Below are 230,686 nucleotides of genomic sequence, written 5' to 3' on the forward strand. Positions count from 1 at the left end.
CTGTACCTGCAATGGCAATCGCATTTGCGGTCTTATCAGCGTCTAATTTCAAGGCAGCGGCCGCACCTGCAGCGGCACCGTAACTCCCTTGTACGGTATGGTCAAAACCATGGTCTCGTACAGGGGCAACGTCAGATAAGCGGGTTTGGACTTGGTAGGCGATGCCTAAGCCAAGTAAGAAGTCTTTCCCACTACCACCAGCGTATTCAGTGGCGGCTAATACTGGGGCAATATTGTCAGATGGGTGGCAGGTTTCGTTTTTCGCTAGGTATGAATCGTTGTAGTCTAAATAACGGATAGCCGCCCCGTTATAAAAGGTTGCGTAGTCAGGACTGGATTTACCGCCACCAAGTAAGGTTACTAGTGGGGCGCCACCTAAATCTTCTGTCATCTTGCGGATATCTTTCACGGGTTGGCCTTCTAAGGCGCCGATCCCGACTCCGATACTATCTAAGAGACGTAATTTTAATACTTTAATGGCTTCATCTGATAAGTCATCATAGCTACGGCTTTCTACCCAGCTTGCAAGTTGTTGAACCAATGTTTGTTTATCATTTGACATCTATTCGACCTCCGATATGTTATTCAGTATATTTTCTATATAGATATATAAGAAGGGTATGGTCAAAAACGCACACCCCTTATAGTTGACGTTTATATGACTACTTAGTTTTTACCGTCGTTTAAGGTAATTACACGGCCGAATAATTCGTTGTTACCCCAGATACCGCGACGAATACCTTCTAATTGTACGATTTGACTATGGTCAACGAACAAGTTCACGTCTGGACCGTAGTTTTTAATGTACCAAGAGAATACATCCGGATCAGCTGCTTCAAACATGACTTTTTCAGTACCTAATTCTGAAGCGAAACGGGTAGCGATTTCTGTTCTCCAGCTAGCCACACTTTCAGTGATTCCTTCAGACTCGATCATCAACATGTAAGCCCCAGCTTCTAAACAACGTTTACCTACTTCAATCGCTTGAGCGGGATCAAGTAGACCGGCTGCTTCATTTTGTTCGATTGTGTTGGTACCACCTGAACCAAATTGCACACCGATTTCTGGTTTGGCTAATAGACCGGCATCTTGCACGCGTTCTACTAAACGGACAATGTCATCAGTTGGCATAGTAATGAATCCTGTAGAGATTTCAATGATGTCAAAACCAACACGTTTACATTCGCTAATGTAGTAGTCTACTGCTTCAATTCCTTGTGTCAAAACATATTCCATGAATCCACCTGTAGATACTTTGACACCATATTCATGCGCCAAGTCTAAAATTTTAATCAATTCTTCTTCAGGCATTAAGGTGAAAGAACCACCAGCAAATTTCAAGATATCTACATGTTCACCCATTGTTTCTAACACATCGCGTAAGTAGCGTTCACCCATAACCGTATAGTATGGTCCACGGATTTCTGTAATTCCGCGTGTACGTGGTTTTGCTTGACGGTTGTTATGTTTAATTTTAGCAAAGGCTTCTTTGTTGTTTAAATCAGTGTTGTTTCCCATAGTAATCACTTTCCCTTTCGTAAACCAGAGTGTCTGTTATTATTTGATCGTTACTTGATAGCTAGTTGACTGTGTTTACTTTCCTATCTTCCATGGCAAGGTAGGCCTTGTTTTCGGAAATATTGACATAAGCTGGGCGGATAATTTTCGGGTCTTGAATTTGTTCCAAGCGATGGGCGCACCAACCGGCAGTTCGTGCGACGGCAAAGATTGGGGTATAGAGGTCTGGACTCAGTCCAAGCATTCTATAAACAAGGCCCGCGTATAAATCGACGTTGGCACAAATTTCACTGCCAGGACGCTTTTCGTTGATGAGGTCTTTGGTGATGGCTTCGATGTTACTTAGGAGGTTGAAGTCATCGCAATAGCCTTTTTCAATGGCCATTTCTTTCGCCTTATCTTTCAGCAAAACAGCTCGTGGGTCTGACTTTGTATATACTGCATGCCCCATACCGTAGATGAGACCTGACTGGTCAAAGGCTTGCTTATTTAAGATGTCACGTAAGTATTTTTCAACTTGGTCCTTATCCGTCCAATCAGCCGTTGTGGCTTTTAAATCTTGCACCATGGCTTCTACCATCGAATTGGCGCCACCGTGTTTTGACCCTTTAAGCGAACTTAAGGCTGTTGAAATGGTTGAATAAGTATCCGTTCCTGTTGAAGACACTACGTGAGTAGCGAAGGTTGAATTGTTCCCGCCACCGTGTTCCGCATGGATAATCAAACATAGGTCTAATAACTTGGCTTCCTCATCTGTAAATGTCGCATCTGGACGAATAAGATGAAGGATTGTTTCAGCTGTTGACATATTCGGTTCCAGGTGATGTAAGATAAGTGACGCATCATCGTAGTAATACTTCTTACCTATGTAGGAATAGGCAAGTATGAGTGGCATCTTCGCAATGATGGAAATGACTTGGGAGATTTGATTTTCAAAATCACGATCTTCCGCTTTATCATCAAAGGAATAAAGTGCCAACAATACCCGCTGCATATTATTCATTACGTTTTCGGATGGTGAATTAATAATGAAATTTTCAATGAAGCTATCGGGGAGTTTTCGATTCTCCTCCAGTAATTCATCAAAAGCAGCCATTTCTCCTTTAGTTGGTAAACTGCCAGAGAGCAAGAGGTAGATGGTTTCTTCATAGCCGAACTTATCTTCTTTAAAATAATTCTCTACTAAGTCTGTCAATCGAATTCCCCGATAACGGAGTTCCCCTTCTGTCGGCATTATTTTATTATCTAGCATTTTATAACCTGAAACTGAAGCAATCCCTGACACCCCAACTAATACCCCTGTACCATCGTCATTCCGTAGACCGTGTTTCAAGTCATAGGTAGAATAATAATCAGGAGAGATGGTCGTGTTAGCTTTTACTACATCAACAAATTGACGTCCAAACGCTCTGTTATCAAAATCGATAGACAAGATATACCGCACCCTTTCTTTAATTTTAATAAAACATGCAAAACAAGAATCTTGTAGAAAACGCTACAAGTCAGTTTTGATACCTGTATCCTAGTCACTTTAGATTTGAATGTCAACCACTATTTTAAGAATGCGATGAGAGTAAATCTCATCTTTTTCTTATTTCACAAGGGTTTGCGCCGTGTAAAATAATTTAAAAATATTTTCAAAAAAGTAACATGACAGAAAAATACCTCACATGATTTTCTCATCAATGTGAGATTTTCTCCGCAAACCATGTGAGATTTGTAAGAAAAGACACAGAACTGGAAGAGGTGGAAAAATAATTTAAAAGTTATGCAAATTAAGTGTGCAAATAAATATAAATGAACACCAAAAAAGCCCTTGCTGATTCATTTGAGACAGCAAGGACTGTGTATTGCATTGGTTATTTGAAATGATTAGAAAGACTTTCCTACTATTGCACACGCTTCTGGATATAATTTTCAACGGCATAGTCGCTAGGATCAAGCAAGGTTTCCTCATTGTTGATTAAGCGACTAATCTCTCTAGCGATCAAAGGGCCGGTTGTTAAACCGGATGAACCCAAGCCGGATGCCACATAAACATCTGGTCGGTCAGGTAATGGTCCATAGAAGGGCGCATAGTCAGAGGTGTAAGCCCGGCTGCCGATTTTATAGTCAGTGACTGGATAGGTAGCCAATTCAGGGACCAACTGATAGATTGTGGAAAAGATATCCGATAATTGACTTGGGTCTGTGGATAAATCAAATCCTCGCTCGTCTTCATGACTAGCACCCACAAAGATTTTCCCGTCTAAATGGGGGATAAAATCACCTTCACCTTCAGGCATAATCAGGGGTAATACTTGGGTATCCCAGTCGGTTTCTATCACTGCCAGTTGGCCTTTTTGAGGGCGGACATCTACTTGATAGCCCAGTGGGTCAAGGACCTGACCCAGCCAAGCACCAGTCGCTAAAACCACGGTATCATAGACTTCTTGGTCATTTTTCACCATAACTTTACCATCATCTAAGAAAGCTAAATCAGCCCGACCATCCACAACCTTGAGATTTTCCCCCTTTGCTGCGGCAATTAGATCCTGACATAAAGCTTGACCGTCTACTACCGCACCGCCGTCCGTTTCAATCAGGTCATTATCATAGTGAAACTGGGGAAATCGAGCCTGTTGATAAGTTGGGGATAACCTGTTAATTTCTTGGATTAAAGGGGCCTCTGCCTGACGTTTTTCAGCAATCGTCATCAAATCATCGATCAGTTTGGGCTTTTTCTTCAACAACCAAGTTGTTTTTTGTTGATAAGCCTGGGTCACTATCCCGGCGTCTGCCAAATCTTTCAATAAGTCTCGGTAAAAATGGGCCCCACCATTGGCTAGTCGGTACCAGGGTTTATTGCGGCGTTTAGAGAACCAGGGGCAGATAATGCCGGCCGCCGCTCTAGTAGCTTGCCCAGGTCCATCGTCATATAGGGTTACATCATGGTCTTTGGTTAAATAAAAGGCAGCGGTCGATCCAAGGATCCCGCCACCTATTACTGCTATCTTCACTTAGTTAGCTCCTTACTATATATCAGTACAATGTATCAGTACCAAAATCAGCGTATTTCAGCTTTTGCTAGCCCTTATTTTTTACGGTGCTGACTGGTTTTGCCTGATTCGCTATTTTTATTATCGTCTTTATCTGCCTTATCAGTGTAACCATCGCGTTCTTGACGGTCCTGCATTTCCCGGTAAGTCTTCCGGTTAATAATCGGACGTTTCAACATAACGGTATTCCACAAGTTATTTAGACGCATAGGTTCATCGGAGACTGCCGGTTTTTCCTCATGATTACTATCAGGTGTTTGGTCTAATTCCCGAACGGGGGTTAAATCCTTGTCGTCATCCCCCGGCTGGCCTGTTAAATAGGCGCCTAAAGTTGGGGAATAAGTGTCGTCATCACTTAAAGTTGACTGAGCCGCTCGGTTTGAAATCCACAAGTCTACTTTGTCACCGACATTAAAGTAAGAAACTAAGAAGTAGTATGCGACAGCGATAATGGCAATGGCCCATACCAACCAGACTGGCAGGTTAATCTGCGCTACCCGGTATGAACGGATAATGTAGGGGAGGATGAAAACCAGTGTGGCCGAAAAGATGCCGGCCAATAAATATAAGACATTAAAGCCTTGGTACCACTTGCGGCCAAAGGCGGTATTGCGGCTGAAAGTCACCCAGAAGAAAATGGCGGTGAAAATCACGAAAACCTGTAGAGGCAATCCTAAAATCGATACCGCAACTGGCATCTGGATAGCAGAAGCAAAGTCCCCCCACCATGCGTAACCAGCAATAAACATATAAGTCGCATAAATGGTTAAAGTTAAGATAAAAAATGATAGAACAGCTGGTCTATACTTAGCTAAATCAAAATCATAACGTTCAATATTCAAGCGACGTAGGGTCAACTTACAATAATCTTCCCCTGACATCCCCAGCACTTCCTCCGCTGAAATTTGTCGCAATTCCGCCACTTGCAACCGGTCCACTAATTTTGATAACTCCTGATAAATCGCAGGTTGCGCCGGACCGCTCGTTAGAAAGTACCCCTCACAATCCTGGAAGAAGGACCGCATATCCGCCGATAAGGCGCTGGCTTTCTCATGCGTCTCCGCTCGCAAAGCTTGCATTTGGTTGACACTTGCATCCGTATTATATCTCCGTTGTGCCATCGTATACACTCCTCATTATTACACTTGATATATTTATTTAGAAAAAGGGTTAAAGCATTTTTGCTGGCATTCCTTATAATGCCACTTCCTTTTCATTATATACTACCAAAAGTCAGACCAATAGCGGTAGCCTTTAAAACTTTTGTAATTTTTAAAGGTTAGGAACTGCCCTTTTACAAAAAGGTTTAGAAAAGGCATCACGATTTTAAGGGATAAGTGCTACAATATAGGAAATATGCGGTTGGGGGACTGGCCGGTTAATGAGAGGATTTTTGTGGTATGACGATTAATGAGCGATTAAAGCAGATTACGCCGTCTGAGATTCGGGCTTTTGATGCGCAGGTGTCGACGATTCCAGGCTTATTGAATTTTACGATTGGGGAGCCAAATTTTGATGTGCCTGAATTTATTAAGGATGCGATGAAAGAGGCTTTGGATAAGAATTTCACCCATTATGCGGCTTCGGATGGTTTGCAGGAGTTGCGTCAGGCGATTGCTAATTTCTACCAACGTCGTCATCAACTAGACCTAAACTGGCAACAAATTATGGTGACGGTGGGGGCTAGTCAAGGTTTTATGATTACCATGATGGCCCTATTGAATCCTGGTGATAAGGTATTGATTCCTTCGCCGTATTTCCCACTATATGACTATTCTTCTATTTTATCTGGTGGGGAGTCAATTTTTGTGGATACGTCTGCGGATAACTTTGTCTTAACGCCTGAAGCTTTGGACCGCCAGTTGCAAGCCCATCCTGGAGTGAAGTTGTTGATGCTGAACTATCCAAATAATCCAACTGGAACCACTTATTCAAAGGACCAGGTCAAGAGATTGGCGGAGGTCTTGCGGAAGTATCCGGATGTTTATATCTTATCGGATGAAATATACGGAGACTTGGTTTATGACGGCGACCACTATTCAATGGTGGAAGAATTGCCTGAGCGGACAATTTTATTGGCAGGTGCGTCTAAATCTTATGCCATGACCGGCTTTAGACTAGGTTTCTTGCATATTCCAGCTGACCTCTACGAAGAGTTGTTCAAAATTTTCCAAACTATGGTAACCTGCGTATCAACACCTGACCAGTGGGCTGGGGTAGCTGCTTATAACGACGGCGACCAAGCCATTGACGACATGAAGGGTGAATACAACCAGCGCCGGAAGATGATTGTGGACCGGATGACTGCTATGGGATTTGATATCCCGCATCCGGCTGGCGCATTTTATGTATTCCCCCGCATTCCAGCCAAATACGGTGACGATGACCAAGCCTTTGCCCTAGATCTAGCAGAAAAAGCTAAGGTCGGTGTCATTCCTGGCTCAGCCTTTGGGCCAGGCGGCCAAGGTTACTTCCGTTTCTCTTATGCTGCAGCCTACGAGGATATCGCCGTAGCCATGGACCGGATGGCGGCCTTTATGGAAGCATTATAGAAAAATAAATAGAAGAAAAATAAATAGAATAAATAAAGTCGGGGCCGCGGGTCTCGATTTTTTTGTTTTGTCAAAGTGGGTTTCGATGTCATTAGCTTTTGCCTATAAATTACTTGTGTATGCCTTTTTGAACGGCTTAAATATCGACAGGGGAAGCTTGGTCGAGTAAGATGGAAGACGAAGAAAGTTTGAAATATGGGGGAGATTTCCATGAATGAAATCAATGAACAAACAAATAGAAACTGGGTAAGGGATGTCGCATTATTCCTAACTAGTCAGGGCATTTCCCTATTCGGCTCATCCATCGTCCAGTATGCCATTATGTGGCATATTACGATTGAAACCGGGTCCGGTATCATGATGACCTTGTATATCATCTGCGCCTTTTTACCAACCTTTTTACTGTCACCAGTAACAGGGGTTTGGGCTGACCGGTTTAATCGTAAGCAATTAATCATGTGGGCTGATGGTGGAATTGCGGTGGCTACGCTGATTTTAGCCTTGTTGTATATGCAAGGTTACCAAGAGATTTGGATGTTACTGATTGTGGCGACCATTCGTGCCTTTGGGGCAGCCGTCCAAACACCGGCAGTGGGTGCCATTTTGCCCCAAATCGTCCCTAAATCAGAATTAACTCGGATTAATGGTCTCAACTCCTCTATTCAAGGGATTCTAAACTTCGGGTCGCCCTTGATATCAGCGGGTTTACTAGCAGCTTGGCCACTGGCTTATATCTTCCTAGTTGATGTGGTTACAGCGGGATTAGCGATTGTCACCATGCTCTTCTTAAAAGTTCGGACCCATGATAAGGCAAGTAGAAACCAGTCTGCGTCCTATACTGCTGATTTTATGATGGGTGTCCGTTACGTCAAAAACCATGACTTTCTAAGAAACCTATTCATCTTCTTCGGAATCTTCATGTTACTAATCGCGCCAGCCTCAATGTTACCGACCTTAGTTGTGACAAGGACATACGGGGACGAAGTGTGGCGGTTGTCAGCTATTGAAATTGCTTTCTCAGTCGGGTTCGTCTTAGGTGGCGGCTTAATTTCTTGGTGGCAAGGATTTCCCAACCGAATCAAGACCATGGCCTTGGGTTCCTTCATCTTGGCGGCCTGCACCTTGGGATTAGGTTCGACCAGCAACTTCTGGTTGTATGTCGTCCTGATGGTCATTACGGGGATTGCTGTCCCTTTATTCAATACACCGTCTATGGTATTGATCCAAGACCACGTGGAAGAAGCCTATCTAGGTCGGGTGTTTGGCGTTATGTCTATGATTAACACCGCCATGATGCCTTTAGGAATGGCCTTGTTTGGCCCATTAGCCGACTTTATGCCTATTTCCTATATCCTGTTATTCGCAGGATTTGCCTTGGTCATTCTATCATTTGGCTTTTTACGGAATAAAGCCTTGCTCGAAGCAGGGAAACCAATAGTTAAAATTAAATAGGCCAAAATAAAAAGACAGGAATAAACCTGTCTTTTTATGTTCATGACTTATATGCCTATCACCTTGCTCTGGTCGAATTTTCTTCCCAAGAAAAAGGATTTTAAGGATCTTAATGAAGCGTATAGTGTAGTGTTCAAAACATTGGGTCCTTGATTTCCAACTGAACCACCTAATAACTGTGAATCACTTGCTATATAGATATATGAACTCATTTTAATCTGCCCTTATTAAAGTAAATATGCTTAAGACTACCTACTTAAAATATATTTGACTCTTTCTGGATCCCAATGTGGTGCTTGGTTTGGTTGTCCAGTATCTAAGCCTTTCAGTTTGGCCATATCTTCATCTGATAATTCAAAATCAAAGACATCAAAGTTTTCATCCATGCGTTCTTTATGGGTAGTTTTTGGAATTACTACATAACCTAATTGCAGTAAGAATCTTAGGCCAACTTGGCTATTTGACTTACCGTATTTATCACCAATGGCCTTGATATCAGAGTGGTTAAAGAAATCATGATTACCTTGTGCAAGTGGTCCCCAAGCTTCAAGGACTGTACCGTATGGTTCCATCACTTTTTGTAAGGCTTCTTGTTGGTAGAAGACGTGTGCTTCTACTTGGTTGACCATAGGTTTAACATCCACAAAATGCACGAAATCTTGGTAACGACCTGGGTAGAAGTTAGAAATACCAATCGCTCGAATAACCCCTTGACGGTAAAGTTTCTCTAAGGCACGCCAAGCACCGAAATAATCACCGAATGGCTGATGTAATAAGACTAAGTCTAGGTAATCAGTCCCTAAACGGTTTAGAGATCCTAAGACTGCATCGTGTGTTTTTTCTTCACCATAATCACTTGGCCAGATTTTCGTGGTTAAAAAAATATCCTCACGTGGCACATCTGACTGGGCTAGACCTGAACCGACCGCTTCCTCATTTTGATAGAATTGGGCCGTATCAATCGACCGATAGCCGGATGCCAAAGCATCAATAACTGAACGTTCACATTCCGAATAATCCTTGATTTGAAAGACACCAAAACCTAACTGGGGCATATCAACACCATTATATAAGCGAATATTTTCCATATTCCCACCTCCGTTACCTTCATTATAATTTAAAAAGCTTACAAAGTTAAAATGTAAGCTTTCTCGTATAATTATATTTTAAAGTATAGGATTGAATTTTAGGGATAATAAGATGTTTGTTAGCAAACTAGATAAAGGTATCTGTTGAATTTTCATCCAGTGGGGTAATTGTACCTGTTTTGGTCATGGCGTGGATTTGCGTCAAGATAGGTTCAAACAAGGTAATGTTGTCACGGTTTTTCCCATAGAATAACTCATTCGGTAAGAATAGGCGCTCATCACCGCGCTGTTGACCAGTAAAGGCTGCGATTAAACTCGAAGCTTTTGACAATTCGACCATGTGGCCATTTTTCTCAACTAATTCAATTTGCGTACGTGGTTTCTCCGCATTTGGTCGGTAGAAATCATACGGTAAATCAAAGCGCGAGTTCATGGCAACATAGTATTGAATGTCATAGCCCAATTTGCCCACTAAGTCGATCAATATTTTCACATCTTCTTGGTTTTCAAGCTCGTTATAAGTGACTGACTTAAATGGTTTACGGTTGATAAATCGGTCAGCTAAATCTCGCAAGACTGGGTCTTCTGCGTAGAAAATCCAGTGTTGGAAATAAGTTTGTAAGACCCCGTCATCTAGGCGCAGGTAGTCTTCTAATGTCCAGTCCTGAGTAAAAAATGGTTCTAAGAATGAAGCGTGGGTATCACGACTGGTAAATTCATTTTTTGTCAGGAACAATTCTTGAGCGCGTTTTAACAAATGGTGGAGTAGCATTTCCATCCCTCTTGAAACAGGGTGGAAGTAAACTTGCATGTACATTTGATAACGACTTGTAATATAGTCCTCCACTGCATGCATCCCGTTGTAGTCAAAACGAATCCCGTCTTCATAAGGATGCATGACTCGCAGAATCCGACTCAAATCAAAGTTGCCGTAATTGGTCCCAGAGAAGTAAGAGTCACGGAGTAGATAATCCATCCGGTCAGCGTCAATTTGACTAGAAATCAACTGAACAACTTGTGGATTTGGGTAAGTCTTATCAATGACTGATGCCACTTGTCTTGGGAAATCAGCGGATACCCCTCGTAAAATTTGGTTGACCTCAGTGGCTTCTGACAAAATGATTTCTCGGGTCATCTTTTCGTGATCGGTATTGAAGATGTTCTCAAAAGTATGGGAAAAAGGCCCGTGCCCAATATCATGCAAGAGGGCTGCACATAAAACCACTAACCGCTCAGAATCATCCCAAACCCCGCCGTTTTCAATCGAAAAATTGCGGACGAATTTATCACAAATCTTCCGGGCAATTTCATACACACCTAATGAATGGCTAAACCGTGAATGTTCCGCACCGTGGAAGGTATAAGAAGCCGTCCCCATTTGTTTAATTCGGCGTAGGCGTTGCATTTCTTTAGAATTGATCAGGTCCATAATTACCTGGTGTTGGACGTGGATGTAATCGTGTACGGGGTCCCGAAACACCTTCTCGGGTATGCGTTTACTCGCTTCTGCAATACTCATAACAGTCTCCTTTGTCAAATTCTGCCTCTCTATATTTATACGTGAAGGCGGGTGGTTTCTATCTATTGATTTGCTAATATATCGTAAAGGACTTGGTTTCGTTTCTGCATTCGTTGGCTATAAGTCGCCGTATCCAAAGTCTCTTGACTTCGTTCGTCTAATTCAACCCCAGCATCCGCAATCACCGTTAATAGGTCATCAACAAATTTTTCGACAGTATCGATAGGCGCAAAGTCGGACAAGTTGGCCATGACACTTGGGTCAACTTGAGGATAGCGACCTTTTTCGTCTTGGTTCGCCTGCCCCTCATGATACATATCAGCGACTAATTGGCCGCGACTGGCTTGATCTCCGGTGATTGACATGTAGAGGTAAATCCCTACTGCATGACCGATTCTACGTTGGGCAATACCGGCTACTTTTTGCCCACGAATGGATACGTCAAATTTACCAGGGCAGTAGGAGGTCGCGACTTCCCCGACTTCTAGTGATATACCATATGCGTTCATCATTTCTTGTAAGAGTGCGACGATAAATTCATAAGCCTGATCAATGGTAAAGGCTTGGTTTTTGGTGTCCATCAATAGGGTCACGTTCAAGACATTTGGGTCAGATACAACCGCTAAACCACCAGCTGGTCGTACAACTGGCAAAATGGCTTGGTCCTCATACAGCCAAGTCACAGCTTGATTAAAGTCTGGTAGCCTGGTGTCCAACCCCCCAAGGATAACGGTTGGGCGGGTTGGCCAGAAATGAATGGCTAAGGGCGCTTCAAAAGTTTCTTGGTTAATAGCATTCAAGATGGCATCATCAACTGCAAAGGGTAACAAGGCTTTATCTGCCTCCTCTAAACCATAGGCTTGATTATTTTGAGTAATATCTTTATAGACCGCCATAGCCAGCGGTTTGTCGATTGTTTTAAAGTCGTCAAACATCATGTGAAAGTCCTTCCCGCCAATTTGTCTATATTGTACCATAAAAGTAGCTGTTTCCCCTGTTTGACGGCGGTTTCAAAAGTATCCAATCTTTGAAGTCTAAGCGAATCGTGTTAGAATAGGAGAGGTTAAATATACAAGAAAAATTGTCATTAGAGGAGGTTGCCAAATGGCAAATGCTGGTAAACAAGCAATCCAGTTAAAAGTTAAAAACTATATCCAACAAGATCGTGATGGCCAACAAGTGCAAGAGGAGTTTACCACTAAAACAAAGGGTTACTACTATGAAGTCGGCGAGGCTATTTATGTAGAATATGAAGAAAAAATCACTGAAAACATCGTAGCGGTTCGTTTAAAATTTGAAGCTAACGATAAAGTGACTATCCGTCGTCAAGTGAACCGTACAGAAACGACAATGAATCTAGTCAAAGGTAAAAAAACGGATATCCTCTACCATGTGACAGATGCACAAGCAATTACTTTCCAAGGACAATTAAATTTACTTAATGTAGATCAAAACGATGCGGATACCTTTAATGCCCAGATGGCATACAACTTATACCAATCAGAAGAAATGATTGGTCAATACCAAATCGAATTGCAAACAAGGGCCCATGTGTAGTAATATATAATGGATATACTAGACGATTAATCACAAGTGCGTTGGTTATAAGGCGAAAGGATGAACTAGTAGTGGAATTAAAAGGATTTGCTGGTCAAAACAAAGAACAGTTATCAATGGTTGAAGTCGCATACCAAATTTTAGTGGAAACGAATAATGTATTCGAGTTCAATGATTTATTAGCTGAAATTCAAGATTTCTTGAATATGCCACAAGATGAATTAGAAAGCAAAATGGCGAATTTCTACACAGAAATGAACTATGATGGTAGTTTTATCTCTTTAGGTGAAAACCGTTGGGGCTTACGTGAGTGGTATGCAGTTGATTCAATCGATGAAGAAATTGTTTCTTCTATTGATGACGACGATATTAAAGCGAAACACAAAGGTAGCAAGAGTCTATTGGCGTCTGTTGAAGATGACGATTTAATTGACTACGCGTCTGACGACCCAGAAGATGTGGACTACGTTGAAGACGAAGAAGATTACGATGACGAAGAAGAAGATGAAGAAGACGAAATCGCAGCTTACTCTTCTGATTTAGGGGAATTAGGCGACGACGAGGAAGAAGACGATCTTGAAGATGGTCTTGAAGGCGACCTTAGCTTAGTTGACGAAGATGATGATGAGGAAGACGAAGAAGACTTCTAACAAAGATTTCTAAACCTCTATAAAAAAACATGTTGTTTTTCCTTGACTCGAATAAGTAAATGAATTATTATTCTTTTTGGGCACTTTAGTTTCATAACTATTGTGAGATGAACACGTTACTCCCTGTCTTTCCTAGGAAAGATGGGGATTTTTTTATTTTTTCTAAGGAAAATAGTTATCCGCATCTCCCTTCTTATGTAAGCATAAAAATTTTTAGAAAAGGAAGGATATCATGACAAAGTATATTTTTGTAACCGGTGGGGTAGTTTCTTCAATCGGTAAAGGTTTAGTAGCAGCATCTTTAGGACGTTTATTAAAAAATAGAGGTTTAAAAGTAACCATCCAAAAATTTGATCCATACATTAACGTTGACCCAGGTACTATGAGCCCTTATCAACACGGGGAAGTATTTGTATTAAACGATGGAACTGAAACTGACTTAGACCTAGGTCACTACGAACGTTTTATTGATATCAACTTAAATCAATATTCAAACGTAACAACTGGTAAAATTTACTCAGAAGTTATCAACAAAGAACGTCGCGGGGACTACTTAGGGGCAACTGTCCAAGTCATTCCACACATCACTGACTCAATCAAAGATAAAATCTTACGTGCAGGTGATACAACAGGCGCTGATGTCGTGATTACTGAGGTTGGTGGTACTGTTGGGGATATTGAATCAACACCATTCGTTGAAGCATTACGTCAAATGCGTTCACAAGTTGGCGCAGATAATGTTTGTTATATCCACACAACATTACTGCCATATATTGCAGCAGCTGGTGAATTGAAAACAAAACCTACGCAACACTCGGTGAAAGAATTACGTGGTATGGGGATTCAACCTAATATCTTAGTTGTACGTTCAGAGCATCCACTACCAGACGGTATGACTGCAAAAATCGCACAATTCTGTGACGTTGAAGAAGATGCCGTTATCGAAAACCGTGATGTAGAAACAATCTACACACTACCATTGCGTCTACAACAAGAAGGTTTAGACGATAAAGTATGTGAAGTATTAGGTCTAGACGAAACACCAGAAGCTGATATGCGTGAATGGCGTAACCTTGAAAATCGTGTACTAAACCTATCTAAGAAAGTGAAAATCGCTTTAGTAGGTAAATACGTATCTCTTCAAGACGCTTACCTATCAGTAGCAGAATCATTACGCCACGCCGGCTATGCCCATGACGCAGAAATTGACATCGACTGGATCGACTCTGAAACCATTACAGCGGAAAACGTACAAGAGATCCTTGGCAATGCTGACGGTATCTTAGTACCAGGTGGATTTGGTAACCGTGGTATTGAAGGTAAAATCCAAGCAATTAAATATGCACGTGAAAACAATGTACCATTCCAAGGTATCTGTTTAGGTCTACAAGTAGCTTCTATCGAGTTTGCACGTAACGTTTTAGGTTACACAGATGCCAACTCTACAGAAATCAATCCAAACACTGAACATCCAGTAATTGACTTGATGACAACACAATCAGGACTAGAAAACTTAGGTGGTACACAACGTTTAGGTTTATACCCTTGTGCCCTTAAAGAAGGTTCTAAAGCACGTGAATTATACAATAATGAAGCTTTAGTTGAAGAACGTCACCGTCACCGTTGGGAATTTAACAATGCTTACCGTGAAGAATTCGAAGCGGCAGGTATGGTCTTCTCAGGGACTTCTCCAGATGGTAATTTAGTTGAAATCGTAGAAATTCCAGAACATCCATTCTTTGTGGCATCTCAATTCCACCCAGAATTCATCTCACGTCCAGACCGTCCACAAGCAATCTTTAATGGCTTTATTGGCGCAGCCTTAGAAGCGTAAGAATTATAAAATGCAAATTATCCGTTCTTTTTGTACGTTTCGTATAAAGGAGCGGATTTTTTTATCGGTACGATAGTTGATATGACAGTCTTTAATAATAATTGTAAATATTTTATTAAAATATGTGTTGACTCTAACTTTCTAAGTCGGTACAATAGCCAACAGAGTAAAAACAGGGGAAACTGCACTAGCGTAAGGATGCCCTGAACATAAGAGCTGTTCGCTCACAAGAATAACCACTTTATTTTGTCAGTGAACAAATTTTAAAACCAGCATCCGCTAGTATATAATCAGCAACCTTGTTTCGTTGTTGGTTATTTTTTTTGCCCATTTTTAGATAAATGAGAAAAAAATGAAAAGATAACAGAAAAATATGAGAGGAAGTGCCACGTGGATCCGAAGAAACCAATTATTGCCTTAGATTTTCCTAATCAAGAAGAGGTATTTGCGTTCCTTGATCAGTTCCAAGGTCAACAACTAAATATAAAAGTAGGTATGGAATTGTTTTATGCTGGTGGGACAGCTTTCCTAAAAGAGTTACAAGCAAAAGGCCACGACATTTTCTTAGACTTGAAATTACATGATATTCCAAATACTGTTGAGCGAGCAATGGCCATTTTAGCCAGTACTGGTGTTGCAATGGTCAATGTACATGCGGCAGGTGGGAAAGAGATGATGCAAGCAGCGCTTCGTGGTTTAGAGGCAGGTTCGACAGGTAAACGCCCTATGTTAATTAGTGTCACTCAATTAACGTCCACTTCTACTGAACAAATGAACGAAGAACAAGGCATTCCAGGTGAAGTATTGGATTCAGTATTGCGCTACGCTAAATTAACGAAAGCAGCGGGCCTTGATGGTGTGGTTTGTTCACCACTTGAAGCAGCAGCTATTAAAGAGGCTTGTGGGGAAGACTTCCAAACGATTACACCGGGTATCCGTTTAGCTACTTCTGTTGCGGATGACCAAAAACGAATCATGACGCCAAGCCAAGCGGCGCAAGGTGGTTCTGACTACATCGTGGTGGGACGACCAATTACACAAGCGGATAATTCAAAAGTCACTTATGACCAAATCACAGCTGATTGGTCTGGACAATAAGGAGGGTGCAAGATGACAGTAGAAAAAGCGGATTTAGTAGCACAAAAATTACTAGAGATTAAGGCAGTAAACTTTAGCCCTGAGGCACCATATACTTGGGCAAGCGGACTTAAAGCACCGATTTATACAGATAACCGACTAATCATGTCATACCCGAGTGTGCGTACAACTGTAGAAGATGCACTGGCAGAGTTGATTAAAGAGAACTTTCCTGGTGTAGATGTAATTGCAGGGACAGCAACTGCTGGTATCCCTCATGCAGCCTTTGTAAGTGAACGCTTAGATTTACCAATGATCTATGTACGTTCTTCAGCCAAAGACCACGGTAAACAAAACGCCATTGAAGGTGCTTTAGAAGCGGGCGCAAAAGTAGTGATCATTGAAGACCTAATTTCAACAGGTGGAAGCGTCATTACGGCAGCAGATAAAATTCAAGAAGCAGGCGGAGAAGTCATCGCAGCAGTAGCTATTTTTGACTACTTATTAGCAGCTTCAAAAGATGCTTTCGAACAAGCTGGCTATCCATTAATGACTTTGACAAACTATGTGAAGATTTTGGATTACGCAGTAAAAGATCCTAAATTATCACCACATTATGACAAGTTGATGGAATGGTACAAAGACCCTAAAGCTTGGTCTGAAAAACACGGTTAAGTTGACCTAACCTACTATACAAATAACAGCTTTACCAGATTTATGTCCTTATTTTTTTTTTGCCCATTTTTATTTTTATGGTGATTAAATGAGGGAATTACACCAGTTTTATCAAAAAAGGAGCACAAAAATGGAAAAAATAATCGAAAAAAATACAAGAAGAGATGCATTACAAGCGGAAGATCACAAGTTAAACAAATCGCAACGTAATGCCTTAATTGCTGCTATTGTTGCATCAGGGACAGATGATTTGAACGTGATGTTCTTATCATTTTCAATGTCATCTATCATCAGCCAACTAGGGATTTCGAGTGTAGCTGCCGGCTGGATCGCGACAATTACCAACTTAGGGATGTTAGCTGGAGGTTTACTATTCGGTGTCTTAGCTGACCGTTGGGACAAAATGAAGGTTTTCTACTTAACGATTCTAACTTTCTCTATCGCAACAGCTTTAATCTTCTTCACGCCAAATATTCAATACCTATACCTATTACGCTTTATCGCGGGTATCGGGGTTGGTGGTGAGTACGGGGTAGCCATCTCGATTATGGCCGGACTTGTTCCTGCTAAACAATTAGGCCGGATTTCATCCTTGAACGGGATTGTCGGCCAAATCGGTTCCATCAGTTCGGCGCTTCTAGCAGGTTTTATCGTGCCAACGCTTGGTTGGAGAGGCTTGTTCCTATTCGGCATCTTACCAATCCTAGTTGTTGTGTGGGCTAAATTAACCATTAATGAAGATGAATTAGGTATTAACACAGACGAAGTCACAGAAGACCTTGTAGACGTTGATGACAAGGAGAAGCCTGCTATTAGAGACTTGTTCAAGACACCGGGCCAAACTTACCAGACTTTGATTTTAATGGTGATGACAACTGTTCAAATCGCTGGTTACTTTGGGATGATGAACTGGTTACCAACAATCATGCAAGAACAAGTTGGGGTAACTGTTTCTGGATCATCTACTTGGATGGTAACGACGATCTTGGGTATGTGCCTGGGAATGCTGACATTTGGGCAAATTTTAGATAGATTAGGGCCAAGATTGTCTTATGGTATGTATTTAATTGCATCGGCAGTTTCAGTTTACTTGTTCACTTTTGCCAACTCGGCTATGACCATCTTAATCGGTGGTGCCGTCGTTGGTTTCTTCGTAAACGGGATGTTCGCAGGCTATGGTGCAATGATTTCTCGTTTGTATCCATTTAAAGTGAATGCCATCGCCAATAACACTATTTTGAATGTTGGACGTGCAGTGGGTGGTTTTTCATCAGTTATCATTGGTTTTATCTTAGATGCTTCAGGTGTAGGTATGGTCATGCTTTTCTTAGCAAGCCTTTATCTAGTCAGCTTTATCGCTATGATGAGTTTGCCGCAACTAAAGCAAGCGAACTATGAACAACATCAATTAAATATTCGTCATAAGGCGCTAGATAAGTAATACAATTTTGTTCAAGGTTGATAATAAAATAAGACATATTTTAGAGGGTGTAACACAAATGTTGCACCCTCTTTTTAGTATTTGGATATTTCATTGACGAAATAAATGTAATTTGGTAATTTGAGGTAGAACTATCATGTGAATATTTTTTCAAGGAGTGAGTAATGGAAATGAGGACTATTAAAGAGAAGGGTTTTCTAATTTTGGGCTTGTTAAGTGTGGTCCTAGGGAGTGTAGGTGTCATATTACCTGTTCTACCGACAACCCCTTTCTTGTTGCTTGCTGGCTGGTTTTTCACGCGAAGTTCACCGCGATTTAAAAGCTGGTTAGAATCTACTCGTTTATATGAACGGTATGTTGGCGAATTTAAGCGACAAGGTGGTATCAGCAGGCGCAAAAAAGTTCATATCCTAATGACAACTTATCTTGTGATGGGTTTATCAATGTTACTTATGCCGTTAAGAGGTGTACAAATTTTTGTAGGCGTTTGCGGTTTAGTTTTTGGTTACTTTCTACTATTTAGGGTGGAAGAGGTTTAAGGAGTTGGAGGCTAGTGATTTGGACTTTGAGCAACGGCATTCTATAAATTTGATGGGTACGACGATTGACCTAATGGTTGACCATCCAAATAGCAATTCTTTATTACTTGCTGCAGTCCAGCGTTTGTTTCAATTGGAAGCGCGTTTTTCAGCGAATGACCCATCTTCTGAATTAATGGCGGTTAATCAAATGGCAGGATTAAAGGCTGTACACGTTCATCCAGAGCTATTTCATCTCATTCAAATCGGTAAAAAAGAAAGTATTACATCGGGACGAAAGCTAAATATAGCTATTGGGCCTTTAGTTAACTTGTGGCGGATTGGTTTTGCGGATTATCGTAAACCTAGCCAGCAAGAGATTGAGGACCGGCTGACTTTAGTAGACCCGAATGAAATTCATCTGGATGAAATAGAAAAAACAGTTTACCTTGCTAAGCCAGGGATGTCGATCGATCTAGGTGCGCTTGCGAAAGGGTATGCAGCAGATCAAATTATCGCTTATTTCAAAGATCAAGGCGTAACCAGGGCATCTATTAATCTTGGTGGTAACCTTAGATTCTATGGCCATCGACCCAATCATACAGAAAGTACACAATGGCGTATAGGTATCCAAGATCCTGACCAAACGCGTGGTTATCACAAGGCCATTGTCGATTTAAGTAACCGATCGGTTGTAACGTCAGGGGATTACGTACGTGTATTCGAACAGGATGGACATCTTTACCACCATATTTTAGATTCCACAAATGGTAAGCCCTTTCAAGCGTACGTTCGCAGTGTCACTGTGGTAAGTGAATCTTCGTTAGATGGTGAGATTTGGACTACGCGATTGTTTCCCTTATCTAAGGAAGCAATTATCAATCAAGCAGAACAAATAGACCAGATTGAAGTGTTGGTTGTTGACCGACAGGGACAAGTTACCTATACATCTGGTTTAGAGGGCAAAGTTGAACTTATTTGTTAGCAGGTTATATTTCTACTATAGAAAGGACAGAAAATCATGAAGCATATTATCGGAATCGTAGGTACAAATTCTAAGAAATCTACTAATAGAAAACTTCTTAAATATATTCAGAAACATTTTGCAGATCAAGCTGAAATTGAATTATTGGAAATCCGTGATTATCCAATATTTACTAAACCAGAAGATAAGACACTTCCAAATATTGTTGAAGAGGACGCGAAAAAAATCGAGCAAGCAGATGCGGTTATTATTAGTGCTGCAGAATATAATCATTCCATTACTTCTTCACTAACTAATGCCTTACATTGGTTAAGCTATTATATTTATCCCTTAGCAGATAAACCAATTATGATTACTGGTGCTTCTAACGGTCGTTTAGGATCTTCTAGAGCACAAATGCACTTGCGCCAAATTCTAGACTCACCAGATATTAGAGCACGTGTGATACCAAATTCAGAATTTTTATTAGGAAATTCTTTACAAGCTTTTGATGATGATGGTGATTTAAGTAACCAAAAATCTGTTGAACAATTAGAAGCTATTTTTACCGAATTTATTCAATTTATTGATCATACACAAGAATTTACGCAGCTAAGAACTGATACAAAAGCAGCTGCTGAAAACTACGAGTGGACCAAGTAGAAAGGACTAGGGTGACAAAATGAAAATTGTTGGAATTGTTGGCTCAACTGCTGAAAAATCATATAACCGTTTATTGTTACAATATATTCAAAGAGAATTCACTGATTTATTTGATCTAGAGATTCTTGAAATTGACCAAATACCTTTATTCAACCAAGATAACCCGGAGTTAGCGACGGAGGGGCCTGTTCATACATTGAATCGGAAAATCCGCCAAGCAGATGGTGTGATTATTGCTACAGCGGAGCACAACCATACAACGCCAGGGCCATTGAAGAGTGCATTGGAATGGTTATCCTTCACAATTCATCCATTGAAAAATAAACCTGTAAAAATCATCGGTGCTTCTTATCTAGATCAAGGAACATCACGATCACAATTACACTTACGTCAAATTCTTGAGGCACCAGGAATTGATGCTTTAGTCATGCCAGGGCAAGAGTTCCTATTAGGAAATTGTAAAGAGGCAATCAACGCTAATGGTGATTTGGTTGAACCTAGCACTGTAAGTTTCTTGAAAGGTAGCTTAGAGAAGTTTATGAAGTACGTTGAATCTGTTCAACCACTTAAAGATAACCCCGTATTCCCTGAGGAAGATTTAACTGCAACTAAGCATTGTGACACAACCATTGAGGGTGTAGACATGACCGCACCGGATTGGGTTGAGCAAGCTGCAGCAAAAGTGGGCGCTGTCGAAGGTGATACCTATGTGAAACTGGATAGAGGGTTGTTAACAGTAGACCAATTAAACTGGTTCTTAAAGACAATTCCTCTTGAATTGACTTATGCAGATGAAAATAACCAATACATCTATTATAATCGCGTGAAACCTGGTCAAGACATGTTTGCTTCTCGTTACGAAAAAGATGTTGGTAGCCCACTTGGTGCTGTTCACCCACCACGTGCTGTGAAGAACGTTTCTTGGGTAATCTCTCAATTGCGGTCAGGAAACATGGAAGGTGTTCATGTACACGTACCAATCCATAAAGAAAATTATGTTGTCCATAATTATGTGGCTATGCATGATGAAGATGGTAAGTATCGTGGAATCAACGAGCATGTTTTAGACTTGCAACCTGTAATTGAGTGGTATCTAGAACAAACAGGACAAAAGTTAGTGAAAATTGAGGAAGATACAACTGATGCTTCAACTAGCGCTTCAATGAATGGTGCATGGAGTCACGATGACAAAAACGCTGTGGAAGCTGATGCTAAAAGTGGTGCAAGTGATGCAGAAGTAGCAGATACAACCACTGCAGCTATTGCTACTGATGAAGATTCGAGTGCTAGCCAGTCTTAGTCAGTGGAATAGCCTGGTTTAGGGGAAAATGATTATTTTCAGTCAAAAAAGCCTATACACGATTAGGATTATTATTGCAAAAATTGTATGAACAGAATAATAAAAACGATGTATGCGTTTGCGAATTGTTATTTTATGGCATCAATTAATATTTAATTTTTTATGAGACAAAACTCTTGTAAAATGCAATTGATAAGGGTTACAATAAGCACGAGCACATCAAAATTAAAAATCAGGGGGATCTATTTATGCCATTAGAAAACATGGTCGACATGCTGACAAAAGCGAAAGACGGTCAATATGCAGTAGCACAATTAAACATTAACAACTTGGAATGGACTCAAGCTGTTTTAGAAGCAGCCCAAGCAGAAAACTCACCAGTAATTTTAGGTGTTTCTGAGGGTGCTGGTAAATACATGGGTGGCCCAGAAGTTGTTGCCGCTATGGTTAAAGCTTTAATTGAAACAATGGAAATCACTGTTCCTGTTGCATTACACTTAGACCACGGTTCATCTTTTGAAACTTGTAAACGTGCAATCGACGCTGGATACACTTCAGTAATGATCGATGGTTCTCATCACCCAATTGAGGACAACATCGCTATGACTAAACAAGTTGTAGAATACGCACACGAACGTGGCGCTTCTGTTGAAGGTGAAATCGGTACTGTTGGTGGTACTGAAGACGGCGTTACTGCTGGTATCAACTACGCAGATAAAGAAGAATGTAAACGTATCGTTGACGAAGCGGGTATCGATGCATTAGCTGCAGCCTTAGGTTCAGTTCATGGTCCTTACTCAGGCGAACCTGTTTTAGGTTTCGATGAAATGAAAGAAATTTCTGAATACACAAACACACCATTAGTATTACACGGTGGTTCAGGTATTCCAGAAGAACAAATCAAAAAAGCTATCGAACGCGGTCATGCGAAAATCAACGTAAATACTGAATTACAAATCGTATTTACTGCTGCAGTTCGTGAAAACTTAAACAACGATGACAAAGTATACGACCCACGTAAAGTTTTAGCACCAGGTAAAGCTGCGATCGTTAAAACAGCACGTGAAACATTACGTATGTTTGGTTCATCAAACAAAGCATAATTCATTTTAGCCAGTGAATTTTCGCTTTACATATCCTTTTTCGAGCAATGACCTTTTGGTTGTTGCTCTTTTTTTGTACTTGAAATCCTCAAATTTACGTGAAATTGCCCTTTTTCCAAGTTGTTTAAATATATCGGATGAATATTGGTTAGTTCGTGGGTTATAATAAATTAAATGGCTCCTATAACTGATTATATATATGTCAAATTTTACATAGAAGTTAAAAAAACCATTAAAATTGGTGGGGACGGTAGTTATATCATAGAGAATTATGTATAATCAATCTTGCATTATCTATCATAAAATAGGAAAAGTATGCAAAAATAGCATGTGTGACGAGTATAGGTAATTAATGAACAAATAAGAGCTAGACTATGTAATTAAAAGAATGAAAACATAACGTAAATAAAACGAAAATGAAAACGATGAGTGAGGGGTTTTATAATGGAAAAATTTATCATCAAGGGTGGTAATCCGTTAAAGGGTGAGATTACGGTTTCTGGAGCGAAGAATAGTGCAGTTGCGCTAATTCCTGCAGCGATTATGGCGGATTCACCGGTGGTAATTGAGGGCGTACCGGAAATTGACGACGTGTTCGCTTTAATTGAAATATTGAAAGACTTTAATGTAAAGGTTGATTTCAACGAGCATGTCATGCGTATTGACCCATCGAACATGGAAAATAGCCCAATGCCTGATGGTAAGATCCAAAGCTTGCGCGCGTCTTACTACTTCATGGGTGCCTTATTAGGTAAATACGGTGAGGGTGTTGTTGGTTTACCAGGTGGTTGTAACTTGGGGCCTCGTCCAATGGATTTACACTTAAAAGGTTTTGAAGCTTTAGGTGCTGAAGTAAGCAACGAATTAGGTGCTATGCATTTAACAACTAACGGTAATGGTCTTACAGGTACTGAAATTTACCTAGATGTTGTCAGCGTCGGCGCAACCATCAACATTATGTTGGCAGCTTCTCGCGCTAAAGGGATAACTGTCATTGAAAATGCAGCCCGCGAACCTGAAATCATTGATATCGCTATGTTATTAAACAAGATGGGTGCTAAGATTAAAGGTGTGGGTACTTCTACTATCCGTATCGAAGGTGTGGACGAGATGCACGGTGCTTCTCACCAACAAATTCCTGACCGTATCGAAGCCGGTACTTATATTGCAGCTGCTGCGGCAGTTGGCCAAGGGGTTACTGTCAAGAACGTCATTGCTGAACATATTGAAAGTTTCCTAGCGAAATTACGTGAGATGGGTGTCAAAATGGACATCAGCGATGATGCTATCTATATTCATCCAAATGACGGTCAATTAAAAGCTGTGGATATTAAAACAGCGCCATACCCAGGTTTTGCAACTGACTTACAACAACCTGTTACGCCATTATTATTAACAGCGAATGGTAACGGTAAATTAGTAGATACGATTTATCCAAAACGTGTGAAACATGTGCCTGAGTTGGCGCGTATGGGTGCAAATATTGAAGAACACAATGACCAAATTACTTACACTGGCCCTAACCAATTAACAGGTGCAACTGTGACGGCTTCAGACTTACGTGCTGGTGCTGGTCTAGTGATTGCTGGGTTAATGGCTGAAGGTGAAACTGAATTATATGGTGCCGGTAATATTTTACGTGGTTATGACCATATCGATGAGAAATTGTCAGCTTTAGGTGCTGATATTCAATTGGTACAATACGATTATTCTACAGTAAACTAATGTTGTCGCTGTAGTGATGCATGTTAGGACTGTGGCAAGGGTGTCGCAGTCCTTTACATTTCTACCCAAACAACAAGCAAGTCCTCTCTTAACACTTCTTAGACCCAAGGAGCTGCTGGCTTCATAATAGCTAGCGACATCTTTATGCACTCAGCTTCTAGGCGGTCATCCTTTTCCAGAAAGTAACTAAGTATTGATAGAAATGAAGGTTTTTTTATGTCAGATAATGAGCAAGAACACGTGAAGTTGCATAGTTTGCAGGCTATGACTTTGAAGGAGATTTACCAGTATGCGAAGGCGTATAAGGTCCCTTATTATAGCCAAATGAATAAGAAAGAGCTGATTATGGCTGTCTTGCGGGCGCAAGAGGTGAGTCAGGGCTTTATGAATGTCGAGGGTGTGCTTGATATTACAGGGTCTGATTTTGGTTTCTTGCGGTCTATTAATTATTCGCCTAGTCAGGAGGATATTTATATTTCGAATTCTCAGATTCGCCGGTTTGGTTTGCGGAATGGGGATTTGGTGTCAGGTACAGCTCGTCCGCCTAAGGCTTCTGAGCGGTACTTGGGCTTGATGCATGTGTATGCGGTGAATGGTAAGGACCCAGATGAGGCGAAGGAACGGGCGCATTTCCCAGCCTTGACCCCTGTTTATCCGGATGAGCAATTACGGTTGGAGTCGACGCCTGGACGTTTGTCTGCGCGGATGATAGATTTGATTTCGCCTGTTGGTTACGGTCAACGTGGTTTGATTGTGGCACCTCCTAAGGCTGGTAAGACGGTCTTGATGAAGGAAATCGCCAACGGAATTACAGCTAATAATCCGGATGTTGAGTTGATTATGCTGTTAATTGATGAGCGTCCTGAAGAGGTGACGGATTTAGAGCGATCAATTGATGGGGAAGTGGTTTCGTCTACTTTTGATCAACGACCTGAAAACCATGTGCGGATTGCGGAATTGGTTTTAGAACGGGCGCGTCGTTTGGTGGAAGATAAGCGTGATGTGGTTATTTTGATGGATTCAATTACGCGTTTAGCCCGTGCTTACAACTTGGTTGAGAAGCCGAGTGGCCGGACTTTATCTGGTGGTATTGATCCAGCTGCATTCTATAAGCCGAAGAAATTCTTTGGGTCAGCCCGTAATATTGAAGATGGGGGCTCCTTGACTATTTTAGCGACAGCTTTAGTAGATACTGGTTCTCGTATGGACGATATGATTTACGAGGAGTTCAAGGGTACGGGTAATGCGGAGATTCACTTATCTCGTGACTTGGCAGAATCTCGTGTCTTCCCAGCGATTGATATTCGTCGTTCATCTACTCGTAAGGAAGAGTTGTTGCATGATGAGTCGGCCTTGAAAGTTTTATGGAAATTGCGCCAGACGATGAAGGGCGATATGTTGGTTTATACCAATGAAATGCTGAAGGAAATGAAGAAAACTGAAACCAATGAACAGTTTATTGACCGGCTTGATGTCTTTTTATCCAAAGGAAAAAACAAGGGTAAATCATAAATATCTACTTGAAAGTGATAGTGCATTGTGATAGACTACTCGTGTTATGTTAAAAATAATCTCTGGGCTGCAGAAGTTCAGGGCGAAAAGGAGAGTATGTACAAATGAAACAAGAGATTCATCCAGATTACCATCCAGTAGTATTTATGGATACAAGTACAGGATACAAATTCTTATCTGGTTCAACAGTTCATTCTGCTGAAACAGTTGAGTGGGAAGATGGTAACACTTACCCATTAATCCGTGTTGAGACTTCATCAGACTCACATCCATTCTACACTGGACGTCAAAAATTCACACAAGCAGATGGTCGTGTGGACCGTTTCAACAAAAAATACGGTTTCAAAGACGAAAACGCAGAAGAAGCATAAGCTTCAAAAACATTGTAATAACAAGGTTTTGGAACTCTACTGTTCACGCAGTAGGGTTCTTTTTTTATTTTCTGCCAACTTTTTGCCAACTTTTTATTAAAAGCGAACATGATTTATAGGAAATTATCCGTTTACCTTTTTCACAAAGTCTGCAAATTCATTACCAATCCTTTTGCTAGATTCTTTGTTGATATGGCTGTACACCTCGAGTACCATTTTCGTATTTTCATGTCCCAAGCGTTCTTGAACTTCTTTGATAGACATTCCAGCTTCAAGCAATAAGGTAACATGTGTGTGTCTTAGTCCATGCGCAGTCATTTTCCCAATTTCTGGGAACTTCTTGCAAACCGCTTGAATACGGTCATAAGCATATAAGGGTTGATAAATCTCATTCTTATCATTGGTAAACATGAATTGATTCTTACCGCTGGTATTGTACCCAAGCATGAACATGATTTCTTTTTGTTTAGATTTCCAATTTCTCAATACTTGGGCGGTTTCATCATCTATTGAGATAGTACGTTCACTTGCAGATGATTTTGTAGTCCCAACTTTCTTTTCAAAGTTTTTACCACGAATGATTGCACGTTCAATCGTGATGGTATTGTTCACTTCGTCAAAGTCTTTCCACATTAAGCCACACGCTTCGCCCTCACGAATACCAGTAAAACTCATTAGATGGATAATCGCATACGCTTTTGGATCATTCATCTTTTTGGCACATTCCAAGAAGTATACTAATTCTTCTCTACTAAAATATGGCGCTTCGTACCGTTCAGATTTCAATTTACGTGCTTTTCTAGGGCGTTCAACGTCCTTCATAGGATTATCATCAATAAGCTTCAAAGTCTTTCTAGCATACTCTAAAATGCGTGTAGCAAGTCCAATCATGTTACTGTAATTGGTAAATTCTCTAGTGAACTTGTTTACCAGCGATTGGCACATAATAGGGGTAATTTTATCTACATAGTGCTTACCTAGATTAGGCACGATATGATTCAACACAATATCCCTTTGAATCTGGAAAGTGCTTTCTTTGATGTTACTCATCTCATAAGTTTCAAGCCAAATCTTTGCTACTTCTTCAAACTTCAATCGGTCTGTGTTGGTAGTCCCAGCTTTTAGAAATTCTTGTTTTGCCTTGCGTTCTGCAATTTCTGCATCCCTTTTTTTAGCAAAGCCACTCATATTCTTGTAGATTTTCTTACCAGTAATCGGATCAGTACCTAGATAACCTTTAACTCGATACATGGGTTTGTTGGTTTTCTTATCTATATATTTACTAATTTTCATTTTATTACCTCTCTAATTATTCATTGTTCGCACGCCAATGCCATGAATTTGTGGGAGGTTTTTTTGTTATAAAGAATCTGAATAGGGAACGCCTAATTCATCCATCTTGTTTCCAATTTTTTTCTTGCTATTCATCAAATCTTGAATGATTTCATTAATAAAATCATCTGAAATTATACCATCTTCTACACTTTTGCGAGTTGCTGGGTCATGTTGATACTTTGAAATTTCAATATGTGCATTTTCAAGTACATCACGCATGAAGTACAAATAGCTTTCTTCAGTTCTAGCTTCTGAATTATATAGTGAGTTTAATCTTTCTTCAGTCCATGACCTAACTCTAATATATATTTCTTCATAAGGTAATACCGATTCAGAAAGTTGAGTAAATTCTTCAATTAAATCAGATAGCAAAGTGATGTACTTTTCTTTATTGGCTTGATAATCCTCACGCTTATACCCTTGATTGTCTGATCTATCAAAAAAATCTTGTAATCCATCTTTAACACCTTTAGAAATCAATTCTTCTCTAGTACCATACAATAATTCATCAACAGAAATTCCTGCTAAATCTGCAAGAATAGCCAAATTCTTTTTGTTAGGTGCATTTCTGCCTATTTCCCAGTTATAAATCGTTACTTTTGAAGTATTGAATTTTTTTCCAAATTCTTCTAAAGTAAGACCTTTCTCCATCCTGATACTTTTTATTTTATTTCCTAATCGTATTTTATCCATATAGCAATACTCCTTATTATAATTATCTTTATATGAATCATAGCATATTTGTTAGCAAAAGTTAATTTATTTGTTGACTTTTGAAAATAAAGATGGTTTAATAAGAGTACAAAGTTAGCAAAAGTTATTCAACTTAGAAAAGGAGGAGAAGTTAGATGGAAACTCAAATTAATAAAATTGCTGGATATAGAGCAATGCTGGGTTTAACCCAGCAACAAATGGGGGAAAGGTTAGGTATTAAAAATAAACAAACCTATTCTTTGAAAGAAAATGGGAAACGTGCATTTTCTGATAAAGAGAAAGAACTTTTAAAAAAAATCATGTTGCCTTATTTTCCAGATATTACAATAGACGATATTTTTTTTGAAAAATAAGTTAGCAAAAGTTATTCTTTTAACATTGAAAGGAGTGATTAAATTGAACAAATAATTGTCGCTGATTAACCAAGAGTGTTAGATCAGTAAGTTTCCAAGTTTTATATAGAAGAACCGATTCAAAATGGAGGGCAAAGAAATATGAAGCAGATGGTTAAACAAACGTTCCGAATTATGATGGTGTACGTTCTAATCTTATTACTTTTGGCTTCGTACTTACTTGTTACGAATGAAGTTTACAAAGGACGTTACTATGCTGGGGATGAAAGCTACTATCTCTATAAATGATGGGGGTTGAGAAAATGGAAAAACCACAATTTGAAGTGAAAGTAATTCTAGGAGAAGAACAGAAACAACAAATCTACACAGAATATCTTAGTGATCTGCAAAGCGTTCTGAAGTCGGTAAAAGAAAACAACGGTAAGCGGTACATGTACCAAAAAGAGTTGATGAATTACTTGCGTATTGGTATGACAACACTTAATGAAATGATTGACAATGGATTGCCTTATGTATGGTTAGGTAACAAAAAAATGTTTGATATGCAAGATGTTGAATCGTATCTGAATGAAAGAAAAGTCTATTAAATAGCACGCCAATGCCATGACTTTTAAATCAAAATTTAGGTAATAAAAAAAGCTTAATGAAAATGGGAGTTTTCACTAAGCTAGAACAGTTTTTCTTCGCAAAAAATAGGTCTTTTCTTATACCTATTTTAGCATTTTTTGAAAGAACATTCAATATAAAAACAAATATTGTACTACTAGAATAGGAGAATTAATTATGAAAAAACAAATCGAATTTGAACAGTTAGAAGAATTAGGTAACAAAAGCCATGATATTAAAGTACTCGCAGAAATTCAAGATTATATTTTGAACGATCTGGGCGAGCAAGCGATAAAGGCTGGGCAATCAAATAATAAAGAAGAATTTGCTTTCTTAGGATATGAATTTTCTGTACTTGCTGAACAAATTATCTACCTTAATCATTTAATTCTTGATAAGGCAATCGAAAATGAAAGCAATGTTCAAAAGTATTTCAAATCAGATGCAGAAAGAAATTAATGTGTTACCAGCTATCACTTCTCTCAATTTTTAAGTAGAGGATATAGCAAAAGAAATCAATTATCCAAGTACCTCAAGAAAGGGGGCAAATTTCAGAAAATGAATAATTTAATCGCTAGAGAATTATTAAACCGATTGGAAAAAATCAGAGATGTGTTAGATGAAATTAATACTCCTAACCTATCTAGCATAAAAGAAATTATTAAGAGTATGCACTTCGCAGATATTACCAGCGAACAACAAATTCTTGATAACAAAGGGGATGTTGTGTACAAAAAATTTGTTCATGGCAAACACGAAAAGATTGGCAATATCAATCTTAGTTACACCATAAAGGCAAAGAAAACTGGATTAGCTTATGGGCGGATTAAAGAGGAAATTGACAAAAAAACAGATGAGAAGAAAATCACATTCAAGTATGTTCATCTCTCAAATTATGCGAGGTTTTTATCCGATTTAGTCGCAGAAAAAGTTATCTACTCTAAAGAATTAAAATGCTTTTTGATTGTTGAGGGTATGAAATTTACAAAGCTAGATGAAGTGAAATTCATTCTTACATATCCGATTGATAAAAAATTGAGGATTAATGATTTTTTAGAAGTCCTAGCAGAATTATTTGAGAAGTATAGTCCCTTTGAACATGGGTACACTATACAGCCTTATACATTCGCTGGTATCGATTGGATCTATGATTGCAAGAATTTGTTACTAGATGTAAGACCAACTGATTCAAATAACCTTTATTTTGATTATTTTGAAGTGAAGAATAGCGAATTTAATTTTGAAATGGCAAGCGACTTCATCAATATGATTGCCAATGATGATGGTAGCTTCAATAACTTATCATTAATGCACGCTTATGTGATGTATCGAAAATTAGACCTTGCACCAGCGGAACAAATGTTTTTCATGAAAGACTTTGGGCGAACTGGTAAGGGATTATTCCTAAAAACTTTTTACAATATTTTCAAAGTAAATCCAATCAACTTTGACTTGCTGGTAAACAGTACTGGTTATGGTAAAGAAAGCGAATGGATGAACTTTTACGGTGCTGAAGTGGCACACGCAAATGAAACTGGAGAAATCGATAACAAAGGTATGGTGGCACTTCGTAAGATTGCTACTGGAGAAGTTTTGACTGGTAGGTCAATCGGTGGAGATAACTTCAAATTCAAGAACAGATCAGTATTGATTCTTGATACAAATGAACAGATTCAAACAAACGAAATTACCGCCAATAAATCACGAATTGTCAATATTGCATTGAAAGATAGACCTAAAGGAGAAACGACTGAACAAAGATACAAAGTTTTTGAACCTTATTGGAAATTCATTGCACCTAATGATGAAGCGGTTGAAAGTGCTAGTTTGTCATTTCTGATTTTGAGTTTAGATAATTTAAAAGCTTCAGATGGCAAATTCAATTTTGAAAAAGTTACATTGAAGAATTTCTTTTCTGCTGATGAGTTTACAGAAACACAAAAAATCTTGTTACAGACTATTAGTGAACAAGGCTTCATCTTTGCTGGGGACGAAATTTTGCAAAAAGCAATCGAAAGCGATTATGGCAATTTGCGATTCAAGAAAGCCCAAGATGATATTAAAGCCATCGGTGTTAAGTTGAATCATCAAAAGAAAATTGAGGGGCAAAATATCAAAGTTGATGTTATTGGAGATGAATCGCTATTCAAAGAATCATTGAAACTATTGGAGGAATGGTAACCCATGATTCGTAAAAGGTAGCCATTAAGAAAAATATTTTTAGAAAAGGTAGCCTAACAGTATCGCTTGGTACTACTTAGGTATCTATAAAAAACGTATAAGTTACATAAGGGTAACCTAAGTAACCATGATAATGAAAAATAGTGAAGTAGATAAATGGTAATAAGTTATGAATAGCTTTAAATAGGGATTTATGTATTTTGTGTTTTGAGTTGTCATGTGTAGGGAAATTTAAGCTACTTAGGTTACTAGGTTACCTATATATGGAGGTATAAAGAAATGAATATGTACCAACGTGCTTTATACCTAGCTGAAAAAGGTATACAGACAATTCCATTAGACCATAACAAAAAAAGTATTGTTACTTTTAGGGATGTACCAATCACACCAGAATTTGTTAATACCCACGAAAACTTGTACCGTTCTACTACTGTACTTGGATGTTTAACTAGGGACTTATGGTGTATCGATATAGACAAAGACCATAAAGACGGACAAAACGGTTTTGAAAGTATTGAAGCCAATCCATTCGCTGAAGAAATACTGAAAAATGCGACAAACACGTTTAGACAAGTAACTCCATCTGGTGGCTTGCACCTAATATTCAAAAAGAAGAATGATGTAAATTATGGCCAAAAATTGGGCTACCTTGATGGTGTAGATATTAAAGCACATAACAATAACTACTTCGTTTTTGCTGGAAGTGTTACAAGTAAAGGTACTTACACCAACAACGAAAAACCACCAGCGTTCTATGATGGAGAATTTGAAAATAGAATCTTCTCAACAAAGGGTAATTTTCAAGAGCAGATAATGGCAAAGTATTCAGTTAAGAATGTTTTCAGTAATACAGATTATTCGTATCTACCTAGTAAGAACGGTAAGGGCGGAAAAGGTAAAGAAGCCTACCAGCGAATCATTGACGGTCAAAGTGTCATGAGAAACAATGATCTGTTCCTTGCTTCATCTTATGCAAAACAATACAACTTGGACTTAGAACCCTTAAAGATTCTCATCGGAGATAAAAATTCAAATGGGGATGTGTTCACAGAATCAGAATGGGAAGCAACTGTTAATAGTGCAAATTAAAGGAGAAATTATGATGGACCAATTAGAAAAGCAAATGGTTAAAAATGCGAGTAAAATCGCCAACATTATCGAAAGCGGAACGATTGAGCAAAATGATGTGGAATTTGTCCTAAATCATCTCAAACAAGAATCTGCATACATTAATCACTTAGAGCAAAAATTGAATGAAGCTGAAGAAGATTTAACTCATATCGAACAGTCTTATGCAGATTTACATGCAGACTATTTACTTAAAACACGAAACTCAAAGCCATCATTGTTAAAGACTTTGATTGTTGAAAGCACACCATATCTCGGCTTGTAAATTGTTGCTATTACTACCAATGTTTTAATGAAGGAGATTTATATATGAACTTAGATTTGGAAGATTTATACGATAGAGGTTTTTACAGAAATTTATTCAAAGAAGAAGATTCATTAGGACAAAAAATAGCAGTTGGCGATATTTTAGTAGTAAAAGATGAAGATGAATTTAAGGAATCGGCTCATGTTACTTTTATCTATAAAGGCGAATGGATTGTGCACCCACTATTTGATTTAAACATTCATGCTTATGAGGGATTGAATGGGATTAAATATGCTGAAAGAGATGGCGGGGCTGGTTACTTGACACTAAAGACGTTTATGGAAGATAACGAGGTTAAAGAGTTCGGGAACATCTTTGATATTCATCAATTCGCAGAATATATCGTGAAGAATGATGATTATGAAGTATTTAATGAAGGAGATTTATATAAATGAAAATTACAGATACAAAACTGCAAGAGTTGAAGAATGCAATTGCCAAATCAGAAGAAAAGTTTCAAGCCAAAAAAGATAATTTGCAAGTTGGTTTAGATAAAGCAATTAAAGACATTGAAAAAGCCACTGATGAATTGGATAAAGCCAAGTTAGGCGATGACCCAACCGCTTATAGTGAAGCCCGAAAAGCATTGCAATTGGCACAGGATGGCAAAGACTTTTTCGCACAGAAATTAGATAGCTTAGAAGATGAATCTTTATTGACTGATGATGAATATAACCAGATTCGTGATGAAGCATTGGCGGAGGCGAAAGCCAACAAAGAAAAAGCAGAGGCGGAAGTCAGCAAGTTATTAAGTAAGATAGAAGAAATTGCCAGTGAACAAGCTAGCTATACTAGAGAGTTAAACGATAATCTGAAATCACTTGGGTTACCAGCTAACAAAGACGGCTTCAAGCTGACCTACTTTAATACCTATATCCAAGCCAGCCCAGTATACAAAGAAATTGTTAAATAGAAAGGATAATTATTTATGACAGACAACCAACAACCAATTTATGTAACTGATCCATCAAGAGCGAAAGCACTAGCCGAATATGAGAAGTATGTATCAATGATTCCAGCGGAACAAGTGCTATACAACCAAAAACGTTCGAAGTTGTATATTGATGATGATGGGAATGTAGACGTTGATACTATGAAAGAATTAGCCGAAGTTAAAGAACTTGCTAGACAGGACTACTATTCTAAACAGTTCGCAATTAGAGAGGCAGAACTTGAAGCCGAACGAGTTGAAGCTCAGGAATTTATGAAGTCTTATGATGATTTTTTAGTCAAGAAGAACGAGGAAAAAGCCCAGCAAGAAATTGCCAAGGCTAAGGCCGAGGCTGAGGAACATATCGAGAAAACAGTCCGACATGCCAACAATCTAAAGACGGAAGATGAACAAGAGAAGGACAACGCTTTGAAGGATATGCTGAAAGGTTTATTAGGGTAATTCACTAGGCACAGGCGAATCATATCGCTTGTGTCTTTATATGATGTACAGCAGTATGGCACACGATGTATGAGATATAGGGGGGTACTGGTATATAGCGAGGGAGCTTTAATTTTTACCCCACCCCTTACTTATACACCGACACCCTACCATACACCATACACCAGCCACCCAACTACCCACACCCTAGGTCTACCATGCACCACACAACGCCTCACAGCGGTTCATCTATACAGAGTTGAGAGATAATTATTTATTTATTATTTTATTTATTTAAATAATCTTTTATATTATCCAGTTGACCTATCCAGTTGGCTAACCCCAGCAGTATAAACATAGCTAGACGGAAACCAAAAATATAATGATGATTAAAAAATATTGTGGCAATGTTTCGACCAGCTCATCGAGTTTAGATAGTTACAAATTGAGGATATAATCTATAAAAAAATAATTTAAAAAAACTTTATTACGATTACCAATCACGAAATCAAATATAGGCAAATAAGGCAAATGCTTGCGTTCTAAGGCGTTTAAAAACACGGGGCAAGGGAATCCTACCCCCACCCCAAATTAAGGACTTCATGCCGTACTGCTCATATTTTCGCACGTTAAAACATTCAAAAGTAAAGGAAGTGAACTAAAAATGATAAAGAAATGCACTATTTGCGGTAATGACTTTGAAGCCCCTACAAATAACGCTAAATATTGTAGTGATCCATGCAAGAAAAAGGGGCGGAAATTATCACAGAGAGAATGGCGTGCTAACCACAAAGGCTATTTTAAAGACAAGATGATTACCTACCGTAAGAAGAAAAATAACTCATAATGCTAACCTATCCAGTGCGATGCACTCATTATCAAGAAGGAGGTTGAACGGTGTCATTTTATAGTAGACCTAAATTCGTGCTGAAAAGATGGAAGATATATGCCATGCACAAAGATGAACTAAGTAAGTTTGAAATCAACGATTATAAAAAAATTATGACCGCTTTAAAGAATGCACCTAAGCCATTGCTGCAATTTATACATAGTTTCTTTTATGAACATACTGAAATAGTTGAAGCGTACGGAAATAAAAGACATGTAGGGAGTGCCTACACAAATAAACTCATGAAATACGATGATTATTGCGACATGGTGGGAATCACTAGAAAAGAATTCAATCGACTTATGACACAGGTTTGCATGCTGATGTATGACCATTATTTTGAAGAAACCATAGAAGAATATACGAGCAGATAATAAGGGGGTTAGTCATGGAGAGCGCAACTGACAAAGAAATTAAGTACCATATCAGGCGACATATAGCCTTGCCATATAAGATTAAACGACTTGAAACAGAACGCCGTAACTCTCAATTATATGCGTATAGCATGCAATCATTTACAGGTACTTCACAATATGGTTTTTCAATAGATGATTATACGCAAGCTATGGATATTGAGCGGTTCGTTATTCGTTTGGTATTGGATCAAGAATCATTAGACAGGCAAATTAGCGCCCTTAAATTGCGTTATAAGCTATTTCAAGAGTTGTTGCCTACACTTGACTACCCGACACTTAAAACCCTTTTAAAACAAGATTATTTAAGCGATTATGAAGTTATGGTTTATAGTGAGATACAAGAAATCAACTACTACATCGACCAGCACAAAAAGGCAGAAAAGCAGCAGCAATCAGATAATGAAGTTGCTAGCCTAGATTTAACCGAAACCGATATTAACGATATACTGACCAGCGATGATTGGGAAACCACCAAACAAACAAAAATCAGTGTATTGAATAATGCCGAAGATGAACTAATGGCTATGTTGAAGTAATGCCTGAGGTTTTGGCTAAGTAAATGTAGTAATTATATAGTAGGTAGATTCAGATTAGGGCGTAAAGATTGGGTGGGAACAACGCTGATATAAACAAGAGATATATCCAAACCAAGTTGGTGCTGATCAATCAAGTAGGAGCAATCCCAGACGATAAGCAACGCTAAGCGGTAAGAATGGTATATATCCAAGATATGCAACTAGATGATGTTGCTAGAGTTTTAAGATTACCTATTTCAGAAGTAAGAACACTATTACAATTTTAGATAGGAGTATATAAAAAATGAGTAACCAACGATTGATTAAGAATGAAATTGCCAATAAATTGAAAGAACTGAATCATCTATCTTTTTGCGATATAGAAGATATATTTGAACGGTTTGAATTTGACTTCATCAAAGTAGGTACTGGAATTTCATTTCCAAGTAATCCTAATGTGATTTTATGGACTGGATGGAATAGTGAAGCTACTACTTTGCTGGTAGAAGTAATTGGAGAATATCAACTTTCTTTCAAATCAACTGAAAAAATTGTTTATATGGTGGATGGTAAAGTGTTACCAATGCCACTTGCAAGAGGGTTTGAATATCCTTATAAAACAGAACATTGGTTACCTACAATTATCGTACCAGCGTAAAGGTGGTATGTAATGGATATTGAAAAAGCAGTAACTATCTACAATCAAAATACTGGTATTAAAGTAATGGTGTTCAATCCTATCAGTAACACGATCTGGTGCGAGATTCATCCAAGCGAAGATGAGTGTATCAGTTACATGGATAATGACACGCTTATTCTATTTACTGGCAAGGGACTGGAATTGACCGATATTGAAACGGTATCTAAAGCAATCGATAACTACAAAAGGACAATAGATGATATTTGCCTTGTAGGGTTACAAACATATTCAGATTATAGATTTTACTAAGGATGGTGGAAAAATGAACCAACAACACTTTCAAAAATACAGTAGTTATATGGACCAATACAAAAATGATACGCTAATTTATAGCTTCGGAGATTTTGACATTTACCAAGATGAATTGGATAGTTATCAATTTTGGAAAGTCCACCATGAGAACATTCCATCGTGGCAATACTCACTCAAAGCAAATGGAGCTGGTAGCGTGTATCTATTTGAAGATGAAGCGACTTCATTCATGAGTGGGATTATCGAACTAAAAAATAATTATGATGAATTTGAAGAAATGTATTTGATTGATACATACTTATAGCTTGCTGGAGTAGCCTTTGAAATGGTTGCTCCTTTTTTTGTGCCATCAATAGATGGTGGGGGGCAATAAAATGTTAGGAGTATAGATTATTCAAATACCTATATTTTTGTATATACCTATATTTGCCATTTCCTTGCTTTCTAAGGCGTTTTACATATATCCAAGGTAAATAGCTTTCTTGATTATTTAACAAGCAAGAGGGTGGCAAGAATTGACCCGTTTTTGAACAAACCATCAAAATTTTATAAATATTGGATATAGACGAACTAATGTTCTATAATCTTGGTAGGTGGTAAATTATGGAGATTATAGCAGTTAAAAAAATCAATCATAACTTCAATATAAAATCATTTTTGAATAAAAAAGGGTATCATCCCAATACAAACTATACTTATTTTGATAGAATAATCTTCAATTATAAGCAAGCGGATGTGTGGCACTTATCCGTCCCCAAGCGTGATAGTTTCAAACTTGATATATTTTTGTTGGTAGTTACCTATGATGAACTAATCGTGATAGAATTGAAGCAAACCAAAATCATATATAATGAAGATATTATAAGCACGCTTGAAAATCGACAATAAAAAAAGCCACCATTCATTGGTAGCTGGGAACACATATATATGTGTGATGGGGAAAGCAATTTACAGACAATGAAGTGATGAAGTACCCACTTAGTTATTTTAAAACACCTATAAATCATTCTCACAGAATCTATATTTTGTTTGTGAAATTCATTCATAGTATAGGCGTACGAACAATGAATATAGCCATCTTTTTAGCCATCTTTTTTAAAATTTTAAGCATTCCATAGAAAACGTATTTTCTTATAAACCTTATCACATAAGGGTTTGTAGTAGCATGGAGCATTGGAAAACACCAACATACAAAAAATACGGTTTCAAAGACGAAAACGCAGAAGAAGCATAAGAAAATCAAGTGTGACATTTATGTCACCCATATTTTCCAAGAGTACCCATGTCGGGTGCTCTTTTTTTATTGGCTAAATTTATGGCAGCTGTCAACTTTTATAGGAATTTTACCTAATTAACCTTTCGTAAACATTTTGCACTTATTACGCAAACACTTGGTCTTTATAGTAGTCCTCATAAAGTAACGGCGTGTTTTATGAGGACAAACACAATGGAAAAATGATTACGATTCTGAACAACAACCATAAACAAATTTTTGATTAACATATCTGCTACTATTGAAGGTAAAACAAACTTGCACAAAAGTCAAAAACCTGCCACAACAGGGTGGATTTGCCAACAGTTACTATTTGCTGTTGGTTACGCTTATCAAATATCGATTTATATGTCTTTCCACCATGCCCTATGTGACGGGAAGGGGATTAAGCCCTTTATTGAGATCCTGACTTAATACTACTACTGTCTAATGGGCTACCAAAGTACTGTATCTAGAGTGGGTAATCGCTTAGCGAGTGATGCGCTACTTGAGGGTGGAGCAATCGACCCCTTCCTTTAATAACCATATGATAATGACCAAAGTAAGGATTTGGTCATTATCTCTCGGTATGCGGACCGGGAGATTCATGCCAATATCGCTACAGATATGCGGTCTATCATAGACGTTCCAAATACCTTTAAAAACTGGGTGAAAACATTGCTGTCTTCAACTTTGAATTGAGCGCTGATGATGTGGCTGAAATCGAAGCCTTGCATATGGTGGCATCTGCCCTTTTCGACTACTACGCCCCTGAAACAGTAAACTGGTTTAATCGGCCGTCATTAATTTTTGGAGTAAACCATCGACAATTTCACTGATTTAGTTGATAATAGACCTAGCTTTATTAAAATTAAATTAGAGGAGATGTTATATATGACAAAAAAACGATCGCAACTGAAAAGGCGCCTGCAGCTTTAGGACCATACTCTCAAGCAATTAGTGTAAACGGCACGGTATATGTATCTGGCCAACTACCAATTGATCCAACAACAGGTGAATTTGCGGCGGATGACATTCAAGGACAAACTCGCCAATCCTTAACAAATATTCAAGCGATTCTAGCGGAAGCAGGTCTAGACTTGTCTAACGTTGTGAAAACAACTGTTTTATTAGACAATATCGATGACTTCGCAGCTATGAACGAAGTTTACGCTGAATTCTTCACAGGGGTAACACCAGCTCGCGCAGCCTTTGAAGTAGCAGCAATTCCAAAAGGCGCGCTTGTTGAAATCGAAGCAGTTGCCGTCGAAGGTTAATGAAGGTTAACCATTGAAAATTCATTAAATATAGATATGCATAATTTGCGAGGGTAGCTTTCCAAAAGGAGGCTACTCTTTTTTGATAGTAAAAAAAAATCTTTTTCCAAAAAAAGCGACCTAACATGTCTGTTAAGTCGCTGTGGTGATTTATAAGATATCTTCTAGCGTTGTTTTAAAGGACTGCATGCCCATTTTTTCATAGAAGGATTTGGCTGACTCGTTGAAGGCCCAAACATTTAAGGTGATGCGGCGGCATCCGGTGTCAGAGGCTAATTCTTTAGTGGCTTGGTAAAGGGCTTGGCCGACATGTTTGCCGCGGACGTTTTGATCAACACAGATATCATCAATGTATAAGGATTTCTCGCCAACTAGAAACGCACTTTCAGCGGATTCTTGGTAAATCCCAAACATGTAACCAAGTACATGATTGCCTTCAACGGCGACTAAAAGTGGGCGTTGTGGATCTTCAATAATGTTCGCAATTTCATCCGAAGTATACTTAGGCGCTTCCTTCAGGATGTCTGGCCGAGCTTGGTGGTGAATCAAATTGACTTGTTCTAGTAGTTTTAAAATATCAGGAATATCTTTACCCTGTGCGAATCGAATATCCATATGTACCTCCAAGAGATTTAATAAGTCCATGATACGCCTTTAATTCTTATTGTCAAAGTGGTTATCCCCCCTTTTCTGATAGACAAATACAATCAAAATCCTTCAATTATTCAGTAGTCCTAAAGTGAGCGAAACAATTGCTTATAGCTAATGAAAAGGGTATTATTCGATTAGAAAGAAAAACTTGTTTTTCAAAGGACTAATTAAAGACCTAAAGGCAAGATTTGAGATGATAACAATGATTTTATATATGGAGGAATTTTATGTTATTTGAAAATATTGTAGACGCGATTGGTTATACACCCTTGGTCAAAATTAATGGTTTAGATGCAGATTCTGCCGATATCTATGTCAAATTAGAGAAGAATAATCCATCAGGTTCGGTAAAAGACCGTCCAGTAAAATACATTGTCCAAGACTTGTTGGATTCAGGCAAAGTATCAGTTGGCGGAACGATTGTTGAGTCAACTTCTGGTAATACGGGTGTTGGATTAGCTATGGTTGGTGCGGCTTTAGGCATTAATGTCGTGATCGTGATGCCAGAATCAATGAGTATCGAGCGTCGTCAATTGATCCAAGCTTATGGTGCGGAACTGATTTTGACAGATAAATCTGGGGGTATGGCATTGGCTGGTGAAACCGCTGAAAAAGTTGCGGCTGAACGTAATGGTGTGGTCTTTGGTCAATTTACAAACGGAGCCAATGTGACTGCCCACGAGGAAACAACTGCCAAAGAAATCTTAGCTGACTTACCGAATGTTGACGGCTTTGTGGTTGGTATCGGTACTGGTGGTACGGTTTCAGGTGTTGGTCATGTCTTAAAAGAGAAGAATCCAGCTACTGTTATTTGGGGTGGTGAGCCAAGTGATTCACCGCTATTAACTGAAGGTAAGGCAGGTCCTCATAAGATTCAAGGGTTAGGTGCCAACTTTATTCCTAAAGTTTTAGATCAATCTATTTTAGACAAAGTAGCGACTGTTTCAAATGAAGATGCGATTGCGGCAGCCAAAGAATTGGCGACTACTCAAGGGATTTTCGCTGGTTTCTCTTCAGGTGCTAATTATGTAGCGGCAAAAGCACTCGCTAAAGAGTTAGGTAAAGGTAAGGTTGTTGTCACCGTATTACCAGATTCAGGTGAACGTTACCTATCAACCGGCCAATTCGGTGATGGGCATGCTGAGTGATGAATTAAACGAAGCCCACCGCGACTTCGCCCAATATATCTATGACAACGATCCAGCGCCCCATTCCTTAGAAGAAGTCTTTCTATATCCAGGTTTTCAGGCAGTGGTCCGCCATATCGCCGAGCGGGACTTGTATTTACAAGAAGACTATTATGGTGCCCGGAAAATGGCAGAAGCCACTCGAAAGGATACAGGCATTGAAATCCATCCTGGTGCCCAAATTGGAGAAAACGTCTTTATCGACCACGGCATGGGCGTTGTCATTGGGGAAACGGCTATTGTTGGCGACCGGGTCAAGTTGTACCACGGGGTCACTTTAGGCGGGACTGGTAATGACAAGGGGGCAAAGCGCCATCCAACCATCCAACACGACGCTGAAGTGGGGGCTAACGCTACTGTTTTAGGTAATGTCACAGTTGGCCATCATGCCAAAGTTGGGGCCAATGCTGTTGTGATTCATGATGTGCCACCCTATGCGACGGCCGTTGGGGTACCTGCTCGCATAATTTTACATGACAAGAATTGGAACTGGATTGGGGAATATAGTATTTAACATAAGAGATGTGACAAAAGTCGCTAAGAATTGACGCGCTGGACCAAAACAATTACTGCAAGTAATTGGCGTATTTTGGGAAGTGTCGGATAATTCTGACTTTTGGAACCCGATATTACAAGTATTCTCAAAATGGGGATAAGTTTCATGACTCAGTGGATATGTGTGGTTAAAACCACCTTCATCCACAGTACAATAGGCAAAAGTGTCTTTTTTTGCCTGCAAATTGTGTATGAGTCTGTGGATTTGTGGATAAGTATGTGTGTAAATGGGGGTATTTTTGTGTAAAATTTGTGTAAATATCTGGATACTTATCAACAAGCTGTGGGAAACTTATGCGAAAACGGTTGAAAACTTGATAAATAAGGGTGGTATTTTTCAAATGGTGTGAATAAGTTGGTGGAAAGTTAAAATCCTGTCTGTGGATGGAATTTATGATAAAGACTTGGATAGCGGATGGTTGTAATATGTGGGATAATGAGTCTAGAACTTAATGTGAATGGGAAGTAGGTGTCTATTGATGAGAAGATTGGGCTTTCGTCGGTTTTTAGGACTGATATTATTGGGGATTGGGATAGTCATTATGGTCCACCAGGCTTGGCCAGTGGTACAGGTATATTTAAACCAGCAGGATGTGGCGGTAGCAAATTATACGGCAGAAGAGTTACAAGAAAATGCGTCGGACCAGTCAAATGGCCAGTTTGATTTCAATGAGGTCCGAAATGTGTCGGCGGTAGAAATCAACCAAGTGCGGTCAGATATTGAATCTGGCGAAGCGAACTTGGATATTTTGGGTGCTGTCGCTATCCCTAATGCCAATTTAAATACCGCGGTCATTAAAGGCATGTCTGATGCGGCTATGGTGTCGGGTGCAGGGACCATGTTTCCAGACCAAGTTATGGGCCAGGGGAATTATACTTTAGCTAGCCACCACATCGGCTACGGGACAGATATCTTACTGAATAATATTTCAGATTCTGTGACGGTTGGGGATAAAATTTACCTGACAGATTTGACTAACGTTTACGTATACGAAACTTTCTTCGTTGAAGCAGTGAATCCTGATCAAGTGCAATATATTTCGCAAGAAATGACGGGTGATCCTATTGTCACCTTGATGACGTGTACAGCTGATTTGACTCAACGGTGGATTGTCCAAGGGAATTTAACCGAAACAGTGGCTTTCGGAGAGGCGCCAGCTGAAGTGCAAGCATTATTTCAATAGTACATACCAATAATGATAAAATAATAGAAACAAAAAACGGCTAGCCCACTTGTAAAGGGTTAGCCGTTTTTGAATAGCATCCTATAAGGATAAAATTGATTTGTGGCCTTGGCTATAAGTGTTCAAGGCTGTTTGGAATTGGCCGAAGGGTTTTGTACCGAAATGAGCCAGCAAGTTTTGCCAGTCATTTTGCCATTCTTGCCCTAAAAGGGGGCCGTAGTCTGCCAGTAGATCGGCAATTTCCATGAATGAATTGGCTTGTAAGATGGCCGCATTCACCCGGTGATAGGAGACTAGTGTTGGTGCTGGTAGTCCTAAAAACCGGTGTTCGAATAGGTCTAAAAAGCTAGCAAAGTCGGGCGCTAAAATGCTGACTTGATCTAAGCCGACATCCATATAGGCTACGGCCGGTTCGCCTTTGTCACTGACTCGACTAAAGTCGAAATAGGCGACGCGGTCTTGATCTTCGTAAAAGATAATCCCCGTATCTGGAATGTTAGGTCGGTGGACGAAGTCCTCTTGCCTAGTGATGGATGGGATGTGGTAATCGGCGCCTGGTTTCTGTTCGTACATGCCGGCGATATAAGGGATGTAGACGGCGGTAAGAGCGTCTCGACTTGGGCGTTTACTTGCCACGTAACTGTGTGAGGTGTAGCCCCCATTTTGTTGGTTGACCAGATTATGATAAGAAATTGGTAAATCTGCGATAGAATACTGTTTATATATTGGTGATTTAGGTAAATAAGTGTAAAATTGTTTTTGCAATGGAGATGCAATCAAGTGCATGTTGAAAAGCCTCCTTAAAGATTTGACTATCAATCATTGGTATTTTAAAGCTTTTATCTGACGAAAGATAGTGTTTTGAAACGTAATTTGATAAAATATTTACTGGAATAAGAGGTGCACAGCTGTGACAAATGACTATATATACATTTTTACAAACCCTATCTCGAATCAGGTACAATCATTAGGAGTGGGTCTGAAATATTTTACAAGTGCGGTAAATACAGTACCAAATAACTTGTTACTCATCAAGAATCCAAACCATTTAGGCCGTTTTGATGAATTTACCCGTTTCCATATAGTGAGCGGACACGAGGCTGTGAAAGACTTTATTGATGGTCAAGCCAACGAAGTCCAAGCCAAAACCAAATGGATTGATTTTAAATATGAATCCCTATTCCAGCAGCTATCTGACCAGGAAATTGCGGAGCTTTTATTTTTAGGCCATATGGATGCACCGTTGAACCAGCCGACTTTCTATAAGTTGGGTAACCGATTTACCTTTTTCGGTTCAACCTATCCGAATTCATACCCAACAACTAAAATGTACTACCGTGACATTCACGACTTCTTCAGACAACTAGGCTATGTCTTAGCTGAAAAAGTGACTGAAGACTTACAAGAGCAAAAGCCAATGTTTTTATTCCGCAAGAAGACGGTCATGAAAACAGTCAAGTCAGTCCCCATACCGGCCAAGCCAATTTTGGGTCATTTGGCACGGTTAAGTCACGACGGTATCGTCATTACCTTTGAAGGGGCTGATCATGTCGACGCCAACAAACGTGAATTTCGCGTATACCTCGCTGAAGATAACCCGCGTTTTGTTGAAACAGACAAGGCCTTGCATTTATTATTTGGCAGACTCACCTATGATTTAACAACAGAAACTTGGGACTTCCAAGCATAAAAACTGATAGATTTTAAAACGACAGACAATTAACGGAGGAATTTTCATGGAAATTATCGTTTTATTCGGTGGAAAAAGTGCGGAGCATGATATTTCTATCTTAACCGCAACAGCCATCATGCAAAATATTCAATACGATCGCCATAGCGTAACACCGGTATATATTGACCGCCAAGGCCACTGGTTTAAAGGTAGCAACATGACAGAAAAACCAGATGCGCAAGTAAACTTTCAGCTAGACCAAGTGGGCCAAGCGATCGTGCCTACTGATGTTTTGCTAGAAGGGACTGACCAAATCGTCTTCCCAGCACTACACGGACCGAACGGGGAAGACGGGACCATTCAAGGTTTATTCGAAAGTTTAAACGTGGCTTACGTTGGTGCAGGCGTCTTAGCGTCGTCGGCTGGTATGGATAAGATTGTCTCAAAACACTTGCTCAATCAAGCGGGCTTACCGCAAGTGCCATTTGTGGCCCTAACTTCATATGAATGGGAGAAGGACCAGGAAGTGGCCATTGAAAAAGTAACCAATGAACTGGCATACCCAGTATTTGTGAAACCAGCCAATATGGGGTCAAGCGTTGGGGTATCTGAAGCGATTGATGATGCTTCATTATTAGCAGCCTTAACCTTAGCTTTCCGTTATGACCGCCGTGTTTTAGTTGAAACCAGCGTGCAAAATCCGCGTGAAGTGGAACTAGCAATCTTGGGGAACGACGAAGTTTTCGTTTCAGTACCTGGTGAATTAGCAAAAGGGCAAGGTTTCTACAACTATGAAGAGAAATACTTGAAAAATACCACTGAGATGATCATTCCGGCAGCGATTGACGAGCCAACGGTGGCGAAATTGCAAGACTATGCACGTAAGGCTTTCCTAGCCTTAGACGGGTCAGGTTTATCGCGGGCGGACTTTTTCCTAACTGAAACTGGTGAAATTTATATTAATGAGGTCAACACCTTACCAGGCTTCACCCAATTTTCTATGTACCCATCTTTGTGGGAAGCGAGCGGCAAATCTTACGCTGATTTATTAGAAGAATTGATTCAATTAGGATTAAGTCGCTATAATAAGAAACAAAGTATTCAGCAGTCACTCTAGTCACTGTAGCAAGTCTGATAGGATACATTAAATAAGTAGTCTAAATAGTCACTAAATCACAGAAGCGATTACAGCTAAGGCGCTGGATGCAAGAATGAGCGACCTTTAATAGTTAGAGAGGTAAGTATGAAACCAACACAAATTAAAGATATCGTAAAAGCTGTTGAGGCCATTGATTTCACATCAACAGCTCGGTTTACAGAAATTGATTCAGTTGAATTCGATTCACGATTAATTACCCCAGGCGCCCTGTTTGTACCCTTGAAAGGTGCGACAGATGGCCATTCTTATATTGATAAAGCCATTGAGAACGGGGCGGTTGCGGCCTTATGGTCGAACGATCCCAATGAAGCGCCTGTTGGTTTTCCAATTATTCAAGTAGAAGATACCCTGGTTGCCATGCAGGCGTTTGCCAAGGCTTACCTAGGATGGATCAAGCCGAAAGTGGTTGGGATTACTGGTTCTTCTGGTAAAACAACTACCAAAGATATGACGGCAGCAGCCCTATCGACGGCCCTGAAAGTCCACAAGACAAACGGTAACTACAACAATGATATTGGTTTACCTAAAACCATCCTAGATATGCCAGAAGATACAGAAGTCATTGTACTAGAAATGGGTATGTCAGGTGCTGGTGAGATTTCCTTCTTAAGTAAATTGGCGGAACCGGATGTTGTGGTCATTACCATGATTGGGGAAAACCACATCGAATTCCTAGGGTCACGAGAAAATATTGCCAAAGCTAAGTTGGAAATTTTAGATGGATTGAAAGAAGAAGGAACGTTTATTTATCCAGGGGACGAGCCTTTAATTGTCGACCAAATGCCAACCGATTTAAAGCAATCGACTTTAACAATAGGCTTAAATGATGATCATGATATCTTCGCCTTTGACGTGATGATGGATCAATTCCAATCGACCTTCTATACCAATTTGTCACCTGAATTAAAAATGGAAATTCCTTTATCAGGTGGCTATAACGTACAGAACGCCTTATATGCCTTAGGGGTTGCCTACTCATTTGGTTTATCAATGGAGCAAGTTCGTCCTAATTTAGCTGAGTTTTCAATTACGCCTGATCGTGGTTCGTGGGAACGTGGCATTTTAGATACGCAAATCTTAAATGATACTTACAATGCGAGCCCTTCAGCTATGAAAGCTGTCATTCGCAACTTCTCGGCTATTGCTTCAAAAGGCATGTCGCAAAAGATTTTAGTCTTAGGAGACATGTTAGAGCTGGGTGCTTTCTCTGATGAATTGCATAGAGAGATTGCTACTGTTATTGGTTTGAATACCTTCAAGCATGTATTTTTATATGGGCCGCGTATCCAACCCCTAGTGGATGCTTTGATTGAAAAGGGGATGCATCCAGATTTAATTACATATATTGAGTCAGACAAGGAAGCCTTGATTGAACAAGTTAAAGCCATTTTGCAGCCAGAGGACAAGGTCTTAGTGAAGGCAAGTAATGGGATGGGCTTAATTGAGTTAGTGGAAGCGTTAAGAATCGCTTCACCGGAAGAATAGTAGGCCATGAAGCCTGTTAGTGTTTAAATTAAACTCTAGTGAGATTTGTGCTTTTCGTTTGTATCTCGCCTTTAGATGTGCTATATTATATTAGCTTGAGTATGTTTAGAGGAGTAGCGGAAATTCTGCTACTAAAGTAATCAATATCAGTTGGAAATAGTCGAGCCTGATGCATTTGGCATACTCGGCTATTTTTGTTATGTGAAAAGCTTTTTCACAGAGATAAATAGTTCACTCAAGTAGAAAAAGGAGAGACTAGATGAAATTTAATGAAATGAATCTATCAAAGCCACTGCTTCGCGCGATCGAAGAGATGGGTTTTGAGGAAGCAACACCCATCCAAGCACAAACGATTCCGATGGCACTTGAGGGGAAAGATGTCTTTGGACAAGCCCAAACAGGTACTGGTAAAACAGCCGCTTTTGGTTTGCCATTACTAGAAAAAGTACATGAAACTGGTGGCGTACAAGCCCTAATTATTGAACCAACTCGTGAATTAGCTGTGCAAACAGGTGAAGAATTATACCGCCTTGGTAAATTTAAAGGGATCCACACAACAACTGTATACGGTGGTGCGTCAATCGGACACCAAATCAAATTATTGAAGAAAAACCCACCAGTTGTAATTGGTACACCAGGTCGTATCTTAGACCTTATCAAACGTGGCGTGTTGAAATTAAACAATGTGGAAACATTGGTATTAGATGAAGCAGACGAAATGTTGAAAATGGGCTTTGTTGAAGATATCGAATCAATTATTCGTGAATTACCGACAGAACGCCAAACGCTACTTTTCTCTGCAACAGTACCGCAAGAGATCAAACGTATTGCAGATAACTTCATGAATGACCCAGCAACTGTTCATGTCAAAACAAAACAAATGACTGCGGACTTAATTGATCAATATTATTCACGTTGTAAAGACTACGAAAAATTCGACTTATTAACACGTTTTATCGATGTGCAAAATCCTGAATTGTCAATCGTTTTCGCCCGTACAAAACGTCGCGTTGACGAAGTGGCACGTGGATTAGTTGAACGTGGTTACTCAGCTGAAGGTATCCACGGTGACTTGAGCCAAGATAAACGTTTAGGCGTTTTACGTAACTTCAAAAACGGTAAATTAGATATCCTAGTAGCGACAGACGTTGCTGCACGTGGTTTGGATATTTCAGGTGTAACACACGTTTACAACTTCGATATTCCACAAGACCCAGAATCATACGTTCACCGTATTGGTCGTACAGGTCGTGCCGGTAAAGAAGGTATGTCAGTTACATTTGTTACTAGTAACGAAATGTCTTACTTACGTACAATTGAAGACCTAACCAAGAAACAAATGTCTGCCCTACGTCCACCTACGACACAAGAAGCATTAAGTGGTCAATTGTCTAACGTAGTTGAAGTCGTTAAAGAGTTAATTGAAGTAGAAGATACAGGTATGTATCAAGAGGCAATTACTTACTTATCAGAAAACTACACTGAAGACGAAATTGCCTTAGCATTAGTTCGTTCATTAGTGAAAGATCCTTCTTCTGTAAAAGTAGAAATCACACCGGAACGTCCATTACCTAACCGTAACAAACGTAACTTCCACCGTAATGCGTCAAACCGCAATGCTGGCGGAAACCGTGACCGTAACGGTAAAGGCGGCGGCTACAAAGGCGACCGTAAAGGTGGCTACAAAGGTAACGCTAAAGACAAAAACCGTAACAACTACGACCGTAAAAAGTCAAACGGTGGTAACAAACAATCAAAAGGCAAATCAGCAGAATTTAAAATTCGTTAGTAAGGTGTAACAATAGTCGTTTAGACTTGTACCGCGCTGCAACAAGAGTCGAATAAACACTATAAGCGTTTAGCGTATTTTGTGAAGTGTCGGCCAAGTCTAGCTTTTGAAGCCCTATTACAGTGCAAAGTTTAAAAGGCTAACATCCGAACCCTTATAGACTTTCGACCCAATCAAACAGGTAAGTGAGGTTAAATGACTTCATTTGCCTGTTTTTTTTGCTTATCACAAAGGTGCAGTTTTGAAATAGATACGCTAAAATATAAGTAAATAGTTATTTAATAGATGATAGGAAGAGGCCCCATGATTATTGGTTTAGGAACAGATTTAGTTGAAACAGCACGAATTAAGGAGGCGATTGCCGGGAATTCACGCTTCGTCGGTAAATTACTCACAGATAAAGAACTCAGCACTTATCAAGAGATTTATAATGAAAAACGGCAGATAGAATTTGTTGCTGGTCGTTGGGCTGCCAAAGAAGCCTTCGCCAAAGCTTACGGAACAGGTATTTCAAGTCAGCTACATTTTCACGACATTGAAGTCTCTAACGATGACCAACGTAAACCCATCATTATTTGCAATAAGGTCACAAGTCCGATTCATATCACCATCAGTCACACTGACCATTATGCTACTGCAACGGTTATTATTGAGGACTAAGAGTTTAATTAAGAGTAACTAGTCTAGCTTTGATGTTATAAATCTTGTAGCTATCAGTTTTCAAAGTTTTTACATTTAAAGTGTACAATTATTGTATATTCAAAAATTTAAATTTTAGCCATAAAAAGGCGACCAATTCCTTATAACTTATACAATGTTAATTGCTAAGTTAATTTCTTTAAAAAGCGGATTTGTCGCCTTTTTAGCTAAATCAACTGTTATAAATTTGGTCATCTTTTCAAATTTTGATAGAGTTAAAAGAGACTTTTTTTATAAAAAGGCAAAAATTAGGAGGACTAAGTAATGATAGAGTTCAAGAATGTCGAAAAGGTATATCCAGGGGGCACAACCGCTGTAAAAGAAGCCTCTTTGACAATTGATGATGGTGAGTTTGTATGTTTCATTGGGACTTCAGGTTCTGGTAAGACAACAGCGCTACGGATGATTAATCGTATGCACGATCCATCAAGCGGGGAAATTCTGATTGACGGCGAACCAACAACTTCAAAAGATCCAGTAGAATTACGCCGCGGAATTGGCTATGTAATCCAACAAACAGGATTGATGCCACATATGACTGTATACGACAACATCGTAACAGTACCTCGTTTACTTAAATGGGATGAAAAGAAAAACAGAGATATTGCAGAACGTTTAATGAATCGAGTTGAGTTACCTGTAGAATACTTAGACCGCTACCCAAGCGAGTTATCAGGGGGACAACAACAACGTATTGGGGTTATTCGTGCCTTAGCAGCCAATCCAAAAATCGTTTTGATGGATGAGCCATTTGGTGCCTTAGACCCTATTACACGTGATGCATTACAAGAATTGGTAAAAGAACTACAAGTGGAATTTGGTTCAACCTTTGTGTTCGTAACACATGATATGGATGAAGCCCTAAACTTAGCTGACCGTATCGCAGTATGGCATGAAGGTGACTTAATCCAATATGATACGCCAAACGAAATTTTACGTAATCCAGCTAACGAGCATGTACGTGGTTTCTTAGGTGAAGAACGCTTAATGCAAGCGCAAACTGATTTCATTACAGTAAAAGAAATTATGATTACTACACCGTTAACAGCTACTTTAGGTATGTCTTTAGGTAAAGCCATTACCATCATGCGTGACAACCATGTCGATTCATTATTTGTTATCGATGATGACCACCACTTAAAAGGGTTATTAACATTAAATGACGTGGTTTCACGTGGTGCAAACACAAGCTTATCGGTAGCTGACGTAATGCATACAAATCTACGTCCAGTATATGAAGATGCTCTAGTGCAAGATACAACAACACAAATTCTAAAAGGGCGTATTCCAAACATGCCGGTTGTTGACCGTGCTGGTCGTTTAACTGGTCTGGTTACCCGTTCAGCATTAGTAAACCTTGTTTACAACTCAATTTGGGGTGACGAGGAAGAAATTGACAAATTAACTGATGAACCCCTATTTGAAAATGCAAAAACAACAGCAGTTCACCCAATTGATGCGCCTACTGAAGGAGCTGATAAATAATGCAAGAGTTTATTGCCAGCCAAGGTAGTGAGGTTATTCGCCTACTTTGGGAGCATATTTACATGTCACTGATTTCCTTAGGTTTAGGTGTTATTGTAGCTGTACCTTTAGGTATCCTCCTTTCACAAGTGCCCAAAGTAGCTAATATAGTGATTTCTATTGTGTCAGTTTTACAAACAATTCCAACGTTAGCACTTTTAGCTTTAATGATCCCCTTCCTAGGTGTTGGTAAGGTGCCGGCAATTGTCGCCTTATTTATCTACTCACTATTACCGATTCTCCGTAATACTTACTTAGGGATGTCAAACGTAAACCCAGATTTACTTGACGCTGCTAAGGGGATGGGGTTGAAAAGGATGCAAATTATTCGCCAAGTGCAACTACCACTTGCAGTACCAGTTATTATGGCAGGTATTCGTCTTTCGACGGTATATGTTATCGCCTGGACAACGCTTGCCTCATATATCGGTGGTGGCGGCCTAGGGGATATGATTTTTAACGGATTGAACCTATTTAGACCGGACTTAATTTTAGGTGGTACGATTCCTGTAACCATCCTTGCGGTCATTGTTGACCTAGTGATGGCGCGTATAGAGGAATGGGTTACACCAACAACCTCTTCTAAGAAAGGAGATGAATCACTTGCGTAAAATGAAATATCTTAAGACATCGATTGTTGCTGTCTTATCGACAATTATTTTAACAGCTTGTTCATTACCTGGATTAGGGGGATCATCTGAAAATGGTATTTCCATTGTTTCCGGATCAACAACTGAACGACAAATCTTAGGGCATATTGTTGAGGGGATGGTGCAACATTACATTGATGCACCAACAAACATTATTCCGAACTTGGGTTCATCAACGATGAACCATCAAGCGCTTGAAACAGGTAATGCCAACGTATCAGCAGTAAACTATACCGGGACTTCACTAACAGGTGAGTTGGGTATGGAAGCTGAAACAGATCCAGAAGTGGCCTTAGAAACAGTTATTTCAGAATTTGATTCGCAATATGATATGCATTGGTACACACCAGGTTATGGTTTTGCCAACACTTATGCTTTCATGGTTCGCCGTGAAGATGCAGAAGAATATGGTTTAGAAACAGTATCTGACTTAGAAGAATACGCTGACGAATTTTCAGTTGGTGTAGATAATACTTGGTTAAATCGTGAAGGTGATGGTTACAATGCCTTCAAAGAAATTTACGGTTTTGAATTCTCTGAATTGTACCCAATGACGATCGGTTTGGTTTATTCAGCCGTATCATCTGGTGAAGTGGATGTTGTATTAGGTTATTCAACAGATGGTCGTATCATTTCTGAGGACTTAGTTGTCCTTGAAGATGATAAACGTCTTTTCCCACCATATGATGGGGCTGCAGTTGTTACAAATGAAGCACGCGAACAGTACCCTGAATTGGATGGCATTTTCCAAAAATTAGCTAGTACAATTTCTGACGAAACCATGCAAGAATTAAATTTCCAAAGTGACCAATACTTACTGGAACCTCAAGTCGTTGCAGAACGCTTTTTAGAAGAAAATAACTATTTCGAAGATGCAGAACCCTTTATTGAACCAGTGTCGCAAGATAATTTAGGAGGTGAAGAATAATGGTTGACGTTACACAATTAGACTTATTTGAGCAAATCGTGTATTACTTCCAGCAAAATGGGATGTACCTATTATCACAATTCTTCCGCCAACTATTGATGACCTCTTACGGGGTAGTCTTTGCGATTATTGTGGCCGTACCCTTAGGTTTCTTTATTGCCCACAAGCGTAAAACATCTAGCTTTATCTTAGGTTTAGCCAACATTATTCAAACTGTGCCGAACTTAGCCTTACTTTCAGTAGTTATGTTAGTGATGGGTCTAGGACCTAACTTGGTAGTATTTACCATTTTCCTATACTCAATCTTACCAATTCTACGAAATACTTATACCGGTGTTATCAGTGTAGATGATACAATGGTAGATGTTGGTAAAGGGATGGGGATGACCCCTTGGCAAGTGATTTATAAAGTTGAATTACCACTAGCGCTTTCAGTTATTATGGGTGGTATCCGTAATGCCTTCATTACAGGTATCGGGATTTCCACAATCGGTACATTCGTTGGTGCCGGTGGACTTGGTGACGTGTTGCAACGCGGTGTAAATGCATCAGATGGTACTTCTATCATCATCGCAGCTGTGATTCCAATCTCACTTATGTCAATCTTAGCTGACTGGTTGTTAGGACTAATTGAAAAACGACTAGACCCTTCATCAACCAAATAATCTAGCAACAAATGAAAGGATGAGACTATGGATTGGAGCTTATTACTGCAAATCTTTCTCATCAACCTGATATACATCATGTTGAATACCATTCGGACCCTATTGACCATGCGTGGTTATCAAAAGATTGCGCCGATCATAGCCGTTGTAGAGGTAACGGTTTATACATTAGGTCTATCCATGGTAATGCAATACCTATCTAATCCGATTTACCTAATCGTCTACGCATTAGGATTTGGTGTAGGGATTTATTGCGGGATGCTAATTGAAACCAAACTCGCACTAGGCTACTCAGTAGTCGAAGTCTATGTACAAAATGATGACCATACCCTAGCGAACGCCTTACGTGAACGTGGCTATGGGGTAACCATTCAAGTAGGTTACGGCCGTGACGGTGACCGATTGATCTTAACAATCCTAACCCCGCGGTCAAATGAAATCTATTTGCACCGGACTATTGATGAAATTGACCCGAAAGCATTCTACCTATCTTATGATGCCAAATATATCCATGGCGGTTTCTGGTCTAAACGGGTAAACCCGCGTTTGATCAAACGGTCGAAAGCCAAAGACCAACAAACCGACAATATTGTAGTTGAAGAAGTAGAATCAAGAGAAGAGTACGTGGAAGAAACAGGTTATTTATTCGAAGAAGAGGTCAAACAAGAAACACAAGTCACTTCATTTGAACAAGAGTTAAATCAAGAATCAGATAAAAACTCAGATAAAGAATAAGTAGCGTATCAAAAAAGCAGCGACTGACCAAAAATCAGTCACTGCTTTTTTGATACCTAAACTAATGTCTTCAGTAGGGTGTGATAAAACTATAACGATAGGCATAAATACCTACTATCTTAGCTTGTATTATTGTCAAAGTTACTGTATTTTTATAACTGTTGTTCGCAACCATCCAACAGAAAAAAACTAGGAGGCATTTTTATGAAAACAAGAAAATTGGTGAACTCAGCTATGATCACCGCGATTTACATCGTTTTGATGTATTTCGTCCAACCTTTAGGATTCGGCGCCATTCAATTCCGCGTATCAGAGGGCTTGAACCACTTAGCCGTTTTTCACAAAGACTACAAATGGGGCGTGGTATTGGGGGTCTTCCTATCTAACCTAATGTTCTCGGCATCTCTAGGTATTTACGATATCGTATTTGGGACACTACATACATTGCTATCATTCTTAGTGGCCGAGTACCTATTCAGATTCGCTAAAGACATCAAACAACGCATGATTATCATCAGTCTGGTATTCTCAGTCATGATATTCATCATCGCGCTAGAATTATTCTGGGTGATCCAACTTCCATTCTGGTTGACATACTTTACTACGTTCTTAAGTGAACTCATCATCATGGGAATCACCGCACCACTATTCTACTACTTAGACAAGCGCCTAAACTTCCGCAAATTGATGGAAGGTTAATTGCTTGTCCTTTAGATGGTTGATTGCTAAAATATGTAAAGAAATACACTATGTGACCGTCTAATAAAGGTGGAGGGATAACGGATGCATGTATATCAATTAACTGTAGGACCTGTCCAAGAACATCCTTACTTTATCGTCAAAGGCAACAAGGATACACTGATCATTGATCCTGGTGACCAAACAGAAACAATCGAACAACTGATCGCAGAAAACCAGTTAAATCCAGTAGCGATTCTCTTGACCCACGCCCATTTCGACCACATCGGTGCCGTAGAAGACATTCGCGAGCGGTATAACATTGATGTATGGCAACATATCATCGAAGCCGACTGGTTGAAAGACAAGCAAACCAGAATGCCTAAAACCCATACCCATTATTGGGACAAAATGGGACAACAATCCGTTGCTGGCTTCACTTTTAAAACTGCACACGTACCAGGGCATTCCCCAGGATCCGTTGTATATATTTTTGAGGAAGACGGCTTCGTCGTTGCTGGCGATACCTTATTCAAAGGAACCATTGGTCGAACCGACTTAGATCACGGTGACAAAGATGCATTAATTACTGGTATCAAGCGTCATTTATTGACCTTAAGGGATGAAATGCAAGTTCTTCCAGGACACGGTGAAATTACTACAATTGGTCAGGAAAAAACGACCAATCCATTTTTACAAGGCAATCTCTAAAATAAAAACAATCATTATATCAGCAAAGAAAAACCTAGTCCATTGACGCCATTACGATAGTCAAAGGGCTAGGTTTTCTTGTGTTAAAATGCACACCTTAGCTTAAGGCGATTGATTTAGTATTACCAACAGAAAGAATCTTATAATTCTTCCGTTCAATCCTTGAGATAATTTTCTCAAGCGATTGATGTGAACAGTCACCTTTTAATGAAATGATGATATTCGATAAGTCAGTTTTCGGATCAACAGTCGTAACCACCGTATTGATAGAAGCAAAGCGACCGATAATACGGGAAATGACTGCTAAAGCACCTTGGTCTTCTTGGTTTGCTTGAATCGTTAAGACAAAACCGTCCTCATCCAAAGACCAAGCCTTGAACAAACCGCGCTCATAAGCCCGGTGAGTCAGGATGCCATAGAAGGTATGGTCTTCGTTCAAGACACTGATATAAGGTAGGTCCCGAATGGCAAAGATGGTTTGGAAGAGGGTTGAATTGGTATAGATGTATTTCGTTGCATTCTTTAAATGGTGGGTAACCGATACGTCTAAAGACTCGCCATTTAAAAGTCTCTTGTAAATGTGTTGTCGGTAAATGTTTCCGCGATACATCGTTCCGGACTGACTTAAGATCGGAAGGGACCGGAAATTATATTCTTTCATAATGTCTAAGGCTTCTTGTAAGGTGTTCGCCTCAGTGACATATTTAACGTCCTCCCGTTTGACACTTAGTTCCCGGATGTTCATATGTATGACCTCGCTCTTTCATTATATTCATATTCGACCCAATTATACCATAAAAATGGCAAAATCATGCTAAAGATTATAGTAAGGTTAGAATGTTGCGGAAATTGTTGCAAGTATTGTACAAGATGTTGCATGGGCAGCATATAAAAGTACGCTGAATATTCAATTCTATGTAAACGAAATCCCTACAATTAAGGTACCAGTGAACCTTCCACTCGCCTTAACTGATGTACCTCACGTACAAACTTACGTCAAAGCTTACGATGATAAAGACTTCAACTTAGACATTTTATTAGAAAAAATAGCGCAAGTTCCTGAAGTATTCAATGGTGTTGATCTAGTTGATTCGTTCGCTGGTTTCGAAGAGACGCGTTACGCTTCAGCTGCATGCGTGTGGGGTCTTTTTTTGATTTAACAGAATTAGAATCTGTAAAAATGAGGGATATTTTTTCTCTACAATTTTTTTAATTTTCTTGGTTTTGTATTCTTGCAAAACAGTTAATCAAAAATGCTTGGAAACAGGATGAGATCCGCAATCTTTAACCATACTTATAAGTTGAATCTTGCCTTTTAAACCTAGGGGTTGTATACTAAAATCAGATTATTGTACATTCATATAATAAAGGAGAGAATTCGACATTATGGGAGATCCTGGGTCCTCAAACGTAGGTGGACAGATATTATTAATTATTATTTTAACATTGGTGAATGCCTTCCTGGCAGGGGCTGAAATGGCCTTTGTATCTGTGAACCATTCAAAACTAGAAACTATGGCAGAAGAAGGAGATGTAAAATCCCAAAAAGTAATAAAACTTCTTGAAAGCTCTGATGATTTCTTATCAACGATTCAAGTAGGGATTACTTTTGCTGGTTTCTTCTCATCTGCAGCGGCGTCTACTACCTTCGTTTCTTATTTAGAACCGTATCTATCTGGTATTCCAGCAGGTGAGACAATTGCTACAGCAGCTGTAACCTTAATCTTGTCATACTTTACATTAGTACTAGGTGAGCTATATCCAAAACAATTAGCCTTACAAGTGCCTGAATCGTATGCACGACAATCAGCTGGTATTATTTCTGTGTTAAAAATATTCTTCAAACCTTTCGTATGGTTGCTAACAGCGTCAACAAATGTATTGAAGAAAATCACTCCACTCGAGTTTTCTGAAGACAGCCAACAATTTACTCGTGAAGAAATTCAAGGGATTATTAATTCCTCACGTCGTGAAGGTGTAATTGATAGTGACGAGTTCCAAATGATGCAAGGTGTATTATCCTTGGATACCAAATTGGCTAGAGAGGTAATGACTCCTCGTACAGATACCTTTATGGTAGATATTGAAGATGACAACCAAGAAATCGTAAATAAAATCTTAAGCTCCCAATATTCTCGTGTGCCAGTCTTTAAAGATGATAAAGATAACATTGTTGGGATTATCCATACAAAAGATATTTTACGTCAAGCGCGTAAGGTAGGTTTTGAAAATATCGAAATTGCCAACGTTGTTAAACCAGCTTTCTTTGCACCGGAAACAAGCTTTATTGATGATTTACTATTCGACTTTAAGAAAAATCACCAACATATGGCCATCATCAAAGATGAATATAATGGTGTAGTTGGTTTAGTTACCCTAGAAGACTTAATCGAAGAAATTGTCGGCGATATTGAAGATGAGTATGATGAAATTTCACATCTTTACAAACGCATCAATGATACTACCTACATCATCAATGGAATCATGCCAATCGATAAGTTTAACCAATTATTTAAAACAAGCGTAGAATCCGATGAGTCAGATACCATTGCAGGTTACATGATTGAAATTTTAGGTTACTTCCCTGAAGACCGAGCGGAAGAAGTGATCCGAATCGAAAATTATAAGCTAATGACTACGGCAGTAGAAAATGGCCGTATCCGTGGTATCCAAGTTAAGAAGTTAGATATCGATGAATTAGCTGAAGAAGTAGAAGAAGAAAATAAATAGCAATAAAAAGTTCGGAATCTTTCCGGACTTTTTTCAACTAAAGGAGTAAATATGACTGAAGCAAATCAAGCAAATCAAGTAAATGAAACGAAAGAAAAAGTAGTGCAAAATGAAATGATGGACCGCCCAGTAGTAGAAGCAGGCGTATTAAATTTCATGCGTACTGGACAAAATGACTTTCCAACACCACTAAAAGAATTAGAAGATTACGCCCATGAAAACCGCGTACCAGTAATCCCTCATGAAACAGCAGTTTTCTTAGATTTTCTATTAAGCGTTAAACAACCAAGGAAAATACTAGAAATCGGTATGGCCATCGGATTCTCTGGATCGTTAATGGTTTATGACCATCCTGAAAGAAGCTTAGATACCATCGATCGTTATGACAAAATGATTGCTGCTGCTAAAGTCAACTTTGAAAAATTAGGTGTAGCAGACCAAGTGACTATCCATGAAGGTGACGCCAAAGATGTATTGCCAACTCTAGAAACTAAATATGACTTTGCCTTATTAGATTCAGCGAAAGCAAAATACTTCGACTTCTTCCCGTTAATCATGGACCGACTAGAAGTTGGTGGCATCCTGATGATTGACGATATCTTCCAAGGTGGTACAGTCTTTAATGAATTGGACACTATTCCAAAACGAGTGCGTAAAATCCATAAAAAATTAAACCTACTTTTAGAGGAAGTGGTGGGTCATCCAAATTTAAAAACCTCTGTCTTACCTCTAGGTGATGGTGTCTTACTTGTAGAAAAAATTGATGATACAGATTTCTCTCACTTGTTAGAGAAAAACTTCTAAGAAATAATATAGATAGAAATTAAGTCGTGGAGGAACTTCACGGCTTTTTTCTTAACTTGAAAGTTGAGAAGGGAAAATTTGTCAAATATTTTTAATTCTAAACCATTGACTTTGATAAAATAGGGTGGTAATATAAATAACCAATAGCGGAGACGACATTGTGCGTTAAATACTATTGGAAAATAAATATTGACTTGGCTCTAAACTTGAGTTACTATGTAAAAGTTGCTTGTTGATATGGCCTCAAGTCAAGTGATATGATATTCAAGTCGTCAACATGACATCGTTTGTATAAAACAACAAAAACTTTTTTAAAAATTTTTGTTGACAAACATCGAATGAAGATGATATGATATCTGAGTTGCTAATAAAGCAACGAGATAGACCTTTGAAAACTGAACAAAGAAGACAAACCAAAAATTGTGTATGGAATCATTTGATTCCAACAATTAAAAGTAGTGAGAACTACTATAAATAAGTCAGCAAACTTTAATGAGCAATCAAGCTCATGAAAATCTTTCATGAGAGTTTGATCCTGGCTCAGGACGAACGCTGGCGGCATGCCTAATACATGCAAGTCGAGCGAACAGATGAAGTGCTTGCACTTCTGACGTTAGCGGCGAACGGGTGAGTAACACGTAAGGAATCTACCTATAAGCGGGGGATAACATTCGGAAACGGGTGCTAATACCGCATAATATTTTCTTCCGCATGGAAGAAGATTGAAAGACGGCTCTGCTGTCACTTATAGATGACCTTGCGGTGCATTAGTTAGTTGGTGGGGTAATGGCCTACCAAGACGATGATGCATAGCCGACCTGAGAGGGTGATCGGCCACATTGGGACTGAGACACGGCCCAAACTCCTACGGGAGGCAGCAGTAGGGAATCTTCCGCAATGGGCGAAAGCCTGACGGAGCAATGCCGCGTGAGTGAAGAAGGCCTTCGGGTCGTAAAACTCTGTTATAAGAGAAGAACAAATTGTAGAGTAACTGCTACAGTCTTGACGGTATCTTATCAGAAAGCCACGGCTAACTACGTGCCAGCAGCCGCGGTAATACGTAGGTGGCAAGCGTTGTCCGGATTTATTGGGCGTAAAGGGAGCGCAGGTGGTTTCTTAAGTCTGATGTGAAAGCCCACGGCTTAACCGTGGAGGGTCATTGGAAACTGGGAAACTTGAGTACAGAAGAGGAATGTGGAACTCCATGTGTAGCGGTGGAATGCGTAGATATATGGAAGAACACCAGTGGCGAAGGCGACATTCTGGTCTGTTACTGACACTGAGGCTCGAAAGCGTGGGGAGCAAACAGGATTAGATACCCTGGTAGTCCACGCCGTAAACGATGAGTGCTAGGTGTTGGAGGGTTTCCGCCCTTCAGTGCCGCAGTTAACGCATTAAGCACTCCGCCTGGGGAGTACGACCGCAAGGTTGAAACTCAAAGGAATTGACGGGGACCCGCACAAGCGGTGGAGCATGTGGTTTAATTCGAAGCAACGCGAAGAACCTTACCAAGTCTTGACATCCTTTGACCACCCTAGAGATAGGGCTTTCCCTTCGGGGACAAAGTGACAGGTGGTGCATGGTTGTCGTCAGCTCGTGTCGTGAGATGTTGGGTTAAGTCCCGCAACGAGCGCAACCCCTATTATTAGTTGCCAGCATTTAGTTGGGCACTCTAATGAGACTGCCGGTGACAAACCGGAGGAAGGTGGGGATGACGTCAAATCAGCATGCCCCTTATGACTTGGGCTACACACGTGCTACAATGGATGGTACAACGAGTCGCAAACCCGCGAGGGCAAGCAAATCTCTTAAAGCCATTCTCAGTTCGGATTGCAGGCTGCAACTCGCCTGCATGAAGCCGGAATCGCTAGTAATCGTGGATCAGCACGCCACGGTGAATACGTTCCCGGGTCTTGTACACACCGCCCGTCACACCACGAGAGTTTGTAACACCCGAAGTCGGTGAGGTAACCTTTATGGAGCCAGCCGCCGAAGGTGGGACAGATGATTGGGGTGAAGTCGTAACAAGGTAGCCGTATCGGAAGGTGCGGCTGGATCACCTCCTTTCTAAGGAATATAACGGAAACACAATGTGTTTGACGCTTCTTTGTTTAGTTTTGAGAGATTTATCTCTCTTGTATATATTTTGTTCTTTGAAAACTGAATACTGTAAGTAATAAACCTCTTATTTAATTATTTTCTACCAGGAGATAATTAATATAAGAAATTCCAATTTTACCAAGAGTAAAAAACCAATAAAAGTAAGCAAATTACTTTTCGCGAATCATACAACTTAACCAATGGTTAAGTGAATAAGGGCGCACGGTGGATGCCTTGGCACTAGGAGCCGATGAAGGACGGGACTAACACCGATATGCTTCGGGGAGCTGTAAGTAAGCTTTGATCCGGAGATTTCCGAATGGGGGAACCCAATTGCTTTGATAGGCAATTACTCAACTACGAATACATAGTAGTTTGAGAGGAAGACGCAGGGAACTGAAACATCTCATTACCTGTAGGAAGAGAAAGAAAATTCGATTTCCTGAGTAGCGGCGAGCGAAACGGAAAGAGCCCAAACCAAAGAGCTTGCTCTTTGGGGTTGTAGGACAGACGATATGTAGTTAAAGATTTAGTCGAATGGCATGGGAAGGCCAATCACAGAGGGTGACAATCCCGTAGACGAAAGATCAATAACGCTAGTCTGTATCCTGAGTACGGCGGAACACGTGTAATTCCGTCGGAATCCGGGAGGACCATCTCCCAAGGCTAAATACTCCCTAGTGACCGATAGTGAACCAGTACCGTGAGGGAAAGGTGAAAAGCACCCCGGAAGGGGAGTGAAATAGTACCTGAAACCGTGCGCTTACAAGCAGTCAGAGCCCGTTAATGGGTGATGGCGTACTTTTTGTAGAACGGACCGGCGAGTTACGATTGCATGCAAGGTTAAGTTGAAGAAACGGAGCCATAGCGAAAGCGAGTCTGAATAGGGCGTCGAGTATGTAGTCGTATACCCGAAACCAAGTGACCTACCCATGTGCAGGGTGAAGGTGCGGTAAAACGCACTGGAGGCCCGAACCCACGTCTGTTGAAAAAGGCGGGGATGACGTGTGGGTAGCGGAGAAATTCCAATCGAACTTGGAGATAGCTGGTTCTCTCCGAAATAGCTTTAGGGCTAGCCTCGGATGATGAATATTGGAGGTAGAGCACTGTTTGATCTAGGGGTCCATCTAGGATTACCGAAATCTGATAAACTCCGAATGCCAAATATTTTAATCCGGGAGTCAAACTGCGAGTGATAAGATCCGTAGTTGAAAGGGAAACAGCCCAGACCACCAGCTAAGGTCCCAAAGTTTCAGTTAAGTGGAAAAGGATGTGGGGTTGCTTAGACAACTAGGATGTTGGCTTAGAAGCAGCCATCATTTAAAGAGTGCGTAATAGCTCACTAGTCGAGTGACCCTGCGCCGAAAATGTACCGGGGCTAAACTGAACACCGAAGCTGTGGATATCCGCATGGATATGGTAGGAGAGCGTTCTAAGGGCAGAGAAGCAAGATCGAGAGGACTTGTGGAGCGCTTAGAAGTGAGAATGCCGGTATGAGTAGCGAAAGACGGGTGAGAATCCCGTCCACCGTATGACTAAGGTTTCCTGGGGAAGGCTCGTCCTCCCAGGGTTAGTCGGGACCTAAGCCGAGACCGAAAGGTGTAGGCGATGGACAACAGGTTGAGATTCCTGTACTTGTTTGTATTGTTTGACCAAAGGAAGGACGCAGGAGGCTAAGCAGAGCACGTTATTGGATTCGTGTTCAAGCAGTGAGTCTGACACAGAGTGAAATGCTTCGTGTTAAAGACAAGCTGTGATGAGGAGGGAAATATAGTACCGAAGCTGCTGACGTCACACTGCCAAGAAAAGTTTCTAGTTAGATACAAACAACCCGTACCGCAAACCGACACAGGTAGTCGAGGAGAGCATCCTAAGGTGAGCGAGCGAACTCTCGTTAAGGAACTCGGCAAAATAACCCCGTAACTTCGGGAGAAGGGGTGCTGACCATTGGTCAGCCGCAGTGAATAGGCCCAAGCGACTGTTTATCAAAAACACAGGTCTCTGCAAAATCGAAAGATGACGTATAGGGGCTGACGCCTGCCCGGTGCTGGAAGGTTAAGAGGAGTGCTTAGCATTAGCGAAGGTACGAATTGAAGCCCCAGTAAACGGCGGCCGTAACTATAACGGTCCTAAGGTAGCGAAATTCCTTGTCAGGTAAGTTCTGACCCGCACGAAAGGCGTAACGATTTGGGCACTGTCTCAACGAGAGACTCGGTGAAATTGTAGTACCAGTGAAGATGCTGGTTACCCGCGACAGGACGGAAAGACCCCATGGAGCTTTACTGCAGGTTGATATTGAGTGTCTGTGTGACATGTACAGGATAGGTAGGAGCCATTGAAGCCGGAACGCTAGTTTCGGTGGAGGCGCTGGTGGGATACTACCCTTGTGACATGGCCACTCTAACCCGCGACCGTAATCCGGTCGGGAGACAGTGTCAGTCGGGCAGTTTGACTGGGGCGGTCGCCTCCTAAAATGTAACGGAGGCGCCCAAAGGTTCCCTCAGAATGGTTGGAAATCATTCGTAGAGTGTAAAGGCAGAAGGGAGCTTGACTGCGAGACCTACAAGTCGAGCAGGGACGAAAGTCGGGCTTAGTGATCCGGTGGTTCCGCATGGAAGGGCCATCGCTCAACGGATAAAAGCTACCCTGGGGATAACAGGCTTATCTCCCCCAAGAGTTCACATCGACGGGGAGGTTTGGCACCTCGATGTCGGCTCATCGCATCCTGGGGCTGAAGTCGGTCCCAAGGGTTGGGCTGTTCGCCCATTAAAGCGGTACGCGAGCTGGGTTCAGAACGTCGTGAGACAGTTCGGTCCCTATCCGTCGCGGGCGTTGGAAATTTGAGAGGAGCTGTCCTTAGTACGAGAGGACCGGGATGGACACACCGCTGGTGTACCAGTTGTTCTGCCAAGAGCATCGCTGGGTAGCTATGTGTGGATGGGATAAACGCTGAAAGCATCTAAGCGTGAAGCCCTCCTCAAGATGAGATTTCCCATATCTTTAAGATAGTAAGACCCCTGAGAGACGATCAGGTAGATAGGCTAGAAGTGGAAGTGCAGCGATGTATGGAGCGGACTAGTACTAATCGGTCGAGGACTTATCCAATGGATATAAGATTGTATGATGGAATGGTAGACGACTTACAGATTCAGTTTTGAGCGAACAAAAGCTCATATAAATATTGTGTGGTAATGATGGCAAGAAGGACACACCTGTTCCCATCTCGAACACAGAAGTTAAGCTTCTTAGCGCCGAATGTAGTTGGGGGTTGCCCCCTGTGAGACTAGGACGTTGCCATGCAAGATAAAAAAACCAGTAGCTTCGGCAGCTGGTTTTTTTGTGGTCTTTTTTAAATTTTGATTGCTCTACGAGTGTTGGGATCCGAAGGATGCAAATATTATTCAATATCAATTGTGAATAATAAGATATTTTCCGACGGAAATTCTGCAAGAATAATTGATTGGATTGGAAAAGAATATAAAAATTTACAGTAAATAATAAACTTGTTATATGGGATGGTACTTAAGCGTGGCGAGGAATATAACTAAAAAAGCAAGGTATCGACCAAATTCACACCAGTAGAAATACCGTCAAATCAATCTTTCAAAAAAAGCTTGCAAAAACATTGAAAAATATATTGGAATATCGTTGACAAGGATTCCAATAGGGGGTATTATAAATAGGTTGCTTGTTGAGGGCGACAATGAGATATAAAAGAAATTTTAAATTATTGTTGACAAGACCTCAAGCCAGGTGATATGATATTCAAGCCGTCAACAGGACATCGTTTGCATAAAACAGCAAAAAACTTTTTAAAACTTTTTGTTGACAAACATCGAATGAAGATGATATGATATATGAGTTGCTAATAAAGCAACGAGATAGACCTTTGAAAACTGAACAAAGAAGACAAACCAAAAATTGTGTATGGAATCATTTGATTCCAACAATTAAAAGTAGTGAGAACTACTATAAATAAGTCAGCAAACTTTAATGAGCAATCAAGCTCATGAAAATCTTTCATGAGAGTTTGATCCTGGCTCAGGACGAACGCTGGCGGCATGCCTAATACATGCAAGTCGAGCGAACAGATGAAGTGCTTGCACTTCTGACGTTAGCGGCGAACGGGTGAGTAACACGTAAGGAATCTACCTATAAGCGGGGGATAACATTCGGAAACGGGTGCTAATACCGCATAATATTTTCTTCCGCATGGAAGAAGATTGAAAGACGGCTCTGCTGTCACTTATAGATGACCTTGCGGTGCATTAGTTAGTTGGTGGGGTAATGGCCTACCAAGACGATGATGCATAGCCGACCTGAGAGGGTGATCGGCCACATTGGGACTGAGACACGGCCCAAACTCCTACGGGAGGCAGCAGTAGGGAATCTTCCGCAATGGGCGAAAGCCTGACGGAGCAATGCCGCGTGAGTGAAGAAGGCCTTCGGGTCGTAAAACTCTGTTATAAGAGAAGAACAAATTGTAGAGTAACTGCTACAGTCTTGACGGTATCTTATCAGAAAGCCACGGCTAACTACGTGCCAGCAGCCGCGGTAATACGTAGGTGGCAAGCGTTGTCCGGATTTATTGGGCGTAAAGGGAGCGCAGGTGGTTTCTTAAGTCTGATGTGAAAGCCCACGGCTTAACCGTGGAGGGTCATTGGAAACTGGGAAACTTGAGTACAGAAGAGGAATGTGGAACTCCATGTGTAGCGGTGGAATGCGTAGATATATGGAAGAACACCAGTGGCGAAGGCGACATTCTGGTCTGTTACTGACACTGAGGCTCGAAAGCGTGGGGAGCAAACAGGATTAGATACCCTGGTAGTCCACGCCGTAAACGATGAGTGCTAGGTGTTGGAGGGTTTCCGCCCTTCAGTGCCGCAGTTAACGCATTAAGCACTCCGCCTGGGGAGTACGACCGCAAGGTTGAAACTCAAAGGAATTGACGGGGACCCGCACAAGCGGTGGAGCATGTGGTTTAATTCGAAGCAACGCGAAGAACCTTACCAAGTCTTGACATCCTTTGACCACCCTAGAGATAGGGCTTTCCCTTCGGGGACAAAGTGACAGGTGGTGCATGGTTGTCGTCAGCTCGTGTCGTGAGATGTTGGGTTAAGTCCCGCAACGAGCGCAACCCCTATTATTAGTTGCCAGCATTTAGTTGGGCACTCTAATGAGACTGCCGGTGACAAACCGGAGGAAGGTGGGGATGACGTCAAATCAGCATGCCCCTTATGACTTGGGCTACACACGTGCTACAATGGATGGTACAACGAGTCGCAAACCCGCGAGGGCAAGCAAATCTCTTAAAGCCATTCTCAGTTCGGATTGCAGGCTGCAACTCGCCTGCATGAAGCCGGAATCGCTAGTAATCGTGGATCAGCACGCCACGGTGAATACGTTCCCGGGTCTTGTACACACCGCCCGTCACACCACGAGAGTTTGTAACACCCGAAGTCGGTGAGGTAACCTTTATGGAGCCAGCCGCCGAAGGTGGGACAGATGATTGGGGTGAAGTCGTAACAAGGTAGCCGTATCGGAAGGTGCGGCTGGATCACCTCCTTTCTAAGGAATATAACGGAAACACAATGTGTTTGACGCTTCTTTGTTTAGTTTTGAGAGATTTATCTCTCTTGTATATATTTTGTTCTTTGAAAACTGAATACTGTAAGTAATAAACCTCTTATTTAATTATTTTCTACCAGGAGATAATTAATATAAGAAATTCCAATTTTACCAAGAGTAAAAAACCAATAAAAGTAAGCAAATTACTTTTCGCGAATCATACAACTTAACCAATGGTTAAGTGAATAAGGGCGCACGGTGGATGCCTTGGCACTAGGAGCCGATGAAGGACGGGACTAACACCGATATGCTTCGGGGAGCTGTAAGTAAGCTTTGATCCGGAGATTTCCGAATGGGGGAACCCAATTGCTTTGATAGGCAATTACTCAACTACGAATACATAGTAGTTTGAGAGGAAGACGCAGGGAACTGAAACATCTCATTACCTGTAGGAAGAGAAAGAAAATTCGATTTCCTGAGTAGCGGCGAGCGAAACGGAAAGAGCCCAAACCAAAGAGCTTGCTCTTTGGGGTTGTAGGACAGACGATATGTAGTTAAAGATTTAGTCGAATGGCATGGGAAGGCCAATCACAGAGGGTGACAATCCCGTAGACGAAAGATCAATAACGCTAGTCTGTATCCTGAGTACGGCGGAACACGTGTAATTCCGTCGGAATCCGGGAGGACCATCTCCCAAGGCTAAATACTCCCTAGTGACCGATAGTGAACCAGTACCGTGAGGGAAAGGTGAAAAGCACCCCGGAAGGGGAGTGAAATAGTACCTGAAACCGTGCGCTTACAAGCAGTCAGAGCCCGTTAATGGGTGATGGCGTACTTTTTGTAGAACGGACCGGCGAGTTACGATTGCATGCAAGGTTAAGTTGAAGAAACGGAGCCATAGCGAAAGCGAGTCTGAATAGGGCGTCGAGTATGTAGTCGTATACCCGAAACCAAGTGACCTACCCATGTGCAGGGTGAAGGTGCGGTAAAACGCACTGGAGGCCCGAACCCACGTCTGTTGAAAAAGGCGGGGATGACGTGTGGGTAGCGGAGAAATTCCAATCGAACTTGGAGATAGCTGGTTCTCTCCGAAATAGCTTTAGGGCTAGCCTCGGATGATGAATATTGGAGGTAGAGCACTGTTTGATCTAGGGGTCCATCTAGGATTACCGAAATCTGATAAACTCCGAATGCCAAATATTTTAATCCGGGAGTCAAACTGCGAGTGATAAGATCCGTAGTTGAAAGGGAAACAGCCCAGACCACCAGCTAAGGTCCCAAAGTTTCAGTTAAGTGGAAAAGGATGTGGGGTTGCTTAGACAACTAGGATGTTGGCTTAGAAGCAGCCATCATTTAAAGAGTGCGTAATAGCTCACTAGTCGAGTGACCCTGCGCCGAAAATGTACCGGGGCTAAACTGAACACCGAAGCTGTGGATATCCGCATGGATATGGTAGGAGAGCGTTCTAAGGGCAGAGAAGCAAGATCGAGAGGACTTGTGGAGCGCTTAGAAGTGAGAATGCCGGTATGAGTAGCGAAAGACGGGTGAGAATCCCGTCCACCGTATGACTAAGGTTTCCTGGGGAAGGCTCGTCCTCCCAGGGTTAGTCGGGACCTAAGCCGAGACCGAAAGGTGTAGGCGATGGACAACAGGTTGAGATTCCTGTACTTGTTTGTATTGTTTGACCAAAGGAAGGACGCAGGAGGCTAAGCAGAGCACGTTATTGGATTCGTGTTCAAGCAGTGAGTCTGACACAGAGTGAAATGCTTCGTGTTAAAGACAAGCTGTGATGAGGAGGGAAATATAGTACCGAAGCTGCTGACGTCACACTGCCAAGAAAAGTTTCTAGTTAGATACAAACAACCCGTACCGCAAACCGACACAGGTAGTCGAGGAGAGCATCCTAAGGTGAGCGAGCGAACTCTCGTTAAGGAACTCGGCAAAATAACCCCGTAACTTCGGGAGAAGGGGTGCTGACCATTGGTCAGCCGCAGTGAATAGGCCCAAGCGACTGTTTATCAAAAACACAGGTCTCTGCAAAATCGAAAGATGACGTATAGGGGCTGACGCCTGCCCGGTGCTGGAAGGTTAAGAGGAGTGCTTAGCATTAGCGAAGGTACGAATTGAAGCCCCAGTAAACGGCGGCCGTAACTATAACGGTCCTAAGGTAGCGAAATTCCTTGTCAGGTAAGTTCTGACCCGCACGAAAGGCGTAACGATTTGGGCACTGTCTCAACGAGAGACTCGGTGAAATTGTAGTACCAGTGAAGATGCTGGTTACCCGCGACAGGACGGAAAGACCCCATGGAGCTTTACTGCAGGTTGATATTGAGTGTCTGTGTGACATGTACAGGATAGGTAGGAGCCATTGAAGCCGGAACGCTAGTTTCGGTGGAGGCGCTGGTGGGATACTACCCTTGTGACATGGCCACTCTAACCCGCGACCGTAATCCGGTCGGGAGACAGTGTCAGTCGGGCAGTTTGACTGGGGCGGTCGCCTCCTAAAATGTAACGGAGGCGCCCAAAGGTTCCCTCAGAATGGTTGGAAATCATTCGTAGAGTGTAAAGGCAGAAGGGAGCTTGACTGCGAGACCTACAAGTCGAGCAGGGACGAAAGTCGGGCTTAGTGATCCGGTGGTTCCGCATGGAAGGGCCATCGCTCAACGGATAAAAGCTACCCTGGGGATAACAGGCTTATCTCCCCCAAGAGTTCACATCGACGGGGAGGTTTGGCACCTCGATGTCGGCTCATCGCATCCTGGGGCTGAAGTCGGTCCCAAGGGTTGGGCTGTTCGCCCATTAAAGCGGTACGCGAGCTGGGTTCAGAACGTCGTGAGACAGTTCGGTCCCTATCCGTCGCGGGCGTTGGAAATTTGAGAGGAGCTGTCCTTAGTACGAGAGGACCGGGATGGACACACCGCTGGTGTACCAGTTGTTCTGCCAAGAGCATCGCTGGGTAGCTATGTGTGGATGGGATAAACGCTGAAAGCATCTAAGCGTGAAGCCCTCCTCAAGATGAGATTTCCCATATCTTTAAGATAGTAAGACCCCTGAGAGACGATCAGGTAGATAGGCTAGAAGTGGAAGTGCAGCGATGTATGGAGCGGACTAGTACTAATCGGTCGAGGACTTATCCAATGGATATAAGATTGTATGATGGAATGGTAGACGACTTACAGATTCAGTTTTGAGCGAACAAAAGCTCATATAAATATTGTGTGGTAATGATGGCAAGAAGGACACACCTGTTCCCATCTCGAACACAGAAGTTAAGCTTCTTAGCGCCGAATGTAGTTGGGGGTTGCCCCCTGTGAGACTAGGACGTTGCCATGCAAGATAAAAAAACCAGTAGCTTCGGCAGCTGGTTTTTTTGTGGTCTTTTTTAAATTTTGATTGCTCTACGAGTGTTGGGATCCGAAGGATGCAAATATTATTCAATATCAATTGTGAATAATAAGATATTTTCCGACGGAAATTCTGCAAGAATAATTGATTGGATTGGAAAAGAATATAAAAATTTACAGTAAATAATAAACTTGTTATATGGGATGGTACTTAAGCGTGGCGAGGAATATAACTAAAAAAGCAAGGTATCGACCAAATTCACACCAGTAGAAATACCGTCAAATCAATCTTTCAAAAAAAGCTTGCAAAAACATTGAAAAATATATTGGAATATCGTTGACAAGGATTCCAATAGGGGGTATTATAAATAGGTTGCTTGTTGAGGGCGACAATGAGATATAAAAGAAATTTTAAATTATTGTTGACAAGACCTCAAGCCAGGTGATATGATATTCAAGCCGTCAACAGGACATCGTTTGCATAAAACAGCAAAAAACTTTTTAAAACTTTTTGTTGACAAACATCGAATGAAGATGATATGATATATGAGTTGCTAATAAAGCAACGAGATAGACCTTTGAAAACTGAACAAAGAAGACAAACCAAAAATTGTGTATGGAATCATTTGATTCCAACAATTAAAAGTAGTGAGAACTACTATAAATAAGTCAGCAAACTTTAATGAGCAATCAAGCTCATGAAAATCTTTCATGAGAGTTTGATCCTGGCTCAGGACGAACGCTGGCGGCATGCCTAATACATGCAAGTCGAGCGAACAGATGAAGTGCTTGCACTTCTGACGTTAGCGGCGAACGGGTGAGTAACACGTAAGGAATCTACCTATAAGCGGGGGATAACATTCGGAAACGGGTGCTAATACCGCATAATATTTTCTTCCGCATGGAAGAAGATTGAAAGACGGCTCTGCTGTCACTTATAGATGACCTTGCGGTGCATTAGTTAGTTGGTGGGGTAATGGCCTACCAAGACGATGATGCATAGCCGACCTGAGAGGGTGATCGGCCACATTGGGACTGAGACACGGCCCAAACTCCTACGGGAGGCAGCAGTAGGGAATCTTCCGCAATGGGCGAAAGCCTGACGGAGCAATGCCGCGTGAGTGAAGAAGGCCTTCGGGTCGTAAAACTCTGTTATAAGAGAAGAACAAATTGTAGAGTAACTGCTACAGTCTTGACGGTATCTTATCAGAAAGCCACGGCTAACTACGTGCCAGCAGCCGCGGTAATACGTAGGTGGCAAGCGTTGTCCGGATTTATTGGGCGTAAAGGGAGCGCAGGTGGTTTCTTAAGTCTGATGTGAAAGCCCACGGCTTAACCGTGGAGGGTCATTGGAAACTGGGAAACTTGAGTACAGAAGAGGAATGTGGAACTCCATGTGTAGCGGTGGAATGCGTAGATATATGGAAGAACACCAGTGGCGAAGGCGACATTCTGGTCTGTTACTGACACTGAGGCTCGAAAGCGTGGGGAGCAAACAGGATTAGATACCCTGGTAGTCCACGCCGTAAACGATGAGTGCTAGGTGTTGGAGGGTTTCCGCCCTTCAGTGCCGCAGTTAACGCATTAAGCACTCCGCCTGGGGAGTACGACCGCAAGGTTGAAACTCAAAGGAATTGACGGGGACCCGCACAAGCGGTGGAGCATGTGGTTTAATTCGAAGCAACGCGAAGAACCTTACCAAGTCTTGACATCCTTTGACCACCCTAGAGATAGGGCTTTCCCTTCGGGGACAAAGTGACAGGTGGTGCATGGTTGTCGTCAGCTCGTGTCGTGAGATGTTGGGTTAAGTCCCGCAACGAGCGCAACCCCTATTATTAGTTGCCAGCATTTAGTTGGGCACTCTAATGAGACTGCCGGTGACAAACCGGAGGAAGGTGGGGATGACGTCAAATCAGCATGCCCCTTATGACTTGGGCTACACACGTGCTACAATGGATGGTACAACGAGTCGCAAACCCGCGAGGGCAAGCAAATCTCTTAAAGCCATTCTCAGTTCGGATTGCAGGCTGCAACTCGCCTGCATGAAGCCGGAATCGCTAGTAATCGTGGATCAGCACGCCACGGTGAATACGTTCCCGGGTCTTGTACACACCGCCCGTCACACCACGAGAGTTTGTAACACCCGAAGTCGGTGAGGTAACCTTTATGGAGCCAGCCGCCGAAGGTGGGACAGATGATTGGGGTGAAGTCGTAACAAGGTAGCCGTATCGGAAGGTGCGGCTGGATCACCTCCTTTCTAAGGAATATAACGGAAACACAATGTGTTTGACGCTTCTTTGTTTAGTTTTGAGAGATTTATCTCTCTTGTATATATTTTGTTCTTTGAAAACTGAATACTGTAAGTAATAAACCTCTTATTTAATTATTTTCTACCAGGAGATAATTAATATAAGAAATTCCAATTTTACCAAGAGTAAAAAACCAATAAAAGTAAGCAAATTACTTTTCGCGAATCATACAACTTAACCAATGGTTAAGTGAATAAGGGCGCACGGTGGATGCCTTGGCACTAGGAGCCGATGAAGGACGGGACTAACACCGATATGCTTCGGGGAGCTGTAAGTAAGCTTTGATCCGGAGATTTCCGAATGGGGGAACCCAATTGCTTTGATAGGCAATTACTCAACTACGAATACATAGTAGTTTGAGAGGAAGACGCAGGGAACTGAAACATCTCATTACCTGTAGGAAGAGAAAGAAAATTCGATTTCCTGAGTAGCGGCGAGCGAAACGGAAAGAGCCCAAACCAAAGAGCTTGCTCTTTGGGGTTGTAGGACAGACGATATGTAGTTAAAGATTTAGTCGAATGGCATGGGAAGGCCAATCACAGAGGGTGACAATCCCGTAGACGAAAGATCAATAACGCTAGTCTGTATCCTGAGTACGGCGGAACACGTGTAATTCCGTCGGAATCCGGGAGGACCATCTCCCAAGGCTAAATACTCCCTAGTGACCGATAGTGAACCAGTACCGTGAGGGAAAGGTGAAAAGCACCCCGGAAGGGGAGTGAAATAGTACCTGAAACCGTGCGCTTACAAGCAGTCAGAGCCCGTTAATGGGTGATGGCGTACTTTTTGTAGAACGGACCGGCGAGTTACGATTGCATGCAAGGTTAAGTTGAAGAAACGGAGCCATAGCGAAAGCGAGTCTGAATAGGGCGTCGAGTATGTAGTCGTATACCCGAAACCAAGTGACCTACCCATGTGCAGGGTGAAGGTGCGGTAAAACGCACTGGAGGCCCGAACCCACGTCTGTTGAAAAAGGCGGGGATGACGTGTGGGTAGCGGAGAAATTCCAATCGAACTTGGAGATAGCTGGTTCTCTCCGAAATAGCTTTAGGGCTAGCCTCGGATGATGAATATTGGAGGTAGAGCACTGTTTGATCTAGGGGTCCATCTAGGATTACCGAAATCTGATAAACTCCGAATGCCAAATATTTTAATCCGGGAGTCAAACTGCGAGTGATAAGATCCGTAGTTGAAAGGGAAACAGCCCAGACCACCAGCTAAGGTCCCAAAGTTTCAGTTAAGTGGAAAAGGATGTGGGGTTGCTTAGACAACTAGGATGTTGGCTTAGAAGCAGCCATCATTTAAAGAGTGCGTAATAGCTCACTAGTCGAGTGACCCTGCGCCGAAAATGTACCGGGGCTAAACTGAACACCGAAGCTGTGGATATCCGCATGGATATGGTAGGAGAGCGTTCTAAGGGCAGAGAAGCAAGATCGAGAGGACTTGTGGAGCGCTTAGAAGTGAGAATGCCGGTATGAGTAGCGAAAGACGGGTGAGAATCCCGTCCACCGTATGACTAAGGTTTCCTGGGGAAGGCTCGTCCTCCCAGGGTTAGTCGGGACCTAAGCCGAGACCGAAAGGTGTAGGCGATGGACAACAGGTTGAGATTCCTGTACTTGTTTGTATTGTTTGACCAAAGGAAGGACGCAGGAGGCTAAGCAGAGCACGTTATTGGATTCGTGTTCAAGCAGTGAGTCTGACACAGAGTGAAATGCTTCGTGTTAAAGACAAGCTGTGATGAGGAGGGAAATATAGTACCGAAGCTGCTGACGTCACACTGCCAAGAAAAGTTTCTAGTTAGATACAAACAACCCGTACCGCAAACCGACACAGGTAGTCGAGGAGAGCATCCTAAGGTGAGCGAGCGAACTCTCGTTAAGGAACTCGGCAAAATAACCCCGTAACTTCGGGAGAAGGGGTGCTGACCATTGGTCAGCCGCAGTGAATAGGCCCAAGCGACTGTTTATCAAAAACACAGGTCTCTGCAAAATCGAAAGATGACGTATAGGGGCTGACGCCTGCCCGGTGCTGGAAGGTTAAGAGGAGTGCTTAGCATTAGCGAAGGTACGAATTGAAGCCCCAGTAAACGGCGGCCGTAACTATAACGGTCCTAAGGTAGCGAAATTCCTTGTCAGGTAAGTTCTGACCCGCACGAAAGGCGTAACGATTTGGGCACTGTCTCAACGAGAGACTCGGTGAAATTGTAGTACCAGTGAAGATGCTGGTTACCCGCGACAGGACGGAAAGACCCCATGGAGCTTTACTGCAGGTTGATATTGAGTGTCTGTGTGACATGTACAGGATAGGTAGGAGCCATTGAAGCCGGAACGCTAGTTTCGGTGGAGGCACTGGTGGGATACTACCCTTGTGACATGGCCACTCTAACCCGCGACCGTAATCCGGTCGGGAGACAGTGTCAGTCGGGCAGTTTGACTGGGGCGGTCGCCTCCTAAAATGTAACGGAGGCGCCCAAAGGTTCCCTCAGAATGGTTGGAAATCATTCGTAGAGTGTAAAGGCAGAAGGGAGCTTGACTGCGAGACCTACAAGTCGAGCAGGGACGAAAGTCGGGCTTAGTGATCCGGTGGTTCCGCATGGAAGGGCCATCGCTCAACGGATAAAAGCTACCCTGGGGATAACAGGCTTATCTCCCCCAAGAGTTCACATCGACGGGGAGGTTTGGCACCTCGATGTCGGCTCATCGCATCCTGGGGCTGAAGTCGGTCCCAAGGGTTGGGCTGTTCGCCCATTAAAGCGGTACGCGAGCTGGGTTCAGAACGTCGTGAGACAGTTCGGTCCCTATCCGTCGCGGGCGTTGGAAATTTGAGAGGAGCTGTCCTTAGTACGAGAGGACCGGGATGGACACACCGCTGGTGTACCAGTTGTTCTGCCAAGAGCATCGCTGGGTAGCTATGTGTGGATGGGATAAACGCTGAAAGCATCTAAGCGTGAAGCCCTCCTCAAGATGAGATTTCCCATATCTTTAAGATAGTAAGACCCCTGAGAGACGATCAGGTAGATAGGCTAGAAGTGGAAGTGCAGCGATGTATGGAGCGGACTAGTACTAATCGGTCGAGGACTTATCCAATGGATATAAGATTGTATGATGGAATGGTAGACGACTTACAGATTCAGTTTTGAGCGAACAAAAGCTCATATAAATATTGTGTGGTAATGATGGCAAGAAGGACACACCTGTTCCCATCTCGAACACAGAAGTTAAGCTTCTTAGCGCCGAATGTAGTTGGGGGTTGCCCCCTGTGAGACTAGGACGTTGCCATGCAAGATAAAAAAACCAGTAGCTTCGGCAGCTGGTTTTTTTGTGGTCTTTTTTCAAAAAAGGAAGGTTTAGACTTCCATTATAAACATGGCGTGGTCGATTTCTTTGTAGAGGTCGTTATGGCGCCATTCGCGTTCATAGGCGAGACTATTGCTGATAAAATGTTGATTACCTTGCTTTATTTGGTGTCTGATGTGAACGTGTCCCATGATTGATTGTTTGATTGGATAATCTTGATAGAAAGGTAAGTAGTCATCGGTTGCGATATAGGCATTGAAGAAGTCGAACACCCGGTGTGGCATGGGGATAGTAAACTCAGGAATGGTAACGACATGGGTCAAAAGGATAATATTTTTGGGTTGAGGGGCTGTCATCACTTGGTCTAAGGTTTCTTTGGTTTCCTGAGCGAATTGCTTAGAGACTTCTTTGTCAGTTGCTTGCCAATCTAGCCGAACTTTATCTTGCCAGGTGACGAGTTTGTGGCGGCCGGTCTCTAACTTTTCTTCTGTAAAAGCTGGATCATGATAGGCATGGTTGTACCAACCAGTATGACCAACAACAGCAGTATCCCTGCCCACCATTAATGCCTTGTTTAATATGCTTTGTGGGTGACTTTTAAAGGTGTCGTGGATAGTCAATGTATGTTTTTTGGTCGACTTTGCTTCCCAATAATCATGGTTCCCCGGTATAAAATAAATCTTAGCGCCGGAATGGGCTTGTAATTTTTCCACAAAAGCAATGGTCTTATCGTAATGGTTAGAGATGTCGCCACCGATAAAGACTTCGTCCAGTGCTTGATCGTTGATGTAAGCGGAAAGGGTATGAAGAAAGTCCGTTTCTTGCTGGGTCTTACCGCGGTCGATATGTATATCTGATATAAATCCTAGTTTCATTTGTTTCACCTTTATTCTTGGAATCAACTCTATTCTACCATATGGCTTGATAATGCATATTAATTGAATTTCTGCGGGCAAAAGCATAACATGAGCTTATATACAAAAACTAGGAGGTATTATATATGGTAGACAATATTCAACCATTCACACAAGATGAATTTGAGAAAGAGATTAAGGATTTCCAAGAGATTACAGCAAATGTGGCTCAAGAGTTTTTAGAAGAAGACGAAGCTAAATTGGTATTTATTGGTCGCTCGACTTGTCCTTTCTGTCGTAAATACTTACCAAAATTAATCCAAGCCTTAGGCGACGATGTAAGCAGTACATACTATTTAAATTCTGAACAAACAGCAACTGATGATGCTTTATCTGACTTCCGTTTTGAAGTTGGCGCTAAAACTGTTCCTTCATTAGTATACGTCGGTGGCGACAGTAAATTTAAAAACTTAAATGCGGATTCTTCAAATTCTGTAGCGGAAATTGCGCAAGCTATTCAAGGGTAATGACAGCTTAAATGCAAGATTGGTAAATATATCTTTGTTAAACCCTTAAGAAAGAGTTAAAGCACATGAAATCGTTTGAATCTATCTATATTTTTCTTTAGACTTATAGGTATAGAAAGGTGTGATATTAATGAAAACGCCAAAAGTAGTGATGGGTTTCCTAGCCGCCGGAGTATTAGCAGCTGGATACACTATTACACAAGTTCAAGCAGATGAAAATGCGCAAGATTTATATACAAGTAATGTAGCAACATCTCAAGTTGAATCAGCTACAACAAGTAGTGAATCAACTAGTCAATCGGAACAAGCAAGCACAAGTACTGAGGAAGTAGCCACTAGTGAAATAGCTTCAGATACGTCTGAAACTGTAACTACTAGTGAGTCAACAGATAATACTGCAACTGATACTGAGGCAACAAGTAGTCCTATAGCGGAAACTACTTCAAGTGAAGAAGTAACTGACCAAACTGCTATAGAAACACCAGATGCAGAGCCTGCAGTTGCTGAAGAAACAGCAGTGGAAACAGCTGACCAAGCAGCAACAGAATTTGCACCAGCAGCTAGTGAAGAAGCTACTAGTGTGCCTGACCAAACTGAAAACCGTCAAATCATTATTGATCGTGTAGGTTTAGCAAGTGATGCACTAGATGGTTATAGTGATGAGCAAATTGCACAATCACGGGTAGAAGCAGAAAACTTAGGTTCTGACCCTGGTTACTCTTACTCATGGTTATTGCAACAAAAGCCAGCTAACGCTGCAACACAATCAATGTAAGAAATAAAATTAAACAACCACTTCCTTAAATCCATCGAAGATTTGGGAAGTGGTTGTTTTTGTCATTCATTCAATATTCTTCTAGTCGTCTAAGAAAGCTGTCATCCGTTTGATGAAATCTTTTAATACAGTAATACGGGCGTGACGTTTGTCGACACCAGAAATGACTTTCCATGGGGCTTCTTTAGTAGAAGTTGCAGCAACCATTTCATTCATGGCGGTGTTATAGAGGTCAAATTTATCCCGGTTTCGCCAGTCTTCATCAGTGATTTTGTATTGTTTGTCAGGGTCTTTTTCTCGGCCCATAAACCGATCATATTGGGTGTCTTTATCGATGATAATCAGATATTTCAATAGGAGGTAGTCCTGGTCAGTGATGTTGTGTTCCATCTGATTAATTTCTTCGTAAGCTTCTTGCCAACGGTAAACTGGCGTAAGGTTTTCGATTCGTTCAACTAAGACACGGCCATACCATGTGCGGTCAAAAATCGTCATCCGTCCCAAACTTGGGAAGTCTCGGTAAAATCGCCATAAGTAATGGTGGCGCAACTCTTCATCATTTGGGGCAGCGACGGTAGCCACGTCATAACCACGAGGGTCCATCAACCGGGTTAAGCGTTGGTAATTCCCACCTTTACCGGCAGCATCTGACCCCTCGTAGGCTACAATAACCCCTTTGTTTTCTTGGTAAGCCCTAAACAACAAGTTGGCAGCCTGTTCTTGCAAGTCTTCCCTGATGTCATCATAGTCTTCTTTTGAAATTATTGGGGAATGATCAACTTGCCCCACGATATCTGGACTATTACCAATAAAGTCTAAATCTAATGGCGGGCGAGTCAAATCGCTAGACAGCCAATTTTCTAAGCTATCGATACAAGTTTTGAGAGCCAAACGGGATTGATCCTTTTGGTCATCCACATGTAGGATATGCCATGGCGTTTCCTCAAAGTTTGTTTTCTTCAAAATCTCCCTAAAGTGTTTACGGTAAGCCTTGTAGTTTTTCAACTGGTCCTTATCTTGCTTGGTGACTAAGACTTTTCTGTAAGGGTCTTCTTTCAAAGCCTTAATTCGGTCCGTCATTTCGTCCTTACTATGGTGGATAAAGAACTTAATGACTAGGGTATCATCGTGGGTGAGGGCTTTTTCAACAAAGGAGATATCGTCTAAAACATGATTAAGTGTTTTCTCCTTCATATCCAGTTGGTGGAAGAGGTCATAGTAGAACGACCGGTCGAAGAAGACGATCTGACCGCGCTTAGGCGACCGCATGAAGAAGCGGCGCAAATACGGGCGCTGTTCATCTTCCAAAGTACTTTCATCGAAAACCGCTACTTCATAATGTTTAGGGTCTAGTTCACGCGTCAAATCCTTGAGCAAGAATCCTTTACCAGAAGCCTCCCAACCATCCACAATCACCAGCATACTTTTCTTGGTTTCTTGTAGTTGGCGGTGCAATTCAGCAAATTTATCACCTAATTCTGACCGTTTCATATCCTGTAACTCGACTGGAATACTTGTTCTATGAGTGTTTTTGTTGGGTAACATCCGCGTCACTTCTTTCTTTTTGGCAAAATGGCAATCAATATTTAAGGTCATTTTCTTATACATATATTATAAAGTATAAATGCAATAATGCATAAGGATTGTGCTATTTTCGGTAAAATAGTAGGTATTTTAAAGGAATTCAAGAGTTTTATGATAAAATAATTAGGAAGTACTATATGAAAGAAGAAAAACTGAATGAGAGATTTTAAACTAGCGGTCGATCACTTCCGTGAAACGGCCTATAAAGACAAACAAGACATATACGAAGCATTAGCGCGCACCCATTCGCCACACACCTTAGTGATTACCTGTGGTGATTCACGTATTAATGTTGAGAGCTTGTTACAAGCCGACCCCGGCGAAGTTTTCCAAATCCGAAATATCGCAAATATCGTACCAGAATACAAAGACCCAGACCCGGTATTATCCTTACAAGCAGGTTTAGACTTCACTGTAACCTCATTAAAAGTCAATAATATTATCTTACTTGGCCATATTAACTGCGGGGGGTGTAACACTTGCCTAAACCCACCAGAAAATTTTGACGAAATGCCTTATTTAAAAGAATGGATTGGCAAGTTAAATCCAGTCAAGGAATCTATTGCAGACCAATTAGCAGCCTTAGATGATCCAGTTGCTAAGAGTGATTTGATGGAAAAAACGAATATCATTACCCAATACAACCACTTAATGGAATACCCAATCATCGCTGACCGTGTTGCAGCCGGAAACCTAAAAGTAGAAGGTTGGCATTTCCATACGGATGAAGGTTTTGTTGAAGTTTATCAGCCAGAAACAAAGACATTCAAGCGACTTTAAGTTAAAATAGATATAATTGAAGCGTCCTTAACTAGAAAGGACGTTTTTCTTTTCGATTTGAAGGAGGGACGAGAGATGATGAATCCACAGAAAGATCAGTTAGAAGCAATCCAGCAGCTGATCAAAAATCCGAAGACGGTTATTGGGATAATCTTAGCGGCGTTAGCAGTCTATGTCTCGCAAGAACCGTGGAATATGGACGACCAGAACAACAATCAAAGTGACCAAGCACAAGTAGCTGACAGCGAATCAGATTCTTCAACGACTAGTGAATCTGCAACAGAATCCGCTCAAGCAACAGAGGGGGACACAGTCCAAGTGGCTGAAGACAGAACTTACACAAGTCCTGAAGAAGTAGCTGCCTACATCGACCAATATGACACACTGCCAGAAAACTATATCACCAAATCCGAAGCCGAAGATTTAGGTTGGGAATCTAGCGACGGCAACTTGTGGGAAGTAGCAGAAGGCATGTCAATCGGTGGCGATTATTTTGGAAACTATGAAGGCCTACTGCCAGAAGAAGACGACTACCGAGAAGCAGACGTTAATTATGACGGCGGCTTCCGCGGCGCTGAACGCATTATCTATTCAGACGACGGCGATATTTACTACACCGACGACCACTACGAATCCTTCCAACAACTCTATTAATCTTAAGGAGTGACAGGCATGCAAACACTTATCATTGATGGCCAAGACCTTTATGGGCAAAAGGACTTGCACGATTACATCGCAAAAGCCCTAGATTTCCCTAGCTATTACGGTGCCAATCTAGACGCCCTTCACGACATGCTAACTTCATGGCAAACACCCACAACCATCTACTTAGTCAACCTAGATGCCTTATCAAACCACCTAGGCGCGGCTTACAGCAAAAAATTCCTCAAATTATTGCTGGATGTTGAAGAAAAGAATGCATTCTTGACGATTCTTAGGTAAGATGAAGACAAAGCATTTCTAGACGAAGCAATAAAATGAGCGAAGGAGGGAAGAAATGGGCGTAATGTTAACGTTAGCCTACGAGGTTGCGATTAAAGACCAACAAGTGGCCCTTGAAATTATCAATCAGGCCCACACCATGATTCAAAACAAATTCCAACCAGCCTTAATGTCTGACAATATTCAATTAGACCATGCGATTCATAAGCAATCCATCCTATTTGCTGATGGTATGTCAGCATTCTTATACTACCGCCTTTTACAACAGGCCATTTACCCCATTCAAATCAATGGGGGGCTAGGTTTATCTGAGGATATTGCCCAGTCATTAACCTATTCAGAACAAGTATTAAAAGAAGCACAGAAAATGGGCGAAGGCTACATTTTATACAATGCGAACTTTTTTGAAGACGGCTTATTAAATATGCAATTGATTAACTGGCAAAAAATCATCCAAGAACAAACGCCAGTTGCTAGGGTATTGGCATTCCTCTATGAAATCCAAGCCCCTGTCTATGTTGACGGATCTATGTTGACCCAAGACTTCTTAGGGGGAGACTTGATTGCGCTAGACAAAGCCAAACAAGCCCTATATGCAGACAATGAAAAATTATTATCTATGGCAGATATCAACTTTTCAGCCCGTAAAACCAGCAAGTGGTTGGAGGTCTTTGACCAAGTCGATAAAAACAAGTATTTCATCACCGGTTTATTTAAAAAAGGCTATGCCACAGCCGTTGCCAATATGACTTACATGACCCGGCAAAATATTGATTATCATTTCCGCAGTGGCCGGTTCGCCTTTGAGCGAGATATGCTTGCGACAATTGTCTTACAAATGGACCGCGAGATTTCCGCACTAGGTTAGGCAAAGTGAATAAGTAGATCAATAGACCAGTGTAAAAAGAATACATGAGGAAAAGGTTTGAGAATCACCATTTACTGGGGGAATTTTTAGGCCTTTTTCTTTGGGATGGATTGTAAACAATAAGTAAAGATTATGTTTACAAAAACGAAACGTTCCCAAAGGGTTTTCTACTTGAGCAAGGGCGAAGGTCTTTGGTAATATGAATAAGGAAAGCGTTTGGAAGAACCAAACTAAACTGAACGCTAAAGGAAGCATTATCGGGACGATGTTATTTGTATGGGAATGAAAGAAAAATGGTGAACGTTTCATGGAATCATGGGATAAACAAGCAAGTCGCCGTAAAGACAAGCTACAAGGGCTAAAAGAAAAGATTTACTTGAACTGTGTCCATATTGATGCACCCTTTATTAAGGCATTTTCACTGGCGCACATCTTATACTTAGCTGCCTTCTTTATGATTTTACTTGCCATGTTTATTTTTAGAGACTTTATCAACATCCACCAGGTAGTTATTGGTCGTGTCATGTTTACCATTTCCATTTTACAACAAATACTCTTATACTCTTGGTATTATTTCGAGACCAAATTCGACTTAAAACAAGCCTTGCCACTGCACATTTGTCGCCTATCAACCATAATGGGACTGATTTACCTACTAACAGGTAACCAAATGATCATGCAAGTATTATTCTATTTCGGACTTTACGCTTACTTCTCATTTTTTATGCCAAGCCGTATCAACAAAATTTACCACGTATCAGGCCTAAGCTACTTTTTAAACCACGTTATTACGATTTTGATCCCATTCTTCGCTTACTTCACCACAGGATGGACACCCTCAATCCACGGTTTAATCGTGTCACTAGGGGCTTTTGCGGTTTACTGGTTTGTCGCATTAATGGTCAACCAATCAACTGGCGGTAACTATTTCTACATGAAATACCGCCCAGTACCAGTCTTAGATAAAGTCAACTTCAAAACCTATACAGTAGGAAACTTTATCTTTACAGTAGGGCTATTCTTGATTGGCTACAGCATCTTCAATTTCTTTGTCTAAATATTTTGCTAAAAGAACATACGCACGCTGAGTTGAGCGCTAACTCTACTTGGGGTGCTTTTCTCAATGACAGGCCACTCAGGATACGCTAATAGGGGGATTCTTGTAAGTTGGCGGCAGGTCATCGAACATAAACGATAGACGCGAGACTCAACATTTGAAAGGGGCCAATCATGGGAATCATTTCGACTGTCGGACGGCAGCGACAACCAAAAATACAGCCAGATTTAAGATACTATGAACAAGTCAAATTAATGAAAAATCGCTATACCAGACGGACTTTTCCAAATGGTGAATTTATCTTAAAAAAATTGCCGACCTCAGATGTTGGCGGCCAATTGGACGAGCGCTTGGTTGGGTCGATTAAAATTCACCGGGACCCGACGCCAGTGATTCAATACCTCAACAACATTATCGAGAAACAATATAACCCCTTCCTATTCTTGTATCGACGGGTAGTGGGGACGACTTTAAACCGGGACATTTCAGACGGTCAAGTGACTATTCGCGAGTATGACTTCCCTATTGAAGAACGGTTTATGCATGCCCGGGTCTTCTATCCGGATGAAGTGCAACAAGCAAATGAGCTAGCACCTGTAATCCTTTACCTTCATGGTGGGGGCTTTATTGGGACGACCTTTGATACCATTACCAATACCTGCCGGGGGATTGCCTATAAGGCCGGTGCTGTTGTAGTGGCCTTTCCATATAGCTTGGCACCAGAGAAACCCTTTCCCCACGCCTTAGTGGACGGAATCGCGATGCTTGGTTGGGTCCGTGATAACGCTGAAATGCTAGGTGTAGACCCTGGAAAAATAGCCATCATGGGTGATTCATCGGGTGCTAATATTGCTGCAGCCATGAATATCTATGACATCGAATCGGGTAACCAGTGGATTAAACAGCAAATTCTCCTTTACCCCATCGTTAATATGGCACTTAAGGAAACGCCGGGTTATGAGTGGTCCTTGGATGAGTATGATATCCATGACAACGACGAAATCATTACCTTTATCGTCAAGTCACTTGGAATTGGTGTTCATTATATTAACAAGTTATATGCTAAAAATGTGGACCTCAAAGATCCACTGGTGTCGCCACTATTCGCTTCAGATAAAACCATTCAACAAATGCCACCGACCATTATTGTGACGGCGGAATACGATTTCTTGCGAATTGAGTCAGAAGCCTATGCCAAGCGCCTGGTGACAAATGGTGTCCAAACGTCCTTCTTCCGTTATCGGGGTTTAGACCATGGTTTTGTCGATAAAATAGGGATCTTCCCCCAATCAGAAGATGCCTTAAGTGAGATTGGTATCCGCTTTAGAGAGACCTTTGGCTTGGGGAAAATGACTGAATCTGAAAGTGTGTGACCCTTTCCTTCAATACCTAAATGGGTTTCATGTATAATAAGGTATATAGTATTTTTCACATACAGAAGAAAAAATGTAAGTGATTAATTTTAAAAAGATCAACAAAAAGGGAGTGTGTAAAATGTCTTATAAAATTTCACGAAAAGCTTCGGAGATAAACAAAGAAGCGAGTGCCATACAGCAGGGGAATACCCTAGCGATTTTTGGTGCGACTTTAGTTACCGGGATTATTACAGGCTTGATTACTTGGGCAATTGAAATGATTACCGGCACAACCGATACGACAACCGCAAAAGATTCTATGTTGACGATTGCGGGTATGGTATCGTTGATTATTTCGATCTTTATTTCTTTCCCATTAAGCTTAGGGATTGATTGGTCGGTTTTACGATTGGTGGATGAGGATCGTTTCCATATTGGGAATATTTTCGAACCGTTCCAACGTCGTTATTTTCGTAATATCTGGAACCAAATTATCTATACTATCGTCATCTTTTTATGGATAATCTTGTTTGCCGTAGTTCTTGGTGGTATTGGTGTTGGAATCTTCTACCTAACTGGTCAATCTTTAACACCGCCAACTGACTTAACAGCAGGTGATTATTCAGGATTAGCAGGTCTTGCAGTAGGGTTAGTGCTTCTTTTTATTATCTTGATGACAATCGTTACCTTGCGTTTAGTGATGAACAACTACCTACTATTTGATAATGACCGTATTGGTGGCCGCAAGCCATTGAAGGTGTCTAAAGTCATGATGAAAGGGAACAAGTGGACCTTATTCTGGATTGGTTTTCAAAATGCCCTTTACCCAGTCTTACTAGCTATTGTGATTTTTGGTGGTTTAGGACTATTAGGTGCCTTCCTAAATAACGGTGGTATCTTAATTGCTATCTTAGCGATTATCGCGACTGTAGCCATCATGATCTTCTCCATTAAATATACAATCCGTCAAATGGTTGCGACAGCTTTACTATACCGTTTAATTACTGACGAACACGGTGATGATTTAGACCGCCGTTTTCCAGAATTAGACCTAACACCAGACGCACCAGTAAACGAATACCACACTGAGCAACGTCCAGCCTTTACGGAAAATGCAACAGCCATTCATCCAGCTGATGATGTCGCTACAGGTACAGCTGCTAACCAAGCGATTAGGGAAACTCAAGCAGAAAAAGAAACCATAGCAGCTGACCAAGCTGACAACTATGTGGGTGAAACAGCCGCTACAGCAGCAGGTGCTGCCGCAGTATTCTCCTTAGCTGACGAAGAAAAAGCTGGCCAAGATGACGAAGTGACTGAATCTAGCGAATATGAAGCAGACCAAGTAGCTGAAAACACTGCAGGCTCATCTTCAGCCTTACGAGGTTCATACAAAGTAGGTCAAGATGCAGCTGTGCGTCAACCTTATCAAGCTACTTATACAACAAGTGAAGGTCCTATTTCAGCCATCCGTAACCACTTTACGGTAGAAGCGTCTGATTACAACGCAGAAAGACCAGCACAAGAAAAGCCTAGCTTTGACTTGAATGCAGGTCCAGCATCAGAATCAGCAGCTGTACGTCACTCATACGTAGTGGGCGGCCAAGCAATTTCAGATGATACAACAAAAAATGAGGACCAAACGCCGGGAAAGAAACCTTATAACATTATGGGCTACAACACACCAGACCGTACCGATTTTGGTAAAGTTGAAAATGCCAAGGATGTTATTATAGCAGCAGACAAGGCTGAATCAGGTGAAAACGGTATGTTAAACCCTGGGGATTTCGATAAAGATGTAGACTATGATCCAGAAATCGATCCAGATCATCAAAACTAATTGAATACTTGTCAAAAACCAAACCACTACCGTTCTTTTATATAAGGAGGTGGTGGTTTTGGATATGTTGGATGTTTCCATGCAACTGATTGGTAATGTTGGCTTTCCCATATTTGTGTCGATTTACTTGATGACGCGAACAGAGAAAAAGCTGGATGACCTAATCGCAGCCGTCGAAAAACTAGCACAATAGAAAAAGGCGCCTAGCCCATTCAAATTCGAATGGGGCTAGGCGCCTTTTTAGTGCATATTATGCTATTTACTTAAATCTTGATCAATATCTAACAGAATTTCGTCAACTGCATTCGTTTCGCTATCATCAACAAGGCTCTCATTTGCATAAGGCGAGTTCTTTTGCCCGTCCCAAGCAGCCTTATGAATTTCAACAGCCACTTTTTCTGGAATAGATAATGCTTGAATATCCGCAATCGTGGCTTCGCGAACAGCTTTCATCGTCTTAAAGTGACGCAAGACCTTGGTCCGTGTTTTAGGACCAACGCCGTCAATCCCATCTAATTTAGAAGTAAAGGATTGTTTACTCCTTGTCTTACGATGGAAGGTAATCGCAAACCGGTGGACCTCATCTTGAATCCGTTGTAAGAGATGGAAAGCCTGTGACCGAGGATCAAGTGGGATAATGGTCAGAGGATCACCAAAAATTAGGTTGGCTGTCCTATGTTTATCATCCTTGACCATACCAGCCACTGGAATGTCTAAACCAAGCTCATCTTCCAAAACTTCCCTGGCAGCATTCACTTCAATTGCACCACCATCCATCAAGATTAAATCAGGGAAATCCCCATCTTCTTTCAGGAGTCGACCATACCGGCGACGGATAACCTCTTGTGTTGTCGCAAACTCATTTGATCCATCAACCGTCTTGATCTTGTACTTCCGGTACATAGATTTATTCGGACGCCCGTCCTCATAGGCCACCATCGCCGATACCGGGTTAGTCCCTTGGATATTTGAATGGTCAAAACTTTCAATGACTTTCAAGTAAGGTAGGTTCAAGGCTTCAGACAATTGGTCAATAGCACCAGTCGTTTTTTGTTCCTTCATAGCCAACAATCTAAATTTGTCTAGATGGGCAATCTTAGCATTTCGTTGTGCCATCTGCAGCATCTTGTGCTTGTCACCTCGTTTAGGTGTCGATACCTTCACTTCAACAGTATCCGCAATCAATTCATTGTCCAAGTTACCCGGCACCAAAATTTCTTTAGGCTTCGTATGGTTGGCTTCTTGGTAGAATTGGACGATGTAGGAAGTCAACTCCTCTTCGGGGTCAGAATACACTGGGAAAAGGGCCGAGTCCCGCTTAATAATGGAAAACTGCCGCAACAAGAATACCTGGATGGAAATCCAACCTTTATCAAAGTAAAAGGCGAAGACATCACGGTCATTGTATTGCTTAGACATGATATTTTGTGGTTCCACCGTTTGTTCAATATAGTTGATTTGGTCACGGTACTCAGCAGCTCGTTCAAACTGCAAGTCTTCAGAAGCAGCAGTCATTTTCCCCTTCAAATCATCCTTAATATTCTTCACATCACCATTTAGGAAACGGCGAATCCGTGCTTTCTGCGCTTTATATTCTTCCACTGGCACTTCATGGTCGCAAGGACCAATACATTGCCCGAGGTGGTAATAGAAACAAGCCCGCTTCTCATTCTTCCCGCACTTACGCAAAGGATAGGTCTTCTGCAGTAAATCGAGGGTACCGGATGCCGCATAAATATTCGGATAGGGACCAAAGTACTCGCCACCATCATCCTCCACCACAGACGTAATAATCATCTGTGGATCACGCTCATTGGTAATCTTGATATAAGGATACATGGTCCCATGCTTCAAGCGTATATTGTAGTGAGGCTGGTGTTTCTTAATCAGATTAATTTCAAGCAGCAAACTCTCTTTATCCGTTTGCGTGACAATATAGTCAAAATGGTCAATTTCACTCACAAGCTGAGCCGTCTTACCAGTATGGGTTGACTTGAAATAGGAACGGACACGATTTTTTAAATTCTTCGCCTTACCAATATAAATAATCTGGTCATCAGCATTCTTCATAATGTAACAACCAGGCAAATCTGGTACAAGGGTTAACAAATTCTCAATTAACTCACTAGCCATCCTTGGCCTCCTTCCGTCAATAATAGCGGCCCTAATATTAGACCTCAAAGTTAAGTAATTTAATCAATCTAGGATTCTATATTTGAACATTTGTCATGGAAAAATTGTATTAATTAGCAAAGTTTATTAAGCATGCTTGATATACATTAATTAAATAATGCCATCAATAAGTACGGCACATAGTTAGCACAGTATATGTGCCGTACTTATCTTGTTTTTTTCCTATTCAATCCGAAATTATACCACGCAGCAACGATTTTTGGCAGTAATTTGCATGCTAGGATGGAATAGTAGCATAGAATTGGTATTATCCACCTTTGTGTTATAAGGATTGGGCTCGATATGGTAAAATATACAACAAAGCTAGCAAGTAAAGCGTGGTCCTTTTTCAAGAGGGCTACATGTAGATAAAGTAAATTTCCTAGGCTGAGTGAGATTTGAGTTTGGGAAATAAAAAACCAAGGAGGAATTATTATGACAAAAAAATCAGCTTTCAACACTTTATTAGGCTTGGGTTCCTTAGCGTTAGGTGCTGCTTATGTTAGGTGGCAAAATTATACTGTTGGAACGACAGATTACTTTGTCGAGAATCCTCGTTTCAAAGACAGTTTGAATGGCTTTACTATTGCCCACCTGTCTGACTTACACCTACCTGATCAAAATGTAGACTTGAATGATATTTTAGATCATGTCTATGATATGCAACCAAATATCATCGCGATTACGGGAGATATTGTCCAAACCGATGCATCTAATTTAGACGAAGCGACTTTGTTTACATTCTTTAAAGCTTTAACAGATATCGCGCCAACTTTTGCGACTTTTGGTAACCATGACGCGGTGTCCTTACAACACAATCTGTTAGTTCGGACTATGGGGGCAGCAGGGATAGTCCACTTAAATGACCGGGCTATTACTTATACTTATAAGGGTCAACCGCTGACCTTGATGGGCTTAGATGATAAAAAGAATAAATATTTCTTAGTTGGAGATGCCTTGAGAACAGTAGATTTAACAGCTGATCAAATGGCGCAACCAAAAATCTTATTGGCCCACCATCCAGAAGCCTTCTTGCGGTATCATGAAAATATCAATAAGTCACCTGATTTGGTTTTATCAGGTCATGCCCACGGTGGTCAAATCCGCGTGCCGGGAATCGGTGGATTATTTGCTCCTAACCAAGGGAAATTCCCCAAGTATACAGCAGGTGTTTTCTACTTACCCGGTAACCCTGACAAGCAAATGGTGGTTTCACGCGGGATTGGGCCATCAAGTTTCCCAATTCGTTTAAACAACCGCCCAGAAGTGATTGCTGTCCATTTAACAACGGATATTGACCGGGCTGTTGACGGCTTGACCAAATCCATTGATTACATCACTGAGCAAGAGGGTGGGGTAACCTTTCAGCAAGTAGAAGCCCAATATCTAGCCCGCAAGCAAGCACGCGCGCAAGCGCAAGGGTACTTTTCAGTGACACCGGATGCCACAAGTAGCCAAGAAATTATTGATGCCATTGATGAAGAAGCAAATGTTGATGCCTATACATTGGTGCCGAATGAGGAGGAAACGGACATGACAGATCCAAGAAAAAATCCTTTTGTAGACAATAATGACTATGATGATGATGCAGTAGACCGTTCGACAATTGAAGCCCCTAAATATGAGGCTGATGATGAAGAGAAAGTGCCGCATAACCCAAATATTAAGTCATCTTATATCTTGTTGGACCCAGAAACAAATGAAAGAACTGTCGTAGATGAAAACGTAAATACAGAGAAAATCTTCTCTGATAATTTAAATGAAGATGTATTTATTGTGAAGGACCCTAAGAAAAAATAGGGGTTATTGACTTAAAGAAGAGGGCCTAACCATGGCCCTTATCTTTTGTAGCCAATATTGAACCATAAGCAGTAAAGTAGAAAAAAGAAATAGAGGACTAAAATGACGGAAAATGATACACAAATAACTGGTTTTGTAAGCCAATTACCTAATGGGCTTCAGGACAAATGGCAGTCAGCTGGCTTTGGCCAAGCAACTGATATTCAAACTGAGACCTTCCAACCGATGTATGATGCCCAAAGTGTGATTGCATCAGCACCAACAGGTTCAGGGAAAACCTTGGCTTATTTACTACCGGTTTTAAGCCGAATGGTGGCTGAACGAGAAGCGTCTCAAGGTCAATACAATGGGGGCTTGAGACTAATTGTTTTGGTGCCTTCACAAGAATTGGCTTCCCAAGTGGGGGACGTGGTCCAAGCGTGGGCACGAGCTGTCGACTTCAAAGCCATGAAAATTATTGGTGGCGCGAATGTGAAGCGGCAAATTGAGAAAATTAGAGAAAGACCGGATATTATTGTCGGGACTTCGGGCCGGATGATTGAACTGATTGACCAACGTAAGTTGAAGGTTCATGAAGTGGATACTATCATTATTGATGAGGCGGATGCTTTGTTAGATGAGGAACATATTGGCCAAACCAAGCAATTGGTTAAAAAATTACCGGGTAGAGCGCAAGTGGCTTTATTCTCAGCAACAGTACCAGATACTTTGGCTGGTTTAGCTAGTGACTTATTGGCTGAACCTGTAATTGAATTGGCAGCTGAAAAAATAGGAACGGCCTTTGAAAAACAACGACAAGATGGCTATATTAATGTTCCTGTTCGTAAGCGTGACGATATGTTACGCCGACTTGCTCAAGTTGAGGGGATGCGGGCCTTAGTATTTGTCCGTACGGTAGCTGAAATTGAACAGTTGCAACAAAAATTGCAGTTCAACCATATTCAAACGGCTTATCTGCATTCGAAGATGGCGGCGCAAAACCGCCAGCAAGCCATTGCCAAGTTCACGAAGGGTGAATATACTTACCTATTTACAACGGATGTTGCGGCACGTGGTTTGGATATTGAAGACCTATCTTTGGTTATTCAGTATGATTTACCAGCGACACCTGAACAATATACCCACCGGGCTGGGCGAACTGGCCGTATGGGGAAAGCAGGACTGGTCTTGACTTTCGTTAACGATCGTTCGCTTAGAGATTTGAAGAAGCAGGTTGGTGATGATATTCAGCTGACAGCATTCTATACTTATGGGGGGCAACTGACGGACCAAGTACCGAGTGCGAGCCAGAACGACGAAGATCAACCCCTTTTACAGGAAGAAAAAGAGGGGGCGGCTGTCAAAGCAAAAGCGCGGGTGAAAAAACCGAAACAAGCGAATAAAGCGGCGGCACCGGCGAAGGCACGGAAGAAGAATCGTAAGCGGGATAATAAGAATAAAGGAGCTAGACGGCACAAGGATTAATCTGGACTGGTCGAACGGCTTGGAATTCGATACAATGAATTAGTAATATTGAGATAAATATTGAATAGTGGATAAATGATTTTAGAGGAGTGAATGTACATAATGAGCAACCGTTATGCAGTAATTCTAGCAGCAGGTAAAGGGACTCGTATGAAGTCTAAATTGTATAAGGTGTTACACCCAGTTGCGGGTAAACCTATGGTAGACCACGTTTTGACTAGTGTGAATGACGCTGGGATTGATGAAGTGGTGACAATTGTTGGTCATGGTGCGGAGGCGGTCCAAGAGTTATTGGGCGACCGTACGGCTTATACAATACAAACGGAGCAGTTGGGTACTGGTCATGCGGTGCAACAAGCGGCGAGTGAATTGGCTGATAAAGAAGGTACGACTTTAGTTATTTGTGGTGATACGCCTTTATTTACAGCGGATACGATTGCGCGTTTGTTAGATGTCCATGAAGAGGCCGGCTTTAAAGCGACGATTTTAACTGCACCTGCTGATGATCCGACTGGTTACGGCCGTATTGTCCGTGATAAAGAGGGCCAAGTGGTGAAAATTGTTGAGCAAAAAGATGCCAATGATGCTGAAAAATTAATTACTGAAATTAACACAGGGACTTATGTCTTTGATAATGCCTTATTATTCGACGCTTTAAATAAAGTCGGTAATGACAATGCGCAAGGTGAATACTACTTGCCAGATGTGATTGAAATCTTGAAGGAAGCTGGCGAGGCTGTTGGGGCCTTCCAAATGGATAACTTAGATGAGTCCCTTGGGGTAAATGACCGTGTGGCTTTAGCGCAAGCTAACAAAACCATGTTTAAACGTATTAACGAATACCATATGCGTAATGGGGTAACGATTGTCGACCCGGATGCGGTTTACATTGAAGATGGCGTTGAAATTGGCGCGGATACAGTGATTCAACCAAATGTATACCTTAAAGGGGATACTGTGATTGGTGAAGATTGCCATATTTATTCAGGGACAACAATCCGTGATTCTAAGATTGGTGATCGTGTGAAAGTCCGTGCTTCTGAAATTGAAGAAAGCCAAGTGAAAGATGGCGTGGATATTGGGCCAAATGCTCACTTACGTCCGGCATCTGTTATTGATGAAAATGCCCATATCGGAAATTTTGTGGAAATTAAAAAAGCACATATTGGTGCAGGCACTAAGGTCGGTCATTTAACTTATATTGGTGACGCCACTTTAGGCAAAAATATCAATGTTTCTTGTGGTGTGATTTTTGCAAACTACGACGGTGTGAACAAACACCATTCAACAATCGGGGACAACTCATTTATCGGGTCTGACGTGACGATCATTTCACCTGTAAATGTTGAAGCTAATGCATTTTTAGCAGCTGGTTCAACGATTACCAAAGATGTCCCAAGCAAGGCTTTAGGGATTGCCCGTTCTCGTCAAGAAAATAAAGACGGTTTCTGGGATAGATTACCAATTGGTAAAAAAGACTAATCCTGCAAATATTTTAACTAAATTCACATTTTTCGATTCGCTATTTAGCTAACAATCGTCGTTCTTCTATGGTAGAATAGGGATGATAAGAGTGTCTGAGCATTCAGTATTGTGGAGGGAAAAAAATGTCAGAATCTATAGTCGATCATGGACTAAAAATCTTTTCATTGAGTTCAAACAATGAACTTGCTGAAAAAATTGCAACTTCAATGGGCGTAGAGTTAGGTCATATTTCAGTGTCACATTTCAGTGATGGTGAAATTAAAATTGCGATTGAGGAATCTATTCGTGGGGACAATGTTTATATCATCCAATCAACATCTGACCCAGTAAATGATAACTTGATGGAATTATTAATCATGATTGATGCTTGTCGTCGTGCAAGTGCCGAAGAGATCAATGTTGTGATTCCTTACTTTGGCTACGCACGCCAAGACCGTAAGGCACAACCGCGAGAACCAATCACAGCGAAATTAGTGGCGCGTATGATGGAAAATGCTGGTGCAACTCGCATCCTTGCGTTAGACTTACATGCTGCGCAAATCCAAGGTTTCTTCGAAGTGCCAGTAGACCACCTATACGGTGCGCCATTACTAGCAGAATACTTCTTAACCAATGACCGTTATACCGATTCAGACATCGTTGTTGTTTCACCTGACCATGGTGGGGTAACACGTGCACGTAAACTAGCTGAATTCTTAAAAGCACCGATTGCCATTATCGATAAACGTCGACCTAAAGCCAACGTTGCTGAAGTGATGAATATTGTAGGCGATGTTTCTAATCGCCACGCTATTATCATCGATGACATGATTGACACAGCGGGTACCATTACCCTAGCTGCATCAGCAATCAAAGACGCGGGCGCATTATCTGTTGTGGCTTGCTGTACACACCCAGTATTATCTGGCCCAGCAATCCAACGTTTAGAAGACTCAGTGTTAGATGAAGTTGTTGTTTCCGATTCAATCTACTTAACAGATGAAAAACGTATCGACAAAATCAAACAAGTAACAGTATCTGAATTAATCGCGGAAGCCATTGTACGTATCCACGAAAATCGTTCAGTATCACCATTATTCAACGAAAAATTCGAAGGCATGCACCACGTCATTGAATAAGCCTTTTGATGAGTAAGTGATAGATAAATTGAAAAGGGCAGTCCTTCCATTGCTGGCGGGACTGCTCTTTTATTGTCTTAGCGATTCCCACGTGTAGAAATCTTGGAGCGGTATGCTACAATGGGTTTATTGTAAATTATTCAGGTGCTAGAAAAGTGGCAGTCCCTTGGTAAGCACGCCGAGCGTTTGTCAAAACATTTTATATTGGAGGAAATTTATGTTTAGTAATTTTATGATCGGGTTTAATGCAGTCATGCCGATGTTAATCTATATGCTTTTTGGGCAATTTTTTGCCCAAGCGGGGATGATTAAACAAGAATCCTTTCAAGACTTTAACAAAGCCTTATTTAAAATTTTGCTACCAATCAACTTATTCACCAATATTTATAAGTCTGATTTCAAGCAATCATTCAACGGCTATGCCTTGACTTATATTTTTGTCATCGCTTTAATCCTGTACTTTATGCTAGCCTTTATTATTCCAAGGGTATCCAATGACCGGACCCGTTACGGGGTGATGCTACAGGGGTCAGTCAGAGCGAACGCCATCCTATTTGGTTTACCCTTGGGGACATCTCTATTAGGTGAAGAAAATTTGGGGATGGTGACTATTACCTTGGCCATCATCGTGCCGTTCTGGAATATCATGTCGGTCGTCGGTTTTTCTTTATATTCAGAAGATAAAGTCTCTTTTAAACAGATGGGTAGAAGTATTATCACGAACCCAATGGTGATTGCCACGTTCATTGGTTTGATTGTTATCTTACTGGGTCTACAATTTCCTGAAGCCATCAATACTTCTTTAACCAACATTAACCGAATGGTATCACCGCTTGCCTTGATGGTCATGGGGGGGACTTTCTCTTTTAAATTGAAAGATGTCGATTTTGCCTTAATCTTTACGGTAGCCAATAAATTGATTATTATTCCTTTGATCGCAATTACCCTCGGTGCTATTCTAGGTTTTAGAGGGGATGCAATCGTTTCTATCCTGATTGCATTCGCTGGGCCAACGGCTGTATCGTCTTATGCTCAAGCCATTGCAGCGGACGGAGACGGGGACTTAGCCAACCAAACAGTGGTGTTTACGACCATCTTTTCTATGATTACCTTGGTATTCTTGATTGCCTTGATGAAAACATTTGGTTTATTCTAATAAAACAGTAAGTAAAAACCCCCTAAGTCGCGTATAGTGGACCCAAAAAGTTAGACTAAATTTTATGAGAGTTGACCGATTGGTCAGCTCTTTTTAATACATGCAATTTGGCTTAATTCCTGTTGTCGACAATACTTCTCATAAATTTCAATCTGTCAAGAGTAGTAGCGGAGCGACTCTTGATAGATTGAAACTTTATGTGAAACTATGAAAAGACAATGGAATTAGTATATTGGCTGCGATACTGGACGGGGCTTAGCCATCCTAGTTTCTCTTTAATTCGTTCTTTATTATAATAGTTAATATAGTTGGTAATTGATTCAGCCAATTCTTCAAAACTATGATAAGTTTGACCATAATACATTTCTTGTTTGAGTATACTAAAGAAATTTTCCATTGGTGAATTGTCATAACAATTCCCTTTTCTAGACATACTTTGGAAGATATCATTATCTTTTAAAGTTTTTGAATACCGTTTCATTTGATAAGCCCAGCCTTGGTCTGAATGAAAAGTTCTTCTGAATATGCAATCATTTGTACGTTCTATAGCTACCTTCAAAGCTTCCATCATACTTTCACCGTTAGGCCGTTTTGTTATTTGAAAACTGATGATTTCGCTATTGAATAAATCCATATAAGGATCTAAATAAAGTCTGCCTGTCTGAGTATTGCCTAACTGGTCCGTATAATAGTATTTGAATTCAGTTGTATCAGTCGTAATTTTTTGATGTGGAACTGATGTGTTAAAACGTCGTTTTAAACGATTTGATGCTACTTTCCCTACAGTTCCCTTATAAGACTTATACTTTCTGCTTTTGTGTGAGAAGGCAGTTACAAGAATGCCTAATTCACGCATTAAGCGTAATACTTTCTTCCGATTTATATGATAACCTAATTTTTTTAACTCGGGAGTCAGTCTTTTATACCCATAATCCTTATTTTTCTCTCTTAGTTCTAGTAAAGCATCTTTGTAAACTTTATCCTTGTCTGGTCGTTTAGATTGCTTCCTAATATAGTGATAAGTTGCCTTTGGAAAGCCAGTTACTCTCAAAATATCAACTAATTTGAATTTATTAATAGTATGGAGATTGTAGATTGCTTGAGCTATTTGTTTCTTTGTTGCTGTTTCTCTGCTTCCTGCAATCTCCCTAATTCCTTTAAAAATTCATTCTCGATTCTCAAATCACGATTTTCATTTTCAAGTTGTCTCAGACGCTCAACGTCTACATCTTCTCTAGTTATATTCTTTGGATCCTGAAATACTTTCTTATCAGCTTTCTTCCGTTTACCCATTTTCGGTGGCCTACCTCTCTGTTCTGATAAGCCATCGACACCTTTCTTGAGGATAGTAGTGCGCCAATTACAAATTAGACTAGGGTTATTCATCCCTAATGAATTGGCTACTTCTCGATAACTCATCTCTGTTGTTTCATATAATTTTACAGCACTAAGCTTAAAATCAACAGAGTAATGAGTTTGATTCTTACTACGTTTCAGTCCTTCGATTCCAAATTGTTGATAGCTATTAACCCATCTTCTTACAATAGAATCTTGTATATTATATTTCTTTGCTACCGCTAGGTAGCCACCATAGTTCCCCAGATAATGTTTTACAATTTCCAATTTAAATTCTAGTGAATATTTTGCCATAAAAATAAACCCCCAAAAGTTAGATTTTTGGTCTAACTTTTGGGGGCCTCTACAGCGGAACTTAGGGGGTTTTATGTATTAATGAGCGTCTTGTAGTAGAATGCGTTGGGTAATTAGAAGTCTAATTTTGCCCAAGCTGTTTCTAAGGTATCGCGTAATTTAGTTGCTGATAATTCCATTTGTTGTTGCTCGTGGTCGTTTAAGTCAGCTTCGATGATACCACGGATACCTTCACGGTTGATGATAGCTGGAGCACCAATATAAATATCATTTTGGTTGTATTCGCCATTTAGGTAAGCAGATACAGGTAAGATAGCATTTTCGTCATTTAAGATGGCTTTTAAGATGCGGACTAAAGATACACCAATACCGTAGTAAGTTGCGCCTTTTTTCTCGATAATCTTATAAGCCTTGTCACGTACGTGGTAGAACAAGTTCACTAAAGCTTCTTCGTCGATTGCTGAAGTTTGAGTTACCCAGTCGTAAATTGATTGGCCACCAATGTTTGCGTGTGACCATACGGGGAATTCAGTGTCACCGTGTTCCCCCATGATGTAGGCGTGGACGCTTCGTGCGTCAACATCTAATGTAGTGGCTAATTCTTGACGGAAACGGGCTGAGTCTAATGATGTACCAGAACCGATGACGCGGTTAGTAGGTAGGCCAGAGAATTTCCAAGTTGCATAAGTTAAGATGTCTACTGGGTTAGTAGCTACTAAGAAGATACCGTCAAAGCCTGAAGCCATAATTTGATCAATCATGCTCTTGAAGATACGTAAGTTTTTATCCACTAAATCTAAACGTGTTTCACCAGGCTTTTGTGCAGCGCCTGCAGTAATCACAACAACATCAGCGTCAGAACAATCATCGTAAGTCGCCTTGTAGATTTTCTTAGGAGATGTATAAGCTAGGGCGTCGATAAGGTCTAATACATCACCTTCAACGCGGTCTTCGTCTAAATCGATAATTCCTAATTCTCTACCAACACCTTGAATTACAGAAGCGTATGCAAATGCAGATCCTACAGCACCATCACCAATTAAAATAACTTTTTGACCATTTTTTGACATAATATATTCTCCTTAACTTTTTGTCTCTTATAGTGTACGAAGCAAACCATATGGTAAATGTTCCATTAACCCGTGCAAAGCTAGTGAACAATCGGTTTAAAAATTAGCTTGTTGATTAGTTAGTGAAATATTTAACATAATAATACCATTCTGTTTAAAAAAAATCAATAGTTTTTTGCCATTATTTTTCAAATGCTATACAAAACATTGAATTTTATAACAGTTGTAAACGGATACAAAAGCTTCATATCAATGGTTTTTAAAAAATATTAAAAACTGTTACTTTTGTTGTTTAAATCTGTACTAATGAAAATGAATAAATTCGGAATAACTTTGTGAAAAGTTGCTTAAATACTTTGCGAACGAAACAATATTGTGTCGAATTATAGGCGATTTCTTACAAAAAGGGGACGGTGAGGGTGGAGGTTGATCACTTTTGAATTGGCCTCCACCCCTATTATGTCAAAAATGTATCCGTTTTCCAACTGAGACCTGCTAAGATCTCAAAAATTGTCCACTATAACACGTGAACAAATTGAACTAGCAGTCAATATACACAAGGACCAGGCTTTTGCCTTTTAAGTTGAGGGGCTCTGTGTGGTATAATAAACCTATCGAATATACAGGCGCTGTACGGGCTAACTCGCTAGGGGCGAGTGGATGTCCGTACAGGTTTTTGCGTATTAACAAGGATTTGCGCTACGAATGTAAAGTCTATTATCGTGATGAAGGCGCTTAATCCGCCAAAAGCTAGAAAATACGTATCCAATAATTTAAATCAAGTATCTGAACAAATAAGCGACATAACAACAAGGAGACTTCAAGAAATGAAATTAATCGTCGGATTGGGTAATCCAGGAAAAAAATATGAGGGCACACGCCACAATATCGGTTTTATTGTCTTAGATGAATGGGCTCACCAACATCATGAAACCTTTAATAAAACGGGATTCAAAGGTGAATACTTTGAAACTTTTGTTAATGGAGAAAAAGTGATTTTCTTAAAACCAACTACCTTTATGAATAATTCTGGGGAAGCGGTTGGTGCGGTGGCCAACTATTATTCAATTCCAGTAGAAGATATTTTAGTGGTTTATGATGATTTAGATATGGATCCAGGCCGGATTCGTTTACGTCAAAAGGGTTCTGCTGGCGGACATAACGGGGTAAAATCACTGATTGCCCACCTTGGCACCGACAAAATTCGGCGCATTAAATTAGGTATCGGCCATCCGGGTAAAGACGGGACCGTTGTCAACCACGTCCTATCTAGATTTCCAAAAGAAGATCATACGCCGATGCTTGCGGCTACGCGTGCAGCGGTTGAAGCCATTGACTACTGGTTAGCGGGTCATTCTTTTGAGGAAACCATGACCAACTATAACAATTAGCCGAGAAAAGGAGGGAGACCGCTTGGATTTACAAACATTTTTCTTGCAGGAATCTCAAAATGAGTCATTTAAACAACAAGCCAAATCAGGACAGTCTGTCCTTTATCTAGGCCTTCAAGGGGCTAGTCGGGCTTATATGGCAAAAACCCTATTGAATTTGGCCAGTGAACAAAAGGTCGTCATCGTAACCAATAATCTATTGCAGGCAGACCACTTTTATAATGACCTGCAAAGTGACTTTTCTGATGACCAATTGCATCTTTTTAATGTACCAGAATCTGTGGCAGCTGACTGGGCAATTGCCAGTCCAGAAGCCTTAGCTGACCGGTTGACTGTTTTAAATTGGGCACGCGACACGAAAACAACCGGTGTTTTAATCACACCTATGTTTGGTTTGAAACGCCTATTAACCCCAACTGAAATTTGGGATAATACTCGTTTACTAGTCAAGTTAGGGGATGAGTTAGAACCAGCTACCCTAGTTCAATGTCTGTTAAACCAAGGGTACCAACGGGCTGAAATTGTCATGACCCCAGGAGAAATGAGTCAACGCGGGGATATCGTAGACTTTTATCCTATAAATGCCGAATATCCGATTCGAGTGTCTTTAGCTTTTGATGAGGTGGAGCGGATTTCAACTTTTGATCCAAATACTCAAAAATCACTACAAGACCAGCCGAGCATCAATATCCAACCGTCGCAAGAATTCATTGTCTTGCCACAACAATTGCAGGCCCAAGCCGATGCTTTTCAAAAATTGATGACCAAGTCTTTAGCTAAGATTAAAGACGAGGTGGTGAAAGATTTAGCGACTGCCGTTGTTAATGATGAAGTGCTTGCCTGGAAAAATGGCGAAACCACGGAAAACTCAAAATACTTCCACCGGTATATGTACCCAGAAACGACAACGATTCTTGACTACATTGGCGACCAAGCCTTCTTGATTTTGGACGACTATGCGCGTTTAATTCAAGAAGAGGCTACTTGGATCAGCAATACCGAAATGTATTTACAAACCATGGTTGAAATGGGGCAATTACCAGCCCAGGTTCAAGTTTATGCTGACTTTAAGGAAGGTATTCAAGCTTTTAAAGGTCGTAAATTTTACTTTTCTGTATGGCAGCAAGGGCTAGGGTCACTGAAATTCGATGGGCTGTACCAGTACCAAACAAGAATGATTACTCAGTTTTATGACCAAATGGACGCCCTGAAAATTGAGTTAGATGCTTGGATTCGGACAGGTCGAACAGTGGTTGTCATGTTAAAAGACAAGGACAGAGTGAAAAAAGTCCAAGCCATTTTGCAAGAAATAGATGTAACGGCTGAAGCGACGGACGAAGGGAATATCTTCGCCAACAAGATCAACTTAATTGCGGGTGGCTTATCAGGATCGATTGAATTCGTCCAAGAACGCTTAGTCTTACTGGCTGAAGCAGATATTTTCCATACCCAAAAGAAACGACGCAAGGCTAAGAAACCGCTGATTTCAAATGCGGAACGGATCAAAAACTACCAACAATTAGAAGTTGGGGATTATGTGGTCCATGTGAACCACGGGATTGGTCGGTATACCGGGATTGAAACGATCGAGTTTGCCGGCACTCATCAAGACTACCTGACCATTGTCTTCGCCGACCAAGCAGCTATTCATGTACCGATTGACCAGATCGATTTGGTCCAAAAATATGTGTCTGCTGAGGGGCGTGAGCCTAAATTAAATAAAATGGGCGGTAGCGAATGGGCGAAAACCAAGCAGAAGGTGTCCAGTAAGATTGAAGATATCGCGGATGAACTGATTGACTTATACGCCTCTCGTGAAGCCCAGAAAGGTTTCGCTTTTGGTCCAGATACTGCTGAACAGGCTGAATTTGAGAATGCCTTCCCGTATACAGAAACTGATGACCAAGTCCGGTCAATCGCTGAAATTAAGAAGGATATGGAAGTAGAGAAACCGATGGACCGATTACTTGTTGGTGATGTCGGTTTTGGGAAAACAGAAGTCGCTATGCGAGCTGTCTTTAAAGCCTTAATGGAGGGTAAACAAGTTGCTTTCCTAGTGCCAACGACTGTTTTAGCCCAACAACACTACGAAACCTTTACAGAACGGTTTGCGGACTGGCCTTTTGAAATTGGCTTACTATCTAGATTTAGAAGTAAGGCCCAACAAAATGAAACCATTGCGGGCTTGAAAAAGGGGCAAGTGGACATTGTGATTGGTACTCACCGCATCCTGTCTAAAGATGTGGAGTTCCTTGATTTAGGCCTTTTAGTGGTCGATGAGGAGCAACGGTTTGGGGTGAAGGCCAAGGAAAAATTGAAGGCCTTAAAAGCGAATGTGGATGTGTTGACCCTGACGGCGACACCTATTCCTCGTACCTTAAACATGTCTATGCTAGGAGTTCGGGACTTATCCGTAATTGAAACGCCACCAGCTAACCGGTATCCCGTCCAGACTTTTGTGATGGAACAAAATTACGGGGCTGTCAAAGATGCTATTGAACGAGAAATTGCTCGAGATGGTCAAGTTTTCTATCTCTTTAATAACGTGGCCCAAATCGAAGAAAAAGCAGCCTTTATCAATGAGTTGGTCCCTGAAGCGAGGGTGGCTATTGCTCACGGTCAAATGACCGTTGTCCAACTGGAAAATGTCATGATGGACTTTGTCCTTGGTGAGTTTGATGTTTTAGTGACGACAACCATTATTGAAACAGGGGTCGACATTCCTAATGCCAACACCTTGCTGGTTGAAGGAGCCGACCGGATGGGTCTGTCTACCCTTTACCAATTACGGGGTCGGGTTGGACGGTCAACTCGAATTGCCTATGCCTATTTCATGTACCGACCAGACAAGATGTTGTCTGAGGTATCGGAAAAACGCTTGATGGCCTTGCGTGATTTCACGGAACTAGGGTCTGGTTTTAAGATTGCCATGCGTGACTTGTCCATTCGTGGGGCAGGTAACTTACTCGGGAAACAGCAACACGGATTTGTTAACTCAGTCGGTTTCGACCTCTATTCACAAATGCTACGTGAAGCAGTCCAACGTAAACGGGGCATTTTACCGGCTAAGAAAACTGAGCCAGTGGAAATATCACTATCTATTGATGCTTATATTCCACAGACCTATATCCGTGATGAGCGACAAAAAGTGGAGATTTATAAACGGGTGCAAGCCATGACTAGTGTGGATGAAATGTGGGACTTGGATGATGAGTTGATGGATCGATATGGTGAACCACCAATTGAAACGCAACTTTTACTGCAAGTAGGTGCGATTAAAGCGGCGGCCGATAAGATTGGTGTGACAAGCATTAAACGGATTGCTGCCAGCAACACCATAGAAGTCCTTTTCCACGAAAATCTTGAACAAAAAATTATGACACAAGCTATCTTCAAGGCTTTAGAGGACAATCCTTTCCGCTTAGCGATTAAGCAAGTTGGGGCTGCCTTAATGATTAGCCTAGGTTTAAACAAGTTGTCTACTGAAGAATGGTTGGACTACTTACTGCAATTTACAACCAAGTTAGCTGATGACGAAAATGTGGTCCAAATGAAGGCGGACCAATTGGCCAAGGAAAAAGCTGACTACGAGAAAGCGCAAGCCTTAAAAGCTGAACAAGAAGATGCAGCGGGTAAAGCTGCTGTAGATGCTCAAGTGAAGGCTGCTGAAAATGAAGCTGATCAAACTAGTTCAGATGCAGAAAATGACCAAGCAGGTGACTAGAAGGTGAAAAATGACGATTCAAAGGCAAACTCAACAGGCCAAGTGGCCATGCAAGGGGCTGCCGTTCTAACACTCGCGGCCTTAGTGGCGAAAGTATTGTCTGCTATCTACCGGGTCCCTTTACAGAATATGGTCGGTAACGAAGGGTTCTATGTCTACCAACAGGTCTATCCAATTTACGGAATAGGGATGACCTTTGCTTTAAATGGTTTACCATCCTTTATTGGTAAACAAGTCGCACTACAAAATAACAAGCGGCAAAGTAAATCTTTGTTGAAGAGATACACAGTCATTGTATCGGTCTTTGCGCTCGCTTGTTTTGCCCTGATTTATTTTGGGGCTGATTGGATTGCGGCTATGATGGGTGATGGTTTGCTTGCGCCTGTTATCAAAAGCGTGTCTTTTATGTTCCTCTTGATGCCAGGTTTACTCCTGTCTAGAGGTTTTATGCAGGGGCATAATCTTATGACCCCAACCGCTATTTCGCAAGTAACCGAGCAATTTGTTCGGGTAGCAGTTATTTTAACTGTCGCCTTCACCTTTAGCCAGATGCAGGGGACTGGCGCGAAACCTGATGTCTACCAGATGGGTTTTTGGACCATGCAGTCAGCTTGGATTGCCGCCGCAGCTGCTTCGATCGTCATGGCTTATTACTTGTTAAATTACCGCGAGAAGGCCATGTACCAAGACTTTTTAGCCGGGCATTACGGGTTAGATCAAGCGAGTGACCCTGATGACGGCGCAGGCTTATCCTGGACTAAATTAACCAAAGACTTTGTCACAGAAGGCTTTGTTATTTGTTTCTTCTCAGCACTATTGGTCTTTTATCAGCTGATTGATGCCTTTACCGTTTATGACCAACTGGTAGATAATGGGATTACGACGGCGGTAGCTAAGGATTTGAAGGGCATTTACGACCGTGGCCAACCCATTGTACAATTGGGCATGGTTGTGGCCACATCGCTTGCCACTTCATTCTTACCCACCCTTGCTTTAGTGAAAAAGGGTGACCGCAAGCAAGCTGGCGAATTTGAAATCGTCAGCAGACAATACCTACGGGTGACTCTCTTTTTCGCCACCATCATTACGGGCGGTTTGATATCGATCATGCCCCAATTAAACCATTTCCTATTTGCTAGTTCTGCTGGCTCTGAGGTCTTAGTGGTTTATGTGCTGATGGTTATCTTTGCCAGTCTCATATTAGGGCAAAATAATATTCTCCAAGCCCAAGGACAGTGGTATAAAGCAGGTATTGCCTTTGTGGTCGGTATGCTGGTTAAAGGGATATTTACAGCGAGTTTAGTTGGTTTCCTAGGTACTGTAGGAGCGGCCTGGGCAACCAATTTAGGTTTAGTGGCTATGAGCATTTACCTAGATTGGACCTTGCCTAAGGAAGTGCGTCTGTTGAAATGGGGGCGAGTAGCCTTTAAAGCAGGGTTATTAGCTGTTTTAATGGTTGCGGTGAACTTTATCTTAGCTTACTTATGGCACCAAGTCTTAGGGGTAGCGCCGGAACGGTTGATGGATGCCTTGTTGATGGGGATTCAAATCCTTGTAGGCGTTTTGTTGGTGGTTGGTTACTTACGGAAAGACCCGATATTAAACCAAGTCGAATGGGAAACCTTACCAAAGGGCGAGCTGATATGGCGACTATTGCAGGGGTAAAGCGTAGTGAATGAGTGCACGTTCCGGAAATGGTCGAGGTGTCCCGGATATTGAGGGAAAGGCGTCCCAGATCCGTGAATGTTGTTTCTAATATGGGTATAGTCATTTTGCCTAAAGAATCATTAAAGCTTGTAAGGGGATAAAACTCCGGAAAAGCTAGCAAATTCCTAGCTTATTGGTTAAGGACTAGGCGCAAACCATGGTATACTAGATTTAAGATAAGTATGGAAATGGTTTTTGTGGATTAATTTAGAGAAAATTAAAAGAAACTAGCCGAATTTTCAAAAAAATACGTATAAAATAAAGGAGCAAGATTTTTGCGATTAGATAAATTTTTAAAAGTATCCAGAATTATTAAAAGAAGAAGTGTTGCTAAAGAAGTTGCGGACAAGGGTCGGATTACCATTAATGGTCGTCCAGCTAAGTCAGGTACAGATGTTAAAATCGGTGACGAACTGGTAATTACATTTGGGAATAAGGACATGACTGTTCGCGTTGAAAACTTGAAAGAAACAACACGAAAAGATGAAGCGGAAAATATGTTTACCATAGTTGGCGAAAGTTACCACGAGGATCAGGAAAAAGGTAGTATTTAGTCTTGATTTATGATGGCGCTAGCTTTGAATTATTGTTATACTATTTAAGTATATGATTGACGGATTCAAAACAACCACAGAAAGGGGTTTTTGCTATGCGGCCAGAAGATCGTCCCGACCGTGAAAGCAAAAAAGTGACATCATTAGCAAAACACCGTAAAGCAAAAACCAAGAAGTGGTCACGAAAACCAAGGACCACAGCTGATTGGATTACATGGCTTGTCGTTGGTATCTTCGCTGTTGTGACTTTGGGTTGTGTGTCGACTGCTTATGCAGCGCACAAGGATCAGCAAGGCGTTGAAGAACAAATCGCTTTAACTGAGGATGAAATTGCCGGTGAACAAAAGGCGATTGACACCTTAAGTCAACAAGCAACCTTACTAAAAGATGATGAATACGTGGCAAAATTAGCGCGGTCACGGTACTACTTAAGTAAAGATGGGGAAATCATCTTCAGTGTGCCTGAAGATAATGCTTCTAAACAAGCTGAAATCTTAAATAAGGCTTATTTACAAAATCAAGAAAATAATGATGAATAAATTGCGCTAACAAGGTAAACTAGAAATAGCTTTACTCGTCCGGATAAAAATCCTTTTACCGGATGCAAGAATTTCAAGGAGGATATTTGGGATACATGGCAATTGAAGTAGGAAATAAAGTTACCGGAAAAGTTACAGGGATTACAAAATTTGGTGCATTTGTTGATTTAGGAGAAGGCAAAAATGGTTTAGTCCACATCTCTGAAGTAGCTGAAGGATACGTGAAAGATATCAACGATGTCTTATCGGTTGGAGATGAAGTAACTGTTTTAGTGACCAATGTAGCTGATGACGGTAAGATTGCATTGTCAATCCGTCGTTTAAACGCAGATAGCGCAAGCAAACCAGCGTCTTCTAATCGCGGAAACAACGATGGTGGCGGTCGCGACCGTAGCAACCAAAACTTCCGTAAAGATGACAACCGCGACAACCGTGGTGGTGGCTATCAAGGTAAACCAAAATCAAACAACCATTCAGGTGGTCGTTCAAACTTTGGTGGCGGGAATTCATTCAAGTCTAACGCTGGTAACAAAGCGGGGACAAATGATTTTGATAGCCTGATGTCATCATTCTTAAAAGATTCCGATGACCGTTTAACTTCATTAAAACGTAATACAGAAGGTAAACGCGGTGGCCGAGGCGGCCGTCGTTCTTAATGAGATATAGGGGGTTGTGACTAAGGTTACAGGCCCAAAAACTAAGTGTAGACACTTATTGAGAGGGGTCTGTGGCAATTTGTCGCAGACCTCTTTGATGTTTAATCGTGTCTAAGATAGATAGGGATAAATAGAGAATATTCGGGAAAGTAAAAACTTAGGAAAGGAGCGGTATATGATGGGTGAAAATCTATTAAAGGTAGTGGAAGACTGGCTATTAGCTACGAAAGACCGGTTGAAGTCGCAGCTACCGGCTAACTATAGGCCAATTGATGGGCAGATCCCTTTTCTATTGGCTGTGTCTGGTGGCGTAGATTCTATGGTTTTGTTAGATTTGTTTCACCGCTTAAGTCAGAAATCTTTAGTGACTTTTTCAGTGATCCATATCAACCACCAGCTCCGTCCTGAATCAACGGCTGAGCAAGATATGGTCATCAAATTTTGTGAGGACCGAGATATCCCTATCCAAATAGTGGCTTGGGACCACGATGACCCGCAGAATCCAAATCGGTCGGAATTGGCGGCGCGCGAATTCCGATATGCGGTCTTTAAGCGGATGATGGTCTTGACTAAGTCACCTTTCTTAGTGACAGCCCACCATCAAAATGACCAGGCGGAAACAGTCCTGATGCGGTTGGTTCATGGCGGCCGCTTGAAGAGTATTGCCGGCATTCATCCCTACCGGCCAATTCACTTGGACCAGGGCTTGCAGACGGGTTATGTGCTCCGCCCCTTGTTAAGTGTGGATAAGGCTGATTTATATGAATATGCAACGGCGTGGCAGATCCCTTTTAGTGAGGACGCGTCTAATCTTGACCTGGCTTATACCAGAAACAGGTTTAGACAGCAGTATCTGCCGGAATTGGAGGCGGAAGATGGCGCTCTTGTTGACCATCTGGGCGACTTTGCCTTGGCTGCTCAAGCGACCAGCCGGTTTGCTGATGCATATATGGACCAAGTTTTAAGAGATGTCTTGATGAAAAAAGATGACACTTGGCAAGTTGATTTGGCGGCCATAGCGGACTATGACTTACCTGAACAAGTTTTGTTGTGGCAGCGATTGTTTGACCGAACGGGGGTTGCCGATTTAGCCGCCTTTACGCAAGACGGCTTTAAGCGGATGGTGGCTTTCTTACAGAGCGAGAATGGGCAAGCTGAGTGGCGGTTGCCGGGAGGCTACCGCCTGGTCAAGGTGTATGATACGGCCTATATTCTGCACGGTGGCCGGTCTGATTTCTTGGCGGGTGCTGGTGCCGCCGGTAAAAGGACTGAGCAAGTTTTAAGTTGGCAGGACTGGGTGGCAGTAGGCGACCGGGTCAAGTTTGGTTGGTTTGACGAGGATCAAGCAGATGTTTATTTGGACCAAGGGGCTGTCTTGTTGGCTGAGGTGGGTGCTGAGGTTAGCTTGACGGTGCGCAATCGCCTTCCCGGAGATTTTATCCGACTGTCAAACGGTCATCGACAAAAGCTAAATCGTTTTTTAATCAACGAAAAAGTCCCGTCTGGTATCCGAGATGATATTTTTGTATTAGCGGATAACCAGCAAGAGGTGTGGGGCCTCTTTTTAAATGGAGAGGTCTTATATGTAAACCGGAGTGGTGCGGGGGCTAAAGTATTGGTAAATTTTTAGGGGTTTTTGACGTATTTGTTGGCGTTTAATGGTAAGATTGATATAATACTTTTCGCTTATTGAATGTTTTTAGGGTGGTTTTTCTGCGCTAAAGGGGCTAGATTTGAATGAGTAGTCTTAATTAATTGCTATTAAATTGGGTTATTTGCTAAAATAACCTAGAATTATGTGAAATGAAATGTGGAGGATTATAGGCATGCATAAAGATGTAGAGGAAATTTTAGTTTCGACTGAGGAAATTGCGGAACGTATTCAGGTGTTAGGTGAGGAGTTAACGGCGGATTATCAAGATAAGAACCCGATTGTGGTTGGTATTTTGAAGGGTTCTGTCCCATTCATGTCTGACTTGATTCGTGCAATGGATGTTAAATTACAAATTGACTTTATGGATATTTCAAGTTACGGCGGTGGGGTTGAGTCATCAGGTCAGGTGAAAATTTTGAAGGACTTAGATGCAGATGTATCTGGTCGTCACGTGATTATTGTTGAAGATATCGTGGATACTGGTAATACGCTAGCGAAAATTCATGATTTGTTCCAACACCGTAATGCAGCAAGTGTGAAGGTGGTAACTTTACTTAATAAACCTGAACGCCGTACTGCAGATGTTTCAGTGGATTATATTGGTTTTGAAATCCCTGACAAGTTTGTAATTGGTTATGGTATGGATTTTGACGAAGAGTACCGACAATTGCCTTATATCGGCATTTTGAAGCCTAGTGTTTACGCACATTTATTCCATAATTAGTGAATTTATTTATATTTATAACTATTCGATGGCTACTATAAGAACAAGAATTAGAATGGGGAAAATGAATGCAACAAAAGAGACCTAACAGACCAAATAGAAACACCTTCATCAGAAGTGGTTTGCTGTGGCTGATTATGTTCTTTGCTTTGATGGCATTAGTTAGATCACTAACGAGTGATTCTACTGGTGGTACCACTGAAGAGTTAACACAATCAGAATTCATTCAAACACTTTCTGATGGGGATGTAGAGCGTTTCTCTATCCAATCCAACGCCGGGGCTTACCAAATCCGCGGTGCTTACAAGGATTCGGGTGAGGAATCAAGTGAATCGTCATCGTCAACTAGTGATGGGATTCCAATTTTCCAAGATTTACAACAAAGTTCAGCTTCTGAGTTTGTGGTAAACGTATTGCCTAATGACAACACAATCGCAATGATTACGGATGCAGCGAATGCGACCGGTACTGAAATGACGGCCTTAGAAGAAGACCAGTCTGGTATGTGGTTGAGCTTATTATTCACTGCTGTACCGATTATTTTCTTCGTCGTGATTATGTACATGATGTTCAGCCAAAGCCAAGGTGGCGGTCGAAACAACCCAATGTCTATGGGTAAATCGAAGGCTGTTGATCAATCGAAGAAAGAAGTAAAAGTACGATTCTCTGATGTCGCTGGTGCGGATGAAGAGAAACAAGAGTTGGTTGAAGTGGTGGACTTCTTGAAAGATCCACGTAAATTCCAAGCTTTAGGTGCACGCATTCCAAAAGGTGTGCTTTTAGAAGGTCCTCCAGGTACTGGTAAAACGTTACTTGCTAAAGCAGTTGCCGGTGAAGCTGGCGTGCCTTTCTACTCAATCTCAGGTTCTGAGTTTGTGGAAATGTTCGTTGGTGTCGGTGCTTCTCGTGTACGTGACTTATTCGAGAATGCTAAGAAGAGTGCGCCATCGATCATCTTTATTGATGAGATTGATGCTGTTGGTCGTCGTCGTGGTGTTGGTCCAGGATCAGGGCATGATGAACGTGAGCAAACATTGAACCAATTGTTGGTTGAGATGGATGGTTTCTCTGAAAAAGATAATGTTATCGTGGTTGCGGCAACTAACCGTTCTGACGTATTGGACCCAGCTTTACTACGTCCAGGCCGTTTTGATAGACAGGTATTAGTTGGTCGTCCAGATGTTAAGGGTCGTGAAGCAATCTTGAAGGTACATGCCCGTAACAAGCCGTTCGGTCCAGGGGTAGACTTGAAAGTTCTTGCGCAACAAACCCCAGGATTTACTGGTGCTGAACTTGAAAACTTATTAAACGAGGCCGCTTTAGTGGCAGCTCGTGTAGATAAGAAACAAATTGATATGATTGATATTGATGAAGCGCAAGACCGCGTGATTGCTGGACCTGCTAAGAAAGATCGCGTGATTTCTAAGGTTGAACGTCGTATGGTTGCTTACCACGAGGCTGGTCATACCATTGCTGGTTTAGTCCTAAGCGACGCCCGTGTAGTCCACAAGGTGACAATTGTACCGCGTGGTAAAGCTGGTGGTTATGCGATTATGCTTCCTCGTGAAGACCAAAACCTTTACACAACCAAAGACTTGCGTGAACAAGTGATTGGTTTACTAGGTGGACGTGCCGCTGAACAATTAATCTTCAATACCCAAACTTCTGGAGCTTCTAATGACTTTGAACAAGCGACAGGTATTGTTCGTGCCATGATTACTGAATACGGAATGAGTGAATTGCTTGGACCAATTTCATACGAAGGTAACCACTCAATGCGTGGGGCAGCTTCTGGTTATGCACAAAACAAATCTTACTCTGAACGCACGGCTGGTCAAATTGATGACGAAGTACGTAAGTTCATGGACGAGTGCTTAGACGAAGCAGAAAGTATCTTAGCTTCTCACCGTGATCAATTAGATGTGATTGCTGAGAAATTATTAGAACTTGAAACATTAGATGAACGCACAATTCGCGCCTTATTCGAAACTGGTGAAATGCCAGAACCATTAGATGGCGAACAAGAACGTGAATCAGAAGCTAAATCTTTTGAAGAAGTGAAAAAAGACTTACAACGTGGCGCTGAGCACCGTCAATACCGTAATGGTGAATGGTCTGAAGAAACGACTTCAGAAGACCAAACCGAAGCGGCTGACGATGTTAATGACTCTGATGACGACAGCGACGATCATCAAGGTCCACAAGGGCGAAACGCACATATAGATCAAGACTAAGTAAGGGCGCGAGCGAACCCGACTAGGGTGTAAGAACCGACTTTTCTTGAATCAATAAAAAACCTCCGATGACATTTTATCGGAGGTTTTTCAATGCAATAAAGAAGCGACTTTCCTAATACTTATAAACGTTTTTTTAAAGATGGACTATCTACATACCAATAAACGGGTTCAGCAAACGCAGTCAATATTTAGCAGTTTGCTTTACACCTTGCTAACTATTATATTTTCACTGTTCGCCAAATTAGGTTAGAATGGTAATTGAAAAGCGGCAAGCGAATAATGGGTGCTTAGCACCTAATAATGGAGTGAAATAAATGACAGATAAATTAATTAAGGCAGTAGCCTTTGATGGTGAAGTTCGTATTACAGCTGTAGATGCTACGGGTGTTGTCCAAGAGGCACAAAAGAAACATGATACATGGTCTGCTTCTACAGCAGCTCTAGGGCGTACGTTAGTGGGTACTTTGATGATGGGGTCTGACATTAAAGATGATGCCAAAATCACTGTCCAAATTAACGGGAATGGCCCAGCTGGTAAATTAGTGGCTGTTGCGGACGGTGAAGGAAATGTGAAAGGCTACGTTCAAGAGCCGCATATCAGCCTAGATCCAAACGACAAAGGCAAAATTGATGTACGTGGCGCGGTCGGAACGGAAGGTCTTTTTACCGTAACGAAAGATTTAGGTTTGAAAGAACCCTTCTCTGGTCAAGTGCCAATTGTTTCAGGTGAAATTGCTGAAGACTTCACGTACTATCTTGCTTATTCTGAACAAACGCCTTCTGCAGTTGGCTTGGGTGTCTTGGTGGATACGGATGAAACAGTGATTAACGCTGGTGGTTGGATGATCCAATTGATGCCAGGGGTGACTGAACCGTCTATTGAAGCCGTTGAAAAGGCCGTTGCTGAAACACCGCAAGTAACCGAATTATTGTCAAATGGCGCGACAGCCAAAGACATGATCAACCGTTTGTTAGGTGAAGAAAATGTCAAATTCTTAGATGAACGTGATGTGCAATTCGCTTGTGACTGTAACAAAGACCGGTTTGCAGCTGGATTAGCGACTTTACAAAAAGAAGAAATCACAGCTATGATCGAAGAAGATAACGGGGCCGAAGTGGTATGTCAATTCTGTAATAAACGCTATCAATTCACGGCTGAAGATTTAAAAGGCATTGAAGACCAAGCTTAAGGCCAAGGTTTGCTATAATAGGCATAATCAACAAGGCTATGCAATCATTTTACAGAGAAAGGTTTGAGCTAGAAGATGGAAGTTACAAATTATATGAGTCAATTAATCGGAGAAACACCATTACTGAAATTGCAACGATCAGTCCCATATAAAGCCGCACAGGTATATGTCAAACTCGAAACAGCTAACCCAACCGGATCAATTTACGACCGTGTTGCCTTAAACATGATTGAAGTAGCGGAAAATGAGGGTCGCTTACAAGCGGACCAACAAATTGTGGTCGCAACCACAGCCGAAGTTGCTGCCTCTTTCGCCTTACTAGGAGCGAGCAAGGGTTATGATACAAAAGCCTTTGTCCCAGATACAACCACGCACCATGACTTGACAGTCTTACGCGCATACGGGGCTCAAGTGCAACTAGTAGCCGGTAAACAAGGTGTTGTAGATGCCATGACCCAAGCGCGGGCTTACGCTGAAGCAGGTAACCACCTATTTATCGACGTTTACGATGACGGGGGCAATGCTGCTGTCCATGTAAAAACAACAGGACCAGAAATCATCGAAGCCTTAAACGGCGTGCCAGATGCCTTTGTATCAACCATCGCAACTGGTGGAACGATGACGGGTGTTGGAACAGCCCTTAGACAGGAAAACAAGAATATCCAACTCTACGCGGTAGAAGATAAGGATAGCAAATTCTTGTCAGGTGAAATGGCTAAGCCAAGTGTAGCTACTGGATTCAACCCAGGTTTATTGCCTTTAAATCTGGATACCACTTTATACGACAGTATTGTGGCTATTGATTTGGCCAAGGCCAAAGAAACTAGTCGTTTGTTAGCCATCAATGAAGGTTTATTGGTAGGGCCAGCAGGTGGTGCGGCAGTTGCAGCAGCTATCGCAGTGGCTAAAACACTAAGCCAAAACAAAAAAGTAGTCGTTGTTATTCCAGATGATGGTAGACGATTTGTTGCTGAAGGTGCTTTCGACTTCAATACAATCAATTAACAGAAGTAATTGAGTAAATAAACATTATTAAAAGTGAAAGAAGGCTTTTATGAAGGAAGCAGAAGAACATCTTGAGGATCTACATGGTACGGTTGAACCGGAGCAAATTCAACATTTGAGTAAAATGTTTAAGGCTTTGGGGGATCCGACAAGATTACGCATACTATATTTATTGGGTGAAGGCGAAATGATGGCTACTAAGATTTCTGAAGAATTAGGTTTGGAGCAATCAGCAGTGTCCCATCAATTAAAGAAATTGTTTGAATTGCGGCTAGTAAAGAAACGTAAGGAAAGAAATACGGTCATTTACAGCCAGGCAGACAGCCATGTCCTGCAAATTTTAACGGATGCCTTTACGCATATTAAAGAAGAGGATGACCAATAATTGAAAGCATAAGCAGTTCCTACCATAATAAGGTTTTCTTTAACCTGAAAATTTGGTACAATGCTTGTGTTTTCGTATTCTCATAGAGAGACGACAGTTTATCCGAAAAAACTGTTCTGATAGAAATTGTCGACAAGGGTCGCTTGCTTTTTTGGCAGAAAGTTGGCAATATAGATAAGTATCGAATTGACTAGAGGATAACGATAGACAAAGTAAGGAGTGTATATAGTGACTGAAGAAAATAATCAACATCAAGCTACTGATGCGACTGAAGGGTTGAACGACCAACTACTTGTCCGTCGTGAAAAAATGGCTGAGTTAGAAGAAGGCGGCTATAACCCATTTGCTTCAGGGTTTGAACGTAACGCAGTAGCAGCTGATTTACACAAAAAATATGAGGCTTATGACAAAGCGCAATTAGCTGAAATGGATGACGTCGTAGCCATTGCCGGTCGTTTAGTAACGAAACGTGGTAAGGGTAAAGCTGGTTTTGGGAACATCCAAGACATGTCAGGCAACATTCAAATCTACGTGCGTCGTGACCACATCGATGAAGAGGATTACGACCACTTATGGAAGAAAGCTGACTTAGGGGATATCGTTGGTGTTGAAGGTACTTTAATGCGTACAAACACTGGTGAATTATCTGTTAAAGCGACGAAATTTGTCCACCTAACAAAAGCTTTACGTCCATTACCGGATAAATACCATGGTTTAACAGACGTAGAACAAATCTACCGTCACCGTTACCTAGATCTAATTGCCAACCGTGAATCATTCGACCGCTTCACAAAACGTTCGCAAATCATCCGTGAAGTTCGTCACTACTTAGACAGTAACGACTATCTAGAAGTTGAAACACCTGTCTTACATAACATTGCTGGTGGTGCCTCAGCGCGTCCATTCATTACCCACCACAATGCCTTAGACATGGAATTATATCTACGTATCGCCTTGGAATTGCACTTAAAACGTCTAGTTGTTGGTGGTATGGAACGTGTGTATGAAATCGGTCGTGTATTCCGTAATGAAGGGATCGATACAACGCACAACCCTGAATTCACTATGCTTGAAGTTTATACAGCTTATAGCAAAATGACTGACGTGATGGACCTAGTTGAAGGTTTATTCCAATCAGTCGCGGAAAAAGTATTAGGTACAACAAGTATCACTTACGACGGCCAAGCAATCGAATTAGGTGGCAAATGGCGTCGTGTACACATGGTAGATGCGGTTAAAGAAGTGAGTGGCGTTGATTTCTGGCAAGAAATGACAGATGAAGAGGCTCGCGCAATTGCCAAAGAGCACCATGTACAAGTTGAAAACAACTTTACAGTTGGACATGTCATTAACGAATTCTTTGAAGAATTTGTTGAAGATACTTTAATTCAACCAACATTCGTTTACGGTCACCCAACAGCGATTTCGCCATTGGCACGTAAAAACGAAGACGACCCACGCTTTACTGATCGTTTTGAAGTATTCATTGTAGGTTCAGAATCTGGTAACGCCTTTACCGAGTTAACAGATCCAATTGACCAACGTGAACGTTTCGAAGCCCAAGTGAAAGAAAAAGCTGAGGGTAACGACGAAGCGCATCCACTAGATGAAGAATTCTTAGAAGCCTTAGAAACAGGTATGCCGCCTACAGGTGGTTTAGGAATTGGTATCGACCGTATGGTGATGCTATTAACAGACGCACAATCTATCCGTGACGTCTTACTATTCCCAACAATGAGAAACGTATAACAGTAAGTATAAAAAGAGGCCACACTTTCCTTTGCTAGCCGGGGGAGAAGTGGTCTTTATTTTTTTGAGATTATTTGTTGACGCGACCTTGCGAATGTGATAAATTATATAAGGTGCTTTTTGTATGCAGATTCCTGTATTTGTATCCAAATCGAACAGTCGTGCTGACTGGTACATTAGCACACAAACATTGAAAAGCTGAAATCGTAGCTGTAAAGCGATTTTTATTTTTTCAAAAAAATTATGACACGCTTGGATGTGTGAGCATAAAGTATATACAAAAAAATCACCCATTATTGGGAAGGAGGAGCTTATAGTTATGCCAACTATTAACCAATTAGTACGCAAATCACGCCAAAGCTCAACTAAAAAATCTGGTTCTCCAGCTTTAGGCCGTGGTTACAACTCAATGAAACGTAAATCTACTTCTACAAACTCTCCTCAAAAACGTGGAGTTTGTACACGTGTAGGTACTATGACACCGAAAAAACCTAACTCAGCGTTACGTAAATACGCTCGTGTTCGTTTATCAAACATGATCGAGGTAACAGCTTACATCCCAGGTATCGGCCACAACCTACAAGAACATAGTGTTGTTCTTATCCGTGGTGGACGTGTGAAAGACTTACCAGGGGTTCGTTACCACGTTGTTCGTGGTGCGTTAGATACTGCTGGAGTTAACGACCGTAAACAAAGCCGTTCTAAATACGGTACTAAAAAACCTAAATAATTAAAATTCGAAAGGAGGAGCACAAATGCCTCGTAAAGGACATATTGCAAAACGTGATGTATTACCAGATCCAATTTATAACTCAAAATTAGTTACTCGTTTAATCAACCGTATCATGGTTGATGGTAAACGTGGTAAAGCAGCTACTATTTTATATACTGCCTTCGACAACATTAAAGCTGAAACAGGTAACGATCCAATGGAGGTTTTCGAACAAGCAATCGAAAACATCGCACCAGTTTTAGAAGTTAAAGCTCGTCGTATTGGTGGTTCTAACTACCAAGTGCCAATCGAAGTTCGTCCAGAACGTCGTCAAACTTTGGCATTACGTTGGTTAGTAAACTACGCTCGCCTACGTGGTGAGAACACAATGGAACAACGCTTAGCACACGAAATCATGGACGCTGCTAACAATACAGGTGCTTCAGTTCGTAAACGTGAAGAATCACACCGTATGGCAGAAGCTAACAAAGCCTTCGCACATTTCCGTTGGTAAGAGTTTTCTAAAAGTCGATAATTTATATTGTCGACTTTTCTCTAAAAACGTTATAATGATTGTGGAAACCAATTATTAAACGAATCAAAGAAAAAAGGAGTAAAGATAAGATGGCTAAAAGAGAATTCCCTCTTGAAAAGACTCGTAATATCGGTATCATGGCCCACATCGATGCTGGTAAAACGACGACTACTGAACGTATCTTGTTCTACACTGGTAAAATCCATAAAATCGGTGAAACTCACGATGGTGGGGCACAAATGGACTGGATGGAGCAAGAACAAGAACGTGGTATCACTATTACATCTGCTGCAACAACTGCACAATGGAAAGACCACCGTGTAAACATCATTGATACCCCAGGACACGTGGACTTCACTGTTGAAGTTGAGCGTTCATTGCGTGTATTAGATGGTTCAGTAGCTTTACTAGATGCCCAATCGGGTGTAGAGCCTCAAACAGAAACTGTTTGGCGTCAAGCAGATACTTATAAAGTACCTCGTATTGTATTCGTAAATAAAATGGATAAAATGGGTGCAGACTTCTTATACTCTGTAAACACTATCCACGAACGTTTACAAGCAAACGCTCAACCTATCCAATTACCAATTGGTTCTGAAGATGACTTCGAAGGTATCATTGACTTAGTGGAAATGAACGCTGAAGTTTACACTTCTGATGACGGTAGAGAATACGAAGAACGCGAAATTCCAGAAGAATACCGCGAATTAGCTGAAAAATGGCACACAAACCTAATTGAATCAATCGCTGACGTGAATGAAGATATTATGGAGAAATACCTTGAAGGTGAAGAGATTTCTAAAGAAGAGTTGAAAACGGCTATCCGTACAGCAACTACTAACGTTGACTTCTTCCCTGTAATGTGTGGTTCTGCCTTTAAAAATAAAGGTGTTCAATTAATGCTTGATGCAGTTATCGACTACTTACCTGCACCAACTGATGTACCACCAATCCAAGGTCATGCATTTGACAACCCAGAAGAAGTGATCGAAGTTCGTGCGAACGACGATGCACCATTCTCAGCATTGGCGTTTAAAGTGATGACTGACCCATTCGTAGGTCGTTTAACTTTCTTCCGTGTATACTCTGGTACTGTTCAATCAGGTTCATACATCCAAAATGCTACTAAAGACAAACGTGAACGTTTAGGTCGTATCTTAATGATGCACGCTAACTCTCGTTCTGAAGTAGATGAAGTATTCTCTGGTGATATCGCTGCTGCCGTAGGTCTTAAAGACACTACTACAGGTGATACTTTATGTGACGTTGACAACAAAGTTATCCTTGAGTCAATGGAATTCCCTGAGCCAGTTATTGAAGTTGCTATCGAGCCAGATACTAAAGCTGACCAAGACAAAATGTCTATCGCTTTAGGTAAATTAGCTGAAGAAGATCCAACTTTCCGTGCGTCAACTGACCACGAAACTGGTCAAACAATCATCGCTGGTATGGGTGAACTTCACCTTGACATCATCGTTGACCGTTTGAAACGTGAATTCAATGTTTCTGCAACTGTAGGTGCGCCTCAAGTATCTTACCGTGAAACATTCACACAACAAACTCAAGTTCAAGGTAAATTCGTTCGTCAATCAGGTGGTAAAGGTCAATACGGTGACGTATGGATCGAATTCACACCTAACGAAGAAGGTGCTGGATTTGAATTTGAAAATGCAATCGTCGGTGGTGTGGTTCCTCGTGAATACATCCCTGCTGTTGAAGCTGGTCTTAAAGATGCAATGGAAAACGGTGTATTAGCTGGATTCCCATTAATCGATGTGAAAGCTAAACTTTACGATGGTTCTTACCATGATGTCGATTCATCTGAGACAGCCTTCAAAGTTGCTGCTTCATTAGCGTTACGTAACGCTATTAAAACTGCTAAACCTGTAATTCTTGAACCAATGATGCGTGTGGACATCCAAGTTCCTGAAGAATACTTAGGGGACGTTATGGGTCACGTATCAGCTCGTCGTGGACGTATCGAAGGTCAAACACCACGTGGTAACGCGTTGATGATCAACTCACAAGTTCCATTATCAGAAATGTTTGGTTACGCAACTACTTTACGTTCTGCAACTCAAGGACGTGGTACTTTCACAATGACATTCGATCATTACGAAGCTGTACCGAAATCTATTCAAGAAGACATTATCAAACAATATGGTAAAGGTTCAGAAAATTAATTTTTAAATTAAGACTTTGACGATAGGCTTACTCGCGAAAATCAAGTACCTACTAGCTTTTTCAAAGGTTAGATGCTTGATTTCTGAAGCGAGTTTGACTATAATGAACTTATTGAAAATCTATAAAACTTAGGTTTATATTTTCTATTCTTAGGAGGAATACATAAAATGGCAAAACAAACATATGAACGTACAAAACCCCATGTTAACGTTGGTACTTTAGGACACGTTGACCACGGTAAAACAACTTTATCAGCTGCAATCGCAACTGTATTAGCTAAACACGGTTTCGGTGAAGCTCAAGACTACGCTTCAATCGATAACGCTCCAGAAGAGCAAGAACGTGGTATTACAATCAATACTTCACATATCGAGTACGAAACAGCTAACCGTCACTACGCGCATATCGACGCCCCAGGACATGCTGACTACGTTAAAAACATGATCACTGGTGCTGCTCAAATGGATGGTGCGATCTTAGTAGTATCTGCTGCTGATGGTCCAATGCCACAAACTCGTGAGCACATCCTTTTAGCTGGCCAAATCGGTGTTCCTGCATTCGTAGTATTCTTAAACAAAGTTGACCAAGTTGACGATGAAGAATTACTAGAATTAGTTGAAATGGAAGTTCGTGACTTATTATCTGAGTACAACTACCCAGGTGACGATCTACCTGTAATCGCTGGTTCTGCTTTATTAGCATTACAAGGCGATGAAGCTCAAGAAGCTAAAATCATGGAATTAATGGAAGCTGTAGACTCTTACATTCCAGAACCAGAACGTGACAACGACAAACCATTCATGATGCCAATTGAGGATGTATTCTCAATCACTGGTCGTGGTACTGTTGCTACAGGTCGTGTTGAACGTGGTGAAGTTCGTACAGGTGACGAAGTTGACATCGTTGGTATTGCTGAACAAATCGGTAAATCAGTTGTAACTGGTGTTGAAATGTTCCGTAAAAACTTAGACTACGCTCAAGCTGGTGACAACATCGGTGCATTATTACGTGGTGTTCAACGTGAAGACATCCAACGTGGTCAAGTATTGGCTGCTCCTGGTTCAATCACTCCACATACTAAATTTAAAGCGCAAGTTTACGTTTTATCTAAAGAAGAAGGTGGACGTCATACACCATTCTTAACTAACTACCGTCCACAATTCTACTTCCGTACTACTGACATTACTGGTGTTATCACTTTACCAGAAGACGTAGCTATGGTTATGCCTGGTGACAACGTTGATATGGACGTTGAATTGATTCACCCAGTTGCGATCGAAGATGGTACTAAATTCTCTATCCGTGAAGGTGGACGTACTGTAGGTGCGGGTACAATCACTTCAATCGAAGCTTAATTAACACAATTAAACTTTAAAAATTAAATTTGCAAATTGGAAAGGCGACCGGGTGACGACTCGGTCGCCTTTTTTTGTGTTTCTATAATAGATGGTTCTATAATAAATAGTGTTGGTGAGATTTCATGTTGAATCTCATTGACACTATTTTTGTGAACGCCAAAAGGCCATCTTATCTTTCATGCATGCAAATTTCATGCATGCAAAACAGTTACCTAACGAAATATCATGAATGATGTAAACAAATAACGAAATATTTTGCCGCAATATCTTTTTTTGAACCAAGGGAGTATACTTATGGCAGCGAAATTTAAATGAAATTTGGTGTTTTATGCATAAAAAAATATTCGTTTTATTACTTTGTATTGGAGGCTTTATCCTTTTGGCTTTTATTTTATTTAACCAAATGATAAATTCAAGGCGTTCTACAACAGCCGTTTATTCATGGGATACGGTTCAGGTGGAAAACCCAGATGATACTGTGAGTACCTTAATTTCATTAGACATCGATGATATTTACCAATACGCTTCAGAAGCATACTTGAATGATCCCGTATATTTAGATAATATCATTGCTTTCATTCAAAAAACGGAACAGGCTAATAAAGGGGTATATTTGTTAAATGGCGAACCGGAATGGGCGATTGATCCTGACGCAAGGGAGCTTATTCAATATATCAACACTGTGGATGAATTGAACCAATCGTTACCCAAGGATCAGCAGATTAGAGGAATTGTTATTGATATTGAACCACAAAGCCTGCCAGAATTTGAGTCTAATCCAGACTTACTGATGAGGCATTTTACAGAAGGATTGACTGCAGCGTATCAAGTTGCTAATCAAAAAGGATTAGAGGTCATCGTATGTCTACCGTATTTTTTTGATACGGAAGGATTTAGCGATGAATTAGCGACCATTGTTCAAAGAGCCTCCGATCAAGTGGCCATCATGAACTATTATAGAGGCAAGGAAATCGACCATATAAGCAATGAAGCTAGTTTAAGTAAGCAATATCATAAACCCATTCAAACGATTTATGAGTTACAAGCACCAGGTCAATTTGATTTGGCGGAAATAAATACTTATCATCATTTATCTTTGGATGCTGTGGTAGAGAATTTTAATCAATTAAAGACGCACTTTAGCGACCAACAAGTTAATTTGGGTTTACATGAATACAAGAGTTTGGTGAAGCTGCTAGAGTAAAATGGGGAGAGGACATGAAGTATAATTTTATATATTTGTATTTAATTTTTATTGTTGTATTAAGTGTGGTGATGATGCTCATTGTGTTGTGCCATAGAATATATGTCCATTTTACAAAAGCAAGATTCGAAAAGAGAAAAGACCAATGGCGTGATTATTATGCTAATGACAATTTTGTAGGCAATCAGGACGCTATTTATGAAAAGTTAAAACAGGTAAAACAATTAGTAGCTTTTGAAGCTGTTATCCAAGAACTGAAAAATATGGATAGTCAAGCAGACAAAGTTAGATTGAATGATTTTACATCTAGCATTTATCCAGTATGGGTGGCTTTAGGCAAATCCTACTTAAAGCGGCCACTTATCTATCAGGCTTATTTTGCCTATATCTCTTGTTTATTGCCTTTTCATCAAGTGAACCACGATACCAAATCACTTGAAGCAATTTTATTGAAATAGTTGCGCAAGACTCAGCCTATTGTCAAAATTATGCCTTCAATACTTTAAACAAAATTAGTAACGCTGATATCGTTATTCAAGCATTAAAAGTTTTAAATAATTCAAAGGGTATACCATTGAATACGAAACTAATTTCAAGTAGTCTACTGTCTTTTACTGGTGATTTCGATTAATTATTTGAAAAAATCATTTCATCAGAATATTTTAAAATGGGCAGATACCAGTGACGTGCGAGAATGGGCGTGTGCAGGAGTCGCTACCTCAACACTAGCCCACTATCCAGGACCAGCAACTATTGATCAATTGAAGAAAAATATTTTTTCGAGAGAGTGGTATATTCGAAGAATGCAAGTATCGCTTTAAGCGAATTAGCGGTTGCTCCAAGTGAGTTGAGTATCATATTTAATGGAGATGATCCGTATGCTAAGGAGCAATCAATCTATTATTATGACCAGAAAGGATTAAGTCATGGATGTTAGCGAAGTGATTCAATATACGGAAATATTTTTCTTATACTATTTATTTTTTTATGTGACCTATATTTCAGTTGGGAATATATTTGCAATGGTTAAAATTCACCGAAATCGACAACGCAGGTTGATGATGAATCAGTTAGACCACTAATATTACTATCCAATTTTTATTATCGTGCCAGCTTATAATGAGAGTGCGACCATTCTTTCGACAATCAATAACTTGTTGTACCAGGATTACAAAATTTTTGAAATAATTGTTGTCGATGATGGATCTACAGATGGTACTGGGCAAAAAGTGATTGATGCATTTGATTTTTCACTTATAACCCATCCAATTCGTCTTCAAGTCCCTAGTAAACATATACAAGCGGTTTATGGTCATAAAATAGGACGCATTTCGATTAAATTGATTCGCAAAGAGAATGGGGGGGAATAAGGCTGACTCTGTAAATGCTGGGATTAACGTTTCAGAGTATCCGTATATTGTGTCAATGGATGCCGATGAAATTTTACAAGCGGACGCCTTAAAGCATGCGATTAGACCTTTCTTTGAGGACGCGACTACGGTTGCTGTTGGTGGTTTATTAGGCATTTCAAATGATGTTGTTTTTAAACATGCATATCCTGTGGAAACAAAAATCTCTAAAAGTTTGGTAGCAGCTATGCAGTCACTAGAGTATTCACGAGCCTTTATGGGCTCTCGCATTTTTAGCGATGCTTTTAATGGTAATTTAAATGTATCGGGTGGGTTTGGTCTCTTTAAAAAGGAAGCGCTTATTCGTGTGAATGGTTATGATGTGAATAGTGTGGCTGAAGACATGGACTTGGCTTTACGCTCACATCGGTATTACGTGGAGAATAAAATCCCCTATAATAATCGGTATGTTGCGAATGCAATCTGTTGGACGCAAGCGCCTTTTACTTTAAAAGACTTGGCGAAATAGCGGTCGAGATGGCATCGAGGATTAATACAAAGTATGTGGCAATACCGTACCATCATGTTAAATCCTAAATATGGTTTACTAGGTACCGTATCGTACTTATTCTATTTCCTATATGAATTGATGGTGCCATTTATTGAATCACTAGGTATCATCATTATTTCTTTATCATTCATGCTAGGCATATTAAATGTTTCTTCCGCGATAGCACTTGCGTTGTTATATTTTCTGTTTTGTGTTTTTCAAACGATGGTTTTCTACGTGGGCAGATATTTTATCCAAGACTATAAATTTCTCCGCGGGGATACCTTAAAAGCTTTTGGTATTACAATTCTAGATTCGATCTTCTATAGACCCTATCTACTATTTGTTCGTTTATATGCTGCGATTACTTATAGTACCCACTTGCATAGTTGGCATAAGATTGAACGAGAACATTCGATAAGACAAGCTAAATAAAGCTAGTGCATTTGTAAAGAGACAAGTAGCTTTAAGGAATAAGGACTTGTGCTTGCTTGTTGTCTTTTCATTTTTATACAATATTTGCACATTCTAACCTAAATTAATATAGTAATGAAATTTCAGGAGAACGGATTTAAGGGACTTTTATTAGGATTCTATGAGTAGATTGTATATAAAATTGTAAAAAATGATAATTTTTTACATGATTTTGTTGACTTTGCATAGTCAATAGCGTAATCTTAAAAAAAAACAAAGCAACCTTTAAATAAAGTCCTGTGAGGCTTTCAAGGGGTCAAGTGAAACCATGCGAATGGTTTGTTTACTATATCTTCAATTTACTTGTAGTGTCGTAAAGCGCTTAGCCCTCGGGCTAAGCGCTTTTTTTTATAGTGTAAATGTAAATGGTCATAATCGGTGTGTTCGTTGAAGGTGAGTGAAAAAATGGAAAAAATATTGTTGTTAGAAACTGGTGAAACATTTTATGGTGAAGCTTTTGGTGCTACGAAAGAGGTTATTGGCGAAGTAGTCTTTTCAACAGGAATGACAGGTTATCAAGAATCATTAACTGACCAGAGTTATAACGGTCAAATGTTAACATTTACCTTTCCATTAATTGGAAACTATGGTGTAAATGCTGATGATTTTGAATCTGTAGACCCTACAGTGAAGGCTATCATTTGTCGTGAAGTTGCACGTTTCCCATCTAACTGGCGATCAAAAATGAGCTTGGATGAGTTCTTAGTGGAATATGATATACCAGGCATTAAACATATTGATACGCGTCAATTAACCAAAACAATCCGTAGTCACGGAACGATGAAAGCTAGTTTACTAAATGAGGGGACTGACATTGAAGCTGCGCTTGCGACACTTCGCGCGACAGACTTGCCTACAAACCAAGTAGCGCAAGTATCAACTAAAACGCGATATGTGAATCCAAATGCTGGTAAGAATGTGGTCGTAGTAGACTTTGGTTTGAAACATTCAATTTTACGTGAATTAAACAAACGTGAGTGTAATGTAACGGTGGTACCATATGATACAACTGCCCAAGAAATTTTACGTTTAGCTCCGGATGGCGTCATGTTAACCAACGGCCCTGGGGATCCAACGAGTATTCCAGAAACTTTAGACATGATTAATGAAATTCAAGGTAAAATACCTTTGTTTGGTATCTGTCTTGGTCACCAATTGTTATGTTTAGCGAATGGTGGCGAAACCTTCAAAATGAAATTCGGCCATCGTGGCTTTAACCACCCTGTACGTGAAATTGCTACTGGTCGTATTGATTTCACTTCTCAAAACCACGGTTATGCGGTAGATGCTGATTCATTAGTGCATACAGATTTAGAAATCACTCATATCGAAATCAACGATGAAACGGTAGAAGGTGTGCGCCACAAAACTTTACCTGCTTTTAGTGTGCAATATCATCCTGATGCAGCACCAGGACCACATGATGCAGACCACTTATTTGATCGTTTTATTGAATTAATGGATAACAACAAGAACTTGGAGGGAATATTTAATGCCAAAACGTACTGATATTCACAAGATTATGGTTATCGGATCTGGTCCAATTATCATCGGACAGGCAGCAGAATTTGACTATGCTGGTACACAAGCATGCTTATCTTTACGTGAAGAAGGTTATGAAGTTGTATTAGTTAACTCCAATCCAGCAACTATCATGACTGACACGGAAATTGCTGACAAAGTGTATATTGAACCGATTACGCTAGAATTTGTATCACGCATCTTACGTAAAGAGCGTCCAGACGCGATTCTACCTACTTTAGGTGGCCAAACAGGCTTAAACATGGCGATTGAATTAGCCAATGATGGTATTTTAGATGAATTAGGTATCCAATTATTGGGTACAAAATTATCAGCTATCGATCAAGCTGAAGACCGTGACCTTTTCCGTAATCTAATGCGTGAATTGAATGAACCAGTTCCTGAGAGTGATATTGTACATACAGTTGACGAAGCACTAGCTTTTGCAGAACAGGCTGGTTATCCAGTAATTGTACGTCCTGCCTTTACCATGGGTGGAACAGGTGGGGGGATTTGTAATGACCCTGCTGAATTACGTGAAATTGTTGCTAAGGGCCTTAAATTATCGCCTGTAAACCAATGTTTGATTGAAATTTCAATCGCTGGTTACAAGGAAATCGAATACGAAGTAATGCGTGATAGCGCAGATAATGCTTTGGTTGTTTGTAACATGGAAAACTTTGACCCAGTTGGTATTCATACAGGAGATTCAATTGTTTTCGCACCGACCTTGACTCTAACAGACTACGAAAACCAAATTTTGCGCGATGCATCATTAAAGATTATCCGTGCCTTAGGTATTGAAGGTGGTTGCAATGTCCAATTAGCCTTAGATCCAAACAGCTTCAATTACTACGTTATTGAAGTAAACCCACGGGTGAGCCGTTCTTCAGCGCTTGCATCTAAAGCAACTGGTTATCCAATCGCTAAAATTGCAGCCAAAATCGCAGTAGGGTTAACACTTGATGAAATGATCAACCCTGTAACAGGTACAACCTTAGCCGAATTTGAACCAGCTTTGGACTATGTGGTTGCGAAGATTCCACGTTGGCCATTCGATAAATTCGAGAAAGGTGATCGTCAGTTAGGTACTCAAATGAAAGCCACTGGTGAAGTCATGGCTATTGGTACGAACCTTGAAGAAGCGCTGTTAAAAGCTGTCCGTTCACTAGAAATTGGTGCTGAACACATGGCAACAACTGCTAGTCGCGAAGCTGATGAAGTAACCTTAATTGATAAGATTCCACGTGCACAAGATGACCGCATCTTCTACTTAGCTGAAGCTTTGCGCCGCGGATATACCATTGAACAATTGCATGACATGACAAAAATTAATCTCTATTTCCTAGATGTTTTAATGCACATTGTAGAATTAGAAAATACACTTGAAGCCAATAAAGAAGATGTTGCTGTCTTAAAAGAAGCAAAACGTTATGGTTTCTCTGATTTAGCCATCTCTAGACTATGGGAAAATGATTTAGCAGATGTACGTGACTTACGAGCTGCAAACGGCATTTGCCCAGTCTACAAAACCGTTGACACCTGTGCGGCCGAGTTTGAATCGAACACACCATACTACTATTCTACCTATAGTGCTGATAACGAAAGTATGCCTTCAGACAAAAAGACTGTTTTAGTATTAGGTTCAGGTCCCATCCGTATCGGTCAAGGGGTAGAATTTGACTACGCCACAGTTCACTCTGTTAAAGCAATCCAACAAGCTGGCTACGAAGCGATTATCATGAATAACAACCCAGAAACAGTTTCAACTGATTTCTCTATTTCGGATAAACTTTACTTCGAACCACTTACTTTAGAAGACGTACTACATGTCATCGACCTTGAACAACCAGAAGGGGTTATTGTACAATTTGGTGGTCAAACAGCGATAAATCTAGCTGAACCATTACATGCATTAGGTATTCCTATCTTAGGGACAACCGTAGAAGACTTAGATCGTGCTGAAGACCGTGACTTGTTCGAGCAAGCCTTAACAGACTTAGGAATCCCTCAACCAGAAGGTTTTACAGCAATGTCTGTAGAAGATGCTTTACAAATCCCAAGTAAGATTGGTTATCCAGTCTTAGTACGTCCAAGTTATGTCTTAGGTGGGCGTGGTATGGAAATCGTGGATAACGATGCCGACTTACGCAGCTATATGGAAGATGCCATGATTGCCTCTCCAGACCGTCCAATTTTGATTGACCATTATGTAGTGGGTACCGAAGTCGAAGTCGATGCAATTTGTGACGGTGAAAATGTCTTAATCCCAGGAATTATGGAACATATCGAACGTTCTGGGGTCCACTCAGGTGACTCTATGGCCGTTTATCCTTCACAAAGTCTATCTGATGAGGTGAAGGCGACCATCGTCGATTACACTGAACGTCTATCTTTTGGCTTAAATTGCTTGGGTATGATGAATATTCAATTCATTGTTCAAGATGGCCAAGTTTATGTGATTGAAGTAAATCCACGTGCCAGCCGTACAGTACCTTTCTTGAGTAAGGTAACGGGTATTCCAATGGCACAAGTAGCAACGCGTGCTATCCTTGGCGAAAGCATTATTGACCAAGGTTACCAACCAGGTCTTTACGCTGAAGGCAACATGGTTCATGTAAAAGCACCAGTATTCTCATTCACTAAATTGAACCTAGTTGATCCGCAATTAGGACCAGAAATGAAATCAACTGGTGAAGTGATGGGTTCAGATATCAACCTTCAAAAAGCACTATACAAGGCCTTTGCAGGTAGCAACATCCACGTCAATGATTTCGGTAATGTCTTGTTCACAATTACCAAGGCTGATGTAGCAGAAAGTTTGGCATTGGCACAACGTTTCCGTCAAATTGGCTTCAGTGTCATGGTAACGGGCGACATGCAAGCGGAATTTGAAGCTGCAGATATTGATACTGTTGCAGTGACCTCAAATGAAGTAACAGACGAAAAAGAAATTGAGCAAACATTAGTGAACTTGATTACCGAAGAACGTGCACAAATTATCATTAATACATGGGGTCGCGCGCGACACGACCAAAACTCGGGTCAATTAATTCGTAAAGCTGCCATCGAGCGTGGTGTGCCACTATTAACATCCATCGATACAGCAGAAGCAATTCTATACGTATTGGAAGACCGCGGTTTCCAAATCAATGCGTTAGTATAAACCGCTATCTGATTTGAAACTTTAGGCAAAATAAAAAGGTAGTCCGAAAGTACATGAAACTTTCGGGCTACCTTTTTTGTTATTGAAATGGATTATAGAAACGACCACCATTGGTAAAGAATAGATATATACCAATCGCTACAATGATGACTGTCACAAACAGGGCAAGGAAATCCCCACGCTTGAAGGGGCGTGCGCTATACCATGTACGTCGATTTTCTTTACCAAAACGACGCAATTCCATCGATTGGCTAATCACTTCAATGCGGTCGAGACTAGAAAATATCAAAGGCATGATAACCTGAGCCGAACGCTTAATGCGTTGGAAAAAGGGCGCCTTTTTTGACATTTCAATCCCGCGCGCTTGTTGGCTTTGACGAACAGCAAAGAATTGACTTTGGATATCCGGAATATAGCGTAAGGCTAAGGCCACAGCATAAGCAATACGGTAGGAAACCCCAATCCGGTTTAAGGAAGAAGCAAACTCACTAGGGTTTGTCGTTAAGATAAAAATTAAAGCCAGGGGTATGGTCGAGAAATATTTAACAAACAGATTAAACTCATAGAATAGTTGTTCCTGAGTGATGGTATAACGACCAATACCTTCAGCAATCACCGTACGTGATCCATAGAGTTGAACCCCGTATTCTGGTTCGAAAATATAGATCGTAATTAGGTTCAAAATAGAGAAGAAGAGGATAAAGTAAATGACTGTATTCACTTCAGACCATCGAATCTTGGAAAGCCAAAAGAGTACAAGCGACAAAATACCCAAGCCAATCAGAAATCTTGTATCGTAGGATGTCATGGCAATAACCGAAAGGGTGATAAAGGCAATTAACTTGGTTGCACCAGATAAACGGTGAAGTGGCGTGTCATGGGCAATGTAGCCTAATGTTTGGGCTTGTGTTTTAGCCATAGTCAGTCACGCTTCTTTCTATACCTGCTGTCGTTGGGTTAACTGCTGGAAGATTTCGTTCAAAGCGAATGAAGGTATCAATAAAGTTTGTCGGTGCGATATTAGGCAATGTCTTGGCTAACTGATAAATGCTAGTCGGTGCCAAATGTGCTTGCTTCATCAAATATTCATTAGAAAGAACGGCAGAAGGTTTATCATCTGCTAGAATTTTTCCATCATGTAGTACGATGGTTCGATTAGAGTATTCCTGCATCAAATGCATATCGTGGGTAATCATCAATATGGTGATTCCTTCGCTAGCATTCAATTCTTGAATAAATGTCATCATATCCGTGTAGTGTTTATAATCTTGTCCAGCCGTAGGTTCATCCAAAATCAAGAGCTTTGGATTTAAGACTAGAATGCTTGCAATCGTCGCGCGTCTTTTTTGCCCATAAGATAGTGCCGAAATTGGCCAATTACGATAGGGATATAGACCACAAATGGTCAACGCATGACCCACACGTTCCTGTAAGGCCTCATCCGTTGCATACTGGTACAAACCGCGATTGATTAAACCCGCAGCCACCTCATCCGCCAGAATATTCTTTGAAATCATCAAATTTGGATTCTGCATGACATAGCCTATATTATCTGCAATTTCCTTAATCGATAGATTTGCCGCATCTTGACCGAACAAAGTAATTGTCCCCGCATCAGGACGCTCAAAACCACACAGCAGCTTAGCGAGCGTTGATTTGCCAGCCCCATTCGTGCCGACCAACGAAATGAGTTCCCCATCGTAGATTGTCAGATGCATATCGGAAATCAGAGGTGCATCTTGATAGCGAAAAGCAACATCATCGAGTTGAACAATTGGGGTCTGTTGGACATCTTGGCTCTTTTCAACCTGACTATCATACCAAGTCGTTAACTCCTGCGCCACCTTAGGCGTTACTAGGTCAGGTGTAAAGGCACCAAGGCGTTGAAATTGATCCAAGGAAACCCCAGCATAAGCAAAAGCATCCAAATAGAAGGGTTGACGAACTCCAATTTGGTCCAACAAATCAGAACGTAGCAACGCGTCAACGGACATATCGCCCACCAAATGGCCGTCTTCAATCACGATGACGCGATCAATATCAGCAATCAGGGTTTCCTCCAGACGATGCTCGATCACAATCGTCGTTAATTGTTCAGACGCATTTAGCTGACCAATGAGTGCCATGGTTGCTAAGCCCGATGCTGGGTCTTGATTAGCTAATGGTTCATCAAATAGGGCAATCGGTGATTCGTCAATTAAAACCCCACCAATAGATACCCGTTGTTTCTGCCCGCCTGACAAGGCTTGAGGTTTGGCATTTAATAAGTCATGAAGATCTAATGTAGTAGCCCAGGCATTTACCTTGTTTACCATTTCTCCTTGATCAACATAATCATTTTCTAAAGCAAAGGCTAGGTCTTCAGCTACTGTTAAGCCAACAAATTGACCATCGGTATCTTGCAAGACGGTACCAACTTGTAGTGAAAGGTCAAAAATTGACTGTCCTTTAATTGATTGCCCGTTAATAAAAATATCACCTGTGAAATCACCGTCAAAGGTATTGGGGATTTGCCCATTAATCATTTTTCCGATAGTGGATTTCCCAGAACCTGAAGGTCCGATAATAAGTACTTTCTCACCAGGATAAATGGCAAATGACAAATCGTGTAGATTTAAGTCCGCTTGACTCGCATAGCGAAAAGATACATTTTTAAATTCAATAGCCGGTGTGACATTCAAGTCCACCGGCTCTGTTGTAAATACGTTATTCATAATAAAAACTACTTTCTATTGTTGCTCTTTACGCAAACTTCCTGATTTCGTACGTGTAGAAGCATATCCTTTAAGTAACAATGTACCAATAATACCAACAGATAATGCGTTAACAAGTGCAGAAACACCACCTTGTAAGAAAACTTTGTTGGCAGGTTCAGAATAAATTAAAATGTCTAATACTGGTGCAATGACAACCCATGATAACACGTTCACGATAACTTGACCAATATTGAATTGAATTGCATCTTTCAGTGTAAAAATACCTTCGTTTACTTTTAAACGGCGACCTACGATACCAAAACCATAACCAGCAAAACTAGATGTTAGTACCCATGACCACCACAAACCGTATGTTAATAGGTCTTTGATAGCGTGACCGATTAAACCAATGAATAGACCAGCAAATGGTCCAAAGATAGTAGCCATTAAAGCTAAGAAGGGATAGGTTGTTTCAATACTTGTATTTGGAATACCAGTCGGGATAGATAGGAAGCGACCTAAGATAAAGAATACGGCTGCACCCACACCGATAGCAACTAGGGTTGTAATAGATGATTGTTTTTTATTCATTTTTATTCTCCTTTGAATGTTTCTTCTATATAATATAGGGTTTTACTTATGGTGATTTAAATGGAAAAATAGCTTTAAATTTTTCGAACTTCAATTTGCCAATCAATTCCGGTACCAACACCGTAAGTTTCAGCAAAGTTCTTTTGATTAATTGCGACACCTAGATTTAATAATGAATTGATATAACCGATTGGTTCACCAACAGACACGTCCGCAAATGAATGGCCAAATAGAATATAATTTTGATAATGTTTGATGCCGTTATGGTAAATGGTTACGCTGATCGTATCGCCGTTTTCAATCCCAGATGTTTTTAAGGTACTTGAAGGGATATTTGTCCACAGTGAACCAAAGCGGACGTCTAGTATATCGATAGTTCCGTAAATAGTGTTGTCAGCTAAACGCAAGTCGCCTAGTTTGAAGCTAGTCACCGTATCAGCAGTGATGTCATTTTTCAATTCGTCATAATAAGATGTGTCTTGTGCTAGTTTAGCACCGTTATAAACGTAAACGTCACGTCCATGGAAGGTATGTGATTCTTCAGAATGTGGTAAGCGGTTTTTAATTTCATCGATTTCTTTCACAGATTCAAGGCCGATGTGTTTAGCCACGTGTGTTAAGGTACCGTTGTCAGGCGTTACGATATAATGCCCTGAGTTAGTTTTCGCTACAACAGATTTACGTGCAGAACCAACACCAGGATCGACTACAGAAACGAAGACTGTATTTGCTGGCCAATATTTAATGGTTTGTAATAGGCGGTATGAAGCGGCGAAAATATCGTAAGTAGGAATCTCGTGGGTTAAATTGGCAATTGTTAAAGCTGGGTCTACTGTGTAAGCCACCCCGTACATTGCTGCTACCGCACCATCACCTAAACCAAAGTCAGTTTGTAATACTAAGAAACTATTCGTCATATCTGTATCCTCCAATGATATAATATCCTTTTATAGGCTTATCATACGCAACTTGTGGGCATTTAACAATCACTGTCAAATGAATTTCGCAGGATATAAGCTATCGCAAGTGATAGGTAAACTTGTTCGGTCCAAGTGGAGATATATGATTTTTGAACAGTCATTTGTTACAATAAACACCGAAAGCATAAATTCGCTATAATATAGAAGTAATCCTTATTTTAAAAAGCTGGTCCGGATTAGCTGACGACCATCTAAAGGAGAGAATGCTATTTTCCGAGAACTCAATAGCGAATAACAAATAAGAATGATTATACAGTTATTATATAGAAGAAAAATGAGAGGAAGGCAAGATTTAATGACGCAGCCATTCGGCAAGCAAAGTTTAATAGAAGTATTGACCGCATATAAGGCAGATCCCAATCCGTTAACAACGCTGGCTATGTTGACCACGATGGCGACCGCCCACTTATACGCTATCCAACTAGAGGGGGCATCAGCCGACAAAAGTATCTGGTTAACTTACGACAAAGAAAAGGGACAACGAGAGCTTGTGACTTTCACGGACAAAGATCAAGCTAGCCAATACGCATCTAAAGCAGATAATGTTTCGATTCAGCAAATGACTTTTAAACAGATTGCCTTGATGGTTTTAGCCAAAGACAACCCTATTGATAGCTTTATTGTCAATCCTTGGACCACCAAAGCAAAATTTAATCAAAGTATCATCGAAAAGGTATGGCAGTACGCGATAAAACATGTATAATATACCTATTGAAAGATGACACAGTAGGGCGCGTTGCTAAGAAATGGCGACCGCCTTGTAAAATGTTTCAAAATGATACACTAGGTAGCGTTGGCAATAACCGTCAAAAAAAGGCCTTTCATAAAGAAATGGCGAGAAATAAGAATTTTTTTTGAAGAAAGGCGAGAAAAAGCTTGCACTGCCTAGTTTAATTTTGTATACTAATTGGGTGCCGTTTTATACGGAACCACAGTATTTACGTGCAAACGTTGATACATCAATAAGCAGTGATGTATGAGGTTGCGACACACCCGGTAGCATTGCCATAAGGGTGGCCGGTAATTCATGCGGAGCAAGTCAAATTTAAAATATGACGAGGAGGAAAAAGTCATGGCAAAACAAAAAATTCGTATTCGTTTAAAAGCTTACGAACACCGTGCATTAGATCAATCAGCAGCTAAAATTGTTGATACTGCACAACGTACAGGAGCAGAAGTATCAGGTCCAATTCCATTGCCTACTGAACGCTCATTATTCACAGTAATCCGTGCAACACACAAATACAAGGATTCACGTGAACAATTCGAAATGCGTACGCACAAACGTTTAATCGACATCGTTAACCCAACACCAAAAACTGTTGATGCGTTAATGAAATTAGATTTACCATCAGGCGTAGACATCGAAATTAAATTATAATTCCAGAATCATCGCAACAAATTAGTTAACCCAATTATTAAATAAAAAAATTATACGGAGGTGTACTCATGACTAAAGGAATCTTAGGAAAAAAAGTAGGTATGACACAATTCTTTACAGAAACTGGTGAATTAGTACCAGTTACAGTTATCGAAGCACAACCAAACGTTGTTTTACAAGCTAAAACAAACGAAACTGATGGCTACGAAGCTATTCAAGTTGGTTTTGACAACAAACGTGAAGTATTGGCAAACAAACCTCACAAAGGTCATGTAGCAAAAGCAGAAACTACTCCTAAGCGCTTCATTAAAGAATTCAAAGATGTTGAGCTAGGAGATTACGAAGTTGGATCAGAAATCAAGGTTGATATCTTCCAAGCAGGAGACATCGTTGATGTTACGGGTACTTCAAAAGGTAAAGGATTCCAAGGTGCTATCAAGCGTCATGGTCAATCACGTGGGCCTATGTCACACGGTTCTCATTACCACCGCAGCCCAGGTTCAATGGGTATGGCGTCGGATGCTTCTAAAGTATTCAAGGGTAAAAACTTACCAGGACAAACTGGTGGTACTCAAATCACTATCCAAAACCTAGAAATCGTTAAAGTAGATGCAGAGCGCAACGTCATCTTAATCAAAGGTAACGTTCCAGGTGCTAAAAAATCTATGGTAACAATCAAATCTGCAGTTAAATCTGCTGAATAATACCAGGAAGGAGGAACAGTTTCATGGCAAACATTACATTATTTAAACAAGACGGTTCACAAGCTGGCGAAATCACATTAAACGATGAAGTCTTCGCAATCGAACCAAATGAAAATGCAATCTACGATGTAGTTATTATGCAACAAGCTTCATTACGTCAAGGTACTCACAAAGTTAAAGGACGTTCAGAAGTTAGCGGTGGTGGACGTAAACCATGGCGTCAAAAAGGTACAGGTCGTGCTCGTCAAGGTTCAATCCGCTCTCCACAATGGGTAGGCGGTGGCCGTGCATTCGGACCAACACCTCGTTCATATGCTTATAAATTACCTCGTAAAGTTCGTCGTTTAGCTTTACGCTCTGCATTATCTACTAAGGTAGCAGAAAACAACTTCATCGTTGTTGATGAATTAGCATTCGAAACACCAAAAACTAAATTATTCCAAGAAGTGTTGAATAACTTACAAGTTGAAAATAAAGTTTTAGTTGTAATCAACAAAGACAACGACAACGCACAATTATCAGCTCGTAACTTACCAAACGTAAAAGTAGTTGATGAAAACAACGTTAACGTATTCGACTTAGTTAACTCTGAAAAAGTCATCATTACAAAAGCAGCACTTTCTAACGTAGAGGAGGTACTAGCATAATGTTGGCACACGACGTAATCATTCGCCCAATCATCACTGAAGAATCAATGTTGAAAATGGACGAAAACAAATACACTTTTGAAGTAGCTGTTAAAGCGAACAAAACAGAAGTTAAACAAGCAATCGAAGAATTGTTCAACGTAGACGTGAAAAACGTAAACATCATGAACGTTCGCGGTAAATTAAAACGTATGGGACGTTTTGCTGGTTATACACGTAAACGCCGTAAAGCAATCGTAACCATCGCTGAAGGTCAATCAATCGAAATCTTCGGAAACGAAGCAGAATAATTAAGATAGGAGGAAATTCACGTGGCGATAAAAACATATAAAGCAACGACTAACGGTCGTCGTAACATGTCAGGTTCAGATTTCTCAGAAATCACTAAAACAACTCCTGAAAAAACATTGTTAGAATCACAAAGCAAACGTGCTGGTCGTAATAACAACGGTCGCATTACAGTTCGTCATCACGGTGGTGGACACAAACAAGCTTACCGTATCATCGACTTCAAACGTAATAAAGACAACGTTGAAGGTGTAGTGAAAGCTATTGAGTACGATCCAAACCGTTCAGCTAATATTGCATTAATCCACTATACAGATGGTATTAAAACTTACATCATCGCACCTAAAGGTTTACAAGTTGGTGCTCGTATTTCTTCTGGTGAAGCAGCAGATATCAAAGTTGGTAATGCATTACCATTGAAAAATATCCCAGTTGGTACTTTAGTACATAACATTGAAACTAAACCTGGTAAAGGTGGACAATTAGTTCGCTCTGCTGGTGCTAGCGCTCAAGTGTTAGGTAAAGAAGACAAATACGTATTGATTAAATTAACTTCTGGTGAAGTTCGTATGATCTTAGGTACTTGTCGTGCAACAATTGGTGCTGTTGGTAACGAACAACACAGCTTAATCAACGTAGGTAAAGCAGGACGCTCTCGTTGGGCAGGTAAACGTCCAACTGTTCGTGGATCTGTAATGAACCCTAACGATCACCCTCACGGTGGTGGTGAAGGTAAAGCTCCAGTCGGACGTCCAAGTCCAATGACTCCATGGGGTAAACCTGCACGTGGTATTAAGACTCGTGATAAGAACGCACGTAGCAATAAATTAATTGTACGTCGTCGTAACTCTAAGTAATCACATTAAATAGGATAGCGAAGGGAGCCAAATAAATATGAGCCGTAGCTTGAAAAAAGGACCTTTTTGTGATGACCATTTAATGAAAAAAGTGGTTGCACAACAAGACGCACAAAAGAAACAAGTAATCAAAACATGGTCACGCCGTTCAACAATTTTCCCTAACTTTGTTGGGTTAACAATTGCTGTATACGATGGCCGCAAACATGTACCAGTTTATATCCAAGAAGATATGGTAGGTCACAAATTAGGTGAATTCGTACCAACTCGTACATATAAAGGACATGGCGCTGACGACAAGACAACTCGTCGTTAATCTGAGAGGAGGAAATAAAGAATGGCAGAACAAATTACATCTGCAAAAGCAACTGCAAACACAGTTCGCGTTTCTGCTCGTAAAGCACGTTTAGTTGTTGACTTAATCCGCAACAAAACTGTCGGTGAAGCTATTGCAATCTTAAAAAACACTCCTCGTTCAGCATCTCCTGCTGTAGAGAAAGTGTTAATGTCTGCAATTGCAAACGCAGAGCACAACTTTGGCTTAGAGCCAGCTAACTTAGTAGTAAGCGAAGCATTCGTAAACGAAGGACCAACGATGAAACGTTTCCGTCCACGTGCGAAAGGTTCAGCTTCTAGAATCAACAAACGTACAAGCCACATTACAGTGGTAGTAAAAACAGCAGAGGAGGCATAATTAATGGGACAAAAGATTAATCCTATCGGTATGCGTATCGGCGTCATCAAAGATTGGGACGCTCGTTGGTATGCAGAAAAAGACTTTGCAGATACTTTACACGAAGACTTACATATCCGCGAATACATCGCTGAAACATTAAAAGATGCTTCTGTATCTCAAGTTGAAATTGAACGTGCTGCAAACAAAGTTAACGTAAACATCCACACTGCTAAACCAGGTATGGTTATCGGTAAAGGTGGTTCTGAAGTTGACGCATTACGTAAAACTTTAAACAACCGTACAGGTAAAAAAGTACACATCAACATTGTAGAAATTAAAAAACCTGAATTAGACGCTAAATTAGTTGGTGAGTCAATCGCTCAACAATTAGAAAACCGTGTAGCTTTCCGTCGTGCGCAAAAACAAGCAATCCAACGCACAATGAAATCAGGAGCTAAAGGTATCAAAGTTCAAATCTCAGGTCGTTTGAATGGTGCCGACATGGCGCGTTCAGAAACTCAAGTAGAAGGAACAGTTCCATTGCATACATTGCGTGCGGACATCGACTACTCATGGGAAGAAGCCGACACTACTTACGGTAAGATCGGTATCAAAACATGGGTATGCCGTGGTGAAATCCTTCCAACAAAAAATATTCAAGGGGAGGCTTAAAACATGTTAGTACCTAAACGTGTAAAACACAGACGTGAATTCCGTGGTAAAATGCGTGGCGAAGCTAAAGGCGGAAAAGAAATTGCATACGGTGAATTCGGTTTGCAAGCATTAGATTCAGCATGGATCACTAACCGTCAAATTGAAGCATCTCGTATTGCCATGACACGTTACATGAAACGTGGTGGGAAAGTATGGATTAAAATCTTCCCACATAAATCTTATACAGCTAAAGCAATTGGTGTTCGTATGGGTTCTGGTAAAGGTGCTCCAGAAGGTTGGGTATCTCCAGTAAAACGCGGTAAAATCTTATTTGAAGTTGCCGGTGTTCCAGAAGAAGTAGCTAAAGAAGCATTGCGTTTAGCATCTCACAAATTACCTATTCGTACTAAAATCGTAAAACGTGAAATTGGTGGTGAATCTAATGACTAAATTTACAGATATTAAAGATCTTTCCACTGCTGAACTTACTGCTAAAGAACAAGAATATCGTCAAGAATTATTCAACTTACGATTCCAATTGGCAACTGGTCAATTAGAAAACACAGCTCGTATTAAAGCTGTTCGTAAAGATATCGCACGTGTTAAAACTGCGTTACGTAATCAAGAAGCGTAAGAAAATTCAGTAAAGGAGGAAACCTGTCCATGGAAGAACGTAATAACCGTAAAGTGTTACAAGGCCGTGTTGTTTCTGACAAAATGGAGAAAACAATCACAGTCCAAGTTGATACTTTCAAATTCCATCCAACATATGGTAAACGTATCAAATATTCTAAGAAATACAAAGCACATGATGAAAACAATTCAGCAAAAATGGGTGACATCGTCCGCATCGCGGAAACTCGTCCATTGTCAAAAGACAAATACTTCCGTCTTGTTGAAATCGTTGAAGAATCAATCATTATCTAATAACAACTGGAAGGAGGTACTCTATAAATGATTCAATCAGAAACTCGTTTAAAAGTAGCAGATAACTCAGGCGCGCGTGAAGTCCTAACAATTAAAGTATTAGGCGGATCTGGCCGTAAAACTGCAAACATTGGTGATGTTATCGTGGCAACTGTTAAAAATGCAACACCAGGTGGAGTTGTCAAAAAAGGTGATGTAGTTAAAGCAGTTATCGTTCGTACTAAGAGCGGCGTTCGTCGTCCAGATGGTTCATACATCAAATTCGACGAAAATGCATGTGTAATTATTCGTGACGATAAATCTCCTCGTGGAACACGTATCTTTGGTCCAGTTGCACGTGAATTACGTGACAACAACTATATGCGTATTATTTCATTAGCTCCAGAAGTAATCTAAAATCTGAAGAAAATAAGGAGGTGCCCGTTTAAATGAAAGTAAAAGCAAATGACACAGTTATCGTTATTGCCGGTAAAGACAAAGGCAAACAAGGTCGTGTAAAACAAGCTTTGCCAAAAGCTGACAAAGTTGTTGTTGAAGGTGTTAACATCGTTAAAAAACATCAACGTCCAACTCAAATGAACCCTCAAGGCGGTATCATCGAAGTTGAAGCACCTATTCATGTATCTAACGTACAACTAGTAGACCCTAAAACAGGCGAAGCAACACGTGTAGGTTACCAAGAGCAAGATGGTAAACGTGTTCGCGTAGCGAAAAAATCAGGCGAAGTAATCGCTGAAGCAGTATCAGGAGAGGAGGACGCTGAATAATGGCTAATCGTTTACAAGAAAAATATAAAAATGAAGTAGTACCATCAATGGTTGAAAAATTTAACTATAGCTCAATCATGCAAGCACCTAAATTAGATAAAATCGTTATCAACATGGGTGTTGGTGATGCAGTATCTAACGCGAAAAACTTAGAAAACGCTGTTGAAGAATTAACATTAATTGCTGGTCAAAAACCAGTTGTTACAACTGCTAAGAAATCAATCGCTGGTTTCCGTTTACGTGAAGGTATGCCAATCGGTACTAAAGTTACTTTACGTGGCGAACGTATGTATGAATTCTTCGACAAATTAGTAACAGTTTCACTACCTCGTGTACGTGACTTCCGTGGTATCAGCAACCGCTCATTCGATGGTCGTGGTAACTACACATTAGGTATCCGTGAACAATTGATTTTCCCAGAAATCGACTTTGATAAAGTATCTAAAGTACGTGGTATGGATATCGTAATTGTTACAACTGCTAATTCAGACGAAGAATCATTAGAATTATTAACTCAACTAGGAATGCCATTCCAAAAATAATAAAGTCTTGAAGGAGGCGTGAGTAATTTGGCAAAAAAATCAATGATCGAAAAGAACAAGAAACCAGCTAAATATTCTACTCAAGAATATACTCGTTGTGAACGTTGTGGACGCCCACATTCAGTTTACCGTAAATTTAAATTATGCCGTATTTGCCTTCGTGAACTTGCCTATAAAGGGGAAATTCCTGGAGTCAAAAAAGCAAGCTGGTAAATTTCTGGTAATTAAGTAAAGGAGGGTGTACTCGTAATGGTCATGACTGATCCAATTGCGGACTTTTTAACTCGTATTCGTAACGCCAACATGGTGCGCCACGAATCATTCGAAAGTCCATCATCAAAAATCAAAGAAAATATTGCTGCTATCCTTAAAGAAGAAGGATATATCAAAGATTACGAAATCATCGAAGATGATAAACAAAACGTTATCCGTGTATTCATGAAATACACAAGCGATAACCAACGAGTAATCACAAACTTAAAACGTATCTCTAAACCAGGTTTACGTGTATACGCGAAAAGTGATCAAATTCCTAAAGTTTTAAATGGCTTAGGTACTGCATTAATTTCAACATCTGAAGGTGTTATCACTGATAAAGCAGCCCGTGCTAAAAACATCGGTGGCGAAGTTTTAGCTTACATTTGGTAATAAATAACAAAAATTAAAAAACAAAATTGAAAGGCAGGTGCAGTCTAGAATGAGTCGTATTGGTAATAAAATTATCGAGATTCCTAGTAACGTAACCGTAGAAAAAGCTGGTTCAACTATCACTGTTAAAGGCCCTAAAGGCGAATTATCACGTGAGTTCAACCCTGTAATTGATATTCAAATCGGGGAGAAAGAAATCACATTCACTCGTCCGAATGACCACAAAGAAGTACGTTCTATCCACGGAACTACTCGTGCATTAGTAAACAACATGGTTATTGGTGTTTCTGAAGGATTCGAGAAGAAACTTGAAATGACTGGTGTTGGTTACCGTGCACAATTAGCAGGTAATAAATTAACTATCAATGTTGGTTTATCTCACCCTGTTGAATTTGTAGCACCAGAAGGCATCGAAATCGAAGTGCCAACTAACACTACAATCAACATCAAAGGTATCAACAAAGAAGTTGTTGGTGAATTAGCAGCGAATATCCGTTCAACTCGTTTACCAGAACCATACAAAGGTAAAGGTATTCACTATGTTGGCGAACACATTCGTCGTAAAGAAGGTAAAACTGGTAAATAATTGTAATTCTTTACAATTATTTCCTTTTACTTGTATCCAAATTATTTATAAAATGAGGGTGACGAGGTCATCCTTACAAATCTAACAAAGAGGTGACTATTTTGATCAGCAAACCAGATAAAAATAAATTACGTCAAAAACGCCACGCGCGTGTTCGTAGCAACATTTCTGGAACAGCAGAGTGCCCACGCTTGAACGTATTCCGTTCTAACAAACACATCTACGCTCAATTAATTGATGACGTAGCGGGTGTTACTGTAGCGAGTGCCTCTACAAACGAAGAAACATTATCTGCCGCAACTAAAACCGAAAGTGCAGCATTAGTTGGTAAAGCTATCGCTGAACGCGGTGTAGCAGCAGGCGTTAAAGTTGTAAAATTTGACCGTGGTGGCTACCAATATCACGGACGTGTACAAGCTTTAGCAGATGCAGCTCGTGAAAACGGCTTAGAATTTTAGGAAAAGGAGGAAGCCAAGAACATGACAAACACATTTCAAGAATTAAACATTAACGAAAACGACCTTGAAGAACGCGTTGTTGCCATTAACCGTGTTGCTAAAACCGTTAAAGGTGGACGTCGTATGAACTTCGGTGCCGTTGTTGTTGTCGGTGATAGAAATGGCCATGTTGGTCTAGGTACTGGTAAAGCTGCCGAAGTACCAGAAGCAATCCGCAAAGCGGTTGAAGATGGTAAGAAAAACTTAATTACTATACCTCGTGCAGGATCAACTGTTCCTCATGAAGTTATCGGTAAATTTAACGGTGGACACGTATTACTTAAACCAGCTCAAGCCGGTTCAGGTATCGCTGCTGGTGGTCCAGTTCGTGCCGTAGTCGAATTAGGTGGTATCGCAGATATTACTTCTAAATCACTAGGTTCTAACTCACCAATCAACATTGTACGTGCTACTTTAGAAGCAATTAAATCATTAAAATCTCCAGAAGATGTCGCTGCATTACGTGGTAAATCTGTGGAAGAATTATTAGGTTAAGGGGGAAATTCGAATGACTGAAGTAAAAATTACTTTAAAACGCAGTTTAATTGGACGTCCTCAAGACCAAATTAAAACAGCTCAAGCATTAGGGTTAACAAAAGTTGGTAAAACAGTTGTTAAAACTCGTAACGAGGCAATCAACGGTATGATTACTAAAATTGCTCACTTAGTAGTTGTTGAAGAAGCATAATCTAGAATAGGAGGTGCCTAACAGGATGAAATTACATGAATTACAACCTTCAGAAGGATCTCGTCACACACGTCACCGTGTAGGTCGTGGTGCAAGTTCTGGTTGGGGTAAACTATCAAAACGTGGACAAAAAGGTCAAAAAGCTCGTTCAGGTGGTGGTGTACGTCTAGGTTTCGAAGGTGGACAAACACCATTGTTCCGTCGTATTCCAAAACGTGGTTTTACAAACATCAACCGTAAAGAATATGCGATCATCAATCTTGATGACTTAAACGTATTTGAAGATGGTGCTGTTGTAGCCGCTGCTGACTTAATCGAAGCAGGCTTAGTTAAAAAAGAAAAATCTGGTATCAAAGTTTTAGGTAATGGTGAATTAGAACGCAAACTAACCGTTAAAGCAGCTAAATTCTCAGCATCAGCTAAAGAAGCTATTGAGGCCGCTGGGGGTTCAATCGAGGTGATCTAATGTTTCAAATACTGAAAAATGGATTTCAGGATAAGGATATTAGAAGCCGCGTGGCATTCACAGCAATCATGTTGATTGTATTCCGTATCGGGGCTAGCATAACTGTCCCGGGCGTGAATGCTGCAGGAATTCAAGGGTTAGCTGAATCTGGTTTATTCAGCCTACTAAACACTCTTGGTGGGGGAGCACTTTCGAGCTACTCCATCTTTTCATTGGGTGTTTCACCGTATATAACCGCATCTATTATTATTCAACTATTGCAGATGGAGATTATACCTTCATTTACAGAGTGGTCTAAACAGGGTGAAGTTGGTCGTCGTAAGTTAAATCGATGGACTAGATACTTTGCTGTAGCGATTGGCTTTTTTCAAGCTTTAGCTATTTCAATAGGATTTAATTCATTGTCATCGCTAGGATTAATTGATAATCCAGGTTTTGTAACTTACTTACTGATTGCTTTATTCATGACTGCTGGATCTATGTTTGTTGTCTGGATTGGTGAGCAAATCACTGAATATGGAATAGGTAATGGTACTTCAATCATTATCTTTGCTGGTATTCTAGCGCAAATCCCCTCAGAGTTAACGTCTTACTATCAAAATAACATTGTAGATGCTACTAGCAGTGAATTAAATCAACAATTGATATATGCAGGACTATTTGTTCTTGTATTTATCCTATTAATTATGTTCGTCATTTTCATGAGTCAAGCGGAACGTCAAATCCCCGTACGTTATTCAAAACGTGCGAATTCGGCATCGCAAAAGTCTCATTTACCATTAAAGATTAACTCAGCAGGTGTTATTCCCGTTATCTTCGCGTCATCATTAATCATGGTGCCACAAACGGTACTCGGACTATTTGCCGCTGATTATAGTGATGTTTCTTGGTATCAAATATTGTCAACAATCTTTAATTTGGAAAAACCAGCGGGTATTGCTATTTACGCAATTGTCATTATTTTGTTCACATTCTTCTATGCACATATTCAGATTAACCCTGAACGTGCTGCAGAAAACTTGCAAAAAGCTGGTGGATATATTCCAAGTATCCGGCCAGGTTTAGCAACTAAAGAATATTTACAAAAAATGTTAAATCGTTTAAGTACAGTAGGCTCACTATTCTTGATGGGTGTAGCAGTTCTACCTTTACTAGGGGCATACTTCTTTGATATGCCACAATCAATTGCTTTAGGTGGTACAAGCTTACTAATCGTTGTTGGTGTTGCTTTAGATACAGCAAAACAAATTGAAGGACGTACAATTAAACGTCAATACGTTGGCTTTATTCATGATAAAAAAGACTAATGCGTAACGTGCTTGGGGAGGACAATTATGAATATTATTTTAATGGGCTTGCCTGGTGCCGGTAAAGGTACTCAAGCAGCTAAAATCGTTGAAGATTACAAATTTCCACATATTTCTACTGGAGATATGTTTAGATCAGCAATCGCTGAAGGAACTGAATTAGGAAAAAAAGCTAAATTATTCATGGATGATGGTGCATTAGTTCCTGATGAAGTAACGAATGGTATTGTTGAAGAAAGACTTCAAAAAGAAGATACACAAGCTGGCTTTATGCTAGACGGTTTTCCAAGAACTGAAGCGCAAGCTAAAGAGCTTGGCGGTATCATGACTCGCTTAGATCGCGACATTGATGCAGTTATCTACTTAGACGTGCCAGCAGAAACGTTGAAAGAACGTTTATCAGGACGAATCATTTGTCGTAACTGTGGCGCAACATACCACAAAGTTTTGAACAAACCAAAAGTAGACGGCGTATGCGATGTTTGCGGAAGCCATGATTTCTACCAACGTGAAGACGATAAACCTGAAGTTGTTGAAAACAGATTAAAAGTTAATCAAGAACAACAACAACCAATCTTAGACTTCTATGAAGGTCAAGGAAAGCTTTATCGCATTCCTGGTGATATCGGTATTGACAATGTTTACGCTGAGATCCAAAAGATTTTAGATAAATAAATTTTGTTGCTTTAAGTCGCTAATTATGGTAAGATATTCGGGTTGACTGAACATTTCGTATTTCTATCCTACAATCAATTAGTGATTAAACGAAACAACCACCATTAGGAGGAAAAACTTTGTCAAAAGAAGATATGATCGAAATTGAAGGTACTGTTACTGAAACATTACCTAATGCTATGTTTAAGGTCCAATTGGAAAATGGTTATGAGGTTTTAGCGCATATTTCAGGAAAAATGCGTGTAAACTACATTCGTATTTTGCCAGGTGACCGTGTAAAAGTTGAGATGTCTCCATATGACTTGACGAAAGGTCGTATCACCTACCGATTCAAGTAATGTAGAGATATATAATCGAGGAGGTATAACTGTGAAAGTAAGAGCATCTGTTAAACCAATGTGCGAACATTGTAAAGTTATTCGCCGTAACGGTAAAGTTATGGTTATTTGTTCTAATCCAAAACATAAACAACGCCAAGGCTAATTAAAGATAAATAAAAAGGAGGGTTTTCATATATGGCTCGTATAGCAGGAGTAGATATTCCACGTGAGAAACGTATCGTTATTGCCTTAACATACATCTATGGTATCGGTAAAACGACTTCTCAAAAAATCTTAGCGCAAGCTGAAATTTCAGAAGATACTCGTGTACGTGACTTAACTAACGATGAGTTAGATCGTTTACGTGCAGCAGTAGATACAATTAAAGTTGAAGGCGACTTACGTCGTGAACGTGCTTTAGACATCAAACGTCTACAAGAAATCGGTTCATACCGTGGTATCCGTCACCGTCGTGGTTTACCAGTTCGTGGTCAAAACACTAAGAACAACGCACGTACGCGTAAAGGTAAAGCTGTCGCAATTCAAGGTAAGAAAAAATAATCTAAAAGGAGGTTAATTACACTATGGCTAAACGTCCAGTTTCACGCAAACGTCGTGTGAAGAAAAATGTCGAAACAGGTGTGGCGCACATCCACTCTACATTTAACAATACTATCGTTATGATTACTGATGAGCATGGTAATGCAATTTCTTGGTCATCTGCAGGTGCTTTAGGATTTAAAGGTTCTCGTAAATCTACTCCTTACGCTGCACAAATGGCTTCAGAAACAGCTACAAAAGCTGCTATGGATCACGGTATGAAATCTGTTGAAGTTTCAGTAAAAGGCCCTGGTTCAGGTCGTGAATCAGCTATCCGTGCTTTACAAGCAGCAGGTTTAGAAGTTACTGCTATTCGCGATGTAACACCTATTCCTCATAATGGTTGCCGTCCTCCAAAACGTCGTCGTGTTTAATCGATTGATGAACTTGGATATGCGATGATACATTTTCTCACGTTTTGAAAGGGGTAATTTGTCGATATGATCGAAATTGAAAAGCCAAATATTGAGACAATTGAAATTAACGACGATAGTAAATTTGGTAAATTCGTTGTAGAACCATTAGAACGCGGCTATGGAACAACCCTAGGTAATTCATTACGTCGTATCTTGTTGTCCTCACTACCAGGTACAGCTGTTACATCAATCCAAATTGACGATGTTTTGCATGAATACTCAACAGTCCCAGGTGTACGTGAAGACGTTACTGAGATTGTGTTGAACGTAAAACAATTATCATTGAAATTGTATGACGTAGAAGAAAAACAAGTAGAAATTGACATCACAGGTCCAGCTGACGTAACAGCTGCTGATATTATTGCCGATGCTGATTTCGATGTTATGAATCCAGACTTACATATCTGTACGCTTGCAGAAGGCGCTCGTTTCCACATGATTATGAATGTTAAAAACGGTCGTGGTTTTGTACGCTCAGAAAATAATAAAGTGGATTCAATGCCAATTGGCGAAATCCCAGTGGATTCTATCTACACACCAATTTCCAAAGTAAACTATCAAGTTGAAAATACTCGTATCGGAGAAATCAACGAATACGATAAATTAACTATGGATATTTGGACTGATGGTACAATTTCACCCGAAGAAGCATTAAGCTTAGCGGCAAAAATCATGACAGAACACTTGGAAGTATTCGTTAACTTAACAGACGAAGCTCGTCAAGTTGAAGTTATGGTCGAAAAAGAAGAAACACAAAAAGAAAAAATGCTTGAAATGACTATTGAAGAACTAGACTTATCAGTTCGTTCATACAACTGTTTAAAACGTGCAGGCATCAATACTGTTGAAGAATTGACTAACAAATCTGAACCAGAAATGATGAAAGTACGTAACTTAGGTCGTAAGTCTCTTGAAGAGGTTAAAAACAAGCTAGCTGCTCTTGACTTATCTTTACGTCAAGAAGATTAATAAATCATAAAGGAGGATACTGACAATGGGTTACCGTAAATTAGGTCGTACTAGCTCTCAACGTAAAGCTATGTTACGTGACTTAACTACTGATTTAATTATCAATGAACGTATTACTACAACAGAAACTCGTGCGAAAGAGATCCGTCGTACAGCTGAAAAAATGATTACTTTAGGTAAACGTGGAGATTTAGCTGCTCGCCGTCAAGCGAACCAATTTGTTCGTAACGAAATCGCCGATGTTCGCGCTGAAGGTGAAGACATCGTTATCGAGTCTGCTTTACAAAAATTATTCAACGATCTTGGTCCTCGTTACGCTGAACGTCAAGGTGGATACACTCGTATCTTAAAAACTGAACCTCGTCGTGGCGATGCTGCACCAATGGTTATTCTTGAATTAGTTTAATAAAAACTTTTAGTGATGTATAAAACGGAGTGTCATGATGGTGGTTATATCTTGTATAGCCGAGTCTAGCTCTATCTACTCCTAGCGTGATGAAGTTCGCTAGGAGTGGAATATATCCATAAGTCTTATGAATAAATCAAGGCCAATTCATTTAGGTGAAAAATTGGTTCGGCATATGTGTTGTTTAACCAACAGGTGTTTGGTAGCATATATGCTTTTTTATTTTCTAAAGTGGTTGGGGCTAGGGCTCAACCACTTTTTTGGTTGTTTGGACGGTATTTGTCGGGCAAGACTTTGGGAAATTTCAAAATTAATGTTCTCATTTTTCCATACTATCGATATAATATATGTATTATAATTGCGTAAACTGTCTCAAGCATTGGCAATTGCGTGCTTGGCAATTTAGAGAGGCGAGGGTAATGAAAAAAAACTACTTTACACAGTTTGATACAATTCGATTCTTAGCAATGCTAGGTATTATTTTATACCACTATCTAACCCACCGTGTTTCAGGTGGTTTCTTAGGGGTGGACATCTTTTTGGTCCTTTCAGGTTACCTAGTGACGAGTCAGATGGAAAGTAAATACCAAGCGGGCATTGATGAAGGATCCTATTTTAAGAAAACGTGGGGGCGTATGCGCAAGGTATGGTGGCCCATGGTCATTATTACCATGGTTGGCCTTACCTATCTACTCTTATTTAGACAGCAACTCCTAGTAAATATTGGGATTAACCTATCCACCTCCCTATTATTCGTGAATAACTGGCATCAGATTCTATCTGGGTCGTCCTATTTTGCCAATATGTTACACCCATCCTTGACCACTCATTATTGGTATATAGCTGTTTACATGCAGTTTATGGTCATTTGGCCACTATTCTTCAAGGTTAGTCGACGCTTCACCAAGACCAAATGGCAATCCGGTTTGGTCATGCTCGCTGCCGCGCTTTTGTCAGGAATTTTGATGGCGATAATCTTCACACCTGGTGAAGACCCATCAAGAGTTTACTACGGTACGGATACTAGATTCTTCTCTATCGCTCTTGGTGGGGCTGCTGCCCAATTGTTGGATATGGACCAGCTGGCTACTTGGTTGAAGGATCGTATTGGTCGCTTTCACCACTTTATTGTTGATGTGGTGTTGTTGGGCTTATTGGCTATACTCACTTACGGGATGCTCCACATGCTTGATGCAGCGACATTCACCTATTATGGCGGAATGTTTGGCTTTAATTTATTAGCTGCTGTAATGATTGCCTTGTTGACTTATAAAGGCTCTTGGGTTGGTTTTCTATTGAAATTTAAACCCTTGCGGTGGTTAGGCCAACGTACATTCCATATGTATTTATGGTATTATCCAATCAATGTGCTGTTTCATATGGTACCAACCAGTCAGAATTGGTTTACCAACAGTATTTGGCCTCAAGTCATTTTAATCATCATCCTGTCTTGTTTATCTTATGCCTTGCTAGAGGAAAAAAGATGGCCGGTGCCAATTTTTAATGAAGTCCGAAATAATCAACCCGTCCGTCTATTTACCAAGGTACGTAACTTGTTTAAAGAGCCGGCACCCTGGTTGACCCGCATTTTATTCTTAGTGTTTACCTTCATATTCCTTGGTGGTGCAAGTGCTGTTGCAATTTCTAAACCAGCAGATAATGTGACTGTAGAAGAACAGCAAGCAGCTGAGCAGGCAAAGAAGATTGAAGAACTGAATAAACAAAGGGCTGAGCAAGAAAAACAAGCTGACGCTAGTCTTTCAACTTATAAAAAGAACTTAAGTGAGGCATCATTAGGATTTTACCAAGGTATTCCTGATGAGCAAGCTCGCTTTGCGTATCAGCTATCTGTGACTTTCATTGGTGATTCCTTAATGGTGGGCGAATCAGAAGGTTTGTATACTTTGTATCCTAATGCAATTGTGGACGCTGCGGTTGGCCGCCAGTTATATACCTTAATTGGCTATCCAGCTAGCTTGGACGCGCAGGGTATGCTAAAAGATGTCGTTTTGGTTGACCTAGGAGCCAACGGTGGCTTTACGTCAGCTCAATTGTCTGACTTCTTAGATGAGATTGGACGGGACAAGACGATTTTTCTAGTGAATACGCATGTTGACCGCCCTTGGGCAGATGATGTCAATAAGACGTTAGCTGAAGCGGCCAGTGACGATAATGATACCATCCACTTATTGGACTGGCATGAATACTATAGTAACCACGAGGAAGCATCCACTTGGTTGAGCCAAGACGGGGTACACTTTAATCCTGAGGGTGGGCAAGTGTGGTTACAATTTGTGACAAATGGCATGTATCAAGTCTTGAAAAAATAATATTGAATTGAAAGGCAATTGCAAGATTTATATGCAATTGCCTTTTTTACTAGGAATATTAAGGGTATAATGGCCCATATAAAAGCATAATTAAGAGGATGGAGGCAATGCGCATATGGGTGAGGATAAATTGTTGTATACGACACGGGTACATAATGATCAAGGACTTAAGGGAACGGCCTGGGTTGAAGGGGATAATGCGTTGCGGGTCCAAACGTCAAGTCCTTTGAAAGTTGATGAGCCTGGGACTAACCCAGAACAACTGATCGCCTTATCATGGGCGACGTGCTTGAATGCGACCATCGAAATTGCTTTAAACCGACACGGTATCAAGGGTGTGGCCAGTGAAGTTGTCGTTCAAGTGGACTATAAATTAAATCAGGAAACGACCATTACTTATTTTGATTTTAAAGTAGATGTCTACCTCGATTTACCACGTGACCAGGCGGAAGCAATAGTCTATGAGGCAGAAGGACGGTGTCCGGTATCTCAAATCATCGGTGACTATGCTTATAAGGAAATGGTGATTCACACTAACGATCATGGGGATGACATAAAGGGATAAGGTGTCTTGACATCTGATCATTGCTTTTAATGGTGGATTTTAGTAGACTAAACTAAGTGAAAAACAAATGAAATGTCTTCAGGGCAGGGTGCGAGTCCCGATCGGCGGTAAAGTCCGCGAAATACCAGCTGCAATAGGTGATTGAACTAGTGGAATTCTAGTACCGACTGTTACAGTCAGGATGGAAGAAGCGTATAGCAGGATGAACGAGACGGCGAAGCAAGTGGTTAGCTGGATTTGGGCTTCTTTGACAAACTCTTCCAAGTAACATTGGAGGAGTTTTTTCTTAAATATTTAAAGTGAGCGAGGGAACAAGATGGCGAAACCGATTATTCAGGTTCAAGATTTGTCTTTTCAATATAGTCAATCAGATGAGAAGTTAGCTATAGATGGCCTATCAACGACTATCTATGAAGGTGAATGGTTAGCGATAATTGGCCATAATGGGTCGGGGAAATCAACCTTTTCAAAATTATTAGTGGGCTTATTGGAAGCCAAGTCAGGAACCATTCAGGTGGACGATAAGGTCCTTTCTATGGAGACCTTATGGGATATCCGTAGTCAAGTGGGGCTAGTCTTTCAAAATCCAGACAACCAATTTGTTGGGGCAACGGTTGAAGATGATGTGGCTTTTGCCTTGGAAAATATGGGCATGCCAGTTGATGAGATGCATGCCCGTGTTGAGTATGCCTTGAAACGGGTTAAAATGTGGGACTATCGCGACAAGGAGCCAGCAGCCTTATCAGGTGGTCAAAAACAACGAGTAGCTATTGCGGGTGTGATTGCTGTGGCACCGAAAATCATTATTTTAGATGAATCGACTTCAATGTTAGATCCTGAAGGTCGTGACGAATTGATGGCAGTTGTGGCGGATATCAAACAAGATAATGCCCTGACGGTGATTTCGATTACCCATGATTTAAACGAGGCGGCGGAAGCTGACCGGATGCTAGTCTTTAAAGAGGGGCAAATTATTAAAGAGGGTACGCCAGCTGAAATCTTTACTTACGGGAATGAGTTAACTGAGATTGGTTTGGATGTGCCTTTTTCCGAGCAACTAAAAAGCGCCCTTGCTAAACGCGGGGTGGCTGTGCCGGATGCATATTTTGATGAAGAAGGGTTGGGTGAATGGTTATGCAAATCGCATTTGAACAAGTAGGCTTTACTTACGGGGCGGGGACACCGTTCGCCAGTTTAGCCTTGCATGATATTAACGTGACGATTCCAGACGGTTCATATACGGCGATTATTGGTCATACAGGGTCAGGAAAGTCTACCATTACCCAACACCTTAACGCCTTGGTACAACCCACTGTAGGCCAAGTACGGATTGGTGAGACGGTGGTGTCAGCTGACTCTAAGCCAAAAGACTTGAAGAAAATCCGCCAACGAGTAGGAATGGTCTTCCAATTTCCTGAAGGACAACTATTTGAAGAAACGGTCATTAAAGATGTAATGTTCGGGCCTATGAATTTTGGCGACGATGAAGCGACAGCCCGCGAGAAAGCTGAAGCAGCCTTAGCAGCAGTGGGGATTGCCCCGACTTTATTTGAGCGGTCACCTTTTGAGTTATCTGGTGGGCAAATGCGTCGGGTAGCCATTGCTGGGGTGATTGCCATGAAACCGGAAGTATTGGTATTAGATGAGCCAACTGCTGGACTAGATCCAAAAGGTAGGATGGCAATGATGTCTATGTTCGACCGCTTGTACCGAGACCAAGGGTTGACGATTGTTTTAGTGACCCATCAAATGGAAGATGTGGCAACTTATGCCAACCACGTGATTGTGATGGATGGTGGGACTTGTGTGAAAGAAGGGGCACCGGCTGAAGTATTTGCAGACCCTGCTTGGTTAGCCAGCCACCAATTGGCTTTGCCGGATGCAGCTGACTTTGCTTTCGACTTACAAAATAAATTACAACGTTCACTTTGGGACAATGAGATAGAAGTCCCCTTAACTGTCGATGCTTTGGCTGATTTGATTGTAGACCGATTAGATTTACCAACAAGCGTCAATTCGGCTGCCAACACTAAGGAAGGAGACCAATAATAAATGAAAGATAAATTGATTATTGGCCGGTATATTCCCGGTAATTCCTTAATGCACAAGTTAGATCCTCGTGTAAAACTAGTTGGTTTAATTGTCATGATGTTATTAGTCTTTGCAGCAACCAATTTAACAACGAACTTAATCATGATTGCAGTGGTTACGAGTTTGGTCTTTTTAACTGGGATTTCTTTAGGGATATTTTTACGTGGTTTAAAACCCATGATTGCTATTATCATTTTTACGGTAGCCCTACAAATCCTCTTTACGCATACTGGGGACGTCCTGTGGTCATTTGGGCCACTAGCCCTAACAACTGGTGGTTTATCCAATGCGGCCTATATTTTTGTCCGCTTCCTATTGATTATTTTCCTATCGACGATTTTGACTTTGACTACTCAACCCCTGGCTATTACCGATGCCATGGAATCCTTGTTGAAGCCTGTTCGTAACATTTTGCCAGTCCATGAGATTGCCTTGATGTTGTCGATTGCCTTGCGATTTGTTCCAACCCTACTTGAAGAAGCGGATAAGATCATGAACGCACAGCGGGCACGTGGTGTGGACTTTTCAGAAGGCAACATCCTTGAGCGGGTGAAAGCCTTTATTCCAGTCCTCATTCCCTTATTCATTTCGGCCTTTAACCGGGCTTATGACCTAGCCACTGCCATGGAAGCGCGTGGTTACAAGGGCGGTGAAGGGCGGACCAAGTACCGTCAATTGCATTGGGGCAGAATAGATACCCTTGCCAGTATCGGTCTTGCTGTTTTGACCCTCGTCATGATTATCTTATAGCCACTAGAAGGAGGGCGCATTTTGCCTAGATTTAAAGTAACCTTGCAATACGACGGAACTCCCTTTGTCGGCTTCCAAGTACAACCAAATGGCCACACTGTACAAGAAGCCCTTGAAAAAGCCTTAAAGCTCATGTCAAAAGGCCATGATATTCAAGTGGTTGGGTCAGGCCGGACTGATTCAGGTGTACATGCCCTTGGCCAAGTCATTCATTTTGACTATCCAGCGGAAATTGGTGAGGAAGCGGTCTTAAGGGCAATGAATTCAATCCTTGATGATGCTATTCGAATCACTAAGGTCGAGCGGGTGGAAGATGATTTCCACGCTCGGTTTCATACTAACGGTAAGAAGTATATTTACAAGGTAGATACGTCCAAATTTCCGTCACCATTTACTAGACAGTATATGTACCACCATCCCTATCGGACGGACGTTACCCGAATGCAAACGGCCTTAAAGGACATTATCGGCGTCCATGATTTTAAGTCCTTCTGTTCGACTAAAACAGATAAAACCAACTTTGTCCGGGAAATTTACCGGGCCGAGGTGACGGCTGACCCGGATGCAGAAACCTTGACCTTTGTCTTTGAAGGGTCAGGCTTCTTGTACAATATGGTCCGGATTTTGGTGGGCACAACGCTTCAAATTGGGGACGGGTTAAGACCAGTTGATGAGATGAAACGGTTGATCACAGCCGAAGACCGGAATGAAGCAGGACCCACAGCAGCCGCACATGGCTTATATTTAGCGGAGGTTTATTACCTAGGACCAGAAGACCGCCGGCAGGTTTCCGAGGCTTATAGCGACTATAAAGCTGGTTTAGGGACTCCTGTGGATGCAAGTGTGGACTTAGATGTAAATTCAGATGAAGACTTTTAGGGACGGTCGACAAATTTGATGATGATATTAATAAGAATAAGTTCTTCAATCTTTGGTCACAAATTTTATATAGCTTAAAATGCAAAAACTCGATACAATATACATATCAAATGGTATCGAGTTTTTTATTTTGCCTTGATGTCAGAAGGAGTCCAACATGAAGAATGTAAAAATTGCTTCCTTGAAGTTCGGGGAGGATAGACCAAAAATTATTATTCCCTTAGCCGAGGATAATGCTGTAGATATTATCAACTGTGCCAATTTCTACCGACGTCAACCAGGCGATATGGTGGAATGGCGGATTGATTACTTTGAGGATTTCGACGAGCTGGAAGAGTTGGCTGAATTGAGTAAACGGGTGAAAACCTCTATTCAAAAGCCCTTACTTGCCACCTTTAGAACCTTGAGCGAAGGCGGGGAGTCAGCTATTGGCAAGAGCCAGTATGTTGAAATGTATCGGTATTTAATCCAAGCTAAGGCTGTCGACGCTATTGATATCGAGTTTGAGCGAGGCCAGGACATCTTAGACAACCTGATTCCTTACGCTCACAAACACCAAGTCAAAGTCATCGTTTCCTACCATGATTTTGTGAAAACCCCCTTGGAAAATGATATAGTCAAGCGCCTACAAAAGATGGGTCAGTCAGAGGCGGATATTGTGAAAATGGCCGTCATGCCCCACGATGAAGCGGATGTATTGGCTTTGATGAATGCGACCCACCAAGCGTCCACATTAATCGACCAACCCTTGATTACCATGTCGATGGGCCGTTTAGGCAAGATTACCCGAATTGCCGGGGAAATCTTCAAATCAACGGCTAGCTTTGCCACTATAGAAGGTATGTCGTCTGCTCCTGGGCAAATGGACGTTGAAGATGTGGAAGAATGCATGAACTTGTTGAATTTACGTGCAGATGACCTGGATGATGACGATTTCTAGGATAATTTGTCTCTAGGGGTGGAGAACGGCCATTAAGTAAGGAAAATGCGCATATGACAAGAGAGGATTGTAGGGTAAAACCGCAGTCCTTTTTGCTTTCAAAAAAATTTTCATTAAAGCTTTGATTTTTGATATAATCATGTAAAACTTTACTACTAGTTTCCTTAACTATATAATATAAAGATGAATCATCAAAAAATTGAGAAATTAGTAAATATTAGGAGACTTATATGACTTTAGAATTTAAGGCAAAAATGCGTGGAAATGTCCTTGTTGGTGTGAATCCGATGGGGTTGAAGCAAGAAGTAAACAATCAAATTCAATATGTTAAAGACCAAGGGACCTTTGAAGGACCGAAGAAAGTTTTGGTATTAGGAGGCTCATCTTCTTATGGATTGGCTAGTCGGATTAACCTAGCCTTTGGTGCGGGGGCAGATACGATTTCAGTTTCCCACGGTGGGGGACCACGATCTGAGAAAAACCTTGGTAAGCCAGGTTGGTATAACAATATCTTTTTTCGGCAAGCAGCGGAAGCTGAAGGGTTAATCGCCAAAAATATCATGGCAGATGCCTTCTCTAACGAAGCGAAGGACCAAGTGATTGACTTCATCAAGAATGAATTCGGCGGAAAAGTAGACTTTGTGGTTTATTCATTGGCTTCAGGACGCCGTACAGACCCAAATACCGGAGAAACTTACAATTCAGTGATCAAATCAATCGGCCAAGAAGTTGTGGGACCGAACGTCAACCTACAAAAAGAAACTTTCTTTGAACAGGTGCTTGAACCGGCTACAGAAGCTGAAATTGAGGACACTGTAAAGGTTATGGGTGGTGAAGACTGGCGGATGTGGATGAATGCCTTACAGGAAGCGGACGTGCTAGCTGAAGGCGTTGAGACCGTTGTTTATTCTTATTTAGGGGCTGAATTAAATGAGTCATACTACAATAAGGGAACGTTGGGTCGCGCTAAAGCGGACTGCGATAAGGCTGCAGCTTTAATAAATGAAGATTTAAAAGACATCAATGGGAAAGCAACAGTTGTTGTGGCAACCGCTGTAACCACTAAAGCTTCATCAGTGATTCCATTCTTCCCAGTTTACTGCTTAGGTCTTTTTAAGGTCATGGAAGCGCGAGGCCAACATGAAACGCCAATTATGCATATTGACCGGATTTTCCGCGATATGTTGTTTGGTGACCAGGCAGAATTTGACGAAGAAGGCCGTTTACGCCCAGATTCATGGGAATTAGATCCAGAAGTACAAGCTGAAGCCAAGGTTTTAATTGAGCAAATCAACCAAGATAACTTCAATACAGATTTCACAGCTTGGGATACCTTCATGAAAGAATTCTTGAATTTAAATGGCTTTGAAGTGGATGGTTATGAAGAGAAACCAGTGACTTATGAAGCATTAGTGAATTTAAAACCCTAAATAGCGATCACCATCAAGCACGATAAGGAAGACGCGTTCGACTTATCGTGTTTTTTGCTATAAAAAGCTCAGAGAACTAAAATCCCCTGAGCATGATGCATATTAAAATAGTTTATCTCTTGTTAACGGATGCTTCGTAAATGGTATCAATAGCACTGGCTAGTAAGTCATTGAATTCGTCATCTGCTTGGCTTGCTCGTAAATCGGATGCGAGGGCACGTGAGAATGACGCGATCATGTCATGGTTTTCCGCCAATAGTTCATTGGCTTCTTCACGAGTGTAACCACCTGATAAAGCCACTACACGAACAACGTTAGGGTGGCTGGCTAGTTCACGGTAAGTATCTGGTACTGTAGGGATTGTCAGCTTCAACATGACTAAGTCATTTTCCCCTAATTGATCTAAATGTAATCGGATTTCTTCAGCTAATAATTCTTCGATGGCTGCTTTGTCTTCAGCCTTGATATTCACTTCAGGTTCAATAATCGGTACTAAACCTGCATCAATAACTTGTTTAGCGACTTCAAACTGTTGGTCGACAACTTCTTTGATGCCGACAGGGTTAAATGCGAGAATATTAGACCGTTCCTTAGTACCGAAAATACCGCGATCATTTGCACGTGCTAATAGGTCGTCAAGGTCTGGCATATCTTTCATTAATTGTACGCCATTAGCTTCTTCAGCAAGTCCTTTATCGATTTTAAGGAAGGGGACGATCCCTTTGTCAGCTAAGTATTCTGCGCTGTATTTACCGTCTACTTGGCGGTCCATGGTATTTTCAAATAGGATAGCGGCTAGAATTTTGTCGCTAGTAAAAGCTGGACTGGTCATAATTCGCGTCCGCATTTCATGGACTTTCGCGAACATTTCGTCTTCATTGCTGTAGGTATCTTCGGCTACACCATAGGCTAAGAGGGCTTTTGGTGTTGAACCACCTGATTGGTCTAGGGCAGCGATAAATCCAGGGGCATTTGACATGCGTTCTAATTGTGCTTGATTGATTGACATATTGAAAATTCCTCCTTAAAAATTAGCGGTGGTATCATTTCGTCACTTATTATTATGAACCTATTATTTTAAAAATCCAAAGAAAGACACTTGAGAAGAAGGATAGGCAACTTATTTCTGGTAACTTTTGGGGTTTTAGTGGTAAACTTATTTAAGAAAATTACCATTAAACTAGGAAAGAAGGATATGCCGGATGACAACAGAGAACACATTCCCAACCCGCGACCAAGTAGATGTAGCAACCACTTGGGACCTCAGCCAAATTTTTGAAGATGAAGCAACTTTTGAAGCGAAATTAGTTGAATTTAAAGACCAAGGACAAGCCTTCAAAGACAATTACGAAGGCAAATTAACGGACGCTAAAGATATCGCGGAAGCTGTTTTGGCAGCCTCTGATATCCAAGTATTGGCATCACAATTGATGCACTATGCCTTTTTAGCGGTTGAAGCTGACCGGACCAATTCACAAGCAGTCTTGAAATTGCACAAGGTTTCTTCTGCTAGTAAAGAAGTCCAGGAAGCCATGCTCTTCTTCCAAAATGCTTTACTAGAAAAGCCGGCAGCAGAACTAGCAAAAGTGAAAGAAATTGCAGCTGAAACTGCAGACTATATTGCGGAAGTTGAGCGCCAACAACAAATCTACCTAGGCGCCAAAGTGGAAGATGTCTTATTCCAGTTCGACCAAGCCCACGAACAAAATTATGAAATCTACAACAATGCTAAATTAGCGGACTTAACCTTCCCTAATTTTGAAGTGGACGGTAAGACTTATCCATTAAGCTTCGTTTTATATGAAGATAAATACATGTTTGAAGAGGATACGGCCGTTCGTCGCGCAGCTTTTGATGCATTTTCAAAAGAATTGGCTAAATACCAAAATACCTTTGCGACCACTTACTACGGCCATGTTTTACAAGAGAAGGCCCAAGCCAATATCCGTGGCTACGAGTCAGTGATTGACTATCTACTCTTTAGTCAAGATGTTAATCGTGACCTATATGACCGTCAAATCGATGTCATCATGGAGAAATTGGCACCCGTTATGCGTAAATATATCAACCACGTTAAAGAAGTACGCGGCTTAGATAAAATGACTTATGCAGACTTAAAGATTGGTTTGGATCCGACTTTTTCAAAATCTGTTTCATTTGAAGAATCAGAAGCCTACGTTAAAGAAGCCACAGCTATCATGGGCGAGGACTACTTTAACGAAATCGCACCAGCCTTCACTGACCGCTGGGTAGATTACGCCCAAAATGTGGGTAAATCAACTGGTGGATTTGCAACCATCGCTGCCGGTGTTCATCCATATATCTTAATGAGCTGGACAGAACAATTGTCTGATGTCTATACCTTGATTCATGAATTGGGTCATGCAGGGCAAATGAGCCGATCTGAAGCCAATAACTTGTTTATTTCAAGTGAACCCAGCTTGTATGTGATTGAAGCGCCGTCAACTTTCAATGAGTTACTATTAACTGGCTACTTACAAGCCAATGGTGAAGACGGCCGTACCCAACGCTTTGCCTTAGCCAATATGCTAACCAACACATATTTCCATAACTTCATTACACACTTGTTAGAAGCGGCCTACCAACGTGAAGTTTACCGACTAATTGACAAGGGTGAAGCCTTCACAGCTGAAACCCTTTCTGACTTGAAAAAAGGGGTATTAGAAGCTTTCTGGGGGGATGCTGTAGAGATTAATCCGGGTGCTGAATTAACTTGGATGCGTCAACCACATTACTACATGGGCTTATATTCTTATACTTATTCAGCAGGCTTAACGATTGCTACACAAGCCTACTTGAATATCCGTTCAGGTGAAGATGATCAAGCCATTGAAAAATGGATTAACTTCTTGAAATTGGGGCGGATTAACCCAGTTGAAGCTGCAAAAGTAGCGGGAGTGGATATTGCAAGTGGTGAACCATTAGAAAATACCATAGCCTTCTTAAACGACACAGTTGACGCTATTATTGACTATTCAGCGAAACTGGCTTAATGAAGACTAGGGATTGCCACAAATAGATGGAGAGAAAGTTTGGTGAATAGATGATTTGGGTATTTTTCGTAGCAGCTCTTTTGCTACTGATTACCAGTAATTATATGTACAAAAAAGAGCAGAAGCGTATCTACCTCGTCTTCGGTGTCCTCGCGGTTGTGCTATTAATCTTCTTTATGGCTTTCTTTGTACTTTATAATATGCAGGGGGCTTAAAGCTTGAATTGCTATCTAAGTAGAATCCTATTTTTTGGATTCTACTTTTTTATTTATAACAAAAAGTTGGTGCAAATTATTTATGCGTCAACATGTGAATATTTAAGCCTTTAATAGGAGAAATCTGCAACAAGGTAAAGCTCAAAGGATTCACTTTAACTTCTCGGATTGATTGAAGTGAGGGATCACTGATAATTTTGCTATCATTTTTTATTGAAAGTTTACTAGGAGTTTCATCTTAATCGCTAAAGTTGTCATATATGAAAATAAAATAATTAACGACGCTAACTAGAATACAACAATTAGAATGTAAAAAAGAGGTTGGCGTGGGGAGCCAAGGCGTTTATATGGCCTTCTTGCTTTTACACAATTATATGGACTTTATCCTTGACGCTACCCATATTACTCAATAGATTAATATCAAATGGTGAAAATCAACGAAAAAAGGAGATCTATCAAGCAATCTCCTTCCCAATAAATCTCCTCTTATATTAAGTTATTTATGAACATTGATTTAAGCTAAGCTTCCGATATCACAATCTCATCATCCACTAAATCAGCCTTCAAGTTTTTGACATCTAAGTGGTCAAGGTAGAAATCCGTTACCTTATCACGAATTTGTTGTTCAATTACTCGGCGTAACGGCCGCGCACCCATTGCTTCATCATAGCCTTGTTCCATCAGCCAATCTTTGGCCGCTTGGGTTACCTCAAGTTTGATGGATTTTTTGGCTAAAGTTTTTTGTACATCCGCTAACATCAAATCGACAATTTTACTTAAGTCTTCCTTAGTTAGATGTGAAAATTCCACGATTCCATTAAAACGGTTCAGAAATTCTGGGCGGAAAAATGGTGCTAACTTATCCATTAATGACTGATCTTGTTGCTTGTCACCACTTAATGATTCATTACCAAAGCCAGCATTAGAAGTAGCAATAATAATCGTATTTTTGAAATTAATGACATTGCCTTGTCCATCCGTTAAGCGCCCATCATCCATCACTTGTAACAGTAACGTTAATACTTGTGGATCAGCCTTTTCAATTTCATCTAATAATACAATAGAATATGGATTACGCCGAACCCGTTCAGTTAGAGTATTAGCATTATCTTCATAACCTACGTATCCAGCCGAGGTACCAATTAATTTCGACACAGCTGTACGATCAGCATATTCACTCATATCTAGCCGAATAATCGCATTTTCATTTCCAAACATATCTAAGGCTAATTGCTTAGCTAATTCAGTCTTTCCTACGCCAGTTGGGCCCACAAACAGAAAACTTCCAATCGGCTGATTACCCTCTGAAAAGCCCGCACGGTTACGCCGAATTGCTTTTGCTACCATTTCAACCGCTTCATCTTGACCGATTACCTTACTTTTCAGACGCTTATCAAGATTTTTCAAGCGCTCAATATCATTAGCGCCCATTTCAGAAACTGGTATACCAGTTAAACGTTCAACCGATTGTGCCACATCATCAATCGTGGCAGTGATTTTTTCTTTTTGATCCGTTTCTTTAATTTTTTGCTTGGTTTCCTCGATCGACTTCTTGATATCAGCGGCTTTTGTAAAGTCCTCCGATTTAATGGCGGCCTCCTTAGCTGCCTCTAATTTTTTAAGGCGTTGATCCAATGTCTCAACATCAGTTGGCGAATTTTTAGCCGCTAAATGCGCCGCAGTCATGTCGATCAAATCGATAGCTTTATCTGGCAAAGTGCGTTGTGGTATATATTGGATTGAATAATCCACAGCCGCCTTCAAAACATCATCTGGTAATACAACATGATGATGTTTTTCGTACAGCTCTTTAACACCTTGTAATATACGGAAAGTGTCAGCGGCCGTTGGTTCATTAATCACCACATCATTGAATCGCCGTGCCAAAGCCGCATTTTTCAAAATAGTATTGCGATATTCATCTTGAGTCGTAGCCCCGATTACACTCAGCTCGCCACGTGACAAAGCAGGTTTAATGATATCAGCCAATCCTTTGCCACCATCTTCACCACCAGTGGCACCCGTGCCGAGAATCTGATGAATTTCATCGAAGAATAGAATAATATTACCAGCTGCTTTAACTTCCTCTACCAGCTGTTTAATATTTTCTTCAAAAGAACCGCGATATTGAGTTCCTGCTTCTAAAGACGATAAATCAATCGAATAGATTTCTTTATCTTGAATCGTTTCTGGAACTTTACCAGCCACAATTGCTTGTGCCAGACCTTCAACGACTGCAGTTTTACCTACACCGGCATCACCGACTAAGATTGCATTATTTTTCGTTCTACGACTCAAAATTTCTGCAGTTTCTTGAATCTCATTCTCGCGTCCAATCACTGGATCTAGTAAGCCATCACGAGCCTGTTCCGTCAAATTAGTCCCTAACTTTTCTAAAATCCCTCCTTTTTTAACAGCCTGTTTACCATCTTTAGATACTTCTATTGTTTTATTATTTTGGGGTAGCTTACCAGTTGCTCGGTATTGAGTAAACTCATCCGGTGTTAACGATTGTCCATTAACTAAATACTGTGCACGCGCCGAATTTTGATTATCCATGCGCCGAAATAATTGATTGAAAATATCATCCATATCATTGTTGAAAAAAGGATCATTTCCGTAAAAATTTGCCATATTACAACACCTCCATAAAAATTCATATGTGTGACTTAGTAATCATAATATCTTTTAACTTATAATTTAATTGTATCACAATTTTTATGTATCGCTAAGTAAAACGCCTCCATACGATTTACACTTAGAGCAATCTATAGTAAAGAAGTGTTAAGCGTATCAGACTAAGAATTTGCTTTTTCGTGGGCTTCGTTTGCCAGAACGTCCTTTGAAACTTCGTTCAATTCATTGCCTCATTTCTTTTATTATTTAGGATACGGATTAAAGCGTACTCTTTGCCAAAAAATATTGTTAATAGGAACTCGATACAGATTAGACAGCTCATTTAAAAGAGAAAATGGAATATCAGAACTATCTTTTTCATATTTGGACAACGTTTGATAATGCACATCAGCAGCTTTAGCGGCTTCTTTGCTAGAGAATCCAACATTAACGCGCGCTGCCTTTAACGACATAGCAGATTATTTTGGCGTATTGAAGTCTACGATTGATCCGCGGTATGGCGAGATATCGAAAAATTTAATACCTGTTGAAAAATATAGACAGATTCCTGTTTTGAGAGAAAATTGCTTGTGGAGACCCTATATTAGCTGAAGAAATTATTTAAGAATATAGAGAAGAGATAGACGAAAACTTGCACAAAAATAACCCGAAAACTAACAACACTCTTTTTTTTTGAGTGTTCAGTTTTCGGGTAGAGATTCAACCTCTTTTGAAGGATGATAGATTTTTGATTAGGGATTATTCACCAAAGTATTTGAATGCGATTGCTTGTCCTTGCTTGATTTTGTCCCATTGGTTTTTGTGGGTTAATTCGTTACCACCGTCGCATGAGGCAAAGCCACATTGGTGGGATAGGTATAATCGATCTTTTGATACATATTTGCTAGCTTCTTCTAAGCCGTTAAGGGCGCGTTCTTCATCGTCTAAGTCAGCTGTTTTTGATGACAGTAAACCTAATACAACTTCTACTTGGTCGTTGTCTTTAAAAGCTTCTAATGCGTCGATTGAACCAGCACGCTCGTCGTCCCACTCTAAGTAGAAACGGTCGTAACGTTGGTTTTTCAAGAAATAATGAGCAATTTTCTCATACGAACCGTCAGCTATGTGTCTAGAAGCGTAGTTACCACGACAGTTGTGGGTATATACTTTTAAACCTAATTCATGACCGTAATCAATAATTGCATTGTTAATAGCTACATAAGCTTCTGCACTGGCTTTAGCTGCCTCAGCGTCCCAAGTACCATCTTCATTTCTGAATGGTGAGTTTGAAGCATCCTCTGCATGGATAGTCCATAAACAGTCATCTAATTGGATGATCTTGCCGCCTTCTTGCACGTATTCGTCTAAGAATTCTTTGTAGGCCTTGATTAAACCTTCTCTTAATTCATCTTGTGATTGGTATACTTGGTTATAAGTTTGCAGGTTTAAACCTAAATCAACATACATATGACCTGGTGAAGGGATACAAACTTTCACATCAGCATCTGAATCATTTAAGGCTACTAAACGTTTGTAGTGGTCGATGAAGGGATGATTTTTACCTGATAATGGTTTGAAGATTTCAATCCCGATGTCTTTACGTGTTTCAAATGGGGTTTCGTTGTCATGGTCAACAAAGATATACCCTTGGTCAGCAATGAAACGACGTACGCCGTCAAAGCCCCAAACGAAGTCTAGATGCCATAATGATTTTGAGTATTCGCCATCTGTAATTTCTGGGAAGTCTAACTCGATTTCTTTTTTTACGATATCAGCAACTGCTTCGTCTTCTACTTTTTCATAGTTGTCGAAATCTTGGTAGAATGGATATTGAATATCGTCGCGTTCCTCGATTTGACGTTTGTAGGCTAATAAGTCTTCTGGACGTAAGAATGAACCAACTGTAAGGAATCGTTTAGAAGTTTGTGTTTGTGTCATAATAATGCTCTCCTTTTTCGATAAATATTTTTGAACTTGTTATGAGTATATGGGTCTGGCATAATAATTACAAATAACTATTATATGTCGGTTTTCATAGTTTGAAACTATGGTAAGGAGTGAGCGTATGCGGATTGAAGATTTGCAGTATTTTATGAAGGTTGTTGAAGTGGGAAATATGACGCAGGCGGCCAAGAACTTGTTTATTGCCCAGCCGTCTTTGTCGAAAGCCATGGCCAATTTGGAGTCTGAGATGGGGGTAACCTTGTTTCAGCGGACGGCTAAGGGGACGGTTCTGACGGTGCAAGGGGAGGAATTCCTCCAGTATGCCCGGCAAGTCTTGGAGCAGATTGACTTGATGAACCACCGCTATAAGGAAGGAAGTCAGGCCAACCGGATATTTTCAGTATCTGGCCAGCATTATGCCTTTGTAGTGGATGCCTTCGTAAAGCTTCTTAGCGAAATGGACGCTGATCAATATGAAGCAACCCTAAAAGAAGAGTGGACCTTCGAAGTCTTGGACGACGTAGCCAATTTGAAATCAGAAATTGGTGTTATCTATGCTTCTCAATTACTCTAAGAACAGCTGCGGCTCTTTCATCTAACGTATGCTTAGTCCCTCTTTTAGACATAAAAATGCCCCCTTTACAGTAGTAGAGAACTTTTATTATTTCTCTGTCTACTATATTGGGAGCATAGCAAATCACGCTGGAGGCTGTTGCTTTATATAATTTGCTCTTTATACGCCTAAGAGTTCCGTAGTTTGAAACAATGATTTTGTTGCTTGATGAATTTGCCGAGCGGTATCGGATTGATTCATGGTATATAAATGAATGCCATCCACGCCTTGTGTGACTAAGTCGACAATCTGATCAATGGCGTAGGCAAGCCCCGCATCACGCAATGCAACAGGATTGTGTTCATATTTTTCTAAAATTGCTAAAAATTTCTTCGGCAGTTGAGAAGAGCTGACTTTAATTAGACGTAAAGCCTGTTTACGATTTACGATAGGCATGATCCCAGCCAAAATGGGGGCATCAATCCCTGCCAGTGAGCATCCTTCTTTGAACTGATAAAATTGTTCATTGTCAAAGAAAAGCTGTGTAATCAACTGACTGCAGCCAGCTTCTACTTTTTTCCTTAGATGCTTGATATCAGAAATCCGGTTGTCTGAATCTGGATGAATTTCAGGGTAGCAAGCACCTGAAATGTCAAAGTAGGGTGCTTGTTCCTGAATAAAAGTAACCAAATCACTCGCATAAGAAAAATCTCTTTTAGGTGGAATTCCTTCAACAATATCGCCTCTAAGAGCTAAAACATGCCGGATTCCTAGTTTTTCAAGCTGTCCAAGGATGGTAGATACTTGTTGCTTGGATAAATAAGCTGCCGGTAAGTGTGCAATGGTAGGAATTCTCAATGTGTTTGTTACATAATCAGCAATTTTGACGGTTGTTTCTTCAATATTAGCTTTGTTATTACTGCAAGTTACGCTAATAAAATTCGGCTGTAAATCCTGTAGTTCATTCAAGGTCTGAATCAATTTTTTTGTACCAACTTGGGTATTCGCTGGAAAAACTTCAAAAGATAGGGAAGTGCCATTTCCTCTTTGAAAATCGGTCATTGCCTACAGCTCCTTTCGAATCGTCTTCACTGCTTGCGTCATGTTTTCCAGGCTCGCTTTTGTTTCACGTTCCCCACGAGTCTTCAAACCACAATCCGGATTAATCCAAACTTTCTCTTTTGGAACCTTTGCTAAAATTGCTCGAATGGTTTCGGTAATTTCTTCCACTGAAGGAATTCGTGGTGAGTGGATATCATAAACACCGGGGCCAACTTGAATTTTAAAGTTTTGTTTTTGTAATTCATCTAAAATTTCCAAATTAGAACGAGACGCTTCAAAGGAAATGACATCCGCATCCATATTCTCAATCGCAGGGATAATATCGGTAAACTCGCTATAGCACATATGGGTGTGGATTTGCGTTTGGGGTTTCACTTTGCTGTGAACCAATCGAAAGGCAGGGATTGCCCAATCCAAATATTCTGAATTCCAATCACTTCTTCTTAATGGCAACTTTTCCCTCAAAGCAGCTTCATCGATTTGAATCACGCGAATACCGTTTGCTTCTAAGTCCAATACTTCTTCCTGAATCGCCAGAGCAATTTGTAAAGTAGATTCACGCAATGAAAGATCCTCTCGAGGGAATGACCAATTTAAAATGGTCACCGGACCCGTTAACATTCCTTTTACGATTTTATCTGTTTGTGACTGCGCATAAGCAGACCATTCCACCGTAATCGGTGCCGCTCTTGAAATATCTCCCCATATGATAGGCGGTTTCACACCACGAGTGCCGTAAGATTGTACCCAGCCATTTTTACTAAATAGATAACCTTCCAAGTTTTGTCCGAAATATTCGACCATGTCGTTTCGCTCAAATTCACCGTGAACCAAAACATCTAACCCAATTTCTTCCTGCCAAGCTAACCAATCATTCGTTCGATTTGCGATAAATTCTTTATAGTAATCTTGACTGATTTCTTTTCGTTTGAAAAGAGCACGCGTCTTTTTGACATCTTTCGTTTGTGGGAAAGAACCAATCGTTGTAGTCGGTAGTAACGGAAAATTAAAAATGTCCTTTTGCAAAGCTTCTCTTTTTGAAAAATCTGGTTTCCTTGTAAAGGCATCTTGGGACAATTGATTGATTTTTTCCCCTAGAGCAGTATTTACCGCAATTCTTTCTGATGCAAACAAGTCTTTATTTTCAGCCAGAGCAGCGCTGCTTTCTCCATCAAGAATTTCTTTTAATTCAACGAGCTCCTGTAACTTTTCTTTAGCAAAAGAGAAATGGCGCTTGATTTCTTCAGGAAAACTTTCCTTTTCTACTGTGAATGGTACGTGGAGCAAGGAGCAAGAAGTAGACAGGACATAATTTTTCACCCTCAAACTCTCTAATAGGGCCAAGCTTTTCGAATAGTCATTTCGCCAAATGTTTTTTCCGTTAACGACTCCTGCATACAGAAATTTGTCTTCTGGAAAGGCAGTTTGAACCAACTCGATATTTTTAGTACCTTCCACAAAGTCCAAGCCGATTCCTTCTACTGCTAAGGCAGTCAATTCATGATACACGTCACGTACATCACCAAAGTAAGTTTGAATGAGGATTTTCAAGCCAGCTTTATCTGTAAGCAAGGAATCATAAAGATCTACAAATAATTTCTTTTCCGCTCCATCAACATCTTTTACCAAAGCAGGTTCATCTAATTGAATCCATTCTGCACCGATTTCATTCAATTTGTGAAACACTTCTTGGTATCCTTTCACCAAGTCAGCGGCAAAGTCACGAGCAGCTAATCCATCTTCAAACTCGCTTAGTTGAAGCAAAGTAAAAGGCCCAACTAAAACAGGGCGGCTATCAATTCCCAAATCCTTGGCTTCTAAGAACTCATCAAAAATTTTGCTCGTACTAATTTGAATAGCGGTGTCTTTTTCAAATTTTGGTACAAGATAATGATAATTCGTATTGAACCATTTTTTCATCGGGAGAGCTTTAATATCGCCTTTTTCTCCTTGGTAACCATGTGCTAAAGTAAAATACTTATCTAGGGAAGATAAGTCACTTTTTTCGACTTCTTTTGGAAGAATATTGAATAGAAATGCAGTATCCAAGGTCTGATCGTAAAAGGAAAAGTCATTACTTGGAATAGAATCAATTCCTGCTTTTTTTAATAGTGTAAAATGCTTGCGCCGGATTTCTTTTCCAATTCGGAATAATTCTTCTTCATTGATTTCGTTTCGGAAATACTTCTCCGTCGCAAATTTTAATTCACGGTTTTCGCCCAACCTGGGGAAACCAATAATGGATGTTTGAGTCATAGTGAATCCTCCTTTGTTGTTATCACCTGAATAATTCATACCTCTAATGTCAAAGGCTGTTTTATCTATATTGTTATATTTTCTTTATCGTTTATCATCTTCTATCCTAATTGATTAATTTTTCTGGCCCTTATAATTATTTTGAGTTTTTTCACTTTTCAAACTCAAATTTTGGACGCACTGCTCCTTGGGCCATTTAAAAATTTTTAAAAATCTGGTTATTAAATGTACTGCCGAATCCTTTGGTTTTGCCTGAATACGGTATAAAATTCTCGCTGATAAAGGGGTTCTTTTTCATCACCTAATGGGTGATGAAGCAGATTACTTTAAAGACTAATAAATCAATGTTAGGAAAGACTATTAGTAAAACTATGAATTATTCAGGTTTTGAACTTGTTATGAGTATATGGGTCTGGCATAATAATTACAAATAACTATTATATGCCGGTTTTCATAGCTTGAAACTATGGTAAGGAGTGAGCGTATGCGGATTGAAGATTTGCAGTATTTTATGAAGGTTGTTGAAGTGGGGAATATGACGCAGGCGGCCAAGGATTTGTTTATTGCCCAGCCATCTTTGTCGAAAGCCATGGCCAATTTGGAGTCTGAGATGGGGGTAACTTTGTTTCAGCGGACGGCTAAGGGGACGATTCTGACGGTGCAGGGGGAGGAATTTCTCCAGTATGCCCGGCAAGTCTTGGAGCAGATTGACTTGATGAACCACCGCTATAAAGAAGGAAGTCAGGCCAACCGGATATTTTCAGTATCTGGCCAGCATTATGCCTTTGTAGTGGATGCTTTCGTGAAGTTACTAAAAGAGATGGATGCAGACCAATATGAAGCGACATTAAAAGAAGAACGAACATTTGAGGTGTTAGATGATGTTGCTAATTTTATCTCTGAGGTGGGCGTTATTTACCGGTCTAATTATAATCAGAAGGTATTAGAAGGGGCTTTTCAAGAGAAGCAACTAACTTTTACGCCATTGTTTAAAACTGCACCACATGTGTTTATTGATAAAGGTCATCCTTTAGCGAAACAAGCGACCATTAGTTTAGATGACTTAACCGCTTATCCTCGTTTATCTTATGAACAAGGTACCCACAATTCTTTCTACTATTGGGAAGAGATTTTAGCGGATATTCCTGTCCCAAAACGGATTATTGTTTCTGACCGAGCAACTTTATTTAATTTACTCATCGGTCTAGATGGCTATACGATTTCTTCAGGGATAATCAATGATGACTTGAACAGTCCGGATATATTAGCAATTCCTCTTGAATCAGACGAGGTGATTGAACTAGGTTACCTAACCGCTAATCGTCACCAGCTGTCTTCAATAGCCAAACGCTACTTAGGCTTACTCGAGGAATCTATCCAACAATATGCTAAATAAGAAATCTATGATAAGGGATTTTTTTCGTTGAAAAAGATTGACGTAGTGAATTTCAAAGTGGTACAATATAAGACGGTATTGTTTGCCCCATGATAGGCCCCGGAAACCAATTATGAATCGAACAATCAGACAAGATAAACGGAGGAAATATAATGCGTACAACATATATGGCGAAAGCAAATGAAGTTGAACGTAACTGGGTTGTCCTAGACGCTACAGATGTTCCATTGGGACGTCTATCAACAGTTGTGGCAAGCATGTTACGTGGTAAAAATAAACCAACATTCACACCAAACGTTGACACAGGTGATCAAGTTATCATCATCAACGCTGAAAAAGTGAAATTAACTGGTAAAAAAGCAACAGACAAAAAATACTACCGTCACTCAGGTTACCCAGGTGGTATCTATGAAACAACTGCAGGTACATTACGTGATGAAAAACCAGCACGTTTAATCGAAACTTCAGTTAAAGGTATGTTACCAAAAAACCGTTTAGGTCGTGCTCAATTTACACACCTACACGTATACGCTGGTGCGGAACACCCACATGCAGCGCAACAACCTAAACAATTAGACATTAACGAATTAATCTAAGGAGGGAAAAGCAAATGGCACAAGCTCAATACATCGCAACAGGCCGTCGTAAAAACTCAACAGCCCGTGTACGCTTAGTACCTGGTACAGGTAAAATCGTTTTTAACGGTAAAGAAATGGCAGAATACCTACCATACGAATCATTATTCGTAATCGTTAAACAACCTTTAGCAGTTACACAAACTGAAGGCCAATATGACATCTTCATCAACGTTAACGGTGGTGGATATGCTGGTCAATCAGGTGCAGCTCGTCACGGTATCTCTCGTGCATTACTAGAAGTAGATCCTGACTTCCGTAAACCACTTAAAGATGCTGGTCTTTTAACACGTGACCCACGTATGAAAGAACGTAAGAAACCAGGTCTTAAAAAAGCGCGTAAAGCACCTCAATTCTCAAAACGTTAATTGCTGGAGCCGTTGCGAATTTATTCGCTTACGGATACAGTACGGGACGGAGATTTCTAAGGAAATCGAGTACCAACCCATATATAAATCAAAAAGACATTTCTCACTTATGTGGGGAATGTCTTTTTTTAGTGTTCAATTTTACGTATTATAAACAGGTTTATGAACTATAAAGTACACCTTATAGGTTATATCATAAAGATATAAATGAAGACTTACAATATCCTTGGTAAGGTGATTCATGTGAATAGAAAAATCAATATTTTTTTAATAGTATTTCTCTTGTTAATTATTATAGCTGCGTTAGTAGTGGGTTTATTCGATTTAATTAGATATCAATCATGGATTGTTAATTCGTTGTATATATTTGGTGGTTTAGTTATTGTTATTAATTTTGGGCGTGCTATACAGCTTTTAAAAAAGTTCATTGATAAAGATAAAAGGCTATTCTTGATATTAGTTCCGTTGATACCATTGTATTTTTCTTGATATTTAAAAATTTAACTTTTTTAGTTTTAGCTGTTACCCTAACAGGGCCAGTTATTTCGAATTTTAAAAATAAGAAAAAATAAAAATTTCAAAAAAGAGTAATATGCCCCCTAAAGTAGACACTTAATAAAATAAATCTACTTTAGGAGGTATATTATTATGTGGGAAACATCTTTTTATTCTATCAAATTCCATTTTAAAGATGAAATCGAATAAAAAAAGGTACTTGATATATTCACCAAGTACCTTCCTACAAGAGGGACTTTTTATGCTCACTTTTCCAATAGTAATTTTTCGTTTTTCCAGATACTTAGTAGCTTGCTTCTAAGTTTGAAGGGGGAATGGTATATATTTGATTGGTTATTCAAATATGTAATCTTCGTCTGACATTTCTTCAGCATTCCCCATAAGATAACCTGCACCTACTTGAGAAAAGAAATCATGATTAGATGTTTCAATTGAAATACCGTTCATCACAATCGGATTGACGTCCTTCGCGAGGGCATTCTCAAAGTAGATCCCAAAGCCCATATTTTGTAGAGATTTATTAGCATTATATTTAACAAATGTCTTGATATCTTCTGCTAATCCGATTTCAGTATATAATTCTTCTGTAAATGCGAATTCTTTCTCAAGCAATTCTTCTAAGAAACTATACATCCATTGAGTGAACGCTTCTTGCTCATCTTGTGTCAGCTCTTCAAAATCTTGCCTAAATTTATAACCAAGATATGTACCATGAACCGATTCATCTCGGATGACTAATTTAATAAGTTCAGCCAAATTGGCAAGTTTATTTTGACCACGATACCACAGTGGGATAAAGAAATTACTGTAATATAAGATACCTTCTAAGAAAACACTCGCTACCTTTACTTGTATAGGTGTACCATTTTGATATATATTATTGATTTTCTCTGCTTTAAATTGCATCATTGGATCGTTGTTCATCCAATCGTAAATTTCTTCAATATCTTTGAATGTATTTAAGGATATTAAAATGGTCCCATAGGTTTTAGCGTGGATCGACTCCATAAACATAAAATTGCTTAGAACAGCTCGCTCTTTCTGCGTTCTTGCATGTTTCTTTAACGCATATAGGCCTTCTTCTGATTGCAGCGTGTCTAAAAGTGCGAGGCCTCCCACTGCTTTTTTGACAATTTCTTTCTCCATAGTTGATAATTTTTTCCATTCTAATAAGTCATTAGAAACAGGAACTCTAGTGTCCAACCAAAATTGGGCAGTGGCTTTATCCCAGACAAATTCATCTAACTCATCCTCGATAAGTTGCCAATTCATTGTTTTATGTATCATAATGTTTCCTTTCACGATTAGTAGTTATTGTCACCAAACCTGCTTATTTAATATTATCTGGTGAACATATCTTTTCTCTCAATTACTTTTACTCTTAGCCATATTATTTAAAAAACGTAATCCGATTCGTTCATTACTTCTTCTGTATTTGTGGTATTTTTGTTATTGTAATTATTCAGATTATGAGCGCGTAGTTCGTCTAATTGCGTATTGATCGCGGCTATATTTTCTTGATTAAAAGCATAAATCTCATTCAGACCAATACCGGCGAGAATGTGGTTTGCCTCTTGCATTACTAGGTTGAATGCGACTGTTTTACTACTTCCTATTGTATAAAAGGTATCGATTAATTGATCAGCTAGTACTACAAAATCATCAACAATCTCCATACCCCAACTTTTAAACTGGGCTACTTGTTTTGAACTTGCTTCCTTTAACAATAGATTCACTTTATAATTTAGATAATAACAATGTAAAGATTCATTTCGAACAATCATTTTGAGCATACTGCCGAGGTTCAAAAAGTTTCGGTCTAGCCATAATTCAAAAAGATAAGAAAGGTACGTGTAATTTAAAATGCCTTCAACACATATGGCCATGAATCTTTTTTTCAAAGGATCTGCGCTTTGGTAGGTCATATGTATTTTTTCTATATAATCCCTTACCTGAGGATTAGTATCGACCCAATCAAATGCTTTTTGAGAACCTATATCCTGATTAAATATGCTTAAAATGCGGTTATAGGCCTTTGTATGAACCATTTCAGTAAATTGAAAATTATTTATGATTGCAATCTCTTGTTGGGAACGTGCACTATCTCGAATAATTTCTCCTAATTCATTGGATTGATAGGTAGCGATATTAGTCAAAAGAATCAACAAGCGATTGAGCTGCTCTTGTTCTTGTAATTGTAAATTTGCCCATTTTGATCGATCATTTTCGATGGGGACACGTGTATCCAACCAAAAAAGTGAGGTTGCTCTTTCCCATACAACGTTGTCTAATTCATCCTCAATGACATTCCAGTTAATTGCTTTATAGTGTAAATAATTATTTAACATAGTACCTCCTAAAATATTGTTTGAAAGGGGATGATATGGTGTCATTTTTTATGTCCCTGGTTATGCAGTTTTTCGGCAATTCTCTCTATATCTTCTGTCGTACCTTTTAGTTCAAATTCATCCAATACGGTAAAACCAAAATCATCGGCGTATTGATAGGCTGTTAGGCAAAATTGTTTATTGAAGTTTCTGTTGCCGCTACCAATAATTCCTAAACAATAGTCTCGGTTTTTATTGTAAGTAATCACTTGGCGCAATGGTGTTGTCAAAATTTCGATATCTCCTGTTTCAATACCATTTCCACCTTCAAGATAAGTAGGCAGAAATACAAAATAGGATTCATTGATGTCAAAAGTGAGTGGTTTTCCTAATTTGACCAAATCTTTTACATTCACATAATCTACCTTTTTTTGATATTGTTTTTGACAATACGTATCTAAATCTGCGAGAAAACTCGTGGTATTTCCACTTAAACTAATATAATAGACTTTAATTATTTGCATGTATCACACCTCTTTTTAATAAATAACCACATATATAGTGCTTGTTTTAATTAGAAACACTATATATAGTGTGTATTGTACATGACATATCGTTATAGAAAATTGACGATAGTCATTTTTTTTGATTTTAGAGGAGAGAAAATTACATGAAAAATTCAGGTTGTTTATGCACCGTTCCACTCTTCGCCCCTCTTTCATTAGATGAAAAAAATGAGATAAAGTGTTTGCTTCACCATCAGACGTTTAAAAAAGGAGAAATTATTTTTTCACCAAGTAGTGAAGAACAACTGTTGATTATACCTTTAGGGGCTATGAAAATATATCGAATTAGTAGAACTGGGAAGGAGCAATTAATTCGTATCGTAAAAGAAGGAGATTACGACGGTGAGAACTATCTCTTTGGTCTACCCAATGACTGCCTATATGGTGAAGCTGTTGAAGAAACCAGAACTTGCACTCTCTATAAATCCGACTTTAATAAAGTGATGGCACGCTATCCACAGCTCAGTTATCGATTGTTACAATTAAATGCTTGCAAAACAGTAGCTGTGGAAAAACAGTTGCAGCTTCTAGCGTTTGATCGTATAGAGGAACGGTTAGCCTTATATCTTAGCCAACTATCTATAGCAGCAAAAATGGGGGAGCTTTTTACTTTACCTATCTCTATGAGAGAGTTGGCAAACTATCTAGCTACCAGTCCTGAAACTATTTCTCGTAAATTAAGAGATTTTCAAGAAAGAAAATTGATTACTAGAAAAGGAAAGCAGATTACACTATTAGAAGAATTTTGGCTTACATTCGATTACATATAAAGAATTATAGACGTATAAAAATTAGTAACTAGCATTTAACGGAATAAAGGGGAGTCCTGTATAAAGGTGTAGATAAATATTTTGATGAAGAATATGTCTATGATTTCTAATTGAAAGCAAATAATGGCGTATTAAACAAGTTTATTAAGGAAGTATTTTCAAAAAGTTGAATACAAAAAAAGAGCTATTATTAGCTCTTTAACGCTTCTCATACTTACAGATTTGACTATGTTTTGAATATTTTGATTATTATTTCTATTAGATGTCAATCTTTGTTCTATATTAGAGACTTACCATCTCAACAATAATCTACAGATAAAATATTGAACCTACTTCAATTCACTAGCTATGAAGTAAGACTATTTTTCTGTTAATTCATCACCAACACTTTTTAGTTTATTGGCTAAATCCATAATATCTATAACAAGGTCATAGCTGTAGTCTTCTCCTAGTACAGCTGTTGTACGAGCATCTTCAAATAAGCCTTGTTCTTTCATCTTTAAATGTTTAAACCAAGTCTCACTGCCATAGTAGTGAAGAAATAGTTTGATATTTGGTAGGTATTTTTCAAAATTTTCTAGGGAATCAGACATGGCCTCAATTTCTTTAGAAATCTTCAAAAAATTTTCTTCCATCTCATAAAAATTATCAGTATCCTTCATGTTACCCCCAACTTTCTTAAATGATATGCATTTGATGATTATTTTATTGCACTAATGGTAGTGGTAATTGTTGGGATGATTGATATGATCGTATAAACTTGGACAAAATAAGCAATAGGTTCCTCCCAAGAAGGAGGTGCAATTAAAGCAATAAAGTAGAGTATAATAATAAAAATAAGATTCTTTAAAATCCTAGATGATGCTTGGCGCCAACTTATTTTCTGTTTAAAATTAAATGTTTGTTGCCAAAAATTAATAAATGATTTCATGATAAAACGCCTTTCTAAATATGAATGCATAACTAAAAAAAAGCATAAACTAAAAATATACAGCAAGCAATAAAATTATTTATGATCACTGATTCACAATATATTTGCATTAAAATATATAAGGAGTAGAATTATAGGTAAGGAGGGATTATGATGACTGATAATAAATTTCTGACTGGTAATGTAGATAACGACAAAAAACCGTATATTATAGATGTTGAAAAAGAAACGTTAGAGAATACAAATTTTCGTACGACGATTTGGACAGGTAACAAGTTGCAGTTGACTGTTATGGAAATTCCTGTAGGCGGTGATATTGGTTTAGAAGTACATAATGAAAGTGATCAATTTATCCGTATCGAGCAAGGTGAGGGTCTTTGCCAGATGGGTCCTGCTGAGGACGATTTATCCTTTGAACAAAAAATTGGAGAAGATGAAGCAGTCTTTGTGCCACTAGGTTTATGGCATAATATCACCAATCGGGGGAGTGTACCGTTAAAACTGTACACCATTTATGCTAGCCCTGACCACGTACCTGGTACTGTTCATGGCACTCAAGAAGATGCTGAAAGCGATCCAAATGAATAAAACAAACATGAAATGCAAAAAAAGTACAAACAATAGTTAAATCAAGAAAACCGATGACCTTAAAAGCGTTATCGGTTTTTTTATGCTAGAAACCAACAAGTACCTATATAAAATATTCTTTTCCATATTTAAATCAATGTATAGTACGGTACTTCTAAAAATTGTTGTAGGATGAAACTAGCAATTTAATTAAATTTTCATATATAATAATATTATGCAAAAAGATAAGGAGTGTGCTACATGCCATTAGTTAGAATCGATCTTTTAGAAGGTAAGACTGCAGAATTTAAATCACAACTAGGTGAGTTAGTTTACGAATCTATGCTTGAAACAATTGGCATTCCTGAAGAGGATAAGTTCGTTATTGTGAATGATTTAAAAGCTGAAGAACTGATATTTTCTACCAACTACCTAGATGTTGACCGTACAGAAGGTATCGTAATCATTCAAATCACGATGAATGAAGGGCGTACAACTGAGGTGAAAAAAGCTTTATACAAGACAGTTGCTGATAAATTAAATAGCCAATTAGCTATTCGCAAAGAAGATGTCTTTATCAACTTAGTTGAAGTAAATAAAGAGAACTGGTCCTTTGGTAATGGTATTGCACAGTACGCAGAATAAATAGCATTACTACAAGTACATAAAAGCCATACCCTAGCTATCCCCATCTTTTTTTGAGATAGCTAGGGTATCTGTCATCTTAACCCAGGAGGGATTAGCATGTATTACAAATCTTCTTACACCTCACCACTTGGCCAAATTGCTATCGTGAGCGACGATAAAACCATTAAAGGCGTGTGGTTTGCTGACCAAAAATACTTCGGTAGTCAATACGTCATGCAAACAATGGCAGTAGCTGAAACACCAGTAATCATGCAAGTCAAAAATTGGTTAGATGCTTATTTTGCTGGTGAGAACCCAACTCTTGACCCAAACATTTTGGACCCAGAAGTAACGCCTTACCGTAAGCAAATCCTGAACGCACTGATTAATGTCCCTTACGGCCAAACGACTAGTTATAAGGAATTAGCTGATAAAGTTGCTTTAACCACTCCTGGGAAAAGGAGTTCAGCTCGTGCAGCTGGCGGTGCTGTTGGCCACAATCCCATCTCGATTCTAATTCCATGTCACCGGGTTGTAGCCACTAACGGTGCAGTAACTGGTTATGCAGGTGGTATCGACCGCAAAATTGCCTTGCTGGCTTTGGAAGGCTTTGACCAATCCAAGCTAGGCAACCACAAAGTATAGGTGTGACGCGAATAGGCACCTATTCATTTTTACATAAAGATGCAAAGAAAAATATCACATAATGGCAAAATTATTTAGGATGAGATGATGGATAAATTAGCTATTAGAAAATTATACGATACTTTACTGAAAGAAATGGGGCCACAAGGTTGGTGGCCTGCTGATTCTAAGGTGGAAATAATCCTGGGGGCTATCCTTGTTCAAAATACCAACTGGCGTAACGTTGAAAAGTCCCTAAATAACTTGAACGCAGCTACTGACTTTTTGCCAGAAGAAATTTTAAAACTCCAACTGGAAGAATTAGAAACGTTGATTCGACCAAGTGGATTCTACCGCAACAAGGCGCGAGCAATTCAAGCCAGTTTCCAATGGTTTGATCACCACAAATGGGATTATCAAGCCATGCAGTATGCATACGGAAAACAGTTGCGAAGTGAAATCTTGAAATTACACGGGGTAGGATATGAAACAGCTGACGTATTTCGCGTTTTTATATTTGATCAACCAGCGTTTATCGCTGATGGCTACGCTAGGCGGTTATTCAGTTGGTTGACAGGCAATTCGTACACAACCTATCAAAGCCTTTACCAAGAGATTAACTTACCGGATGACTTCACTTATGAGGAAGCCCAGGAATTCCATGGCTTAATTGATGAGTTTGGCAAACTATACTTGGGTAAAAATGGCCAGGTGAAGGGGAATTTTTTATCCAATCACCCATGATAAATACTCTATAGTATATATTTTTAATTTAAAAAATACATTTGGGTTTACATTTTCTTTTTAATACCGTATGATATCACCATAAACATTCAAATAAAATCTTCAGGGCAGGGTGTAATTCCCGACCGGCGGTAAAGTCCGCGACCTCCTTTAATTAGGGGCTGACTCGGTGTAATTCCGAGACCGACAGTAGAGTCTGGATGGAAGAAGAGTAGAATCAAAATAAACGAATACTATAAGTCTATAGTTTATTTGTGTGCCCTAGGAATCTTATTTCTAGGGCTTTTTTTTCGTCACTCTGACTGGATTATTTGTTGTTTAGAGAAAGGATGAGTGAATGAAAGACTATATGCAAGAAGCACTTGACCTAGCCGAATTAGGACAGGGTTGGACAAGGTCTAATCCTATGGTTGGTGCAGTTATCGTAAAGAATAGCCAAATCATCGGTCGAGGCTATCATCAGCAGTATGGTGGTTTGCATGCGGAAAGAGAAGCCTTAAAGGATGCCAACGAACAAGGGCATGATGTAAAAGGGGCAACTATGTACGTCACGCTGGAACCCTGCTGTCATTTTGGTAAAACGCCGCCTTGTACGCAAGCTATTATCGAAGGGGGTATTGAAAAAGTGGTAGTTGCTGCAATTGATCCGAATCCATTAGTTGCTGGAAAAGGGATCCAGGAATTAAGAAACCACCATATAGAAGTGGAAACGGGTCTTTTGGCTGAAGAAAGTGAAGACCTTAACCGTAAATTCAATTATTTTATGACTCATCAACGCCCCTATGTCACCATGAAATACGCCATGACCCTAGATGGTCGAACAGCTGCTTACACTGGGGATTCCCAGTGGATAACGGACAAAATTGCACGAGAGCATGTGCATTACCAACGCCACAGGAACCAATCCATTATGGTTGGCATAGGGACTGTACTTGCTGATGACCCAGCCTTAACTGTTCGAATTGACGATTTTGAGGGGATTAATCCTATCCGTATTGTTTGTGATACTAGCTTGAAGCTCCCCTTAAACAGCCAATTAGTGGCGACAGCGAAGGAAACGCCCACAATTATTGCGACAATTAATCAGAACCCAGAAGATCACCAAGCCTATCAAGCAGCCGGTTGTCAGCTATTGGTTGTGAAGGAAAAGGATAACAAAGTAGATTTACTTGATTTAATCACACAACTGGGCCAACAAGGTATTCAAAGTATTTATGTTGAAGGTGGATCAAAACTAAATGCTTCGTTACTTGAAGCTGGTTTAATCCAGGAAATTCACACTTATATTGGGCCCAAAGTAATTGGTGGTTTTGACCAGTATAGTCCTATCAGTGGTTTTGGTTTTCCACAGATGGACCAAGCACTTACAAGTAATGTTCAGGCAATCACGTCATTAGGTAAAGACCTTTTGATAGAAAGTAGGGTGGATTAAATGTTTACAGGAATTATCGAAGATATTGGCCGTATTGAAAGTATCGAGGCCATCAACAATCATGCAGGACTTCTTTTAACCATTGCCTCAAGAAAAATAGTATCCGATGTCAATCTAGGTGACTCGATTAGTGTGAACGGCATTTGTCTTACCGTGACGAATTACGCTGATACGAATTTCCAAGTTGAAGTGATGCCAGAAACGATTGCGAAAACGTCTTTAGAAGGAATTGCGAACAATAGCCGCGTGAATCTGGAACGGGCGATGAAGGCAAATGCAAGATTCGGTGGTCATATTGTAAGTGGCCATATTGATGGTATTGGTAAAATCACCGCAATTGAGGCGGATGGTATCGCTAATTGGTACACGGTTCAAACAAGTAAACCATTAATGCGCTATATCATCATGAAGGGGTCTATTGCTATCGATGGCACAAGTTTAACAGTTGCTGGCGTTGAAGGAGATACATTTAAAGTATCAATCATTCCTCACACCAGTGAACAAACAATTTTTTCAACCTATCAAGTAGGCACTATCGTGAATTTAGAAAATGATATTGTTGGTAAGTATATTGAGCAATTTACAGTGAAGGAGCGGGTATAGATGGATTTTTCAACAATCGAAGACGCATTAGCAGCATTACAAGCAGGCCAAATCATTATGGTTTTGGATGATGAGAATAGAGAAAATGAAGGAGACTTAATTTGTGCAGCTGAGTTTGCAACAACTGAAAACATCAACTTTATGGCCACTCACGCTAAAGGGTTGATTTGTCAGCCAATGAGTCAGGAAGTAGCTAGTCGTTTGAATTTATTGCCAATGGTGAATGATAATACAGACCCACATACAACCGCATTTACGGTATCTATTGACCATAAAGAGACAAGCACAGGTGTATCCGCAGTTGAACGCGGGTTAACCATGCGTGAAGCAGCAAATCCAAATAGCCAACCCAGCGACTTTAACCGTCCGGGACATGTTTTCCCATTGGTAGCAAAAGAAAATGGTGTCTTGGAACGAAATGGTCATACAGAAGCAACGGTTGATTTGATGAAATTAGCTGGACTGAATCCAGTGGGTGTTTGTGTAGAAATTATGCGCGAAGACGGTACGATGATGCGTCAAGCCGAATTGCTTGAGCAAGCAGAGAAATGGCAGATGCCAGTTATCACCATTAAAGACCTGCAAGACTACCGTAGAGCCACCGAAACCCATACCCACCACGAATCGACAGCCAAGATGCCGACCAAATTCGGCGAATTTACCATCCATACTTTCGTTAATGACATCGATAATCAAGAACATGTAGCCCTAGTGAAAGGCGATATTTCCGGCAAAAAGAATGTCCTCACCAGACTCCACTCGGAATGTTTAACAGGGGATGTGCTAGGATCTAACCGGTGTGACTGCGGAGAGCAATTACATGAGGCCCTGCGGAAAATCAACGAAGCTGGCCAAGGTGTTTTATTATATTTAAGACAAGAGGGCCGCGGGATTGGCTTAATCAATAAAATAAAAGCTTACCAGTTACAAGAAGAAGGACTGGATACTGTAGAAGCAAACCATGCCCTAGGATTCCCAGATGATTTAAGGGAATACCATACGGCTGCACAAATGTTGGAGGAACTGGGTGTGACATCCATTGACCTTATGACCAACAACCCAGATAAAATCGCACAATTAGAAGCATCTGGTATCCAAGTAGCGAACCGTGTGAGTATTGAAATGACTGCTAATCCGGATGATGAAAACTACTTAATCACTAAAAAAGTAAAAATGGGACACTTATTAGACTTATGAACTACAACGCCATTAAAATGGCGTGTTTCTAGGAACACTCATGACTTGTTCCACTTATTTCAAAGCAAAACAGCGGTCTAAGCTATTTAACTAAGGCCTGTTCCAGGCCAATATTTAATATATTTTTAGCAGCGTTGATATCTCTATCGTGATGCATATTACACTTCATACAAGTCCAATGACGTATATTTAACGCTTTTTTACCGCTATCATATCCGCAATTAGAACATTTTTGGGATGTCTTGTACGGATTAATAGCTACAAATGTCTTATCGTACATTTCGCACTTTGCCTCTAGGATTGTTCTAAACATCCGCCAGGATTGGCCAGCGATTGAACGGGCTAATTGATGATTTTTCATCATATTAGTCGTCTTTAAATCCTCTAGAACGATAACGTCATAACTTTTAACCATATCGGTTGTGATTTTATGAATGTAATCCTTGCGGATATGTTTGATACGTTGATGAATACGGGCCACTTGGCGTTTGGCTTGCTGGTAGTTTTTCGCATCCACTAAATTCACACCGTTCTTTTTGGCTTGTAAACGTCTACGGGCCATTCGCTTTTCCCAATAATGTAATTGCTTCTTATAAGACAAATGTAGTCGCTGACTTTGATATTTTTGACCATCAGACGTAATAGCTAAATCACTTACACCTAAATCGACACCGACTACATTTCCTGTTTTGGGCATTGCTTGATTATCGCTTGTGACCAAAATGGAGATATAGTAGTCGCCACTAGGTGTATATTTAACGGTGACAGATTTTATGCGTTCATTCTCAATATGAAGCACACTTGACTTACATTTTATCCAACCTAATTTGGGTAATTTGATATACCGCTGATTATCATTAAAACGAATGTTGTTGCCACGTATGGTACTTAAATACGACTGTCTGGTGTTCTTCTTTGATTTGAATTTTGGGTATCTTGAATAAGCTTTAAAAAAACGAACAAAAGTTTCGGATAAGCGTTTAACACTACATTGAACAGCTACGCTATCAACTTCACGCAACCAGGGATATTCCTTCTTCATTTGTGGAATAAGAGAGGATAACGCATTATAAGATAGCATTTGAAGGTCGGGATTGTTTTCGTACCGCGCATTCAACATGGCCAACATTTCGTTCCAGATGAATCGGGTATGACCAAAGGTCATATGAATTAACTGACGCTGTTTTTCGTTAGGATAGATTTTACACTCAATTCCTTGATACATGTTTTCACCCCCCTTGCATTTATAGATATATTATACCATACCTATGATACTTGTTTATAGCGATAACAATTGCTATAATGTAGTCAAAGAGGTGTTTACATATGATAGTGAAAACAAGGACAAATGTCTATGATTTTAATTTCCATTTGGTTTGGGTAACAAAGTATCGTAAAGAAATATTTACGACCATTGAAAAAAACGCCATGCAAGATATATTGACGCATATTTGTGATGAGCACGATATTGTCATCCAATCGCTCCAAGTAATGCCTGACCATATCCATATGTTGATTTCGTTCAAGCCTAAACATGCCGCAAGTAGTATCGTCAAAACACTTAAAGGGAAATCTGCACGTCTATGGTTCAAAGCATATCCAGAAACAAAAGCAATGTTATGGGGTGGCCATTTATGGACACCTAGTTATTTCATGGCAACAGTAGGCAGTATGTCTAAAGAAACTGTTAAAGAATATATAGAAAATCAATTAACGGAATACAATGACGGTCGCCCTAGAACTTGATTCATCCATGTAATGAATTACACGGTTTTCTCAAGGGGCGACTTTAAATAAAATATGGAGGAAAATAGGATGAATATTATTCAAGGAAAATTGTACAACGGAGAAGATGTTAAAATTGGGATTGTCATTGCACGATTCAATGATTTTTTAACTAAAAGCTTACTAAGTGGTTGTGAAGATGGCCTTACACGTTCAGGTGTTTTGACAGAAAATATCGATGTTGCTTGGGTACCGGGCGCTTATGAAATCCCGCTGACGGCTGCAACGATGGCTGAAACAGGGAAATATGATGCAATCATTACACTGGGTGCTGTGATTAGAGGGGCTACAAGTCACTTTGATGTGGTTATTAACCAAGCTTCAAGCGGGGTAACTCAAGTAGGTTTAACCCATAAATTGCCTGTTATATTTGGCGTTTTAACAGTCGAAAATATCGAACAAGCTATTGAACGATCTGGTACTAAAGCAGGTAACCTTGGATTTACTTATGCAACGAATGCTATTGAAATGATTAATTTATTCAAGGAGATTAAACAACAATAGGTCAATAATCCATATGAAAATATCTCTAACAGCACAAGACTAGCTTTAATTTTAAATCATGGTAAGATGGATGTTGGAACAATAAAGCGCATTCAATTACTATATCTTTCTGATGATTTGCGTAAAAAGCTTAAGGAGACTTCATATGACGATTCAATTTAAACAAACATTAGCGCCAACCAAGGATAATTCTGGAAAACCTATCATCTTAAGTGACGCTACCTTCGCTCAACGTAAGGACAAAGTCCTTCAGTTAATGCGAAAATATGACTTCTCATCATTGATGATTTACGCAGACAAGGAACACGGTAGTAATTTTGAATATTTAACTGGCTTTATTCCACGATTTGAAGAAGCTATCCAGGTAATCAACCAAGACGGGACGTCGACACTGATTTTAGGTAATGAGAACTATAATAAGACTAGTATGGCACGTACACAAAGCGAAGGCATTCTTTGTCCATTCTTCTCTTTACCAAATCAACCTATGGATTTCACGAAAACTTTCTCTGACTATTTAAAAGATATTAAAGTAGATGATTCTAAACGAATTGGATTAGTAGACTGGAAGCTTTTGTCTAATGATATGAATAACTTCCACAACCACCATTCAGTACCAGCATTTATTGTGGATGGTGTACATGAAGTTTTCGGTTCTGACAAGGTAGTGAATGCAACCCAACTATACATGCATCCAAAAGAGGGTGCTCGAGTAACAAACAATGCAGAGGAAATCGCTCGTTATGAATATGGAGCTTCCCTTGCTTCTGATGCTGTCCTTGAAGCAATGAACCAACTAACCATTGGTCAAAGCGAGTTAGAGGCAGGTAATCGCTTAAATCGTGATGGTCAATATCCTTCTGTTGTGACTATTGCAGCCTTTGGTAATCGCTTTAAGGGCGCTAATATTTATCCAACTGATAACACGTTAGATGATGGCGATAAAGTTGCATTAACAGTAGCCTATAAAGGTGGCTTGTCTAGTCGTTCTGGCTATGCAGTGAAAGATGAAAGTCAGCTTGCTGAACGTGATCCAGGATACTTAGAAGAAGTCGTTTACCCCTATTTCCAAGCTTATAAATGGTGGTTAGACAATTTGAACATTGGTACAAAAGGTGGCGATTTCTACCAAGCGTTCAGTGAGTTTTATCCGCAAACTACCTATGGTTGGAACTTGTGTCCGGGACATTTAGTAGCTGACGAAGAATGGCTAAGCTCACCATTTTATAAAGACTCTGATGCAACAATTCAAAGTGGCTACATCTTCCAACTAGACTTTATACCTTCACAAGCGAACCATAATGGTGTTTCAGCTGAATCAACGATTGCGGTTGCGGACGCAGCACTACGCGAAGAGATTAAGATTAAACAACCAGAACTTTGGTCAAGAATCTCTAAGCGGAAGGATTATCTAAAAGAAGCATTAGGTTTAGCGTTACCAGAACATTTATTACCATTAGCGAGTACTTTTGCCTACTATAGACCATTCTTATTAGACAAAAAAACTGCTATCTACTTTGATTAAAAAAATTCCCCTCAAGATTGGTTGCCAAACTTGAGGGATTTTTGTCTATTTTTAAGTGAATAATGACGGACTATCCATACCTATGACTATTGTTTATAGCGATAACAATTGCTATAATGTAGTTAAAGAGGTGTTTACATGTGATTGTGAAAACAAGGACAAATGTCTATGATTTTAATTTCCATTTGGTTTGGGTAACAAAGTATCGTAAAGAAATATTTACAACCATTGAAAAACAAAACGCCATGCAAGATATATTGACGCATATTTGTGATGAACACGATATTGTCATCCAATCGCTCCAAGTAATGCCTGACCATATCCATATGTTGATTTCGTTCAACCCTAAGCATGCCGCAAGTAGTATCGTCAAAACACTTAAAGGGAAATCTGCCCGTCTATGGTTCAAAGCATATCCAGAAACAAAAGCAATGTTATGGGGTGGCCATTTATGGACACCTAGTTATTTCATGGCAACAGTAGGTAGTATGTCTAAAGAAACTGTTAAAGAATATATAGAAAATCAATTAACGGAATACAATGACGGTCGCCCTAGAACTTGATTCATCCATGTAATGAATTACACGGTTTTCTCAAGGGGCGACTTTAAATAAATAAATTGGAGGGTTATGCTCTTGGACGAACAGATTGAATTATTATTTACCATCGATGAAGGCTATTTAAATCCCTTAAAAGTGGCATTAACATCGATTCGTCAGAATAATCCAGGCCAAGCTTTCCGCATTTGGTTGATTCACGAATCGATTGCAATGGATACGATTCGCGAATTGCAGAAGCTAACGGATTATTTACAGTTTGGTTTTGAACCGATTAAAATTGATGGCAGTCGATGGAATAGCGCTAAAACTGAAGATAGGTACCCAAAAGAAATGTACTTCCGCTTGCTTGCGGGTGAAATATTACCTAAAGAAATGAAACGGGTGATTTATTTAGATCCAGATATTTTGGTGGTTAATCCTTTATTAGAGCTGTGGCAAACAGATTTAGAAGGCCATATGCTAGCAGCTGCTACACATGTTGGATTGACGGACGTTTCTACCCGAGTAAACCAAGTGCGACTTGACGTTGACCATGCTTATTACAATTCTGGTGTGATGGTGATTGATTTAGATAAGGCTAGAGAAATTGTCAAATGGTCAGATATTGCGCAAATGATTGAAAAATATAATCTGTTACTCTTCTTACCTGACCAAGATATTCTCAACCATCTGTATGGTAAATATACGAAGGAAATTCCCGAAGAAATTTGGAATTATGATACGCGTAAATATATGCGGTATTTTACCAAAAGTCTTACCCAACACGATATTCACTGGGTTATGGCCAATACCTCTATCCTGCATTTTTGTGGTGGCCCCAAACCATGGGACGATAAACATGACAACCGCTTTACCAGTCTTTACCTTAACTATCAAAACCAATTGAAGCGTATCGAATCGGTGATTAAATAATTTAAAATAAGTAATTTTCATTACCTATGGTGGTTAAATTCTTATTTATTATCGTCAAATCAGGCTTATACACTTTGGTATCCAATAAAAAATCCCCAGAAGTAAGCGTATGTCTGCGTACTTCTGGGGATTCTTTTTTTATAGGATAAATAATCCAATTAATCGACTGATTTTAATGCTTCTAGCATATCTACGTGTTGTAGACGTTTATAAATGATATAGGCGAGAACGGCTGTAATTGATCCGATAATAACAGCTGGAACAATAAAGCTTGTCGCTGCTAGTGCAGGGTTAAACATTACATCAGCAGGTGGAACGATTCGAATAATATATTGGTGGAGCAGTTCACCAATACCGAAACCTACTAGTATACCTAGGGCAGTTAAAACAATCGTTTCACGGTAAATATATAAGGTAACTTCATTATCAAAGAAACCAAGCACTTTGATAGTGGATAATTCACGCATCCGTTCAGAAACATTAATATTCGTTAGGTTATATAGGATAACGATACCTAGTAAACCAGCAACAACAATTAGAACAGTCATGATTTTATCCAATGAATGAACAATTGTATCGATTTGATTCATTAGGGTAGTGTTTTGTACTACACCGGCAACACCGTCTAATTCAATGAATTTTGCAGCTTGATTTTCTGTGTTGTTAATTGAATCATCTTTTAAGTTGACTAGATAAGCATTAGATTGGTAATCCTCACCGTAAATTGATTCATAAACTTGTGGACTAGCGAAGACAAAGTGACCAATATACATTTCTGTAATTCCTGATACTTTCATTTCACGGTCTTTACCGTTCGTATCTTGAAGTGTAATTGTATCACCCACTTCAGCGTCTACTAGGGTAGCTAGTCGTTCAGAAATTACTACACCATCATCAGGTAAGTTTAGCGTTTCATCAGAACCACGTTCAGTTAATTGAATATAGTCTGAAAATTCATCTAAGTTTTCTGGGGAAATTAAAGTGATATCTTGTGTATCGTTTTGTTTTCCACCGACAGTTGTTAGCTCTTGATATGCTACTTCACCGAATTGATCAATGTCTTGAGAAGATAAAGTATCCTTAATCTCATCATTTTGTTGATCAGAGACATAGTCATTTTCTGCTACAATCATATCGTAATGGATTAATTCACCAAATTGACGTTGGTTAATTTCACCGATAGATGATTGTACGCTAAGCCCTGAGAATAATAAGGCAGTAGCGCCGGCAACACCAAAGATTGTCATTAGCATCCGTTGTTTATAACGGAAAATGTTTCTTGCTGTTACTTTGTGGGTGAAGGACATCCGGTTCCAAATTGGTGTAATTCGTTCTAATAAAATCTTAGATCCAGCACTAGGTGCTTTTGGTAAAAGCAGTTGCGCAGGTTGTTCTTGTAATTCTCTCTTCGCTACTAAGTAGGCTGGTAAAACAGCCGCTAATAAGGCTAAAAGAATGGCAACCAAGGAAATTGCCCAATGGAAGTGTAATTCAATGGGTGGCAAGGTATAGCTTGCACTATAAGCATTGTAAACAATATAAGGGAGTAGGGTGTGTCCTAAGATAATCCCTAAAATAGTACCAGATAAGCTGGCGGTTAAACCGTAGAAAGTAAATTTCTTAATAACGTCTTGGTCATCATAACCTAGGGCTTTCAAGGTACCTGATTTAGTCCGTTCTTCGTCTACAAAGCGTGTCATGGTAGTAAAGGTAACGAGTGCAGCAATGAAGTATAAGAAGATTGGGAAGATATTTGCTAGGGAATCTACAATATTTGAAATGGTACTGTAGATTTTATACCCCTCGCTACCTGGAATCTCCCGACGACTATTTACGGAATAAGTTGGTAAGGATAAATTATCCACCATTTCTTGTGCTTCGGCTAGTTCATCTTCTTTGTCTGCTATCTCATCTTCAGCATCCGCTTTAGTTTTAGCGAATTCAGCGGCTTTATCTTCGTATTCTGCCTGACCCTCAGCAAGACTTTCTTTGGCATCTGCAATTTGGGCTTCAGCATCCGCAGATTCAGTTGCTAATTGGTATTCTGCTTGGGCTAATTCCGCTTCTTTATCAGCTAATTCCGCTTTTGCTGCGGCTAACTTATCTACATTCGCTTGGTATTCCGCTGATTTTTTATCTAATGTCTCTACACCAGCAGTCCATTGTGCTAGACCCTCATAGTAAGTATTTAAACCGTCATTATAAGATTGGATACCGGCATTGTATTTGGATAAGCCATCTTGGTATGCCGCTTCTTTTTCTTGTAAGAGGGCTTCATTCTCGCTTAAGCTAGCAGTTGCTGCTTCAATTTGAGCTTTACCATCATCAATTTTGGCTTGATTGCTAGATAATGCTGCGTTACCATCACTTAATTGTTTGTTAGCAGTATCTAATTGTGCTTTAGCACTGTTTAATTGTACTTGGCCAGCATTTAGTTGACTTTTAGCACTTTCTAATGCTGATTTCTGTTGATCTAACTCAGCTTGACTAGCCTCTATTTTTGCCATTCCAGGAGTATAGGTTGAATTCATAAAGGATTCATATTCACTTTGGCTAGCATCTAATTTTTCTTGTAGGTCAGCAATTTGTGCTTGTAGCTCAGCAGTATCAGCTTCATTTAAATCGCCTGCATCTAGTTTATTTTGTAGACTAGTGATTTGTTTTGTTAAAGCTTGGATACCCTTTTCATAATTTGCTTTTCCATTTGCCAATTCTTGATTGTTTTGATCAAGTTGATTTTGTGCGTTTGCTACTTGACTGGCTTTTGCTTCATAGTCAGCTTGTTTTTCCTCTAAAGCATTTAAGTTTTTCGTATATTCACTATATTTGTTATCATACTCAGCTTGTTTGTTATTGAGCGTTTCTTTGCCTTTGGCGATTTCTGCCTCGGCACTATTTATTTGGGCTTTCTTTTCAGCTAATTGACTATAGCCATTAGCAATCGCCGTTTGCCCTTGATCTAATTGGCTTCTTGCGGCAGTTAACTGACTTTGGCTATCATTTAACTGTTTCTTTACTTGGCTTAATTTAGCTTTACCATCTTGTAGTTGGTGCCACTTTTCGTCCAATGTAGCTTGCCCATTAGCTAATTGCGCTTTAGCAGCATCTAATTGTGCTTGACTATCATCAATTGTAGCATGGGCATTCGCAATTTGATTAGCACCATCATTAATTTGTGCAGTGGCGTCAGCTACTTTAGTGTCTAATTGATTTTGTGCATCTTCAATTTCAGCTTGCCCATCAATTAATTGTTGTTTGGCATCATCTAGTTGTGCTTGTCCATCTGCCAATTTCTTCTTGGCATCATCAATTTGTTTTTGGCCATCATCAATTTCCGATTGATAATCATTTTTAATTGTTTCAAGACGATTTTCTGGTTGGTTTGCTAAGGCAGTATCTAAATCATCTTTGTGGACTTGAAGTCTTTCAGTGTAAGTGTCTGAGTAAGGATCGACATCAATTAAATCATCGAATCGTAGTCGAGCTAGCATGTAGACATCTGAATCAAACGCAGATTCAGGTACAATCGCGTAACCCTTTAAGGCGCCAGTTCCGGCTGTAGAAGCACCTCGGTTTAGATTGGATAAAATTTCACCAGAATAAATAAAACCAACAATTTCATAGGTGTCTTCTTTTAGAACGGTATCACCAGAGGCATCTGCCTGTTCTGACAGGTAAATTTTATCACCTATTTGATATTGATCATCAAAGCTTGCATCTATCGCTATTTCATTACTTGCTTTAGGTAATTGACCTTCCACTAATTCATAATCAGAGATATCTTCTCCCATTGAGAATACGCGAATAGCCGTATGGCTATCGTCAATAGTGACATCTTTTAAATAGCCATATTCAATATCTGCCAAGCCCGAGGTTTTATCTAAGATCTCAACATCATCATCATCAATCCCCATTGAACCAATTACAGTAATATCTGAAACGTTTAACTCGTCAAAATAATGTTTACCAGTTGCTCGCATATTTGGTCCAGTGACTTTTAAACCAATTAAGGCAAAAGAACCTATCAACATTAACCCCATGATAGAGAAAAATCTACCCTTTGATTTAATGATTGATTTTCGAATATCCTTCCATAACATTTTCTTTTTCATGTTTATTTGTCACCTACCATTCGATATCTGAGATATTTTCAGGTGCATCGTTTACTTCAATGGATTCCACTGTAGCGTTACGCATGTGAATAACTCTATCAGCAATAGGTGCAATGGCTGCATTATGTGTCACAATAACTACAGTGGCACCGTTCTTGCGACTCATATCTTGTAAAATTTGTAAGACTTGTTTACCTGTTTCAAAGTCTAAAGCACCTGTTGGCTCATCACATAGTAAGATTTTTGGTTTTTTAGCAACCGCTCTAGCGATCGAAACGCGTTGTTGCTCACCACCGGATAATTGTGCAGGGAAGTTATTGATACGCTCACCTAAACCTACACCCTCTAATACCTCGATAGGATCACTCGCATCTTTAACTATTTCAGAAGCCAACTCTACATTCTCCTTAGAAGTCAAGTTAGGCACTAAATTATAAAATTGAAATACGAAACCGACATCCTCTCGGCGGTATTTAGTTAATTGCTTTTTGTTGTAAGAAGAGATGTCATTGCCATCAATGATGACCTGACCTTCATCATTTGTGTCCATTCCACCAAGAATATTTAACATTGTAGACTTTCCGGCACCGGATGACCCTAAAATAATGGCTAATTCACCTTTTTCAATTGAAAAATTCACATCATTATTCGCAGTGATGACATTCTCACCCATTTTATAATGTTTAGAACTATTAATAACCTCTATGTAACTCATTTTCATTTCCTTCCTTATAAATATAAAATGATTGTCCAAGTAAATGGACAACGTGTTGATTTATTTACTTGAAGAGTATATAATGATTGTGCAAGAGATTCAATAAACAAAATACAAAAAAGTGTTGATTTTATAACGAAAATTGTCAATTAATTTATTCAAAGAAAGTAGGATAATCAATGAGCCGGAAGATGGAAACAAAAGAAAGAATAAAAGCAGCCTTTATTGATTTAGTACATGAAAAGGGATTTGAAGCGATGACAGTGAGTGATATTGCCAGAAGATGTGCCATCAATCGTGGAACCTTTTATCTGCATTATGTAGACAAGTATGACTTAATGAATAAGTTAGAAGAAGAAGTGATGTTTGACCTAGAGGCGATTATTTTAAAGGATTCGGGTCAAAAAGAAGACGAAGAATCTTTAGAATTGATTCCTTATGATGAAATTTTAGAAGCCTTAGTTTATGTTAAAGGTGAGTTTGACTTTGTAAAAGCGATTGCCAGCCCAGGTGGGGATCCCAATTTCATGCAAACCTTAAAGTCTATTATTGGACAACTGATTGATATAAAGGTGAAGCAGTCTAATCGAGTTAAGTTTGAGAAACTAGACGTTCCTGAAGACTATGCGATTGAAATCTTACTATCATCAATTGTGGGGATTATGACTTTGTGGATCAAAAAAGATGGAAAAGAGTCACCGGAAGAAATTGCGCATATGATTACCAAAGCAAAACTATTGTCGCCATATGAATTGTTGTTATAGATAGATATTTGGAAAAATGGGCGGCCATTTATTGGTTAAATTGTTTGGAAGAAAAAAGTATCAAAAATAAAGTCAGTGAACCATAATAAATGTTCTCACTGACTCTATAGTCGTAATTAATGGATATGTTGACTAAAGAAATTAAGTTGATCAAGGTTACATTTTCTAGCAATAGATGATTTTTGATCGATGTGAAATACATGATTTAGTTCAGAACCATCAGGGTTTCGATAGATTTTAAAGTAGACTTCATTCCCTTTAGAAATTAAAAATTGGCCAAACTGGATACCACTTTCTTTCAAGAAATCATGGCTTGAAGTCATGACAAAAGCGGGCGGAAAATTTGAGGTGATATATTGTTCAACGGGTAACTGAGCTTTCAATTGATCAGACATTTTTCTATCAAGGTAATAAGGGAAATCATCAGCTGAACCGATATTATTGCCGATGTAATAGGCACCACAACTTAGACCAACAGCGTTAAAGGGGTGGCCATTTATGGACACCTAGTTATTTCATGGCAACAGTAGGCAGTATGTCTAAAGAAACGGTCAAAAAGTATATAGAAAATCGATTAACGGAATACAATGACGGTCGCCCTAGAACTTGATTCATCCATGTAATGAATTACACGGTTTTCTCAAGGGGCGACTTTAAATAAAAATGTTATAGATCTAACACAACCACCAACGACTTAGTGCATACTAGCTTGTTGGTGGTTTTTATTTTGCCATAACCAATAAAAATAAGCCGTGATTCCCGGGGTAGTGGGTTTCACGGCTTTTAGGGGTAGGTATTTTAATCTAGTTGATCACTTTGTTTGGATCAAAGTCGGTGTGTGTATTGGCTGTTTGCGTAGCCTGTTTTTCGTTGTAGTTATCTAATAAGGACATGGCAATCGTCGTCAAGACACCAATTACAGCTGCATCATCCACAAATCCCAAAGGACCGAAGATATCTGGTAAGACATCAGCTGGGAAGACGGTATAAGCGAGTGCTAATCCAGTAATCGCCTTGATGTAGGTAGGTGTTTCCTTATTAAATAAGGCTTTGGCGAACTTGCTCAAGGTCATTTTTGATGTTTGTTTCATTGCGCACATCATCCTTTCTCCTGTCTATATATTAATGGGAAAAAGGGGTAGATGTATCCGTCCTAAGACCTAATTTAGGCACTTAACTTCGTTAAATCTAGGAACATAATTTGCATGTCTACATAACGACCGTCTTTCACTTGGAAACCGCCTGGAATCGTACCCACAATTTCAAAGCCAAATTTCTCGTAAGTATGGATAGCAGCCTTGTTTTCGGCCACAACCGCATTAAACTGAATTCCTCTAAAACCGCGTGCTTTAGCCGTTTCAATGGATTTTGCTACCAAGTCATTGATTAAACCTTGACCCCGGAAGGCTTTATTCACTGCGTAAGTCCCGTTGGCTACGTGACTTGCCCGACCTTCATTATTTGCTTTAATTAGGTAGTAGCCAGCAATCTGATCATCTACCAACAAGACGTTAACTTGGTCATAAGCAGCCAGTTTCTTCTCAAAGGCGGCGCTTGAATAGAGGTCTAAACCAGGGAAGGCGACACCGTCCACCAAAATATCGTTCCATATTTCTCTAAGAACTTCCGTGTCGACTTGTGTGTAATTTTTAAAAGTTTCCATACTTTTAGGCCTCCTATGAATTTGTATCGCATTCCCTTATTATACCCATACCAATCATATGCTTACAATAGTCCGTAAAAAATAGCATTCTTTAGAAAGACGATATGCCATCTATGGTTATGGTAGGTAAAGCATAAGACCGAAGGCTTAACTTTTTTAACTATTGTTCAAAAGTACCTCAAATTGAAAGGGTTGACATTCCTTTAAAAGATTGTTTGAATAGAGTTAATTCATAGAGACATTTGGGGTGCTGTGACAGCTGAGAATATACCCATGGAACCTGATACAGTTAATACTGGCGAAGGAAAATGTAGTAAATATTGTCAAAAATATGATTCATTTGGCTTTTTGCCTTGCTATCATTCATTTGGACGACTATTTCCCCCTTTTGTCGAATACTGACAGGAAAGGGGGCTTTTTTGTTTTCCAAAAGATAACTAGATAATTGAACACCGATGATATTTCACCATAATGATTTAAAAGATGCGATATTGAAAGGATTTAAAAGATGACAATCGATTTATATACATTAAAAGCTTTACCAACTTACGATAACCCCTTCCCATTAGCTAAAAGTCCGCTAATCCAGTGCTTGACCAATACTGTGACGGTGGAATCAGTGGCCAACGCCTTACTATATGTGGGGGCGGCACCAGTCATGGCAGACCAGGCGGATGAGATGGAAGTTTTCTTCAACCAAAACGACGGGGCCTTGATCAATATTGGGAGTTTATCGCCTGAAAAAATCCGCAACATTTTATTGGCTGCTAGAACAGCTGACGAAACAGACACGCCTTTCGTGCTGGATTTAGTAGGGGTTTCAGCCAGTCCCTTGCGTAACGACTTAGCCCAAGAAATCAGTGCATCCACACCCGATGTCATCAAGGGAAACTTATCTGAAATGCGGACCTTCTGTGGTTTAGGATCAACAGGACGAGGCGTTGATGCAGGGGCCGATGATCAAAGCGAGGCAGCCTTAGTAGAACTAGGCCAAGCCATGCAAGAATGGGTGTCAGACCATGCCGGCACAACGCTACTAGCAACGGGACCAGTAGACGTGGTCGCTGACGCATCAGGCATTTACTACTTGAAAAATGGCGTAGACAATCTTGGTCGCTTTACTGGGACAGGAGACATTGTCGGTGCCTTGACCACAGCCTTATTAGGAGCAGGTCAACCCGTCCTAGACGCGGTGATTTTAGCAGTATCTTACTTCAATTTATGTGGTGAAAAAGCAGACGCAACAACAAGAGGCCTAGCCGATTTTAGACAAGCAACATTGAATAACCTATCCCTATTGTTACAAGACGATGAATGGTTAACAGGTATCAAGGGAGGCCAACTATAATGGATTACAGTTTATACCTAGTCACAGCGGGTTTTGATTACCAAGAAGACGCCTTTTTACAAGTGGTTGAAGACGCGGTCAAGGCGGGGGTTACTTTGGTTCAATTCCGGGACAAAACGGCAACCAGCCGCGATGCTTACGCCTTAGCCCAAAAATTGAAAGCCATCACTGACCGATATGATGTGCCTTTGATCATCAACGACCGAGTGGACTTAGCGCTAGCGGTGGACGCAGCGGGTGTCCATATTGGCGACGACGAATTGCCGGTTGACGTGGTTCGGAAACTCATCGGGCCAGACAAAATTTTAGGGGTCTCAACCAAAACCTTAGCGCGGGCAGAAGAAGCCTACCAACAAGGGGCGGACTATTTGGGTGTCGGGGCCATCTTCCCAACAACCACTAAGGATTCTAGCCTAGTGACAGTAGAAACTTTACAGACGATCACCAGCCAAGTAGCCATCCCTGTTGTCGCAATTGGCGGCATCCACCTGGACAATATCAAAACATTATCCGGAAGTGGGATTGCGGGCATTTCGGTGGTTTCTGAAATTATGTTGGCAGATTCGGTGACACAACGCGTAAGGGACTTAAAAGCTGAAGTAGCAGATATGTTGGAGGTGGACTAAATGGTAAATTCAACACCACAAGTAGTGACAATCGCTGGGTCTGACTCAGGTGGGGGTGCAGGCATTCAAGCCGACTTGAAAACTTTCCAAGCTCGCAAAGCCTTTGGTATGTCGATTGTGGTCGCCTTGACTGCCCAAAACACCCTAGGCGTCCAATCGGCCTTACCGGTACCCTTGGACTTTATCGATGCACAATTTGCCTCATTGAAAGCGGACTTCAAAATCGGCGCTGTCAAAACAGGCATGTTATTTAACGGGGCTTATGTAGAGAATGTGGTTAAAAATCTGAAAGAGGTAGACTTTGGACCTTTAATCGTTGACCCAGTCATGGTGGCTAAGGGTGGTCATCAATTGTTGGACCAAGACGCCGTAGACGCCATTCGAAATAAATTACTCCCTCTTGCGACCTTAGTCACACCAAATATTCCAGAAGCAGAAATCATCGCTGACATGACCATCGAATCAGAAGCGGATATGTTGGCGGCGGGACTGAAGATACAAAGATACGGGGCTAAAAACGTGATTGTCAAAGGGGGCCATTCAAAAGCAGAACGGGCCAGAGACTTAGTTCTCTTTGAAAACGGGGAACAATTATGGCTGTCTAGTCCACGGGTCAATACAGAAAACACCCATGGGACTGGGGATACCTTGTCAGCCGCAATCGCAGCCGAATTGGCTAAAGGAACTGACTTGAAGGACGCCATCATTATCGGTAAGCAATTTATCCAGGGTGCCATCGCAGACGGAATCGACGTCGGCCATGGACACGGACCAACCAACCACTGGGCAGACTTGTCAGAGGATGTAGTCGTTGAAAGTGAATAAAAAATAAGAAAAAGGACCTAGACTAGGGACGAAAATGCAAACGCACCGTTCAAATCTGGGTCCTTATTTATTTAAAGTCACCCCTTACTAAATGTGATTTTTATCCTGATTTTAGGGCTCCTTTTCTTCCCAGGGTAGCTTTTTCTCACTTTTTTATCATTATCCTTTAATTAAGTGTTGCAATCTTGACCTTTTTAGTATAAATTAAAAATATATTAGAAAACGAAAGAGGCATCTCATTATGTTAAGTACAACACAAAATAATAAGCATATTGTCATTATTATTATTGATTCTAGGACTTAGGGAATTCGGCAGCAGCCAATTTCATATGTCCTATTTGTGTTGAAACACTAGATGGGACGTAAGCTTCCCATTTAGGGAGGCTTTTTTTATTGGTATAAGCAAATTTTTAGTCTACTTGATAAAGGTTTGTATTGTTGGTATTTATTGGTTGGGTTTGTTTTAGGAGGAAAATATGAATTTGAAGAAATTTGGTTTAACATTATTATCTGCAGCTACTTTAGCTGCTTGTGGTTCAGTTACACAAACAGCTAACAGCTCTTCTTCTGCGGGATCAGAAGATTCTGATGCGATTAACATCGGTGGGGACTTTGGTTTAACTGGATCAGCATCTGCTTACGGTTCTTACATCAATGATGGCGCTACACTTGCTTTTAAGGAAATTAATGAAGCCGGTGGTATTGACGGTAAAGAAATCAATTATGTAGTGACGGATAATAAGTCAAATGTTCAAGAGTCTGCCAATGAAGCTACTCGTCTGTTAGCAGAAGAAAACTTGTCCGTATTACTAGCGTCAGATATCGCAGCGTCAACAGAAGCAGCGATTCAACCAGCTGAAAACGCACAAGTTCCAATGATTATTCCTTCAGCAACCGTTGATGATTTAACATTGGATTCACAAGGAAATGTATTTGACTATGTGTTCCAAATTGCCTTCCAAATTTCTAACCAAACAGAAGCACTAGGTCGTTTTGCGGACGAGAAGGGTTGGAGCACGGCTGCCGTTTTACAAGATAACTCATCGGATTATGGTCAAAACTTAGCTTCTCAATTTGAGGAGGACTACTCAGGTGATGTTGTCATCAAAGAGTCATTCTTATCAGGAGACACTGACTTCAGCTCAATCCTAAACAACGTTAAAGCCCAAAATCCAGACGTATTATTCATCGCTGGTTACTACCCTGAAGGTGGGGCCATCGTGAAACAAGCCCGTGAAATGGGCATCGACGCTGCAATCTTAGGGCCAAACGGATTAGGTAACGATGAATTTATTAACCTAGCTGGCGCAGAAAACGTTACTGACTTCTACTATGCAACCATCTTTGTAACAGGAGAATACGGTTCAGACGCAGCCAACGAATTCGCAGAGAGATACCGTGCAGAATTTGACACAGAGCCAGACTTGTTCTCAGCGGGTGGTTATGACGCAGCCCGCTTAGCAGCTGACGCCATTGACCGTGCCGGTTCAACAGACCCACAAGCCATCCGCGACGCCCTAGAAGAAACCCAAGACTTTGAAGGGGTAACAGGAAACATCTCATTCGATGAAGACCACAGCCCAGTAATGGACTCATTCGTAGTAGGCTACACAGAAGGTGAAATCTCATCAGTAGAAGCCGTAACAGCTGAATAAGCCCTACTTTTTTGACAAAGGTTAACAAGGCCAAGTTGGGTCAATCAATATTAGTAGAAGAGTCGCGATGTTCATATCGTGGCTCTTTTTTTGAGTACAGCTAATATCTAATATTTCAAGTTAATTCTACACATAGCTTCTGAGACCTTTTCACGGTATGCGAAACTCGATTGATTCTCATAGGATGATAGGATCAAGTAGCGTATAATATATAATGGATCAACAAATCAAATTGAAAATGTATAATGTGAATGTATATTGTATATAGAAAGAAAGTGTAGGACGTCTTGATAGAAGAAAATAAATATTATATCTATGCAGATCGGATTATCTTAGCGGATGAAGTAGTAGAAAAAGCTTATTTAGAGGTTCATGACGGTAAGTTTGGCTATGCAACTTTAGAGAAACCCCTAAAAGGTGAGGTTAAAGATTACACGGGCTATACGGTGGCGGCTGGTTTAGTGGATACCCATATTCATGGTTTTCACGGGGCAGATGTGATGGATGATGATTTTGAGGCGGTTCAGACTATGTCTAAAGGTCTGCCATCAACAGGTGTGACAGCCTTTTTGCCAACAACCTTAACTTCTTCTGCTGACTTATTGACATCAGTTGCTGGTAAAATTGGTGACCACTACGAGGAAGCTGAGGGGGCGAAAATCCTAGGCATCTTCTTTGAAGGACCCTGGTTCACGGAAGAGCACAAGGGGGCACAAAACCCAGCCTACATGGGCGATCCTGACTTGGGTCAATTTGAAATCTGGCAGTCAGCGGCTAAAGGTTTGATCAATAAAATTGCCCTAGCGCCAGAACGGCAAACGGCCAAAGCTTTCACAGAAACTATCACGAAAGAAGGTGTACGAGTAGCCCTAGCACACTCTTCTGCTACCTATGAAGAAGCGACTGCAGTTGTAGATGCGGGTGCTAACATTTTCATCCATACTTATAACGGCATGTCTGGTTTACACCACCGCAATCCTGGAATGGTTGGGGCAGCGATGGCAACGGATGATACCTATGCGGAAGTAATTTGTGACGGGAAACATATCCATCCAGGTGCAACCAAAGCCTTGGTGAAAGCCAAAGGCTGGGACAAAACGGTCTTAATTACAGATGCTATGTCAGCGGCAGGCATGCCGGATGGCACCTACCAATTGGGTGAATTCCCGGTTATTGTCAGAGATGGTGAAGCGCGACTGGCGTCAGGTAATTTAGCCGGGTCAGTTTTGACCTTGATTCAAGCGGTTAAGAATGTGGTTGAATGGGGCGTTGTTGACAGTGAACATGCCCTGCGGATGGCGTCACAAGTGCCAGCAGCCTCTGTTGGTTTAGAAGACCAAGTTGGCGTAATTGCACCTGGCCGTGCGGCAGACTTTATTGTGGTTGATGCTGATATAAACCTAAAAGAAACTTACCTAAACGGTGTTTCTGTATTTCAAGCCTAAATAATAGATTTAAAAATGAGTTTGTGCAGTGGAACGATTTTCTGCGAACCTCCAATTTTTGCACCAAGCTAGTTGACATGAGTCGGCTGGTTTGGTGCTTTTTTGTTTGTAAAAAGGCAAAACTCTTGCAAACCTATCTAGTCAACTCTTAATAACATGTAACATTTTGTAACATAACTTGTCACAATTGTGAGCAAATTCGCCTTTTGACTAGAACAATTGGTAAAATTTTTCAACCTTTCAAAAGCTTGGTTTTATCGTGAAAACGAATGAAAATGAGAGTTCGATGATAAAAATGTGCTTGCACATAAATTTTTTTCAATCTATAATCTAGTCATCAGTTAAGAAATCTTACACTTATGACAATGAATGTTAAGTAATGTAACATATAACGTCATAACAGTATAGATAATCAGACAAGAAAATTAGGGGTGGAGAAGATGAACCAAGAATCCAATCATCATACTTTGAATTATCAAGCGTATGCCAGTGAAACATTCGAACATTTACACCGTCATCCAGAAATATCTTTTCATGAATACCAGACCAGAAAGTTTATACGCCAAGAACTAGAAAATTTTGGCTATACCGATATTGAAACAGATGTTGGTGGCGGTGGGGTGATCGCCAGACTTAAAGGTGACAAGCCAGGTCCGACTATTGCCTTTCGGGCCGACATGGATGCCTTACAAATTCAAGAAGAAACTGATTTACCCTATAAATCAGAAATTGACGGGGTCATGCATGCTTGTGGTCACGATGCCCACACGACAATTTTGCTGACGGCTGCCCAGTACTTGATTCAATTAAAAGAAGAAATTGCTGGAACATTGGTATTCCTTTTCCAACATGCGGAAGAAGTGAAACCAGGTGGTGCCAAGTCCATTATGGCATCCGGCGCCCTAGACGATGTGGATAAGATCTTCGGCCTTCATGTGTCAGGCGAAAAAGCCTTTGATGGCACCATCTCTTACCACGAAGGGTTTGCGACCGCCAATTCAGATACCTTCGCCATCGAAGTCCACGGGAAAGGTGGTCACGCAGCCACTCCCCACCAAAATGTAGATGCGACTTTAACAGCTGCGTACTTAATCCAGCAATTACAGTCCATTGTCTCCCGCCATAAAAACCCTATGGATCCTGGTGTTGTGACAATTGGGAACTTCCATGCTGGGAACGGGGTGGCCAATGTCATGGCCAACGTTGCTAGCTTAAATGGGACGATTCGGACTTATAATCCTGACTTACGTGCCCTTGCAAAAAAAGATTTATTCTCCCTATCTGAAGATATTGCGGCAGCCCACGGTGCTTCAGTTAAGATAGATTTCATTGATGGCTATCCAGCCCTCTACAACCATCCAACGGAAACGCAAACAGTAGTTGATATCTTTAAAGAAAGATTTGGCCAAGACATGGTCAATGAAAAGCCAGCTAGTATGGGTGGGGAAGATTTCGCCTACTACGTCCAAAAAATCCCGGGACTTTTCTATTTTATTCCAGCGGGTGCCCGTCCTGACGGCGAGAATTACCCCCATCACCATCCAAAATTTGAAATTGACCAAAGATGTCTCATGTTGGGATTAGAAACCATCTTAACTATTGTCAATCATTATGTCATCGAAAGTGAGGTTGAAGCCTATGTTGAAAGCAGATATAGCGAGTACTAGTAGAATCGAAAGTGAAGTCAGCCAAGCCACGGCAGCCCTTTTGGCCAAATGGTTAAAACATGCAGCGTCTATTGAATCAGACGTTGTCCAAGTCCGACGCCATTTACACCAAAACCCTGAATTATCTTTTGAGGAGGTAGCAACAGCCAATTTCGTTTATATGGAATTGTTGTCAGCCAAAATCTTTGATATCGACCGGAATGTGGGTGACGGCTACGGAATTGTCGCACGGGTTCATGGGGCTAAACCGGGTCCAACCATTGCCTTAAGGGCAGACATGGACGCCTTACCCATTAGGGAAGAAACAGATTTACCCTTTGCGTCGGAAAATACAGGTGTCATGCATGCTTGCGGCCATGATATTCATACCGCAACACTTTTAGGAGTGGCTCAAGTCATCCAAGCCCACCGCGATGAATTTGCGGGCACGGTCGTCTTCATCTTCCAACACGCTGAAGAGAAGAAACCTGGCGGGGCTAAAGCCATTGTAGATGCTGGTTACTTGGCGGGTGTGGATGCAGTATTTGGTCTCCATATTGACCCTTCAAAAGAGGCCGGCACTGTCGGTTATTCACTGGGTTATGGGTCAGCTGCTTCAGATGCCTTTGAAATCAAAATTCAAGGTCGGGGCGGTCACGCATCATCTCCACATACAGCTATTGATTCGGTGGTGATTGCTGCTGAAACGATCGCTAACCTACAAACTTTAGTATCCCGGGTGTCCAATCCCATTGAACCGTTAGTGGTGACTGTTGCGGGGGTAGACGCTGGTATGGGCGCGCCAAATATTATTGCCGATACAGCGACTCTTGTCGGTACAGTCCGGTCCTCTTCGCCAGAAGGTCGGGCCACAATCAAGGACCAATTCATTCAAATCGCTGAGATGACAGCAGCCATGCATGGTGGATCAGCCAGTGTGGATTATGAAGAGGGTTATCCAGCCATTCAAAACACCGCAAGCATCGTGACTGACTTAGTGGCCGCCATCGACTACTCAGCCGTTTTCACAGAGGTTATCGAAAATACGGCTGCAACAGGCGCTATGATGAACGGTGAAGACTTTGCTTACTACCTTGAAGATACACCAGGGGCCTTCTTCACTGTCGGTTGTGACTTCCTGGAAAAGGACAAGCAAGGTCAAGCTAGCTATCCTTTACATAACAGTAAATTCGTCGCCAATGAAGCTTGTATCCTAAACGCTATGTCGCTATTTCTGGTTATTTTAAGTCAATATTTAAAGGTGGTGCCTCATGATTAAATACCTCAGCAAACGATTACTACTAATTGTGCCAGTCTTGTTGATTATCTCCATTTTAGCCTTCGCCATGATTCAAATGGCGCCAGGTGACATTGCCGATTTATACCAATCACCGGATGCCACCCCTGAACAAATAGAAATGATTCGGGAAAACTTAGGGTTAAACGATTCAATTGTGGTCCAATATTGGCGGTGGTTAAGCAACCTATTTACAGGCGACTTAGGTTTCTCATTTAGAACGAGAACAGCCGTTACAGGTTTAATCGGTGAAGCGCTCTTACCAACTTTACAGTTGATGTTTGGGACCTTGATTGTTGCCTATATTGTGGCTATTCCATTAGGGATTTATGCAGCTAACCATAAAAATACCTGGATTGACCACTTATTGACGACTTTTTCTTTTGCCGGTGTGTCTATGCCTAATTTCTTCTTAGGGATGCTATTGATTTATTTCTTTTCTGTGGAATTAGGTTGGTTACCCATTGGTGGGATGGAAAACTTGTCCGGAGATATGACTTTCTGGCAGGCTCTTTCTTACTATGTATTACCTACTTTAGTATTGGGAGCGTCGTATTGTGCCAACATGACCCGGTATGTCCGGTCAACCGTTATTGGGATTAACGAACAAAACTATATGCGGACAGCAGTTGCTAAAGGGCTAAAAGAAGAGGAAATGATCAAGCGTCATACCTTGCCAAATGCCCTAGTGCCGATTTTAACCGTTATTGGGTCTGATATTCCCCGTTTAATCGGTGGGGCAGTCGTAACGGAACAAGTATTCCGCTGGCCAGGGATTGGGTCATTGATGATGGCGTCTATTAATGCACGGGACTATCCAGTCATTATGACTATTACCTTGATATCAGCCTTTGCCGTATTAGCATGTAACTTATTAGTAGATGTATCCTACGCTTACGTCGATCCACGTATTCGTTACGAATAAACATGACAGTGCGAGAAGACACCGAGATGATTCCTTTCTTGGCGTCGGCTCTTACACCTTAACAGGAATTTAGGAGGGGAAAGAGATGGCTGAAGACCACTTATTTAAAGCGACTTATGCGAGTCCAAAAGATTTTATGGATCAACATATGCTTGCTCATGAGACACAAAAAACAGATACAAGCATCAAGCAAACTGGCTACTGGACTATTATTTGGCAAAGGTTTGCCCGCAACAAGGCGGCTGTATTTGGTCTAATTTGTTTTACCATTTTATTAGGCGCAACAATGTTTGCAGGGGTAATCGCCCCCTTTAATCCAGATGAAATTGTAGGTGGGTTTCTAGAAGCACCAACTGCTACTCACTGGCTAGGAACAGATGAAATTGGCCGAGATGTATTCTCTCGTTTACTTTATGGTGGCCAAGTCTCTATGTTTGTTGGGATTGTGTCGGTGCTGATTTATGCAACTATTGGGACTAGCTTAGGTTTATTAGCTGGATTTCTAGGCGGTGTTTGGGACTTTTTAATTATGCGTTTAACTGAAGTGATTATGTCCTTCCCTTATTTCTTAGTAGTCCTAGTTGCAGTTGGAATCCTTGGACCATCTATTTGGAACGTGACGATCGTGATCGGTTTATTTGGTTGGGCACCGCTTTGTCGAATAGTCCGGGCAGAAGTGATGAAACTAAAAGGTGCTGATTATATTCAAGCAGCCGTTGCTTCCGGTTATTCAACAAGCAACATTGTCTTTAAGCAAATCGTTCCAAATATTTTGTCACCAATTTTAGTCAATATGACTTTTGGGATTTCAACTTCTATTATCACAGAAGCTTCGCTTTCCTTCCTAGGTGTAGGGGTTGTACCACCTACTGCCTCATGGGGGAATTTGTTGACTGCAGCTCAGTCCCTATCGGTATTAACCATGCAATCTTGGCGGTGGATACCAGTTGGATTGGCCGTATTCTTAGCCGTTTTATCCATCAACTTTATTGGTGAAGGCTTACGTAGCGCAGTTGAAGGTGAGATATAAGACTGGGAGGAGGGAAAACCATGAAAATAAAACGATTATCACTAGTTATCGCAACAGCGACCGCCTTATTACTTGCGGCCTGCGGGACAGCCAATGATAGTTCAGTGGGTCTAACGACTGAAGTCCAAGCCCAAGAAACAAGCGCTACCGACAATACCCTTGATATTGGGACAACTAACACCATTTCCGGGTTTAACGTTTTTAACACCACAGACGTTGCCGGCCAATGGATTCAACGGTTCATGTACCCATCGTTACTAGACCAACCTGAAGCAGGCGTGTTTGAACCCAATGTCGCTTCAATGACCACAGAAGACAATTTAGTTTATACCATCACCATAAAAGATGACGTTGTTTGGTCAGACGGGACACCTTTTACAGCGGATGATGTGGCTTATAATTTCAATGTCATCGCCAATCCAAATGTTGAAACCTCTAACTCAGCCAATCTGAAGTCTATCGAAGGGTTGGATGATGCTGGTAAATTAGCGGAAGGGACTGAAACCATTTCCGGTGTTCAAGTCATTGATGACAAGACCTTAACCATTACCTTGAAAACACCCACTGACCCAGCTTACGTTTATGAAAACATTGGCTTTAAGATTATGATTGCCCCTAAGCATGTTGTAGAAAAAGAAGATATCTATAACCTGGGTTCTTCTGAATTTGCCACAAATCCGACTGTTTTTGCTGGTCCTTATAAATTCGTGAAATATGAGTCAGGATCTTACGTCAAGATGGTGGCCAATGAAAGCTACCACAAAGGCAAGCCAACTATTGAAAATGCCATCGTTCATATTATGGATTCAACCGGTATGGTGATTGCCCTTCAAGCAGGTGAATTAGACATGACTGCTGGTGGTGGGATTGCTTTGATTCCAATTTCAGATATCAAATTCCTTGAACAGAATGAGGACATCTATGTCGAATCTAACTACGGGACTTCAGTTCAGTTTATGTATATCAACAATGAAAAATTCGATAACGTCACTTTCAGACAGGCGCTTTTAGCAGCCATTGACCGTGACCGGATGGCAGACGGCTTATTGCAAGGGGAAGGGGAAGTTATTCCAACTACCTATACCTCAATTTCAGCCTATAAAGACCCGGACTTAGACCCAGTGGCCTATGACCCAGATCGTGCTAAAGAATTGCTAGCAGAATCAGGGTTTGATACTAGTCAGACCATTAAATTGGCCGTTCCAACAGGAAATGTTACCCGGATGAATGCCGCCAACTTGATTGAGCAAGACTTAGAAGCCATTGGACTAGATGTTGTCCAAACATCAGCCGACTTTACCACCCACGCGGCCAATGTGACAGCAGGCGACTACGACCTAGCTATGATGGGGTTAGCCTTAAACGTTGACCCAGACCAAGGCTCTTACTGGTCATCATCAGGGTCAAATCAAGTCAACATCAACGACCCAGAGCTTGATCAATTAATCAACAAAGGGGCATCACAAACCAACTTTGAAGACCGTTACGAAACCTACAAGGCCATCCAAGCCCGTTTCCAAGAACAAGCTTACCTAGTGCCACTGTATTCTGATTACCAATTCACCATTCAAACCACCGACCTGAATGGTGGTATCCAGCCATTCTGGTTTGGATCCCTAACAGATATTCAAGAATGGACCTTCAACTAGGCCACAGAAAGGATTTGATCGACATGCGCAACGACAAGATACTCGAAGTTAAAAACCTCAAAATTTCCTTTAAAACCCTAAACGGTGTTCTACCAGCTATCCGCGACGTATCCTTCTCCTTAAAAAAAGGGGAGACACTGGCGATTGTTGGCGAGTCTGGATCAGGGAAGTCTGTATCCACCAAAGCGATTACCGGTTTGCTGGGTAAGAACGTGACCAATATTGAAGGTGGCGAAATCCTTTTTAAAGGCCAAGACCTTTTAAAAGCTGGTAAGTCCGACCTAACCAAGATTAGAGGGTCTGAAATTGCCATGATTTTCCAAGACCCAATGACCTCACTTAACCCAGTAATGACAGTGGGCATGCAAATTGCCGAAGCCGTGATGGCCCATACCAAAGTCGATAAGAAGATGGCCATGCGCCGAGCCATCGACCTCATGGATAAGGTGGAAATTAAAGACCCAGAAACAAAGGCCTACCACTATCCCCACCAATTTTCAGGTGGGATGCGCCAACGGATCATGATTGCCATGGCCCTTGCTTGTAAACCAAAAATCTTAATCGCGGATGAACCAACGACAGCACTAGATGTGTCTGTTCAAGCCCGCATTATTGAATTGATCAACCAATTAAAAGATGAATTCGACACCTCAGTTATCTTTATTACCCATGATTTGGGCGTCGTGGCCAATGTGGCCGACCGAGTAGCTGTCATGTATGCAGGCCGAGTTGTTGAAACAGGGACTACTAATGAAATTTTCTACCACCCACAACATCCTTATACATGGGGCTTACTTGAAGCGACCCCAACCTTGTCGACAGAAGATGATAACTTGTATACCATTCCAGGTAACCCACCCAATATGGCCAAGCTGGCAGCGGGGGACCCTTTTGCCCCACGGAATCCTTATGCATTAGATATTGATTTTGTAAAAGATCCACCTATGTTCAAGGTCTCAGAAACCCATCAGGCAGCAACCTGGTTACTAGATGAACGAGCACCAGAAGTGACTTTACCAGTAGGTATTCAAGCGCGTTATGTGGTCTACCAAAGTATTTTAGACCGGGCTGAGGCTGAAAAAACGCTAGATGACCAAGTAGATATTAGTTCAGCTTACGGACTTGCAGCCTTTGAAAATGCCGACCCAACAAGCGGGCCCTATCTATATGAAGCATTAGCCGAAACTGTACCAACTTATGAAAGTTAGGAGGGGATTTGATGACAGATATTGTGTCAGTTAACCATGTGAAAAAGGTCTACGCTGAGGGGCGGGCGGAAGAAGTGATCGCCGTAAACGACGTGACCTTTACCATTAAGGCAGGGGAAACCTTTGGCTTAGTAGGTGAGTCAGGGTCCGGTAAGTCGACAACAGGGAAACTCTTGATGAAATTAGAAGACCTGAGTGATGGTGAAATCAATTTTTTAGGTCAAGATATTGCCCAAATTAAAGGACGCCGTGACCTATTAGCCTTTAGAAAAGACATCCAAATGATCTTCCAAGATCCCTTTGCCTCTTTAAATCCTCGGATGACAGTGGGAGAAATTATTGGTGGGCCAATGCGGGTCCATGGTTTGGTCAAAACAAAGCAAGAACAAGAAGCTGCTGTGGCCGAATTAATGGCTCAAGTTGGCTTAGACCCACTTTATGCTAATCGGTACCCACGGGAATTTTCAGGGGGGCAATGCCAGCGGGTTGGGATTGCTAGAGCGCTAGCCCTAAGACCAAAATTAATCATAGCGGATGAAGCTATTTCAGCCCTTGATGTGTCCATTCAAGCCCAAATCGTTAACTTGTTGAAGGAATTGAAAATCACCAATGATTTAACCTATTTATTCATTACCCATGATTTGTCTATGGTCAAATATATTTCTGACCGGATTGGTGTCATGTGCCAAGGGCGCTTGGTTGAAATCGGTACGGCTGATGAAATCTATAACAACCCCTTGCATGACTATACCAAGTCCTTGTTATCGGCGATTCCCACAGCGGATCCAGAGTCAGAAAAAGTTCGTCAACGACTTCACTTTGACGGATTAGCTTATAGTGAGGATCAATGGGCGGATTGTAGCCTAGTTGAAGTGGCTCCTGACCACTTTGTCTACTGTCACCCAAGCGAAGTGGCTGGCTACAAAGACCAGGTAAAACCGGCTTTGGCATTGGTATAAATATAGGTGCATACGAAAAAGGTGGTCTGGAATTTTTCCAGGCCACCTTTTTAATATTTTTCACGACATTATTTTCTTATTGAAGGAATTGTTGTTCTTCGACACTTGTGATTTTAGCGAAAGAATATGGACTATTTTCTTCTATAGTATATTCAGTATATTCTTCTACAGTGGTCGTTTCACCAGTGGCAATATCCACTCGTTGCAATCGCCATATAGCTTGTCCTGACGTTTCCAAAAACCATGATTCCTTCAGTCACTAAGACAAAAGCCATCAGCAGGAAATAGAACACTTTCACCCGTTTTAATTCGTCCGTGATTAAATTCAGTAATTTTATCATTAGCGATACACCTCCCACATCTTATCGGTAATCGACTTGCCTTCTTCTAAACGTAAATCTTCCGTATAGAAATCTTGAATAATTCGGCAATCTTTTAACATGACTACCCGGTCCACCAAAGTTTCAATCTCATTAATTTCATGGGTTGAAATTAAAACGCCACGTCCAGCCATCAACTTACTCGTGAAGACATTGGCAATTTCTTCTCTAGTAAAGATATCAATCCCAGAAAAAGGTTCATCCATAATGAGGTAATCCGAGTTTAAAGTTAGACCAAGCAACAAGTTCACCTTGGCCGTATTTCCCTTAGACAAGTGTGAAATCTTTTCATCAGGATTTAAATTGAAGAAAGTCACCAAGTCTTTAGCTAAGACTGGATCATAAGTACTGTAGTAAGTGGCCATAAAATCTAAAGCTTACCTAGCATGCTTTCGCGGTGAGCACAGGATGACCTGACGTATGTCATTCTGTTTGGTGTGCACGCCTTACAGAATGTATAGTCAGCCAAGCTGTATGGTTTAGAATTATCCACTCTAAAATTAGAATATTATTAATATTCACTTGACTTTTTAATTTGAACATTTTATTATGAGTGTAATCAAGTGAGAGACAGTAAAGATTAAGAGATAGGATCAACATTTCCAGAAAGTCTGTGGTTGCTGTGAACAGATAATGTCCCCTATGAAGACACGCCTTTACTTAAATGACACGTAGTCCGGTGGCACCGTTATAGCCAGACTAGCGGATAAAGACTAGTCAATGAGGTTATAAGTGTGAACTTATGACGAATTAAGGTGGGAACACGTTTCGGCGTCCTTGATCCAGTGATGGATTGAGGGCGTTTTTTTATTATTTTACATTTTGAAGGAGGGGCAACATGGCAACATCTTACGTATTACAACGAATTTCGTTAGCGAGAGATTATCTTGAAACAGTATCGAAAGCAGGTTTCCAATTAATTGATTTGAATATGGTGGAACCATTCGATGAGGACGGCAAAGCCGAATACCCAAGCAACATTGTATTTGAAAAAGAAGGGCAACTATATGCCATTCGTAGTGATTGGACTCGGTCTATTTTAAATTACATGAAGACTTACGATCTTAAACAAGATAACTTCGCTTACTATGGGCCAATGGTGAGAGACCACCAATCAACTTACCAAGCAGGGGTTGAATTAGTGGCGCCAAGTGCTAGTCAAATGGCTAATACCATTGAACTACATTTAGATTTTGTTGAACAGATGAGCCAAGCTTCTTTTAATATGATTGTTGTAAACAACGAAGAAATTTTAGATAAATACATTGAAAAATTTGCTTTTGGTTCTGAAATCAAGGGCTATGTAATTGAAAAGAACTTGTCGGCTCTAGGTCATACCATTGGTAAAGATCACTATTTCTACAAGTTGATGGCTAAACCAGTTTCAGAGCAGTTTGACCTAGTGAAGAAGGACTTTGGGGATACGGACGCGATGGCTGTGATTCACTTGTTGAAAGAAACGCTTGAAAAACGCAATACCAAAATGGTGCTTGATTTATCATTCCGGTCGCCACAAAAATACTACAACGGCTTTTATTTCCAAGCCTTCTTACAAGGGAATTCTAAACCTATCTTCTCAGGTGGACAGTACGCTAACGGCTGGTTTGGTATTGGATTGAATTTATCTAAAGGAGGATTTCTATGATTACTGTGGCTTTAGCTAAGGGTCGTGTTTACAAGGCCTTCAATAAATTTCTAGCCGATAAGGGTTTAAATGACTATGCGGAGGCCTTGACCGATGGTGGTCGTGATCTCTTCCGAGAAGTTGGCGGTGTTAAATTCATTTTCGCAAAAGGAAAAGATGTCCCTACCTATGTGGAGCAGGGGATTGCGGACCTGGGTGTTGTAGGGTCTGACACGATTGCTGAAAAGTCATTTAATGTCTTGAATGTGTCTGAATTGCCATTTGGCCAATGTCGACTAGCGATTGCCGGGCCTACTAACTTGGATGAATCAGATATCAAAGTGGTGGCAACGTCATTTCCAAATATCACCCGCAAGTACTTTAACCAACAAAAGCAAGATGTATCCTTGATTTTCTTAAACGGTTCGGTTGAATTGGCACCGATTCTAGGCCTATCTGATGCGATTGTAGATATTGTCCAAACAGGGACAACCTTAAAGCAAAATGATCTTGAGGAGTACAAAACGATTTTGTCGGTACAAGCACGACTGATTGCCAACAAGCAGTCATTCTATACGAAAGAGAAGGAAATCTACAAGTTTATGCAAGAAATTGAGGTGGTATAAGTGGATGTAGCAACATTTCAAGCAATATTTAGCGCGAAGAATCAAGATACAGTGGACCTAAACCGGTTGGTAGCCGTTCAGGAAATGATTCAAGCAGTCCGGACAAACGGGGACCAGGCAGTCATTGACTATACCAATCAATTTGATGGGCAGGCTTACGCGGAGGCGGCAGATTTCAAAGTATCAGCTGAACGGTTGAAGGCCTCATGGGACAACTTAGACCCGGTCTTACAAACAGCGCTAAAAACGGCTAAAGACCGTATTGAGACTTACGAACGATCGGGCTTATATGCAAACCGGCCGGGCGAAGAAATTTCTTATGTTTACAACACTTTGGATAGTGCGGGATTTTATATTCCTGGTGGGAAGGCCTTGTACCCGTCAACGGTTTTGATGACAGTGGTACCAGCCCTAGTTGCAGGGGTTGAAAACTTGGTGGTGACAACGCCTGTTTTCACAGAAGAATCCGTGACTTTCGCAGCCTTATACCTGTGTGGCATTCGGGACAACGTGTATGCGATTGGTGGGGCGCAAGCTGTTGCTGCCATGGCTTACGGGACTGAAACCATTCCACAAGTGGATAAGATTTGTGGTCCGGGGAATGCCTATGTGGCAACTGCCAAACGGTTGGTTAACGGGGATGTATCGATTGATGCCATTGCTGGTCCGAGTGAAATCCTCTTATATGTGGATGAAACGATTCCGGTTGATGCCATCGTTTACGATATTTTCGCCCAGGCGGAACATGACCAAGACGCTCGAACTTTTCTCTTATGTGAGTCAGAAGATTTTCTTGGCAAAATAGCCGACCGCATGCAAGCGCTGTTACCTAGCCAAAAACGAGCGGATATTATTGAAGTTTCAGTTAAAAATAACCACTATGCAATCTGTGATACGAGACAACAATTGATCGGCGTCTTGAATAACATTGCACCAGAGCACGTATCCATTCAACATGCAGCTCAAGATGAGATTGTGGATCAAATCAAATACGCGGGTGCTGTTTTCAAAGGTTACTACGCTATGGAAGCTATTGGTGACTATGTGGCAGGGCCATCGCATGTCTTACCAACTGGTCGGACTGCTCGGTTCTCGCACGGTTTAACCGCTAACGACTTCCGGACGTCACACGCTATTATCCATACATCAAAAGCGACTTACGAAGCTATTGGGCCAGCTGGTCAAGCGATTGCTGAGGCTGAAGGACTGGATGGTCATGCTCAGTCAATTGCCATTCGAAAGGAAGGGTAAGCTATGAAAACCGAGGATTATTTAAAAACAGTTGAAGTAAATCAAACTGGTGACACAGTCATCATGAACCGCAACACCTCTCCAATTCGTCCTTTGTCAAATCAAGATATTGTGGATGCAGTATTGGCAACGCCTTTTAACCAGTATCCTGAAGACGAAGAGGCTAATTTCATTGCGGCGTATGCAAATTACGCCGGTCTTGATCCAAAGAATGTGGCTGTTGCTAACGGGTCAGATGAGTGGATTCAGAAATTGATTATCCAGTTTGGTCGCGGCGGCGTCTTGGCGGTTGATCCTGATTTCTTTATGTACCAGGATTATACCAACCAGTTGGGCTTCCCCTTTTTCCAGGTGGAGAGCGAAAAGGACTTTACTTTTGATTTATACTCAATTATCAGCGCTTTAGATGAATTTAGGCCGTCATTATTCTTCTTGTCTAATCCGCAAAATCCAACGGGCCAGCAGTTTTCTGAAGAATTTTTACAGAGATTAGCGGATGAAACGGCAGATCGAGATATCACTTTTGTCATCGATGAAGCTTATATTGAATTCGGCCAGGACTATCAACGACCAGATAATGACAACGTCCTATTTATCCGGACCCTATCTAAGATTTATGGGGTAGCGGGTTTACGGGTCGGGATTGCTTTTGGGCAGGGGTCGCGTTTCGATAAGTTGAAGGAGATTAACCACCCTTATCCTATGAATAGTGTGTCGCTAAACCTTGCCAGCAAGCTGTTTGAGGACACCAATCGACTGGATGAGTGGGTAGATTACCAGCGCGAGATTAAGCAGAAATTGCAGGAGGCTTTCGATCAAGTTGCTGATCTAGTCACCGTGATTCCGTCCGCGACGAATTTTGTGTTTATCTTTGGCGATTTGGTGCCAGATTTAGACCAGTATTTAGCTGATAATGGTTTCGTTGGCCGTAAGTATGCAGATGGGAAAATGGCAAATGCGGCGCGGTATTCGGTAATCGATTCAGCTGACTATCCGAAATTGAACGCGACAATCAAAGCATGGAGGGAACAAATTGAAGATTAAAGAACGGAATACCTTAGAAACGCAAATCAAGCTGGGCCTAGCTAAGGCGGATGGGTCAGGACAGACACAAACGTCTATTAATACTGGCGTGGGCTTCCTTGACCACATGTTAACCCTATTTACCTTTCATTCGGGCCTTGATTTATACGTTGAAGCCAAGGGGGACACTTGGGTTGATGACCACCATGTCACTGAAGATATTGGGATTTTACTGGGTGAAGCTATTCGTGACTTATATCAATCCCAGCCTTCATACGAAAGGTACGGATCATATTTCTTGCCCATGGACGAAACCTTAGCCCGTGTCGTATTAGACTTATCAGGCCGACCAGTTTTAGTTTATGACGCCAACTTTTCTGCTGCAAAAGTAGGGACCTTTGACACCGAACTTGTCAAAGAATTCTTCTACGCCGTAGCCATGAACGCTCGTATGACCCTACATATTGATCTATTGAAAAATGGCAACACCCACCATGAAATCGAAGGTATTTTTAAAGCATTCGCCCGCGCCCTAAAAATTGCTTTGAAAGAAACAGATGGTGGCGTCCCATCCTCAAAAGGATTGATTCAATAAGTCAGGGTGTTTTGATCAAGAATAAGTAAAATAAAATCATTTTTACAAAAAGGAGGCAATTATCCATGGAAATTATCCCCGCAATTGACCTGATTGATGGTAAAAGCGTTCGCTTACAACAAGGTGACTATGACAAACAAGTCGTTATGCCAATGTCAGCAGCCGAAGCGGTGACCTACTACAGTCAATTCCCACAGGTGACAAGAATTCACGTGGTGGACTTGATTGGCGCTACTAAACAAGCGGCTGTTGAAGGTGACACTGTTGAAGTTTTAAAATCTCTAACTGATATTCCTTTAGAAATCGGTGGCGGTATCCGCGACTTAGAAACTATCGATTTATACGATAAATTAGGTATCGACTACTTCATTCTAGGTACAAGAGCCATCATGGATGTGCCTTGGTTAAAAGAAGTTGTCGCTAAGTATCCTGGCCGTATCTATGTTGGTCTAGATTGCAAAGATGAAGCGATTTACATCAATGGTTGGAAAGAGGCATCCGGTCGCTACATCCAAGAATACCTTGATGAAATTGCCGACTTAGATATCGCCGGCATTATCTATACTGATATTTATAAAGATGGCATGGAAGCCGGCCCTAATGTAGAGAAGACGGGCCAAATCCAACGTATCACCAAACACCAAGTCGTTGCTTCTGGCGGTGTGAGAAGCCGGCATGATTTAGATGCCCTCCAAGCACAAGGCGTAAACCAAGCAATTGTCGGGAAAGCTGCACAGAATCCAAGTTTTTGGGAAGGACTGTAAAAAATGAAAAAAATTATTCCATGTTTAGATACGCGCGACGGTAAATTAGTCAAAGGTGTTCACTTTGTAGATGTAAAAGAGTTAGGGGACCCCGTTGATTTTGCCAAAAAATATTCAGACGCAGGTGCTGATGAATTAGTCATCCTAGATATTACGAAAACGACTGACGGTCACCAATTACGTACGCAAATGATTGCGGATGTAGCCAACGCTATTGATATTCCATTAACTGTTGGTGGGGGAATTGCCTCTGTTCAAGATATTCAAGACGCTCTTGATGCAGGTGCCAGCAAAGTCGGCATTAACTCAGCGGCTGTAAAAAATCCTGACTTTATTAATGAAGCGGTAGCCAAATTCGGTTCTGATGCGGTAACGATTGCCGTAGATATGGCTTATGATGAAGCGAAAGGTGACTACTTTGTGTACACTAACGCAGGTCAAACGCAAATCGACATTAAGGCCCTTGAATGGTGTAAAGAGTGTGAAGAACGCGGTGCTGGCGCCTTACTAATCACTTCAATTGATACTGACGGTGCCTATACAGGTTTTGATATTCCATTCTTGAAATTGGCTTCTGAGACCGTTTCGATTCCAATTATCGCTTCAGGTGGTGCGAGTGGTATCCAAGATTTCATTGACTTGTTCCAACAAACAAACCTAGAGGCAGGACTTGCGGCATCTATTTTCCACAAGGGAGAAGTAGCGATCGAAGATTTAAAAGCAGCACTTATCGCAGAAGGGATTGACTAGTAAATGACAGCAATTGATTTTGGCAAGAACGATGGGCTTGTACCAGCTATCTTACAAGATTACCGGACAAATCAAGTCCTAATGTTGGGTTACATGAACCAAGAAGCTTACGAATTAACAGTAAGTGAAGGCGTAGCTTGGTTTTATTCACGGTCTAAAGGTCGTCTTTGGAAGAAGGGCGAAACTTCTGGCAACGTGCAAGAAGTGGTAAACATTGAATTGGACTGTGACCAAGATACCCTTTTGGTACAAGTGCGTCCAACTGGCCCAACTTGCCATACGGGTAGCCAGTCATGTTTTGGGGATGATTTCTTTAACTTGAATATCCTTGAAAAAACAGTGGCCGACAAAGTGGATAATCCTAAAGAAGGGTCATATACGACATACTTGACGGATCAAGGTTTAGATAAGATTCTTAAAAAATGCGGTGAAGAAATGACTGAAGTTGTGATTGCTGCAAAAAATGCCCAAGCCGGTCAAGGAAATGATGAGTTGGTATCTGAAACTAGTGACCTACTCTACCACTTGTTGGTTTTATTAGCTGAAAGAGGCCTGTCATTAACAGATATAGAGGCGACCTTAAAAGCCCGTCACGGCCAAGATCATACCTATTCTGTCCGTAAAGAAATCGATAATTATTAGGATACAATGAATTAAATTAGAATTTTATTAAAATTATTGTTGACACTTACCATAAAAATTTATATACTGATGTCAGTAAATAAAACAAGTTGATGCGTTGAGGAGTAGAAGTAAGTTAGACGCTTGTGCACAGAAAGTACCGATTGCTGAGAAGGTATGACAAGCCCTAATTGAAAAGTAGACTTTGAGCTGTAGATGCGATTCACCTAAAGGGTGGTTGAGTGTTTACCGGGTGCTGCCGTTAAAATGCCAGTTGATCGGATGAATGTCCCGTCAACGTGAGTCTAATAGTCTAACCAACTATTAGAAAAATTAAAGGTGGTACCGTGCAGAAAGCGCCCTTTGACTTAACCAGTCAAAGGGCGCTTTTTTTATTTACTAAAAACTTAAAAATATATGTAAAAACTAGGAGCAATAAAGATAAGACGAATCAAATTGTCACTAGTAAGCCATATAGCAGACTTGTAGTAGTGATTAGGAGGATTTTCAATGACATTATTAGCAGATTTAAAACAAGCTCCCACAGCGATCATTCCCGCTTGTGGTGACGGCCATGCTTTTCAAATGTTAGCCAACAGCAAGGCACCAGCCATTTTCCTATCTGGTCAATTAACCACAGCATTTAAGCACAAAGAAAAGGACGTGAGCCAATCGCGTCCTTTGTCTTTGGTCAATTTCAATTAATAACGGTATTGAGTGCTGGCACCTTGAATAAAGAATTGTGTTTCTTCAAAGTGGTAAGTGATTTTTGAATAGTCGAATGGTTTCCCGTTATTTAAATGGAAGATCGACTCTGTTTTTAAACAAGGATCGCCTTCACTTAAATTTAAATGGTTAGCATGCTCAGCCTTCAATTTCCCAACCCGCAAGAAGTGGTCACCATAGCCAATTGGCATTTCCAGATCTTCTGTAATATAGTCGAAGATGGAATTCGATGCAATTTCTTCGCTTAAGTAAGGGATAATATCCTTGTCAAAATAAGACTCTTCCACACAGAAGGGGCGACCTTCGATATAGCGGATGCGCGTAACATGGTAGACCTTTGTTTTTGCTGGGTCGTCAATTTTTAAATTTTCTACCGCTTCATCAGTTGGGGCAATTAACTCAAGGGATAAAACTTTAGAATCGATTTTAAATTGGCTCAAGGTTGAATTAAACCCACCTAGGTTTAATAGGTTGATATAACCCTTACGTTGATTACCACGGACATAAACGCCAGAACCACGTACTTGGTAGATTAACCCTTGTTTCTCTAAGTCATTTAAGGCAGATAATACCGTATTCTTACTCACTTGGTAGTAGTCCACCATTTCTTGGATACTGGGTAACTTATCATCTGCATTTAATGCATTTTCATTGATGTAGCGGACCAACGCGCCAGCTACCTCTTCGTATTTAGCCATATATAAAGAACCTCTCTCTTAGGAATTTGATACATTATATCATGAAAGCTCTTACATTTACAAATGGTTAGGGTATAAAAGTGGATACCACCATATAATACAAGTTTCTCAATTTCACTTTACCATATAGGTAACAAAAAGATATTAGTGAGGTGGTTACTAGTACAACCAAATAGTATTGATGCAAGACTCAAGAACTGGCGAAAGTATAATTGATGATAAATAATCAATCTATGAACGTGATTGTTCGCTTTCACAGGTAAAAAGGCGTATTATTTAGCCTATAAGATACAGAAGGCTTTGAAGCGTTTCTACTATAAGAAGGAGAAATATGATGACTATCTATGATTACACTGTAAAAGATGCTAATGGGCAAGATAAAAACCTAGCGGATTATGAAGGGGACTTGTTGTTGATTGTAAATACAGCAACTAAATGTGGACTAGCGTCTCAATTAGAAGGACTTGAAGACTTACATCAAAAATATCAACGTGAGGGCTTTAAGGTACTTGGATTCCCTTCCAATTCATTCATGCAAGAACCTGAGGATGGTAAAGGGGCTGCAGAAGCATGCGCACTAAACTTTGGCACCTCATTTCCTATGTTCGATAAGGTATCCGTAAACGGACCTAAAACAATACCATTATTTTCGTATCTGAAAAAAGCATCTGGTAATGGTCTAGTAAAATGGAATTACACTAAATTTTTAGTAGACCGGCAAGGCAACTTTATTAAACGGTATGCCCCAACAACAGAACCCGCAGATATTGAAGCAGATATCCAAGATAACCTGTAGAGAATAAGCGTCTACAAATCAAAAAGGAAGACCTGTCAAAAGCAGATCTTCCTTTTTGTGTATGTATGGGTAAAACAAGTCAATATAGTTTAGAAACCACTTCGCAAATAGGTTTCGTGATGTGCCATCACTACAACTATTTACGCCAGTACTGCGAGCCTGAACGATTTTTGTCTCACCTTTTGCGGTCCAGTGGCTTTTAATTGGCTAGCACTCCTGGGAGTTTAGAAAAACACTAGGTATTTTGTTTATATGTAAATATGAATCATTATATTCTAGGTTAGTGAGCCATCATTTCTTTCTTGTAGTCAAGTCCATAATCCTGTGTAAAATACTATACAATGTTTTACCGGTCACTCATTGATCAAACTTAATATATTTTATTGTAGAACTGAGCCATTCGTCATGGAGGTCCATAAGGACAGCTCCGATTAATCGATTGGCAGACGTTCGGTTGGGAAAAATCCGAATAATCTTTTCTCTTCTGCGGACTTCCTGGTTCAGTCGTTCAAGAAGGTTGGTGCTTTTTAGCCGATTGTGACCATTTCCGATAACCGTGTATTGAAAGGCATCTTCGAAGCCATTATCCAATGTTTCGCAAGCTTTTGTATATTTAGACTGGTCGATATATTCACCGACTAAGGCATTCTTAGCTGTTCGAGCGAGTTCAATATCCGTAAACTTAAACATCGCTTTTACTGCTTCTCTAAACGGTTTTGAATTCTTTTTTGGAATGGAACTGAAGATGTTTCTTAAAAAATGGACCTGGCATCTCTGCCAACTTGCGTTGGTAAATGACTTACGAATTGTAGACACTAGGCCTTTATGGGCATCAGAAATGATGAGTTCTGTCCCCTGTAGACCGCGTTCTTTTAAGTATTCAAAGAAGATGGACCATGTGTCATCACTTTCTTCATTTTGGATCATGAAGCCAATGATTTCACGATCACCACCTTCTGTTATCCCGATCGCAATATGGCAGCTTTTAGAAAGCACTCGATGGTCCTCACGGACTTTTATGTAGAGAACATCAGTCATCAGATAAGGATAACTCGTACCTGAGAGTAAACGGTTCTGCCATTCGTTGACCATCGGGTCTAACTGCTCAGTCAGGCTAGAAACAAAAGATTTCGATACCGATTTTCCACATAGCTCTTCAACAATCTTTGAAACTTTACGTGTCGAAACGCCTGAAACATACATCTCAAGCATTGAAACGAGCAGTGCCTTTTCATTTCGCTGATAACGCTCAAACACCGTCGGTGAAAATTCACCATCACGTGTTCTAGGCACTTTTAATTCGAGTGTGCCCACACGAGTCGTAAAGTCTCGCTCATAATAGCCATTTCTTTGACTCTGACGACTTTCTGAACGTTCATAGTCATCGGCTTGAATATATTCTGTTCGTTGATTTTCCATCAATTGGTTGAAAACAGTGGTCAAAATTTTTTTAGAAACTTCATCTTTTACCGAATGTTCAATAATACTTTGAACCTCTTCGTTGTTCAGTGTAAAATGTACTTGGGTCATGTAACGTCCTCCTGGGTATGTCTTTGTGGTTAAAAACATTGTACCGTAAAAGGGCTGTTACATGGCCTTTTATCTTTTACACAATTATATGGACTTTATCTCTTTTTCATTTATACACTTCTTCCAAAATAATATAGTTCATTAAAAAACCATATTATCATACTTTTTTGTTTTATTAACAGTTAGAAAGGGCTTGAAAATTTTCACTCAAGTCCTCAATTCTAATGTATTTGTATTCATTTTTATTATCTAATATTTAATTTTTTCTTTCTCAACAAAATTAAGAATTAGATTAAATTGGTTTTGAATCAATCTCGCTCCTAAACTCTTTTAAGTATCTTAAAGCAATCTTTAGAAGCCCCATCAAGGGAACACCTATTATCATACCCAAAATTCCCAGCATATTCCCAAAAAATAATACCGAAAATATTACAAGAAGTGGGTGTAGCCCCACTGAATGGGACATGATTTGTGGAGACAGGAATGCAGACTCAACTTGCTGGATGACTACAATCAGCATTGTAACCCAAAGTGCCATTATGGGACTTTCCATAAAAGCAAGTATAACTGGCAAAACCCCTCCAATCCATGGACCAAAGTAGGGTATTATATTTGTAATCCCAGCAACTAGACCTATTGTCAGAGAATATGGCACTCCAATAATCCAACAGCCCATCCCCGTTAAAATACCTACAAATCCAGCCACTGTCAGCTGTCCTTTTATAAAGCCTCCCAACACCTTATCCACCTCTCCGCCCAGTTCTTTAGCCTTGGCCAGTCTTTTTACAGGTATTTCTCCAGTAATTGCCTTCATTATCCTATCTTTATCCTTAAGATAGTAAAATGTAATTATAGGAGTTATAATAATATCCAGAAAAGTCCCAGTATATGAGACAAATCTATTGAAAACTCCTCTTAATGAATTTCTAAGAACCTCCCCAATATTCTTGATCTGTTCATCCAAATTTAAAAACTCCTGAACCCCTTCAGGAATGAAAGGTATCTGTCCTGACTGGAGCTCTCCCACAATTTTTTCAATAAACTTCAATATATTTGGAATTTCATCTATAAATACCCGCAAATCCCCTGTTAGTCTTGGTATTAAGGTAGCAAAAGCTATGCTGAACAAAAAAAATAAAAGAACAAAGACAATTAGGATTGCCCATATCCTATTGACTTTGTTTTTTTCCAGAAGTTTAACAGCAGGATTCAATAAATAAGCTAGAACTAGTGCATAAATAAATGGATTTATAATATTCCTAAGTGGATTGTATATGTATGCAATGATAACAATCCCAAGCAACACAAGCCCTATATCAAATAATTTCTTCTTTTCTGGCATGACAATTTTCATTTAATCCCTCCTCTTAAAATCAAGTATTACTCTTCAATGCTTTTGTTTATTTATTCATTTAAAGTTCCTGAAACCCTTGATTTAATAACACAAACTGCACCCATCACTATTATGACACCTTCCCCGGTTGTATGCCAGACATATCCTCCATGACGAATACCATCTTCACCCCAGCCTAAAGCAGCTCGTTCAACCGCTTGTAAAGCATAAACCTGATATGGACGCATAATCATGTGTCTTCGGTTTTCTTCATCTTGGGCTTCATCAATAATTAAATAGTCTCCAACTAACTGATGAGCCATTGGAATCATTAAAAAGTGTTCAATCACTTTCTGCCAGTCATTGATTGGATTATTATCAGCATCTGCCCACTGAAAAACAAAACTTTTGTTAAAGTCATTAATAGATTTTGGTGCCGCAAAATAACGAGTGGCGACTTCCGACATAATAACCATCATTTGAGAGAATGCCATGAAATTATTGACAAATTCTCCATCTCGATAATAACGTTTAAACTGTCCAAAAGCTTCGTCTAAAGATTTATCTGTTCGCTTTTGTTCAATATTAATTAACGGCAAGCCATTAATTAATAAGACAACATCAAAGCGATTCCCATTTTCACTCTCCACTTCTCGAGCAATTTGATAGCTCGAGTCACCCCCACGAACTTGAGATTTTTTAAAAATTGTTAACGTAATTTGTTGGCGAGTTATACCAGGATGATCATCTCGGTAAATTCCATCAATTTTTCCAGTTGAGCCTTCCATCGCTAAGAATTTGGCTGCTTCAAAACTATTATCAATTTGTTTTACCTTTGCCATGACTTGTTCGAACTCTGCATCACTTAAAGGAACTCCTTCTAATTGATCAACGTTCATTCGATTTAATTCATGACGCCAATTCTCAACTAAGTGATTGACCGTTACGCGTTGTTTATTCCCATCTAAATGATCAGGTGCTTTCCATTTATATTTTTCTAATTCACGCACAAAGCGATCTTGAAATGCTTGTTCTGATGATGTTTTTTGTTGCATACAATTTCCTCCTTTCTAAACAAACATATCGTTTAAATAAGCTTGTTTTAGTTTCTCTAGCTTTTCTAATTTACTCATCTCTAATTTTTCTGCTTCATCTAATTCATTAATAAATAATCCAATTTTCTTGATCTCTTGATTATCAATTTTATCCTCCATTTTATTGAATGGAACATTAATATCTAGATCTAAAACTACCGGACCACTAAACTTTACACCCCAATTAAATCCCCCAGTAGCTTTTCTTAAAGTTTCTACAAAAAATATATATTCTTCTTTCTCTAAATCGTTATTTATCAAAACCCTCATGATATTTGAGGTAAAATAGTTTTCCTCTTGCAAGAATATAGCCTCAGGGTTATCTATTGAAAAACTAATGCTTGGCGTATTAAATATTTTCATCTTATTTCCATGATAATCACGAGTTTCTTTGTCGATACGGGCATATATACCATTATTCTCGGTGGTTGCTGAAATATAAGGAATATTTCCACCTTTTAATGATGTTTTTGCTAATCTATTTCCACTTAAAACAGTTGAAAACAGTGGTCAAAATTTTTTTTTTAGAAACTTCATCTTTTACCGAATGTTCAATAATACTTTGAACCTCTTCGTTGTTCAGTGTAAAATGTACTTGGGTCATGTAACGTCCTCCTGGGTATGTTTTTGTGGTTAAAAACATTGTACCGTAAAAGGGCTGTTACATGGCCTTTTATCTTTTACACAATTATATGGACTTTATCTTTCTTGTGCGATTTCTGAGCCAGACATATCAGTTGGATAGTATGTTGGCCAGTGGTCTGCTTCTTCAAGAAGGGCTTCTTGTGATTCGCCACCCCAGTAAATATGGTAGTGTCCTGTTTCAACGGGTGCAATATTATGGTCTGAGAATTGCACGTATTTGTAGTCGCCGGCTTCCGGGTCGTTTGTTTCAAATAAGAAACGAACACCACGATTTCCTTTTTCATAGGTTAAGATTTCATAACCAACATAGTTATACTCGAATGTCTTGCTTTCACCGGCCACAATATATTCAATTGTATTGTCAGTAATGTTGATATTATCGACGTCAGTTTGGTAACCAGTTGTGTAGTATTCTTTATACGCTTCAGCGGTCATGCCGTCGTTTAATTTAGATTTGTAGTCAAAGACTTGGTCTAAGGTACCGTCTTCAAGGAATGGGTAAACAGATTGCCATTCACCTGCATAGTCAGATAAGGTACGGTCTGCTACATCAGCATCTTCAAAGTAGCCATTGTAGACTGTTTGTTCAGTTTCTTCTTCAGCAGTTTCTGCGTTTGCGGCTGGTAGGTCTGTTGTTTTTTGCAATGAAGTTAGGTTTTCCTTCATTTACAAGCTGTCAGCTAAGGAAACCTAGGTATTGATACCTAGGAGGAATTAGCGAAATAGACAGCTCTTTTTGTTGATTTTACTAGGTTATCGTTTATGTTTCCTCTAAATAGATAGTATAATGTATTTTAAGAGAAAAGAGGTGATAAGATGCAGTTAACGAAAACGATTAAAGTGCAATTATACCCAAGTGCTAGTGATATTGAAAAGTTCGAAGAAACTCAACAACAGTTTTTAAACGCTTGTAATTTTGTTTCGACATATATCTTTGACCATGACTTTGAATTAGGTCAAACGACTTTGCACAACGCCTTGTATCATCAGATACGTCAGGATTTTGGGCTGCAATCGCAAATGGCCCAGTCCGTGATGCGTACGGTAATCGCGAGATATAAGACCGTGAAAACACAGTTTAAACAAAAACCTAAGCGTTATAAAGATATCCATACAGGTAAATATCATACGCTATATAAAGACCTTTACCATTTAACGAAACCCCTAGGGTTTAAGCAACCAGTCGCTGTGTTCGTACGCAATCGTAACTACACTTATCATCAAGACGATACCTATTCACTGACGACCAATCAAGGGCGAATTAAAGTGTCTTGTGATAAGCAACATATCGCTTATCTTCAACAATTTAGCCAGAATGCTTACAAGTTCGGTCAAGCTGAATTACTCTGTCGTAAGGGTAAGTGGTTCTTACACGTGTCCGCAAGTAAAGAGATAGACAGCCCAGATGAAACTAATATTCAACGTATTGTAGGCATTGACCGTGGTTTAAGACAGATACTAACTATTGCGGATGATACAGCTCATACTACCTTCTATTCGGGTAAAAGCTTGATGAAGAAAAGACGGCGTTTTAAGAAATTGCGCCAGTCCTTACAAGCGAAGAACACCAAATCAAGTCGTAGACGCCTTAAAACAATTGAAAGACGAGAGAACCGCTGGATGAATGATGTGAACCATCAATTATCAAAGACACTCGTTGACCGATACGGGGCCAATACCTTGTTTGTGGTGGAAGATCTTACGAACGTTACTTTTAACACGACTCACCACCGTAAGCAAGATGTACGGTATGAACACCATTCTTGGCGATTCTTCGATTTTGAAGAAAAGTTAATGTATAAAGCTTTAGAAAGTGGTTCGCAAGTTTTAAAAGTATCCGCACAATTTACGTCCCAACGTTGTCCGAAATGCGAATCAATTGATAGAGCTAATAGACAACAAGATAAGCACTTGTTTACTTGTCAAAATTGTGGGTATCAATCAAATGATGACCGTGTGGCAGCTATCAATATTCAAGAATTGGGTCACCGATATCTGTCGAGTGAGAAAAACCCGCGGTTTGAAAAAGTTGTGCCAATACAAAATTATTAAACGTAAAACAATATTCGGTAAGTGTCTACAGACCGCTTACTGATGGGGTGCCAGTCAATCATCCCTTAGTGTCTTTAAACGGTTGGAGATATTATATCGTTTGTACAACCACCATGTTTAGGACAAACTCTCTGTTTTAACAGAGAGTAGTTGATTGTGGTAAATTAGGACATCTGATTCGTTTAGGGCCGCAATTTGTTTTGCAGAAGGTTCATAATCATGGGCTTCTGTGCCCGCTGGTACCATTAAACTCACGTCAGCATGGTCGCCAACAATTTCTTTTGTGAAGGCATAAACAGGGTATATCGTTGTTGCAATTTCTAATTTGTCCCCGTCATTTCCCGTATCGCTCTCAGTATTTGCTTGACCACATGCCGCCAAAAGGGCAGCTCCCGTTAAACTCAGTAATGTGAATTTCAAACTCTTATTCATCAATTTATCCTCTTTTCCAAAATAATATTCAATCACATGTATTTGGATACCCAATATATTTTTTGCCTTAGCTAGGGGCAAAGTTGGTAAATCGTAATCGTTACGATTTGATATCGGTAATTTATCATATGGCGGATTAAGTAGTCAACTAAAATTTACATGAAATGTCCGTCATATAGACCACGAAGGCTCTTTTTCCAAGGAATTAAGCCCTTTAAATTACTTTTGGAAGGGACTCATATATAATGGGGAAAAGTGTTATTAGGAGGAATATGATGAAAATTGCGATTGTACAAGCAGCCTTACAACAAAGCCAGGTGGCAGAGAATTTTCAAACAATTCAAGCGTTGATGGAAGAGGCGGCAGCCAATCAACCGGATGTGATTGTGCTGCCAGAATTATGGAATACCTCCTTCTTGCCAGAGGATGTGAAAGAGCGAGCAGACGAGGGTGGCAAGGTAAGTCGTCAATTTTTAAGCCAGTTCGCTAAAAACTACCAAGTGAATGTGGTTGGGGGTTCGGTAGCCAATAGGCGTGGTGACAAGCTATTTAATACGGCCTATGTCTACAACCGAAAAGGGCAAGAGCTTGCAGCTTACGATAAGGCCCATTTATTCTCACCGGCCAAGGAAAATGGTTATTTTGAAGCGGGTGAAGCGAGTGTGACCTTTGAATTGGACGGGGTCAAATGCGGGATTGTTACTTGTTATGACTTGCGTTTCCCTGAGTGGGTGCGGGCTTTAGCCTTAGCGGATGCACAGATTGTATTTGCACCGGCTGCTTGGCCTGAAGTCCGGAATTTACATTGGGATACTTTGGGACGGGCACGGGCAATCGAAAACCAGTTGTTTGTCGTATCGGCTAATTCAAGAGGACCGGTTAATGGGGACGAAGAGGCTTTATATGGCGGTCATTCAGCCATCATTGATCCTTGGGGCGAGTATGTTGTTTCTCCTGATTTACAAGTAGGCGTAAAATACGGTGAGATAGACCTTTCTGTTATTGAAGGTATTCGGTCATCGATTAACGTCTTTAATGACCGAAGACCAGACATCTATAATATATAAGTGATAAAAATATTTGAAGCTGTTTTTCTATATGTTATAATGTATAAAAGATTGGCGATCACGCTAACTATAGTAGTCGACACTATGCTTAACGAAAGGGAGATTCCATGAAATTAAAAACAGGTGCGCTAACATTATTCGCTTCAGTATTCTTGCTTGCGGCATGCGGTAACAGTGGTCAAGAAGATACGTCAGGTGACGACGCGGATGACAATGCAGATGGTAGCAATGAGAGTGCAGGCTCAAGTGAAGCCAACCAAGCTGCTTCAGGAGAATTCATTTCTGAAGATGAAGCGTGGCAAATTGCTTTAGACGACGCTGGTCTAACTGAAGATGCCTTAACAGAACGTGAAATTGAATTAGATGATGTGGATGACGATGATGATGATTACGATGACGTTGCCCATTATGAAATTGAATTTACTATAGATGGTGACCGGGAATTTGCGTATGATATCGACGCAACAACAGGTAATATCTTAAATGTTGAAAAAGATAACTAATTAGCATACATCATTTAGAAAAGGTGGTACTTGAGTAGGCCACCTTTTTCGTTTGGGAAAGTTTATTTTGGATGAACTACAACGCCATTAAAATGGCGTGTTTCTAGGAACACTCATGACTTGTTCCACTTATTTCAAAGCAAAACAGCGGTCTAAGCTATTTAACTAAGGCCTGTTCCAGGCCAATATTTAATATATTTTTAGCTGCGTTGATATCTCTATCGTGATGCATATTACACTTCATACAAGTCCAATGACGTATATTTAACGCTTTTTTACCGCTATCATACCCGCAATTAGAACATTTCTGGGATGTCTTGTACGGATTAATAGCTACAAATGTCTTATCGTACATTTCGCACTTTGCCTCTAGGATTGTTCTAAACATCCGCCAGGATTGGCCAGCGATTGAACGGGCTAATTGATGATTTTTCATCATATTAGTCGTCTTTAAATCCTCTAGAACGATAACGTCATAACTTTTAACCATATCGGTTGTGATTTTATGCATGTAATCCTTGCGGATGTTTTTGATACGTTGATGAATACGGGCCACTTGGCGCTTGGCTTGCTGGTAGTTTTTCGCATCCGCTAAAGCTACACCGTTCTTTTTGGCTTGTAAACGTCTACGGGCCATTCGCTTTTCCCAATAATGTAATTGCTTCTTATAAGACAAATGTAGTCGCTGACTTTGATATTTTTGACCATCAGACGTAATAGCTAAATCACTTACACCTAAATCGACACCGACTACATTTCCTGTTTTGGGCATTGCTTGATTATCGCTTGTGACCAAAATGGAGATATAGTAGTCGCCACTAGGTGTATATTTAACGGTGACAGATTTTATGCGTTCATTCTCAATATGAAGCACACTTGACTTACATTTTATCCAACCTAATTTGGGTAATTTGATATACCGCTGATTATCATTAAAACGAATGTTGTTGCCACGTATGGTACTTAAATACGACTGTCTGGTGTTCTTCTTTGATTTGAATTTTGGGTATCTTGAATAACCTTTAAAAAAACGAACAAAAGTTTCGGATAAGCGTTTAACACTACATTGAACAGCTACGCTATCAACTTCACGCAACCAGGGATATTCCTTCTTCATTTGTGGAATAAGAGAGGATAACGCATTATAAGATAGCATTTGAAGGTCAGGATTGTTTTCGTACCGCGCATTCAACATGGCCAACATTTCGTTCCAGATGAATCGGGTATGACCAAAGGTCATATGAATTAACTGACGCTGTTTTTCGTTAGGATAGATTTTACACTCAATTCCTTGATACATGTTTTCACCCCCCTTGCATTTATAGATATATTATACCATACCTATGATACTTGTTTATAGCGATAACAATTGCTATAATGTAGTTAAAGAGGTGTTTACATATGATTGTGAAAACAAGGACAAATGTCTATGATTTTAATTTCCATTTGGTTTGGGTAACAAAGTATCGTAAAGAAATATTTACAACCATTGAAAAACAAAACGCCATGCAAGATATATTGACACATATTTGTGATGAACATGATATTGTCATCCAATCGCTGCAAGTAATGCCTGACCATATTCATATGTTGATTTCGTTCAACCCTAAACATGCCGCAAGTAGTATCGTCAAGACACTTAAAGGGAAATCTGCCCGTCTATGGTTCAAAGCATATCCAGAAACAAAAGCAATGTTATGGGGTGGCCATTTATGGACACCTAGTTATTTCATGGCAACAGTAGGCAGTATGTCTAAAGAAACGGTCAAAAAGTATATAGAAAATCAATTAACGGAATACAATGACGGTCGCCCTAGAACTTGATTCATCCATGTAATGAATTACACGGTTTTCTCAAGGGGCGACTTTAAATAAAAGTATTAAGAAGTTAGGGGACTGATGAACCAGTCCCTTAGCTGAGTGAGGAGTGAATAGATGACCTTACATTTAAATATGGCTGAGTTAGGTCCTGAGGCGGTCAACGTCAATGGGGATAATTGGCCTTTGAATAAGGAAACTGGTTTTTCACCTTTGAATACTTTTGTCTTGGCGGTTGCGGGCTGTTCAGCGGGTGTGTATCGGAATATTTTGAATAATTCAAAAATCGACCATACTTTCCATGACGTGGCCATAGATTTTGACCGTTCTGAGGAAAGTGCCAAACCAGTTACTGCAATCACGATTACGATGTATGTGCGTGTGGCTGAGGAAAATCAGGGGCGTGCTGAGCGGGCAACCAAGATGATACACAAGTATTGTCCGGTGGTCCAAAGTATTGACCCAAATATCCAAGTCAATGAGATCGTTGTTTTTCAATAAAGAGTATATAAGGAGCGTGTAATGATGGAATTTGTAACGTTAAATAATGGCGTGGAGATGCCAATTTTAGGTACTGGTACCAACACTTTTGGTAAGGTTGACGGGGACTATTTTGGTGAAGTGACT

At 40.5% G+C, this 230,686-nt stretch carries 219 protein-coding genes, 9 rRNA genes, 5 pseudogenes and 3 riboswitches (2 of these 236 running past the window's edge); of the genes and pseudogenes, 184 read left to right on the top strand and 49 right to left on the bottom strand.

Annotated elements, in window-relative coordinates; genetic code table 11:
* The 5 genes from AWM76_RS01345 to AWM76_RS01365 all read right to left on the bottom strand — a co-directional run.
* Nucleotides 1-562, bottom strand: the beginning of a protein-coding gene (locus AWM76_RS01345) for an MmgE/PrpD family protein (RefSeq protein ID WP_003142302.1). Its footprint begins 818 nt before the window's first position; only the first 562 of its 1,380 coding nucleotides appear in the window; it begins with the start codon at nt 560-562; the stop codon falls past the left edge of the window.
* A gap of 104 nt (nt 563-666) precedes the next feature.
* Nucleotides 667-1,518, bottom strand: a complete 852-nt coding sequence (locus tag AWM76_RS01350) for a phosphosulfolactate synthase (protein ID WP_003142301.1) — start codon at nt 1,516-1,518, stop codon at nt 667-669.
* A 61-nt stretch (nt 1,519-1,579) separates the two neighbouring features.
* Nucleotides 1,580-2,950, bottom strand: a complete 1,371-nt coding sequence (locus AWM76_RS01355) for a citrate synthase (RefSeq protein ID WP_201024711.1) — start codon at nt 2,948-2,950, stop codon at nt 1,580-1,582.
* 457 nt (nt 2,951-3,407) lie between these two features.
* Nucleotides 3,408-4,517 (bottom strand): NAD(P)/FAD-dependent oxidoreductase, encoded by a 1,110-nt coding sequence (locus AWM76_RS01360; RefSeq protein WP_003142296.1) that lies wholly within the window; start codon nt 4,515-4,517, stop codon nt 3,408-3,410.
* Nucleotides 4,518-4,591: 74 nt separating this feature from the next.
* Nucleotides 4,592-5,677, bottom strand: a complete 1,086-nt coding sequence (locus AWM76_RS01365; protein WP_003142295.1) for an ABC-2 transporter permease — start codon at nt 5,675-5,677, stop codon at nt 4,592-4,594.
* A gap of 279 nt (nt 5,678-5,956) precedes the next feature.
* Between AWM76_RS01365 and AWM76_RS01370 the strand changes: the two genes are divergently transcribed.
* A complete protein-coding gene (locus AWM76_RS01370; protein ID WP_003142293.1) occupies nt 5,957-7,108 on the top strand; it encodes a pyridoxal phosphate-dependent aminotransferase in 1,152 nt (383 codons plus the stop codon).
* Between the two features lie 210 nt (nt 7,109-7,318).
* Nucleotides 7,319-8,560, top strand: a complete 1,242-nt coding sequence (locus tag AWM76_RS01375; RefSeq protein ID WP_039935370.1) for an MFS transporter — start codon at nt 7,319-7,321, stop codon at nt 8,558-8,560.
* Between the two features lie 248 nt (nt 8,561-8,808).
* Here AWM76_RS01375 and AWM76_RS01380 read toward each other — a convergent pair whose 3' ends face one another.
* The 3 genes from AWM76_RS01380 to AWM76_RS01390 all read right to left on the bottom strand — a co-directional run bounded on the left by AWM76_RS01380 (nt 8,809) and on the right by AWM76_RS01390 (nt 12,144).
* The gene (locus AWM76_RS01380) at nt 8,809-9,648 is read right to left on the bottom strand and encodes an aldo/keto reductase (protein WP_003142291.1); all 840 of its coding nucleotides are present in this window, start codon (nt 9,646-9,648) and stop codon (nt 8,809-8,811) included.
* 127 nt (nt 9,649-9,775) lie between these two features.
* Complete coding sequence (locus tag AWM76_RS01385; RefSeq protein ID WP_003142290.1) at nt 9,776-11,167, bottom strand: HD domain-containing protein; 1,392 nt, start codon at nt 11,165-11,167, stop codon at nt 9,776-9,778.
* A 62-nt stretch (nt 11,168-11,229) separates the two neighbouring features.
* On the bottom strand, nt 11,230-12,144 hold the full coding sequence (locus tag AWM76_RS01390) for a lipoate--protein ligase family protein (RefSeq protein WP_003142289.1): 915 nt from the start codon (nt 12,142-12,144) through the stop codon (nt 11,230-11,232).
* A gap of 127 nt (nt 12,145-12,271) precedes the next feature.
* Here AWM76_RS01390 and AWM76_RS01395 point away from each other — a divergent pair, with 127 nt between their 5' ends.
* The 14 genes from AWM76_RS01395 (at nt 12,272) to AWM76_RS01460 (ending at nt 26,557) form a co-directional block, all read left to right on the top strand.
* Nucleotides 12,272-12,724 (top strand): DUF1934 family protein, encoded by a 453-nt coding sequence (locus tag AWM76_RS01395; RefSeq protein ID WP_003142288.1) that lies wholly within the window; start codon nt 12,272-12,274, stop codon nt 12,722-12,724.
* Nucleotides 12,725-12,795: 71 nt separating this feature from the next.
* The gene (gene rpoE, locus AWM76_RS01400; RefSeq protein WP_039935367.1) at nt 12,796-13,374 is read left to right on the top strand and encodes a DNA-directed RNA polymerase subunit delta; all 579 of its coding nucleotides are present in this window, start codon (nt 12,796-12,798) and stop codon (nt 13,372-13,374) included.
* A 232-nt stretch (nt 13,375-13,606) separates the two neighbouring features.
* Entirely contained in the window at nt 13,607-15,208 is a 1,602-nt protein-coding gene (locus AWM76_RS01405; protein ID WP_003142285.1) for a CTP synthase, read from the top strand.
* Between the two features lie 390 nt (nt 15,209-15,598).
* Entirely contained in the window at nt 15,599-16,306 is a 708-nt protein-coding gene (gene pyrF / locus AWM76_RS01410; RefSeq protein WP_003142284.1) for an orotidine-5'-phosphate decarboxylase, read from the top strand.
* A 12-nt stretch (nt 16,307-16,318) separates the two neighbouring features.
* Complete coding sequence (pyrE, locus tag AWM76_RS01415; protein ID WP_003142282.1) at nt 16,319-16,960, top strand: orotate phosphoribosyltransferase; 642 nt, start codon at nt 16,319-16,321, stop codon at nt 16,958-16,960.
* A 130-nt stretch (nt 16,961-17,090) separates the two neighbouring features.
* Nucleotides 17,091-18,401, top strand: a complete 1,311-nt coding sequence (locus AWM76_RS01420; RefSeq protein WP_039935363.1) for an MFS transporter — start codon at nt 17,091-17,093, stop codon at nt 18,399-18,401.
* Nucleotides 18,402-18,565: 164 nt separating this feature from the next.
* A complete protein-coding gene (locus AWM76_RS01425) occupies nt 18,566-18,940 on the top strand; it encodes a YbaN family protein (protein ID WP_003142280.1) in 375 nt (124 codons plus the stop codon).
* Nucleotides 18,941-18,959: 19 nt separating this feature from the next.
* Nucleotides 18,960-19,904, top strand: coding sequence for an FAD:protein FMN transferase (locus AWM76_RS01430; protein WP_003142279.1), 945 nt, complete (start codon nt 18,960-18,962; stop codon nt 19,902-19,904).
* A gap of 36 nt (nt 19,905-19,940) precedes the next feature.
* Nucleotides 19,941-20,546, top strand: coding sequence for an NADPH-dependent FMN reductase (locus AWM76_RS01435; protein WP_003142278.1), 606 nt, complete (start codon nt 19,941-19,943; stop codon nt 20,544-20,546).
* A gap of 19 nt (nt 20,547-20,565) precedes the next feature.
* Complete coding sequence (locus tag AWM76_RS01440; RefSeq protein ID WP_003142277.1) at nt 20,566-21,846, top strand: NAD(P)H-dependent oxidoreductase; 1,281 nt, start codon at nt 20,566-20,568, stop codon at nt 21,844-21,846.
* Between the two features lie 248 nt (nt 21,847-22,094).
* Nucleotides 22,095-22,949: a class II fructose-1,6-bisphosphate aldolase gene (gene fba / locus AWM76_RS01445; protein ID WP_003142276.1), complete on the top strand. Its 855-nt coding sequence runs from the start codon at nt 22,095-22,097 to the stop codon at nt 22,947-22,949.
* A 444-nt stretch (nt 22,950-23,393) separates the two neighbouring features.
* A complete protein-coding gene (locus AWM76_RS01450) occupies nt 23,394-24,674 on the top strand; it encodes a UDP-N-acetylglucosamine 1-carboxyvinyltransferase (RefSeq protein WP_003142275.1) in 1,281 nt (426 codons plus the stop codon).
* Between the two features lie 216 nt (nt 24,675-24,890).
* Nucleotides 24,891-26,186 (top strand): transcription termination factor Rho, encoded by a 1,296-nt coding sequence (gene rho, locus AWM76_RS01455; RefSeq protein ID WP_003142273.1) that lies wholly within the window; start codon nt 24,891-24,893, stop codon nt 26,184-26,186.
* Nucleotides 26,187-26,290: 104 nt separating this feature from the next.
* Nucleotides 26,291-26,557, top strand: a complete 267-nt coding sequence (locus AWM76_RS01460) for a type B 50S ribosomal protein L31 (RefSeq protein WP_003142271.1) — start codon at nt 26,291-26,293, stop codon at nt 26,555-26,557.
* Nucleotides 26,558-26,680: 123 nt separating this feature from the next.
* Here the strand turns inward: AWM76_RS01460 and AWM76_RS01465 are convergent, their stop codons facing one another.
* Both AWM76_RS01465 and AWM76_RS10265 read right to left on the bottom strand, forming a co-directional pair.
* Entirely contained in the window at nt 26,681-27,850 is a 1,170-nt protein-coding gene (locus AWM76_RS01465) for a tyrosine-type recombinase/integrase (RefSeq protein WP_003142269.1), read from the bottom strand.
* A gap of 66 nt (nt 27,851-27,916) precedes the next feature.
* Nucleotides 27,917-28,585, bottom strand: a complete 669-nt coding sequence (locus tag AWM76_RS10265) for a helix-turn-helix domain-containing protein (protein WP_003142268.1) — start codon at nt 28,583-28,585, stop codon at nt 27,917-27,919.
* Nucleotides 28,586-28,740: 155 nt separating this feature from the next.
* Between AWM76_RS10265 and AWM76_RS01475 the strand changes: the two genes are divergently transcribed.
* The 16 genes from AWM76_RS01475 to AWM76_RS01555 all read left to right on the top strand — a co-directional run bounded on the left by AWM76_RS01475 (nt 28,741) and on the right by AWM76_RS01555 (nt 39,854).
* A complete protein-coding gene (locus AWM76_RS01475; protein WP_003142267.1) occupies nt 28,741-28,959 on the top strand; it encodes a helix-turn-helix transcriptional regulator in 219 nt (72 codons plus the stop codon).
* A gap of 302 nt (nt 28,960-29,261) precedes the next feature.
* Nucleotides 29,262-29,546 (top strand): helix-turn-helix domain-containing protein, encoded by a 285-nt coding sequence (locus AWM76_RS01480; RefSeq protein ID WP_039935360.1) that lies wholly within the window; start codon nt 29,262-29,264, stop codon nt 29,544-29,546.
* A 196-nt stretch (nt 29,547-29,742) separates the two neighbouring features.
* The gene (locus tag AWM76_RS01485; RefSeq protein ID WP_003142262.1) at nt 29,743-30,024 is read left to right on the top strand and encodes a hypothetical protein; all 282 of its coding nucleotides are present in this window, start codon (nt 29,743-29,745) and stop codon (nt 30,022-30,024) included.
* Between the two features lie 99 nt (nt 30,025-30,123).
* Complete coding sequence (locus AWM76_RS01490) at nt 30,124-31,746, top strand: hypothetical protein (RefSeq protein ID WP_003142261.1); 1,623 nt, start codon at nt 30,124-30,126, stop codon at nt 31,744-31,746.
* A 279-nt stretch (nt 31,747-32,025) separates the two neighbouring features.
* On the top strand, nt 32,026-32,835 hold the full coding sequence (locus AWM76_RS01495; protein ID WP_003142260.1) for a bifunctional DNA primase/polymerase: 810 nt from the start codon (nt 32,026-32,028) through the stop codon (nt 32,833-32,835).
* 13 nt (nt 32,836-32,848) lie between these two features.
* Nucleotides 32,849-33,139, top strand: coding sequence for a hypothetical protein (locus AWM76_RS01500; RefSeq protein ID WP_039935357.1), 291 nt, complete (start codon nt 32,849-32,851; stop codon nt 33,137-33,139).
* A 44-nt stretch (nt 33,140-33,183) separates the two neighbouring features.
* Nucleotides 33,184-33,576, top strand: coding sequence for a hypothetical protein (locus AWM76_RS01505; protein ID WP_003142258.1), 393 nt, complete (start codon nt 33,184-33,186; stop codon nt 33,574-33,576).
* Nucleotides 33,573-34,094 carry a hypothetical protein gene (locus AWM76_RS01510; protein WP_003142257.1) on the top strand — a complete coding sequence of 174 codons (522 nt, stop codon included), beginning with the start codon at nt 33,573-33,575 and terminating at the stop codon, nt 34,092-34,094. Before AWM76_RS01505 ends, AWM76_RS01510 begins: the two co-directional genes overlap by 4 nt.
* Nucleotides 34,095-34,109: 15 nt before the next feature.
* Nucleotides 34,110-34,574 carry a hypothetical protein gene (locus AWM76_RS01515; RefSeq protein ID WP_003142256.1) on the top strand — a complete coding sequence of 155 codons (465 nt, stop codon included), beginning with the start codon at nt 34,110-34,112 and terminating at the stop codon, nt 34,572-34,574.
* Nucleotides 34,575-35,450: 876 nt separating this feature from the next.
* Nucleotides 35,451-35,816 (top strand): hypothetical protein, encoded by a 366-nt coding sequence (locus tag AWM76_RS01525; protein WP_039935352.1) that lies wholly within the window; start codon nt 35,451-35,453, stop codon nt 35,814-35,816.
* A gap of 14 nt (nt 35,817-35,830) precedes the next feature.
* Nucleotides 35,831-36,394 carry a hypothetical protein gene (locus tag AWM76_RS01530; RefSeq protein WP_003142254.1) on the top strand — a complete coding sequence of 188 codons (564 nt, stop codon included), beginning with the start codon at nt 35,831-35,833 and terminating at the stop codon, nt 36,392-36,394.
* Between the two features lie 283 nt (nt 36,395-36,677).
* The gene (locus tag AWM76_RS01535) at nt 36,678-37,031 is read left to right on the top strand and encodes a PA14 domain-containing protein (RefSeq protein WP_003142253.1); all 354 of its coding nucleotides are present in this window, start codon (nt 36,678-36,680) and stop codon (nt 37,029-37,031) included.
* Between the two features lie 12 nt (nt 37,032-37,043).
* A complete protein-coding gene (locus AWM76_RS01540) occupies nt 37,044-37,322 on the top strand; it encodes a hypothetical protein (RefSeq protein ID WP_003142251.1) in 279 nt (92 codons plus the stop codon).
* 13 nt (nt 37,323-37,335) lie between these two features.
* The gene (locus AWM76_RS01545) at nt 37,336-37,629 is read left to right on the top strand and encodes a hypothetical protein (protein WP_003142249.1); all 294 of its coding nucleotides are present in this window, start codon (nt 37,336-37,338) and stop codon (nt 37,627-37,629) included.
* Nucleotides 37,630-37,928: 299 nt separating this feature from the next.
* On the top strand, nt 37,929-38,213 hold the full coding sequence (locus AWM76_RS01550) for a hypothetical protein (protein ID WP_003142248.1): 285 nt from the start codon (nt 37,929-37,931) through the stop codon (nt 38,211-38,213).
* 1,272 nt (nt 38,214-39,485) lie between these two features.
* Entirely contained in the window at nt 39,486-39,854 is a 369-nt protein-coding gene (locus AWM76_RS01555; protein WP_420869279.1) for a RidA family protein, read from the top strand.
* Between the two features lie 150 nt (nt 39,855-40,004).
* Here the strand turns inward: AWM76_RS01555 and AWM76_RS01560 are convergent, their stop codons facing one another.
* Nucleotides 40,005-40,469, bottom strand: a complete 465-nt coding sequence (locus tag AWM76_RS01560; protein WP_039935348.1) for a GNAT family N-acetyltransferase — start codon at nt 40,467-40,469, stop codon at nt 40,005-40,007.
* Between the two features lie 263 nt (nt 40,470-40,732).
* On the opposite strand from AWM76_RS01560, the gene cysK reads away from it, so the two are divergent.
* From cysK to AWM76_RS01575, 3 genes are all read left to right on the top strand, one after another.
* Entirely contained in the window at nt 40,733-41,653 is a 921-nt protein-coding gene (cysK, locus tag AWM76_RS01565; RefSeq protein ID WP_003142242.1) for a cysteine synthase A, read from the top strand.
* Nucleotides 41,643-42,206, top strand: a complete 564-nt coding sequence (epsC, locus tag AWM76_RS01570; RefSeq protein ID WP_039935345.1) for a serine O-acetyltransferase EpsC — start codon at nt 41,643-41,645, stop codon at nt 42,204-42,206. The genes cysK and epsC overlap by 11 nt, the downstream gene beginning before the upstream one ends.
* A gap of 520 nt (nt 42,207-42,726) precedes the next feature.
* Nucleotides 42,727-43,431 (top strand): class A sortase, encoded by a 705-nt coding sequence (locus AWM76_RS01575; protein WP_003142239.1) that lies wholly within the window; start codon nt 42,727-42,729, stop codon nt 43,429-43,431.
* An 81-nt stretch (nt 43,432-43,512) separates the two neighbouring features.
* On the opposite strand, the gene AWM76_RS01580 is transcribed toward AWM76_RS01575, so the two are convergent.
* Nucleotides 43,513-44,217 carry an SMI1/KNR4 family protein gene (locus tag AWM76_RS01580; RefSeq protein WP_003142238.1) on the bottom strand — a complete coding sequence of 235 codons (705 nt, stop codon included), beginning with the start codon at nt 44,215-44,217 and terminating at the stop codon, nt 43,513-43,515.
* Between the two features lie 124 nt (nt 44,218-44,341).
* On the opposite strand from AWM76_RS01580, the gene AWM76_RS01585 reads away from it, so the two are divergent.
* The 12 genes and pseudogenes from AWM76_RS01585 to AWM76_RS01640 all read left to right on the top strand — a co-directional run bounded on the left by AWM76_RS01585 (nt 44,342) and on the right by AWM76_RS01640 (nt 56,126).
* A complete protein-coding gene (locus AWM76_RS01585; RefSeq protein ID WP_003142237.1) occupies nt 44,342-45,121 on the top strand; it encodes a hypothetical protein in 780 nt (259 codons plus the stop codon).
* A gap of 46 nt (nt 45,122-45,167) precedes the next feature.
* Entirely contained in the window at nt 45,168-46,220 is a 1,053-nt protein-coding gene (locus AWM76_RS01590; RefSeq protein WP_003142235.1) for a D-alanine--D-alanine ligase family protein, read from the top strand.
* Between the two features lie 126 nt (nt 46,221-46,346).
* Nucleotides 46,347-47,747, top strand: a complete 1,401-nt coding sequence (locus AWM76_RS01595; RefSeq protein ID WP_003142233.1) for a UDP-N-acetylmuramoyl-tripeptide--D-alanyl-D-alanine ligase — start codon at nt 46,347-46,349, stop codon at nt 47,745-47,747.
* A gap of 259 nt (nt 47,748-48,006) precedes the next feature.
* Complete coding sequence (gene cshA / locus AWM76_RS01600; protein WP_003142232.1) at nt 48,007-49,536, top strand: degradosome RNA helicase CshA; 1,530 nt, start codon at nt 48,007-48,009, stop codon at nt 49,534-49,536.
* Between the two features lie 303 nt (nt 49,537-49,839).
* Nucleotides 49,840-50,196 carry a holo-ACP synthase gene (gene acpS, locus AWM76_RS01605; RefSeq protein ID WP_039935343.1) on the top strand — a complete coding sequence of 119 codons (357 nt, stop codon included), beginning with the start codon at nt 49,840-49,842 and terminating at the stop codon, nt 50,194-50,196.
* Between the two features lie 303 nt (nt 50,197-50,499).
* Nucleotides 50,500-51,720: an ABC transporter ATP-binding protein gene (locus AWM76_RS01610; protein ID WP_003142229.1), complete on the top strand. Its 1,221-nt coding sequence runs from the start codon at nt 50,500-50,502 to the stop codon at nt 51,718-51,720.
* Nucleotides 51,720-52,370, top strand: a complete 651-nt coding sequence (locus AWM76_RS01615) for an ABC transporter permease (RefSeq protein ID WP_003142228.1) — start codon at nt 51,720-51,722, stop codon at nt 52,368-52,370. Before AWM76_RS01610 ends, AWM76_RS01615 begins: the two co-directional genes overlap by 1 nt.
* Nucleotides 52,354-53,337, top strand: coding sequence for an osmoprotectant ABC transporter substrate-binding protein (locus AWM76_RS01620; protein WP_003142227.1), 984 nt, complete (start codon nt 52,354-52,356; stop codon nt 53,335-53,337). Before AWM76_RS01615 ends, AWM76_RS01620 begins: the two co-directional genes overlap by 17 nt.
* A complete protein-coding gene (locus AWM76_RS01625; protein ID WP_003142226.1) occupies nt 53,337-54,002 on the top strand; it encodes an ABC transporter permease in 666 nt (221 codons plus the stop codon). The genes AWM76_RS01620 and AWM76_RS01625 overlap by 1 nt, the downstream gene beginning before the upstream one ends.
* 27 nt (nt 54,003-54,029) lie before the next feature.
* Nucleotides 54,030-54,566 (top strand): annotated as a pseudogene (locus tag AWM76_RS01630) (DUF2179 domain-containing protein); the annotation flags it as partial.
* Nucleotides 54,567-54,941: 375 nt separating this feature from the next.
* Nucleotides 54,942-55,436: a QueT transporter family protein gene (locus AWM76_RS01635; protein WP_003142224.1), complete on the top strand. Its 495-nt coding sequence runs from the start codon at nt 54,942-54,944 to the stop codon at nt 55,434-55,436.
* Nucleotides 55,437-55,520: 84 nt separating this feature from the next.
* Nucleotides 55,521-56,126 (top strand): MBL fold metallo-hydrolase, encoded by a 606-nt coding sequence (locus tag AWM76_RS01640; protein ID WP_003142223.1) that lies wholly within the window; start codon nt 55,521-55,523, stop codon nt 56,124-56,126.
* A gap of 97 nt (nt 56,127-56,223) precedes the next feature.
* On the opposite strand, the gene cbpA is transcribed toward AWM76_RS01640, so the two are convergent.
* The gene (gene cbpA / locus AWM76_RS01645; RefSeq protein WP_003142222.1) at nt 56,224-56,871 is read right to left on the bottom strand and encodes a cyclic di-AMP binding protein CbpA; all 648 of its coding nucleotides are present in this window, start codon (nt 56,869-56,871) and stop codon (nt 56,224-56,226) included.
* A 202-nt stretch (nt 56,872-57,073) separates the two neighbouring features.
* Here cbpA and AWM76_RS01650 point away from each other — a divergent pair, with 202 nt between their 5' ends.
* From AWM76_RS01650 to rrf (AWM76_RS01705), 12 genes are all read left to right on the top strand, one after another.
* Nucleotides 57,074-57,286 carry a hypothetical protein gene (locus AWM76_RS01650; RefSeq protein ID WP_003142221.1) on the top strand — a complete coding sequence of 71 codons (213 nt, stop codon included), beginning with the start codon at nt 57,074-57,076 and terminating at the stop codon, nt 57,284-57,286.
* 226 nt (nt 57,287-57,512) lie between these two features.
* Nucleotides 57,513-58,856, top strand: a complete 1,344-nt coding sequence (locus AWM76_RS01655) for a hemolysin family protein (RefSeq protein WP_003142220.1) — start codon at nt 57,513-57,515, stop codon at nt 58,854-58,856.
* Nucleotides 58,857-58,907: 51 nt separating this feature from the next.
* Nucleotides 58,908-59,660 (top strand): O-methyltransferase, encoded by a 753-nt coding sequence (locus AWM76_RS01660; protein ID WP_003142219.1) that lies wholly within the window; start codon nt 58,908-58,910, stop codon nt 59,658-59,660.
* A gap of 517 nt (nt 59,661-60,177) precedes the next feature.
* Nucleotides 60,178-61,727, top strand: a 16S ribosomal RNA gene (locus tag AWM76_RS01665).
* Between the two features lie 235 nt (nt 61,728-61,962).
* Nucleotides 61,963-64,865 (top strand): 23S ribosomal RNA (locus AWM76_RS01670).
* Nucleotides 64,866-64,944: 79 nt separating this feature from the next.
* A 5S ribosomal RNA gene (rrf, locus tag AWM76_RS01675) occupies nt 64,945-65,060 on the top strand.
* Between the two features lie 718 nt (nt 65,061-65,778).
* A 16S ribosomal RNA gene (locus AWM76_RS01680) occupies nt 65,779-67,328 on the top strand.
* A gap of 235 nt (nt 67,329-67,563) precedes the next feature.
* Nucleotides 67,564-70,466: ribosomal RNA gene (locus AWM76_RS01685) — 23S ribosomal RNA — on the top strand.
* A gap of 79 nt (nt 70,467-70,545) precedes the next feature.
* Nucleotides 70,546-70,661, top strand: a 5S ribosomal RNA gene (gene rrf / locus AWM76_RS01690).
* 718 nt (nt 70,662-71,379) lie between these two features.
* Nucleotides 71,380-72,929, top strand: a 16S ribosomal RNA gene (locus AWM76_RS01695).
* A 235-nt stretch (nt 72,930-73,164) separates the two neighbouring features.
* Nucleotides 73,165-76,067: ribosomal RNA gene (locus AWM76_RS01700) — 23S ribosomal RNA — on the top strand.
* A 79-nt stretch (nt 76,068-76,146) separates the two neighbouring features.
* Nucleotides 76,147-76,262, top strand: a 5S ribosomal RNA gene (gene rrf / locus AWM76_RS01705).
* Together the 16S, 23S and 5S rRNA genes form the textbook arrangement of a ribosomal RNA operon.
* A 65-nt stretch (nt 76,263-76,327) precedes the next feature.
* Here rrf (AWM76_RS01705) and AWM76_RS01710 read toward each other — a convergent pair.
* Entirely contained in the window at nt 76,328-77,152 is an 825-nt protein-coding gene (locus AWM76_RS01710) for a metallophosphoesterase (protein WP_039935912.1), read from the bottom strand.
* A gap of 125 nt (nt 77,153-77,277) precedes the next feature.
* On the opposite strand from AWM76_RS01710, the gene AWM76_RS01715 reads away from it, so the two are divergent.
* Nucleotides 77,278-77,658: a DUF6568 family protein gene (locus AWM76_RS01715; RefSeq protein ID WP_003143146.1), complete on the top strand. Its 381-nt coding sequence runs from the start codon at nt 77,278-77,280 to the stop codon at nt 77,656-77,658.
* Between the two features lie 130 nt (nt 77,659-77,788).
* Entirely contained in the window at nt 77,789-78,433 is a 645-nt protein-coding gene (locus AWM76_RS01720) for a hypothetical protein (RefSeq protein WP_003143144.1), read from the top strand.
* A gap of 81 nt (nt 78,434-78,514) precedes the next feature.
* Here AWM76_RS01720 and AWM76_RS01725 read toward each other — a convergent pair whose 3' ends face one another.
* Complete coding sequence (locus tag AWM76_RS01725) at nt 78,515-79,978, bottom strand: phosphate--AMP phosphotransferase (protein ID WP_039935911.1); 1,464 nt, start codon at nt 79,976-79,978, stop codon at nt 78,515-78,517.
* Nucleotides 79,979-80,173: 195 nt separating this feature from the next.
* Between AWM76_RS01725 and AWM76_RS01730 the strand changes: the two genes are divergently transcribed.
* The 8 genes from AWM76_RS01730 (at nt 80,174) to AWM76_RS10315 (ending at nt 87,052) form a co-directional block, all read left to right on the top strand.
* Complete coding sequence (locus tag AWM76_RS01730) at nt 80,174-80,797, top strand: carbonic anhydrase (protein WP_003143142.1); 624 nt, start codon at nt 80,174-80,176, stop codon at nt 80,795-80,797.
* A gap of 75 nt (nt 80,798-80,872) precedes the next feature.
* Nucleotides 80,873-81,451 carry a ribonuclease domain-containing protein gene (locus AWM76_RS01735; protein ID WP_003143138.1) on the top strand — a complete coding sequence of 193 codons (579 nt, stop codon included), beginning with the start codon at nt 80,873-80,875 and terminating at the stop codon, nt 81,449-81,451.
* An 18-nt stretch (nt 81,452-81,469) separates the two neighbouring features.
* The gene (locus tag AWM76_RS01740) at nt 81,470-81,739 is read left to right on the top strand and encodes a barstar family protein (protein WP_003143135.1); all 270 of its coding nucleotides are present in this window, start codon (nt 81,470-81,472) and stop codon (nt 81,737-81,739) included.
* Between the two features lie 55 nt (nt 81,740-81,794).
* Nucleotides 81,795-82,607 (top strand): hypothetical protein, encoded by an 813-nt coding sequence (locus AWM76_RS01745; protein ID WP_003143134.1) that lies wholly within the window; start codon nt 81,795-81,797, stop codon nt 82,605-82,607.
* A 307-nt stretch (nt 82,608-82,914) separates the two neighbouring features.
* Nucleotides 82,915-83,664: a YwaF family protein gene (locus AWM76_RS01750; RefSeq protein WP_003143133.1), complete on the top strand. Its 750-nt coding sequence runs from the start codon at nt 82,915-82,917 to the stop codon at nt 83,662-83,664.
* Between the two features lie 173 nt (nt 83,665-83,837).
* On the top strand, nt 83,838-85,037 hold the full coding sequence (locus tag AWM76_RS01755) for an alpha/beta hydrolase (protein ID WP_003143132.1): 1,200 nt from the start codon (nt 83,838-83,840) through the stop codon (nt 85,035-85,037).
* 121 nt (nt 85,038-85,158) lie between these two features.
* Entirely contained in the window at nt 85,159-86,859 is a 1,701-nt protein-coding gene (locus tag AWM76_RS01760) for a DUF975 family protein (RefSeq protein WP_050774122.1), read from the top strand.
* 64 nt (nt 86,860-86,923) lie between these two features.
* The gene (locus tag AWM76_RS10315) at nt 86,924-87,052 is read left to right on the top strand and encodes a YvrJ family protein (protein ID WP_003143129.1); all 129 of its coding nucleotides are present in this window, start codon (nt 86,924-86,926) and stop codon (nt 87,050-87,052) included.
* A 62-nt stretch (nt 87,053-87,114) separates the two neighbouring features.
* Here AWM76_RS10315 and uvrC read toward each other — a convergent pair whose 3' ends face one another.
* Entirely contained in the window at nt 87,115-88,992 is a 1,878-nt protein-coding gene (gene uvrC / locus AWM76_RS01765) for an excinuclease ABC subunit UvrC (RefSeq protein ID WP_003143128.1), read from the bottom strand.
* Nucleotides 88,993-89,466: 474 nt separating this feature from the next.
* On the opposite strand from uvrC, the gene AWM76_RS01770 reads away from it, so the two are divergent.
* The 5 genes from AWM76_RS01770 to AWM76_RS01790 all read left to right on the top strand — a co-directional run bounded on the left by AWM76_RS01770 (nt 89,467) and on the right by AWM76_RS01790 (nt 96,054).
* Nucleotides 89,467-90,831 (top strand): metallophosphoesterase, encoded by a 1,365-nt coding sequence (locus AWM76_RS01770; protein ID WP_003143127.1) that lies wholly within the window; start codon nt 89,467-89,469, stop codon nt 90,829-90,831.
* A 102-nt stretch (nt 90,832-90,933) separates the two neighbouring features.
* Nucleotides 90,934-92,295, top strand: coding sequence for a DEAD/DEAH box helicase (locus AWM76_RS01775; RefSeq protein WP_060779316.1), 1,362 nt, complete (start codon nt 90,934-90,936; stop codon nt 92,293-92,295).
* A gap of 102 nt (nt 92,296-92,397) precedes the next feature.
* Nucleotides 92,398-93,777: a bifunctional UDP-N-acetylglucosamine diphosphorylase/glucosamine-1-phosphate N-acetyltransferase GlmU gene (glmU, locus tag AWM76_RS01780; protein WP_039935910.1), complete on the top strand. Its 1,380-nt coding sequence runs from the start codon at nt 92,398-92,400 to the stop codon at nt 93,775-93,777.
* Between the two features lie 125 nt (nt 93,778-93,902).
* Nucleotides 93,903-94,898, top strand: coding sequence for a ribose-phosphate diphosphokinase (locus AWM76_RS01785; protein ID WP_003143123.1), 996 nt, complete (start codon nt 93,903-93,905; stop codon nt 94,896-94,898).
* A 217-nt stretch (nt 94,899-95,115) separates the two neighbouring features.
* Nucleotides 95,116-96,054, top strand: a complete 939-nt coding sequence (locus tag AWM76_RS01790; RefSeq protein ID WP_003143121.1) for an AEC family transporter — start codon at nt 95,116-95,118, stop codon at nt 96,052-96,054.
* A 205-nt stretch (nt 96,055-96,259) separates the two neighbouring features.
* On the opposite strand, the gene AWM76_RS10320 is transcribed toward AWM76_RS01790, so the two are convergent.
* Together AWM76_RS10320 and AWM76_RS01805 are read right to left on the bottom strand one after the other, a co-directional pair.
* A protein-coding gene (locus tag AWM76_RS10320; protein ID WP_420869278.1) for an IS3 family transposase occupies nt 96,260-97,704 on the bottom strand; the annotation gives its coding sequence in 2 pieces (ribosomal slippage) (nt 96,260-97,159 and nt 97,162-97,704; 1,443 coding nt in all).
* A 113-nt stretch (nt 97,705-97,817) separates the two neighbouring features.
* Nucleotides 97,818-98,774 carry an L-lactate dehydrogenase gene (locus AWM76_RS01805; protein ID WP_003142475.1) on the bottom strand — a complete coding sequence of 319 codons (957 nt, stop codon included), beginning with the start codon at nt 98,772-98,774 and terminating at the stop codon, nt 97,818-97,820.
* Between the two features lie 827 nt (nt 98,775-99,601).
* Here AWM76_RS01805 and pth point away from each other — a divergent pair.
* The 23 genes from pth (at nt 99,602) to carB (ending at nt 129,342) form a co-directional block, all read left to right on the top strand.
* Nucleotides 99,602-100,165 carry an aminoacyl-tRNA hydrolase gene (gene pth / locus AWM76_RS01810; RefSeq protein ID WP_039935530.1) on the top strand — a complete coding sequence of 188 codons (564 nt, stop codon included), beginning with the start codon at nt 99,602-99,604 and terminating at the stop codon, nt 100,163-100,165.
* Between the two features lie 22 nt (nt 100,166-100,187).
* Nucleotides 100,188-103,889 (top strand): transcription-repair coupling factor, encoded by a 3,702-nt coding sequence (gene mfd, locus AWM76_RS01815; RefSeq protein ID WP_003142479.1) that lies wholly within the window; start codon nt 100,188-100,190, stop codon nt 103,887-103,889.
* A 3-nt stretch (nt 103,890-103,892) separates the two neighbouring features.
* On the top strand, nt 103,893-105,554 hold the full coding sequence (locus AWM76_RS01820) for a putative polysaccharide biosynthesis protein (RefSeq protein WP_003142480.1): 1,662 nt from the start codon (nt 103,893-103,895) through the stop codon (nt 105,552-105,554).
* Between the two features lie 317 nt (nt 105,555-105,871).
* Nucleotides 105,872-106,150: an RNA-binding S4 domain-containing protein gene (locus tag AWM76_RS01825; RefSeq protein WP_003142482.1), complete on the top strand. Its 279-nt coding sequence runs from the start codon at nt 105,872-105,874 to the stop codon at nt 106,148-106,150.
* 95 nt (nt 106,151-106,245) lie between these two features.
* Nucleotides 106,246-106,689, top strand: coding sequence for an FtsB family cell division protein (locus tag AWM76_RS01830; protein WP_050774109.1), 444 nt, complete (start codon nt 106,246-106,248; stop codon nt 106,687-106,689).
* Nucleotides 106,690-106,784: 95 nt separating this feature from the next.
* A complete protein-coding gene (locus AWM76_RS01835) occupies nt 106,785-107,345 on the top strand; it encodes a S1 domain-containing RNA-binding protein (RefSeq protein WP_039935533.1) in 561 nt (186 codons plus the stop codon).
* Nucleotides 107,346-107,523: 178 nt separating this feature from the next.
* A complete protein-coding gene (gene tilS, locus AWM76_RS01840; protein WP_106427300.1) occupies nt 107,524-108,975 on the top strand; it encodes a tRNA lysidine(34) synthetase TilS in 1,452 nt (483 codons plus the stop codon).
* Nucleotides 108,976-109,171: 196 nt separating this feature from the next.
* Nucleotides 109,172-109,723 carry a hypoxanthine phosphoribosyltransferase gene (gene hpt / locus AWM76_RS01845; protein ID WP_039935536.1) on the top strand — a complete coding sequence of 184 codons (552 nt, stop codon included), beginning with the start codon at nt 109,172-109,174 and terminating at the stop codon, nt 109,721-109,723.
* Nucleotides 109,724-109,791: 68 nt separating this feature from the next.
* The gene (gene ftsH, locus AWM76_RS01850; protein WP_003142491.1) at nt 109,792-111,957 is read left to right on the top strand and encodes an ATP-dependent zinc metalloprotease FtsH; all 2,166 of its coding nucleotides are present in this window, start codon (nt 109,792-109,794) and stop codon (nt 111,955-111,957) included.
* Between the two features lie 317 nt (nt 111,958-112,274).
* A complete protein-coding gene (hslO, locus tag AWM76_RS01855) occupies nt 112,275-113,150 on the top strand; it encodes an Hsp33 family molecular chaperone HslO (RefSeq protein ID WP_003142493.1) in 876 nt (291 codons plus the stop codon).
* A gap of 75 nt (nt 113,151-113,225) precedes the next feature.
* The gene (locus tag AWM76_RS01860) at nt 113,226-114,155 is read left to right on the top strand and encodes a PLP-dependent cysteine synthase family protein (RefSeq protein ID WP_003142494.1); all 930 of its coding nucleotides are present in this window, start codon (nt 113,226-113,228) and stop codon (nt 114,153-114,155) included.
* A gap of 49 nt (nt 114,156-114,204) precedes the next feature.
* A complete protein-coding gene (locus tag AWM76_RS01865; RefSeq protein ID WP_003142497.1) occupies nt 114,205-114,540 on the top strand; it encodes an ArsR/SmtB family transcription factor in 336 nt (111 codons plus the stop codon).
* Nucleotides 114,541-114,768: 228 nt separating this feature from the next.
* Entirely contained in the window at nt 114,769-116,289 is a 1,521-nt protein-coding gene (gene lysS, locus AWM76_RS01870; RefSeq protein WP_003142499.1) for a lysine--tRNA ligase, read from the top strand.
* A 319-nt stretch (nt 116,290-116,608) separates the two neighbouring features.
* On the top strand, nt 116,609-117,019 hold the full coding sequence (rpsL, locus tag AWM76_RS01875) for a 30S ribosomal protein S12 (protein WP_026465805.1): 411 nt from the start codon (nt 116,609-116,611) through the stop codon (nt 117,017-117,019).
* Between the two features lie 25 nt (nt 117,020-117,044).
* On the top strand, nt 117,045-117,515 hold the full coding sequence (rpsG, locus tag AWM76_RS01880) for a 30S ribosomal protein S7 (RefSeq protein ID WP_003142503.1): 471 nt from the start codon (nt 117,045-117,047) through the stop codon (nt 117,513-117,515).
* 110 nt (nt 117,516-117,625) lie between these two features.
* Nucleotides 117,626-119,719 carry an elongation factor G gene (fusA, locus tag AWM76_RS01885; protein WP_060779317.1) on the top strand — a complete coding sequence of 698 codons (2,094 nt, stop codon included), beginning with the start codon at nt 117,626-117,628 and terminating at the stop codon, nt 119,717-119,719.
* Nucleotides 119,720-119,887: 168 nt separating this feature from the next.
* A complete protein-coding gene (tuf, locus tag AWM76_RS01890; RefSeq protein ID WP_003143114.1) occupies nt 119,888-121,075 on the top strand; it encodes an elongation factor Tu in 1,188 nt (395 codons plus the stop codon).
* 382 nt (nt 121,076-121,457) lie between these two features.
* Nucleotides 121,458-122,282 (top strand): hypothetical protein, encoded by an 825-nt coding sequence (locus AWM76_RS01895; protein ID WP_039935898.1) that lies wholly within the window; start codon nt 121,458-121,460, stop codon nt 122,280-122,282.
* A 14-nt stretch (nt 122,283-122,296) separates the two neighbouring features.
* Nucleotides 122,297-122,740: a hypothetical protein gene (locus AWM76_RS01900; RefSeq protein ID WP_003143117.1), complete on the top strand. Its 444-nt coding sequence runs from the start codon at nt 122,297-122,299 to the stop codon at nt 122,738-122,740.
* A gap of 648 nt (nt 122,741-123,388) precedes the next feature.
* A complete protein-coding gene (locus AWM76_RS11070; RefSeq protein ID WP_004262511.1) occupies nt 123,389-123,652 on the top strand; it encodes a glycosyltransferase in 264 nt (87 codons plus the stop codon).
* Entirely contained in the window at nt 123,639-124,160 is a 522-nt protein-coding gene (locus AWM76_RS01910) for a glycosyltransferase family 2 protein (protein WP_004262514.1), read from the top strand. The genes AWM76_RS11070 and AWM76_RS01910 overlap by 14 nt, the downstream gene beginning before the upstream one ends.
* Before the next feature lie 900 nt (nt 124,161-125,060).
* Nucleotides 125,061-126,164 (top strand): carbamoyl phosphate synthase small subunit, encoded by a 1,104-nt coding sequence (locus AWM76_RS01920; protein WP_004262520.1) that lies wholly within the window; start codon nt 125,061-125,063, stop codon nt 126,162-126,164.
* Nucleotides 126,148-129,342 (top strand): carbamoyl-phosphate synthase large subunit, encoded by a 3,195-nt coding sequence (carB, locus tag AWM76_RS01925; protein WP_004262523.1) that lies wholly within the window; start codon nt 126,148-126,150, stop codon nt 129,340-129,342. Before AWM76_RS01920 ends, carB begins: the two co-directional genes overlap by 17 nt.
* A 79-nt stretch (nt 129,343-129,421) precedes the next feature.
* Here carB and AWM76_RS01930 read toward each other — a convergent pair whose 3' ends face one another.
* The 4 genes from AWM76_RS01930 to AWM76_RS01945 form a co-directional block, all read right to left on the bottom strand.
* Nucleotides 129,422-130,261: an energy-coupling factor transporter transmembrane component T family protein gene (locus AWM76_RS01930; RefSeq protein WP_004262525.1), complete on the bottom strand. Its 840-nt coding sequence runs from the start codon at nt 130,259-130,261 to the stop codon at nt 129,422-129,424.
* Complete coding sequence (locus tag AWM76_RS01935) at nt 130,254-132,056, bottom strand: ABC transporter ATP-binding protein (protein ID WP_004262527.1); 1,803 nt, start codon at nt 132,054-132,056, stop codon at nt 130,254-130,256. Before AWM76_RS01935 ends, AWM76_RS01930 begins: the two co-directional genes overlap by 8 nt.
* 15 nt (nt 132,057-132,071) lie before the next feature.
* Nucleotides 132,072-132,629, bottom strand: a complete 558-nt coding sequence (locus AWM76_RS01940; protein ID WP_004262530.1) for an ECF-type riboflavin transporter substrate-binding protein — start codon at nt 132,627-132,629, stop codon at nt 132,072-132,074.
* A 74-nt stretch (nt 132,630-132,703) separates the two neighbouring features.
* Nucleotides 132,704-133,546: an SAM hydrolase/SAM-dependent halogenase family protein gene (locus AWM76_RS01945; protein WP_004262533.1), complete on the bottom strand. Its 843-nt coding sequence runs from the start codon at nt 133,544-133,546 to the stop codon at nt 132,704-132,706.
* A gap of 358 nt (nt 133,547-133,904) precedes the next feature.
* Here AWM76_RS01945 and AWM76_RS01950 point away from each other — a divergent pair, with 358 nt between their 5' ends.
* From AWM76_RS01950 to fabV, 38 genes are all read left to right on the top strand, one after another.
* Entirely contained in the window at nt 133,905-134,312 is a 408-nt protein-coding gene (locus AWM76_RS01950) for an SseB family protein (RefSeq protein ID WP_106427317.1), read from the top strand.
* Nucleotides 134,313-134,681: 369 nt separating this feature from the next.
* Complete coding sequence (gene rpsJ / locus AWM76_RS01955; protein WP_016896561.1) at nt 134,682-134,990, top strand: 30S ribosomal protein S10; 309 nt, start codon at nt 134,682-134,684, stop codon at nt 134,988-134,990.
* Between the two features lie 68 nt (nt 134,991-135,058).
* Entirely contained in the window at nt 135,059-135,694 is a 636-nt protein-coding gene (rplC, locus tag AWM76_RS01960; RefSeq protein WP_004262542.1) for a 50S ribosomal protein L3, read from the top strand.
* A 23-nt stretch (nt 135,695-135,717) separates the two neighbouring features.
* Nucleotides 135,718-136,341 carry a 50S ribosomal protein L4 gene (gene rplD, locus AWM76_RS01965; RefSeq protein ID WP_004262544.1) on the top strand — a complete coding sequence of 208 codons (624 nt, stop codon included), beginning with the start codon at nt 135,718-135,720 and terminating at the stop codon, nt 136,339-136,341.
* Nucleotides 136,341-136,631, top strand: coding sequence for a 50S ribosomal protein L23 (gene rplW, locus AWM76_RS01970; protein WP_004262545.1), 291 nt, complete (start codon nt 136,341-136,343; stop codon nt 136,629-136,631). Before rplD ends, rplW begins: the two co-directional genes overlap by 1 nt.
* A 21-nt stretch (nt 136,632-136,652) precedes the next feature.
* A complete protein-coding gene (rplB, locus tag AWM76_RS01975; protein WP_004262555.1) occupies nt 136,653-137,486 on the top strand; it encodes a 50S ribosomal protein L2 in 834 nt (277 codons plus the stop codon).
* 37 nt (nt 137,487-137,523) lie between these two features.
* On the top strand, nt 137,524-137,802 hold the full coding sequence (gene rpsS, locus AWM76_RS01980; protein ID WP_004262557.1) for a 30S ribosomal protein S19: 279 nt from the start codon (nt 137,524-137,526) through the stop codon (nt 137,800-137,802).
* A gap of 21 nt (nt 137,803-137,823) precedes the next feature.
* The gene (gene rplV, locus AWM76_RS01985; RefSeq protein WP_004262560.1) at nt 137,824-138,180 is read left to right on the top strand and encodes a 50S ribosomal protein L22; all 357 of its coding nucleotides are present in this window, start codon (nt 137,824-137,826) and stop codon (nt 138,178-138,180) included.
* A 3-nt stretch (nt 138,181-138,183) separates the two neighbouring features.
* Complete coding sequence (rpsC, locus tag AWM76_RS01990) at nt 138,184-138,834, top strand: 30S ribosomal protein S3 (protein WP_004262563.1); 651 nt, start codon at nt 138,184-138,186, stop codon at nt 138,832-138,834.
* A 3-nt stretch (nt 138,835-138,837) separates the two neighbouring features.
* A complete protein-coding gene (rplP, locus tag AWM76_RS01995; protein ID WP_004262566.1) occupies nt 138,838-139,266 on the top strand; it encodes a 50S ribosomal protein L16 in 429 nt (142 codons plus the stop codon).
* A complete protein-coding gene (gene rpmC, locus AWM76_RS02000; RefSeq protein WP_004262569.1) occupies nt 139,259-139,450 on the top strand; it encodes a 50S ribosomal protein L29 in 192 nt (63 codons plus the stop codon). The genes rplP and rpmC overlap by 8 nt, the downstream gene beginning before the upstream one ends.
* 29 nt (nt 139,451-139,479) lie before the next feature.
* Nucleotides 139,480-139,743 carry a 30S ribosomal protein S17 gene (gene rpsQ, locus AWM76_RS02005; protein ID WP_004262572.1) on the top strand — a complete coding sequence of 88 codons (264 nt, stop codon included), beginning with the start codon at nt 139,480-139,482 and terminating at the stop codon, nt 139,741-139,743.
* A 27-nt stretch (nt 139,744-139,770) separates the two neighbouring features.
* On the top strand, nt 139,771-140,139 hold the full coding sequence (rplN, locus tag AWM76_RS02010) for a 50S ribosomal protein L14 (RefSeq protein WP_004262575.1): 369 nt from the start codon (nt 139,771-139,773) through the stop codon (nt 140,137-140,139).
* Between the two features lie 32 nt (nt 140,140-140,171).
* Nucleotides 140,172-140,510 (top strand): 50S ribosomal protein L24, encoded by a 339-nt coding sequence (gene rplX, locus AWM76_RS02015; RefSeq protein ID WP_004262586.1) that lies wholly within the window; start codon nt 140,172-140,174, stop codon nt 140,508-140,510.
* Nucleotides 140,510-141,052 carry a 50S ribosomal protein L5 gene (rplE, locus tag AWM76_RS02020; RefSeq protein ID WP_004262589.1) on the top strand — a complete coding sequence of 181 codons (543 nt, stop codon included), beginning with the start codon at nt 140,510-140,512 and terminating at the stop codon, nt 141,050-141,052. Before rplX ends, rplE begins: the two co-directional genes overlap by 1 nt.
* 27 nt (nt 141,053-141,079) lie before the next feature.
* A complete protein-coding gene (locus AWM76_RS02025) occupies nt 141,080-141,265 on the top strand; it encodes a type Z 30S ribosomal protein S14 (RefSeq protein ID WP_004262592.1) in 186 nt (61 codons plus the stop codon).
* Nucleotides 141,266-141,301: 36 nt separating this feature from the next.
* Nucleotides 141,302-141,700, top strand: coding sequence for a 30S ribosomal protein S8 (rpsH, locus tag AWM76_RS02030; protein ID WP_004262595.1), 399 nt, complete (start codon nt 141,302-141,304; stop codon nt 141,698-141,700).
* Between the two features lie 49 nt (nt 141,701-141,749).
* Nucleotides 141,750-142,286, top strand: a complete 537-nt coding sequence (gene rplF / locus AWM76_RS02035) for a 50S ribosomal protein L6 (protein WP_004262597.1) — start codon at nt 141,750-141,752, stop codon at nt 142,284-142,286.
* 92 nt (nt 142,287-142,378) lie between these two features.
* On the top strand, nt 142,379-142,744 hold the full coding sequence (gene rplR, locus AWM76_RS02040) for a 50S ribosomal protein L18 (protein ID WP_004262598.1): 366 nt from the start codon (nt 142,379-142,381) through the stop codon (nt 142,742-142,744).
* A gap of 21 nt (nt 142,745-142,765) precedes the next feature.
* Nucleotides 142,766-143,278 (top strand): 30S ribosomal protein S5, encoded by a 513-nt coding sequence (gene rpsE, locus AWM76_RS02045; protein WP_004262599.1) that lies wholly within the window; start codon nt 142,766-142,768, stop codon nt 143,276-143,278.
* Nucleotides 143,279-143,291: 13 nt separating this feature from the next.
* A complete protein-coding gene (gene rpmD, locus AWM76_RS02050; RefSeq protein WP_004262600.1) occupies nt 143,292-143,471 on the top strand; it encodes a 50S ribosomal protein L30 in 180 nt (59 codons plus the stop codon).
* Nucleotides 143,472-143,496: 25 nt separating this feature from the next.
* Nucleotides 143,497-143,937 (top strand): 50S ribosomal protein L15, encoded by a 441-nt coding sequence (rplO, locus tag AWM76_RS02055; RefSeq protein ID WP_004262601.1) that lies wholly within the window; start codon nt 143,497-143,499, stop codon nt 143,935-143,937.
* Nucleotides 143,937-145,244 (top strand): preprotein translocase subunit SecY, encoded by a 1,308-nt coding sequence (gene secY, locus AWM76_RS02060; RefSeq protein WP_004262602.1) that lies wholly within the window; start codon nt 143,937-143,939, stop codon nt 145,242-145,244. The genes rplO and secY overlap by 1 nt, the downstream gene beginning before the upstream one ends.
* 27 nt (nt 145,245-145,271) lie before the next feature.
* Nucleotides 145,272-145,919, top strand: a complete 648-nt coding sequence (locus tag AWM76_RS02065; RefSeq protein ID WP_004262603.1) for an adenylate kinase — start codon at nt 145,272-145,274, stop codon at nt 145,917-145,919.
* Between the two features lie 119 nt (nt 145,920-146,038).
* Nucleotides 146,039-146,257, top strand: coding sequence for a translation initiation factor IF-1 (gene infA / locus AWM76_RS02070; RefSeq protein ID WP_004262604.1), 219 nt, complete (start codon nt 146,039-146,041; stop codon nt 146,255-146,257).
* A gap of 31 nt (nt 146,258-146,288) precedes the next feature.
* The gene (gene rpmJ, locus AWM76_RS10325) at nt 146,289-146,402 is read left to right on the top strand and encodes a 50S ribosomal protein L36 (protein ID WP_004262605.1); all 114 of its coding nucleotides are present in this window, start codon (nt 146,289-146,291) and stop codon (nt 146,400-146,402) included.
* A gap of 32 nt (nt 146,403-146,434) precedes the next feature.
* On the top strand, nt 146,435-146,800 hold the full coding sequence (rpsM, locus tag AWM76_RS02075; RefSeq protein ID WP_004262607.1) for a 30S ribosomal protein S13: 366 nt from the start codon (nt 146,435-146,437) through the stop codon (nt 146,798-146,800).
* Nucleotides 146,801-146,823: 23 nt separating this feature from the next.
* Complete coding sequence (gene rpsK, locus AWM76_RS02080; protein WP_004262610.1) at nt 146,824-147,213, top strand: 30S ribosomal protein S11; 390 nt, start codon at nt 146,824-146,826, stop codon at nt 147,211-147,213.
* A gap of 66 nt (nt 147,214-147,279) precedes the next feature.
* Nucleotides 147,280-148,224, top strand: a complete 945-nt coding sequence (locus AWM76_RS02085) for a DNA-directed RNA polymerase subunit alpha (protein ID WP_004262612.1) — start codon at nt 147,280-147,282, stop codon at nt 148,222-148,224.
* A gap of 25 nt (nt 148,225-148,249) precedes the next feature.
* Complete coding sequence (rplQ, locus tag AWM76_RS02090; RefSeq protein ID WP_004262615.1) at nt 148,250-148,630, top strand: 50S ribosomal protein L17; 381 nt, start codon at nt 148,250-148,252, stop codon at nt 148,628-148,630.
* A gap of 419 nt (nt 148,631-149,049) precedes the next feature.
* Nucleotides 149,050-150,960 carry an acyltransferase family protein gene (locus AWM76_RS02095; protein ID WP_106427318.1) on the top strand — a complete coding sequence of 637 codons (1,911 nt, stop codon included), beginning with the start codon at nt 149,050-149,052 and terminating at the stop codon, nt 150,958-150,960.
* Nucleotides 150,961-151,075: 115 nt separating this feature from the next.
* The gene (locus AWM76_RS02100) at nt 151,076-151,525 is read left to right on the top strand and encodes an OsmC family protein (RefSeq protein ID WP_004262620.1); all 450 of its coding nucleotides are present in this window, start codon (nt 151,076-151,078) and stop codon (nt 151,523-151,525) included.
* A 70-nt stretch (nt 151,526-151,595) separates the two neighbouring features.
* Nucleotides 151,596-151,721: riboswitch (FMN riboswitch) on the top strand.
* 120 nt (nt 151,722-151,841) lie between these two features.
* The gene (locus tag AWM76_RS02105; protein ID WP_004262621.1) at nt 151,842-152,684 is read left to right on the top strand and encodes an energy-coupling factor ABC transporter ATP-binding protein; all 843 of its coding nucleotides are present in this window, start codon (nt 151,842-151,844) and stop codon (nt 152,682-152,684) included.
* Complete coding sequence (locus AWM76_RS02110) at nt 152,660-153,574, top strand: energy-coupling factor ABC transporter ATP-binding protein (RefSeq protein WP_004262622.1); 915 nt, start codon at nt 152,660-152,662, stop codon at nt 153,572-153,574. Before AWM76_RS02105 ends, AWM76_RS02110 begins: the two co-directional genes overlap by 25 nt.
* A gap of 3 nt (nt 153,575-153,577) precedes the next feature.
* On the top strand, nt 153,578-154,366 hold the full coding sequence (locus AWM76_RS02115; protein ID WP_004262623.1) for an energy-coupling factor transporter transmembrane component T family protein: 789 nt from the start codon (nt 153,578-153,580) through the stop codon (nt 154,364-154,366).
* Between the two features lie 21 nt (nt 154,367-154,387).
* On the top strand, nt 154,388-155,245 hold the full coding sequence (gene truA / locus AWM76_RS02120; protein WP_004262624.1) for a tRNA pseudouridine(38-40) synthase TruA: 858 nt from the start codon (nt 154,388-154,390) through the stop codon (nt 155,243-155,245).
* Between the two features lie 157 nt (nt 155,246-155,402).
* Nucleotides 155,403-156,185 carry a type I 3-dehydroquinate dehydratase gene (gene aroD / locus AWM76_RS02125; protein WP_004262627.1) on the top strand — a complete coding sequence of 261 codons (783 nt, stop codon included), beginning with the start codon at nt 155,403-155,405 and terminating at the stop codon, nt 156,183-156,185.
* 230 nt (nt 156,186-156,415) lie between these two features.
* Nucleotides 156,416-157,615, top strand: a complete 1,200-nt coding sequence (gene fabV, locus AWM76_RS02130) for an enoyl-ACP reductase FabV (protein ID WP_004262629.1) — start codon at nt 156,416-156,418, stop codon at nt 157,613-157,615.
* Between the two features lie 112 nt (nt 157,616-157,727).
* Here fabV and AWM76_RS02135 read toward each other — a convergent pair whose 3' ends face one another.
* Nucleotides 157,728-158,624 (bottom strand): fructose bisphosphate aldolase, encoded by an 897-nt coding sequence (locus AWM76_RS02135; protein ID WP_004262630.1) that lies wholly within the window; start codon nt 158,622-158,624, stop codon nt 157,728-157,730.
* A 193-nt stretch (nt 158,625-158,817) separates the two neighbouring features.
* Between AWM76_RS02135 and pepF the strand changes: the two genes are divergently transcribed.
* A complete protein-coding gene (gene pepF, locus AWM76_RS02140) occupies nt 158,818-160,629 on the top strand; it encodes an oligoendopeptidase F (protein WP_004262632.1) in 1,812 nt (603 codons plus the stop codon).
* Between the two features lie 734 nt (nt 160,630-161,363).
* Here pepF and clpL read toward each other — a convergent pair.
* Both clpL and AWM76_RS10330 read right to left on the bottom strand, forming a co-directional pair.
* A complete protein-coding gene (clpL, locus tag AWM76_RS02150; protein WP_004262636.1) occupies nt 161,364-163,478 on the bottom strand; it encodes an ATP-dependent protease ClpL in 2,115 nt (704 codons plus the stop codon).
* Between the two features lie 220 nt (nt 163,479-163,698).
* A pseudogene (locus AWM76_RS10330) lies at nt 163,699-163,933 on the bottom strand (helix-turn-helix transcriptional regulator).
* Between AWM76_RS10330 and AWM76_RS10335 the strand changes: the two are divergent.
* Nucleotides 163,890-164,082 (top strand): annotated as a pseudogene (locus AWM76_RS10335) (LexA family protein); the annotation flags it as partial. The pseudogenes AWM76_RS10330 and AWM76_RS10335 sit on opposite strands and share 44 nt — an antisense overlap.
* A gap of 137 nt (nt 164,083-164,219) precedes the next feature.
* Here AWM76_RS10335 and AWM76_RS02155 read toward each other — a convergent pair.
* Nucleotides 164,220-165,398: a uroporphyrinogen decarboxylase/cobalamine-independent methonine synthase family protein gene (locus AWM76_RS02155; protein ID WP_004262641.1), complete on the bottom strand. Its 1,179-nt coding sequence runs from the start codon at nt 165,396-165,398 to the stop codon at nt 164,220-164,222.
* 127 nt (nt 165,399-165,525) lie between these two features.
* Between AWM76_RS02155 and AWM76_RS02160 the strand changes: the two genes are divergently transcribed.
* Entirely contained in the window at nt 165,526-165,978 is a 453-nt protein-coding gene (locus AWM76_RS02160) for a LysR family transcriptional regulator (RefSeq protein ID WP_039935909.1), read from the top strand.
* 159 nt (nt 165,979-166,137) lie between these two features.
* Here AWM76_RS02160 and metF read toward each other — a convergent pair whose 3' ends face one another.
* Both metF and metE read right to left on the bottom strand, forming a co-directional pair.
* Nucleotides 166,138-167,019, bottom strand: coding sequence for a methylenetetrahydrofolate reductase [NAD(P)H] (gene metF, locus AWM76_RS02165; protein WP_004262652.1), 882 nt, complete (start codon nt 167,017-167,019; stop codon nt 166,138-166,140).
* Between the two features lie 3 nt (nt 167,020-167,022).
* Nucleotides 167,023-169,275 carry a 5-methyltetrahydropteroyltriglutamate--homocysteine S-methyltransferase gene (metE, locus tag AWM76_RS02170; RefSeq protein WP_039935901.1) on the bottom strand — a complete coding sequence of 751 codons (2,253 nt, stop codon included), beginning with the start codon at nt 169,273-169,275 and terminating at the stop codon, nt 167,023-167,025.
* A 484-nt stretch (nt 169,276-169,759) separates the two neighbouring features.
* Between metE and AWM76_RS02175 the strand changes: the two genes are divergently transcribed.
* From AWM76_RS02175 to rpsI, 3 genes are all read left to right on the top strand, one after another.
* Entirely contained in the window at nt 169,760-170,671 is a 912-nt protein-coding gene (locus tag AWM76_RS02175; protein WP_039935902.1) for a LysR family transcriptional regulator, read from the top strand.
* A gap of 152 nt (nt 170,672-170,823) precedes the next feature.
* The gene (gene rplM / locus AWM76_RS02180) at nt 170,824-171,267 is read left to right on the top strand and encodes a 50S ribosomal protein L13 (protein ID WP_004262667.1); all 444 of its coding nucleotides are present in this window, start codon (nt 170,824-170,826) and stop codon (nt 171,265-171,267) included.
* 14 nt (nt 171,268-171,281) lie between these two features.
* Nucleotides 171,282-171,674, top strand: a complete 393-nt coding sequence (gene rpsI / locus AWM76_RS02185) for a 30S ribosomal protein S9 (protein ID WP_004262670.1) — start codon at nt 171,282-171,284, stop codon at nt 171,672-171,674.
* Nucleotides 171,675-172,523: 849 nt separating this feature from the next.
* Here the strand turns inward: rpsI and nrdF are convergent.
* From nrdF to nrdI, 3 genes are all read right to left on the bottom strand, one after another.
* Nucleotides 172,524-173,477 carry a class 1b ribonucleoside-diphosphate reductase subunit beta gene (nrdF, locus tag AWM76_RS02195; protein WP_004262678.1) on the bottom strand — a complete coding sequence of 318 codons (954 nt, stop codon included), beginning with the start codon at nt 173,475-173,477 and terminating at the stop codon, nt 172,524-172,526.
* Nucleotides 173,478-173,584: 107 nt separating this feature from the next.
* Nucleotides 173,585-174,538, bottom strand: coding sequence for a ribonucleotide-diphosphate reductase subunit beta (locus tag AWM76_RS02200; protein ID WP_039935904.1), 954 nt, complete (start codon nt 174,536-174,538; stop codon nt 173,585-173,587).
* Nucleotides 174,539-174,579: 41 nt separating this feature from the next.
* Nucleotides 174,580-175,041 carry a class Ib ribonucleoside-diphosphate reductase assembly flavoprotein NrdI gene (gene nrdI, locus AWM76_RS02205; protein WP_004262686.1) on the bottom strand — a complete coding sequence of 154 codons (462 nt, stop codon included), beginning with the start codon at nt 175,039-175,041 and terminating at the stop codon, nt 174,580-174,582.
* Between the two features lie 146 nt (nt 175,042-175,187).
* On the opposite strand from nrdI, the gene AWM76_RS02210 reads away from it, so the two are divergent.
* The gene (locus AWM76_RS02210) at nt 175,188-175,853 is read left to right on the top strand and encodes a Crp/Fnr family transcriptional regulator (RefSeq protein WP_004262691.1); all 666 of its coding nucleotides are present in this window, start codon (nt 175,188-175,190) and stop codon (nt 175,851-175,853) included.
* A gap of 359 nt (nt 175,854-176,212) precedes the next feature.
* Here the strand turns inward: AWM76_RS02210 and AWM76_RS02215 are convergent, their stop codons facing one another.
* On the bottom strand, nt 176,213-176,515 hold the full coding sequence (locus tag AWM76_RS02215; protein ID WP_004262695.1) for a DUF4298 domain-containing protein: 303 nt from the start codon (nt 176,513-176,515) through the stop codon (nt 176,213-176,215).
* A 422-nt stretch (nt 176,516-176,937) separates the two neighbouring features.
* On the opposite strand from AWM76_RS02215, the gene AWM76_RS02225 reads away from it, so the two are divergent.
* From AWM76_RS02225 to AWM76_RS02255, 7 genes are all read left to right on the top strand, one after another.
* Nucleotides 176,938-177,372, top strand: coding sequence for a cupin domain-containing protein (locus AWM76_RS02225; protein ID WP_039935905.1), 435 nt, complete (start codon nt 176,938-176,940; stop codon nt 177,370-177,372).
* Between the two features lie 240 nt (nt 177,373-177,612).
* Complete coding sequence (locus tag AWM76_RS02230) at nt 177,613-177,996, top strand: tautomerase family protein (protein ID WP_004262703.1); 384 nt, start codon at nt 177,613-177,615, stop codon at nt 177,994-177,996.
* Between the two features lie 99 nt (nt 177,997-178,095).
* Nucleotides 178,096-178,623, top strand: coding sequence for a methylated-DNA--[protein]-cysteine S-methyltransferase (locus AWM76_RS02235; protein WP_004262705.1), 528 nt, complete (start codon nt 178,096-178,098; stop codon nt 178,621-178,623).
* A gap of 87 nt (nt 178,624-178,710) precedes the next feature.
* On the top strand, nt 178,711-179,346 hold the full coding sequence (locus AWM76_RS02240) for an endonuclease III domain-containing protein (RefSeq protein WP_106427319.1): 636 nt from the start codon (nt 178,711-178,713) through the stop codon (nt 179,344-179,346).
* A gap of 94 nt (nt 179,347-179,440) precedes the next feature.
* A riboswitch (FMN riboswitch) is annotated at nt 179,441-179,562 on the top strand.
* Between the two features lie 121 nt (nt 179,563-179,683).
* A complete protein-coding gene (gene ribD, locus AWM76_RS02245) occupies nt 179,684-180,778 on the top strand; it encodes a bifunctional diaminohydroxyphosphoribosylaminopyrimidine deaminase/5-amino-6-(5-phosphoribosylamino)uracil reductase RibD (RefSeq protein ID WP_004262713.1) in 1,095 nt (364 codons plus the stop codon).
* Entirely contained in the window at nt 180,779-181,381 is a 603-nt protein-coding gene (locus tag AWM76_RS02250) for a riboflavin synthase (RefSeq protein ID WP_004262717.1), read from the top strand.
* Nucleotides 181,382-182,578, top strand: coding sequence for a bifunctional 3,4-dihydroxy-2-butanone-4-phosphate synthase/GTP cyclohydrolase II (locus tag AWM76_RS02255; RefSeq protein ID WP_060779318.1), 1,197 nt, complete (start codon nt 181,382-181,384; stop codon nt 182,576-182,578).
* Nucleotides 182,579-182,660: 82 nt separating this feature from the next.
* Here the strand turns inward: AWM76_RS02255 and AWM76_RS02260 are convergent, their stop codons facing one another.
* On the bottom strand, nt 182,661-183,803 hold the full coding sequence (locus AWM76_RS02260; protein WP_060779319.1) for an RNA-guided endonuclease TnpB family protein: 1,143 nt from the start codon (nt 183,801-183,803) through the stop codon (nt 182,661-182,663).
* A gap of 101 nt (nt 183,804-183,904) precedes the next feature.
* Between AWM76_RS02260 and tnpA (AWM76_RS02265) the strand changes: the two genes are divergently transcribed.
* From tnpA (AWM76_RS02265) to AWM76_RS02285, 5 genes are all read left to right on the top strand, one after another.
* On the top strand, nt 183,905-184,324 hold the full coding sequence (tnpA, locus tag AWM76_RS02265; RefSeq protein ID WP_060779320.1) for an IS200/IS605 family transposase: 420 nt from the start codon (nt 183,905-183,907) through the stop codon (nt 184,322-184,324).
* A 69-nt stretch (nt 184,325-184,393) separates the two neighbouring features.
* Nucleotides 184,394-184,867, top strand: coding sequence for a 6,7-dimethyl-8-ribityllumazine synthase (gene ribH / locus AWM76_RS02270; protein ID WP_039935099.1), 474 nt, complete (start codon nt 184,394-184,396; stop codon nt 184,865-184,867).
* Between the two features lie 145 nt (nt 184,868-185,012).
* The gene (locus tag AWM76_RS02275; protein ID WP_003141824.1) at nt 185,013-186,392 is read left to right on the top strand and encodes a M24 family metallopeptidase; all 1,380 of its coding nucleotides are present in this window, start codon (nt 185,013-185,015) and stop codon (nt 186,390-186,392) included.
* A 140-nt stretch (nt 186,393-186,532) separates the two neighbouring features.
* Nucleotides 186,533-186,955, top strand: a complete 423-nt coding sequence (gene tnpA / locus AWM76_RS02280) for an IS200/IS605 family transposase (RefSeq protein ID WP_060779321.1) — start codon at nt 186,533-186,535, stop codon at nt 186,953-186,955.
* 66 nt (nt 186,956-187,021) lie between these two features.
* A complete protein-coding gene (locus tag AWM76_RS02285; protein WP_081453847.1) occupies nt 187,022-187,864 on the top strand; it encodes a glycosyltransferase family 8 protein in 843 nt (280 codons plus the stop codon).
* A gap of 158 nt (nt 187,865-188,022) precedes the next feature.
* Here the strand turns inward: AWM76_RS02285 and AWM76_RS02290 are convergent, their stop codons facing one another.
* On the bottom strand, nt 188,023-191,976 hold the full coding sequence (locus AWM76_RS02290; protein WP_003143680.1) for an FtsX-like permease family protein: 3,954 nt from the start codon (nt 191,974-191,976) through the stop codon (nt 188,023-188,025).
* A gap of 13 nt (nt 191,977-191,989) precedes the next feature.
* Nucleotides 191,990-192,691, bottom strand: coding sequence for an ABC transporter ATP-binding protein (locus tag AWM76_RS02295; RefSeq protein ID WP_039936019.1), 702 nt, complete (start codon nt 192,689-192,691; stop codon nt 191,990-191,992).
* Between the two features lie 179 nt (nt 192,692-192,870).
* On the opposite strand from AWM76_RS02295, the gene AWM76_RS02300 reads away from it, so the two are divergent.
* A complete protein-coding gene (locus AWM76_RS02300; RefSeq protein WP_003143683.1) occupies nt 192,871-193,455 on the top strand; it encodes a TetR/AcrR family transcriptional regulator in 585 nt (194 codons plus the stop codon).
* Between the two features lie 116 nt (nt 193,456-193,571).
* On the opposite strand, the gene AWM76_RS02305 is transcribed toward AWM76_RS02300, so the two are convergent.
* The gene (locus AWM76_RS02305) at nt 193,572-193,961 is read right to left on the bottom strand and encodes a hypothetical protein (RefSeq protein ID WP_174901032.1); all 390 of its coding nucleotides are present in this window, start codon (nt 193,959-193,961) and stop codon (nt 193,572-193,574) included.
* Between AWM76_RS02305 and AWM76_RS10340 the strand changes: the two are divergent.
* Nucleotides 193,943-194,065: pseudogene (locus tag AWM76_RS10340) on the top strand (transposase); the annotation flags it as partial. The gene AWM76_RS02305 and the pseudogene AWM76_RS10340 overlap by 19 nt on opposite strands.
* A 193-nt stretch (nt 194,066-194,258) precedes the next feature.
* Here AWM76_RS10340 and AWM76_RS02310 read toward each other — a convergent pair.
* Together AWM76_RS02310 and AWM76_RS02315 are read right to left on the bottom strand one after the other, a co-directional pair.
* Complete coding sequence (locus tag AWM76_RS02310) at nt 194,259-194,546, bottom strand: YkvA family protein (protein ID WP_106427291.1); 288 nt, start codon at nt 194,544-194,546, stop codon at nt 194,259-194,261.
* Nucleotides 194,547-194,620: 74 nt separating this feature from the next.
* A complete protein-coding gene (locus AWM76_RS02315; RefSeq protein ID WP_003142197.1) occupies nt 194,621-195,118 on the bottom strand; it encodes a GNAT family N-acetyltransferase in 498 nt (165 codons plus the stop codon).
* 233 nt (nt 195,119-195,351) lie between these two features.
* Nucleotides 195,352-195,442: riboswitch (TPP riboswitch) on the top strand.
* Between the two features lie 184 nt (nt 195,443-195,626).
* Here AWM76_RS02315 and thiM point away from each other — a divergent pair.
* The 12 genes from thiM to AWM76_RS02375 all read left to right on the top strand — a co-directional run bounded on the left by thiM (nt 195,627) and on the right by AWM76_RS02375 (nt 209,731).
* Nucleotides 195,627-196,466, top strand: coding sequence for a hydroxyethylthiazole kinase (gene thiM / locus AWM76_RS02320; RefSeq protein ID WP_003142195.1), 840 nt, complete (start codon nt 195,627-195,629; stop codon nt 196,464-196,466).
* Nucleotides 196,466-197,092 carry a thiamine phosphate synthase gene (gene thiE / locus AWM76_RS02325; RefSeq protein ID WP_039935308.1) on the top strand — a complete coding sequence of 209 codons (627 nt, stop codon included), beginning with the start codon at nt 196,466-196,468 and terminating at the stop codon, nt 197,090-197,092. Before thiM ends, thiE begins: the two co-directional genes overlap by 1 nt.
* Nucleotides 197,093-197,917, top strand: a complete 825-nt coding sequence (gene thiD / locus AWM76_RS02330) for a bifunctional hydroxymethylpyrimidine kinase/phosphomethylpyrimidine kinase (protein WP_003142193.1) — start codon at nt 197,093-197,095, stop codon at nt 197,915-197,917.
* Nucleotides 197,918-198,393: 476 nt separating this feature from the next.
* Complete coding sequence (locus AWM76_RS02335; protein ID WP_003142191.1) at nt 198,394-199,572, top strand: ABC transporter substrate-binding protein; 1,179 nt, start codon at nt 198,394-198,396, stop codon at nt 199,570-199,572.
* Nucleotides 199,573-199,859: 287 nt separating this feature from the next.
* Entirely contained in the window at nt 199,860-201,017 is a 1,158-nt protein-coding gene (nagA, locus tag AWM76_RS02340) for an N-acetylglucosamine-6-phosphate deacetylase (protein WP_003142188.1), read from the top strand.
* Nucleotides 201,018-201,457: 440 nt separating this feature from the next.
* Nucleotides 201,458-202,684: a M20 metallopeptidase family protein gene (locus tag AWM76_RS02345; RefSeq protein ID WP_003142187.1), complete on the top strand. Its 1,227-nt coding sequence runs from the start codon at nt 201,458-201,460 to the stop codon at nt 202,682-202,684.
* On the top strand, nt 202,656-203,942 hold the full coding sequence (locus AWM76_RS02350) for a M20 metallopeptidase family protein (protein WP_003142185.1): 1,287 nt from the start codon (nt 202,656-202,658) through the stop codon (nt 203,940-203,942). The genes AWM76_RS02345 and AWM76_RS02350 overlap by 29 nt, the downstream gene beginning before the upstream one ends.
* Nucleotides 203,935-204,885, top strand: coding sequence for an ABC transporter permease (locus AWM76_RS02355; RefSeq protein WP_003142184.1), 951 nt, complete (start codon nt 203,935-203,937; stop codon nt 204,883-204,885). The genes AWM76_RS02350 and AWM76_RS02355 overlap by 8 nt, the downstream gene beginning before the upstream one ends.
* Before the next feature lie 85 nt (nt 204,886-204,970).
* Nucleotides 204,971-205,915 carry an ABC transporter permease gene (locus tag AWM76_RS02360; protein ID WP_003142183.1) on the top strand — a complete coding sequence of 315 codons (945 nt, stop codon included), beginning with the start codon at nt 204,971-204,973 and terminating at the stop codon, nt 205,913-205,915.
* Nucleotides 205,916-205,935: 20 nt separating this feature from the next.
* A complete protein-coding gene (locus AWM76_RS02365) occupies nt 205,936-207,564 on the top strand; it encodes an ABC transporter substrate-binding protein (RefSeq protein ID WP_003142182.1) in 1,629 nt (542 codons plus the stop codon).
* Nucleotides 207,565-207,587: 23 nt separating this feature from the next.
* Nucleotides 207,588-208,772 carry an ABC transporter ATP-binding protein gene (locus AWM76_RS02370; RefSeq protein ID WP_039935303.1) on the top strand — a complete coding sequence of 395 codons (1,185 nt, stop codon included), beginning with the start codon at nt 207,588-207,590 and terminating at the stop codon, nt 208,770-208,772.
* An 11-nt stretch (nt 208,773-208,783) separates the two neighbouring features.
* On the top strand, nt 208,784-209,731 hold the full coding sequence (locus AWM76_RS02375) for an ABC transporter ATP-binding protein (protein WP_003142180.1): 948 nt from the start codon (nt 208,784-208,786) through the stop codon (nt 209,729-209,731).
* A 76-nt stretch (nt 209,732-209,807) separates the two neighbouring features.
* Here AWM76_RS02375 and AWM76_RS10795 read toward each other — a convergent pair whose 3' ends face one another.
* The gene (locus AWM76_RS10795) at nt 209,808-209,969 is read right to left on the bottom strand and encodes a hypothetical protein (RefSeq protein WP_157832729.1); all 162 of its coding nucleotides are present in this window, start codon (nt 209,967-209,969) and stop codon (nt 209,808-209,810) included.
* Nucleotides 209,970-210,071: 102 nt separating this feature from the next.
* The gene (locus tag AWM76_RS02380; RefSeq protein WP_003142177.1) at nt 210,072-210,476 is read right to left on the bottom strand and encodes an ATP-binding cassette domain-containing protein; all 405 of its coding nucleotides are present in this window, start codon (nt 210,474-210,476) and stop codon (nt 210,072-210,074) included.
* 473 nt (nt 210,477-210,949) lie between these two features.
* Here AWM76_RS02380 and AWM76_RS02385 point away from each other — a divergent pair, with 473 nt between their 5' ends.
* From AWM76_RS02385 to AWM76_RS02425, 9 genes are all read left to right on the top strand, one after another.
* On the top strand, nt 210,950-211,756 hold the full coding sequence (locus AWM76_RS02385; RefSeq protein WP_003142176.1) for an ATP phosphoribosyltransferase regulatory subunit: 807 nt from the start codon (nt 210,950-210,952) through the stop codon (nt 211,754-211,756).
* Entirely contained in the window at nt 211,753-212,361 is a 609-nt protein-coding gene (gene hisG, locus AWM76_RS02390) for an ATP phosphoribosyltransferase (RefSeq protein WP_003142175.1), read from the top strand. The genes AWM76_RS02385 and hisG overlap by 4 nt, the downstream gene beginning before the upstream one ends.
* Nucleotides 212,362-213,612 (top strand): histidinol dehydrogenase, encoded by a 1,251-nt coding sequence (gene hisD / locus AWM76_RS02395; protein WP_003142174.1) that lies wholly within the window; start codon nt 212,362-212,364, stop codon nt 213,610-213,612.
* A gap of 3 nt (nt 213,613-213,615) precedes the next feature.
* Nucleotides 213,616-214,656 carry a pyridoxal phosphate-dependent aminotransferase gene (locus tag AWM76_RS02400; protein ID WP_003142173.1) on the top strand — a complete coding sequence of 347 codons (1,041 nt, stop codon included), beginning with the start codon at nt 213,616-213,618 and terminating at the stop codon, nt 214,654-214,656.
* Nucleotides 214,646-215,230, top strand: a complete 585-nt coding sequence (gene hisB / locus AWM76_RS02405) for an imidazoleglycerol-phosphate dehydratase HisB (protein ID WP_003142172.1) — start codon at nt 214,646-214,648, stop codon at nt 215,228-215,230. The genes AWM76_RS02400 and hisB overlap by 11 nt, the downstream gene beginning before the upstream one ends.
* A gap of 65 nt (nt 215,231-215,295) precedes the next feature.
* Nucleotides 215,296-215,994 (top strand): HisA/HisF-related TIM barrel protein, encoded by a 699-nt coding sequence (locus tag AWM76_RS02410; RefSeq protein ID WP_003142171.1) that lies wholly within the window; start codon nt 215,296-215,298, stop codon nt 215,992-215,994.
* Nucleotides 215,995-215,997: 3 nt separating this feature from the next.
* On the top strand, nt 215,998-216,744 hold the full coding sequence (gene hisF / locus AWM76_RS02415; protein ID WP_003142169.1) for an imidazole glycerol phosphate synthase subunit HisF: 747 nt from the start codon (nt 215,998-216,000) through the stop codon (nt 216,742-216,744).
* Between the two features lie 3 nt (nt 216,745-216,747).
* Nucleotides 216,748-217,386 (top strand): bifunctional phosphoribosyl-AMP cyclohydrolase/phosphoribosyl-ATP diphosphatase HisIE, encoded by a 639-nt coding sequence (hisIE, locus tag AWM76_RS02420; protein WP_003142166.1) that lies wholly within the window; start codon nt 216,748-216,750, stop codon nt 217,384-217,386.
* Between the two features lie 489 nt (nt 217,387-217,875).
* Complete coding sequence (locus AWM76_RS02425; protein WP_003142165.1) at nt 217,876-218,070, top strand: hypothetical protein; 195 nt, start codon at nt 217,876-217,878, stop codon at nt 218,068-218,070.
* Here AWM76_RS02425 and AWM76_RS02430 read toward each other — a convergent pair.
* Nucleotides 218,067-218,789 carry a GntR family transcriptional regulator gene (locus AWM76_RS02430; protein WP_003142162.1) on the bottom strand — a complete coding sequence of 241 codons (723 nt, stop codon included), beginning with the start codon at nt 218,787-218,789 and terminating at the stop codon, nt 218,067-218,069. The two genes, AWM76_RS02425 and AWM76_RS02430, sit on opposite strands and share 4 nt — an antisense overlap.
* A gap of 331 nt (nt 218,790-219,120) precedes the next feature.
* Here AWM76_RS02430 and AWM76_RS02435 point away from each other — a divergent pair, with 331 nt between their 5' ends.
* Nucleotides 219,121-219,585 carry a glutathione peroxidase gene (locus AWM76_RS02435; RefSeq protein WP_003142160.1) on the top strand — a complete coding sequence of 155 codons (465 nt, stop codon included), beginning with the start codon at nt 219,121-219,123 and terminating at the stop codon, nt 219,583-219,585.
* A 357-nt stretch (nt 219,586-219,942) separates the two neighbouring features.
* On the opposite strand, the gene AWM76_RS02440 is transcribed toward AWM76_RS02435, so the two are convergent.
* From AWM76_RS02440 to AWM76_RS02465, 6 genes and pseudogenes are all read right to left on the bottom strand, one after another.
* Nucleotides 219,943-221,115: an IS256 family transposase gene (locus AWM76_RS02440; protein WP_060779322.1), complete on the bottom strand. Its 1,173-nt coding sequence runs from the start codon at nt 221,113-221,115 to the stop codon at nt 219,943-219,945.
* Nucleotides 221,116-221,407: 292 nt separating this feature from the next.
* Nucleotides 221,408-222,469, bottom strand: a complete 1,062-nt coding sequence (locus tag AWM76_RS02445; RefSeq protein WP_003141351.1) for an AI-2E family transporter — start codon at nt 222,467-222,469, stop codon at nt 221,408-221,410.
* Nucleotides 222,470-222,519: 50 nt separating this feature from the next.
* Nucleotides 222,520-223,503 carry a type I restriction endonuclease gene (locus tag AWM76_RS02450; RefSeq protein ID WP_003141349.1) on the bottom strand — a complete coding sequence of 328 codons (984 nt, stop codon included), beginning with the start codon at nt 223,501-223,503 and terminating at the stop codon, nt 222,520-222,522.
* 15 nt (nt 223,504-223,518) lie between these two features.
* Nucleotides 223,519-223,905, bottom strand: coding sequence for a restriction endonuclease subunit S domain-containing protein (locus AWM76_RS02455; protein ID WP_048726159.1), 387 nt, complete (start codon nt 223,903-223,905; stop codon nt 223,519-223,521).
* Between the two features lie 115 nt (nt 223,906-224,020).
* Entirely contained in the window at nt 224,021-224,146 is a 126-nt protein-coding gene (locus AWM76_RS10850) for a transposase (protein WP_235585509.1), read from the bottom strand.
* 95 nt (nt 224,147-224,241) lie between these two features.
* Nucleotides 224,242-224,853: pseudogene (locus AWM76_RS02465) on the bottom strand (metal-binding protein ZinT); the annotation flags it as partial.
* A gap of 150 nt (nt 224,854-225,003) precedes the next feature.
* Here AWM76_RS02465 and AWM76_RS02470 point away from each other — a divergent pair.
* A complete protein-coding gene (locus tag AWM76_RS02470; RefSeq protein WP_060779323.1) occupies nt 225,004-226,239 on the top strand; it encodes an RNA-guided endonuclease TnpB family protein in 1,236 nt (411 codons plus the stop codon).
* A gap of 117 nt (nt 226,240-226,356) precedes the next feature.
* On the opposite strand, the gene AWM76_RS02475 is transcribed toward AWM76_RS02470, so the two are convergent.
* Nucleotides 226,357-226,671 carry a metal ABC transporter substrate-binding protein gene (locus AWM76_RS02475; protein ID WP_060779324.1) on the bottom strand — a complete coding sequence of 105 codons (315 nt, stop codon included), beginning with the start codon at nt 226,669-226,671 and terminating at the stop codon, nt 226,357-226,359.
* 275 nt (nt 226,672-226,946) lie between these two features.
* Here AWM76_RS02475 and AWM76_RS02480 point away from each other — a divergent pair, with 275 nt between their 5' ends.
* Together AWM76_RS02480 and AWM76_RS02485 are read left to right on the top strand one after the other, a co-directional pair.
* Nucleotides 226,947-227,738 carry a carbon-nitrogen family hydrolase gene (locus tag AWM76_RS02480; protein WP_039936014.1) on the top strand — a complete coding sequence of 264 codons (792 nt, stop codon included), beginning with the start codon at nt 226,947-226,949 and terminating at the stop codon, nt 227,736-227,738.
* A gap of 107 nt (nt 227,739-227,845) precedes the next feature.
* The gene (locus tag AWM76_RS02485) at nt 227,846-228,241 is read left to right on the top strand and encodes a PepSY domain-containing protein (protein ID WP_003143668.1); all 396 of its coding nucleotides are present in this window, start codon (nt 227,846-227,848) and stop codon (nt 228,239-228,241) included.
* A gap of 157 nt (nt 228,242-228,398) precedes the next feature.
* Here AWM76_RS02485 and AWM76_RS02490 read toward each other — a convergent pair whose 3' ends face one another.
* The gene (locus AWM76_RS02490; RefSeq protein ID WP_060779325.1) at nt 228,399-229,541 is read right to left on the bottom strand and encodes an RNA-guided endonuclease TnpB family protein; all 1,143 of its coding nucleotides are present in this window, start codon (nt 229,539-229,541) and stop codon (nt 228,399-228,401) included.
* A gap of 101 nt (nt 229,542-229,642) precedes the next feature.
* On the opposite strand from AWM76_RS02490, the gene tnpA (AWM76_RS02495) reads away from it, so the two are divergent.
* The 3 genes from tnpA (AWM76_RS02495) to AWM76_RS02505 form a co-directional block, all read left to right on the top strand.
* The gene (gene tnpA / locus AWM76_RS02495; RefSeq protein ID WP_060779326.1) at nt 229,643-230,065 is read left to right on the top strand and encodes an IS200/IS605 family transposase; all 423 of its coding nucleotides are present in this window, start codon (nt 229,643-229,645) and stop codon (nt 230,063-230,065) included.
* A gap of 111 nt (nt 230,066-230,176) precedes the next feature.
* Entirely contained in the window at nt 230,177-230,560 is a 384-nt protein-coding gene (locus AWM76_RS02500; protein WP_039934545.1) for an OsmC family protein, read from the top strand.
* Between the two features lie 24 nt (nt 230,561-230,584).
* Nucleotides 230,585-230,686: the beginning of an aldo/keto reductase gene (locus AWM76_RS02505; protein WP_039934547.1), read on the top strand. 708 nt of this gene lie beyond the right edge of the window; 102 of the gene's 810 nt are visible here — the first part of the coding sequence; the start codon lies at nt 230,585-230,587; the stop codon falls past the right edge of the window.

Origin of the sequence: Aerococcus viridans, from assembly GCF_001543285.1 — a bacterium.
Classification (GTDB): Bacteria; Bacillota; Bacilli; order Lactobacillales; family Aerococcaceae; genus Aerococcus; species Aerococcus viridans.

What these genes read in the sequence shown, in the direction of transcription:
- uvrC (WP_003143128.1), bottom strand. Translation starts at nt 88,992, where the DNA reads ATGGCTAGTGAGTTAATTGAGAATTTGTTAACCCTTGTACCAGATTTG.
- AWM76_RS02105 (WP_004262621.1), top strand. Translation starts at nt 151,842, where the DNA reads ATGGCGAAACCGATTATTCAGGTTCAAGATTTGTCTTTTCAATATAGT.
- rpsC (WP_004262563.1), top strand. Translation starts at nt 138,184, where the DNA reads ATGGGACAAAAGATTAATCCTATCGGTATGCGTATCGGCGTCATCAAA.
- AWM76_RS10850 (WP_235585509.1), bottom strand. Translation starts at nt 224,146, where the DNA reads ATGACCCAAGTACATTTTACACTGAACAACGAAGAGGTTCAAAGTATT.
- metE (WP_039935901.1), bottom strand. Translation starts at nt 169,275, where the DNA reads ATGACTCAAACATCCATTATTGGTTTCCCCAGGTTGGGCGAAAACCGT.
- epsC (WP_039935345.1), top strand. Translation starts at nt 41,643, where the DNA reads ATGCTGAGTGATGAATTAAACGAAGCCCACCGCGACTTCGCCCAATAT.
- AWM76_RS01420 (WP_039935363.1), top strand. Translation starts at nt 17,091, where the DNA reads ATGGAAAAAATAATCGAAAAAAATACAAGAAGAGATGCATTACAAGCG.
- AWM76_RS01950 (WP_106427317.1), top strand. Translation starts at nt 133,905, where the DNA reads ATGACGCAGCCATTCGGCAAGCAAAGTTTAATAGAAGTATTGACCGCA.
- AWM76_RS02475 (WP_060779324.1), bottom strand. Translation starts at nt 226,671, where the DNA reads ATGAATAAGAGTTTGAAATTCACATTACTGAGTTTAACGGGAGCTGCC.
- AWM76_RS01710 (WP_039935912.1), bottom strand. Translation starts at nt 77,152, where the DNA reads ATGAAACTAGGATTTATATCAGATATACATATCGACCGCGGTAAGACC.
- AWM76_RS01760 (WP_050774122.1), top strand. Translation starts at nt 85,159, where the DNA reads ATGTCTTATAAAATTTCACGAAAAGCTTCGGAGATAAACAAAGAAGCG.
- AWM76_RS01460 (WP_003142271.1), top strand. Translation starts at nt 26,291, where the DNA reads ATGAAACAAGAGATTCATCCAGATTACCATCCAGTAGTATTTATGGAT.
- AWM76_RS01540 (WP_003142251.1), top strand. Translation starts at nt 37,044, where the DNA reads ATGGATATTGAAAAAGCAGTAACTATCTACAATCAAAATACTGGTATT.
- AWM76_RS01550 (WP_003142248.1), top strand. Translation starts at nt 37,929, where the DNA reads ATGGAGATTATAGCAGTTAAAAAAATCAATCATAACTTCAATATAAAA.
- AWM76_RS01350 (WP_003142301.1), bottom strand. Translation starts at nt 1,518, where the DNA reads ATGGGAAACAACACTGATTTAAACAACAAAGAAGCCTTTGCTAAAATT.
- AWM76_RS01385 (WP_003142290.1), bottom strand. Translation starts at nt 11,167, where the DNA reads ATGAGTATTGCAGAAGCGAGTAAACGCATACCCGAGAAGGTGTTTCGG.
- AWM76_RS01575 (WP_003142239.1), top strand. Translation starts at nt 42,727, where the DNA reads ATGAGAAGATTGGGCTTTCGTCGGTTTTTAGGACTGATATTATTGGGG.
- AWM76_RS02480 (WP_039936014.1), top strand. Translation starts at nt 226,947, where the DNA reads ATGAAAATTGCGATTGTACAAGCAGCCTTACAACAAAGCCAGGTGGCA.
- AWM76_RS02315 (WP_003142197.1), bottom strand. Translation starts at nt 195,118, where the DNA reads ATGGAAACTTTTAAAAATTACACACAAGTCGACACGGAAGTTCTTAGA.
- rplC (WP_004262542.1), top strand. Translation starts at nt 135,059, where the DNA reads ATGACTAAAGGAATCTTAGGAAAAAAAGTAGGTATGACACAATTCTTT.
- pyrE (WP_003142282.1), top strand. Translation starts at nt 16,319, where the DNA reads ATGACAGTAGAAAAAGCGGATTTAGTAGCACAAAAATTACTAGAGATT.
- thiE (WP_039935308.1), top strand. Translation starts at nt 196,466, where the DNA reads ATGGATTACAGTTTATACCTAGTCACAGCGGGTTTTGATTACCAAGAA.
- AWM76_RS01745 (WP_003143134.1), top strand. Translation starts at nt 81,795, where the DNA reads ATGGGCGTAATGTTAACGTTAGCCTACGAGGTTGCGATTAAAGACCAA.
- AWM76_RS02235 (WP_004262705.1), top strand. Translation starts at nt 178,096, where the DNA reads ATGTATTACAAATCTTCTTACACCTCACCACTTGGCCAAATTGCTATC.
- AWM76_RS01775 (WP_060779316.1), top strand. Translation starts at nt 90,934, where the DNA reads ATGACGGAAAATGATACACAAATAACTGGTTTTGTAAGCCAATTACCT.
- AWM76_RS02355 (WP_003142184.1), top strand. Translation starts at nt 203,935, where the DNA reads ATGATTAAATACCTCAGCAAACGATTACTACTAATTGTGCCAGTCTTG.
- AWM76_RS01920 (WP_004262520.1), top strand. Translation starts at nt 125,061, where the DNA reads ATGGAAAAAATATTGTTGTTAGAAACTGGTGAAACATTTTATGGTGAA.
- AWM76_RS02115 (WP_004262623.1), top strand. Translation starts at nt 153,578, where the DNA reads ATGAAAGATAAATTGATTATTGGCCGGTATATTCCCGGTAATTCCTTA.
- AWM76_RS02155 (WP_004262641.1), bottom strand. Translation starts at nt 165,398, where the DNA reads ATGACACAAACACAAACTTCTAAACGATTCCTTACAGTTGGTTCATTC.
- AWM76_RS02425 (WP_003142165.1), top strand. Translation starts at nt 217,876, where the DNA reads ATGACATTATTAGCAGATTTAAAACAAGCTCCCACAGCGATCATTCCC.
- rpsS (WP_004262557.1), top strand. Translation starts at nt 137,524, where the DNA reads ATGAGCCGTAGCTTGAAAAAAGGACCTTTTTGTGATGACCATTTAATG.
- AWM76_RS01545 (WP_003142249.1), top strand. Translation starts at nt 37,336, where the DNA reads ATGAACCAACAACACTTTCAAAAATACAGTAGTTATATGGACCAATAC.
- AWM76_RS02430 (WP_003142162.1), bottom strand. Translation starts at nt 218,789, where the DNA reads ATGGCTAAATACGAAGAGGTAGCTGGCGCGTTGGTCCGCTACATCAAT.
- AWM76_RS02100 (WP_004262620.1), top strand. Translation starts at nt 151,076, where the DNA reads ATGGGTGAGGATAAATTGTTGTATACGACACGGGTACATAATGATCAA.
- AWM76_RS02290 (WP_003143680.1), bottom strand. Translation starts at nt 191,976, where the DNA reads ATGAAAAAGAAAATGTTATGGAAGGATATTCGAAAATCAATCATTAAA.
- rpsJ (WP_016896561.1), top strand. Translation starts at nt 134,682, where the DNA reads ATGGCAAAACAAAAAATTCGTATTCGTTTAAAAGCTTACGAACACCGT.
- AWM76_RS01560 (WP_039935348.1), bottom strand. Translation starts at nt 40,469, where the DNA reads ATGGATATTCGATTCGCACAGGGTAAAGATATTCCTGATATTTTAAAA.
- AWM76_RS02065 (WP_004262603.1), top strand. Translation starts at nt 145,272, where the DNA reads ATGAATATTATTTTAATGGGCTTGCCTGGTGCCGGTAAAGGTACTCAA.
- AWM76_RS02470 (WP_060779323.1), top strand. Translation starts at nt 225,004, where the DNA reads ATGCAGTTAACGAAAACGATTAAAGTGCAATTATACCCAAGTGCTAGT.
- AWM76_RS01615 (WP_003142228.1), top strand. Translation starts at nt 51,720, where the DNA reads ATGCAAGAGTTTATTGCCAGCCAAGGTAGTGAGGTTATTCGCCTACTT.
- rplF (WP_004262597.1), top strand. Translation starts at nt 141,750, where the DNA reads ATGAGTCGTATTGGTAATAAAATTATCGAGATTCCTAGTAACGTAACC.
- AWM76_RS02335 (WP_003142191.1), top strand. Translation starts at nt 198,394, where the DNA reads ATGAATTTGAAGAAATTTGGTTTAACATTATTATCTGCAGCTACTTTA.
- AWM76_RS02085 (WP_004262612.1), top strand. Translation starts at nt 147,280, where the DNA reads ATGATCGAAATTGAAAAGCCAAATATTGAGACAATTGAAATTAACGAC.
- AWM76_RS02440 (WP_060779322.1), bottom strand. Translation starts at nt 221,115, where the DNA reads ATGACCCAAGTACATTTTACACTGAACAACGAAGAGGTTCAAAGTATT.
- AWM76_RS01590 (WP_003142235.1), top strand. Translation starts at nt 45,168, where the DNA reads ATGGAAATTATCGTTTTATTCGGTGGAAAAAGTGCGGAGCATGATATT.
- AWM76_RS01485 (WP_003142262.1), top strand. Translation starts at nt 29,743, where the DNA reads ATGAAAAAACAAATCGAATTTGAACAGTTAGAAGAATTAGGTAACAAA.
- thiD (WP_003142193.1), top strand. Translation starts at nt 197,093, where the DNA reads ATGGTAAATTCAACACCACAAGTAGTGACAATCGCTGGGTCTGACTCA.
- AWM76_RS01835 (WP_039935533.1), top strand. Translation starts at nt 106,785, where the DNA reads ATGGCAATTGAAGTAGGAAATAAAGTTACCGGAAAAGTTACAGGGATT.
- rplM (WP_004262667.1), top strand. Translation starts at nt 170,824, where the DNA reads ATGCGTACAACATATATGGCGAAAGCAAATGAAGTTGAACGTAACTGG.
- AWM76_RS02210 (WP_004262691.1), top strand. Translation starts at nt 175,188, where the DNA reads ATGAAAAATTCAGGTTGTTTATGCACCGTTCCACTCTTCGCCCCTCTT.
- AWM76_RS01495 (WP_003142260.1), top strand. Translation starts at nt 32,026, where the DNA reads ATGAATATGTACCAACGTGCTTTATACCTAGCTGAAAAAGGTATACAG.
- hslO (WP_003142493.1), top strand. Translation starts at nt 112,275, where the DNA reads ATGACAGATAAATTAATTAAGGCAGTAGCCTTTGATGGTGAAGTTCGT.
- AWM76_RS01865 (WP_003142497.1), top strand. Translation starts at nt 114,205, where the DNA reads ATGAAGGAAGCAGAAGAACATCTTGAGGATCTACATGGTACGGTTGAA.
- pepF (WP_004262632.1), top strand. Translation starts at nt 158,818, where the DNA reads ATGACAACAGAGAACACATTCCCAACCCGCGACCAAGTAGATGTAGCA.
- rpsE (WP_004262599.1), top strand. Translation starts at nt 142,766, where the DNA reads ATGACAAACACATTTCAAGAATTAAACATTAACGAAAACGACCTTGAA.
- AWM76_RS01830 (WP_050774109.1), top strand. Translation starts at nt 106,246, where the DNA reads ATGCGGCCAGAAGATCGTCCCGACCGTGAAAGCAAAAAAGTGACATCA.
- AWM76_RS02310 (WP_106427291.1), bottom strand. Translation starts at nt 194,546, where the DNA reads ATGAAACAAACATCAAAAATGACCTTGAGCAAGTTCGCCAAAGCCTTA.
- AWM76_RS02275 (WP_003141824.1), top strand. Translation starts at nt 185,013, where the DNA reads ATGACGATTCAATTTAAACAAACATTAGCGCCAACCAAGGATAATTCT.
- AWM76_RS01805 (WP_003142475.1), bottom strand. Translation starts at nt 98,774, where the DNA reads ATGTCAAAAAATGGTCAAAAAGTTATTTTAATTGGTGATGGTGCTGTA.
- rpsQ (WP_004262572.1), top strand. Translation starts at nt 139,480, where the DNA reads ATGGAAGAACGTAATAACCGTAAAGTGTTACAAGGCCGTGTTGTTTCT.
- AWM76_RS01635 (WP_003142224.1), top strand. Translation starts at nt 54,942, where the DNA reads ATGAAAACAAGAAAATTGGTGAACTCAGCTATGATCACCGCGATTTAC.
- AWM76_RS01435 (WP_003142278.1), top strand. Translation starts at nt 19,941, where the DNA reads ATGAAGCATATTATCGGAATCGTAGGTACAAATTCTAAGAAATCTACT.
- AWM76_RS01740 (WP_003143135.1), top strand. Translation starts at nt 81,470, where the DNA reads ATGCAAACACTTATCATTGATGGCCAAGACCTTTATGGGCAAAAGGAC.
- hpt (WP_039935536.1), top strand. Translation starts at nt 109,172, where the DNA reads ATGCATAAAGATGTAGAGGAAATTTTAGTTTCGACTGAGGAAATTGCG.
- AWM76_RS02435 (WP_003142160.1), top strand. Translation starts at nt 219,121, where the DNA reads ATGATGACTATCTATGATTACACTGTAAAAGATGCTAATGGGCAAGAT.
- AWM76_RS01475 (WP_003142267.1), top strand. Translation starts at nt 28,741, where the DNA reads ATGGAAACTCAAATTAATAAAATTGCTGGATATAGAGCAATGCTGGGT.
- AWM76_RS02250 (WP_004262717.1), top strand. Translation starts at nt 180,779, where the DNA reads ATGTTTACAGGAATTATCGAAGATATTGGCCGTATTGAAAGTATCGAG.
- rplD (WP_004262544.1), top strand. Translation starts at nt 135,718, where the DNA reads ATGGCAAACATTACATTATTTAAACAAGACGGTTCACAAGCTGGCGAA.
- AWM76_RS02450 (WP_003141349.1), bottom strand. Translation starts at nt 223,503, where the DNA reads ATGCAACAAAAAACATCATCAGAACAAGCATTTCAAGATCGCTTTGTG.
- AWM76_RS02135 (WP_004262630.1), bottom strand. Translation starts at nt 158,624, where the DNA reads ATGTCAATCAATCAAGCACAATTAGAACGCATGTCAAATGCCCCTGGA.
- AWM76_RS01505 (WP_003142258.1), top strand. Translation starts at nt 33,184, where the DNA reads ATGAACTTAGATTTGGAAGATTTATACGATAGAGGTTTTTACAGAAAT.
- AWM76_RS02490 (WP_060779325.1), bottom strand. Translation starts at nt 229,541, where the DNA reads ATGTATCAAGGAATTGAGTGTAAAATCTATCCTAACGAAAAACAGCGT.
- AWM76_RS02175 (WP_039935902.1), top strand. Translation starts at nt 169,760, where the DNA reads ATGCGGATTGAAGATTTGCAGTATTTTATGAAGGTTGTTGAAGTGGGG.
- rplP (WP_004262566.1), top strand. Translation starts at nt 138,838, where the DNA reads ATGTTAGTACCTAAACGTGTAAAACACAGACGTGAATTCCGTGGTAAA.
- rplW (WP_004262545.1), top strand. Translation starts at nt 136,341, where the DNA reads ATGTTGGCACACGACGTAATCATTCGCCCAATCATCACTGAAGAATCA.
- AWM76_RS01440 (WP_003142277.1), top strand. Translation starts at nt 20,566, where the DNA reads ATGAAAATTGTTGGAATTGTTGGCTCAACTGCTGAAAAATCATATAAC.
- rho (WP_003142273.1), top strand. Translation starts at nt 24,891, where the DNA reads ATGTCAGATAATGAGCAAGAACACGTGAAGTTGCATAGTTTGCAGGCT.
- AWM76_RS01725 (WP_039935911.1), bottom strand. Translation starts at nt 79,978, where the DNA reads ATGTTACCCAACAAAAACACTCATAGAACAAGTATTCCAGTCGAGTTA.
- AWM76_RS02225 (WP_039935905.1), top strand. Translation starts at nt 176,938, where the DNA reads ATGACTGATAATAAATTTCTGACTGGTAATGTAGATAACGACAAAAAA.
- rpsG (WP_003142503.1), top strand. Translation starts at nt 117,045, where the DNA reads ATGCCTCGTAAAGGACATATTGCAAAACGTGATGTATTACCAGATCCA.
- AWM76_RS01660 (WP_003142219.1), top strand. Translation starts at nt 58,908, where the DNA reads ATGACTGAAGCAAATCAAGCAAATCAAGTAAATGAAACGAAAGAAAAA.
- AWM76_RS10315 (WP_003143129.1), top strand. Translation starts at nt 86,924, where the DNA reads ATGTTGGATGTTTCCATGCAACTGATTGGTAATGTTGGCTTTCCCATA.
- AWM76_RS02215 (WP_004262695.1), bottom strand. Translation starts at nt 176,515, where the DNA reads ATGAAGGATACTGATAATTTTTATGAGATGGAAGAAAATTTTTTGAAG.
- AWM76_RS01395 (WP_003142288.1), top strand. Translation starts at nt 12,272, where the DNA reads ATGGCAAATGCTGGTAAACAAGCAATCCAGTTAAAAGTTAAAAACTAT.
- AWM76_RS01735 (WP_003143138.1), top strand. Translation starts at nt 80,873, where the DNA reads ATGATGAATCCACAGAAAGATCAGTTAGAAGCAATCCAGCAGCTGATC.
- AWM76_RS01610 (WP_003142229.1), top strand. Translation starts at nt 50,500, where the DNA reads ATGATAGAGTTCAAGAATGTCGAAAAGGTATATCCAGGGGGCACAACC.
- AWM76_RS01380 (WP_003142291.1), bottom strand. Translation starts at nt 9,648, where the DNA reads ATGGAAAATATTCGCTTATATAATGGTGTTGATATGCCCCAGTTAGGT.
- hisIE (WP_003142166.1), top strand. Translation starts at nt 216,748, where the DNA reads ATGACAGCAATTGATTTTGGCAAGAACGATGGGCTTGTACCAGCTATC.
- AWM76_RS01935 (WP_004262527.1), bottom strand. Translation starts at nt 132,056, where the DNA reads ATGAATAACGTATTTACAACAGAGCCGGTGGACTTGAATGTCACACCG.
- AWM76_RS01530 (WP_003142254.1), top strand. Translation starts at nt 35,831, where the DNA reads ATGGAGAGCGCAACTGACAAAGAAATTAAGTACCATATCAGGCGACAT.
- AWM76_RS01790 (WP_003143121.1), top strand. Translation starts at nt 95,116, where the DNA reads ATGTTTAGTAATTTTATGATCGGGTTTAATGCAGTCATGCCGATGTTA.
- AWM76_RS02160 (WP_039935909.1), top strand. Translation starts at nt 165,526, where the DNA reads ATGCGGATTGAAGATTTGCAGTATTTTATGAAGGTTGTTGAAGTGGGA.
- AWM76_RS01720 (WP_003143144.1), top strand. Translation starts at nt 77,789, where the DNA reads ATGAAAACGCCAAAAGTAGTGATGGGTTTCCTAGCCGCCGGAGTATTA.
- AWM76_RS01490 (WP_003142261.1), top strand. Translation starts at nt 30,124, where the DNA reads ATGAATAATTTAATCGCTAGAGAATTATTAAACCGATTGGAAAAAATC.
- tnpA (WP_060779320.1), top strand. Translation starts at nt 183,905, where the DNA reads ATGATAGTGAAAACAAGGACAAATGTCTATGATTTTAATTTCCATTTG.
- AWM76_RS01900 (WP_003143117.1), top strand. Translation starts at nt 122,297, where the DNA reads ATGAAGTATAATTTTATATATTTGTATTTAATTTTTATTGTTGTATTA.
- AWM76_RS02295 (WP_039936019.1), bottom strand. Translation starts at nt 192,691, where the DNA reads ATGAGTTACATAGAGGTTATTAATAGTTCTAAACATTATAAAATGGGT.
- AWM76_RS01580 (WP_003142238.1), bottom strand. Translation starts at nt 44,217, where the DNA reads ATGCACTTGATTGCATCTCCATTGCAAAAACAATTTTACACTTATTTA.
- rplX (WP_004262586.1), top strand. Translation starts at nt 140,172, where the DNA reads ATGAAAGTAAAAGCAAATGACACAGTTATCGTTATTGCCGGTAAAGAC.
- fusA (WP_060779317.1), top strand. Translation starts at nt 117,626, where the DNA reads ATGGCTAAAAGAGAATTCCCTCTTGAAAAGACTCGTAATATCGGTATC.
- AWM76_RS02345 (WP_003142187.1), top strand. Translation starts at nt 201,458, where the DNA reads ATGAACCAAGAATCCAATCATCATACTTTGAATTATCAAGCGTATGCC.
- AWM76_RS01535 (WP_003142253.1), top strand. Translation starts at nt 36,678, where the DNA reads ATGAGTAACCAACGATTGATTAAGAATGAAATTGCCAATAAATTGAAA.
- AWM76_RS01425 (WP_003142280.1), top strand. Translation starts at nt 18,566, where the DNA reads ATGGAAATGAGGACTATTAAAGAGAAGGGTTTTCTAATTTTGGGCTTG.
- AWM76_RS01945 (WP_004262533.1), bottom strand. Translation starts at nt 133,546, where the DNA reads ATGACGAATAGTTTCTTAGTATTACAAACTGACTTTGGTTTAGGTGAT.
- AWM76_RS01365 (WP_003142295.1), bottom strand. Translation starts at nt 5,677, where the DNA reads ATGGCACAACGGAGATATAATACGGATGCAAGTGTCAACCAAATGCAA.
- acpS (WP_039935343.1), top strand. Translation starts at nt 49,840, where the DNA reads ATGATTATTGGTTTAGGAACAGATTTAGTTGAAACAGCACGAATTAAG.
- cysK (WP_003142242.1), top strand. Translation starts at nt 40,733, where the DNA reads ATGTTATTTGAAAATATTGTAGACGCGATTGGTTATACACCCTTGGTC.
- fba (WP_003142276.1), top strand. Translation starts at nt 22,095, where the DNA reads ATGCCATTAGAAAACATGGTCGACATGCTGACAAAAGCGAAAGACGGT.
- rplE (WP_004262589.1), top strand. Translation starts at nt 140,510, where the DNA reads ATGGCTAATCGTTTACAAGAAAAATATAAAAATGAAGTAGTACCATCA.
- AWM76_RS01770 (WP_003143127.1), top strand. Translation starts at nt 89,467, where the DNA reads ATGACAAAAAAATCAGCTTTCAACACTTTATTAGGCTTGGGTTCCTTA.
- metF (WP_004262652.1), bottom strand. Translation starts at nt 167,019, where the DNA reads ATGACCGATTTTCAAAGAGGAAATGGCACTTCCCTATCTTTTGAAGTT.
- AWM76_RS02300 (WP_003143683.1), top strand. Translation starts at nt 192,871, where the DNA reads ATGAGCCGGAAGATGGAAACAAAAGAAAGAATAAAAGCAGCCTTTATT.
- rpmC (WP_004262569.1), top strand. Translation starts at nt 139,259, where the DNA reads ATGACTAAATTTACAGATATTAAAGATCTTTCCACTGCTGAACTTACT.
- AWM76_RS01405 (WP_003142285.1), top strand. Translation starts at nt 13,607, where the DNA reads ATGACAAAGTATATTTTTGTAACCGGTGGGGTAGTTTCTTCAATCGGT.
- nrdI (WP_004262686.1), bottom strand. Translation starts at nt 175,041, where the DNA reads ATGCAAATAATTAAAGTCTATTATATTAGTTTAAGTGGAAATACCACG.
- tnpA (WP_060779326.1), top strand. Translation starts at nt 229,643, where the DNA reads ATGATTGTGAAAACAAGGACAAATGTCTATGATTTTAATTTCCATTTG.
- AWM76_RS01940 (WP_004262530.1), bottom strand. Translation starts at nt 132,629, where the DNA reads ATGAATAAAAAACAATCATCTATTACAACCCTAGTTGCTATCGGTGTG.
- carB (WP_004262523.1), top strand. Translation starts at nt 126,148, where the DNA reads ATGCCAAAACGTACTGATATTCACAAGATTATGGTTATCGGATCTGGT.
- AWM76_RS01620 (WP_003142227.1), top strand. Translation starts at nt 52,354, where the DNA reads ATGAATCACTTGCGTAAAATGAAATATCTTAAGACATCGATTGTTGCT.
- AWM76_RS02285 (WP_081453847.1), top strand. Translation starts at nt 187,022, where the DNA reads ATGCTCTTGGACGAACAGATTGAATTATTATTTACCATCGATGAAGGC.
- ftsH (WP_003142491.1), top strand. Translation starts at nt 109,792, where the DNA reads ATGCAACAAAAGAGACCTAACAGACCAAATAGAAACACCTTCATCAGA.
- rplV (WP_004262560.1), top strand. Translation starts at nt 137,824, where the DNA reads ATGGCAGAACAAATTACATCTGCAAAAGCAACTGCAAACACAGTTCGC.
- AWM76_RS01750 (WP_003143133.1), top strand. Translation starts at nt 82,915, where the DNA reads ATGGAATCATGGGATAAACAAGCAAGTCGCCGTAAAGACAAGCTACAA.
- AWM76_RS01655 (WP_003142220.1), top strand. Translation starts at nt 57,513, where the DNA reads ATGGGAGATCCTGGGTCCTCAAACGTAGGTGGACAGATATTATTAATT.
- AWM76_RS02360 (WP_003142183.1), top strand. Translation starts at nt 204,971, where the DNA reads ATGGCTGAAGACCACTTATTTAAAGCGACTTATGCGAGTCCAAAAGAT.
- tuf (WP_003143114.1), top strand. Translation starts at nt 119,888, where the DNA reads ATGGCAAAACAAACATATGAACGTACAAAACCCCATGTTAACGTTGGT.
- AWM76_RS02240 (WP_106427319.1), top strand. Translation starts at nt 178,711, where the DNA reads ATGGATAAATTAGCTATTAGAAAATTATACGATACTTTACTGAAAGAA.
- AWM76_RS01715 (WP_003143146.1), top strand. Translation starts at nt 77,278, where the DNA reads ATGGTAGACAATATTCAACCATTCACACAAGATGAATTTGAGAAAGAG.
- AWM76_RS01510 (WP_003142257.1), top strand. Translation starts at nt 33,573, where the DNA reads ATGAAAATTACAGATACAAAACTGCAAGAGTTGAAGAATGCAATTGCC.
- ribD (WP_004262713.1), top strand. Translation starts at nt 179,684, where the DNA reads ATGAAAGACTATATGCAAGAAGCACTTGACCTAGCCGAATTAGGACAG.
- AWM76_RS02230 (WP_004262703.1), top strand. Translation starts at nt 177,613, where the DNA reads ATGCCATTAGTTAGAATCGATCTTTTAGAAGGTAAGACTGCAGAATTT.
- AWM76_RS01465 (WP_003142269.1), bottom strand. Translation starts at nt 27,850, where the DNA reads ATGAAAATTAGTAAATATATAGATAAGAAAACCAACAAACCCATGTAT.
- AWM76_RS02385 (WP_003142176.1), top strand. Translation starts at nt 210,950, where the DNA reads ATGGCAACATCTTACGTATTACAACGAATTTCGTTAGCGAGAGATTAT.
- aroD (WP_004262627.1), top strand. Translation starts at nt 155,403, where the DNA reads ATGAAGAATGTAAAAATTGCTTCCTTGAAGTTCGGGGAGGATAGACCA.
- AWM76_RS01450 (WP_003142275.1), top strand. Translation starts at nt 23,394, where the DNA reads ATGGAAAAATTTATCATCAAGGGTGGTAATCCGTTAAAGGGTGAGATT.
- AWM76_RS02255 (WP_060779318.1), top strand. Translation starts at nt 181,382, where the DNA reads ATGGATTTTTCAACAATCGAAGACGCATTAGCAGCATTACAAGCAGGC.
- rpsI (WP_004262670.1), top strand. Translation starts at nt 171,282, where the DNA reads ATGGCACAAGCTCAATACATCGCAACAGGCCGTCGTAAAAACTCAACA.
- AWM76_RS01500 (WP_039935357.1), top strand. Translation starts at nt 32,849, where the DNA reads ATGGACCAATTAGAAAAGCAAATGGTTAAAAATGCGAGTAAAATCGCC.
- AWM76_RS02365 (WP_003142182.1), top strand. Translation starts at nt 205,936, where the DNA reads ATGAAAATAAAACGATTATCACTAGTTATCGCAACAGCGACCGCCTTA.
- rpsK (WP_004262610.1), top strand. Translation starts at nt 146,824, where the DNA reads ATGGCTAAACGTCCAGTTTCACGCAAACGTCGTGTGAAGAAAAATGTC.
- AWM76_RS01370 (WP_003142293.1), top strand. Translation starts at nt 5,957, where the DNA reads ATGACGATTAATGAGCGATTAAAGCAGATTACGCCGTCTGAGATTCGG.
- ribH (WP_039935099.1), top strand. Translation starts at nt 184,394, where the DNA reads ATGAATATTATTCAAGGAAAATTGTACAACGGAGAAGATGTTAAAATT.
- AWM76_RS01930 (WP_004262525.1), bottom strand. Translation starts at nt 130,261, where the DNA reads ATGGCTAAAACACAAGCCCAAACATTAGGCTACATTGCCCATGACACG.
- AWM76_RS02500 (WP_039934545.1), top strand. Translation starts at nt 230,177, where the DNA reads ATGACCTTACATTTAAATATGGCTGAGTTAGGTCCTGAGGCGGTCAAC.
- fabV (WP_004262629.1), top strand. Translation starts at nt 156,416, where the DNA reads ATGACTTTAGAATTTAAGGCAAAAATGCGTGGAAATGTCCTTGTTGGT.
- rpsM (WP_004262607.1), top strand. Translation starts at nt 146,435, where the DNA reads ATGGCTCGTATAGCAGGAGTAGATATTCCACGTGAGAAACGTATCGTT.
- AWM76_RS01625 (WP_003142226.1), top strand. Translation starts at nt 53,337, where the DNA reads ATGGTTGACGTTACACAATTAGACTTATTTGAGCAAATCGTGTATTAC.
- AWM76_RS02260 (WP_060779319.1), bottom strand. Translation starts at nt 183,803, where the DNA reads ATGTATCAAGGAATTGAGTGTAAAATCTATCCTAACGAAAAACAGCGT.
- nrdF (WP_004262678.1), bottom strand. Translation starts at nt 173,477, where the DNA reads ATGATACATAAAACAATGAATTGGCAACTTATCGAGGATGAGTTAGAT.
- glmU (WP_039935910.1), top strand. Translation starts at nt 92,398, where the DNA reads ATGAGCAACCGTTATGCAGTAATTCTAGCAGCAGGTAAAGGGACTCGT.
- AWM76_RS02410 (WP_003142171.1), top strand. Translation starts at nt 215,296, where the DNA reads ATGGAAATTATCCCCGCAATTGACCTGATTGATGGTAAAAGCGTTCGC.
- cbpA (WP_003142222.1), bottom strand. Translation starts at nt 56,871, where the DNA reads ATGAACATCCGGGAACTAAGTGTCAAACGGGAGGACGTTAAATATGTC.
- rplN (WP_004262575.1), top strand. Translation starts at nt 139,771, where the DNA reads ATGATTCAATCAGAAACTCGTTTAAAAGTAGCAGATAACTCAGGCGCG.
- rplQ (WP_004262615.1), top strand. Translation starts at nt 148,250, where the DNA reads ATGGGTTACCGTAAATTAGGTCGTACTAGCTCTCAACGTAAAGCTATG.
- AWM76_RS01910 (WP_004262514.1), top strand. Translation starts at nt 123,639, where the DNA reads ATGGGGGGGAATAAGGCTGACTCTGTAAATGCTGGGATTAACGTTTCA.
- AWM76_RS01640 (WP_003142223.1), top strand. Translation starts at nt 55,521, where the DNA reads ATGCATGTATATCAATTAACTGTAGGACCTGTCCAAGAACATCCTTAC.
- hisF (WP_003142169.1), top strand. Translation starts at nt 215,998, where the DNA reads ATGAAAAAAATTATTCCATGTTTAGATACGCGCGACGGTAAATTAGTC.
- AWM76_RS02375 (WP_003142180.1), top strand. Translation starts at nt 208,784, where the DNA reads ATGACAGATATTGTGTCAGTTAACCATGTGAAAAAGGTCTACGCTGAG.
- AWM76_RS10265 (WP_003142268.1), bottom strand. Translation starts at nt 28,585, where the DNA reads ATGGATAAAATACGATTAGGAAATAAAATAAAAAGTATCAGGATGGAG.
- tilS (WP_106427300.1), top strand. Translation starts at nt 107,524, where the DNA reads ATGGGTGAAAATCTATTAAAGGTAGTGGAAGACTGGCTATTAGCTACG.
- rplO (WP_004262601.1), top strand. Translation starts at nt 143,497, where the DNA reads ATGAAATTACATGAATTACAACCTTCAGAAGGATCTCGTCACACACGT.
- AWM76_RS01755 (WP_003143132.1), top strand. Translation starts at nt 83,838, where the DNA reads ATGGGAATCATTTCGACTGTCGGACGGCAGCGACAACCAAAAATACAG.
- rpsH (WP_004262595.1), top strand. Translation starts at nt 141,302, where the DNA reads ATGGTCATGACTGATCCAATTGCGGACTTTTTAACTCGTATTCGTAAC.
- AWM76_RS01375 (WP_039935370.1), top strand. Translation starts at nt 7,319, where the DNA reads ATGAATGAAATCAATGAACAAACAAATAGAAACTGGGTAAGGGATGTC.
- AWM76_RS02200 (WP_039935904.1), bottom strand. Translation starts at nt 174,538, where the DNA reads ATGTTAAATAATTATTTACACTATAAAGCAATTAACTGGAATGTCATT.
- clpL (WP_004262636.1), bottom strand. Translation starts at nt 163,478, where the DNA reads ATGGCAAATTTTTACGGAAATGATCCTTTTTTCAACAATGATATGGAT.
- AWM76_RS02400 (WP_003142173.1), top strand. Translation starts at nt 213,616, where the DNA reads ATGAAAACCGAGGATTATTTAAAAACAGTTGAAGTAAATCAAACTGGT.
- AWM76_RS01785 (WP_003143123.1), top strand. Translation starts at nt 93,903, where the DNA reads ATGTCAGAATCTATAGTCGATCATGGACTAAAAATCTTTTCATTGAGT.
- pth (WP_039935530.1), top strand. Translation starts at nt 99,602, where the DNA reads ATGAAATTAATCGTCGGATTGGGTAATCCAGGAAAAAAATATGAGGGC.
- AWM76_RS02485 (WP_003143668.1), top strand. Translation starts at nt 227,846, where the DNA reads ATGAAATTAAAAACAGGTGCGCTAACATTATTCGCTTCAGTATTCTTG.
- AWM76_RS02350 (WP_003142185.1), top strand. Translation starts at nt 202,656, where the DNA reads ATGTTGAAAGCAGATATAGCGAGTACTAGTAGAATCGAAAGTGAAGTC.
- AWM76_RS01595 (WP_003142233.1), top strand. Translation starts at nt 46,347, where the DNA reads ATGAAACCAACACAAATTAAAGATATCGTAAAAGCTGTTGAGGCCATT.
- AWM76_RS01515 (WP_003142256.1), top strand. Translation starts at nt 34,110, where the DNA reads ATGACAGACAACCAACAACCAATTTATGTAACTGATCCATCAAGAGCG.
- rpsL (WP_026465805.1), top strand. Translation starts at nt 116,609, where the DNA reads ATGCCAACTATTAACCAATTAGTACGCAAATCACGCCAAAGCTCAACT.
- AWM76_RS01480 (WP_039935360.1), top strand. Translation starts at nt 29,262, where the DNA reads ATGGAAAAACCACAATTTGAAGTGAAAGTAATTCTAGGAGAAGAACAG.
- AWM76_RS01860 (WP_003142494.1), top strand. Translation starts at nt 113,226, where the DNA reads ATGGAAGTTACAAATTATATGAGTCAATTAATCGGAGAAACACCATTA.
- AWM76_RS01730 (WP_003143142.1), top strand. Translation starts at nt 80,174, where the DNA reads ATGAGAGATTTTAAACTAGCGGTCGATCACTTCCGTGAAACGGCCTAT.
- hisG (WP_003142175.1), top strand. Translation starts at nt 211,753, where the DNA reads ATGATTACTGTGGCTTTAGCTAAGGGTCGTGTTTACAAGGCCTTCAAT.
- cshA (WP_003142232.1), top strand. Translation starts at nt 48,007, where the DNA reads ATGAAATTTAATGAAATGAATCTATCAAAGCCACTGCTTCGCGCGATC.
- AWM76_RS02095 (WP_106427318.1), top strand. Translation starts at nt 149,050, where the DNA reads ATGAAAAAAAACTACTTTACACAGTTTGATACAATTCGATTCTTAGCA.
- AWM76_RS01390 (WP_003142289.1), bottom strand. Translation starts at nt 12,144, where the DNA reads ATGGTACAATATAGACAAATTGGCGGGAAGGACTTTCACATGATGTTT.
- AWM76_RS02370 (WP_039935303.1), top strand. Translation starts at nt 207,588, where the DNA reads ATGCGCAACGACAAGATACTCGAAGTTAAAAACCTCAAAATTTCCTTT.
- thiM (WP_003142195.1), top strand. Translation starts at nt 195,627, where the DNA reads ATGACAATCGATTTATATACATTAAAAGCTTTACCAACTTACGATAAC.
- rpmD (WP_004262600.1), top strand. Translation starts at nt 143,292, where the DNA reads ATGACTGAAGTAAAAATTACTTTAAAACGCAGTTTAATTGGACGTCCT.
- AWM76_RS02445 (WP_003141351.1), bottom strand. Translation starts at nt 222,469, where the DNA reads ATGAAAATTGTCATGCCAGAAAAGAAGAAATTATTTGATATAGGGCTT.
- AWM76_RS02380 (WP_003142177.1), bottom strand. Translation starts at nt 210,476, where the DNA reads ATGGCCACTTACTACAGTACTTATGATCCAGTCTTAGCTAAAGACTTG.
- AWM76_RS02455 (WP_048726159.1), bottom strand. Translation starts at nt 223,905, where the DNA reads ATGAAAATATTTAATACGCCAAGCATTAGTTTTTCAATAGATAACCCT.
- AWM76_RS02110 (WP_004262622.1), top strand. Translation starts at nt 152,660, where the DNA reads ATGCAAATCGCATTTGAACAAGTAGGCTTTACTTACGGGGCGGGGACA.
- secY (WP_004262602.1), top strand. Translation starts at nt 143,937, where the DNA reads ATGTTTCAAATACTGAAAAATGGATTTCAGGATAAGGATATTAGAAGC.